At 41.8% G+C, this 177163-nt stretch carries 158 protein-coding genes, 3 tRNA genes, 3 rRNA genes and 16 pseudogenes; 68 read left to right on the top strand and 112 right to left on the bottom strand.

Going from position 1 to position 177163, the window contains the following annotated elements; all coding sequences use genetic code 11:
- From Q0Y52_RS09285 to Q0Y52_RS09275, 3 genes are all read right to left on the bottom strand, one after another.
- On the bottom strand, positions 1–383 hold a 383-nt coding region (locus Q0Y52_RS09285; RefSeq protein WP_297820865.1), incomplete at its 3' end, for a CHASE sensor domain-containing protein.
- A complete protein-coding gene (locus Q0Y52_RS09280) occupies positions 380–934 on the bottom strand; it encodes a YfiR family protein (protein WP_297820863.1) in 555 nt (184 codons plus the stop codon). The genes Q0Y52_RS09280 and Q0Y52_RS09285, both read right to left, overlap by 4 nt.
- Positions 934–1986 carry a hypothetical protein gene (locus tag Q0Y52_RS09275; protein ID WP_297820861.1) on the bottom strand — a complete coding sequence of 351 codons (1053 nt, stop codon included), beginning with the start codon at positions 1984–1986 and terminating at the stop codon, positions 934–936. The genes Q0Y52_RS09280 and Q0Y52_RS09275 overlap by 1 nt, the downstream gene beginning before the upstream one ends.
- 582 nt (positions 1987–2568) lie before the next feature.
- On the opposite strand from Q0Y52_RS09275, the gene Q0Y52_RS09270 reads away from it, so the two are divergent.
- From Q0Y52_RS09270 to Q0Y52_RS09260, 3 genes are all read left to right on the top strand, one after another.
- Positions 2569–2826: a hypothetical protein gene (locus Q0Y52_RS09270; RefSeq protein WP_297820859.1), complete on the top strand. Its 258-nt coding sequence runs from the start codon at positions 2569–2571 to the stop codon at positions 2824–2826.
- 563 nt (positions 2827–3389) lie between these two features.
- Positions 3390–3752 carry a CidA/LrgA family protein gene (locus tag Q0Y52_RS09265; protein ID WP_297820857.1) on the top strand — a complete coding sequence of 121 codons (363 nt, stop codon included), beginning with the start codon at positions 3390–3392 and terminating at the stop codon, positions 3750–3752.
- Position 3753: 1 nt separating this feature from the next.
- The gene (locus Q0Y52_RS09260) at positions 3754–4467 is read left to right on the top strand and encodes an LrgB family protein (RefSeq protein ID WP_297820855.1); all 714 of its coding nucleotides are present in this window, start codon (positions 3754–3756) and stop codon (positions 4465–4467) included.
- 183 nt (positions 4468–4650) lie between these two features.
- Here Q0Y52_RS09260 and Q0Y52_RS09255 read toward each other — a convergent pair whose 3' ends face one another.
- On the bottom strand, positions 4651–6366 hold the full coding sequence (locus Q0Y52_RS09255) for an amidohydrolase (protein WP_297820853.1): 1716 nt from the start codon (positions 6364–6366) through the stop codon (positions 4651–4653).
- Between the two features lie 467 nt (positions 6367–6833).
- Here Q0Y52_RS09255 and Q0Y52_RS09250 point away from each other — a divergent pair, with 467 nt between their 5' ends.
- The 5 genes from Q0Y52_RS09250 (at position 6834) to Q0Y52_RS09230 (ending at position 12371) form a co-directional block, all read left to right on the top strand.
- Positions 6834–7247 carry a DUF3859 domain-containing protein gene (locus tag Q0Y52_RS09250; RefSeq protein WP_297820851.1) on the top strand — a complete coding sequence of 138 codons (414 nt, stop codon included), beginning with the start codon at positions 6834–6836 and terminating at the stop codon, positions 7245–7247.
- A gap of 329 nt (positions 7248–7576) precedes the next feature.
- Positions 7577–8734 carry an iron-containing alcohol dehydrogenase gene (locus Q0Y52_RS09245; RefSeq protein ID WP_297820848.1) on the top strand — a complete coding sequence of 386 codons (1158 nt, stop codon included), beginning with the start codon at positions 7577–7579 and terminating at the stop codon, positions 8732–8734.
- Between the two features lie 26 nt (positions 8735–8760).
- Positions 8761–9828 (top strand): NADP-dependent oxidoreductase, encoded by a 1068-nt coding sequence (locus Q0Y52_RS09240; RefSeq protein WP_297820846.1) that lies wholly within the window; start codon positions 8761–8763, stop codon positions 9826–9828.
- 28 nt (positions 9829–9856) lie between these two features.
- Positions 9857–10465: a glutathione S-transferase family protein gene (locus Q0Y52_RS09235; protein WP_297820844.1), complete on the top strand. Its 609-nt coding sequence runs from the start codon at positions 9857–9859 to the stop codon at positions 10463–10465.
- Between the two features lie 679 nt (positions 10466–11144).
- Positions 11145–12371, top strand: a complete 1227-nt coding sequence (locus tag Q0Y52_RS09230) for a threonine/serine exporter family protein (protein ID WP_297820842.1) — start codon at positions 11145–11147, stop codon at positions 12369–12371.
- A 168-nt stretch (positions 12372–12539) separates the two neighbouring features.
- Here Q0Y52_RS09230 and Q0Y52_RS09225 read toward each other — a convergent pair.
- Positions 12540–13696 (bottom strand): IS3 family transposase gene (locus Q0Y52_RS09225; protein WP_297817961.1). Its coding sequence is split into 2 segments (ribosomal slippage): positions 12540–13450 and positions 13450–13696, totalling 1158 coding nucleotides; the frame shifts between segments, so codons are not numbered across the junction.
- A gap of 864 nt (positions 13697–14560) precedes the next feature.
- On the opposite strand from Q0Y52_RS09225, the gene Q0Y52_RS09220 reads away from it, so the two are divergent.
- The 3 genes from Q0Y52_RS09220 to Q0Y52_RS09210 are packed head-to-tail and all read left to right on the top strand — an operon-like array spanning position 14561 to position 16436.
- The gene (locus Q0Y52_RS09220; protein WP_297820840.1) at positions 14561–15232 is read left to right on the top strand and encodes a hypothetical protein; all 672 of its coding nucleotides are present in this window, start codon (positions 14561–14563) and stop codon (positions 15230–15232) included.
- The gene (locus Q0Y52_RS09215) at positions 15232–16269 is read left to right on the top strand and encodes a hypothetical protein (protein ID WP_297820838.1); all 1038 of its coding nucleotides are present in this window, start codon (positions 15232–15234) and stop codon (positions 16267–16269) included. Before Q0Y52_RS09220 ends, Q0Y52_RS09215 begins: the two co-directional genes overlap by 1 nt.
- The gene (locus Q0Y52_RS09210) at positions 16266–16436 is read left to right on the top strand and encodes a hypothetical protein (protein ID WP_297820836.1); all 171 of its coding nucleotides are present in this window, start codon (positions 16266–16268) and stop codon (positions 16434–16436) included. The genes Q0Y52_RS09215 and Q0Y52_RS09210 overlap by 4 nt, the downstream gene beginning before the upstream one ends.
- Positions 16437–16910: 474 nt before the next feature.
- Here the strand turns inward: Q0Y52_RS09210 and Q0Y52_RS09205 are convergent, their stop codons facing one another.
- The 5 genes from Q0Y52_RS09205 to Q0Y52_RS09185 form a co-directional block, all read right to left on the bottom strand.
- Positions 16911–17423 carry a hypothetical protein gene (locus Q0Y52_RS09205; protein WP_297820834.1) on the bottom strand — a complete coding sequence of 171 codons (513 nt, stop codon included), beginning with the start codon at positions 17421–17423 and terminating at the stop codon, positions 16911–16913.
- Between the two features lie 347 nt (positions 17424–17770).
- Positions 17771–18139 carry a hypothetical protein gene (locus Q0Y52_RS09200; protein ID WP_297820832.1) on the bottom strand — a complete coding sequence of 123 codons (369 nt, stop codon included), beginning with the start codon at positions 18137–18139 and terminating at the stop codon, positions 17771–17773.
- Between the two features lie 14 nt (positions 18140–18153).
- Positions 18154–18645 (bottom strand): hypothetical protein, encoded by a 492-nt coding sequence (locus tag Q0Y52_RS09195; protein WP_297820830.1) that lies wholly within the window; start codon positions 18643–18645, stop codon positions 18154–18156.
- A 116-nt stretch (positions 18646–18761) separates the two neighbouring features.
- Positions 18762–19349, bottom strand: coding sequence for a porin family protein (locus tag Q0Y52_RS09190; RefSeq protein WP_297820828.1), 588 nt, complete (start codon positions 19347–19349; stop codon positions 18762–18764).
- Between the two features lie 467 nt (positions 19350–19816).
- Positions 19817–20194: a hypothetical protein gene (locus tag Q0Y52_RS09185; protein ID WP_297820826.1), complete on the bottom strand. Its 378-nt coding sequence runs from the start codon at positions 20192–20194 to the stop codon at positions 19817–19819.
- A gap of 422 nt (positions 20195–20616) precedes the next feature.
- On the opposite strand from Q0Y52_RS09185, the gene Q0Y52_RS09180 reads away from it, so the two are divergent.
- The gene (locus Q0Y52_RS09180; protein ID WP_297820824.1) at positions 20617–20781 is read left to right on the top strand and encodes a hypothetical protein; all 165 of its coding nucleotides are present in this window, start codon (positions 20617–20619) and stop codon (positions 20779–20781) included.
- Positions 20762–21142, top strand: coding sequence for a transposase (locus tag Q0Y52_RS09175; protein WP_297820822.1), 381 nt, complete (start codon positions 20762–20764; stop codon positions 21140–21142). The genes Q0Y52_RS09180 and Q0Y52_RS09175 overlap by 20 nt, the downstream gene beginning before the upstream one ends.
- Positions 21143–22167: 1025 nt before the next feature.
- Here the strand turns inward: Q0Y52_RS09175 and Q0Y52_RS09170 are convergent.
- Positions 22168–22932 carry a ribonuclease H family protein gene (locus Q0Y52_RS09170; RefSeq protein WP_297820820.1) on the bottom strand — a complete coding sequence of 255 codons (765 nt, stop codon included), beginning with the start codon at positions 22930–22932 and terminating at the stop codon, positions 22168–22170.
- A gap of 504 nt (positions 22933–23436) precedes the next feature.
- Here Q0Y52_RS09170 and Q0Y52_RS09165 point away from each other — a divergent pair.
- From Q0Y52_RS09165 to Q0Y52_RS09150, 4 genes are all read left to right on the top strand, one after another.
- Positions 23437–23823: a hypothetical protein gene (locus Q0Y52_RS09165; RefSeq protein ID WP_297820818.1), complete on the top strand. Its 387-nt coding sequence runs from the start codon at positions 23437–23439 to the stop codon at positions 23821–23823.
- A 56-nt stretch (positions 23824–23879) separates the two neighbouring features.
- Complete coding sequence (locus Q0Y52_RS09160) at positions 23880–24341, top strand: hypothetical protein (protein ID WP_297820816.1); 462 nt, start codon at positions 23880–23882, stop codon at positions 24339–24341.
- A gap of 116 nt (positions 24342–24457) precedes the next feature.
- A protein-coding gene (locus Q0Y52_RS09155; protein ID WP_297820814.1) for an IS3 family transposase occupies positions 24458–25581 on the top strand; the annotation gives its coding sequence in 2 pieces (ribosomal slippage) (positions 24458–24689 and positions 24689–25581; 1125 coding nt in all).
- Positions 25582–26016: 435 nt separating this feature from the next.
- Entirely contained in the window at positions 26017–26265 is a 249-nt protein-coding gene (locus Q0Y52_RS09150; RefSeq protein ID WP_297820812.1) for a DUF2960 family protein, read from the top strand.
- A gap of 321 nt (positions 26266–26586) precedes the next feature.
- On the opposite strand, the gene Q0Y52_RS09145 is transcribed toward Q0Y52_RS09150, so the two are convergent.
- From Q0Y52_RS09145 to Q0Y52_RS09135, 3 genes are all read right to left on the bottom strand, one after another.
- Complete coding sequence (locus Q0Y52_RS09145; RefSeq protein ID WP_297820810.1) at positions 26587–26985, bottom strand: cyclase family protein; 399 nt, start codon at positions 26983–26985, stop codon at positions 26587–26589.
- Positions 26937–27602, bottom strand: coding sequence for a cyclase family protein (locus tag Q0Y52_RS09140; RefSeq protein ID WP_297820808.1), 666 nt, complete (start codon positions 27600–27602; stop codon positions 26937–26939). The genes Q0Y52_RS09145 and Q0Y52_RS09140 overlap by 49 nt, the downstream gene beginning before the upstream one ends.
- Before the next feature lie 1497 nt (positions 27603–29099).
- Entirely contained in the window at positions 29100–29600 is a 501-nt protein-coding gene (locus Q0Y52_RS09135) for a GyrI-like domain-containing protein (protein ID WP_297820806.1), read from the bottom strand.
- A gap of 227 nt (positions 29601–29827) precedes the next feature.
- On the opposite strand from Q0Y52_RS09135, the pseudogene Q0Y52_RS19525 reads away from it, so the two are divergent.
- From Q0Y52_RS19525 to Q0Y52_RS09115, 6 genes and pseudogenes are all read left to right on the top strand, one after another.
- Positions 29828–29881: pseudogene (locus tag Q0Y52_RS19525) on the top strand (hypothetical protein); the annotation flags it as partial.
- Between the two features lie 48 nt (positions 29882–29929).
- Positions 29930–30244, top strand: a complete 315-nt coding sequence (locus Q0Y52_RS09130) for a thioredoxin domain-containing protein (protein ID WP_297820804.1) — start codon at positions 29930–29932, stop codon at positions 30242–30244.
- 234 nt (positions 30245–30478) lie between these two features.
- Positions 30479–31078: pseudogene (locus tag Q0Y52_RS19520) on the top strand (protein-L-isoaspartate(D-aspartate) O-methyltransferase); the annotation flags it as partial.
- Between the two features lie 126 nt (positions 31079–31204).
- Complete coding sequence (locus tag Q0Y52_RS19515; protein ID WP_366939283.1) at positions 31205–32431, top strand: erythromycin esterase family protein; 1227 nt, start codon at positions 31205–31207, stop codon at positions 32429–32431.
- Positions 32432–32442: 11 nt separating this feature from the next.
- A complete protein-coding gene (locus tag Q0Y52_RS09120) occupies positions 32443–33636 on the top strand; it encodes a hypothetical protein (protein ID WP_297820800.1) in 1194 nt (397 codons plus the stop codon).
- A gap of 704 nt (positions 33637–34340) precedes the next feature.
- Positions 34341–34511 (top strand): hypothetical protein, encoded by a 171-nt coding sequence (locus Q0Y52_RS09115; RefSeq protein WP_297820798.1) that lies wholly within the window; start codon positions 34341–34343, stop codon positions 34509–34511.
- Here the strand turns inward: Q0Y52_RS09115 and Q0Y52_RS09110 are convergent.
- Both Q0Y52_RS09110 and Q0Y52_RS09105 read right to left on the bottom strand, forming a co-directional pair.
- Positions 34488–35207 carry a hypothetical protein gene (locus Q0Y52_RS09110; RefSeq protein WP_297820796.1) on the bottom strand — a complete coding sequence of 240 codons (720 nt, stop codon included), beginning with the start codon at positions 35205–35207 and terminating at the stop codon, positions 34488–34490. The two genes, Q0Y52_RS09115 and Q0Y52_RS09110, sit on opposite strands and share 24 nt — an antisense overlap.
- Positions 35208–35686: 479 nt before the next feature.
- Positions 35687–36511: a PEP-CTERM sorting domain-containing protein gene (locus tag Q0Y52_RS09105; RefSeq protein ID WP_297820794.1), complete on the bottom strand. Its 825-nt coding sequence runs from the start codon at positions 36509–36511 to the stop codon at positions 35687–35689.
- A 993-nt stretch (positions 36512–37504) separates the two neighbouring features.
- On the opposite strand from Q0Y52_RS09105, the gene Q0Y52_RS09100 reads away from it, so the two are divergent.
- The gene (locus Q0Y52_RS09100) at positions 37505–40282 is read left to right on the top strand and encodes an EAL domain-containing protein (protein WP_297820792.1); all 2778 of its coding nucleotides are present in this window, start codon (positions 37505–37507) and stop codon (positions 40280–40282) included.
- Between the two features lie 470 nt (positions 40283–40752).
- Here the strand turns inward: Q0Y52_RS09100 and Q0Y52_RS09095 are convergent, their stop codons facing one another.
- The 4 genes from Q0Y52_RS09095 to gcvT all read right to left on the bottom strand — a co-directional run bounded on the left by Q0Y52_RS09095 (position 40753) and on the right by gcvT (position 45957).
- A complete protein-coding gene (locus Q0Y52_RS09095; protein WP_297820790.1) occupies positions 40753–40956 on the bottom strand; it encodes a hypothetical protein in 204 nt (67 codons plus the stop codon).
- Positions 40957–41394: 438 nt separating this feature from the next.
- A complete protein-coding gene (gcvP, locus tag Q0Y52_RS09090) occupies positions 41395–44307 on the bottom strand; it encodes an aminomethyl-transferring glycine dehydrogenase (protein ID WP_297820788.1) in 2913 nt (970 codons plus the stop codon).
- Between the two features lie 131 nt (positions 44308–44438).
- Positions 44439–44828, bottom strand: coding sequence for a glycine cleavage system protein GcvH (gcvH, locus tag Q0Y52_RS09085; RefSeq protein WP_297820786.1), 390 nt, complete (start codon positions 44826–44828; stop codon positions 44439–44441).
- Positions 44829–44877: 49 nt separating this feature from the next.
- A complete protein-coding gene (gcvT, locus tag Q0Y52_RS09080; protein ID WP_297820784.1) occupies positions 44878–45957 on the bottom strand; it encodes a glycine cleavage system aminomethyltransferase GcvT in 1080 nt (359 codons plus the stop codon).
- 167 nt (positions 45958–46124) lie between these two features.
- Here gcvT and Q0Y52_RS09075 point away from each other — a divergent pair, with 167 nt between their 5' ends.
- Positions 46125–46979, top strand: a complete 855-nt coding sequence (locus tag Q0Y52_RS09075) for a LysR family transcriptional regulator (protein WP_297820782.1) — start codon at positions 46125–46127, stop codon at positions 46977–46979.
- Positions 46980–47362: 383 nt separating this feature from the next.
- Here the strand turns inward: Q0Y52_RS09075 and Q0Y52_RS09070 are convergent, their stop codons facing one another.
- The 9 genes and pseudogenes from Q0Y52_RS09070 to Q0Y52_RS09030 all read right to left on the bottom strand — a co-directional run bounded on the left by Q0Y52_RS09070 (position 47363) and on the right by Q0Y52_RS09030 (position 59186).
- Positions 47363–48397, bottom strand: a complete 1035-nt coding sequence (locus tag Q0Y52_RS09070) for an XrtA/PEP-CTERM system-associated ATPase (RefSeq protein WP_297820780.1) — start codon at positions 48395–48397, stop codon at positions 47363–47365.
- Positions 48398–48538: 141 nt separating this feature from the next.
- The gene (locus Q0Y52_RS09065) at positions 48539–49180 is read right to left on the bottom strand and encodes a hemolysin III family protein (RefSeq protein WP_297820778.1); all 642 of its coding nucleotides are present in this window, start codon (positions 49178–49180) and stop codon (positions 48539–48541) included.
- Between the two features lie 247 nt (positions 49181–49427).
- On the bottom strand, positions 49428–50168 hold the full coding sequence (locus Q0Y52_RS09060; RefSeq protein WP_297821497.1) for a response regulator: 741 nt from the start codon (positions 50166–50168) through the stop codon (positions 49428–49430).
- A gap of 208 nt (positions 50169–50376) precedes the next feature.
- Positions 50377–50640: pseudogene (locus Q0Y52_RS09055) on the bottom strand (histidine kinase dimerization/phospho-acceptor domain-containing protein); the annotation flags it as partial.
- A gap of 384 nt (positions 50641–51024) precedes the next feature.
- Entirely contained in the window at positions 51025–51285 is a 261-nt protein-coding gene (locus Q0Y52_RS09050) for a transporter substrate-binding domain-containing protein (RefSeq protein ID WP_297820776.1), read from the bottom strand.
- Between the two features lie 9 nt (positions 51286–51294).
- Positions 51295–51423: a hypothetical protein gene (locus Q0Y52_RS09045; protein ID WP_297820774.1), complete on the bottom strand. Its 129-nt coding sequence runs from the start codon at positions 51421–51423 to the stop codon at positions 51295–51297.
- Between the two features lie 11 nt (positions 51424–51434).
- Positions 51435–52121: a transporter substrate-binding domain-containing protein gene (locus Q0Y52_RS09040; RefSeq protein WP_297821495.1), complete on the bottom strand. Its 687-nt coding sequence runs from the start codon at positions 52119–52121 to the stop codon at positions 51435–51437.
- A gap of 756 nt (positions 52122–52877) precedes the next feature.
- Complete coding sequence (locus tag Q0Y52_RS09035) at positions 52878–53192, bottom strand: hypothetical protein (protein WP_297820773.1); 315 nt, start codon at positions 53190–53192, stop codon at positions 52878–52880.
- A gap of 48 nt (positions 53193–53240) precedes the next feature.
- A complete protein-coding gene (locus tag Q0Y52_RS09030) occupies positions 53241–59186 on the bottom strand; it encodes an Ig-like domain-containing protein (RefSeq protein WP_297820771.1) in 5946 nt (1981 codons plus the stop codon).
- Between the two features lie 564 nt (positions 59187–59750).
- On the opposite strand from Q0Y52_RS09030, the gene Q0Y52_RS09025 reads away from it, so the two are divergent.
- Positions 59751–60305: a hypothetical protein gene (locus Q0Y52_RS09025; RefSeq protein ID WP_297820769.1), complete on the top strand. Its 555-nt coding sequence runs from the start codon at positions 59751–59753 to the stop codon at positions 60303–60305.
- A 474-nt stretch (positions 60306–60779) separates the two neighbouring features.
- A complete protein-coding gene (locus tag Q0Y52_RS09020; protein ID WP_297820767.1) occupies positions 60780–60932 on the top strand; it encodes a hypothetical protein in 153 nt (50 codons plus the stop codon).
- Positions 60933–60977: 45 nt separating this feature from the next.
- Here the strand turns inward: Q0Y52_RS09020 and Q0Y52_RS19510 are convergent.
- Together Q0Y52_RS19510 and Q0Y52_RS09015 are read right to left on the bottom strand one after the other, a co-directional pair.
- Positions 60978–61667, bottom strand: a pseudogene (locus Q0Y52_RS19510) (choice-of-anchor D domain-containing protein); the annotation flags it as partial.
- Between the two features lie 348 nt (positions 61668–62015).
- Positions 62016–62639 carry a cohesin domain-containing protein gene (locus Q0Y52_RS09015; protein WP_297820765.1) on the bottom strand — a complete coding sequence of 208 codons (624 nt, stop codon included), beginning with the start codon at positions 62637–62639 and terminating at the stop codon, positions 62016–62018.
- A gap of 1113 nt (positions 62640–63752) precedes the next feature.
- On the opposite strand from Q0Y52_RS09015, the gene Q0Y52_RS09010 reads away from it, so the two are divergent.
- Entirely contained in the window at positions 63753–64052 is a 300-nt protein-coding gene (locus Q0Y52_RS09010; RefSeq protein WP_297820763.1) for a GIY-YIG nuclease family protein, read from the top strand.
- A gap of 1 nt (position 64053) precedes the next feature.
- Positions 64054–66969 carry a bifunctional [glutamate--ammonia ligase]-adenylyl-L-tyrosine phosphorylase/[glutamate--ammonia-ligase] adenylyltransferase gene (gene glnE, locus Q0Y52_RS09005; protein WP_297820761.1) on the top strand — a complete coding sequence of 972 codons (2916 nt, stop codon included), beginning with the start codon at positions 64054–64056 and terminating at the stop codon, positions 66967–66969.
- Between the two features lie 18 nt (positions 66970–66987).
- Here glnE and Q0Y52_RS09000 read toward each other — a convergent pair whose 3' ends face one another.
- The 3 genes from Q0Y52_RS09000 to lpxL form a co-directional block, all read right to left on the bottom strand.
- The gene (locus tag Q0Y52_RS09000; protein WP_366939274.1) at positions 66988–67365 is read right to left on the bottom strand and encodes a TcpQ domain-containing protein; all 378 of its coding nucleotides are present in this window, start codon (positions 67363–67365) and stop codon (positions 66988–66990) included.
- 21 nt (positions 67366–67386) lie between these two features.
- The gene (locus Q0Y52_RS19505) at positions 67387–67557 is read right to left on the bottom strand and encodes a hypothetical protein (protein WP_366939273.1); all 171 of its coding nucleotides are present in this window, start codon (positions 67555–67557) and stop codon (positions 67387–67389) included.
- Positions 67558–67645: 88 nt separating this feature from the next.
- Positions 67646–68578 (bottom strand): LpxL/LpxP family Kdo(2)-lipid IV(A) lauroyl/palmitoleoyl acyltransferase, encoded by a 933-nt coding sequence (gene lpxL, locus Q0Y52_RS08995; RefSeq protein WP_297820759.1) that lies wholly within the window; start codon positions 68576–68578, stop codon positions 67646–67648.
- A 119-nt stretch (positions 68579–68697) separates the two neighbouring features.
- On the opposite strand from lpxL, the gene Q0Y52_RS08990 reads away from it, so the two are divergent.
- Positions 68698–71877: a response regulator gene (locus Q0Y52_RS08990; RefSeq protein WP_297820757.1), complete on the top strand. Its 3180-nt coding sequence runs from the start codon at positions 68698–68700 to the stop codon at positions 71875–71877.
- Between the two features lie 167 nt (positions 71878–72044).
- Positions 72045–72551 (top strand): DUF3087 domain-containing protein, encoded by a 507-nt coding sequence (locus Q0Y52_RS08985; protein ID WP_297820755.1) that lies wholly within the window; start codon positions 72045–72047, stop codon positions 72549–72551.
- Positions 72552–72622: 71 nt separating this feature from the next.
- Here Q0Y52_RS08985 and Q0Y52_RS08980 read toward each other — a convergent pair whose 3' ends face one another.
- On the bottom strand, positions 72623–72880 hold the full coding sequence (locus tag Q0Y52_RS08980; protein ID WP_297821493.1) for a DUF3081 domain-containing protein: 258 nt from the start codon (positions 72878–72880) through the stop codon (positions 72623–72625).
- An 806-nt stretch (positions 72881–73686) separates the two neighbouring features.
- Between Q0Y52_RS08980 and Q0Y52_RS08975 the strand changes: the two genes are divergently transcribed.
- The gene (locus Q0Y52_RS08975; protein ID WP_297820753.1) at positions 73687–74262 is read left to right on the top strand and encodes a thymidine kinase; all 576 of its coding nucleotides are present in this window, start codon (positions 73687–73689) and stop codon (positions 74260–74262) included.
- A gap of 90 nt (positions 74263–74352) precedes the next feature.
- On the opposite strand, the gene Q0Y52_RS08970 is transcribed toward Q0Y52_RS08975, so the two are convergent.
- From Q0Y52_RS08970 to orn, 5 genes are all read right to left on the bottom strand, one after another.
- Complete coding sequence (locus Q0Y52_RS08970) at positions 74353–74946, bottom strand: hypothetical protein (protein WP_297820751.1); 594 nt, start codon at positions 74944–74946, stop codon at positions 74353–74355.
- A gap of 391 nt (positions 74947–75337) precedes the next feature.
- Positions 75338–75835 carry an acetolactate synthase small subunit gene (gene ilvN / locus Q0Y52_RS08965; protein ID WP_297820749.1) on the bottom strand — a complete coding sequence of 166 codons (498 nt, stop codon included), beginning with the start codon at positions 75833–75835 and terminating at the stop codon, positions 75338–75340.
- On the bottom strand, positions 75835–77553 hold the full coding sequence (locus tag Q0Y52_RS08960) for an acetolactate synthase 3 large subunit (RefSeq protein WP_297820747.1): 1719 nt from the start codon (positions 77551–77553) through the stop codon (positions 75835–75837). Before Q0Y52_RS08960 ends, ilvN begins: the two co-directional genes overlap by 1 nt.
- 917 nt (positions 77554–78470) lie before the next feature.
- Positions 78471–78545, bottom strand: a tRNA-Gly gene (locus tag Q0Y52_RS08955).
- Between the two features lie 154 nt (positions 78546–78699).
- Entirely contained in the window at positions 78700–79245 is a 546-nt protein-coding gene (orn, locus tag Q0Y52_RS08950; RefSeq protein ID WP_297820745.1) for an oligoribonuclease, read from the bottom strand.
- Positions 79246–79362: 117 nt separating this feature from the next.
- On the opposite strand from orn, the gene rsgA reads away from it, so the two are divergent.
- The 4 genes from rsgA to Q0Y52_RS08930 all read left to right on the top strand — a co-directional run bounded on the left by rsgA (position 79363) and on the right by Q0Y52_RS08930 (position 82985).
- A complete protein-coding gene (rsgA, locus tag Q0Y52_RS08945) occupies positions 79363–80397 on the top strand; it encodes a small ribosomal subunit biogenesis GTPase RsgA (protein ID WP_297820743.1) in 1035 nt (344 codons plus the stop codon).
- 134 nt (positions 80398–80531) lie between these two features.
- A complete protein-coding gene (asd, locus tag Q0Y52_RS08940) occupies positions 80532–81392 on the top strand; it encodes an archaetidylserine decarboxylase (RefSeq protein ID WP_297820741.1) in 861 nt (286 codons plus the stop codon).
- A 5-nt stretch (positions 81393–81397) separates the two neighbouring features.
- Positions 81398–82264, top strand: coding sequence for a DMT family transporter (locus Q0Y52_RS08935; protein ID WP_297820739.1), 867 nt, complete (start codon positions 81398–81400; stop codon positions 82262–82264).
- 22 nt (positions 82265–82286) lie between these two features.
- Positions 82287–82985, top strand: a complete 699-nt coding sequence (locus tag Q0Y52_RS08930) for a glycerophosphodiester phosphodiesterase family protein (protein WP_297820737.1) — start codon at positions 82287–82289, stop codon at positions 82983–82985.
- Positions 82986–83006: 21 nt separating this feature from the next.
- Here the strand turns inward: Q0Y52_RS08930 and Q0Y52_RS08925 are convergent, their stop codons facing one another.
- From Q0Y52_RS08925 to gpmI, 5 genes and pseudogenes are all read right to left on the bottom strand, one after another.
- Complete coding sequence (locus Q0Y52_RS08925) at positions 83007–83411, bottom strand: MerC domain-containing protein (RefSeq protein ID WP_297820735.1); 405 nt, start codon at positions 83409–83411, stop codon at positions 83007–83009.
- Positions 83412–83614: 203 nt separating this feature from the next.
- Positions 83615–84439, bottom strand: a pseudogene (locus tag Q0Y52_RS08920) (DUF808 family protein).
- Positions 84440–84448: 9 nt separating this feature from the next.
- On the bottom strand, positions 84449–85213 hold the full coding sequence (locus tag Q0Y52_RS08915; RefSeq protein WP_297820733.1) for a divergent polysaccharide deacetylase family protein: 765 nt from the start codon (positions 85211–85213) through the stop codon (positions 84449–84451).
- 95 nt (positions 85214–85308) lie between these two features.
- A complete protein-coding gene (locus Q0Y52_RS08910) occupies positions 85309–86400 on the bottom strand; it encodes a peptidoglycan DD-metalloendopeptidase family protein (protein WP_297820731.1) in 1092 nt (363 codons plus the stop codon).
- A gap of 70 nt (positions 86401–86470) precedes the next feature.
- Positions 86471–88003: a 2,3-bisphosphoglycerate-independent phosphoglycerate mutase gene (gene gpmI / locus Q0Y52_RS08905; protein ID WP_297820729.1), complete on the bottom strand. Its 1533-nt coding sequence runs from the start codon at positions 88001–88003 to the stop codon at positions 86471–86473.
- Between the two features lie 277 nt (positions 88004–88280).
- Between gpmI and Q0Y52_RS08900 the strand changes: the two genes are divergently transcribed.
- From Q0Y52_RS08900 to gpsA, 4 genes are read left to right on the top strand one after another with little or no spacing between them, the layout of a single operon-like run.
- On the top strand, positions 88281–88706 hold the full coding sequence (locus Q0Y52_RS08900) for a rhodanese-like domain-containing protein (RefSeq protein WP_297820727.1): 426 nt from the start codon (positions 88281–88283) through the stop codon (positions 88704–88706).
- Positions 88707–88722: 16 nt separating this feature from the next.
- A complete protein-coding gene (grxC, locus tag Q0Y52_RS08895; RefSeq protein WP_297820725.1) occupies positions 88723–88980 on the top strand; it encodes a glutaredoxin 3 in 258 nt (85 codons plus the stop codon).
- A 22-nt stretch (positions 88981–89002) separates the two neighbouring features.
- Positions 89003–89518: a protein-export chaperone SecB gene (gene secB / locus Q0Y52_RS08890; protein WP_297820723.1), complete on the top strand. Its 516-nt coding sequence runs from the start codon at positions 89003–89005 to the stop codon at positions 89516–89518.
- 15 nt (positions 89519–89533) lie between these two features.
- Complete coding sequence (gene gpsA, locus Q0Y52_RS08885; RefSeq protein ID WP_297820721.1) at positions 89534–90529, top strand: NAD(P)H-dependent glycerol-3-phosphate dehydrogenase; 996 nt, start codon at positions 89534–89536, stop codon at positions 90527–90529.
- A 516-nt stretch (positions 90530–91045) separates the two neighbouring features.
- Here gpsA and rrf read toward each other — a convergent pair.
- From rrf to Q0Y52_RS08860, 5 genes are all read right to left on the bottom strand, one after another.
- Positions 91046–91161: ribosomal RNA gene (gene rrf / locus Q0Y52_RS08880) — 5S ribosomal RNA — on the bottom strand.
- Positions 91162–91352: 191 nt separating this feature from the next.
- Positions 91353–94230 (bottom strand): 23S ribosomal RNA (locus Q0Y52_RS08875).
- Positions 94231–94618: 388 nt separating this feature from the next.
- Positions 94619–94694, bottom strand: a tRNA-Ala gene (locus Q0Y52_RS08870).
- A gap of 110 nt (positions 94695–94804) precedes the next feature.
- Positions 94805–94881, bottom strand: a tRNA-Ile gene (locus Q0Y52_RS08865).
- Between the two features lie 149 nt (positions 94882–95030).
- Positions 95031–96567, bottom strand: a 16S ribosomal RNA gene (locus tag Q0Y52_RS08860).
- Together the 16S, 23S and 5S rRNA genes with 2 tRNA genes alongside form the textbook arrangement of a ribosomal RNA operon.
- A gap of 483 nt (positions 96568–97050) precedes the next feature.
- On the opposite strand from Q0Y52_RS08860, the gene Q0Y52_RS08855 reads away from it, so the two are divergent.
- Positions 97051–97821, top strand: a complete 771-nt coding sequence (locus Q0Y52_RS08855) for a hypothetical protein (protein ID WP_297820719.1) — start codon at positions 97051–97053, stop codon at positions 97819–97821.
- Between the two features lie 59 nt (positions 97822–97880).
- On the opposite strand, the gene rplQ is transcribed toward Q0Y52_RS08855, so the two are convergent.
- The 24 genes from rplQ to Q0Y52_RS08735 all read right to left on the bottom strand — a co-directional run bounded on the left by rplQ (position 97881) and on the right by Q0Y52_RS08735 (position 120243).
- A complete protein-coding gene (gene rplQ, locus Q0Y52_RS08850) occupies positions 97881–98282 on the bottom strand; it encodes a 50S ribosomal protein L17 (RefSeq protein WP_297820717.1) in 402 nt (133 codons plus the stop codon).
- Between the two features lie 39 nt (positions 98283–98321).
- Complete coding sequence (gene rpoA / locus Q0Y52_RS08845; RefSeq protein ID WP_007625666.1) at positions 98322–99311, bottom strand: DNA-directed RNA polymerase subunit alpha; 990 nt, start codon at positions 99309–99311, stop codon at positions 98322–98324.
- Positions 99312–99333: 22 nt separating this feature from the next.
- On the bottom strand, positions 99334–99954 hold the full coding sequence (gene rpsD / locus Q0Y52_RS08840; protein WP_101199008.1) for a 30S ribosomal protein S4: 621 nt from the start codon (positions 99952–99954) through the stop codon (positions 99334–99336).
- Between the two features lie 24 nt (positions 99955–99978).
- Entirely contained in the window at positions 99979–100368 is a 390-nt protein-coding gene (gene rpsK, locus Q0Y52_RS08835; protein WP_297820713.1) for a 30S ribosomal protein S11, read from the bottom strand.
- Between the two features lie 12 nt (positions 100369–100380).
- Positions 100381–100737 (bottom strand): 30S ribosomal protein S13, encoded by a 357-nt coding sequence (rpsM, locus tag Q0Y52_RS08830; RefSeq protein ID WP_297820711.1) that lies wholly within the window; start codon positions 100735–100737, stop codon positions 100381–100383.
- Positions 100738–100861: 124 nt separating this feature from the next.
- Complete coding sequence (gene rpmJ, locus Q0Y52_RS08825) at positions 100862–100978, bottom strand: 50S ribosomal protein L36 (protein WP_081588951.1); 117 nt, start codon at positions 100976–100978, stop codon at positions 100862–100864.
- A gap of 24 nt (positions 100979–101002) precedes the next feature.
- On the bottom strand, positions 101003–102322 hold the full coding sequence (gene secY / locus Q0Y52_RS08820) for a preprotein translocase subunit SecY (RefSeq protein ID WP_297820708.1): 1320 nt from the start codon (positions 102320–102322) through the stop codon (positions 101003–101005).
- A 5-nt stretch (positions 102323–102327) separates the two neighbouring features.
- Complete coding sequence (gene rplO / locus Q0Y52_RS08815) at positions 102328–102762, bottom strand: 50S ribosomal protein L15 (protein ID WP_297820706.1); 435 nt, start codon at positions 102760–102762, stop codon at positions 102328–102330.
- 3 nt (positions 102763–102765) lie between these two features.
- Complete coding sequence (gene rpmD / locus Q0Y52_RS08810; protein ID WP_297821491.1) at positions 102766–102951, bottom strand: 50S ribosomal protein L30; 186 nt, start codon at positions 102949–102951, stop codon at positions 102766–102768.
- A gap of 3 nt (positions 102952–102954) precedes the next feature.
- Entirely contained in the window at positions 102955–103458 is a 504-nt protein-coding gene (gene rpsE, locus Q0Y52_RS08805; RefSeq protein WP_297820704.1) for a 30S ribosomal protein S5, read from the bottom strand.
- Positions 103459–103467: 9 nt separating this feature from the next.
- The gene (gene rplR, locus Q0Y52_RS08800; protein WP_007625689.1) at positions 103468–103821 is read right to left on the bottom strand and encodes a 50S ribosomal protein L18; all 354 of its coding nucleotides are present in this window, start codon (positions 103819–103821) and stop codon (positions 103468–103470) included.
- Between the two features lie 12 nt (positions 103822–103833).
- Positions 103834–104367 carry a 50S ribosomal protein L6 gene (gene rplF / locus Q0Y52_RS08795; protein WP_297820701.1) on the bottom strand — a complete coding sequence of 178 codons (534 nt, stop codon included), beginning with the start codon at positions 104365–104367 and terminating at the stop codon, positions 103834–103836.
- A gap of 10 nt (positions 104368–104377) precedes the next feature.
- On the bottom strand, positions 104378–104770 hold the full coding sequence (gene rpsH / locus Q0Y52_RS08790) for a 30S ribosomal protein S8 (protein ID WP_297820699.1): 393 nt from the start codon (positions 104768–104770) through the stop codon (positions 104378–104380).
- Between the two features lie 12 nt (positions 104771–104782).
- Positions 104783–105088: a 30S ribosomal protein S14 gene (rpsN, locus tag Q0Y52_RS08785; RefSeq protein ID WP_007625692.1), complete on the bottom strand. Its 306-nt coding sequence runs from the start codon at positions 105086–105088 to the stop codon at positions 104783–104785.
- Positions 105089–105099: 11 nt separating this feature from the next.
- Complete coding sequence (gene rplE, locus Q0Y52_RS08780; protein ID WP_297820697.1) at positions 105100–105639, bottom strand: 50S ribosomal protein L5; 540 nt, start codon at positions 105637–105639, stop codon at positions 105100–105102.
- A gap of 15 nt (positions 105640–105654) precedes the next feature.
- Positions 105655–105969 (bottom strand): 50S ribosomal protein L24, encoded by a 315-nt coding sequence (rplX, locus tag Q0Y52_RS08775; protein ID WP_297820695.1) that lies wholly within the window; start codon positions 105967–105969, stop codon positions 105655–105657.
- Between the two features lie 11 nt (positions 105970–105980).
- Positions 105981–106346: a 50S ribosomal protein L14 gene (gene rplN / locus Q0Y52_RS08770; protein WP_158971317.1), complete on the bottom strand. Its 366-nt coding sequence runs from the start codon at positions 106344–106346 to the stop codon at positions 105981–105983.
- A gap of 660 nt (positions 106347–107006) precedes the next feature.
- Positions 107007–108644, bottom strand: a complete 1638-nt coding sequence (locus tag Q0Y52_RS08765) for an AMP-binding protein (protein WP_297820692.1) — start codon at positions 108642–108644, stop codon at positions 107007–107009.
- 659 nt (positions 108645–109303) lie between these two features.
- Entirely contained in the window at positions 109304–111589 is a 2286-nt protein-coding gene (locus tag Q0Y52_RS08760) for a bifunctional diguanylate cyclase/phosphodiesterase (RefSeq protein ID WP_297820690.1), read from the bottom strand.
- Positions 111590–111598: 9 nt separating this feature from the next.
- The gene (locus Q0Y52_RS08755; RefSeq protein WP_297820688.1) at positions 111599–114718 is read right to left on the bottom strand and encodes a CheR family methyltransferase; all 3120 of its coding nucleotides are present in this window, start codon (positions 114716–114718) and stop codon (positions 111599–111601) included.
- A gap of 707 nt (positions 114719–115425) precedes the next feature.
- Positions 115426–116163 (bottom strand): 23S rRNA (guanosine(2251)-2'-O)-methyltransferase RlmB, encoded by a 738-nt coding sequence (gene rlmB / locus Q0Y52_RS08750; RefSeq protein ID WP_297820686.1) that lies wholly within the window; start codon positions 116161–116163, stop codon positions 115426–115428.
- 1 nt (position 116164) lies between these two features.
- Entirely contained in the window at positions 116165–118555 is a 2391-nt protein-coding gene (gene rnr / locus Q0Y52_RS08745; RefSeq protein WP_297820684.1) for a ribonuclease R, read from the bottom strand.
- Positions 118556–119249: 694 nt separating this feature from the next.
- Positions 119250–119879 carry a tetratricopeptide repeat protein gene (locus tag Q0Y52_RS08740; RefSeq protein ID WP_297820682.1) on the bottom strand — a complete coding sequence of 210 codons (630 nt, stop codon included), beginning with the start codon at positions 119877–119879 and terminating at the stop codon, positions 119250–119252.
- A gap of 127 nt (positions 119880–120006) precedes the next feature.
- Positions 120007–120243 carry a TIGR02647 family protein gene (locus Q0Y52_RS08735; protein ID WP_297820680.1) on the bottom strand — a complete coding sequence of 79 codons (237 nt, stop codon included), beginning with the start codon at positions 120241–120243 and terminating at the stop codon, positions 120007–120009.
- Between the two features lie 247 nt (positions 120244–120490).
- On the opposite strand from Q0Y52_RS08735, the gene fre reads away from it, so the two are divergent.
- Entirely contained in the window at positions 120491–121189 is a 699-nt protein-coding gene (gene fre / locus Q0Y52_RS08730; RefSeq protein WP_297820678.1) for an NAD(P)H-flavin reductase, read from the top strand.
- A gap of 39 nt (positions 121190–121228) precedes the next feature.
- Here fre and trmL read toward each other — a convergent pair whose 3' ends face one another.
- The 4 genes from trmL to Q0Y52_RS08710 all read right to left on the bottom strand — a co-directional run bounded on the left by trmL (position 121229) and on the right by Q0Y52_RS08710 (position 123862).
- Entirely contained in the window at positions 121229–121693 is a 465-nt protein-coding gene (gene trmL, locus Q0Y52_RS08725) for a tRNA (uridine(34)/cytosine(34)/5-carboxymethylaminomethyluridine(34)-2'-O)-methyltransferase TrmL (RefSeq protein ID WP_297820676.1), read from the bottom strand.
- A gap of 148 nt (positions 121694–121841) precedes the next feature.
- Positions 121842–122813 (bottom strand): alpha/beta fold hydrolase, encoded by a 972-nt coding sequence (locus tag Q0Y52_RS08720; RefSeq protein WP_297820675.1) that lies wholly within the window; start codon positions 122811–122813, stop codon positions 121842–121844.
- Positions 122814–122897: 84 nt separating this feature from the next.
- Positions 122898–123329: a CBS domain-containing protein gene (locus Q0Y52_RS08715; protein ID WP_297821489.1), complete on the bottom strand. Its 432-nt coding sequence runs from the start codon at positions 123327–123329 to the stop codon at positions 122898–122900.
- A gap of 302 nt (positions 123330–123631) precedes the next feature.
- Complete coding sequence (locus Q0Y52_RS08710) at positions 123632–123862, bottom strand: ATP-binding protein (protein WP_297820673.1); 231 nt, start codon at positions 123860–123862, stop codon at positions 123632–123634.
- Positions 123863–124051: 189 nt separating this feature from the next.
- Between Q0Y52_RS08710 and Q0Y52_RS08705 the strand changes: the two genes are divergently transcribed.
- The 7 genes from Q0Y52_RS08705 (at position 124052) to Q0Y52_RS19480 (ending at position 130309) form a co-directional block, all read left to right on the top strand.
- On the top strand, positions 124052–124879 hold the full coding sequence (locus Q0Y52_RS08705; RefSeq protein ID WP_297820671.1) for a Spy/CpxP family protein refolding chaperone: 828 nt from the start codon (positions 124052–124054) through the stop codon (positions 124877–124879).
- 233 nt (positions 124880–125112) lie between these two features.
- Positions 125113–126984: a DUF885 family protein gene (locus Q0Y52_RS08700; RefSeq protein WP_297820669.1), complete on the top strand. Its 1872-nt coding sequence runs from the start codon at positions 125113–125115 to the stop codon at positions 126982–126984.
- Positions 126985–127080: 96 nt separating this feature from the next.
- Entirely contained in the window at positions 127081–127833 is a 753-nt protein-coding gene (locus tag Q0Y52_RS19500; protein WP_366939272.1) for a glycoside hydrolase family 15 protein, read from the top strand.
- Positions 127820–129478: a glycoside hydrolase family 15 protein gene (locus Q0Y52_RS19495; protein ID WP_366939271.1), complete on the top strand. Its 1659-nt coding sequence runs from the start codon at positions 127820–127822 to the stop codon at positions 129476–129478. The genes Q0Y52_RS19500 and Q0Y52_RS19495 overlap by 14 nt, the downstream gene beginning before the upstream one ends.
- 49 nt (positions 129479–129527) lie before the next feature.
- The gene (locus Q0Y52_RS19490) at positions 129528–129863 is read left to right on the top strand and encodes a hypothetical protein (RefSeq protein WP_366939270.1); all 336 of its coding nucleotides are present in this window, start codon (positions 129528–129530) and stop codon (positions 129861–129863) included.
- A complete protein-coding gene (locus tag Q0Y52_RS19485; protein ID WP_366939282.1) occupies positions 129778–130092 on the top strand; it encodes a hypothetical protein in 315 nt (104 codons plus the stop codon). Before Q0Y52_RS19490 ends, Q0Y52_RS19485 begins: the two co-directional genes overlap by 86 nt.
- Entirely contained in the window at positions 130070–130309 is a 240-nt protein-coding gene (locus tag Q0Y52_RS19480; RefSeq protein WP_366939269.1) for a hypothetical protein, read from the top strand. Before Q0Y52_RS19485 ends, Q0Y52_RS19480 begins: the two co-directional genes overlap by 23 nt.
- Before the next feature lie 15 nt (positions 130310–130324).
- On the opposite strand, the pseudogene Q0Y52_RS08690 reads toward Q0Y52_RS19480, so the two are convergent.
- Both Q0Y52_RS08690 and argE read right to left on the bottom strand, forming a co-directional pair.
- Positions 130325–130730: pseudogene (locus tag Q0Y52_RS08690) on the bottom strand (methylglyoxal synthase).
- 57 nt (positions 130731–130787) lie between these two features.
- Positions 130788–131935 (bottom strand): annotated as a pseudogene (argE, locus tag Q0Y52_RS08685) (acetylornithine deacetylase).
- 343 nt (positions 131936–132278) lie between these two features.
- On the opposite strand from argE, the pseudogene argC reads away from it, so the two are divergent.
- The 8 genes and pseudogenes from argC to Q0Y52_RS08645 all read left to right on the top strand — a co-directional run bounded on the left by argC (position 132279) and on the right by Q0Y52_RS08645 (position 139820).
- Positions 132279–133304, top strand: a pseudogene (gene argC / locus Q0Y52_RS08680) (N-acetyl-gamma-glutamyl-phosphate reductase).
- A 14-nt stretch (positions 133305–133318) separates the two neighbouring features.
- Positions 133319–134134 carry an acetylglutamate kinase gene (gene argB / locus Q0Y52_RS08675; protein WP_297820667.1) on the top strand — a complete coding sequence of 272 codons (816 nt, stop codon included), beginning with the start codon at positions 133319–133321 and terminating at the stop codon, positions 134132–134134.
- Between the two features lie 2 nt (positions 134135–134136).
- The gene (locus Q0Y52_RS08670) at positions 134137–135066 is read left to right on the top strand and encodes an ornithine carbamoyltransferase (protein WP_297820665.1); all 930 of its coding nucleotides are present in this window, start codon (positions 134137–134139) and stop codon (positions 135064–135066) included.
- 112 nt (positions 135067–135178) lie between these two features.
- The gene (locus tag Q0Y52_RS08665; protein WP_297820663.1) at positions 135179–136426 is read left to right on the top strand and encodes an argininosuccinate synthase; all 1248 of its coding nucleotides are present in this window, start codon (positions 135179–135181) and stop codon (positions 136424–136426) included.
- A pseudogene (gene argH, locus Q0Y52_RS08660) lies at positions 136426–137800 on the top strand (argininosuccinate lyase). The gene Q0Y52_RS08665 and the pseudogene argH overlap by 1 nt, the downstream one beginning before the upstream one ends.
- 10 nt (positions 137801–137810) lie before the next feature.
- A pseudogene (gene argA / locus Q0Y52_RS08655) lies at positions 137811–139125 on the top strand (amino-acid N-acetyltransferase).
- 88 nt (positions 139126–139213) lie between these two features.
- Positions 139214–139693 carry a peptidylprolyl isomerase gene (locus tag Q0Y52_RS08650; protein ID WP_297820661.1) on the top strand — a complete coding sequence of 160 codons (480 nt, stop codon included), beginning with the start codon at positions 139214–139216 and terminating at the stop codon, positions 139691–139693.
- A gap of 31 nt (positions 139694–139724) precedes the next feature.
- Complete coding sequence (locus tag Q0Y52_RS08645; RefSeq protein ID WP_297820659.1) at positions 139725–139820, top strand: hypothetical protein; 96 nt, start codon at positions 139725–139727, stop codon at positions 139818–139820.
- Between the two features lie 269 nt (positions 139821–140089).
- On the opposite strand, the gene Q0Y52_RS08640 is transcribed toward Q0Y52_RS08645, so the two are convergent.
- Genes Q0Y52_RS08640 through zwf form a run of 5 tightly spaced genes read right to left on the bottom strand, consistent with a single transcriptional unit; the run spans position 140090 to position 145727 of the window.
- Entirely contained in the window at positions 140090–140737 is a 648-nt protein-coding gene (locus Q0Y52_RS08640; RefSeq protein ID WP_297820657.1) for a bifunctional 4-hydroxy-2-oxoglutarate aldolase/2-dehydro-3-deoxy-phosphogluconate aldolase, read from the bottom strand.
- A 5-nt stretch (positions 140738–140742) separates the two neighbouring features.
- Complete coding sequence (locus Q0Y52_RS08635; RefSeq protein ID WP_297820655.1) at positions 140743–141693, bottom strand: glucokinase; 951 nt, start codon at positions 141691–141693, stop codon at positions 140743–140745.
- Between the two features lie 4 nt (positions 141694–141697).
- Positions 141698–143518: a phosphogluconate dehydratase gene (edd, locus tag Q0Y52_RS08630; RefSeq protein WP_297820653.1), complete on the bottom strand. Its 1821-nt coding sequence runs from the start codon at positions 143516–143518 to the stop codon at positions 141698–141700.
- A gap of 26 nt (positions 143519–143544) precedes the next feature.
- Positions 143545–144237 carry a 6-phosphogluconolactonase gene (gene pgl, locus Q0Y52_RS08625; RefSeq protein WP_297820651.1) on the bottom strand — a complete coding sequence of 231 codons (693 nt, stop codon included), beginning with the start codon at positions 144235–144237 and terminating at the stop codon, positions 143545–143547.
- Positions 144237–145727 carry a glucose-6-phosphate dehydrogenase gene (gene zwf / locus Q0Y52_RS08620; protein ID WP_297820650.1) on the bottom strand — a complete coding sequence of 497 codons (1491 nt, stop codon included), beginning with the start codon at positions 145725–145727 and terminating at the stop codon, positions 144237–144239. The genes pgl and zwf overlap by 1 nt, the downstream gene beginning before the upstream one ends.
- Before the next feature lie 279 nt (positions 145728–146006).
- Here zwf and Q0Y52_RS08615 point away from each other — a divergent pair, with 279 nt between their 5' ends.
- The 3 genes from Q0Y52_RS08615 (at position 146007) to Q0Y52_RS08605 (ending at position 149925) form a co-directional block, all read left to right on the top strand.
- Entirely contained in the window at positions 146007–146858 is an 852-nt protein-coding gene (locus Q0Y52_RS08615; protein WP_297820647.1) for a MurR/RpiR family transcriptional regulator, read from the top strand.
- 263 nt (positions 146859–147121) lie between these two features.
- Positions 147122–148555, top strand: coding sequence for a pyruvate kinase (pyk, locus tag Q0Y52_RS08610; RefSeq protein WP_297820645.1), 1434 nt, complete (start codon positions 147122–147124; stop codon positions 148553–148555).
- Positions 148556–148749: 194 nt separating this feature from the next.
- Positions 148750–149925 (top strand): saccharopine dehydrogenase NADP-binding domain-containing protein, encoded by a 1176-nt coding sequence (locus Q0Y52_RS08605; RefSeq protein WP_297820643.1) that lies wholly within the window; start codon positions 148750–148752, stop codon positions 149923–149925.
- A gap of 707 nt (positions 149926–150632) precedes the next feature.
- On the opposite strand, the gene Q0Y52_RS08600 is transcribed toward Q0Y52_RS08605, so the two are convergent.
- From Q0Y52_RS08600 to rsmI, 5 genes are all read right to left on the bottom strand, one after another.
- The gene (locus Q0Y52_RS08600; RefSeq protein ID WP_297820641.1) at positions 150633–150953 is read right to left on the bottom strand and encodes a DUF1330 domain-containing protein; all 321 of its coding nucleotides are present in this window, start codon (positions 150951–150953) and stop codon (positions 150633–150635) included.
- A 118-nt stretch (positions 150954–151071) separates the two neighbouring features.
- Positions 151072–152391 (bottom strand): prolyl oligopeptidase family serine peptidase, encoded by a 1320-nt coding sequence (locus Q0Y52_RS08595; RefSeq protein WP_297820639.1) that lies wholly within the window; start codon positions 152389–152391, stop codon positions 151072–151074.
- Between the two features lie 28 nt (positions 152392–152419).
- Positions 152420–153616 (bottom strand): DUF3089 domain-containing protein, encoded by a 1197-nt coding sequence (locus tag Q0Y52_RS08590; protein WP_297820637.1) that lies wholly within the window; start codon positions 153614–153616, stop codon positions 152420–152422.
- A gap of 96 nt (positions 153617–153712) precedes the next feature.
- Positions 153713–154369 (bottom strand): 2OG-Fe(II) oxygenase, encoded by a 657-nt coding sequence (locus Q0Y52_RS08585; RefSeq protein WP_297820635.1) that lies wholly within the window; start codon positions 154367–154369, stop codon positions 153713–153715.
- Between the two features lie 206 nt (positions 154370–154575).
- Positions 154576–155415: a 16S rRNA (cytidine(1402)-2'-O)-methyltransferase gene (gene rsmI / locus Q0Y52_RS08580; RefSeq protein WP_297820633.1), complete on the bottom strand. Its 840-nt coding sequence runs from the start codon at positions 155413–155415 to the stop codon at positions 154576–154578.
- Positions 155416–155723: 308 nt separating this feature from the next.
- On the opposite strand from rsmI, the gene Q0Y52_RS08575 reads away from it, so the two are divergent.
- From Q0Y52_RS08575 to Q0Y52_RS08560, 4 genes are read left to right on the top strand one after another with little or no spacing between them, the layout of a single operon-like run.
- Positions 155724–157667: a penicillin-binding protein activator gene (locus Q0Y52_RS08575; protein WP_297820631.1), complete on the top strand. Its 1944-nt coding sequence runs from the start codon at positions 155724–155726 to the stop codon at positions 157665–157667.
- Positions 157654–158028 (top strand): YraN family protein, encoded by a 375-nt coding sequence (locus tag Q0Y52_RS08570; protein WP_297820629.1) that lies wholly within the window; start codon positions 157654–157656, stop codon positions 158026–158028. The genes Q0Y52_RS08575 and Q0Y52_RS08570 overlap by 14 nt, the downstream gene beginning before the upstream one ends.
- A 41-nt stretch (positions 158029–158069) precedes the next feature.
- On the top strand, positions 158070–158663 hold the full coding sequence (locus Q0Y52_RS08565) for a phosphoheptose isomerase (protein ID WP_297820628.1): 594 nt from the start codon (positions 158070–158072) through the stop codon (positions 158661–158663).
- A 3-nt stretch (positions 158664–158666) separates the two neighbouring features.
- On the top strand, positions 158667–159245 hold the full coding sequence (locus Q0Y52_RS08560) for a BON domain-containing protein (RefSeq protein ID WP_297820626.1): 579 nt from the start codon (positions 158667–158669) through the stop codon (positions 159243–159245).
- A gap of 124 nt (positions 159246–159369) precedes the next feature.
- Here the strand turns inward: Q0Y52_RS08560 and Q0Y52_RS08555 are convergent, their stop codons facing one another.
- The 12 genes and pseudogenes from Q0Y52_RS08555 to Q0Y52_RS08510 form a co-directional block, all read right to left on the bottom strand.
- Positions 159370–159774 carry a ClpXP protease specificity-enhancing factor gene (locus Q0Y52_RS08555; RefSeq protein WP_297820624.1) on the bottom strand — a complete coding sequence of 135 codons (405 nt, stop codon included), beginning with the start codon at positions 159772–159774 and terminating at the stop codon, positions 159370–159372.
- A gap of 14 nt (positions 159775–159788) precedes the next feature.
- On the bottom strand, positions 159789–160421 hold the full coding sequence (gene sspA / locus Q0Y52_RS08550; protein WP_297820622.1) for a stringent starvation protein SspA: 633 nt from the start codon (positions 160419–160421) through the stop codon (positions 159789–159791).
- 191 nt (positions 160422–160612) lie between these two features.
- Positions 160613–161350, bottom strand: a pseudogene (locus Q0Y52_RS08545) (cytochrome c1).
- Positions 161351–161470: 120 nt separating this feature from the next.
- Positions 161471–161548: pseudogene (locus Q0Y52_RS19475) on the bottom strand (hypothetical protein); the annotation flags it as partial.
- Positions 161549–161588: 40 nt separating this feature from the next.
- Positions 161589–161693, bottom strand: a pseudogene (locus Q0Y52_RS19470) (hypothetical protein); the annotation flags it as partial.
- Between the two features lie 25 nt (positions 161694–161718).
- On the bottom strand, positions 161719–162516 hold the full coding sequence (locus Q0Y52_RS19465; RefSeq protein WP_366939268.1) for a cytochrome b N-terminal domain-containing protein: 798 nt from the start codon (positions 162514–162516) through the stop codon (positions 161719–161721).
- A 111-nt stretch (positions 162517–162627) separates the two neighbouring features.
- A pseudogene (gene petA / locus Q0Y52_RS08535) lies at positions 162628–163268 on the bottom strand (ubiquinol-cytochrome c reductase iron-sulfur subunit).
- Positions 163269–163536: 268 nt separating this feature from the next.
- Positions 163537–163929 (bottom strand): 30S ribosomal protein S9, encoded by a 393-nt coding sequence (rpsI, locus tag Q0Y52_RS08530; RefSeq protein ID WP_215927513.1) that lies wholly within the window; start codon positions 163927–163929, stop codon positions 163537–163539.
- A 12-nt stretch (positions 163930–163941) separates the two neighbouring features.
- Positions 163942–164370, bottom strand: a complete 429-nt coding sequence (gene rplM / locus Q0Y52_RS08525; RefSeq protein WP_293746423.1) for a 50S ribosomal protein L13 — start codon at positions 164368–164370, stop codon at positions 163942–163944.
- Positions 164371–164595: 225 nt separating this feature from the next.
- Positions 164596–165321: a M23 family metallopeptidase gene (locus tag Q0Y52_RS08520; RefSeq protein WP_297821487.1), complete on the bottom strand. Its 726-nt coding sequence runs from the start codon at positions 165319–165321 to the stop codon at positions 164596–164598.
- 84 nt (positions 165322–165405) lie between these two features.
- Positions 165406–166284: pseudogene (locus Q0Y52_RS08515) on the bottom strand (6-carboxytetrahydropterin synthase).
- A 72-nt stretch (positions 166285–166356) separates the two neighbouring features.
- Positions 166357–167451 (bottom strand): annotated as a pseudogene (locus Q0Y52_RS08510) (nucleoid-associated protein).
- 122 nt (positions 167452–167573) lie between these two features.
- On the opposite strand from Q0Y52_RS08510, the gene Q0Y52_RS08505 reads away from it, so the two are divergent.
- Genes Q0Y52_RS08505 through Q0Y52_RS08495 form a run of 3 tightly spaced genes read left to right on the top strand, consistent with a single transcriptional unit; the run spans position 167574 to position 169360 of the window.
- Positions 167574–167792, top strand: a complete 219-nt coding sequence (locus Q0Y52_RS08505) for a DUF1414 domain-containing protein (protein ID WP_297820617.1) — start codon at positions 167574–167576, stop codon at positions 167790–167792.
- A 19-nt stretch (positions 167793–167811) separates the two neighbouring features.
- Positions 167812–168873, top strand: coding sequence for a DUF3413 domain-containing protein (locus Q0Y52_RS08500; protein ID WP_297820615.1), 1062 nt, complete (start codon positions 167812–167814; stop codon positions 168871–168873).
- Positions 168839–169360 (top strand): hypothetical protein, encoded by a 522-nt coding sequence (locus tag Q0Y52_RS08495; RefSeq protein ID WP_297820613.1) that lies wholly within the window; start codon positions 168839–168841, stop codon positions 169358–169360. The genes Q0Y52_RS08500 and Q0Y52_RS08495 overlap by 35 nt, the downstream gene beginning before the upstream one ends.
- Before the next feature lie 264 nt (positions 169361–169624).
- On the opposite strand, the gene Q0Y52_RS19460 is transcribed toward Q0Y52_RS08495, so the two are convergent.
- Together Q0Y52_RS19460 and Q0Y52_RS19455 are read right to left on the bottom strand one after the other, a co-directional pair.
- On the bottom strand, positions 169625–169915 hold the full coding sequence (locus Q0Y52_RS19460) for a GNAT family N-acetyltransferase (RefSeq protein ID WP_366939267.1): 291 nt from the start codon (positions 169913–169915) through the stop codon (positions 169625–169627).
- Positions 169858–170112, bottom strand: coding sequence for a GNAT family N-acetyltransferase (locus Q0Y52_RS19455; protein ID WP_366939266.1), 255 nt, complete (start codon positions 170110–170112; stop codon positions 169858–169860). Before Q0Y52_RS19455 ends, Q0Y52_RS19460 begins: the two co-directional genes overlap by 58 nt.
- A 461-nt stretch (positions 170113–170573) precedes the next feature.
- Between Q0Y52_RS19455 and Q0Y52_RS08485 the strand changes: the two genes are divergently transcribed.
- Positions 170574–170834 carry a hypothetical protein gene (locus Q0Y52_RS08485; protein WP_297820611.1) on the top strand — a complete coding sequence of 87 codons (261 nt, stop codon included), beginning with the start codon at positions 170574–170576 and terminating at the stop codon, positions 170832–170834.
- 9 nt (positions 170835–170843) lie between these two features.
- Here Q0Y52_RS08485 and Q0Y52_RS08480 read toward each other — a convergent pair.
- The 8 genes from Q0Y52_RS08480 to Q0Y52_RS08445 all read right to left on the bottom strand — a co-directional run bounded on the left by Q0Y52_RS08480 (position 170844) and on the right by Q0Y52_RS08445 (position 177140).
- Positions 170844–172000 (bottom strand): IS3 family transposase gene (locus tag Q0Y52_RS08480; protein ID WP_297816348.1). Its coding sequence is split into 2 segments (ribosomal slippage): positions 170844–171754 and positions 171754–172000, totalling 1158 coding nucleotides; the frame shifts between segments, so codons are not numbered across the junction.
- 654 nt (positions 172001–172654) lie between these two features.
- Positions 172655–173488, bottom strand: a complete 834-nt coding sequence (locus tag Q0Y52_RS08475) for a putative RNA methyltransferase (protein WP_366939265.1) — start codon at positions 173486–173488, stop codon at positions 172655–172657.
- A gap of 252 nt (positions 173489–173740) precedes the next feature.
- Positions 173741–174184, bottom strand: coding sequence for a hypothetical protein (locus Q0Y52_RS08470; RefSeq protein WP_297820607.1), 444 nt, complete (start codon positions 174182–174184; stop codon positions 173741–173743).
- Positions 174181–174852 carry a hypothetical protein gene (locus Q0Y52_RS08465; protein ID WP_297820605.1) on the bottom strand — a complete coding sequence of 224 codons (672 nt, stop codon included), beginning with the start codon at positions 174850–174852 and terminating at the stop codon, positions 174181–174183. The genes Q0Y52_RS08470 and Q0Y52_RS08465 overlap by 4 nt, the downstream gene beginning before the upstream one ends.
- A gap of 19 nt (positions 174853–174871) precedes the next feature.
- Complete coding sequence (locus tag Q0Y52_RS08460) at positions 174872–175201, bottom strand: hypothetical protein (protein ID WP_297820603.1); 330 nt, start codon at positions 175199–175201, stop codon at positions 174872–174874.
- Between the two features lie 83 nt (positions 175202–175284).
- Positions 175285–176202 carry a hypothetical protein gene (locus Q0Y52_RS08455; RefSeq protein ID WP_297820602.1) on the bottom strand — a complete coding sequence of 306 codons (918 nt, stop codon included), beginning with the start codon at positions 176200–176202 and terminating at the stop codon, positions 175285–175287.
- Entirely contained in the window at positions 176177–176614 is a 438-nt protein-coding gene (locus tag Q0Y52_RS08450) for a glycosyltransferase family 2 protein (protein WP_297820599.1), read from the bottom strand. Before Q0Y52_RS08450 ends, Q0Y52_RS08455 begins: the two co-directional genes overlap by 26 nt.
- Before the next feature lie 190 nt (positions 176615–176804).
- Positions 176805–177140, bottom strand: coding sequence for a hypothetical protein (locus tag Q0Y52_RS08445; RefSeq protein WP_297820597.1), 336 nt, complete (start codon positions 177138–177140; stop codon positions 176805–176807).
- Between the last annotated feature and the right edge of the window lie 23 nt (positions 177141–177163).

Genomic DNA, 177163 nt, shown 5'->3' with positions numbered 1-177163 from the left:
TAAAAATTATTTCCTTTAAAAAAAGATGTATTCTTAAAATTTTCAGGGATCAAATCAATAACTTCGCCAGTGCTTATGTACTCTGCAAATAATTGGTTATTCTTATCATAAATTTGTGCGTATCGAATACTGGGATTCTGTTCAAGGCTAAACAATATATCTTTGGCTGACTGCTGATCATCAAATAATAATGCTGAGGCACTGCTATCGGCCAATAAATTGACTTTGCTAGCCATTGAAGCCATCAAATTATTCTTGTAATCATTAATAAAATTTGAATATAACAAAGCTGTCATAATCGATAATGTGATAATGTTAATTGCAACAGCACCGATAAGCTGTTTACCGAAGAAACCTATTTTAGTTTTTTTTTTCTCAGTCATTTTCTGATTTTAGCCAGTTTCAATAATTCAGAGCTAAAATTTACTTCAAGTGAATTTATGTAATGCAAATCAATTTCAAACCGCAGTTTTTCATCATCCTTGTAAAATACGATAGCCGCACCAGGAAAGTAAGTTTCTCTTGAATTGACTACAATAACGATGTTTTGAAGGTCGATAGCATCAACATTTTTAATTGAGGTTACATACATTAAGTCACATCCACTTGTTGTATCCCATTTTAACGATTTCACTTCATACTCCCTATTATTGAATATAGGGTTGACAGCCATTTCACTCAAAAATGCAATAAACTCAGCTGATTCTTCAACACATATCTTGATTGAAGTTAATGATTTTTTTTCACCTTCAGTTGGCCATTTAATAAATTTGGTAAAGTTCAACAAGTAAGCAGCTTTTAACTTATTCTCTTTGCTTATTGTGGCTGAGGCATTGCCCACAACACAAAATAAACAAAATAAACCAACCAGATAACCTCGTGTATTTCTATCAAATAGTCGGCAAGCTAATTTTGCAAAATTGTATAATTGCACTAGAAAACTTTTGAAAGAGAAATACTGTTTCGCCATTGCTCTTTGGGTTGTGGACCATTGAGATTTTGATAAATAGGCTTACCTATTTCTACATTTAGTTGATATTTTTCTGCAAATTTCCAAGAAAGTCCCAAACCAGCATCAATCTTTTTACCACCAAAAAGTTTTGGATTCGTTATACTAGCAGGATATGGAATAGGTGCATCAACCAATAATGAATCATCCTGCCCATGAATAGTATTACTATATATAAGACCTAATTCAGCATAAATTTGAAGCGTCGGAGATAGCTCATTTTGATAGCGTCCCTTTAGGCTGAAATTATTTCCTAACCGATAGTTTCTGCTATTGTAGCCGGTGCGTATATTGGCTGAAAAACTCACATTAAAATCATGTAAATCACTATTTTTATAACTTAATTCAATGGGGAAGTCATAGGTCCCTGAGCCTAGCTGCATCGTGTAAGGAAGCTCCTGATCACCCGGTGCTCGCGGTGTATCTCCCACTTCGTCGACAGAACCAATTGGTAAGCTTACCCCAAATGAAAAGCGCCAGACGCCTGTCCCAGAGTTGGACCAATTATAACTAGTTGAAACGGCTATATCTCCCACTCCTTCAGTTTCAATAACAAAAAAATTATAATTACTAACGATGCTAATGTGGTCGGTTTTTTGTTTGAGGTAGGGGATAGAAATTTGCCCTTTCCAACTTGAATTGAACTGATATCCCAAAGAAATGATATGTGCTTTTTGATAGATCGTTGTAGGTACAACAGGAAAGTTTTTAGTCGTGCGGTCTTCTTCTCCTGGTCCATTCCAAAGTACATCATCAAAAGTGAGTGCTTTGTCACCATCAAGATAACCTTCAAATTTCACAGATTTCAACTGATATCCTAATAACCAGGGAGAAATTAGAGAACGATCTGTATGATTTTCATAAATACTCTGCTCAAACAACTCTTGAAAATTCATTTGAGCAAATTCTGAAGGGGTGCTTTGTGCGAGACATTTAGAGCAAAAAACTACTATCACTACTAATAAATATTTCAACATAATCTAATACCTTCGGTAAAGATAAAGTGTTAGTGAATTCAATATATTATTTCATTAAAACTAATTTCATAATCCAACAAAATGAATTTTTATGAAAGTAATTTTTTTATATTTCTTTTTGTTTAAATTTATATGCAATAGCCAAGTCAAATCAAATTTGAATACTGCGTAACAATAACGCTCGCTAAACAGCGTTGCCAATATGCCAGAAACAATAATTTCAAAAGAGCCCCGTTGATGTTCTGGGTACAAAAACTTAAGTTTTTTTTGGAGGATAAAAATAGAAGCCTTTGAGCAATACGCTTGTGTGAGGGTTATAGCGAGCATCGACAAATCGCTGACTTTCACTTCCAAAAGGATATATAAGAGAGGTAAATATAGAGAATTTGAGGCATTGAATATATCATTTTATAAAAATTGATATTTTATCTTACTCATCCTCATCATTCGAACTTAACTTATCACTATTTACCGTTATTCCTTTGGTTATTCTTTGGTAAATTACTATAGCTTTGCCGGTGCCGGTGCTCCAGTTGGAAAGTTAAATACTTTGTCAGACTTTATTTTAAACAAGGAACATCAATGTCGAATATTTTTTCTGAAAATCAGCCTGCAGTTACTGGCGATGGAAAGTCCAAAGACACCGCATTTCATTTTAAGTGTGCAAAAACTAGTCAAGATGCAATGAAGTTATGCTATCGATACCTAGACAAAATTGGTTATAAAGTTGACCTTAGAGATAAACAAAATGGAGGGGTTGAAGACGGGTATGCCTTTGATATTTGGAAAACAGATGTCGGTACTATTTGGTTTAAAATTCCTTTTTTTCAAGGGTTCTAGGAGACTCCTTAATACCTATAAACTAACACTGTTCAGGTTTGTATGAAATACGCTTGACATTTTAACAGGCATCACCTGTTTACAAATTTTCATTTATTTAGAATGCGCCTCAAGGGAATTTTGCACTACTTTAGCATTCAGTGAATAAAGCTATCATCATTTTTGGACTTCTCTCAGGTTCGCAGTGTAACTAAAAATGTGGACTCGCAACTTCATAGATAAATATTGTCATTCTTAGACAATATTTATAATGTCTATATAAATAACAGCTTTGTGGTGTATAGGTGACTGGATTGTGCTCTGATAGGGGATTAACAGAGCAATTATGTTAAGTTAAAGCGCCGTGATTTACATGAACACTGACACTGATGATTTTGTCATTGCCTCGCTTATAGATATCGTTTATTAATAATTTTGACTTTACTTGAGTAATAACGAGTTCAAAGTCGAAAATTGAAAGTAAGGCATTTATTATTTCACCACTATCACCATCCCCCAAAAATAGACCTTTTAAATTCAGCTTGATGATAAACCTGTTCCAATTTTTGATAGGTCTTTTTTTATTGAGCTTTTTATTTTCTGTGGCGCAATATCTGCTACTCCAAGTTCAGATAAATGTGCCACCTGCCTTGCTTGGTATAGCGGTATTGTTTTGTGGCCTGTTATGGATTAAAGGTGTCCCAAAGGTAATTTCTAATGCAGCCAACCCATTGCTAGCGCATATGTCTCTATTTTTTATTCCTGCCATTGTTGCCATTGTGAACTTTATTGACTTGATCGCGGCGTTTCCTTTGGCTTTGTTCTTTTCTATCGTGGTGTCGACATTAGTGAGTTTGGCTATAACCGCTTGGATTAGCCAAAAATTAATGCATAGGTTGGATAATACAGATGTAAACCGTGATAAACCGCCAAGAGAAGGCGGTTAATATGCTTACCTTCCTAAACGATATCAATTGGTTGGCGACGTTTTTGTGGCTGATGGTCACAGTAATAATTTATATTGGCGCATTGCACCTTTATAAAATAACCAAGCCATTATGGTTTATACAGCCCGCTTTACATCCGCTTATAGTGAGTACACTGCTTATTATATTGTTGCAATCATGGACCCATACAACTGTTTCTGAATATCAAAATTACACCAATTTATTGTCTGCTTTATTGGGTCCTGCTACTGTTGCTTTAGCGGTACCTTTATTTAAACAACTCAATATTTTGATGAAAATGAACTGGCGCGTATTAGTGCCTTTATCGGTTGCTGGGATCGTATCACCGGCCTTATCATGGACATGCCTATATTTACTTGATACGCCCCTTAACTTACAAATGACTATGTTAGTAAAATCTATTACCACACCATTGGCAATGGATGCGGCAAGTGCAATAGGTGGCATTCCCTCATTGGCCGCTGTTTTTGTTATTAGCACGGGTATTGTGGGCGCTATTTGTGGTCCGGCTTTGTTCGTGTTAATTGGGGTGCACAATCAAGCCGCTCAAGGCACCGCCTTAGGTGCTGTCTCGCATGCAGTAGGTACCACCCGAGCTATTTCAATTGGCGAGCAGTGTACCGCCTTCGCTACTTTGGCGCTTTGCATGAACGGTATTGCCACTACTTTGATACTGCCAATGTTGTTTGGGTAAATTCTATGTTAACGGTGGCTTTTGATAATCGGCTATTGCCGTATTATTTGACCAGATAAGCCAAATGGCTGATTCAGTCAATACTTTTTCTAGAATATAAAATGGTAGACCACTGACAGTCTTTCGTTACCTATTGTTTAGAGTAGGGGCAAGTGTTGTGAAGGTCTTCCCTATATGTCATATCTATTTTTGATAAGTGATTTTCCCGCCTACTATGGTTATTAGGTTTTCTGAGGTCAAAATATCTGCTTCTGGGACAGTAAGCCAATCACGGTCAAGTATTGTGAAATCGGCATATTTCCCTACTTCTACAGAGCCACGAATCCTTTCTTGAAATGCCCCATAAGCAGGCCATATGGTAAACATTTTTAGGGCCGTTTCGCGTTTTACCGCAAGCTCGGGATGCCAGCCTGCGCCAGATGTTCCATCAAGCCTTTTGCGTGTTACTGCCGCATAAAATTCAATCCGTGGATCTCCTTGTTCTACTGGCGCATCAGAGCCACCTAGAATTATCAAACCGCGGTCAATCAATTGTTGCCATGGGTAAGCATGAGCAAGGCGGTCGGGACCCAGTCTATCGGGAGCAAAGTTAAGATCACCAATTCCGTGGCTAGGTTGCATAGACACCAGAATACCTAGGCTAACTAAACGTGCTTGGTCTTGTGGCGGAATAATTTGAGCGTGTTCAAGTCTCCAGCGAGGTTCAGCTATCGCCCATTCTGATTTTGGCACAGCATTAAATGCCTCTTCGTACCAATCCAAAAGTGTGCGAACTGCTCGGTCTCCAATTACGTGGGTTTCGACTTGAATACCTTGACGCAGTGCAGCACGTAAGATTGGATCAAGTGCTTCTTTGGTGGTGCGGTTCATAAACCCGTTATGATCTGCATCCGCATAATTTTCAAGCAGTGCTGCACCTCGGGAGCCCAGCGTGCCATCGATATACACTTTAATTCCGCGCAAATCGAACATATTATCGGCCGTTGTTTCGCGGCCTCGCTCCAGCATTGTCGCCGCTTCTTTCACATTTGCCGCCGCATAAATACGGGTAGACATATTACCTTCCGCATGAATTTCCTTGATAATTTCAACGTTAACATAAGGCATTCCCGCATCTTGAGTATTGGTCCAACCCACCTTGGCGTTTTCATACATGCCTTGCACTAGGCTATCTTTTTTATATTCCCTTGTTTTTGGCGGGATGAGACCCCGGAAAATATTCATGGCAGTGGCAAGAATATAACCGTTTGGAGTACCGTCTGCGTCACGCTCAAATTTTCCACCCAGTGGATCAGGATAGTCTTTGGTTATGCCGGCAAGCGCCAGAGCTTTTGAGTTAACAAGGGCAGAAACACCGTCGGCACGGGGCATAAACAAGGGTTTGTCAGCAGTAAATGAATCAACATCATGTCGCGTGAGGAATCTTTTTTCGTCGGTCCATTCCCGTTCAATCCAACCACGACCCTGAACCCATTCATTCGCAGGTACGCTTACTGAGAAGGTTTTAATGGCATCAACGGTTGCTTTAAGTGTCTCTATACCAAACAGGCTTAATGTTTTTGGGCGTTGTCCAACCCCTTCCACGTGCTGGTGGCTATCGGTGAAACCTGCATAGACATATTTTCCTGTCATATCCATTACTTGTGCATCTCCGCACATATATTTGGAGGCATCGGCATTTGATCCCACAAATATAATTTTATCTCCAAGCACTGCTGTTGCTTCAGCGGTCCACTGTGCATCATTTGCTGTATAAATTTTTGTATTGTGCAGTACCATATCTGCGACAAGACATTCCTTCGTCATTTCTGCAGTGGATACGTCATTTTCAGCACATGACATCAACAACAAGCTTAGGCCAACGGTACCGGTTATTTTTAGTTTATTTTTGAGGTTCATCTTTTCCACCTACAGAAGCCTTTTTAAAGAACAATAATCAGATATTACTACATATATGTTGATGTCTTATGGTGATTAGATTAATAGGATATAAAAATCATGCAAGCAGAAATACATCTAAATTAACAGATTAAATTAGCTGGGCAGCCATGTTGATCTACTGCCAAATAAAGCCCACAGATATAATATCTAAAACCAAGCTTTCTTAATCATAACTGGGAACCTAAGAAAAAGGTAAGCTTGCTGATATCACCGCAGTATCCAGCAACCCATGAAAAGATATCTCTAGTTTACGGAATATGAATTTTATTATGAAGGCAGGCATGGTCATGAAATCGATTCATTAATGGCGTTTTCCTTGATTATTCGTAGCAATATCCATATTTAATAACTACTGGCTAACCATGGTAACTGTATCAAAAGACGCACTTTTTAATTACTTAAAATATTAATTTTTTGGAGGCTTATTGTCTAAGTCACGTACATCTTTTGAGATGACCAGTTACGGTATTTATAAAAACTGGGATGAAAAAGGTAAAAGCCTTCCAAAAATAAAAACATTAACTACGCAGATCCCAGCACAATTGGAGGTTGAATTTGGTTTTATTCTTAACGCTAAAAAAGCCAAAGGAAAACGCTTAGATTGGAGCATCTTTCATCCTGACGTACCCGATGAAAATGGACATGCAATGCCACCCTTTGAGGGAGTGGTATATATAAGAAATAATGATTGGGAATTTTATCTAGGTGACACAGTATGGGCACCTATTCATAATAAATTCGGAGATTGGCGAATGGTGATAGAGTGTGATGGCAAAGTTATTGCGCAGAAAACCTTCAGTTTATTAGTAGAAAACGGAGACGGTGAGATCCAGTTCTGAAAAAAAGAGGTTATTAGATTTGTACTATGGCACAGCTTGTGGAAAAACGGCGATTGATGATTGTCCGTGACATAAATTTTAAAGAAAATGGTCGACAAAACTATACTTGATATAGTGACGGAACCACAAGATAAGCACAAACGCCTAGTACAGCTAACGTAATAAGGGCAGGCATTAAATATAAAAGCGCTTAACATTCCAAATAAAATAAGCTGCAATTTAGGCGTATTGACAGGGCACAAGCAAAGCAGCTTATGCAATGACTCGATTTAGTTGTGGATGATTTAACCGCTCTTGCTTAATTTTAAAAATAATGAGGAATCATAATCATGTTAAATTTTAGTTTTCAAAATACGACTCAAATTCGTTTTGGTGAAGGTCAAATCGCCTCCTTAAGCAAACAGATCCCCAGTGATGCAAAAATATTAGTGACCTATGGCGGTGGCTCAATAAAAAGTAACGGCGTTTATGATCAAGTTGTCGCAGCGTTAGACAAACATACCTGGTTTGAATTTTCAGGTATCGAGCCCAATCCATCTTACGACACGTTAATGAAGGCACAAGATATTATTAAAGAAAATAATATCGATTTTATTTTAGCCGTTGGCGGTGGTTCGGTGGTGGATGGTTCTAAATTTATCGCAGCAGTGGCGCTTTACGAAGGTGAAGAGCCTTGGGATATCGTGAGCAAACAAGCACGTATCAAAAAAGCGTTACCCCTTGCTTGTGTACTGACTTTGCCAGCAACCGGTTCTGAGTCAAATACTGGCGCGGTAGTGACCCGCAATGGTAATAAGCTACCCTTCGCAAGCCCTCTGGTTCGTCCTATTTTTGCGATACTTGACCCTGCGGTAACACTTTCATTGTCAGACCGCCAAATCGGTAACGGTGCGGTGGATGCGTTTGTGCATACTATGGAACAATACCTTAATTATAGTGTGAACGCTAAGGTGCAAGACCGTTTTGCTGAAGGGTTATTACTGACTTTAATTGAAGAAGGGCCAAAAGCATTGGCCCCTGAAACGTCTAAAGACTTAGAAGTACGTGGCAACATTATGTGGGCAGCAACGATGGCGCTTAATGGTTTAATTGGAGCCGGTGTACCGCAAGATTGGACAACTCACATGATAGGTCATGAACTAACAGGTACTCATGGCATCGACCATGCTCGTACTTTATCCATAGTATTACCTGCAGTGATGAAAATACGTAAAGAAGCAAAGCGTGAAAAATTATTACAGTACGCTGAACGTATCTGGAATGTGACACAAGGCGACGAAGATGCACGTATTGATCGGGCTATTGAATTAACCGAGCAGTTTTTTGAAAAGATGCAAGTGCCCACTCGTTTATCCCATGTTGATTTAGGTGCCGCGGATATTGATTTATTAATCGAAAAATTAACGCAACACGGTATGGTTAAGCTGGGTGAACATAGCGCAGTTACACCTGATGTCAGCCGAGAAATATTAGTCACTGCACTTTAATTTGATTCGGGGATAGGACAACGAGTATGACAAATACAAATCAACATCATTCGACGCTTCAAAGTGTGCGGGTTAATCGCCAGTGGACTTTAGCTTCACGCCCAATAGGGGCTCCGACTTTAGGCAACTTTCGTTTTGTAGAAAGTACCAAGCCAAGCCCGCAATCTGGTGAGATTTTATTACGTACGGTTTTCTTATCCCTTGATCCTTATATGCGTGGGCGCATGAATGATGTTAAGTCCTATGCGGAGCCACTTGCTATTGGCGCTGTCATGCTTGGCGGTACCGTTTGCCGCGTGGAAGCATCGAATCACCCTGACTATAGCGAAGGGGAGTGGGTTGTTTCATCTTCGGGATGGCAAGATTATGCTATTTCCGATGGCGTCGATTTATTAAAACTAGGCAAGAGACCCATTCATCCTTCTTATGCGTTAGGTGTAATGGGTATGCCAGGTTTAACCGCTTATATGGGATTACTGGATATTGGTCAGCCAAAAACTGGCGAAACCGTTGTTGTTGCTGCGGCAACGGGGGCGGTAGGTAGCTTAGTGGGACAAATTGCTAAGTTAAAAGGCTGTAAAGTGGTTGGCATTGCCGGTACCGAAGAAAAGTGCCATTCAGCCGTTGCAGATTTGGGTTTTGATCTTTGCCTGAACCATCAATCAGCAGACTTAGCACAGCAATTAGCAAAGGCCTGTGATGGGGGGATTGATGTTTACTTTGAAAATGTTGGCGGTCACGTTTTTGATGCAGTATTACCACTATTAAATACTTGCGCACGTGTTCCGGTATGTGGATTGATTTCTCAATACAATACGACCGATTTACCTTCAGGGCCAGACCGTTTGTTTATGTTGATGGGCAACCTACTCGTCAAGCGAATTAGGATGCAGGGTTTTATTGTGTTTGATGATTATGGTCATCGATATAATGAGTTCAAAGAAGAGATGTCACAGTGGTTAGAAGAGGCAAAAATCACTTATCGTGAAGACCTAGTCGAGGGTTTAGAAAATACGGTTGAATCTTTCATTGGTTTATTGGAAGGCAAAAACTTTGGCAAGCTTGTAATGCGTGTCGGTCCTGATGATTTGTAATTGATAACAACCTTTAAAGAAAAATATTATGATAACAGTACACCATTTAAATAAATCTCGTTCCAAACGCGTATTGTGGTTATTAGAAGAGCTTGAGATGCCGTATCAACGTATTGATTATCAGCGCAATGCAAAAACGAATCTAGCCCCTGAAAGTTTGAAAGCAATTCACCCTCTGAATAAAGCCCCCATTATCGTTGACGGTGATATTACCTTGTGTGAGTCCAGTACAATAATAGAATACATTTTAGATCAAGACGTTGAAAAACGTCTACGCCCTGAAAAGGGCACCAAAGAATATTATCAATATTTAGAATGGTCGCATTTTGCTGAAGGATCCTTGGCATTACCGGTGATGTTTACGTTATTTATGGGCATGGAAACGCGCAGCGGCGATCAAGAGATGGACGGTTATATTGCTAAAGAAGTAGCTGTAGACTTTGGTTATATTGAATCCGTTTTGGCTGATCGCGATTATTTTGCGGGGGCACAATTCACAGCTGCCGACATTATGATGCAAGTCATGCTAGAAATTGCTGGTATTCTTGGCTTACTGAAAGGTCGGGATAAAACCTTGGCTTATTTGGCAAAAGTACAAGAGCGCTCTGCTTACATCAAAGCGGCGAGCTTTGGTTAGACAGTCAGACTTCAACGACTTAATATCAGCAGACTTGATTGGTTTATGTGAAACCCGCATAAAAGTGGATTTTATTTTGTTGAGGTTACGTCATAGTAATAAACGTCCTACATTTACACATGTCTAAAGCCTAACGATTGGCTTAATGGCGCTAAACTGAACTGCTAAAAGTTTCAGGTGTATTTGCTATTCAACAGGCGTTAGGCATTTTTACTCATCATTATTTTCTAATTGTTAAAATACAACTTACAACACCCGCTGCATAAACGGGTGTTGTTTTATACTTATTTTATTTCTCTATTGATTAGCCGCAATATGAATGCATGGTGTGTGCTTCATTCCTGTTTTATCCACTGCTGAGTTTGCAAATGAAACCATAGCTACCGTGTTTTATTATGATTAATGCATAATGGAGCGGCCATTTACGACCTGCATTGCTAATTTTAGATGCACAGATTAAGCCAGTTTTTTGTTCATGCCATGCTGTAAGAAAGTGTAATAAAGTTTGTTATAGAGAATTTTATTCATTAGTTATTCTAATTAAAATAATCAAAAAATGTCCGTTGCACCAAGCAATATCTATCACTAAAATCCCCGCCCTGATTATCACCGTTATATATGCAAGTGGCTTTTTTGTTACTCCTTGTATGACCTTTATTTTTGAAGTAGTAGCATAAAAATGGACCAGTTAGAGTTTATCCAAATACGTCGTTTTATCCTTAAGCTAGGTAAAATGCTGCACAAGTACGGTTCTCCTTCTTTTCGTTTGGAAGCGTATTTAATTGAAATCGCTACACATTTTGGTCTGCACGCGTCTTTTAACTCCACACCTACCACTTTATCTATCGTGCTGTGGAGTGATCATCATGAAGAGGAATATAACCATTCTGCACGTATGCAACCTGGAGATCTGGATATGAATTCTTTGTCTCGAACTGATGAGTTAGCGTACGAATTATTGTCTGGTGATATCTCACTTGCAGAAGCTAATATGCGCTTGGATAAGATTAATATTATGCCGAGTCCTTATGGAAAAAGCTTAACGGGCATCGCTTTTGGCTTGTCTACCAGCGCATTTGCGATGTTGATGGGAGCAGGTTGGTCAGAAATTATTTATTCTGGGTTATTGGGGTTGATGGTGTATTTCTGGACGCTTTGGGCATTTAGTTCAAAACGGATGAGCTTGATGTTGGAGCCATTGGCTTCGTTTTCAGTCGGTTTTGTAGCCTGTGCCATCAATCATTATTCTTCTTCAGGTTTTAATATTTGGCTGATCATCCTGTCCTCTTTGATCATCTTAGTGCCGGGCTTGTCATTGACCATGGGGTTAGCTGAATTGTCCTCAAGGAATATGGTATCTGGAACGGCGCGGATAATGGATGCCATCATGCAACTATTTAAACTGTATTTTGGTGCTTTTTTAGGAGTGAGCTTGGGCTATCAATTATTTGGTCAACAAGATCTGGCAATCGCCGTCACCTTGCCTGTTTGGGTTAACTGGTTGGGCGTACTCTTGCTTAGTATAGGGCTAGTCGCCATATTTCGTACTCGAATAAAACATGTACCTTGGGCAATGACCTCTACTTTTATAGCGTATGCAACATCGACGTGGAGCTCAGGTTATCTTGAAAACGGACTTGGCGCCTTTGTGGGTGCATTTGCACTGGGAGTATTTGCCAATCTATTTTCACGCATTGTTAACGCGCCCTCTACCATAGTCGCTATGCACGGTTTAATTGTGCTGGTTCCGGGTTCAAAAACCTATATTGGATTGAATTCGTTTATCTCAGGGCAAGATATTATTAAAACAGACCATATTGGTCAGGAAACCTTCTTGATCTTGATGTCGCTGGTGGCAGGATTAATATTCGCTAACGTGGTCATGCCCACCAGAAAATCGTTGTAATAGGGTCAAGGCTTAAGGTGCCAACTAGTATAATAACAATATTGCTAACAGCTAAAGTAGGCACCTATACCCAAGGACCCCCCCCCTTCTTTAAATTGCGTTTTAGCATTTAATCCACGCATTTTAATTTTTAATCCAAACTACAACTACAACTACAACTTGTTCTGGTCAAGTCCAACCGGACACTTTTCTAAAGGAGTTTTCAAATTCAATTGGCGATTGATCCAAATTAGCTGAATGTAGTCGCTCAACATTATAATATTTCATGTACCTAGCAACATCTTCTCGCATATGTGTTCGAGTGGGCTGCGGTACTTTAAACAACCAATCATGCTTTAAACTTCCAAAGAAGCGCTCCACAACAGCATTATCCCAGCAAGCTCCAACATCTCCCATACTAGCTCGACACTCTAATCGCGACAGTAGATTTCTAAAGCCTTTACTCGTGTACTGAGAGCCTCTGTCACTGTGAAACACCAAACCTTTTGGTGGTTTGCGTAAATTATGAGCCTTTGTCAGTGCTTGCTCGACCAAATCACGCGTCATGCGTTTTGATATATGCCAACCTACAATCCGGCGTGAATACAAATCCATGACAATGGCTAAGTACAACCAGCCCTCACCAGTCTTTAAATAGGACACATCACCCGCCCAAATTTGATTGGGTCCAACAGGATTGAAATTCATATTTAGCAAGTTGTCAGCCACAGCATCACTGTGTTTGCGCTTGGTTGTCACTTTATAAGCTATTCGCTGAGTCACAACTAATTTAAGCCGTTCCATTAACTTAATGGCGCGATACCGCGTTATTTCAAAGCCTTCTTTGCGTAGTGCTTTAGCAAGCTCTCTGCTGCCTAAACTGTTTCGACTTGCCTTGAATAATGCTTTGGCTCGTCGATACAGTCTTAGCATTTGAGCGCTAATGAGTTCACCAGGTTTTTTTAGCCATGCGTAGTATGCTGACGAACTCACTTCCATCACTTTACAAGCGACTGACACAGGATACTTAGCATCAAGCTCACTTATAAAAGAATATCTTACTTCATTTCTTTCGCGAAGAAGGCACTTGCCTTTTTTAGGATTTCACGCTCCATTTGTAGACGTTTACTATCTTTCCTGAGTTGAATTAACTCTGCTCGTTCATCGCCAGACAACACGTCACCTAGTGCCTGTTTCTTATGCTTAGCTACCCAGTTGTAAAGTAGTTTGTCTGTCACACCTAAAGATGCAGCAGCTTGTACGATTGGATAGTCTTGCTCTATTACCAGAGCGACCGCTTCTTGTTTAAATTCTGCGGGATAATGTTTATTTGTTCGTTTAGTCATATTCACCTCAATTAACAGGATTATAATCCTTTATTGAAGTGTCCGGTTAATTCAACCACAACAGCAGCCGGTGGTAGCTGTGGCTTGTCAGGGAAGGAGTGGTGTTTATAAGTCAGGAGATGCCGACGCGGGGCCGAAGTGATCTGAATCACATATAACCAATTTGTGGCGTCTACAGTCATGAATTTGTTGCGTTAGGCCATCCATAGAATGAGTTCGACAGGTTATATTCAGAGAAGACAAGGAGTACTTTCGTAGCCGTTAATGTTTGCCCGCAGTACAAACTTGAATTAGTTGAGCCTTAGAATCCTTAAATAACTTATATCGATATCACGTTAAGACGCTTTATGTTTAAAAAACTTAGCGTACACAAAGTCATGTGAGGTTTAATATTAAACAACGATAAATAAGTCCTTACTTTGGGTGGGTGAGTAATAATATTTATCCTAGATTATGTTAGTTAGAGCGATTAGCATCAATTGAAGCGACCATACCTGACCGTCTGTTTTCTCATGTGAGTTTAACCGATCGATGCAATACATTGGTTTAATCTCTCTACTGGTGCCATTCATTCCAAATCAGACTGATATCCAATGGAGGAGCTATGAAGCCAGGGCATCCAATGTAATTCGTTGTATTATTTGAATCACCTGCAATAGATTTTAACTTCTTGATGGATAGCTCGCTTAAAGGATTAACCATTTACATTTAATCTACCTAGCGATCGTTATTATTGTTGTTATTCGTCACCACACGATTAGAATATAAACCTTACTTTACAAGTGGTAGATTTACTGGCACCTTAGCAGCAGATGAAATAAAACCAAGGATTGCGTCAGATACATCACGCTAACAAGCAAAAACATGAGCAGTAACAACAACACTGAAAGCCTATTACACGATCGGCTAAATAACGCCACTAAAGCCGAGTTAAGCCGCCTTAGCCTGCATCTTAGCATTCCTGAAGATTCGTCCATTAATACTATCGAAATTACCTATAGCGAGGCTGCTGATAACTCGCTCTTTAATGCTATCCGCCCACTGATTAATAACGATACCCCCACCTATTCCAAGGTACTCCGACTGCTTTACTGCGAAATGCGTTCATTCACTGAATCACTGGATGAATCCTGGCAGCGTGTAAAAAGTTTAAAACCCTGGGAGTACGCGTCCCCGATCGATGAAATGAGTGACCAGGAACTGGAGTCAAAAATTCTCGAAATCTACCAAGCCGAATATCATGACTCGAAAGACAAACTGAAAACAGACCCCAGCTTCTGGAAACGTATAACAGGTGCCCTGCCCTCACTGAGCACAATCGGTGGTGGAGCAGCCACAGCGGCCACGGCATCTGCCTGGAGATTGCCCTTTCTGGCTGCACCCGCAACCAGTATCGCAGGACCCATAGCCATTACCCTGGGCGTCGTCTTGCTGGGTGCCAAAATGGCAGGCCCCGCCTACAAGAAAATAATACCCGCCACCGTTGAATTAATGCTGATACAAAAACGGATTGATAGCATGCCGCAGGAACTGTAATGAAGATATTAATGGAAGAACCTCTCAAATACGCCGCCAAACTTAAAATGGGCAGTATCATTCGCTATGGCGCGATACTAAAGGATGCCGGTACCGGCCAGATTGTCGGCCACCTGAAAGAAGCCGGCGACATCGGTTCTCTTCTATCCCAAGCGGGATCCTCTGCATTCAGTCTCAGCTCGGCTGCAAACCCCATTTCGATGGCTTTTAGTGCGCTAAATACCGTTCAAATTGCAGGCGTCCAAAAATCAATCCATCAAGTCCAGGAAACACTGGAATCACTACAAATGGTAACCAATGTTGCAGCACTAAGCTCTGTAGTCGGCCTAGGTGTTTCTGTTGCTGGTTTCGCCGCTGTTACCACAAAACTTAATAAAATCGACAGCAAGTTGGACACCATCGCCACAGATATCGTCGCCGTCAAAAAGGTGCTCAATCACCTGCATAAAGGCTGGGATGCCATGTCATTAGCGCAACTCAAACAGGCAGCGGAGAATCTTATCGTCGCGGAGCGGGCCGATACCCGGGAAAGACGCATGGAACTTGCCAAAGAAGCTGCATCTGTATTCTCGTTGCTCAGGCACTATTACGCCAACTTGCTGGCGGACAAGAGTCTGTTCACTGACATCAAGCTCAGCGTAAATGAATTACATGAGCTCATTGCCCGTTACACCTATTGCTGCATGGGGGTATTGCACGCAGAATTCATGACAGAAGATCTGGGCAGTTATCGTACCCGCCTGGATACTATCCTGGCCGATTTTACAGACCTTGTAAGCATTAACCCTAAGGAACTATACCAACTCCGCTGTGACAATCTAACCGCACTAGCACTGGACCACGACTACTCAGAACACGCGCAACTATTAACCGACCTATCGACTTATTCGCAGGAAACCAACGCAAGACTTGAATCCTTTAAAGTTGAGCTGGACTACCTGGAAAATAATCAACTAACAGTACCCCAATACCTGGTCGCTCTTAAGGAACATGAACCGGGTATCGTAGTATTGCCTGCCGGGTCAGTATCATCATGAAACGATCCGGGTATTTTTATGCCATTGCCGCCTTGATCATAGCTGGATTGTTATCACCTGTTGCCATCCCGGTGGCAGGAGCTTTAATCATTTTACTCCCCATAGTATTTGTATTGTGGATTGGCATGTTCATCGGAGGTGGCGCTATTGGCATAACCACCAAGTGAGACAGCAAGGGCTAGGAGCAACGATAAGGGCAAAACCTTGATAAGTGATAGTACTTTCATTTAAACCTCAGATAAGAGAATACAGCATCATATATTGCCACGTGTGAAGAATAAAAAAAGATACTGTCTAGTACCTCTATGTCTTACGGGTAATTCGCAGCTAGACGTTACCATTGTCAGCGAGTTTTCAATATCGTTTCAACTACAACATCAAATTTCTTTATGCCAATGAATAAGAGCTATTGGGATTAATGGGGTTGCTACATTGAGTAATGAATTACTACCTAGCTATTGGTGAGTTACTTTTGATGATTTCATTATCTTCAACATACATAGAAGCCAGTTCAATGCTTCCAAAAGCTTTTATAAGCCTTATTTTGGTATGTCTATGTCCTATAATTGACTGTTATGTTTCATAACCGAAGGGAAACAAATATATTACAAGACCGATACTTTTCTACTAGATGTCAGGAGCTAATTTAAAACTCCCCACTCTTTCAAATACGTCCGAATAAAGAAAAAAGAATGACTCAAATAAAGGGCTAAAGCCAGCTTTTCTATAAAATGGAAATCTTTCCCAAGTATTATAATAAAGAAAGATAAAACCAATATTGTACTGATGACGAACTGGGAAGCAGCATTAGACTCAAAAGCAATTGAGCTATCTTCATTCCCGATAAAAAATTTAGCGAAAATAATTATTATAGAAACATTAAGATAAAATATTAATTCTAATTTTTTACTTAAAAGTAATTCATCGACAGAGCCTATCAATAGCACATAACCCATGAAATCATTAGAATAGAGGAGAACTAAGGAAATGGGTACAGCCACGCCAAGAAACATAAAAGTTAACAAAAGACTTAAATTGTAATAAATTTCTGCTTTTCGGGAGAAACTAGGTTTTCTTAAAAGTCTTAATATACTCAACATGATGGCCTTGAAAACCAATGGAATCAAAAAGTGGATGACTGATGTCATCGCCATTAACTTCAATCCTGTTAGTAAAATCGCTCCATTTAAATGATTTAGATGATAAAAAAAGGACAGAATTAATAAGCAAAGTGCTATTAATGGGAGACCCCAGTAATAAATAGGGGAGTTTTTAAATAACGGGTTAATAAACGTAATCACGAACCAAAATTCCTTTTAACTAAATACATACTAACGTTTACTCAACACGCTAATAGAAAGAATACGAACTGCTATATACCAACATAATTATAGCCATTCAAAAGTGAGTTCATTTTATGGTAAGTGGCAAATCCACTTGTTACAAAAGCAAAAGGACACCTGACTTTAACGAGACCTTTCTGCTTCATATTGAAAAACAGTTAGTGCGGGCAGAGGTATAGGTTGTAATTATCTGCGTAGCTTTCAATTGCGTTGCCAACAGCATTGCTGTTAGTCACAATATCAAACAATGTGCGCCCATTACAATCAGTAGTTGCCATACCGAAATCATTACACAGCGCTCTAAATGACTCACTTTCCTTGGTTCCCAACCAAATAGGAGTAAATAGTTTAGTTAACTTCTCTCGATAATTATTATTAAGAGCGCTAGTTATATTTATGCGATCGTTAAACACTTTTATAGAAGTGAGTAGGTTATCAATCGTGTCTTCGGAGGCTTTTTGCAATTCGTTAAACTGGCTGGATGTCTTTTGCAATTTATCAAACTGGTTAGGTGTCTCATCCCTCATAATTTTGATACTCACTAATTCAGGAAAGACTGTAAGTCGACTGAATAGAAGTAGCCACCATCGAACACAGTGCGTGTATGCCCATAATAAACAATTGATCTGCGTGCAGTCGCCATATCTAAAGTCAAATTAAATACAACAAACTTTTCCCCGCCAGACGTTGGATTCAAACGAACAACTTCATCAACATTCTGCAGCGCTGTATCCTGCGCATTGTCTCCCGATAGCGTATAACGAAAGCGCTCCTGCTCATTTACAAAAAAAGTTGCTTTAGATGTAATAAGCCAAGCCTTCTTACCCCCATAGTGCTCCGGGAAAACAAGCTCTATGCTAACTTCGTCTCCGTCGCTCTGTGATACAGAAACATCTACTTTAGGCGGTTCTGGCGACATCGGTGTAACGTGAACAAATTTTGCCCAGACTGCGTGAGCGGGGCTGCTCGCCACAGTGATTAATACGAAGAGCGCAATGCTCGTTAAAAATAGGTCAGTACTTCTACTGTTCATAACTAGACACCTAACGCTTTGCTAACGGGCAAAATACAGTTTGCCAAAATTGGCGAGGTACGAGCCGAGCAAACTGTATTTTGTCCTGTTGAGCAACTTGTTAGTTTTGCATTAATTTAGAAAAAGATAATCGCAGATAAACTGAGAGAATCAACGTCATCTGACTTACCGTAACCAACACCAGCTGAAAATTGATCTGTAAAATGATACATTGCTGAAACATTAAAACCAGTTTCCGATTCATCGGCGATATCGACATAACTAAGTGAACCACTTAGCTCTAACTGAGCTGTAACTAATGAACGAAGACCTGCTTGAAGGCCATATCCGTTTTCACTATCATCTTCTGAGTTTCCTTGGAAAGATGCTTCAACCTCCATATCTTGATACGAAACAATACCAAAGAAATCAGTAGTGGTAGAAATCGCATGACGATAACCTAGCCCAATAGATAATGTATTAAAATCCACATCCACTTTAGAACCAAAAACATCAATATCATCAGACACTGACGCGTAGCTACCAGCTATAAATACATTATCACTAACTAATTTTGTACCTGAGACACCAAAACCTGTTAGTTTATCGCCGTCTAAATCTACTGATTGATAAGATAAAGACGCACTATCCCAACGAACAGACTCTGCGGCCTGAATTGTTCCTACTGATAATAATAAAGCAGATGCTAATACTAATTTTTTCATTTTAAACTCCATGCCCAAAAAATAAATAACGCTAGAATTGTGGGCTGCAAAACTAACGCCCAAATAAGGGGCTTTTTATAGTTTGCTAAAATGGTGAAGCGAAGCGGAACACAGCAAACTTTAAAAAGTCCCGCTTGATTTGTTTGTTAGCTGGCAACTTACCGAACTTACAAACAAAACCTTACTCACTAAACTAATTGATTTTATGAATAATAAAAACCAATTTCTAAAACTTTATATTAATTTCAGACTTAAACACTTATGACGAAAACAACGGATTGAAGTCACCAATAAGTGTTAAACGATAAACCAAGAATTGATTGCTAAGCGATGAATGTGAAAAGCTTTGATAAACAACAAATTCCTTTTTACCTGCTAACGCCCTGTTAACAGGCAAAAAATAGTTGGTTAAAATTAGCGACGAAGGAGCAAAAACCAACTGTTTTTTGTCCTTGTTTAACAGCTTGTTAGAGTTTTTTTACGTCACGCAATATATCTAAATCATAATCAGTTTTACGATTGCGCAATGAGTGAACACCAGTACACATGTATGTAAAGTTATTATTGTCTAAGAACACTAAACTTTCTTGACCTAGAGTAATTGGTGCGCCGCAACTTGAGGTGTCTGTTGTAACAACAACTTTAGAATCTAGCTTACCTTTAATGGTTTCAGTAACAGTAAACTCCGCCTTTACAACTTGATTATTGATCTCACCAGAAATTGCTATACCAACAAAAACTTTGTCAGAAAGCATCAATTTTTTAACTACGGTATCACCATCGCATTTACATGCGAAAGCGTTAAATGAAACTAGCAGCGATATACAAATGGTCAAATATTTCATCGAAAACTCTAACAGTTTATTAGTCGGAAATCGGGTTAAGTGCGGATTCAATTAGACTTAAAATTTCCGAAAAAGTAAAAATATAATTCATCATTTCATAGTCTTAGCGCATATGAAAGTCATTTTCAGGATGTTTCTGACAAGTGGAAACCGCTGTTCCGGTTAAATACGAAATTTCATAAAAATATGCTTTGACTTTAAGTCCATATCTAACAATAACCTACAAGAGAAATATGATAACAAGTGCCACACATTTTGCGTGAGTTCCCCACAAAACATTGGCAATATTTTAATGTCAGCCTTTATCGAGTCAATCCGCTTAGAAATTCGAAACCTACGGGTCAGATTTTGAGTTTTGCACAAAATACAAGACCTGACCCCAATCTTTATTACGAGAACGACTGGTCAAAAACAAAACCGCGATGAGCAATCAAGCCCGAGGCTTATTAAGTGAGTTTGGTGTGGTGTTTCCTTGTGGTCACAAGGCGCTCTTAAGTGGATTAAGCAGCGTCATAGATAACCCTCAGTATAGTCAACGATTACAAGATATGGTGATAGACATGTTGAGTGATATACGTCACACTTAAACGCCTAAAAAGTATTGAAAAACAGTTAGGCGAATTTGTTGATGGCAGTGAAAGCGGTAAGATATTAAGCAGTATTCCTGGTATCGGTGTGATTAATGCTTCAGCATTGTTAGCTGCCATAGACAAAGGGCAAGCATTCAATAGCCCCAAAGAGTTTGCCGTGTGGTTAGGGCTGACGCCCAAACAACATGCCTCGGGTAACATCAGTAAAATGGGCGGCATCACCAAGCGCGGTGACCGCTACTTACGTAAACAACTGATACATGGTGCTAGAGCCTTTGTCAGTCGTGCGAGCTGCAAAAGCACCGACCCATTAGCTTTATGGGCAACTGAAGCTTCGCCTCACCAAACCGTTCAATAAAGTGGCAGTCGCCGTAGCGCATCGCTTGGCGCGTTTAATCTGGATATTGCTCACGCGCCAAGAGCGCTATTGCGCAGTTATGCCTACATCTTTAGAGGTCAGCGCGTAACATGAAACAGTTTACGTTACCCCGGCCTTGCTCAATTCCGTCCGAGACAAAGGCAACAAGCCTGTGTGGGTGTTGTGGAAGGCAAGACTACGGGGTAACACCCAATTTACCCAACCCGCTTAGTCAGAGCATGATGAAGAAAACGGTCTACCCTACCTCATCAAAGCCAGACGTAGGACAAGGATAACTAATCCGAGTGGGTGTGTAAAAGGCGATAAGGTACGGAGTTCATCAGAGGCCTGAAGTGATAAAACCAATGCAATTAAGAGCCTGAATATATGTCAGAACTAAGCCATTTTTAGACTGCCTTCAACACAACAGACTAGCGGTAAAAGAAGAGTAAAGCGTAATTCGTGCTGAAAATCAGCACGAAGAGGACAGGTATTACGTTGACATCACGGGAGCGTCCATATATGTCTTGTTAATTATTCTAATGAAGCGCCCGAGTATGAGACGAATAGACAACTATGATAACGAGCAGCCAAAAAAATGGTTTTGCAATTTATTACGAGGGGTGTCTTTATAATTTAAGAAAAGCAGCTATATTCGCTGTTAAAAGCGGCTTTTCTGCGCTGTCGGCAATGTTTATTTGACCTTATTTCGCTAAGCCACTGTTATTATTACTCGTTACCGAACGACTGTCTAGGAGTGGCCACCCCGCGGATAGCCCCACACAAACACACCATGACAAATTCATTAGAAGTGAATCAATACATAACATCCATGTAATTCGCCTTAAAGGCCACCAGAGCTGTTGATGCTTATTCCAGATAAACAGGCTAGATAGCCACAGGTTGTTCAAAAGTTGAGAAACAAAGATATTTTATTGGATACCAAACCTTGCCATAAGTTGTGATTGCTAACCTTTTGATACTCCATAGCGACTATCTATTATTAGGCAGTCTTATTCATCACTTTAGCCTCGACTCAGGGCGAGTATTTTCTCGGGAGACGTTTCATCTGTGAAGTCCTGCCAACCTGTTACCTGTTGCAATTGAGCTTGAACTGATAAGCGGTCTGCGAGTTCGTTTCCCTCTGTCCCTGAATGAGCCTTGACGTGTGTCATCTGTACCTTTCCGATCAGAGAACGACTTAAGGCGTAACACTCTTTGATCAACTCAAGATTTTGTATCGGAGCGCTGCCACCCTTGGTCCAATTCTTTTTCTCCCACCCCCTTGACCAAACAAAGACAGCTTTAAGGGAATAATCCGAGTCGCTTAAAATTTCTACTGGCTGACTTTTTTTGATGTAATCGTGGGCTAACTTAATGGCCTCTCTTAATGCAACTAATTCGGCCGTGTTATTTGTGCCGTTAGGGACGTGGTAACCGTACTTTAAAGTCGTTAACTTTCCATACTCATAAATTACAAGGCCAGAGCCCGTCGCACCCGGGTTGGGATCGCAAGCACCGTCGGTGTATATCTGTATGGGGAACTGATAGGCCAGCACCACTGTTAATCCTTCAGGACTACTGGCAGCTGAGGTCGCTTGGATAGAATTCTTGGGTGAGGTGCCCGGTGACGTAACCGCATTCCCAAGGTATTCGTCAGCCTCTTTCTGAGTCGTGAACGATTTAAATGCAGCTCCAGAATAACCCTTGGTCGATAACTGACAAGCTGCCCATGTAGTGAAAATACCAACCTTATGGCCCTTGAGTACTGCGTAAAATTTCTTAGCCATTATGCTCCTTAAAACACTGCATCGTCATCAAATCCATCGCATTGGAATTCGTTTGCCTCATCGAGGATGATTTTAACATGTTATCAATATTCTGTAGAACACCATGTATTGACTAATACAGCAATTATAAATACTCCCCGCTTAAGACACTTCTAATTCTACTAGATAAAATTTACGCCTGCGTAACTATAAAACTATAATGAATGAGTAATAGAGTAGCAATAGCCTCACACGGAGTAAGTAACGCCGATGATGCATTTTAGGCGAAACAGCCGTAAAGAACGTTTTCAAAATAACAACTTCATTCATGGTATTGATTTTTAATGATGTTTGGAGATTGATCTGATCACTAAGTAACGTGGATGTTCCAAATCATCTTAAAATTACTACCTGTTTATTTTGTGGGGTATCCTTCAGACCCTGAGACCATTTAATTATATTGTCATCATATCTAAAGCCCACCAATCTTAATGATAACTATTATTATTTAGATTGGTGGGCTTTATGTCTTTCAAATATTGTTTTACTTTTACCGCTGTCGAAATGTCTGTGCGTTATGGCGATTGCGATTGCAATACCCACAACGATGACATCATAGCTTGTTATGTACACTTAGGGTTGGAACGGGCCAAACAACTCACACATCTTGCTGCTGTGCGACAAGCACATATGCGGGTAATCAACACTCTGATTGACACAATATGCGATCACTGTATCGCTAGTTTTTGGCGTAAAAAATGTTATCGCTATATAAAACGTTTGTTACCACTGTTATACGAAATATTAGACCAACAGCAATACAAACAAAAAACCCAAGAAATTAATAAATTACACGCTTACTACATCGGAGATAAGCAAAATAATTATCCACTGCAAAATTCGCAACCCTAAAACTTACTCAGTATAAAAAACAGTCTTAAGCAGCGCATCCATAACAGGAGTTTGCCATGTCAGAATACAGATACATTTGTCCTAATCACAGATTTTGGATAGATGCCAACCCAAAAGAAGCTTTTATTAGCGTTCAGAATATGACTAAACTAGCTGAACATTTACTACACAGAAACCAACCAAACAAAGCGATACCGCTCTTAGGCTGTGCATTTGAAACAGCAGAGATCATTTTTGACAACCGCTTAGAATCACCGCAACTCACCACAAATTTAACTTCATTAGCAATTATGTTGGCCCATGCTTATGTATCCATTAATCAAGTCGATGCAGCCAAAAGCTTATTACAACGGTTCAAAAATAAAATGAAATGTGCCATCGAATGTGCCTTAGATTATGCCACTAAAGTCGCATTTTTTGAACATTGCTCCAATGCTATTACCGAGGCAAGTATCGACATAATGTTATCTGATGTAATCTCACCACAAGAAATAAAAAAAACGGCCTATGTCCACTAAAAAGTTAATTTCACTCAGTAAATAGGAAAGGATGAATTAATAGAAATAGGATAGTGATCTTCCCCTAAATTTGTAGACATTTTTTACTTAGAAAGCGAAGTAAGGTAAAAAGTGTTATGAATAAAAAATATCCTGATGAATTTAAGCAAGAAGCCGTTCGACAAGTGTTGGAAAAAGGCTTCTCGGTACCCAGTGTTGCTAAGCGCTTAGGTATTTCCGATAAATCTTTGTATTACTGGGTCAGTAAAGCGAAAAAACCGCCCCAACAATCTGCTGAGAATGAGGAAATACGGAAGCTCAAAGCTGATTTGAAGCGCGTCACAGAAGAAAGAAACATCCTAAAGGAAGCCGCCGTGTACTTTGCAAGCGAGTCAAAGAAAAGTACACGTTCATAAAATCACGGCTCCAAATCTATCGCGTAAGCACCATGTGCAGAGTGCTGAACGTTCACCGCAGCGGTTTTTACGCGTGGTTAAAAGAACCGCAGTCTAAGGCCGAAAAAGACAACATACGATTGCTTGAGCAGATTAAAGCCAGTTATGTGCAAAGTGGTGGAGTTTACGGCAGTCCACGTATCACGCATGAATTGCGACGTTCAGGTGAAGCTTGTGGTGAAAACCGCGTAGCGAAGTTAATGAAACAAGCTAAATTGAGAGCCAATATTGGCTACAAGCGGCGGTACTTTAAATCAGCTATACCATCGGTCATTGCTGATAATCACCTCCAACAGCAGTTTGTTGTATGTGAGCCTGATGAAGCGTGGGTTTCGGACATCACCTATATAAAAACGTACGAAGGTTGGCTCTACTTAGCCGTGGTGGTGGACTTGTTTTCTCGAAAAGTGATTGGCTGGTCGATGCAATCAACGATGACGTCTGACATTGTCATAAAAGCGATGATAATGGCTATTTGGAGACGACCTAAAGCAACAGGTGTTGTAGTGCATACTGATCAGGGTAGTCAATACGCTAGCGGTGATTACAGGGACTTCTTAACTGCACATAATATGCAACCTAGTATGAGTCGTCGCGGTCATTGTTTAGATAATGCTGTTGCGGAAAGCTTTTTCCATTCACTTAAAACCGAGAGAGTGAAGCGAAAAGTGTACGCAACACGAAGTGATGCAAGAGCAGATTTGTTTGATTATATAGAAATGTTCTATAATCCAACACGACTGCACAGCCACCTTGGTTATGTGTCCCCCGATGAATATGAAAACACATATTCAAAGGCAAGCTGAATGTCTACTAAACTGGGGGAAGATCATAGAAATTAACAGGACATCCATGATAATCAATTGCGAAGCAACCCCTTTAGTCAGCAACGCCGATGCTCTTGCCCTCGACTCTAAGTACTGTACGATTAAAGATTTCTAATAACAAAATCAGTTGTTTAAAATTATCATTGGCTGTTGAGTTTATATCATGGGTGGCTTGTTAATTCAGGGCTATAATGGCGTGGAACTATGTCTCAACACAAATACCTTGTATTTGACGATTTGAATTCCCGCTGAACTGTGCTTTTTGAGGTCACTTGGGTATATAAGGGCGTTGCTTAGTTAATGGGGCTCACCGCGATAATACTTTTTGTTAAGCTTATTGAATAAGCACCGCTATTTGAGCTTATAATGGCGGTCAAATAGTTTTCGCAATTGATGAACTCATGTGAGTATAAAATGACACATAAAGTACGTTATAAGTTTAATGGTGTGGCAAAGGAAATGAGTTTTTCTTACAGCCGCTATCGCAATATGCATGAGGCAGTGGCCGATGCTGAAGGACTAGACCTTACCCACTTTTTGCAAACTGAGCAGCGAGTTGCCACCATCAGTAAAGGCAAAGCGACCGTAAGAAATTTTAGAGATGCCGAATTTGTAAAAATGGGTTTTACTGAATTATACTTCTTAAAAAATGGCCAAGAATGATGGTCGTTTTTGGTCATGCACTCAATAGTTTCGTCAGCAGTAGCGGTGCTGCAGTTAAGATTATAGCGAGCATCAACAAATCGACAGGAAAGCCTTAGGCACAGCACTGGCTGGCCTCAGGCTTAGATACAGGGATGCGCCTAATGCACATCCATTGCTGATCCAAAAGATACTGACCCCTCAGGTCAGTGCCTTGTCGGCAAGGCTTGTTTAGTCTTATTTCGTAAGGCGGGTGTTATTGAATAGATAATGCAGTGATTGCAATAACCCTGCCCCCTTTGAATACGGTCCTGAGGGAACAGAGTTAAGCACTATCTCGTTTTAGAATATCGCCATAGGATTAAGCGGCGAGCCTGTGGCACCTTCAACATTGAGCGGCGCTGCCACTAACATAAAGGTTGGGCGCTTTAGCTGTCTGGCGACATCGCTAAGCTTTCTTAAATCAAGGTTATCAAAAATCGGCATGCCCATACCGATAAGGGTCAGCTCGTGAAGCGGGTTAAATCGGTTTTCGACTCCTGAAGGCATAACGTCCGAAACGCCATCGCAGCCAATAACCGCAACATCACGCTCCTTCAGAAAAGTCGCCACAGTGGTGTGCAGGCCCGCAGCTTTTTCGGTAAAGGTCCACTGGCCGAGTTCTTCAACCGCTTTCCAACGGCCAGTCTTAATCAACAGTGCATCCCCCGAGCCAATCTTAACACCGATTTTTTCTCCCATGCGAGGAGATCTTCGGTAGTGATTGCTCGTCCTGGCTGCAGGAAATCAACGCCAAAAAACGCCGGAAAATCAACCAGTACACCGCGGGTAATAATGCCAGACTCGGCAATGTTTTCGATACCGAGTTTTGCAAAACCGCCGGCTTCAAGTTTAAAGGGGAAGCCGTTATACATTTTTCCTTTGTAGGCGAAATGGGATATTGCGTCTAAATGGGAATGGGCAAAACCGTGATAGGCCACCGAAAAATTATCTCCCGCAGCTTCAGGGTGTTGTTCTGGAGGTATGCCAAAGGCAGCGGGGAAAATAAACGCTTCATGAATAAAAGGCGATTGATTAACCTCATCTTTCTCTTCATTCATTGGCAGGGCAAGGGACACCACTGCGCCAGTTTTAACCAGCTTTGAGGCTGATATACGTTTCTCTGCAGTAATTAGGTTCAGTGTGCCGAGCTGATCTTGGTCACCCCAGCGACCCCAGTTGGAGACTTGGAATAACAAATCTTCAAAGCCAGCCGTGTTGATAAACTCAGGTTTTTTTTGATCAGCAAAGCTATCCGCTGAAAACATGCTGGACGCGAGCAGTGTTGCCAGCGTAAAAGATGCGGTAAAACGTTTCATATTAAGATCGCCAAGAAAATTCTTATTATATTTTGTCTCTGAGACCCACATTAATCAATAGATCTGATGTGTATACAAATGTTTGAGTACAGGTAAAACAAAACGTCATTTTTTTAAATAAAATACATCATGCCTTATATTTTCCATATTTACCTTTTTTTTATCCATGAGGGAATGAAAGTTGGCAATTTTTAGTCTATTAATCAACTATTTCTACTTAATTCAGAATTCAAGACAAGCGCCCCCAGCTGATGTGCAAAACCAGTTTGCTTGTGATGATGAACGGCTTTTATTCAAATAGATTTATCTGATGTTAGGACATTAACAGGATATCCATGATAATTAATTGCGAAGCAATCTCTCAGTCGGCAAAGCCGATGCTCTTGACCTCTCCTCGATTCAAGGCTCGCCGATTATTTTGTGAATTCAGTAGGGCAATTAGCATGGATGCTAATTGAGTTTGCCTCCCCAACCTGATGTAAACGCAACTTAGAAAAGTGAAACCTTTGACGTAGTCAAATACACTTCCTTGATGATTTGTACCCAAACCCAACATCCATGTTGGGTTGTTCAACTGGGCGAAGCCGTGCTTCTAAAGAATCTAGTTGAACCCTCAAGCGGCACTTTTTGCTTACTTTTTGCTGCTGTAGGAAAAATTAAGTCATTCAGCAAGGATGCTGTGTGAAAAAAGGCATGCGGACGCCGCGCGGGATGCCAGTAAGCGCAGCGCATAAAAAGCGTAGCCTCAGCAAAGCCGCCAAGCTGCGAGCCCCATGAGCATATGATTAATATGTGATTGGGGCGAGTAGCGACAGCAATGCAGCTGAGGTTTCAAGGATGACGTAGAAATGACTGGTCACATTTAAGTTTGGGATTAAAGAGTCCTTCGACACCCTATATTTCGGCTATGGTTTTCTATTAAAGTTTGGGAATATTTCAATCAAGGGAAGCCCAAGAAGATTATTTGTTCCATTTAAGTTTGGGAACAATCTCAGCCATTACTTACAGAGTTCAAGTCAAAACAGACCTGCCTTACTTGGAATGGTGTCATTACTAAGGGAAATATCGGTTTAATGAGCGAATTGCAGCTGTTGGATCTGACTTAGCTGAATGACTGTTAAGCCCAAGATTGCAGACGGTCGTGAAATACAATTTTTGAGTGATTTATCGCAGTAAAATGGACATTAACGCCACATTCAGCGGCTTGTCCGCTGCAATACTTTGCTAGTGCTATCCTCAGCTATAGACTTGTAATCTCTAGCCATTGTAACTAGATCAAAAACGCTATAACGACTACTTGCATTAGAGCAACCATCCTTAATAATGGCTAAGCCATTAAAAAAATTATCAGGGTCAGAGTCAATAAAAGAATAAAAGGGGTCGCAGTCAATTTATAATATTAATTATTTGAAACAATGACTTACTAATTTAATCTAACTCTGACCCCTTTTACTGAGAGAAAAACAGCCTATCTATCTGTTTAGGTCTTCGCTCGATTTATGCGTCTTGCGATCCCTCGTTGCGAGGGATCTCTTTAGACGTCCTTATCATCTCGTATATTTGAGTTTGTAATTTTTCTGGTGGGGTATTTTCATAGTCGTTCAAATAAACTTCGTATGCTAACCCTGCCCCTTCATAACCCTTGTCTTTCATCCATTCAACTAGGGCACGATAAGACGGTGCTACGTCACTATAGGGGCCAATATGTAGACAGGTAACCGCTTTGCCTTTAGGGGTTTCACTGGCTCGGATATTATCCCGGCCGCTAAAACGTTGTTGAATAGGAATGCCAAATTCCACATCCAGATTACGTAAATCCAAATTGTAATATTTGGCATACGGACGTCCCGCTGTATGCTGCTTGAACTCTTTCAAGTACTGCATTATTTTGCCAAAGCCATTGGCAACAATCACTGGTAAATCTTGCGCTGTCGTTACTGCCCTAATCGATAATGAGGGCTGAGGAACGAGTTCAACGAGTGCACATTTAATTGACATTTTTGCTCCCCTTTGAATTTAAATCCAACTAACCGACCAAACAATGAATCACATTATCTAATGTTTTATATTTACTCACTTGACAGGGATCAATTTTATTAGACTAGCAAGCGCTACTCTTTATTGGTAAAGCGACTGTGAAAGCATGAGTTTGGATGTAAGTAAAAAAAAGATACTAAGAGGAAATCCCACAGATGAGTGTTTTATCCTAGGTAGTCTGTCCTCATTGTTGGGTTATTAACCGCGTTCCAATTCTTGGCCTTGCAAGTGCGCCGAAGGGCGGGAAATGCAAACAGTTACTTTTTGATGGCCAGCCTGTGGAATTGTCGATGGCGAACTTTAACCGTTTTACCCAGCGTAACCATATCCCGATAATGGTCGATTTTTGGGCACCTAGGGGTGGTCCCTACCAAACGATGTCGATAACGTTTAAAAATGTGGCTAATGTGTTGGAGCCACATATGCGCTTGGCTAAGTTAAATATTGATGTTGAAAAAGAAATAGCCAGCCGTTGGCAAATTCGCAGCATTCCGTGCCTGGTTATTTTTGATCATGACCAGGAAATCGCCCGTAAATACGGTGCCATAGACAACACAAGCCTGATTAAATGGGCGAATACCCTAAACATTAGCGCCTTAGCTTAACTAGAGCCTGCATCATTAGCTTAAGAAATCTGCCCGAATACCCCCAAAAATCTTGGCTGTGCGGCTAATTCATTTACTGCCACATTTGTTTTATTGATTAACATCAATATTCCCCTGCGGTATCAGTGAACAATGAATATCTATGGATTTATTAATTAATTACCAGTAATTCGGGATGGCTAAACGTGATGACAGGAGCATGTTATGAGTGATTTTGCCGCTTTACGACAACAGATGATCGAATATCAAATGGCAGCCAGGGGTTTGGATGATGAAGCTGTGCTTAGGGCAATTAATGCTGTGCCACGAGAGGAATTTGTGCCCACCGAGCTGGTTGAATTTGCCTACAATGATTCGCCCTTACCGATTGCGGCCAGCCAAACCATTTCCCAGCCCTATATAGTGGCACTGATGACAGCGGCGCTCGAACTAAAACCAGAGGATCGTGTACTGGAAGTAGGCACCGGCTCGGGTTATGCCGTTGCGGTGTTGGCAGAAATTGCGAGCCAGGTGTATAGCATTGAACGCCATAAAATTCTTGCCGACAGTGCCCGTAAACGGCTTGAGGAACTGGGTTATGCAAATACCAAGATAATGTATGCTGATGGCACTCTGGGTTGGCCCGAACACGCCCCTTTTGATGCCATAGTGGTCGCTGCCGGAGGCCCTGATGTGCCTACAACACTCAAACAACAACTGGCCATAGGTGGTCGTTTGGTGATCCCCGTAGGTGCCAGTTTACATACTCAGAAACTGCTTCGGGTGCGCCGGATCAGCGCTGATGAATACCACCAGGAAGATCTGGGCGATGTGCGTTTTGTGCCCTTGATTGGCGCGGCCGGATGGGAGGATGAAACCACCACCAAAGCGCTTAAAAAAGCAGAACTAAGCTTACCCGAGTTAATTTATCAATCGAGCGAGCACTTTGCCAAAATCAAGGATGTCAAGCTGGACAATTTAATGCAGCGCATCGGCGATAGCCGCCTGGTATTGCTCGGCGAGGCCTCTCACGGCACAGCTGAGTTTTATGATATGCGCGCCCGTATTACCCGGGAATTAATCGAAAAGAAAGGTTTTACCGTCATTGCAGTGGAAGCTGACTGGCCCGATGCTAACCATATCAATCATTACATTCACAATACCTCTGCTGAGCCCCGGCTGGAAAGCCCGTCTTTCGAACGCTTCCCCACCTGGATGTGGGCGAATCATTCGGTGCTGGAATTTAGTCATTGGTTAAGGGCTCACAATCAGCAAATAGTCGATCCCCGGCAGCAAATAGGATTTTACGGTTTAGATCTTTATAGCTTGAATAGCTCAATACAGGCAGTACTTAACTATCTACATAGCGTTGATCCCCAAACCGCAGAAATAGCCAGAATTCGTTATGGCTGTTTAACTCCATGGATCCAGGATCCCACCTTATACGGCCAGGTTAGTATCAGTAAACAGTACCGAAAATGCGAAAGCGACGTGCTGGCTAACCTGCAAGATCTATTAAAAAAGCGTCTGGACTACTCCCTGGCGGATGGCGATAGATTTTTTAACGCAACACAAAATGCCCGATTGGTAGCCAACGCCGAACGTTACTACCGGACTATGTACTACGCTGAAAACAACTCCTGGAATCAGCGTGATCAGCATATGTTCGACACCCTGCAATCAGTGCTGGCCAATAGAGGGCCAGAGGCAAAAGCCGTTATCTGGGAGCACAACTCTCACATAGGTGATGCCCGCGCCACTCAAATGAGCGCCCGGGGCGAGTTTAATATAGGGCAGTTGGTGCGCCAACATTATGCTGACGCAGCCTATCTTATTGGTTTTGGTACAGATCACGGCACAGTAGCTGCGGCCTCAGAATGGGGTGGTCCGATGGAAGTCAAACAAGTGCAGCCAGCCCATATGGACAGCTATGAACGAATCTGCCATGAGGTAAACACTGATAACTTTTTGCTACCTTTGCGTCAGCCCTTACAGGATATAACCCGCACAAAGCTGCTAACGGAACGTCTGGAACGGGCCATTGGCGTTATTTATCGTCCAGAAACTGAGTTACAAAGTCATTATTTCTATGCCTCTTTGCCCCGCCAATTTGATGAATACATTTGGTTTGATGAAAGCAGCGCGGTTAAACCTTTGAGCAAAGAAACCAGAGCAGGGATGCCAGATACCTTTCCCTTTGGTCTCTAGGAGAATTGAGCATGCACACTTATCGCCAAGCCAGAGACATTATGCAAAGATTTACCATTGCTAACCAACTGTCTGCTGGAATAAACAGCTCAGCAACACAGCTTCGCCGTTACCTTTGGACCGACGCCTTTGCAGTGTGCAATTTTCTGTCGTTATACCGGCAAAGCGCCACACCTGTTTTTCTGCAACAGGCTTTACAACTGGTTTCTCAGGTACACCAGGTATTGGGACAACAGCGCAAAGACAGTGCCCATAAAGGCTGGCTCAGCGGTCTTGATGAAGAGCAGGCACAACTACACCCCACCATCGCAGGTTTGAGAATTGGCAAAGCGTTGAATGAACGTAGTGAGGATGACCCCGTTGACGATTCACTTGAATGGCAACAAGACGGCCAGTACTTCCATTATCTGACTAAATGGATGCATGCATTAAACTGTGTTAGTCGCGATACCGGCAATGGCATTTATACGCAATGGGCGATAGAACTGGCTAAGACCGCCCACCGGGCATTTGTTTACACGCCAGCAACAGGTGCTTCAAAGCGCATGTACTGGAAAATGAGTATTGACTTATCCCGTCCTCTGGTTAGCTCAATGGGGCAACACGACCCCCTAGACGGCTTGCTCACCTATCTGCAGTTGCAGGCCAGCGCAATACAACACCCTGATATCCCAGCAGAATTCAGATTAGATACTGAAATTGCCGATATACTGGAAATCTGCAGCGGTATAAGCTGGGTCAGCCATGATACCTTGGGTACAGGCGGCTTACTCAGTGATGCCTACAAACTACTGCAATTAAGCGACAAACAGCATCCAAATCAACACATCAAGCTGACAGACTTATTACATGATATCGAACAAAGTCTGCATGTATTTGTCAGCCATAATCCCCTACAACAGGGAGCAGAACATCGTTTGGCGTTTCGTGAATTAGGGCTAGCCATAGGCCTGCAAACAATAAACAAAATGCAACAATGGCTGAAACAAAATCCCGGGCGCTTTAGTCACCAAAATTTATTAGATGAGCTACTAACAAGGCTGAGTATCTTTGAGCCCATCCACACAACTATCGAAAACTTTTGGTTAAATCCCAAACATCACACCCATAATAGCTGGCTTGAACATGGGGACATTAATAACGTAATGCTGGCCACCAGTTTGCTGCCGGATGGCTACTTACAATTATCCTGGGAGCATCATTAGCATTGATTTAACAGGAGAGGAAAAAACAAGCGTAATAATCGTGCAACACAGGGTCGAACTAATAAAAAGTCGTCGCCAAAAAGCTTGACCTAGATCAAGCCATTTTATTTGCTTGGTGATAAATAGGTTCAGGTAAACCACCGACTAGTGCATCTTAATAATCAGGTTGCGGTGAGTTCATTTGGCGCTAATTTTAGGTCACTCTTTAGTCATAGTTACAACAGCTACCTCATGCGTGAAACACAATAGTAAAAATGAAGCATCCATGATGATTGATCTCCGAGGTAATCTGTTTGTGACCAATTAGTATATTGTGATTTAGGTTTCGTATTCTGGCAGTGGGTGGGAGCAGAATAGACTTTCAAGCAAGTATCTCTATAAATTTGTCGCTGTTTTTGGTTGTTATTCTAATGTCGGGTAATCCGACAAAGTGGACATAAGCAGTTGAAAACTGACAGTCAAAAAAGTGCCAATTTCAGTCAGAGCTAATCTGAACAAGAGTGGTTACTAAAAAATAGAACCCCCTCAAAAGGCAACCTAATCTAGGAATGTGGCCGCAGCTGTTTATTCTGAATTAATCTAAATATTTTCATGTTTTCATTGCAAGCGTCTAGCAAAAGCCATCTCCTCAATGAGCATGGTTATTGCCGAACAGTTACCAATGAGTGCCAATTTTTTGATTGTCTTAATTCAAGCAAATTAGAATGACTGTCTCTGTAATTCTAATAGTGCGCGATATGGAAAAAAGTTTCCTTTATCTGACAGTGGTTGATGAAGAAAGCTTACTGCAACTTCAAGGTGTGACCGTCGGTTACCGAATTATAATCAAGCCTCAACAAGGACAGAAGGTTTTACCTTACAACCTTGCCTGCTAGTACAGAGTTCGCCGCATGTCTAAACACCTGCATTTTTCGAGTAAACCCTACAAGGGCGATTCCAAAGACTGCAAGGAGTATGCTTGATGGTTCGGAGACATATATCTTACCCGTGTCTTGACCGTCAACAACTTGAAGGCTTCCAGAACCCTCTCCATCATATATAAGTCCATAATAGATGGCGCTACTATCTCTAAGAAACACCTTACCCTCGTTCGAAGTTGCCCTAACTGTGTCGGTGCAATTCAGACTAGATTTGTTTTTGATTGGTCCTAGGCAAAATGGATTAGTAAATGCTGTGTCCTGCAGTATTGTTTGTAGCTCTGCAACACCGTTATATGAACCTGTCTTTTTAACTGTAACATCAAAAAATATGTCGGTGCTCGTTCCACGGGAAGACTTTTTAGTACATTTGCCATCTACGCAAGTAACCAGTAGATAGGCATTATTTATCGTGGAGAAGTGATCTTGGGACAAGGCAGTACTAGTTAGATCAATCGTAAGCCAATTACTGAGAGTACCTAGCACACTATCGATGACTGGCTTGAGGAGGTCTGCAACAATACTGTCGATCAGGAGATTCTTCGCCACTGTAGTATAGTCAGCGTTTCCAGAGAGTATTGGCGTTGATTGGACCGGCGTTATAGTTAGTGCTAATGCAAGAACGATGCAGTAGATATTCGTAGATTTTCTCATGATATTACCTAGCTAATGTTACAGTGAGAATACTAATCATTTATCACCTGATTTAATTGACCTAGGTCAATTAAAAAAAGATAAAGTCAGAGTAGAGCTAAGCAGGCGTTATCCATGTCGCTAGCCACTAGACCAACTCTCTAAATACCTAGATATACACTGAGTGGCAAATTTGGGGAGTTAGTCTGGGCAGAGTAAAACTTTAAGACTCCAATGCCTCCTGCTCAGTCAAAACGGAAATTACGTAAAAAAATCTGACTGTCGCCTATCTCAGAAACTTGTTTTAGAAACCGTCGCTACTGACTGACGGCTGATCGCTCATTGGAGTCAGTCAGCCTATCAGGCAGGTAGATGCCATAAGGAGTCATTCGTAAAATAAAAAAGCGCTAGTACAACTGAAAGCGGACGGGTTTGCTGGCTTCACCCAACAAACATGAAAAAGCCGCTGTGATCAGCGGCTTTGCTTTAGGCTTAGAAAATCAAGTTACCGCTAGTGAGCCGGGATTTCGAGTCACTTTACGTTTGCTACCCAACGTTGCGCCTGCAAACCCTATAATTAGCAAAGCTAACATTGATGGTTCCGGCACAGTCCACACTTCAAATGCTTTATCTCCACCAAGCATATCCCATGGCCCAATGTGAGGATTTGCGCCACCTCCAGCTGTAGTCTGCACGGCATTATCCAAGTATTGCTCTGAGCTATCGTGCCAACCCCACACATCATCACTTACAGATGTACCAAATTGCCCTGCGGCCCAGGCGACATCCAGCCAATATATTTCACCTGCGACTTCATTCCAGGTTCCGTTCCAAAAATCGGGCCCAGTTAATCCTTCCGTTTTGATCCAATATTCATACACATCCTCACCTAAGCTTGTAGTTCCAAAATAATCTTCTTCTACGGTTACTATTGCAGAAAAATAATTAGGATCGTTGCTTGGCGTAGAATAAGGATAAGGTCCACCATTGTTGCAACTAGGATCAGAGGCTGGGCAATCTGTATGCAAACTTATTTCAAACACCACATCCCGCTCCAGCCCCTGGCCCGCGTTCTGGAAGTAGGATCCCCACCAATGAAAACCGGCGATGACTCTCCCGTCAGACTGAAAGTCATCTGCGACAACAGGACCAAAACTACGATGCATCGACAGTGTATCAGTCCCCGTATCCATATCCGGTCCTTGACTCCATTTGGGTTTATAGTGCGGACCTGTAATGGGCGTCGCCTGAACAATCGACACCATAAATAAACACGCTCCCAGCAGAGCTACCGACGAATAACTAACTAATCTGGTTAACTTCATAAACAACCTCCGTTTTGCTAATTTTTATGTGATAACACAATATTAACGTTTGACTGTTAGTACTACTAAATTCACCGACAGAAACTGCACATTATTTGAGTGTAATGTAGAATAAACGTCATTTTTCATAACATTCAAAATATACTTTAGCTCATAGATTAAATTTTTCCTCTTTCTCATATAAAGGAAGGAGCGAAATTCAGACTCTTCTCACGTATTACTCCGCTATTTTCAAAAAATTAAAAACAAGCGCTTCCCGCTGTTGTGCAAACCAGCTCTGAATATTGCTTATTATGATGAACGGCTTTATTCAAACAGACTTATCTGAGGCGGTGCTCGACTTTGTGGGAGTAATAGCTCGACGACATCGTCATTCTTTGTATTCAGGTGGTTGAGTATCTTTTGGATCACCAATGGATATTCAATGATTGGAATAACTGGTGCTGACCGTCTGTTGATCGCTCATTGCCGTCAGCTATGTATGATTAATCGGATGATGATTTTTCGCTCAATATAGCCTAGTAGTTCGAATTCTCTAACGTCAGCTATAGGTCGATTTTTGCCAATCTGCTAACGACAAAAATTCCGACATAGCAGACATACGAACGAAGCATTATATTGCTGCTAAACCCCTCAACATCAACTTCCTCTATCCGTCGTCCATGTCCCAATTGCAGACAGTCGCGGTCATAGTGATTCAGGAGTAAGAAGCCTAAGTTTTAGCAAATTAGGATGGCTGCAACTGCTGTAGGGCACTTTTGAGTGGGTAACGAACCTTGCTCTTCAATAGGAGCAATGGTTTGCAAGGTAAAGACCTTTCGTCTTTGCTGTTTGCCTGTAGCTCCACTGACATTGCTGTCACTAGTCGCTTAAGCTATTACCAATTACGCAGCCAAATGCATCATGAACAATTTAACGTTGTTCTTGACTCCGATAGTTTGACTCAATCGCTATTTGTGCTAGTTTCAACGCTGCACTGTAGTGGTGTCATACATGTCGGCGACTATTTTCACATTAAGGAGGATAACTGAAATGGGATTAGGCACGAGTTGGCCTGTTGCAAATGGAGGTTCGCATCATGTTTCGTTGCGCCAGACTCTGCTGTACGCTCTTCTTGTTGGTTTCGCTTTTTATCTTGGGTGTAAACTTGGGGTAGCGTTAGCTACTCCAACGGATAAGATCGCTACGTTTTTTCCAGCCAATGCAATCGTTTTGGCGGCATTGCTTTTAACAGATCAGCGTCGCTGGTGGGCATATCTTCTGGTCATGGTGCTTGCAGACATCACTCTCTCTATGGAATACGACTTGTTAGCACATCGAGTGGTTCTTTTCTCTATCGCTAATTTTCTTGAAGCCCTAGTCGCAGCGGTTAGCTTGAGATATCTTCTTGCAAGCCCAATAAAATTCGAACAAATCTCTGAGATGTTGCGATTCTTCTTAGTTGTGCTTGTGAGTGGGTCATTTGCTGCTTGTGTTGCCAGTGCCGTAACCTTCTTTGAGGCACCCGAGTTGAGTTACTGGTCTTTCTGGCGAGCGTGGTTTCTAAGTGACACAATTGGTCTACTCATAGTAACTCCTTTGATTATACTTGGGTTCCAAGCCAGACTTAGCTGGCTCAAGTCTGTCAAGTTCAACCGCACACTAGAGGCACTGGGATTAGCCTTGTGTCTATTTATAGTAAGCTACTATGCTTTAGGGGCAGAGGCAGGCGTTACGGATAATTTCCCAGCTTTACTCTACGCCCCTCTACCGTTTCTTCTTTGGGCGGCAATCCGTTTCAACGGTATTGGTGTTCACCTTGCCATCTTGGTGATAACAATTTTTTCTGTCGGCACTGCCGCCAACGGCTTAGGTCCATTTACCTCTAGTTCGCCTATAGAAAATGTGTTGTCTGTCCAGTTTTATCTGATCGCTACGGCAGTTCCAATTATGCTACTTTCAGCAGTTCTCTCGCAGCATAGGCTGACTGTGCAAGAAAAGAATAATGCAATCGAAGAGAAAGATAAACAGGCAGCTGAGTTAGTTATTGCCAACGAAGAGAAAGATAAACGAGCAGCTGGGTTAGTCATCGCCAATAAAGAGCTTAGCATCGCCGCCACAGTTTTCGAATCCCAAGAAGGTCTGATGGTGACTGATGCCAGTAATGTCATTGTTAGGGTGAACCGCGCCTTTACTCACATTACAGGTTATAGCGCAGAAGATGCAGTCGGTCAGACTCCTCGTCTACTTAGCTCAGGCATGCAAAGTAAAAAGTTCTACGCCACCATGTGGGATAGCATCAACAGAACTGGTATGTGGGAAGGCGAAATCTTGAATAGGCGTAAAAATGGCGAAGTCTATCCAGAATATCTCTACATTACAGCAGTTAAAAATGCTAAAGGAACTGTCACCAACTACGTAGGATCAAGCACTGATATTACCTCTATTAAATCTGCAGCAGATGAAATAGAGAGACTGGCTTTCTATGACCAACTCACACAGTTGCCAAACCGCCGTCTTTTTCTTGACAGGCTCAATCAAGCTTTAGCAGTCAGTGCCCATAGTGGTAAACGAGGCGCACTACTGTTTCTCGACTTGGACCAGTTCAAGAACCTGAATGACACTCAGGGACATGATGTTGGTGATTTGCTGTTGCAACACGTTGCAGGGCGCCTAACTGCATGTCTTCGGGAAGGCGATACCGTGTCCCGTTTTGGGGGGGATGAGTTTGTCGTGCTATTGGAAAACCTGAGCGAAGATGCCATTAAAGCGGCAGCTCAAACTAAAGATATTGCTACAAAAATCAACATCTCACTCAACCAACCTTATCAACTTGACGAACACGGTTGCCTTAGTACCGCTAGCATAGGCGCTACATTGTTCATTGGCCATGAACTGATGGCGGAGGAATTGTTAAAACAGGCAGATATTGCCATGTATCAATCCAAGGCCCAAGGCGGCAATACCCTTCGTTTTTTTGACCCAATGATGCAAGAGGTTATCATTGCCCGTGTAAAACTTGAAAATGAGCTACGGGAAGGCATTGAACAACAGCAATTCCAATTACACTATCAAATGCAAGTGGACAGCACCGGTCAACCTATAGGTGCAGAGGGCTTAATTAGGTGGCAGCATCCAGAGCTTGGCATCATTCTCCCACGGCACTTTATTCCGTTGGCAGAAGACAGAAGATTGATTCTGCCCATTGGGCAATGGGTGCTAGATACGGCTTGCGCTCAACTCAAGGCATGGCAGCAATCCCCTCTCACCAGTGATATCGTACTTGCAGTCAATGTGAGTGCTAAGCAATTACATCAAGTGGACTTTGTGGAGCAAGTGCTGGCAACCATACAGCGCCACGGCGCTAACCCAGTGCGACTCAAACTAGAGCTTACAGAGAGCATGTTGCTTGATAACATCAACGACATCATCGCAAAAATGAATGCACTAAACAAGATAGGCATTAATTTCGCACTAGATGACTTTGGTACCGGCTATTCATCTTTGCAATATCTAAAAATACTACCGCTAGCGCAATTGAAAATAGACCAGTCATTTGTACATGATATTGCCACCGACAGCAATGACAGAAAGATAGTGCGCACCATTATTACTATGGCATCCAGTCTGGGTATAGAGGTCCTCGCTGAGGGGGTGGAGACCCCTGAACAACGTCAATTTCTGCTGGATAACGGCTGCTTGCAGTATCAAGGTTATTTATTTAGCAAGCCGGTCACGATTGAAGAATTTGAGGCTAATTTGAAAAAGGCTGATGCAAATCTCGGCAGTTGATAGGCAGAGTAAAAATAGAATAAACGTTATTTTTCACAGAATCTAAAATATAGTTACCCCGATATTTTCTATATCGACCTCTTTTTCATATATTGAATTCAACTAATAAGTGCAATCAACTGCCTGCCGCTCAATGTCCGTTCAAATTATCAGGGTCAGCAAATTACAAATTATCAGGGTCAGAGTCAATTTCAAATTATCAGGGTCAGAGTCAATTTAAATGGCTCAGCCCTAAAATCATTAGAGCAACCATCCTAAATAATGGCTAAGCCATTAAAACACCCTAGTCGGCAAAGCCGATGCTTTTGACCTTCCCTCGACTCAAGGCTCGCTGATTATTGTGTGAATTCAGTAGGGCAATTAGCAGGGATGCTAATTGAGTTTGCCATTGCCGGGAACAAGTGCAAACGACCTGCTTAATTCGCAAAATAATCGGATGAAGAGTATTGCCCTCGAGCGGCACTTTTTGCTTACTTTTTGCTGCTGTAGGCAAAAAGTAAGTCATTCAGCAAGGATGCTGTGTGAAAAAAGCCATGGAGGGCGGTAAGCGCCAGCGCATGCTTTAATTCTGTATAAAAATTCAAAAGCACTCTTCGCGCCATCGTCCCGCGCGGCGTCCGCTGATGGATTTTGTCTCGAATCCCTTCGAACCAGATACTCTTTTTCAACAGCAAAAAAGAGTATCCAGAAAATGCCGCTCGCTACTAAAGTTCTTAACCGCAAAAAATGACTTATTCTTGGGTCGTTACGAATGTATCCCTTCAAGCTCCACTCAAATGACTTCCCCGCGCGGCGTCCGCTGTCATTTGCCCCAAGAATAAGCCATTTTTTACTGAAACTTTAAAGGCGGGAAATGCAGTGACGGAGCCACCTAATCGGATATCGGCAAAGCATAAAAACAGCGTAGCCACAAACAAAAAAACGTGCCTAAGCTCGTTTCTTCAAATAACCAAGAAAGTTTGAAACCCTTTCAAAAACACATTCTCTTTCTACTAAATCATTGGAGCCTCAGCAAAGCCGCCAAGCTACGAGCCCCATGAGCATATGATTAATATGTGATTGGGGCGAGTAGCGACAGCAATGCAGCTGAGGTTTCAAGGATGACGTAGAAATCAATCCTCTCTGTAACTATCCAAATCTGGGCAACTACACATCAAATTCCTATCCCCAAACACATCATCAATACGATTCACTGTTGGCCAGAATTTATTTTTAGCCACTGAAGCGACTGGATAAGCTGCAAGCTTTCTGTCGTAGCTGCGATTCCAATCGTTGTCGCAAATATCTTCAAGGGTGTGGGGGGCGTTATGTAATGGATTATCTGTAGCATTCCACTCACCTGACTCAACCTTGGCGACTTCTAAGCGGATATTCACCATGGCTTCAATAAAGCGGTCGAGTTCGGCTTTAGCTTCTGATTCTGTGGGTTCGATCATCAAGGTGCCTGCTACAGGGAAACTCATAGTAGGCGCGTGGAAACCGTAATCGTTCAAACGTTTTGCTACGTCAACTTCGGTAATGCCCGAGCTTTCTTTGAGTGGACGTAAATCAATAATACATTCGTGTGCTACGCGATTGTTACGACCACGGTATAACACGGGGTAGTGAGATGATAATTTCTCAGCGACGTAGTTTGCGTTGAGCATGGCGACTTCGGTGGCTTTTTTAAGGCCCGCGCTACCCATCATCTTAATGTACATGTAACTGATAGGCAAAATCGAAGCACTGCCCCAAGGTGCCGCTGAAACAGCACCGTGCTCGCGTACTTCGCTATCGCCTGCGTTTTCAATACCTATGATTTTATGATTAGGTAAAAATGGCGCTAAGTGGGCTTTAACACCTATTGGGCCCATACCTGGACCGCCACCACCATGTGGGATACAGAAGGTTTTGTGTAGGTTTAAGTGCGACACATCTGAGCCAATATAACCCGGTGAAGTCACGCCTACTTGGGCGTTCATGTTGGCACCATCCATATACACCTGACCGCCAAATTCGTGCACTATGTCACACATTTCACGCACAGTTTCTTCGTAAACACCGTGGGTGGAGGGGTAAGTGATCATGGCACATGATAGGTTATCGGCCACTTCGGCGGCTTTAGTGCGTAAGTCATCTAAATCGACGTTGCCGTCTTTATCGCAATTTACGACAACCACTTTCATACTCACCATTTGCGCTGACGCGGGGTTGGTACCGTGGGCAGAACTTGGAATTAAGCAGATATTACGATGCCCTTCTCCCCTGCTCTCATGATATTTCTTAATAGTGATCAAACCTGCATATTCACCTTGAGCACCTGAGTTGGGTTGCATAGACAAAGCATCGTAGCCAGTAATGTTGATGAGCCATTCACTGAGCTCATCAATCATTTGTGTGTAACCTTGTGCTTGCTCAAGAGGTGAGAATGGGTGTAGTTGACCAAACTCAGGCCATGTCACGGGGATCATCTCAGCGGTGGCATTGAGTTTCATGGTGCAAGAGCCTAACGAAATCATCGAGTGATTTAAGGCTAAGTCTTTGTCTTCTAGTGATTTGATATAACGTAGCATTTCAGTTTCAGAATGATAACTGTTAAATACTGGATGCGTTAAGAAGCCGGATGTTCTGGCTAACTCTTCTGGGATTGAACCACTGCCGTTATCGGTAATCACTTTATCGAAGGCGTTGATATCTAGTTCAACATTAGCACCAACAAACGCTTGATATACGGCCTGCAAATCGTCACGTGACGTTGTTTCATCAATACTTATGCCCAACGAACCATCAACGTCGGTACGCAAATTAAGGTTGTTGGCTAAAGCGGCATCAATTATCTGTTGTTTATTGCTGCTCACATTAACCGTTAACGTGTCGAACCAAGTGTTATTTACTAACTCAAAACCTGCTTTAACTAAACCAGCAGCAAGAATGTCTGCAAAACGGTGAATACGTGAAGCAATGGTTTTTAAGCCTTGCGGGCCATGATAAACCGCATAAAAAGACGCCATATTAGCTAACAATACTTGTGCGGTACAAATGTTTGAGTTAGCTTTTTCGCGGCGAATATGTTGCTCACGAGTTTGCAGTGCCATACGTAAAGCGGGTTTACCACGGGTATCTTTAGACACACCGATGATACGCCCTGGCAATGAGCGCTTGTAACTGTCACGGGTGGCAAAAAACGCAGCATGAGGGCCACCGTAACCCATTGGTACGCCAAAACGTTGCGCGCTGCCCAATACTACATCAGCGCCCATTTCACCGGGTGGTTTTAGTAAAATCAAGCTAAGTAGGTCAGATGCCACTGCTACTATGCCTTTTTTGGCTTGCACGGCAGCAATGATATCTGCGATATCATTTACTGCGCCCGATGTGCCGGGATATTGTAATAGTGCGCCAAACACATCGTGCTGACTGGCGTCTTGAGCTTTACCCACAACGATATCAAAACCAAACATATCTGCGCGAGTTTGCACGACATCTAATGTTTGTGGGTGTACGTCGTCTGCTACAAAAAACGTATTCGCATTGCGATTTTTAGAGACACGTTTAGCCAATCCCATGGCTTCAGCAGCAGCGGTAGCTTCATCTAACAATGAAGCTGATGCGAGTTCCATACCAGTAAGGTCGATGGTCGCTTGCTGAAAATTAAGTAGGGCTTCTAGTCTGCCTTGAGCAATTTCTGGTTGGTAAGGCGTATAAGCGGTGTACCAACCTGGATTTTCTAGTACGTTTCTCTTTATCACATTAGGGGTGAGTGTATCGTAGTAGCCCATTCCTATAAAAGAACGCATGACTTTGTTTTTGCTCGCTACTGTTTTTAAGTAGGCCAGGGCGTCAGCTTCTGTTTGTGCTTCACCCACTTTCAACGGTTGCGGTAAACGTATGCTTTCAGGCACGGTTTGTTGCATTAAATCATCTAACGACTCTGCACCAATTGAAGCAAGCATTTCTGCCATTTCTGCTTCACTGGGACCAATATGACGACGAACAAAATCCTGCTTTTGTTCAAGCTCTGATAATGAAAAATGAGATAATGACATGGCTAGCTAGCATTCCTGATGTGTACAAAAAATGGGAGCAAAGAATGCGAGCAAAAGATTTACCCACGCACTTTGATTTTAATAACGTTTAAAACGGCTTGAGGACTGAATAGTCCTCCCTTGTGAGCAGCTTACTCGTCTTCGATGTTGCCTTCATATGCTTCGGCATCAAACAAAGCTTCTACTTCTTTGGGATCTTCGGCTCTAATTTTAAATAACCAGCCTTCACCATATGGGTCAGAATTGACCAACTCTGGCGCGTCTTCTAGGCCTGCATTCACTTCTAAAACTTCACCACTGATGGGTGCATATACATCAGATGCGGCCTTCACTGACTCTGCAACAGCAATATCATCGCCTGTACCGACTTGAGAACCTATATCCGGTAGCTCCACAAACACCATATCGCCTAGTAATTCTTGGGCATGGTCGCTTATACCTATAGTAAATACACCATCGCCATCAGGGCGCACCCATTCGTGAGTTGAAGCGTAACGTAAATCTGCTGGAATATTACTCATGTTTGTTCCTAATAATTATATATTTAATCTTGAATGTTTGTTCTGTGGGCTACAGAACACTTTTACCATGTCTAACAAAACTAGGTTTGACCACGTTTACTGTAACCCACTTTTTGCGTATTTCAACTTCAGCACTATCGCCAACGGTTGAGGGCACGCGCGCCATAGCAATACTGTGACCTAAGGTGGGTGAAAAAGTGCCTGAGGTAATCACCCCTTCACCGCCGGTAACTTGCACTTTTTGGCCAGCACGTAACACGCCTTTGTCGGTCATCACTAAGCCCACTAGCTTGTCTGTGCCTGCCATCTTTTGTTGCTCTAGCGCCTCACGCCCCACAAACTTTCTATCCTTGGGTTCCCAGGTAATTGTCCCAGCCATATTCGCTGCTAATGGTGAAATAGTCTCATCCATATCTTGACTATATAAATTCATTCCAGCTTCTAAACGCAGTGTATCTCTGGCACCCAAACCACAAGGTACCACACCTACGTCTAACAATTTTTGCCAGAAATCTGCAGCATCAGCAGCAGGTACTATAATTTCGTAGCCTGCTTCACCTGTGTATCCAGTGGTAGCAATAAATAAATCTTCTGCCTGCACACCAAAGAAGGCTTTCATACCCTCTACTGCTTCTTTTTGTGCCGCAGAGAACAGCTGTGCGGCTTTGCTTTTAGCATTAGGGCCTTGCACCGCTATCATAGCGAATTCTGGGCGTTCGGTGATCATCACGTCAAATGATTTGGCTTGTTGTAATAACCAATCCATATCTTTTTCACGAGTGGCAGAATTCACAACTAAGCGATAATTGGTTTGGTCAAAATAATAAACAATTAGATCATCCACCACCCCACCCGTTTCATTCATCATGCCGCTGTATAATGCTTTACCTTTATCTTGTAGTTTAACCACGTCGTTGGCCAACAAAAACCGCAGATACGCTTTTGCATCTTTGCCAGTTACATCCACTATCGTCATGTGAGATACATCAAACATTCCCGCATCTTTGCGCACTGCGTGATGTTCTTCTATTTGTGAACCATAATTAATAGGCATTTCCCAACCATGAAAATCGACCATTTTGGCCCCCGACTCCAAATGTTTGGCATGTAAAACAGTTTTATTTGGCATTAAATATTGTGACCATGACTAAAGTATTCATTAACTATAATGACAGTAACCAAGTACAACAAATTGAAATATTTAATGTTTACATTTACATTTCTTATGAATGATAAGAGAATCATTTAAAAGTCTTATTTAAAAGGCTTGTTTACAAATCACTTAGATTAGATTGCATGAAACAACTTTCTCTTGATAACCTGCGCACTTTTGTCACTGTCGTGGATGTTGGTGGCTATGCGAAAGCAGGCGAAAAAATTGGTCTTTCACAACCTGCGGTAAGTCTGCAAATAAAACGCCTAGAGCAACAATTATCAAAACGACTTTTTGCTAAACAAGGGCAAAGACAGATTGTTAATCGAGATGGCTTAAGTTTATATAAAACAGCACAAACTATGCTGGACTTAAACGATAGCATTTTTCGCCAATTTCAGCCGACATCTTTGAAGGGCCGATTACGTCTGGGTATCCCTAGTGAATTTGCCACCACCTTACTGCCCAGTATTATTGGCGAATTTGGTCAGTTATATCCTGATGTGTCTCTGGAAGTCACCTCTGCATTGAGCAAATCCTTACTTGAGGAAGAAGCGCTTAATGGTTTTGACCTAGTGATGGCACTCGTCCACCCTGACACTCAAATTGACGGACAAGTATTACTGATAGATGAATTAGTTTGGGTGGGCGATAGAAGCTTACCTAATTTACCATCCACTTTATCGTTAGTACTAGCACCTGATGGTTGTGTGTATAGAAGCCGTGTCATCAGTAAATTAAAGCAGCAAACTCAGCAGTGGCGGATCAGTTATACCAACGCTGACTTAAGCGGTATCACTGCTGCCATTAAGCAGGGTTTAGGGATTAGCGCATTGGCTAAAAGCAGTGTACCCAAACAGCTAGATATTATTCGGTATAATTATCTGCCAAAATTAGGTGCGATAAAGATATGCTTATTAACTGGAAAGTCTCAACATCCACAGGCTAGTGGCAAATTAGCAGAATTTATTCAATCGAGATTAACGAAATCGAACTGATTGAGTATTAAAAAATAAAAAACCTTAGCTATTATTTAACTTAATAATAGCTAAGGTTTTTTTGTGCTTACTATTTTTTTATGACTATGAGTTGAGTGCCTTGCCTGACTAAAATAAAGGCCATAACACTTATCAATAACAAAACAAATAACTATTTTTGCTGAACTTGCTGTGATGATTAGCTTTGCGTCGTTCCTTGAAAACTGGTCCGTCAGCAAACACCCCGAATAAAATAAATACAGAAAGGTCAATTCTGTATTTTTGCAATGTACAACCTTACAGTAAAATATTAAATTTAAGTTCTATCATTCAATTGAATCTTTAACAAAAAATTACTTGATCGAACATTATTTTTACCTTAAAGCGTTACAAGAACATTTATTTTAATCATCGGACTTCAAACGCACATACGTTTTGTACTTCTTTTGTAATAAGCGATCGATATAACGAGTGAGTTTAATTTTTTGACTAATAGCGTTATCTAAAGCATCGACTAATTCAGTAAGCATAGTTTTATAATACTCTACGTCTTTAACTTGCCCATCTTCGGTAGCCACATCTAGAATATTTCTAGGCTTTGCTTGAGTTTGGAGTTGCTTTTCCGGTAGAAACATCTCTTCTGACACTTCTTTGATCACGCTTTCAACTGCTGATTCGTCTAAGGTTTTTAGCTCTTCAAGAAAACCAAAAAGCAAGATCCTGTCCATCAAAGTATTGATTTTTCTTGGAATGCCATGAGTAAACTGAAAAATTCGATCATATGCCCCAGCTGAAAACAATGTCTGCCCATCCCACCCTGCGTGTTGCATGCGATATTCGATATAAGCTTGGCACTCTTCATCGGTTAAAGGCACTAAATGACATGATGCCACAATACGTTGTCTAAATTGCTCCATATTAGGCGCACGTAAAATAGGCTGTAACTCTTCTTGTCCCAGCAAGAAGCTTTGTAACAAGGGTTTACCCGAGGCTTGAAAGTTAGATAGCATCCGTAATTCTTCGATGGTTTCTAAAGGCAAATTTTGTGCTTCATCAACCAATAACAATGCGCGTTTACCTTGTTTATGCAGGTCCATCAAAAATGCTTCAAGATCATTCAAAATGTCTGACTTAGAACTACCTTTGACTGGCACATTGAATTTGCTGGCAACCATTTTCACTAATTCATCTGGTGATAATTTTGGCGTGACAATTTGTGCGGCAACAATATCTTGTTGCATGTTATCTAATAAACTGTTCGCGATGGTAGTTTTACCCGTACCAATATCGCCAGTGATGATAATAAAACCTTCAGCTTGAGATAAACCATATTGTAAATAAGATAAGGCACGTTTATGCCATTTACTGCCAAAGAAGAAGTTAGGATCAGGTGTCAGTTGAAAGGGCTTAGAAGTCAGTCCGTAATAATTTTCATACATAATAAAAAACACCTAATCCGTTAAAATAAAAATCCTATTCTTAGCATAAGCTATCTGCCCAAGGCTTAGCAATCAAATACCGCAATTACATTTAAAAAGAGTATGAGTTTTAAAGGTTGACTGTATTATTTCTAGAGCCGATTAAATGACATGATAATAGATAGAAAAGAAATGACATATGCACCCAGCAACCACAAACACATGCCAAATTGCATGAGTAAACTGGACTTTTTTAGCCACATAAAACAGCACACCTACCGTGTAACAGAGTCCACCGGCAACCAATAACCATAATCCTTGGGTGGTTAATGCATTATACAAGGGATAGATAAAGAAGATGGCTATCCAACCCATTAATAAATACGTAATAACCGATAACTTCGGAAACCGTTGATTGGCAAAAATTTTACAGGTTATGCCTACCAAAGCAATCGACCAGACTATTATCATCCCAGCCAACCCTACCCAACCACCAATGGCTAAAAGCATAAATGGTGTGTAAGTACCCGCTATCAATAAGTATATTGCACAGTGGTCTACGACCTTAAGCAAGGCTTTTAGGTTAGGGCTTTTGGCCCAATGGTAAAGGGTTGATGATAGAAACATCAAGATCATCGACAGGCCATAAATTAAACAAGCAAATTGCCCATATATGCCCTCGACTTTTAACAACAAAAAAATCAAACCTACAGTGGCAGCGATTACCCCAACGCCATGACTTATGGCATTGAGTCTCTCTTCAAGTGGCGAATAAGTTGTTTGCAAAGTGCTAGAATGATTCATTAATTGGATCATGATAAAAACAGGATTTCATCATATATTTTGAGCGTACAGTTGTACACTCAAATATATATTCTAATTAAAACCTGTTACCGAGTATATTGTGAGATTGAAGGTTAGTGAACTTATACTAATCGCCATAAGTATTGACCCTCTAATTGAGATTTAAAGCCGCTTTAAAGCTCACCCTTTGGGAAAGCACCAGCCGATTTTGTGCTGCGTTCTCGCTACTTGAAAAGGGAAATGCCATTCATTCGCAGCAACGCTTTGTCCAAAAACGGCTGGTGCTTTCTGAGTGGGCAATTACTTCTGGTGAGCGGTATTTCGCCAGTGTATCTTCTCTATGTAAGTGGATGTCTATCTGCTCAACAAGGGTTTTAATTAAGACATCCAGATTAAGCGGCTTACCTATATGGGCGTTCATTCCTATATCGAGCGATTTCTGAACATCGGAAGGCATCACGTTTACTGACAGTGCTATGATCGGGATACGGGTGAGCTCTAACTGGGTCCTGATATATTTAGTTGCCTCGTAACCGTCCATCACGGGCATTTGAATATCCATAAGGATTGCATCAAAACTGTTTTGCTTAACGGCATCTATCGCCAGCTGCCCATCTTCAGCGGTGACGACAGCTATCCCTGCATGGTCTAACATTACCTCAGCAATAGTCAGGTTAATTATATTATCATCAACCAGTAACACCTGGTTGCCCTTTAGAACTAAAAGCGAAGCCTCTGGCAATGTATTATTTTCGGTCGAACTATCAATTTTTTCATCTTCGAGCTGATACTTGAGCGGCAGCACGAAAGAAAAATGACTGCCGACGCCTTGCTCACTTTTTACCGAGATCACCGCCCCCATTAACTCAAACAATTTTTTACTAATAGATAAACCTAAGCCTGTTCCACCGTAATTACGGGTGGTAGAGGAGTCAGCCTGATTGTATGTTTTGAACAAGTTTGTTTGCTGTTCAAGGGGCATTCCTATACCGGTATCACTCCCTTAACCTCAATTTTCAGCCGTTGAGTCCCTTTGCTAAGCAGTTTAGCGCTGATTGCAACACGGCCTTGATGGGTGAATTTCGCCGCATTATTGGCCAGATTTAGCAGGACTTGTCAAACCCTTAGAGGGTCGCCGGTTAACCGACTTGGGATATCTGAGTCAATGCCAATATTCAGTACAACCAATACATCTTTTAGTAGGACTGGAGCTGTGCCTCGATGTTTTTGAAGACCTCTGTCAAATTGAAGGGAATGGACTCGAACTCAATTTTACCCGCTTCGATTTTGGATAAATCTAAAATGTCGTTGATTATCACTAATAAGGACGAGGCGGAACTGCTCAAGGTTCGATTAAGTTTCATTTGTGCCTCTGTCAATCCCGACTCACCTAACATGTAAGACATACCTAGCACTGCATTCATCGGTGTTCTAATTTCATGGCTCATATTGGCTAAAAATTCATCCTTAGCCTATTGGCACTTTCAGCCCTGTCCCTGGCTATTCCAAGCGAATATTCAACCTGGACGCGGTGTAGAGTAAAACGTACTTATATCGGTGCCAACGTTAACCTGGATCGCCAGCCAGTTTTTAGTGATTGAGGTCCGTTGTTTGGCGCTAATCGTCTTTAGCGCTTTATCCAGTATCGGCACGCACCCCTATGGCTATTTCCAGCTTGTAGGGGGTATATGCTGCCACTCTTATATTCTCAAAATCATCCGTATTTAATAGGTATTGAATAACCCCCAAATGTGTATAAAAGCATCTATTTTCCGCTGCTGCAGCAATAACATACCATGCCTGGCATCATCAACCTCCAGAAGCCGGAGCCCTGAGTAATTTTCCTACAGCAATCCTTTCGCGGGTGTGCTTCTTTCAATACCTACCACCTTGCCTTCAAGATCGTCCAAATCTGTCAAAAACCCTGAGTTTATATGGGTTGCAACAACCAGATGCAAGGTAATGTAGGCCTCTGTGAAAACCAGAAAATTGCTGCGTTCTGGGGTTTTAACAACCGAAGGTAAGATGTCAATTTTTCCAATTTTGATTTGCTCTATTAGCTGTGTCCAGGACAAACCTAGTGTCGGTGTCAAATCAAGTGCCAACTTTTGTTTTTAGATCCCAATATAATCGGCACTAATATCCCCATCTTCATTCAAGGTCTCAAAGGGCTCTAACAGAGGCGATATCCCCAAACTAAAACTCTGATGCAGACGTAACCACTCCACTTGTTTACTGCTCAATGAGGGAACATTCAATAACTGTTTTTCTGGAAAAAAGGGGTTTTACTTCTCAACCATCGTGTCTCTAATTCGATTAGTTTTAAAATCGGGATAAACTGGATACCCTCGTTGATTTTTTTTAGCAATCCAGAACGGCCCTTGACAACCATAGCGTGAACGGAATTACTCAGGAGTATCTCGTCGCTTAAGGTGAACGCACCTGTTAGTCCCTTTCGGCCAAGGAGTGCATCCATTGCAGGAATTTCGTGAAAGATGATATCAATATCTTTATTTAACAAAGCGTCAATCGAATCAGCAATGTTGTCAAATGCAATTATGTCTAGTTCGGGATAGTTCTTTTTCAAATAACCTTCTTGAAAAAAACTTTCTTGAACTGCAATCCGTTTATTGGCCAAATCCCGGAGCTTTTTAGGCTTTATCGCATCGCCATGAAAAAATAAGCCGGTATCTACCTTGTGAATAAGCAAGGAAAAATCTGCCCATTCGGCTCTTTCATCATTAATAAAAAGGCCCAACAGGAAATCTACTTCTCCGGACTTTAAATTATCGATGTTTTCAGTAAAGCTGTTTGAGGACACAAAGGTGACCGGAATACCCATGGTTTCTGACCATAAACGCCATATATCGATATATAAGCCGATGGGTTTACCGCTGGGTAGCTTCGAGGAAAATGGCTGATAATCTGGCAGGTAAGCGATTTTTAGGGCTTGTGGTTTAGTAAGCTCTTCTGCCAGTGCCGTGCTCCCGCCTGTTAGGCCAGAAATGTATAGCAGTAATAAAAAAACAAAATAAGCTTAGTCGGTTTAATAAACGCCAGAATTAGGTCCTAAATTTTTGAGTAGCCTAAAAGTTTGAGTTCAAATATACACATCATTAAATATTGACCATACATTTGTTAATGCTTGGCTTGAGGTGGATAGTCAATCGAGATAATAGCGTTTGGTAGGGTAAGTGGAGGGTACATGTTCATTCATTTTTTACCTCTTCGAATTTTTAACATCCACATCCACTCACTAAACTGGGACAATAATGTCGGCTGAGCGACATAATATAAGGGGGAGTATAAGTGCTATTTCACGAGTAACCAGACTAACCTTTGGTCTTTATCGTCCGAGGAACCACGATTTCCAGATCTATATGTTTGCCCATCCAATCTATCTTCAACACCTCTCAGCCCATTTGCCAAACCCCATTTCAAATCGAATGGGGTTCACCTCGCTGTTAAGGGTTTATCTTTACAGTATCTAGTCCATGAAACTTTGGTTGACGAACTTGGGTATGCCTTTTAGCAGTTCGGTCAAGTTATCGAAATCAGATGAATTGAATAGCCGTTTGACTACTTATGTCAAATTTTGAATATCACTCACGCTGTGTGTGACGTGATCAACTAAATACGGTCACCCCAGTTAAGAGATAATCATATAAACTGGGGTAGGCAAAGTTAGTGAAACACGTCAGTTAGTAGTGCCCCAATAAATGGTGACTTTTTCTAAGCCACCGGAAACTGAAATGTATATTGGTGTCTCTTTCAAACCTGCAACAGTTTCTGCTTTACCAATTACTTTTCCATCCGGGTCTTGAGCACGAATAATTATCTGGTTTCCGTTCTTACGAGCGAAAAGATTCACGGTTCCAACTCCCTGAATATGTAGATTACCAAGATGAGAAGAATTATTTATATTCTCGGTTAATCGCGACACATGAAAAACTGAATCTGCATGGCAGTCCATTGCCAATACAAACAAAATAATTGAATAAATAGATCTCATCTTTTCCCCTCAAGGATTATTCCTTAACTCAGCCTAATCTAGCAAATATTAGGGTGCTGTCACCGTTGCCACAATGCTGCTATTCAGATTGGCCGGTACATCAAATCCCGCCGGTTGCAACAGTTCGATGTTGGTCGCACCAGCACTCAGCGGGTCAAACGCGGTATTTTGGGCTGTACCTGCTCCACCATTGAATACCACAGGATTAACCGTGAGTGCTCCAACCGCGGGATCACTGTTGGTTAAATCCACGCTTATCGATTGTCCGGCCCGTAATTCTTCGTGGCTAGCAAAGTTCAGGGTGGTCGGATTCAGGCGTGCCGAACGTAATTGAATACCCACGTTAGCCGCAAACACATCCCGCGTAAAGTCATTGGCATTGAGCCAGAATCCCGAGGGGTCAACAGTCACGTTGCCGGTATCGTCATTGTAGGCTGCGGCCTGAACCGTGATCTGAGTGGAACCGATATTTAAACCCTGCACGTATATAGTACCAACGGAGGTCGAAGTCACCCCGCTAAAGGTCACTGTGCTACTGCCCACGGCGGTCCGGCTGGTAGATATCAGTGCAACACTGCTCGCAGCAATCGTCACGGTAACATCGACCGGGCTCGGCGGTGCATTGGACAACGATATAAAGGTGCCTACCTGCAAGTCTTTACCCACGGTCACGTTACCTATGTTGATACTGGGCGCCGTTACTGTGGCGACAATACTGCTATTCACATTGGCTGGTACATCAAAACCTGCAGGTTGCACCAGCACAATGGTGGTCGCACCTGCAGCTATCGGGTCAAACGCAGTATTTTGGGCTGTACCTGCTCCACCATTGAATACCACAGGATTAACCGTGAGTGCTCCAACCGCGGGATCACTGTTGGTTAAATCCACGCTTATCGATTGTCCGGCCCGTAATTCTTCGTGGCTAGCAAAGTTCAGGGTGGTCGGATTCAGGCGTGCCGAACGTAATTGAATACCCACGTTAGCCGCAAACACATCCCGCGTAAAGTCATTGGCATTGAGCCAGAATCCCGAGGGGTCAACAGTCACGTTGCCGGTATCGTCATTGTAGGCTGCGGCCTGAACCGTGATCTGAGTGGAACCGATATTTAAACCCTGCACATATATAGTACCAACGGAGGTCGAAGTCACCCCGCTAAAGGTCACTGTGCTACTGCCCACGGCGGTCCGGCTGGTAGATATCAGTGCAACACTGCTGTTGGCTATCGTCACAGTGACATCGACTGGGCTCGGCGGTGCATTGGACAACGATATAAAGGTGCCTACCTGCAAGTCTTTACCCACGGTCACGTTACCTATATTGATATTAGGCGCCGTTACTGTGGCGACAAGACTGCTATTCACATTGGCTGGTACATCAAAACCTGCAGGTTGCACCAGCGCAATGGTGGTCGCACCCCCAGCTATCGGGTCAAACGCAGTATTTTGGGCTGTACCTGCTCCACCATTGAATACCACAGGATTAACCGTGAGTGCTCCAACCGCGGGATCACTGTTGGTTAAATCCACGCTTATCGATTGTCCGGCCCGTAATTCTTCGTGGCTAGCAAAGTTCAGGGTGGTCGGATTCAGGCGTGCCGAACGTAATTGAATACCCACGTTAGCCGCAAACACATCCCGCGTAAAGTCATTGGCATTGAGCCAGAATCCCGAGGGGTCAACAGTCACGTTGCCGGTATCGTCATTGTAGGCTGCGGCCTGAACCGTGATCTGAGTGGAACCGATATTTAAACCCTGCACGTATATAGTACCAACGGAGGTCGAAGTCACCCCGCTAAAGGTCACTGTGCTGCTGCCCACTGCGGTCCTGCTGGTAGATATCAGTGCAACACTGCTGTTGGCTATCGTCACAGTGACATCGACTGGGCTCGGCGGTGCATTGGACAACGATATAAAGGTGCCTACCTGCAAGTCTTTACCCACGGTCACGTTACCTATATTGATATTAGGCGCCGTTACTGTGGCGACAAGACTGCTATTCACATTGGCTGGTACATCAAAACCTGCAGGTTGCACCAGCGCAATGGTGGTCGCACCCCCAGCTATCGGGTCAAACGCAGTATTTTGGGCTGTACCTGCTCCACCATTGAATACCACAGGATTAACCGTGAGTGCTCCAACCGCGGGATCACTGTTGGTTAAATCCACGCTTATCGATTGTCCGGCCCGTAATTCTTCGTGGCTAGCAAAGTTCAGGGTGGTCGGATTTAGGCGTGCCGAACGTAATTGAATACCCACGTTAGCCGCAAACACATCCCGCGTAAAGTCATTGGCATTGAGCCAGAATCCCGAGGGTGCCGAAGTAACAGTGCTCGTATCGGTAGCATAACCGGGCGCCGATGCGGTAATTGTAATGGTACCGGTATCTGTCAGAGATTGAACATAAAATGTTGGGATAAAGGAACTGCCAGCATTCACCTGGATCGTTATACTTCCACTCCCTGCTGTCGTGCGGCTCGCGGATAGCAATATTTTGCTCGGATCTGAGCTAGTCAAGGTCACCTGCACATGTCCCGCAGGAGCAACTAATCCCAGCGAACCTGAAAGACCCACCTGTAAGTCCTTACCAACGGTCGTATTTCCGATATTCATCGCGGGTAGAGTATTAACGTTTATTGTTGCGCTTGATTCGTTAATGCCCGGTGCATTAGCTCTTAACGTCGTCGTACCGACTGCAACACCCGTGACGAGAACTTGAGCTGAAGTTTCACCCACGTTCACCGTTACTGTGGCCGGCACGGTCGCAATACCGGTGTTATCGGTAGTGAGACTGAATGTTAACCCCCCCACAGGGGCGGGGGCAGAGATTTGCAAGCTAATATTTTGGGTACCTGCTTCGATAACGGATATAGCCGCTGGGGAGAAGCTGGAGTCGACGGTAACATCAGCGACCCTTATATCCGGTGCAAAGCCAGTTGCTGTGCCGGTTATTTGCACCGATCCGATCAATATGCCAGTAATTTGTGGATTCGCGGCGGGAACCTGCAATCCTTCAGGAATAAATACGCTAGATGTAACAGTCGCAATGGCCGGATTACTGCTGGTAAAGTTTATGATTAATCCACCTGCAGGAGCCGCTTGACCAAGACTGGTGGGCAAACTGGCACTTTGCCCTGGCGCTACATCCGGTATCAAGCCAAAGTTAATGATATTGGTGCTGGTGACAAACACATCCTCAACTACATCACTGTAACCAGTGGCAGAAGCAGTTAATGGTGTGGTGCCGATGATTAAACCATCTATATCAAATGTATTGGTCGTTGCACCTGCCGCAATAAAGACACTCGCCGGAGTGACCGTAGCCACCGATGCATTTCCGGTAGATAAATTAACTGTCACACCGCCGGCGGGCGCCGGTTGGGTCAATATCACACTGGCGCTGCTGCGACGGCCAACACCGATAAACGGGCTGAGCAGATCTAGGGACATCGTCCGGGCATTTACATTAATTTGACTTGTATCGGAAGCAAATCCTCCAGCAGAAGCTGTAATGTTTGTGATCCCAGATAGATTTAAGGTAGTTAATACAAACGCCGTATTATTACTACCCTCTGGGATCGTCACCGAAGCCGGCACAGTCCCTACGGTGGTATCACTGCTTAACAGCTCGATAAGCTGACCGCCAGCACCCGCCACTGTAGCTATTGCAACATTTAGGTTAGCGCTCTCCAGAGTGTCTAAATTTAGCAAGGCCGGGGACAGGGTGATAATATTCAAAGCTTCATTGACGGTAAATGGCAAGGCGTTCGACGTACCCTGGGGCGAGACAAGGGACAAACTAGTGGTACCCACAGTTGCCGATGCAGAGATGCTTATATTCGCGACGACAGAGGTACTACTAGTACTCACAATGGTAGCGCTAATCTCCGGATTTGGGGAAATAACTGCGCTTACCCCAGCTAGGGCGCTACCGGCAAATGTAAGGTTAAAACTTGATGCCTGCTCGCCGTTATCTGGTGTCACTGAGGTCAAAGTAGGGATCACCGGAGTGAACTCAATCACAGTAAACCCAGCGGTGTCGCTGCCACCAGGGGTAGTGACTGTTACAATACGTGGGCCCACAGATGCAGCAGCATCAATGACAAACTGTACATTACGCACTCTATCATTGCCGGTCGTGAGGTCTACTACAGTCACCCCAGTTCCATCAATAACAATACTGCTGATATCCCTTAAACCAATGCCCTGGATTTGCCCATTGACGGTAGTCCCCTGATCGCCACTATTAGGCACAATGGCACTGATCACGGGCGCTTTATGCAATACCGTAAAGGTTGCCGTGGCGCTACCACCGAGTGTTGTCAGTCCGAGCGTGGTCAAGCCAGTAGTTGCCAGGGCATTAACAGTGACTTCAGCCGTCGCAGTATTATCATTGGCGCTGAGTATGCTGCCGGTAACGCCCGGATTATTCGATACTACCGCCGAGGCAGTTGACAAATTATTACCGTTGAAAGTGACTAAAAAAATCGTGTCCTGAACGCCTGTTTCAGGTGCGACGCTGGAGATGGTTGGTAATGGAAAACCTTCCGTGGTGAAACTGGCCACACTTTCATTAAGCAAGCCATTACCCGCGAGATCGCGCACACCGTTGGCGCGGTTTCGGATTGTGTAGGTTTTGTTGAAATCTAGCAGCTCGTCAGGCGTAAACGAGAATCCGCTGTCGCCTACAATCGCCAGAGATCCGGGAATTGCTGAACCTTCTAAGGTAAAGTTTAGATTGTTTACCGTATCGGCTTTGATCGGCTCATTAAATACAACTTGGATCACTACGTCTCTGGCGACATCCAGACTGCCGCTGGCAGGTGAAACCGTAGCAAGCTGTGGCCGGACATTGTCATTTATAATTGCGAGTGATTGGCCATTACTATCGACCGAGGTGGCGGTTGAGATATTGCCAGAGGCATCGGTTGCCAGCACCGACAAACTATTCGTCGCATTTAAGTTTAGCGGAACCGAGACATTGAAAAATCCAGCTGCCGAGGCAGGTGTATCAACCGCCGCTAAACCACCCAGGACAGTCACGATGCTACCTGCTTCTGCCTCACCACTGATCTGTACCGATGATAGATTGGTAATATCAACGATCGGGTTAACCAACGGTAAAACAGGTGCCAGGGTATCCGGTGGAATAGTCCGGAAACTCATTAACTGCACACCAATCGGGGGAGTTTGCAAGGGATTGCCACAAACATCGCGCGGACCATCGGTAAGTCGAACATGAACCGGTATGTCTTCTGCAAAATTACTCAGCGGCGCATAAGTCAGCGTTCTGTTCAGGTTGCTAAATACGCCATTGCCGGCCACCGGCGAGCCGCCACTAATATCACCAGACGACTCGACAGCATCAGCATAGACACTGAAACTGCTGCTTGATAGATCGAAAGGAACAAAAGCAAAACTGGCCGGGTTCATACGTTTGCTAAAGTTGAGCACAATTGATTGATTCAGTGGTTGATCAATCGAACCGTCTATTGGCGCACTCATTGAGGCGATGGGTGCGTCTAGCGCATTACAGCTTTGCTCGGTGCTGAAAGTCCAGGTGAAGTTTTCCTCCATTTCAGCCCCGGACGCCTCGCTACAGATCCCATCATTACCCCCCGCCACGCCATCACCACTCACCAGAGTTGCCCTATACGTTGTATTGTCACGGAGAAAGTACTGGCTGTTGGGATGTGGTGCATCTAGACCGAGACGCAATACCGCAATGGTAGTGCCGCCGGCAGGCGGAGTTTCAACCGTCAGGTCGGTTGGGATATGCCTGAGCGGATTGCCAAAAGCATCCAACTCTTCGAGGTAAAAGGTACCTGCCTGCAGCAGATCATAGGCAATAACCTGCAGACCTTTGCTAGCATCACTTGGATCGATCTGATCTACCAGAACATTATTAAAAGTATCGCCAACAATACAGGCGCTTTCTGGTGTCAGAGTAGCCAGTACAGAACTGGTTACCGGAATATTCGGCTGACCGTTCAAGGGATTAATGCCGATCACTACCGGTGGTTGATCTGCTGGTAAGGCTTCGAAGTTAGCTGGGTAGGTATTGGCAATATTACAGGCCGTACCATCCGGCCCCGTGTCAACCGTGAGGCTGATGTTTTCACTCGCAATCGCCTGACAGGCAATAATTTCACCTTGCAGTGACGACTTCACCCGGAATGCTGCAGAGACAGTTCTGCCTGAGGGAATATGACCGAAGCTGCGAATTTCATTAGAATTCGGAATATCATTGCCTTCGGCATCCACCAGTATAGCCTGCCCACCGACAAACAATTCCAGACTGCTATATAGGGCTGGACGGGGAGAAGTGTTGGTGATTTCGACAATCAGCTCATAAATCTCTCCTGCAACCACATCATCTTCGCCAACCTTACTCGGATGGCGCACGACCACATCCAGTGTGGGCGGTCCATAAACCTGCACTGAAGTACCGGCCGAACCGCTGATTGGAAATGGCGTGGTCAGACCTCCATCGGTGAGAAAACCGTTGAAATCAACATCGACATTGTGGGTGCCAATGCCGTCGCCGCGGATGATAAATTGACCGGTACCCGTACCCATCGGGCCGATATCACCAATCACAACACTATCGGTTTCACCAGCGGTATTAACATCGGCAACATCGGTTCCAGGACCCGCACGCACTGGCGACAAACCTGCTGGCAGTATGATGTTCGCCTGCATATCGGCAAGTACAAACCCGCTAGATGTATTCTGTATGGCAATAGTAACCTGGAAGAATTCTTTAAGGGTTTTGATACGACCATCGATGATGATGACTCCGGGGATAGTCTGTCCTGTCGGTGTCTTGATCACGACTATGTTGGAGCAGCCGGTAACGCAGCCGGTGACAGGCCTTGGAGTGCCGCTAGGGATACCTCCACCGCCGGTAGTCCATCCGCCACCACCGCCCGGGCTGCCATAACTAACACTAGGCGTTGTGGGTACCGCAACTGGTTGACTGTAGGTGACCGGAAACTGACCGATGGTGATCACGATGGTAAACATCGAAACATTGAAGTTGCTCGGGTTATCCAGATTTATAACGCCGTTTTCCACCAGCAACTCGGTTTCTTCAATAGTGAGTGGGCGTGATGAGGCCTCAGCAATAACGATTGATGATGGATCAACATGGACCACCTGCACAGGAACAGCCGACGCTGCCGGTCTGGGGGGAGCGGCCAGATTATCAATCGCAGTCGCGATTAGGGTATTTTGCGTATTAACACGCAAGGGTACGTCGAGGCAGAAACTGGTAGTGAATGCATCTAGCCTGGTCGATACAATGCTGGCACCACCCCCAATTTTGACCGTTGTGTTTTCACGGGATGTACCGCAAACCTCGATTGTCGACAAGACACTGACAGGTTCCACTGGGGCAAGAACCGGTGCGGGGAATGTGGATGTCAGCTTGATTGCGGGCGTGCCCACAAATGGATCGGGTGTGCCCAGATTTACACTCAGTTCAAGAATGCCGTCGTCCAGCCCACAGGCATCAATACCATCGAAAACGACGACGCCTCCACTACCACCGTAGGAAAAAGAACCACTACTAGTGGAAACACCACCTTGATCCATCAAGGTCACGTTGAATGTATCGGCACTGCCACTGGCAGAAAATTGAACTTCACCGCTAACATTGGCACAATTCCCGTTGCCAATCACATCATCGACATTGGCACCCAGGATTGGATTATTCACCAGCGCAGCAAAGGTTTGTAATACATCGCCAACCAGCAATACATCGCGAAGGGATTCGTCCGGGTCATTGCTAATGATGGTCAGTTTCCCCTTAATGGTCGATCCAGCGGTGGCAGGAGGGGCGGTGAAAACCACGGACACATTTTGTGCGGCTCCCGGGTCAAGGGTAAAAGGAATGCTATCGCCACCCAGCGCAGATACCACAAACGCCGAGTTGTCGCTGGAGATATCGCTAACGTCTAAGGGCGCATCGCCAACATTGCGTATAGTCAGCAGTTGTTCAACACTGGCTTCTTCGGCAATCGCACCAAAATCGATACTGTCATTGACATCAATATCCGGCTCCAGCAATAGCGTAGGATCGACGCCTTGACCGCTTACAGCGATAAGTACCGGATCCTCGTTATCGGCATTACTGGTAAAAGTGATTACACCGTTGAAGGGGCCAGCCACATCTGGACTAAAGCCAATCTCGACATTGCGCGCTAGACCACCTTCAGCAATATCAAAGGCGGTGGGCGGGAATACGGTGAACGCTGCACCGCTGCTAGTAATATTACTAACACTCAGAGTTGCCGTACCCGTATTGCTAACAACTAGGGGTAAATTGACCGAGCTGCCGACAAAAACCTCGCCAAAATTTAATGGAGAAGGCGCAATATCGATGATAGCTACATCTGCGGGAGGCGTGACAATTGCACAGCGGGGTAAAGTGCATTGCAGGGTGCAAAATCGCCCATCGTTTATACTAATCATGCCATCGCCGTTCGCATCCCTGGGATCATCAGGGCCAGAGGCTGGAGTATTGCGGGCCGCAAATATTTGACCGACATCATTGCGATCGATATCGCCGTCGTTGTCCACATCACAGACCTGAGCAGATACCGAGAATGGACACAATAGTATGATTAATAGTAAGGCGAAAATATTGGTACGGTAAGCATTCATTGGGACATCCATCCTTATGAAAATGTAGTGTCATTCAATAACGATTGGCTAACGCTACTTAATCCTGATGGATTAGACTCTTAATGCTTAGCTTATCGTTAGGCTTTATTTTATTGATTAAACGTCTCTAATAAATTACTGCAATAAAAAATCATTCTAACTAGTCAATCTCTTAAACCGTTTACGCTGTGTAATAGCGAATCCCAGCCAACCGGTAATCATCACAAACAGGATACTGGGTTCAGCGACCTTTACCGCTGCAACCCTTACGTCACCCGTACCGATGGACGCACTTAGATCTAATGAGGTCGATGGGTCAAGACCAATGACATAGACACCTGGTAAGGTGTTTGGATCAAAGAAAAGTGAGCTGACGCCTGCAGCAAGTGCTTCAAATGACAAGGTTGCTAGGGTAAAACTATCGACTTGTATAGCTTGTAATTCAGAGTCGCCCAGAAAGGAAAGTTCAGAAAAATCGATTCGTCCTAAGGTGAATTCTGCATCCTGAAATGATAAACCCAAAGCATCGTCCAAATACGATCCAAAACTCACTGCCGTCGCATTTAATATTGCAGCGTCGTAAGTTACATCAAGATCAAATGTAGAGACAATTTCACCCGAGGCAAACAAATCAGAAATCACCACATCGACATCAAAGGTATCACCCACATTGACGGTAATACTACTAGGTGAAAAACCGATCATCACCGCCGAAGCAGATCCAAATGGCAAATAACTGGAAATTAATATCAGGCAGGTAATGCCGTACTTTTTCAGCATAGTAAATATTCCTTAGGGGCAATACAGAGTGAGACGGAAATGTTCTCCGTGGAGTAATAGGTCCCATCAGTCAGCCATACAGGTGCACAGCTATGAATAGAGAGAGAACGTGGCAGTAGGAGGTGTTTTTTCACTTTATGTTCCTCAAAGTAAAACCTATTAGTCGCGAAACAAAATATCAAACACCCTTCGCGAGTTGCATTTATGCAGGTACTGCTCATTGATTAGAATAGGAACGTTCAGCTCTTAATTATGACCTTAAAAAATAGAGCTTTTTACAATTCCATTATTTCCCTGTTCTAAAGGCAACTACTTATCTTATCTAATCGAATTTAAACTATAAGAAGAATAAAACCATTCACCAAAAAGAATTTGATTTAAATCAAATTCTTTGTTTAATGATGCGCCGATTCAAGAGAACCTTATATTTGAATTCAACTAATAAGTACAAACAGCAGCGCCCCGCTCGGTAATCTGCAGATTGCTTTGAAACAATGCCGCCACTGCTAAAGCTCTTAACCGCAAAAATGGCTTATTTTAGGGGCGCCAGCCGAGTTGTCGTTACAAATGTTCTTTTCCTACCCGATGCAAACGCTTTAACTTAGTCACTCGCACATCAATGATGATCGCCACCTAATCTCGACTTCTCGACAATTGCTCCTGCATTGTTCTTCCTTCCGCCGTCCATGGCGGTCGCTTGTTGAGCTGTTTAACTGAGCGAAGCCGAGCTATTAAAAACACCAGTTTCACCCATGTCATTTGCTCCAAGAATAAGCCATTTTTTGCTGAAACTTTAAAGGCGGAAAAGCAGTGGCAGAGCCACCAAAGAGTTTAGTCGGCGAAGTCGATGCCTTTTCTTTTGACTTACCCTCGACTCAAGGCTCGCCAACTATTCCTTCAATTTAGTAGGGCAATCGCCGCGCGGAATGACGGTAAGCGCTAGCGCATGCTTTATAATTATTGAGGTATAAAAATTAAATCGCACAAAAGGGATGCTGTGAGAAAAATGCCATACGGCCGCCGCGAGGGATGGCAGTGCCCGCTAGGGCATAATATTCCCTATCATGTACAATCCCTCCCCTATCCCAAAAACAACCACCACGGTAAAACAAAGTGACTCCATGGTACATCTACATTGTCGAAAACAAATTAAACCAATATTACACTGGCATTTGCACCAACATTGAACGACGATTTGCGGAACATCAGTCCAGTGGTCCTAAATGTGCTAAAGCTTTAAAAGGCAAAGGTCCGTTGATATTGAAGTTGTGGTGTATTGTGGACAATCATTCTGAGGCATTAAAAATCGAAATTTGGATTAAAAAACTAAGCAAGGCCAACAAAATTAAATTGGTCAACAACTGCCTTTGTGATGCGCCAATATCAAATATGCTGCTGGATGAAGGAAAATAGTATGAATAATAATCCACTTACGCCACTTCCAGACGAGCTCATCGAACTTGGTAATGAGCGCTGGCAGGATCTACATTCCCATGGGCAATTTTCCGCTCAATTCGAAATATTTGAAGAACAAATCAAAATGGCCTTTTCATTGAGCGATTTTATCTTTGAGCAATGTAGAAAGAATCCGACTTGGTTAGCAGAGCTACTACTCGAAAAGCTGCTTTTTGCGGAGCAGATTGATTATCAAGGCAAACTTGCCAAGCAATTGGCTGAAATTGATAGTGAAGCTGTTTTACACCAAAAACTCAGACAGTTTAGAAATTTTCATATGCTGCGAATTGCTTGGCGCGATTTGCTCAACATGCAATCGATTGAGGATTCGTTAGCACAAGTATCAGAACTTGCACGCCAATTAATCACCCAAACTAACAACTGGTTATATCAATCTTTACAGCCGCAATTAGGCTTGCCTGAAGGAGAGTTTGGGCCGCAACCCATGTTGATCTTGGGTATGGGGAAATTGGGCGGAGGAGAACTTAACTTTTCCTCAGATATCGATTTAATTTTTACCTACCCCGCAGTGGGTGTCACTTCCGGCGGCAAGAAGTCGGTCGAGAACCAACAGTTTTTTACTAAATTGGCCCAAAAAATCATTACTGCGCTAGATCAGATTACCGCTGATGGTCAAGTATATAGAGTGGATATGCGCTTAAGGCCATTTGGTGACAGCGGTCCGCTTGTGATGCATTTTGATGCGATGGAAGATTATTACCAAGAACAAGGGCGAGACTGGGAGCGTTACGCGATGCTTAAGGCATCGATCTTAAATACTCCTTGCCCCTACACACAACAGTTATCAGAAATTCTACAACCTTTTATTTATCGTCGATATCTGGACTTTAGTGCCATTGAGTCGCTGCGCAGTATGAAATCGATGATCGAGCAAGAAGTACGCAGACGTGGACTAACCAACAATATTAAGTTGGGCAAAGGCGGGATCCGGGAAGCAGAATTTATTGTGCAAAGCTTGCAATTAATCAATGGTGGACGAGAGTCCAGTCTGAAAGTTCAGAGCTTGCAATTGGCACTATTAGAACTAGTCAATCTAAACATATTACCCGATGACAGCGCCAAAAATTTGCTACACAGTTATTTATGGCTGCGTAAAATAGAACATTGCCTGCAGCAGTTTGCAGATAAACAAACACAAGTGCTACCCAACAATGACATTGACAAAAAACGTTTGTTATATGTACTAGGCATGACTGACTATCAAGATTTTATGCAACAGTTAGCTCAACACTGCAATGCTGTCCACCAGCAATTTTCGTTATTGATCAAAGAGGACCCCGCATTGGCGCTTGATGTTGCAGATGAATTGCAACAGGGGGCGAAGGACCTTTGGCAGTTGCAATTAAATGCACAAGAAACACACAGCATATTGGATTATTGGCATTTAGCTGATGAAGTGTTCGAAACGGGTTTATCCATCAGCGAAGATGTGTGTCAGCAAATCAGTGCATTTAAACAAAGTTTAACTAAGCAGCGAATTGGTCAGAGAGGCCTTACCATTCTCAATAATCTGATGCCAGTGATCATCCATAATATTATGAGTTCATCAGCTAAAGATCATGCAGAGCTATTCAGACGCATATTGACTGTCTTACATGCAGTATTAGGGCGAACGGCTTACTTGCAGTTATTATTTGAAAACCAAGGGGCATTATTCCACTTAGTTAAATTATGCGCTGCTAGTCCCTGGGTGACAGAACAAATTGCGCGTTTTCCATTATTGTTAGATGAACTACTGGATCCTATTTCTTTATATCAACCCGTGCCCTTTCACCAATATTCGGATGAACTGCGCCAAGCATTACTGCGGGTAGAACCAGAAGATTTAGAACTACAAATAGAAACGTTGCGCCAATTTAAACTGAGTCAGCAATTAAAAATCGCAGCGGCCGACATCTCTAATGCTTTACCCGTTATGCAAGTCAGTGATCATTTAACACATTTGGCCGAAACGATTATTGTTCAAGTGGTAGACATAGCATGGCAACAAATCGTTGCCAAACACGGTGTGCCAGTATGTGAAACCCAAGGCCCTAAAAACATTCAAAATAAAGGTTTTGCGGTATTGGGATTTGGCAAACTGGGAGGATGGGAGTTGGGTTATGGCTCAGACTTAGATTTGGTCTTTTTACATAACTGTGACGGGCAACGGCTCACCGATGGTAAGAAACCAATTGGAGCGAGTGGTTTCTATATCAAACTTGCCCAACGTATTTTGCATATATTCACCATTAAAACGGGCTTAGGGCTACTTTATGATGTTGATATGCGATTACGCCCCTCTGGGAATGCCGGTTTACTGGTATGTCATGTAAATGGTTTTGCTACCTATGAAACTGAAAACGCTTGGACCTGGGAGCATCAGGCGCTTTGTAGGGCAAGATTTATATTGGGCTGTCATGAATTATTGGAATGTTTTACTGCTGTACGGTTAACAGTTCTTTCGAAGCCAAGAGTCTTATTGGAATTGGCAAATGAAGTAGTATCTATGCGTGAAAAAATGCGAGCCCACTTAGCTAAAGGAGACGCTGAAAATATTGACTTAAAGCAAGACGCCGGCGGCATAGCAGATATAGAGTTTATTGTGCAGTTTATGCTGCTGACCCACACGAATGCTTTTCCAAGCTTAGCCAAATGGCCTGATAATGTGAGAATATTAGCCAACTTAGCAAGGTTATCTCTGATCACCAAAGCTGAAGCGGATATTCTCAACCAAGCATACCTAGAATACCGAAACTATGCCCATCGACTAGCATTACAAAATGCAAAATTAGCAGCAATTAATCCATCGATTGCTGATTTTCAAACAAAGGTTAAAGCGATTTGGGATAAATATTTAGTCTATATTAGGTAATAGTTTTAAAAAAAGACTTTATCGTAGAGCCTCGTCGCATTGCTTTTCTAAATACTCAGATGATTTTGAAGTGATAACCAGAGATCGTTGGCGAGGACACATATATAACTTTACCTCAGCATAAAAGTGAGCATCAATAGCCTTGCCGATCATTTTTAAACTGCCCAAAAGCGAATCATCAATTTGAAAGGGGTATTTAATAATAAAGTCTCTGTCAAACTCCCAAATCACCTGCATACCCTCTAACTGTGCATAATCAGTAATGGCACTTCGAAGAGTACTTCCTACTTTGAATGTTCGATGTTTTTGCTCCCCTACCCAACCTATCAACGCAGTTTTTTGTAAGCTTTCCATTTTCTGTAAACGCTCGCCCAATGGCTTATTAGGTATTTTCACACCCTTAACATAGTCTCCTCATTATTCCTCACGGGGATGGCGATACGATAAACGGTAATTCGCATAAAAATCACTCATATTATTCGCAATACTTTTTATGCCTGTGTTACCTTCTGGGCGCACAGTTGATTCGTTACGGTATTGCATAATCAATACTAAGGCGGCAATGACAATGATTATAATTGCCAGCATGATATGCTTGAGCCAAAATAAAGGATTGGACATTTTTTTAACACTTTTCATGACACATTCAAACTATTGTTTAGCCTCATTTTTGCCTTCAATCATATAAAGAGGGGTCATCAGTATTAGGTCTGGTTTTAAAACGCTTATGCATCCAAAGGTATTGCTCAGGGGCCAACATAATCATCTTCTCTATCATTTGATTGATACGTGTTACATCATAATTATCGTCGTCTGATGGAAAGTTATCCAGTCCAGGTTGTACAATTATTTTGTAGCCGTTATCTGTTCTAACCGAGACCAAAAAAACAGTTTCACAATTTGCTTGTTTTGCAAATAACAAAGAGCCTGTCGTTGTGGCTACCTCAGGCACAGCAAAAAATGGTGTAAACTCACATTTTTTGCGACCATAATCTTGATCTGGTAAATACATACACAATTCACCATCATCCAAAGCGCTGATTAAACCTTTAACATTGCGTTTGTGTACCATATATTTGTTACTACGTTTACGACCATGGTATGAAATATATTCCATTAACCTGTTGTTATGTTTACGATAAAACACCACTGATGGATATTTAAGGCCAGCCATACGGCAAGCAAATTCAAGATTCATATTATGAATTGCATATGCGAGCACACCATTGCCTTTGGCTAAAATAGCCTCAATATGCTCATAACCTTCAAATTCAGCCTTTTGTGTAACACGCCAAGTAGGCCACCACCATCCCATACCTGTTTCAAGAACTGCCATACCAGCGTTATCTAAATTGGCATCTAATATAGTTTGGCGCTTTTCTTGGCTAAAGTCTGGAAAAGACAATTCCAAGTTACGCTTGGCCACGTTATAACGTTTTTTAGCAATGATTTTGAGTAATTTTCCTAATAATTTCCCAATACTTTTTTGCACGGAATAAGGAAACCAAGACACACTGTAAAGAATGAAAACACTCAACCAGGTTAACCAGTATTTAGGTAACAAAAACGCTATCTCAAACTCGGGGGCGACTACTTTTTTTATTGACAAACTGCTCTCCAACAAATTCATTGGTCTTAGTTTAATACGGAAAGCCGATTGGCAACATAAAAAAAAGTGTTAAGCTCGATATGGTTACAAAAAAGCTTTCACAGTAAGTTGGAGTTCTCATGATATCTAATAATACACCGTTCTCAAGTGACCTTGTAGACAAAGAGATTCGGCGATTACAGACTATATTAGATTCAGTCTCAAGTGCCGTACTTGAGATATCTGCACAGGGTGATATTGTTTACGCTAATCAGGCTGCAGTTCAAATGCTTGGTTTTTCCCAGGCAGAATTCAAAAATAGGTGTGTCGCTGATTTGGTTCCCGAAAGATATAATCGAAGGGATCAAATACACCTTTATTTTTTTCTCAAGATGAACATTAAAAAGCCTACAGTCAAGGCTGAAGCTCTGTCATTGTTACATAAAAATGGCCAAGAATTACTTGTCACAATAGATTTAAAACCATTAGTTAATAGCCTACAAAACTCAGTTATTGCCACCTTCTATGAATCGCCAAATTTAAAAAGCACACAAGTTCAATTAGATAATAGTAACGAGCGGCTTAAAGTGGCAAAAGAGGCGGCGCAAATAGGTGTATTTGAATTAAACGTTAAAACCGGCGAACTTTTTTGGGATGAACAGATGTTTCTTCTCTATGGCATTGATCCCGAAAAATTTAACGGAACCCTCTCGGAATGGAACAACTCATTACATCCACAAGATAAACAGAAAGCATTAGAAACAATTGGGATAACGATCGAGGAAAAGAAAAAATTTGATACCGCTTTTAGGATAATGACAGCAGACAAACAAGTTCGCTATATAAGGGCCTACGGGCATCCGATAATCGATAGCAGCGGACAGGTCTGCAAAATCATTGGCGTAAACTGCGTTCTAACTGAGAACTTTACTGTTGAAGAGAATCTTAAGCAAAGTCTAAAAAACAATCGAACCTTGGCCAGGGTGGCTGAAGAAACGTTCGATGCTGTGATATTTACCGATGAAAAAGGCAGCATCACGTGGGTCAATAAGATGTTTACTCAAATAAGTGGGTACTCGTTAGACGAGGTTAAAGGTTTAACCCCAGGCTCTGTGTTGCAAGGCAAAAATACAGATCCTCAAACCATCAAAGAGTTCAGCTTAGCGCTTAAAAATGAAAAAAATATTAACGTAGAAATGTTGAATTACCATAAAAATGGCACTCCTTATTGGCTGCGAATTAATTGTCAGCCATTGCATGAGCAAAATCAGCTCATTGGGTTTATGGCCATACAAACCGACATTACCAAGATAAAAAATATTGAACAAGAGCTTCAATCAGAACAGGAGCTATTAAAGTGGACGGGGGACATGGCAAAGCTCGGAGGTTGGGAACTCAACTTACAGAATAATCAGGTCATTTGGTCTGATGTTGTATACAACATTCATGAATTGCCTATTGGTTCTGAAGTGGACTTAGAAAACGCCATCAACTTTTACGCGCCTGAAGCCAGACCAATCATTCAAAAATCGATTGCTTTGGCTATACAAGACGGCACACCATGGGATATCCAAACTCCTTTTATCACAGCAAAAGGCAATGAAATTTGGGTCCGCTCGGTAGGTACGGCAGTATTTACTCATGGCATTGTTACATCATTAAGGGGGGCATTTCAGGATATCACTGAGCTTAAGCGTGCCGAAGAACTGGCTATAGAAGCCAGTCTTACCAAAAGTGAGTTTTTGGCAAATATGAGTCATGAAATCCGCACACCCCTGAATGGTATATTAGGTATGAATGATTTACTTTTGAATTCAGATCTTGACGAAAATCAGCGTCACTTTGCGCAACTGGTCAAAGTGAGTAGCCATTCATTATTGCATTTAATTAATGATATTTTGGACTTTTCAAAAATTGAAGCGGGCAAACTTAAAATTGAAATACAAGACATCAACCTATACTCCTTACTGGGTGACATTATGGACACTATGTCAACGCGAGCCAAAGACAAAAATCTTGAACTAGTATTATATATTACTCCCAGCTTGCCTAGATGGATAAAAATTGATCCCGACAGAGTGAAACAAGTTTTGATCAACTTGCTGAGTAACGCGATTAAGTTTACAGAAAAAGGAGAGGTCCTCTTAAAAGTTGAGAACAATACCAACGAAATACTGAAATTTACGGTGATTGATACTGGCTTAGGTATTCCCAAACATAAACAATCGCAGCTGTTTTCAAAATTTATGCAAGTTGATAGTTCAAGCACTCGTCAATATGGCGGCACTGGATTAGGCTTGGCCATTAGTAAAAAGTTAACGGAGATGATGGGCGGGAAAATTACTGCACATAGTGTTTGGCAACAAGGCTCTACTTTTAGTTTTACTGTTAAATCAGAATCTTCTTGCCAAATTTCTGTCCCAACAACTACAAGTATACTTGCCCCCTTGCATGGAAAAAGGCTGCTTATTGTCGACACCAATGTACGTGTTCAGCAGTCGGTGGAGAATTTTCTGAAGCATGGGGGAATCGAAGTGCAAAGTGCGAGTAATGCGCCAGAAACGATCAAGACATTAAGGCATGCCCATGACACAAATCAACCTGTCGATTATGTGCTGATTGATATAGCGCTACCCGGCATGAATGGCTTAGAACTAAGTAAAGCAATTCGCGCGGATACACGCTTTTCTCATTTATATATTATTTTAATAACAGCACAAACAGGGGAGACGATTACAGATCAAAGCTTGCCTGTAAAAATCTCGGGCTACCTTTCAAAACCACTCAGACCCGATACGCTTATTGATTTACTCCTTTCATTAGAACATTCAGAGTCTAGGATTGACCAACGACAATCTCGACAATCTCGACAATCTCGACAAATTATATTATCCAACACGGATAATCAGAACAAACCTAATATATTAGTGGTAGAAGATAATTATATTAATCAGCAAGTTATTATATCAATGCTGAATAAACTGAATTGTGATTATCACCTTGCCGAAAATGGTCAAGAAGCATTTGATGTACTCAAAAACCATGGTGTATCGTTTGATCTGATCTTAATGGACTGCCAAATGCCAACAATGAATGGTTACGATGCCACCAGATACATTCGAGCAAGCAAGGATGAGCATTTTGATGAAAATATCCCAATAATTGCATTGACTGCTAATGCAATGAAAGGTGACGATGTTAAATGTTTCGAAGCGGGAATGAACGATTATTTAACTAAACCTATTTTATCTGAAGAATTAGCCAATATGCTTCACAAGTGGGTGTTTATTGAAAGAAGATATGAGAATACTTCGGAGTGAGTGATATTACATGGTCAAGTCAACATCCAAATTAGCTTACGATTTTTTTAAATAACGTTTCGAAGCGACTTTCTCAAGCGACTTCAATACAAAGGTATTATTAGCCGGTGTATAGTTCTGTCATTCTTTGGTCGCCAATGACCATCATATTTGTAATTTAGGCCCATATGCAACTCATTGAAATTAGTAAAGCACGCTATCGGCGGCACTTAAACCTTGTAATAGTTGGGTGTATCTGTGGCTTAGTAATCGGTAGTTTAGTTATTTCTCAAACGCTTATTGGTTTATTTCCTGATGAAAGTGGTAGTCATTTTAATTGGAACTTGCTAGGCGTTGTTATGGCTAGTGTGACGATTGCTTGGCTACTGAATAAATATCGTACTCACGACTTCATGACCGAAGTAGTATACGTATGGGATCTGAAACAATCGCTTAATAAAATAAACCGAAGAATGTCTAAACTTAAAGCCGCTAGCCTCAAAGGCAATCTCAATGCGGTATTAGCCATTCATTATAGTTACGCAGCATCACGATTATTGTGGCAACTAGACGATAACACCATCGTTATGGAAGAGTTAGCTGTTCAACAAGTGGAACTTGATAGAATAGCCTTAGAGTATCATTTAACGCTAAATTTAGATGATTACGATGAGAGTATTTTAAAGCAATTTTAAGTTTTATAAAAAGCTATTGGGACTTATGCAACTAAAACATGAATTCTAAGAGAAACAACTAGACTGCAGTTTTAGTACTGTTGCTGTATCGCTTTAAGTTTTTTAACAAATTTTTCGAAATGTTCCTCTTTCTCGTAGTCAAAGTGATATTGATTGTGAAAACCGAAATTCAATTTTACTAGTGCATCTTCAATGAACAAAGTGTAACCATCAAAATCTGTATACACTTTGATACCCATTAAGAAGTGCTCGTCGCCATTCTTTTCACCATGCGTAATAATCTTGTCAAATACAGTTAATACAAACTTGCTATCGATATCATTTTTCATCATTCAACTCCAATTCAGATAATATAAATAATACGTAAATTATATGGCTAAGCCCATTTTTATAATTAATATTAGACTGCATATAACGATATTAATGGTATTTAAGACTTTATATCTTAATACTCATCATTCTTTGTTAGATTTTTGTAGGGTATCTATACCAAAGTCATTATCACTATCCAAAAACCTGTTACTTAGACGCGGCTCAATGATTGTATGAAATGGTTAGTTAGCGATACTCATCAATGCACTAGCTAGCAATGTGATGATATAGGGACTTAGCCATGCAGCAACCAATACAAATCAACTTATAGCGTGATTTTCCAGCAATGTAAGCTTACCTCAACACCTGAAGGATAAAATCTCAAGTAATCAAACAGGTTCGTCTGGTTTATTAGGAGTACAACGTTATGGTGCTTAGAGTGTTACTACTGCGATTGCTTGGTCATTATGCATTGTCATTTTTTACAAACAGTATTGGACTGCTATTCGTGATTATTATCATTGGCTGTCGGCTCTGCCTATCATTAATGCCTCCCGTTTATTGCCGCTAACCAAATGCTAAGGTTATTTAACTAAAGGAATAGGAATAAAAACAAGGAACAAACCTTTGCTCTAGGGGCTATGGGAGTTGATTATCTGCAAGGATATTATTTTGACACCCCATAAAAAACGAAGAGTTAATCGTTTGGAAAAATCCCTTCGACAGTATTTTTTGTTAAACGTTTATGTAACTTTTGTTTGGTGATTTTAATTTGCCTCTAATCAGGGCAAAATAGCCACTTTTGTAGTGAGATTAATGATTCATGGCTCAACTCTACTTTTATTACTCGGCGATGAACGCTGGAAAATCGACTTCTTTGCTTCAGTCAGCCTACAATTATGCCGAAAGAGGTATGAATGCTGAAATTTTCACTGCCGCATTAGACAATAGGTTTGGACAAGGCAAAGTCGCTTCTAGAATAGGCCTTGAGTCTGCGGCACATCTTTTTACTCCAGAAACCAACATGCAATTAGTCGTAGAAGCTCTACTTGCAAAAGGCAAAATAGATTGTCTTTTTATTGATGAGGCACAATTTTTAACTAAGCTGCAAGTCCAACAGATCATTTATGTGGTCGACAATCTCAACATACCAGTACTAGCATATGGCCTGCGCACAGACTTTTTAGCAGAAACCTTTGAAGGTAGCCGCTACCTTTTGGCCTGGGCTGACAAACTGATAGAGTTGAAAACTATCTGCCATTGTGGACGAAAAGCTGCATTTGTGGTCCGCATCGACGAAAATGGACAAGTGGTCAAAGAAGGCGAACAGGTTGAAGTAGGAGGTAATGACAGATACGAATCAATGTGCAGACAGCATTTCGCTGAGCTTGTTTGGTAGATGACATTTTTTAAATTATTAAACACGTAAAAAGCAAACAGCCTTCACTGTTTACTTTTTATTTAATGCTTAATTTTTTAACAAATCTATTTATTGTGCAGCTTTTTCAGCTATGTAGCTCATCACACTATTCGCTTCACGTGATTGAAAGAATTCACCTAAGCTTTCTCCAGCACAAGTTACATTATCAGCTTGGAGTACCTTGTTTATGACTTCTTTCTTAGAAAAACCTAAGTTACCAATTTGACTACTAACTGCGCGTTTAAACAAACTAACGTTATTTGTTACTGCAGATTTACAGAAGTTTTTAAAGTTTTTGTCACCAACAAATTTATACTTGCTAGATGATGCCGTTTCAACTTTAGCCGAAGCTCCCGTTAAATAGTCAGCCACATCTTGCGAGCCACGTGATTCAGAAAATGCTACCAAACTTTGACTGGCGCATTGAAAGTTATCTTCACTTGTTAAAAGCATCAGCATTTTACTTCTGCTAGTGCCTAGACGAAAACTGTGTTGCTTTACGTTTTTTTTAAACAAACCTAAATCGTTAGTCGCAGCTGCTTGGCACAGTTCAGCGTATTGAGTGTCACCAACAAACTTAAAGTTGTTAGCACTTTTCAATGATGCACTTGCGTTGAATGATAATGTAGCGGCACAAATAGTAGATAATAGTAACTTTTTCATAATAACACCCCAGTAATATAAATTGTTTGAAACTAGTCGGTGAGCTTGTTGCCTCAACCTGATGAAATTAAGTGTAATTAAATTACAAAAAAATATTGTTTTTTTTCTGAGTTTATTTGATTAATGAATTGTAAAGAACATAAAAATAAAGAGGAAGGAAGAAAATTATCATTGTTTTATAGGGACTTATCTTTTATTAATATTCTTATTTGTAATATTGATAGAACAATTTGATATTAAAATAATGTAATTTAGTTACATTATTTGGCTTTTAATTACAAATTACTTGGTTTTGAAGGGCTAGAAGTCATTATTTCAGCTAGTTTTTGAAAGACATTTAGTAAAAAAGCCCGTCAGGGCTTTTTTACTTTAAAAAGATACACCTTTTCTTTTATGGACGTAACGCTTTTTCACCTCTAGCCAATCCACATACACCTGTTCTTGAAGCTTCAATAATTTCAGTGCTTTGACTCAATGTATGTGCGAAAGCATCTAACTTTTCACTTGTACCTGTCACCTGAACTGTGTAGTTGTTGGTATCTACGTCAACAATTTGTGCTCTAAATATATCAACAATACGTTTAACTTCTGCACGAACCAGCTCACTGCGAGTTGCTACTTTCACCAACATCAACTCTCGTTCAACGTGATGACCATCAGACAAATCAGACACTTTTAACACATCAATCAGCTTGTTGACTTGTTTGGTGATCTGCTCAATAACTTTGTCATCGGCTTCTGTGACAATAGTCAAACGTGACAAACTTTTATCATCTGTTGGGGCCACACACAAAGAATCAACATTGTATCCACGTTGCGAAAACACACCCACTATACGTGACAAAGCACCCGGAGCATTTTCCATTAATACAGAAATAATTCTTCTCATTATGTGCGCTCCGTTTTACTTAATCGCATATCATCCATTGCACCAAATTTTATTTGCATGGGGTAGACGTGCTCGTTTTGGTCTATTTCTATGTCCATAAATACCAATCTATCTTTGGCAGCAAAACATTTGGCCATTGCGTCATCTAACTCTTCAGGCTTTGTGACCCTGATACCGATATGTCCGTAAGCTTCGGCTAATTTAACAAAGTCAGGCATTGAGTCCATATAAGAGCTGGAATGACGACCTTTATAGTTCATATCTTGCCATTGGCGCACCATGCCTAGAGCACGGTTGTTCAAAGAAATGATCTTGATAGGTAAATTATATTGCATACAAGTGGCCAGCTCTTGTATATTCATCTGGATACTGCCATCACCAGTGACAACAGTAGACACCGCTTCTGGATGAGCCATTTGTACCCCCATTGCTGCTGGTAAACCAAAACCCATTGTGCCTAAACCACCTGAATTGATCCAACGTCTAGGTTTAGCGAAAGGATAATAAAGTGCTGCAAACATTTGGTGCTGACCTACGTCAGAACTGACATAAGCATCACCATTAGTATGTTTATATAAGGACTCAATCACTTCTTGTGGCTTGATTAAATGTGTATCTTTTTTATAGTCTAAACATTTGCGGGACCGCCACTGATTAACTTCTTCCCACCAGTCGGTAAGTTTAGCTGTTTGTGCCTTAGCATCGATTGGACCCATCTCTTTAAGAAGCTGTTTAGAAACTTCATCCACACTGCCCACTACAGGAACATGAGCCCCTATAATTTTAGAAATAGATGCAGGGTCAATATCAACATGGATAATGCTGGCATGAGGACAAAATTTATCCACATTATTAGTCACTCGATCATCGAAACGCGCGCCTAATGCTAATATACAATCTGCGTTATGCATGGCTTTATTCGCTTCAAGCCTGCCGTGCATACCTAACATACCCACAAACTGCTCGTGTACAGATGAAAACGCACCTAACCCCATCAATGTTGATGTCACTGGCGCCTGCAATTTTTCAGCAATCTCAGTAACTAACTCACTGGCTTCAGAAGTAATTGCACCACCACCTACATATATGATTGGCCGCTTTGCTTCTAACAACGTTTTGACTGCTTTTTTAATCTGTTTGTTATGTCCTTTCAGCGTCGGATTATAAGAGCGCATCGTGACATCATCAGGAAATTGATAAGGATATTCTTCTAAAACATTCACTATATCTTTAGGTAAGTCGACCACCACTGGGCCTGGACGGCCGGTATTAGCTATATAATATGCTTTTGCAATGGCTTCAGGAATATCGACTGCACGTTTGACCAGAAAACTATGTTTAACAATAGGCCTAGAGCATCCCACCATATCAGTTTCTTGGAATGCATCTTCACCAATATGCTTCGAAGGCACTTGACCCGATAATACCACCATTGGGATTGAATCCATAAAGGCAGTCGCAATACCCGTTAAAGTATTGGTTGCACCTGGTCCTGATGTCACTAATACAGTACCTGTTTGCCCCGTTGATCTGGCATAGCCATCAGCCATATGAGCAGCGGCTTGTTCATGACGGACGAGGATATGTTCGACATCTTCTTGTGCGTATAACGCATCATAAATATCCAGCACGGCACCACCTGGATAACCGAACACATGCTTTACACCTATATCTTTTAGCGTTCGCACAACCATTGCGGCGCCTGACATCATCTCCATCAGAATCACTCCAAAAATATATTAAATAAATAATCAGCGAGCACTATACGTGAGCGATTAGAAAATTTAAACATAAAAACAGACAAAAGTGAGATTTCTATCCTAATATAGCAAAATATTAGGATAGAAATACCAAAAAGAGTATTTATATGAGTATTATTAGGATGTAATTGCATTTTATTAACAAGTTACTATTTACTCTTTTCAGTCTAGGGCGATTTTTCTTGATATCTAACCCCAGCTTTCTCGTCTGCTTTAACAGCCTAATGATTTAAAACAAAATTCTGTCAACTGTTTTACATGAGTTTTCTAATTCACTTGCTGGGTATTACTAATGAATCTAAAAGCTAAAAATGACCTTACAAATCACATATTAACTTTAGCCTTAACTACCATTATCTTTTAGGCACCCATGCCCAAATCATTTCCTATTCTAACGGCTCTATCCCCTTAGCATCAGTGACCTATACTTTGACATTCACTGTTCCTTCATCAATGTTTTTTAATCAAAAAATTTGTTTATCTGATAAACGTGCAACAGCGTGCATATAGATGGTTGCACGTTTCACATAATTGCCAGTTGAAACGTTGAATTTGCAGCGGGAAACGATATTTGTGATCGCCAACCGAGTTGTCGTGCCCCCCTTGGAGTCGCATAACAGGCTGTTGAACACATTAAAACACTGATACTTTGTATTTCGAGCGGGAAACGAGATTTGTGACCGCCAACCGCGTTGCGCCAACCGAGTTGTCGTGCACCCCTTGGAGTCGCATAACAGGCTGTTGAACACATTAAAACACTGATACTTCGTATTTCGAGCGGGAAACGAGATTTGTAACCGACAACTGCGTTGTCGTGCACCCCTTGGGATCTCATAACAGGCTGTTAATCACATTAAACATTGATACTTTATATTTGGAGCGGGAAACGAGATTCGAACTCGCGACCCCAACCTTGGCAAGGTTGTGCTCTACCACTGAGCTATTCCCGCATAATGAATGTACGTCTCAAACTATAATCGCCTAAAACGGAGGCGCATTTTACAAAAATAAAACGCCTATGCAAGCCCTAAAATCAAATTTCATGCTTTTTTCAAAAAAAGACACACTATTGATGAAAATGTGTGCATATTTTGATGTGCTTCATTAAATAGTGAATACATGTTGGCGGTAATAAACCATTTCGGCGATGGACTCACGGATATCATCTAACGCTAGATGCACACCTTTTTTGTGAAAACCATCTAACAATTCTGGTTTCCAACGGCGAACTAGCTCTTTAATCGTACTGACATCAATATTTCTATAATGAAAATATTGTTCAAGTTCAGACATATATTTGACTAAAAAGCGACGATCCTGGCCTATGGTGTTTCCGCACAATGGAGATATTCCCTTAGGAACAAAGCCTTGCAAAAATAAGATGGTTTGTTCGACAGCTTGTTGTTCGTTAACGTCACTATTGCGGCAGCGTTTGGTAAGACCTGATTTACCATGTGTATCTACACACCATTGGTTCATACCGTTGAGTATATCATCAGGCTGATAGATCGCTAACACTGGCCCTTCGGCTAATATATTAAGATCCTTGTCTGTCACTATGGTAGCAATTTCCAAAACCACATCGGTCTGTGGATCTAGCCCTGTCATTTCCAAATCAATCCAAACTAAGTTTTCGTTATTTACAAACATACAGACTCCTTGATGAACATTATGGTGCGAACAACAAATACATTAATAATTTGGTATCCACCTCTGCAAACGTTAATATGATACAAGAAATGGTATTAATTACAGCAAAGATAAAACGTGGCTAAAAAACCAAAGTTAACAGACAAGCAGAAACGACAAGTTTCAGTAAACCGCACCAAACGAATTTCAAGCAGTGTCAAATCAAACGAAATTGAAGATAATCAGTTTGGTGAGCAACAAAGTGGACGAGTCATAGGCCGTTTTGGCAAACATGCAGATGTTGAAGACCCAGCAGGCGTTATTCACAGATGTCACATGCGCCGAACCATAAATAGTGTGGTATGTGGCGATGAAGTGTTGTTTAGGCCAGGGAAAGATCAGTCATTAACGATCAGCGGTATCATCGAGATTGTCCAAGATAGAAAATCAGTCCTCACCCGCCCTGATTTTTATGATGGGGTGAAACCAGTCGCGGCTAACATCGATCAGATAATCATCGTCAGTTCAGTTTTACCAAGCTTATCTTTGAATATTATCGACAGATATTTAGTTGCGGCAGAAGACGTAGAAATTATGCCGGTAATATTATTAAACAAAGTCGAATTACTTGACTCACAACAGTTAAAAGAAGTAGAAAATCAGCTAAATATTTATCGTGATATTGGCTATCAAATTGTCTACACCAGCTGTAAAACAATGACAGGGCTTGATGAACTTGCGATATGCTTAAAAGATAAGGTCAGTGTATTTGTTGGACAATCAGGGGTAGGGAAGTCAAGTTTAATTAATGAGTTATTGCCTGAAGCAGATGAAATCATTGGCGACATATCCAATAACTCTGGTTTAGGCCAGCACACCACCACCACAGCAAAACTACTGCACTTCCCTGCTGGTGGTGATTTGATTGATTCACCTGGTGTACGTGAATTTGCGTTATGGCATCTGCCTGCAGAAAGGCTGACGAATGGGTTTAGGGAATTCAGAGACTATTTAGGTGGCTGTAAATTTCGAGATTGTAAGCATGGTAATGATCCTGGTTGTCTCATTAATGCTGCAGTTGAAAACGGTAAAATAAGCCCGCAACGTTATCAAAGCTATCATAAAATATTGTTGAATATGGATGAGCTTCGCCCAGCACATACAAAAGTGTAATGTCTCTGTGTTGAAACATAAATTAGCCTGCAAAAAATACTAGCATATAGCCTATTAGACTTAGTTAAGAGCAAACTACTAAGAATATTACGTTACAATTGTAAGTGGAACGTTAGATTATTAGGAAAGTTACTTTGTTAGACTCGTTAAAAATTGCTTTACAGTATATCACCCCAAAACACCTACTATCTCGTTTGGTGGGTACGCTAGCTGCAGCGCAAGCCGGTGTTATGACTACAGCTATGATTAAACTCTTCATTAAGCAATATAAAGTTGATATGTCTGAAGCACTCGACTCTGATCCTGAGTCCTATTCATCATTTAACGCATTTTTCACTCGGCAACTTAAAACCGACGTGAGGTCGATATGCCAAGATAAAAAACAACTTGCCTTACCTGTCGATGGTGCAGTGAGTCAATTAGGCGATATTGTGCATGATGCTATTTTCCAAGCGAAAGGCCATAACTATAGTTTAACTACGTTGCTGGGTGGTAAACCTGAACTTGCAAGACCCTTTTTAGATGGTAAATTTGCTACGATTTATCTTTCTCCTAAAGATTATCATCGTATTCATATGCCTATAGGTGGGCAGCTTACCGATATGCTTTATGTACCTGGCGAGCTATTTTCAGTGAGTCCTCTGACCGCAGAACGTGTACCCGGATTATTTGCTAGAAACGAACGAGTAGTGGCTATTTTTGATACTGAAATAGGTAAAATGGCCATGGTATTAGTAGGGGCGACTATTGTGGCCAGCATTGAAACAACATGGGCAGGTACTGTGACACCACCTGTTGGTAAAAATGTACAGCATTGGCAGTACCCTGCCCAAGGTGACAACGCTGTATTTATCAAAAAGGGTGATGAGATGGGTTTGTTTAAACTCGGCTCAACCATAGTGGCTTGCTTCGAAGCTGACATGATAGATTTTTCGGATTTAAGTGCAGGAGACGTAACGCGTCTCGGTGACGTTTTCGCAAACATAACGAACTAATCAACTTGGATCCCGTTAAAAAAAGTCTGTGGTCTTTACACGTCACTATGATATTGCTAGGTGCCACGGCATTATTCTCTAAACTTCTGCCCTTATCTGCAATAGACATTACTTTTGGCCGTGCCACTATTGCTTGCATCATGTTGTTTGGCATTGTAAAAATATTCAGAAAATCAATATTATTAGACCGTAAAAAAGACTATTTTGTTGCTCTTTTTTTAGGTCTACTCATGGCGGCGCATTGGGTTAGTTATTTTGCTGCCATGCAGTATTCATCAGTATCTGTTGGCATGATAGCCTTATTTACATTCCCCGTAATGACAGTACTTTTAGAACCTTTTTTTGAGGGCATACGTTTGGTGTGGCAAGATTTGGTCAGCGCCATTGTTGTGCTTTTTGGTATTTTCCTGATAGTACCAGAAGTATCATTAGATAACGAAATTACGCAAGGTGTGTTGATTGGTGTAAGCTCAGCCGTGTTGTATTCTTTTAGAAACTTGGTGCATCGCAAACATTTCTCCCACTATTCTGGCGCCCACGCCATGGCCTACCAAACCTTGGTAATTTTCATCTCACTTAGCTTCTTCTCAAGTGATGAGTTATTTAAAGCAAGCCAAGAAACCTATGTGGGTCTGGTTATACTGGGTATATTTTTAACAGCGGTGCCTCATGCTTTAATTGCTGCAAGCCTTAAACATCTTCGAGCCAAAACATTTTCATTGATTGCCTGTATGCAACCACTCTATGGTGTAACCCTTGCGATACTGGTGTTAGATGAACAGCCCAGATGGCAAACCTTAGTCGGTGGTTTGTTAGTGATTTCAGCCGCCATTTATGAAACCATCAACGCTCAAAAACTTCACAGTAAATAATAATGTTTAGGGGGCTAACACAATGCTGATATTCGCCCATAGGGGTGCCAGTGCTGATGCCCCTGAAAACACCTTATTAGCTATTGAACAAGCCTTGATTCAACAAGCTGATGGTATTGAAATAGATGTTTATCAACTCGGCGATGAATTAGTGGTTATCCATGACAGATGGGTAAGTAGGACAACCAATGGCAATCGTCTATTATCTGATTATACTCTCGAAGAATTACAAACATTAGACGCAGGCCAAGGCCAATTTGTGCCAACACTTTGGCAAGTATTGGAACGTGTACAAGGGCAATGTTTGATAAATATTGAAATGAAGGGTGTGGATGATGTTTCACTAGTGAATGTATGCATTAACAAAGCGCTAAACCAGTTAAATTTCGAACCTGAGCAATTTATCGTTTCATCTTTCAACCACCATTTGTTGTTGGCTTTTAAAAGTATTGCGCCCAATACCAAGATTGGAGGGCTAACGGGCAGTAATCCTTTAGATTACGCGCGATTTGCACAAAAACTGCAAGCATACTCAGTTAATGCTGAGATTAATTTTGTTGATCAAGCTTTTGTTATAGATGCACATAATCGTGGTTTGAAAATGTTTGTGTATACCGTTGACGAACCTGCAGACCTGCTAAGGTTGCAATCTTGGGGAGTAGATGGAGTATTTAGTAATGGACCCGCGAAGGCTAAAGTGGCATTAACCAATAAGGTTTAATAAAGCCATTCGGTAATGTATCTAGGAACTCGCACATCCAGAATCACAATCTTCGCAACTTTGACATAATTTCAAATTCACTAAATGCGCACCTACAATTAAAAAAGCCCCAACGGCAATGGTGAAAGGCTCGTAAGACTCGCCAAACATATCTTTATTCCAATAAATTAAACCGCCCAATACCAGACTATATAAAGGATAGAGCTGTCGGTGATAACGATAAAATCCTGAGAACAATGCCCAAAAACCTATGATCATCGAAAGTGATAAAATACTTCTCTCGAACCAATCTTGAGCAAAAAAAGAGGCGCTCACAAAAGGGATCAGAGGAATAAGAATAGGGAGTAATAAACAATGCAACGCACACAAACTCGAGGCCCAAATGCCTAGTCGGTCTAATAGCGTTTTATCTTTGGTTACTTGCATCAGTAAATCCTCAACCTCATCGAACGTTATAATATAACATTCCATAAAATTTACAAGTATTTCTGCCTAAAATTTTAAGACGGAACAAGAAAAACATCTTAACAGGCGAGTAGAAATTCACTCACTCCATAACTATTATTCCAACCAATAAATAATTAAAAATTTAAGGGAAGACGACTGAGGCTTTTTAATAAATTTAAGGCCTAATATAGTGGCGAGTAAACCAGAGCACCAACAATAATACCCACTAATCCTTCAAGTAAAATCGGCACGATAGATGCCACAAACCTTATGGATTCGATGTTTTGAAAGACGGGTTCTAACGAAGGGTGTATGAAGGGGATACTGTGCACCAAAATACCACCTCCAACCAAAAACATAGCTGCTGTACCTACTCCGGAGAATGCCCTCATCAGAATTGGGGTAAAAATCAATAGTCCCCATCCTACGGTTCGTTGAATACTGTTATAATTTGCAATTAGAGATTTTCTTAATAAGCATAAACTTGCATCATCCAGCTTTACAATGAAAGCGTCTAACCCATACACACCAACAGTAATAGCCAAGGCCAGCAAGGATAAAACTGTCACTAGGGTTGCAAAGGACTCTGCTTGTAAAGTGCTGAGTAAAATTACCACAATTTCGGCGGATAGGATAAAATCGGTATTAGTGGCTCCTTTAATTTTTTTTCAAGGATCACTAAGTCAATATTAGGATCGGCTACAGCCTCATAACATAGATACAGCGCGCCAATAACCTGCAACGCCACGATTAACCATGGTAAAAATGCACTTATCAATACTGCAGATAGCACGAAAATCAGTTTATTTAGAAGAGAGCCTTTTGCTACTGCCCATACAACAGCTAATTCCCGTTTGCTCTCACCCCAGAGACTTGCTCGGTGTTCAGAGCTAAGTCATCTCCCAACACGCCAGCTGTCTTTTAGCCGTCACTTTCGACAAAATAGCCACATCATCCAAAATAGTGGCAATATCATCTTTAAGGGTAAGTAGATTAGCTGCAGGCATGTTACTTCCTTATAAGTCTGGAGGAGTGGGTTTTAACTCAGCTTTAGGATGATAAGTATAGGCCACACCTGAAGAGACTATGTCGCTTAATTTAACTAACTCAATGCCATGCTGTTGAAGTCTGCCTAAATGTATTTTCAAATATTCAAGGGTTTGTGGATAGGGGTGGGCAATACCTACCGCATAACCATGCTTTTTGGATAGACGAAGTAAACGATGAAATTGTTTATCAATCTGCTCAAAGTTTGGAGTGTGATCAATAAACACATTACGTTTCGTGCTTAACACACCATGTTGTTTGGCAATGTCTTCTGCTTTACTGTATCTGGTGGTACGACTATCAACAAAAAACAAGCCCTGCTTTGACAGAAACGTCATCGTTATCGACATAGGTAAGGAAAGTTGAGTCAACTTACTGCCCATATGATTGTTTACCCCCACAGCATCGGGCACAGTAGATAAAGCAACTTTTAACGTATTAACGATTTGATGGGGTGGCATACTAGCAAGCAATACATTTTTTTCTTGATTATTACCCGCCAACGATTCCATTGGCATATGTAACATGACTTCACGTTGCTGGGCTGCGGCACGCTTTGAAAAAGTCTCAGATAAAGGTTTATTCGGTAAAATCGCAAAAGCGACATTGGCAGGTAATACAAAGGCTAGCGCATCTTGTTGGTTGTTTCCCATATCGTCAATGATCAAGGCGATTTGAGATGCTCTAACAGAACAACCGATACACAACAGGCAACTAATTAGAAATAAACGCATGTTTTTATTATTGTTTTACCCGACAGCATTTCGTTTTAATTATAATCACAACAAGTATTTTTACTAGGATTGGTTCGTTTATATGCACAAAGGAACTAAAGCTTTAACCAATTAACAGGGTTGATTGGCTTTCCTTTATGTCTAATTTCGAAGTATAAGTTAGGTCGATTTTGTCCTCCACTTTGCCCAAGAAGGGCAATGGCTTCACCTGCCTGAACAGACTCACCAGTTTGCTTTAGCAACGCTTGGTTATGGCCGTAGAGGCTCATAAATCCGTCTCCATGATCCAGTACAGTCACTAACCCAAAGCCTCTAAGCCAATCAGAGTAAAGTACTTTAGCATGATGTATGGCAATCACAGCGTCTCCTGGAGTCCCATTTATCACCACTCCTTTCCATTTAATTTGACCTTGCCTAAACTTACCAAACATTTTTCTAAGGTTACCCTTGGCAGGCATTAATAAACGGCCTTTAAGGGTACCAAGACCACTTAACGTTACGTCTTGTTGGTCGAGTTGTTGCGCTTGAGTTAATGCTTCAAGTAAATTCTTTTCATTGATTTGTAGTTGGGCAATTTTTACTTCTTCAGACTCTATTGCGTCCTGCAGCGCTATAAGCGTTCCTGCCCTTTCAGTTTGATTCGCTTTTAACACTTGTTGTTGCTCAAGCTGTTTACCTTTTAACTGCTCGAGCTCACTTTGATTATTAATCAACTTGGCATTCACCTTTTGCAGATTTTTGACTAACAAGTTAAAGCTATCGATTTGCAATTTACGGGCCTTGTTTAAATACTGATAGTAAGTAATAGTCCGTTCAAAATTAGTAGCATCTTGTTGATTCAACAACATTTTTGCGAAATCATAATTGTCTGTCATATAAGCGCTTCGGATCTGTTTGGCTAACACTATTTTTTGCTGTGATAAGGAGCTCAAATAATCCTTTTGTTGTTTGCGCAATATTTTAAGTTTTTGCTGATTATTGTCGAGGAACCTCTGTGTTTTATTGAGTTTTCTTGCAGCTTTCGCAATCTGTATTTCAATAACCTTCAGATTATCTTGAAGCGTCTTGGCAGTCGCAAGTTGTTGATTGATTTGCACCTGTTTGGTTTTTATTTGTTGTTGAATACTTTTAAGATCTGACTGTTCTTGGGCGTTTACAACAAATACAAAAAAAACACTACACAACATTATTAATAAGGAAGACCTACTAGCTAAGCTTTTAGCTTGGAATAATGTGTGCAGTATCAATCTCAATTGATTAGTCCAATGTGACTAGAGAAGTACCGGTCATTTGTGGAGGTTGTTCCATCCCCATTAGATACAGCATAGTGGGGGCCACATCACTTAATGTGCCTCCTAGTCTAACCGTTGATTTTTGTCCTACGTGAATAAAGGGAACGAGTTCACTGGTGTGTGCGGTGTGTGATTGCCCTGTCTGTTCATCTTGCATTTTTTCAGCATTACCGTGATCAGCTGTAATTAAACAGTCACCACCATTACGTTTGATAGCCTCAACGACTCTGCCAACACAGGTGTCAACTGCCTCACAAGCTTTGACGGCTGCATCAAAGTTACCCGTATGCCCAACCATGTCCCCATTAGGATAATTACAAACAATGACATCAAACTTCCCAGAGTCTATTGCTGCTACAAGCTTATCGGTTAACTCAGCCGAATTCATTTCTGGTTGCAGGTCATAAGTGGCGACTTTAGGTGATGGGATCAAAATACGCTCTTCACCTTTATACAAGTCTTCACGGCCACCACTATAGAAAAAAGTGACATGTGCATATTTTTCAGTCTCAGATATACGCAATTGCGTTTTATTATGCTGAGCTAACCAATCACCCATAACATTCACTAATGGTACAGGTGGGTATGCTGCTGGAGCATTAATGCTCTCTGCATATTGCGTTAAGGTTACAAAAGCACTTAGCTCAATGTGTGTATCTTTATCGAATTCACTAAAATCTTTCTCAACAAAAGGTCGACTAATTTCGCGGGCTCGATCGGCTCTAAAATTCATGAAGAAAACAGCATCTCCATCTTCCAATGGAACTGCCTCACCAATGGTGGTGGCTTGCATGAACTCGTCATTTTCGTCACGTTGATATGAAGCAACTAAGGCTTCAGTAGCGCTCGTGGCAACCTTATTTGCTTTACCATGAGCAATCAAATTGTAAGCAGCTTCGACTCTATCCCAACGGGCATCTCGGTCCATCGCATAATAACGACCAATGACACTGGCCGTTTTGCCTAAGCCTAATTCGGCAAACACTGCATCAGCTGACTGTAATGGACCCTTTGCGCTTCGTGGTGGTGTATCGCGACCATCCAAAAAGGCATGTAGATATAACTTTTTTGCGCCGTGCTTTGCGGCCATTTTCAAAAAGGCAAAAATATGATCTTCGTGGCTATGTACCCCACCGGCTGATAATAACCCCATAACATGGATGGCTTTATCTGCTTGAATAGCGTTGTCTAGGTTTTTTATAAATACAGGATTTTCAAAAAAATCACCGTCTTCAATGGCCTTGGTCACTCGCGTAAAGTCCTGATACACCACACGGCCTGCACCTAAATTGACATGACCTACTTCAGAATTACCCATCTGCCCCGGAGGAAGACCAACGTCTAATCCTGATCCAGATATTAAAGAGTGGCTGTATGCATGGCACAATCCATCTAAAACTGGCGTATGGGCGTGTGCAATCGCATTGCTTTCCAATTCTTCCCGATGACCCCAACCGTCAAGAATAATCAATGCGGTGGTCTTTTTAGTTTGAGTCATTGTGCAGCCCTTATAGATAAAACTATTTATTAATTTTGTGAGTCATACTAAGGTGAAATATAATGTGTATTTATATGGCCTAGTATCATGATAATCGGCTAATATTATCCTTACTCGCAGCGCACGTCACGGCTAAATCCTTTTAAAAACCAAATGTATAACAATAAGTTATTCCTTGTCGCACGGATGAATACACCCTAGGACTGGTTTCTACACACAAAATCTATATACTTTGGCCTCGTTTTTTTAAGTTACTCACCTTTAAGGGTCACCTGTTATGGATCAAATGGTAGAATTCGTCGTTAATCACTATATTTTATCTGGTTTGTTCGCTGCACTTCTAGCTGCACTAATATATACCACTGTGGCAAGCCAGCTTTCATCATTAAAAGAATTAAGTACACATGAAGCAACTCTATTAATGAACAAAGAAGATGCTTATATTCTGGATATTCGCCCTGTGGCAGAGTTTAAAAAGGGCCATATTTTAGGATCTAAACAGATCAAAGCGGAGTTAGTCACAAAAGGCGACTTTTCTACACTTGAAAAATCAAAAGACAAGCCCATAATTGTTGTCTGTGCTATGGGCATGACGTCAAAACGTACGGCATCTCAGATGCTTAAAGCAGGATTTGAAAATGTAGTGACGTTGAAAGGTGGTATAAGTGCTTGGCAAGCTGCAAGTTTACCCGTCATCAAATAAATGCCAGGAGATAAATATGAATAAAGTCGATATTTATACTAAAGGGCATTGTCCTTATTGTCATAGGGCTAAGGCTTTATTGACCCAAAAAAAAACTAGTTTTAATGAAATTGAAATCGATATAATGCCTGAATTACGAAGCAAAATGATCGAACGAGCAAAAGGTAAATCGACTGTTCCACAGATTTTCATCAAAGATTATCATGTAGGTGGATGTGATGAATTGTTTGCATTAGAAGCAAAAAACCAACTAGACAGTTTATTAGCTGACTAACAACTCAATTTAAGGAAGTATCATGGCTGACGAGAATCAACCAAACGAGGCTGCAACGCAGCCAGAAACGGCACAAGGCCCACAGTTTTCAATTCAAAGAATATACACTAAAGACATTTCTTTTGAGGCACCTAACTCACCTGCAATGTTTCAAAAAGAATGGAAACCAGAAGTACAATTAGACTTAGACACAAAGAGCAATGCACTAGGTGAAAACCTGTATGAAGTGACATTATCAGTCACTGTCACTACCAAAATCGGGGAAGAAACAGCTTTTCTATGTGAGGTACAGCAAGCTGGCATATTTATGATTGGCGAAATGCCAGAGCAGAATAAGGCTCAAATGATTGGTGCTTTTTGTCCCAATACCTTGTTCCCGTATGCTAGGGAGACCATTTCTAATCTAGTGAATCGTGGCACTTTCCCACCACTAAACTTGGCACCTGTTGATTTCAATTCAATATTTGCAGCCTACATGCAAAAACGCGCTCAACAAGCTCAAGAACAAGCACCAGCAACGCAAAAATTAGATGCATAATACGGCTGATTTAAAATGAACTCGGTGTGTGTATTAGGGGCAGGATCATATGGTACTGCGCTGGCTTTTTGTCTCTCTCGCAATGGCTTGAAAACTGTCTTGTGGGGGCGAGATAAGCAGCAAATTGAATTGATGGCTAACACCAGACGTAATCAAAAATACCTACCCAACGCTATTTTTCCGGAAGAATTATCACTCGAATCTGAACTTTGCAAAGCGATAGACAACAGTCAAGACATCCTAATAGTTGTTCCAAGCCATGCATTTTACAGCACGTTACAACAAGCAAAACCATACCTAAAACCTTGGCATAGAGTAATTTGGGCAACAAAAGGATTAGAGCCTGAAACAGGTAGGCTTTTACAAGAGGTGGCTCTAGAAATTTTGGGCGACGATATCCCTATTGCAGCATTATCAGGCCCCACCTTTGCTAAAGAAATGGTGGCAGGACTACCTACCGCGATTTCATTAAGTTCTACAAATGAAAACCTAGCCATTGAATTTGCAAATAAACTGCATTGCTCAAAATCGTTTAGAGTGTACAGAAATGATGATTTCATAGGCATACAGCTAGGCGGAGCCGTCAAAAATGTTATAGCTATTGGCGCCGGTTTATCTGACGGCTTAGGCTTTGGGTCTAACGCTAGGACAGCCCTTATTACTAGAGGTTTAGCTGAGCTGACAAGGCTTGGGATCAAGATGGGTGCTAAACAGGCCACATTTATGGGTATGTCAGGTTTAGGTGACTTAGTCTTAACGTGTACAGATAATCAGTCTCGTAACAGACGGTTCGGGTTGGCATTAGGTAATGGCCTAGGTATTCAAGAAGCCATGACCGAAATTGGCCAGGTAGTTGAGGGTTACAAAAATACCAAAGAAGTACACATTCTTTCGCAACGTATGGGTGTAGAAATGCCCATTTGTGAACAGATCTATGAAGTACTCTACAACCATAAACCCGCCAAAGAAGCCGCGTTAACACTACTAGGCAGAGATCAAACATCTGAGTAGTAGCACTTCTCTGTACTCCTTAGATCCTTTTCGTTGTTTAAGCATTTATTCCCCCAATAATAAATTTAACAACATAGGCAAAACTAATAAAAATTTAAAGCCAACATGACTTAATACCAATCAGCATGATTCTGTGACAAAGACATAGCCAAGCTTTCAGTGTGTCAAGATAATCCACTTTGTTAAGGTTTGCGTGTAGCTACTCAGCAGCGTAACCAACCTAAACACCAGAAACAGAAAAGGGCTACGCTTGCGGATAGCCTTTCTCTAAATGGGGGACAGCGGGATATCCAATGCGGGGCTGGCATCCAGCAATGTGCGGGGCACCCTGTGCTACTCTCGCATAAGTGTTCAGTAGGTATATTTGCTGCACTGCAGCGCCCTGTTGAACAACGAGCCAAGGAAGGCGAGTTTGGGTGCATATCATCAGGGATGTATATATGTCTACTCTGGATTTATCAATCCGCAGAAACAAAAAAGGGCTACCCTTGCGGATAGCCCTTTCTCTAAATGGGAGCCTGGCAATGTGCTACTCTCGCATGGGGAAACCCCAAACTACCATCGCCGCTAATGTGTTTCACTTCTGAGTTCGGAATGGGATCAGGTGGTGCCACATCGCTATTGTCGCCAGACAAAAACTGTTATCTATCGAGCTTTCACTCAATAAATCAATATGTAAAAGCTGATGCTCACTGCCTACCTAGGTAAAAGCGCGCTGTAATCGAGGCTAAAGAATGTCTTCAGTCTTACTCTTAATTTTATGTTAATACTTGCCACTCATCAAACACTCAGCACTTCTTTTATGAAGCCACTTGGGCGTTGTATGGTTAAGCCTCACGGGCAATTAGTACAGGTTAGCTCAACGCATTGCTACGCTTCCACACCCTGCCTATCAACGTCGTAGTCTTCAACAACCCTTAAGGTACGTTAAACGTACAGGGATGACTCATCTTAGGGCTCGCTTCGCGCTTAGATGCTTTCAGCGCTTATCGATTCCGAACGTAGCTACCGGGCAATGCCTTTGGCAAAACAACCCGAACACCAGCGGTTCGTCCACTCCGGTCCTCTCGTACTAGGAGCAGCTCCCTTCAATCATCCAACGCCCACACCAGATAGGGACCGAACTGTCTCACGACGTTCTAAACCCAGCTCGCGTACCACTTTAAATGGCGAACAGCCATACCCTTGGGACCGACTTCAGCCCCAGGATGTGATGAGCCGACATCGAGGTGCCAAACACCGCCGTCGATATGAACTCTTGGGCGGTATCAGCCTGTTATCCCCGGAGTACCTTTTATCCGTTGAGCGATGGCCCTTCCATTCAGAACCACCGGATCACTATGACCTACTTTCGTACCTGCTCGACGTGTCTGTCTCGCAGTTAAGCTGGCTTATGCCATTGCACTAACCTCCTGATGTCCGACCAGGATTAGCCAACCTTCGTGCTCCTCCGTTACGCTTTGGGAGGAGACCGCCCCAGTCAAACTACCCACCAGACACTGTCCACAATCCCGATAAGGGACCCATGTTAGAACATCAAACCTACAAGGGTGGTATTTCAAGGTAGACTCCACATCATCTAGCGACAATGCTTCAAAGTCTCCCACCTATCCTACACATGTAGGGTCAATGTTCAGTGCCAAGCTATAGTAAAGGTTCACGGGGTCTTTCCGTCTAGGTGCGGGTACACAGCATCTTCACTGCAATTTCAATTTCACTGAGTCTTGGGTGGAGACAGCGTGGCCATGATTACGCCATTCGTGCAGGTCGGAACTTACCCGACAAGGAATTTCGCTACCTTAGGACCGTTATAGTTACGGCCGCCGTTTACCGGGGCTTCGATCAAGAGCTTCTCCGAAGATAACCCCATCAATTAACCTTCCGGCACCGGGCAGGCGTCACACCGTATACGTCATCTTTCGATTTAGCACAGTGCTGTGTTTTTAATAAACAGTTCCAGCCACCATTTCACTGCGGCCCCCGTTCGCTCATGAAGCAAGTCCAATCACAAACAGGGGCGTACCTTCTCCCGAAGTTACGGTACGATTTTGCCGAGTTCCTTCACCCAAGTTCTCTCAAGCGCCTTAGTATTCTCTACCTGACCACCTGTGTCGGTTTGGGGTACGGTTCGATATATCATAAGTTTAGAGGCTTTTCCTGGAAGCATAGTATTTGCAACTTCAACACCGTAGTGTCTCGTCTCGTGTCTCGAGCATGTAGGCTCCCGGATTTGCCTAAGAGCCAACTCTACGCACTTTCACCTGGACAACCAACGCCAGGCTTGCATAACTTTCTCCGTCCCCCCTTCACTGATATACCAAGTACGGAAATATTAATCCGTTTCCCATCGACTACGCATTTCTGCCTCGCCTTAGGGGCCGACTTACCCTGCCCTGATTAGCATGGGACAGGAAACCTTGGTCTTCCGGCGTGGGGGTTTTTCACCCCCATTATCGTTACTCATGTCAGCATTCGCACTTGTGATATGTCCAGCTCGCCTCTCAGCTCACCTTCAGCCACTTACACAACGCTCCCCTACCACGCAAAGTAAACTTTGCGTCCGCAGCTTCGGTATATTACTTAGCCCCGTTACATCTTCCGCGCAGGCCGACTCGACTAGTGAGCTATTACGCTTTCTTTAAAGGATGGCTGCTTCTAAGCCAACCTCCTAGCTGTCTTAGCCTTCCCACCTCGTTTCCCACTTAGTAATATTTAGGGACCTTAGCTGGCGGTCTGGGTTGTTTCCCTCTTCACGACGGACGTTAGCACCCGCCGTGTGTCTCCCGGATAGTACTCACAGGTATTCGGAGTTTGCAAAGGGTTGGTAAGTCGGGATGACCCCCTAGCCTTAACAGTGCTCTACCCCCTGTGGTATTCGTCCGAGGCGCTACCTAAATAGCTTTCGGGGAGAACCAGCTATCTCCGAGTTTGATTGGCCTTTCACCCCCAGCCACAAGTCATCCGCTAACTTTTCAACGTTAGTCGGTTCGGTCCTCCAGTTGATGTTACTCAACCTTCAACCTGCCCATGGCTAGATCACTCGGTTTCGGGTCTATACCTAGCAACTAAACGCGCAGTTAACACTCGCTTTCGCTACGGCTCCCCTATTCGGTTAACCTTGCTACTAAATATAAGTCGCTGACCCATTATACAAAAGGTACGCAGTCACAGAACAAGTCTGCTCCTACTGCTTGTACGTATACGGTTTCAGGTTCTATTTCACTCCCCTCACAGGGGTTCTTTTCGCCTTTCCCTCACGGTACTAGTTCACTATCGGTCAGTTAGGAGTATTTAGCCTTGGAGGATGGTCCCCCCATCTTCAGTCAAGATAACACGTGTCCCGACCTACTTAATATGGCAATAATGACGCTTCGTGTACGGGGCTATCACCCTGTATCGCTGTGCTTTCCAACACATTCCACTACTTCATTACTACTCGGCTGCTCCCCGTTCGCTCGCCGCTACTAGGGGAATCTCTGTTGATTTCTTTTCCTAAGGGTACTTAGATGTTTCAGTTCCCCTCGTTCGCTTCTTATAGCTATGTATTCACTATAAGATACCGCCGAAGCGGTGGGTTTCCCCATTCGGAAATCTGTGGGTCAAAGCATTTTGTCGGCTCTCCACAGCTTATCGCAGACTTACACGTCCTTCATCGCCTCTAACTGCCTAGGCATCCACCGTATACGCTTAGTCACTTAACCATACAACCCCAAATGACCTCTCCATTACCGAAGTAATAGTGCGTTATTCGTCATCATCTCAGTAACGTCAGAAATAATTCCAAACAACTCGTCCACCCTTTGACCTTTTATTTCAAAGTTAGGTGCAACACTCTTTTAAAGAATATTACTGTTGTATGCGTGACAAGTTCTAATCACAAAATCAGATAGAGTAAGTTCCTAAGAACACTCTTTTAGTTTTCGATTACTATTTTATCAGCTTTCCATATTGTTAAAGAACATTGTGTCCTGCGTCTTAACGCCGGCTACAATTAAGGCTTAAAAAAACCTTAATAAATTCATACTGAAACAGTACATATTGATTAAGGACTTCGTCTTCCTATTGAGCAAAAGATCCAATTAATAAAATTGGTGGAGCCAAGCAGGATCGAACTGCTGACCTCCTGCGTGCAAGGCAGGCGCTCTCCCAGCTGAGCTATGGCCCCGCTGTAAAGCAGGTCGATGTTTTCACATCTAATCTCTTCTAATCAAGGCGGATACCGAGGACGCATGCATTTGCACACAACAAGGTTTCCAACGCAGAGTAGGAAAGATTTGGTAGGCTTGGGCAGACTTGAACTGCCGACCTCACCCTTATCAGGGGTGCGCTCTAACCAGCTGAGCTACAAGCCTATTATGAGCTGTACTCACTAGGCTGTCCTCGCCACATTTACGTATGGCAGGGTTGCTATCCAGTAGAACGTTATTTCTTTCTTTTGCTCTTCTCATCAAAACAAAACAATCTGTGTGAACACTCAACGAAGCAAGGCTCGCCGTAATAGTAAGGAGGTGATCCAACCCCAGGTTCCCCTAGGGTTACCTTGTTACGACTTCACCCCAGTCATGAATCACAAAGTGGTAACCGTCCTCCCGAAGGTTAGACTAGCTACTTCTTTTGCAACCCACTCCCATGGTGTGACGGGCGGTGTGTACAAGGCCCGGGAACGTATTCACCGCAACATTCTGATTTGCGATTACTAGCGATTCCGACTTCATGGAGTCGAGTTGCAGACTCCAATCCGGACTACGACGAGCTTTAAGGGATCCGCTTACCCTCGCAGGTTCGCTTCCCTCTGTACTCGCCATTGTAGCACGTGTGTAGCCCTACTCGTAAGGGCCATGATGACTTGACGTCGTCCCCACCTTCCTCCGGTTTGTCACCGGCAGTCTCCTTAGAGTGCCCAACTTAAGGCTGGCAACTAAGGACAAGGGTTGCGCTCGTTGCGGGACTTAACCCAACATCTCACGACACGAGCTGACGACAGCCATGCAGCACCTGTATCTAGATTCCCGAAGGCACCAATTCATCTCTGAAAAGTTTCTAGTATGTCAAGAGTAGGTAAGGTTCTTCGCGTTGCATCGAATTAAACCACATGCTCCACCGCTTGTGCGGGCCCCCGTCAATTCATTTGAGTTTTAACCTTGCGGCCGTACTCCCCAGGCGGTCTACTTATCGCGTTAGCTGCGCTACTCACGGATTAAATCCACAAACAGCTAGTAGACAGCGTTTACGGTGTGGACTACCAGGGTATCTAATCCTGTTCGCTACCCACACTTTCGCACATGAGCGTCAGTCTTTGGCCAGGGAGTCGCCTTCGCCACTGATGTTCCTTCTGATATCTACGCATTTCACCGCTACACCAGAAATTCCACTCCCCTCTCCAAGACTCTAGTCTGCCAGTTCTAAATGCTATTCCCAGGTTGAGCCCGGGGCTTTCACATCTAGCTTAACAAACCGCCTGCGTGCGCTTTACGCCCAGTAATTCCGATTAACGCTCGGACCCTCCGTATTACCGCGGCTGCTGGCACGGAGTTAGCCGGTCCTTCTTCTGTTGCTAACGTCATACCTGATGGGTATTAACCAACAAGCTTTCCTCACAACTGAAAGTGCTTTACAACCCGAAGGCCTTCTTCACACACGCGGCATGGCTGCATCAGAGTTTCCTCCATTGTGCAATATTCCCCACTGCTGCCTCCCGTAGGAGTCTGGGCCGTGTCTCAGTCCCAGTGTGGCTGATCTTCCTCTCAGAACAGCTAGAGATCGTCGCCTTGGTGAGCCTTTACCTCACCAACAAGCTAATCTCGCTTAGGCCACTCTCTGGGCGAGAGGAGCAAGCTCCCCCCTTTGGTCCGTAGACATTATGCGGTATTAGCTATCGTTTCCAATAGTTATCCCCCACCCAAAGGCATGTTCCTAAGTATTACTCACCCGTCCGCCACTCGACATCATCTAGCAAGCTAGACATGTTTCCGTTCGACTTGCATGTGTTAGGCCTGCCGCCAGCGTTCAATCTGAGCCATGATCAAACTCTTCAATTAAATATTAAAAATATGAATTTTTTTTGGTGAACTCTCACTTCGTGAGAGTCCACACAGATTGTCTTGTTCTAATTGTTAAAGAGCATGCTAACTGCGTTAGCGGCTTAAGTAGTTGTCCGTAGACCCTCTTAAGCGGGAGGCGTATATTACGTCATTCCCTTTTGATGTCAACGATTTAATTTATTTTTCTTTTCAATTAAACCTTGCTACATCCCGCACCAAATATACGTTTACCGTATAAGCAACAAATTAGGAAATCCTGTTTATTGCGGTTGACCTAACCGGTTGTCCTTGAAGCGATCCGGTATCCTATAGATTTATACTTAGGCGTCAACCTTTATAATTAAATAAAATGTTTTAATGCTATAATCAGGTTGTTTTTCACTCAAGATGTATGAATTCTACTCAGTTGTTAATAAATTGAATTTTTTGTCTTTATGCATGTCGTATTCAATAGATTTATAAAGAAGTGGTAATAAAGGTATGTTGAAGGTTGTTACATTGGCAATAGTTTTTAGTTCTCTAGCTTATATACCTGATACATTTTCAATCGAAACAAAGATTGAAACAAGCAATACTCAATTCAGTGAAAAGTTTCTTCAAAAACAAATTAATCAGAATGTCACGATAGGCAGAGCAATCAAGACCATAGTAGGACATTACCCGCAACGAGCAGCATCAATAGTAGGTACAGCGCTAGATTTATATCCAGAACAATATAAAGAGATCATGCATGCTGCTATATCTGCACAACCCACTTTAGCTGATGAAGTGGTCACCATGGCACTCAATAAAGGTATTAGCAACTTATCTAGTATTGTTGAAACCGCAATAAATGCAGATCCAAGCTACATAGACTTTGTAGTAACAGCAGCAGCGCATTCGACTCCTGAAAAATTAAATGAAATAGTGCGGATTGCTATCATTTCAGAGCCTGATTCGGCAGATTATATTGTGCAATCTCTTGCTAAAGAACATCCAAATAAAATTGTCGATATATTAACATCCGCAATAGGCGCAGTACCTTATGTTGGTGAATATGTTGTTGAAGCGTTACTGGCTATTTATCCAAATGATGCCGAGCTTGTTATCACTACAGCAGTTCGAGAATCTGGCGACCACAGAGAGTATGTGAAAAGGATTATTGAGATTGCACAGAATGCTGGAGTGAATATAGAAAAACTTGAAGCTTACGCAATTAACGGTGGTGCAACAAATGAGGAAGTTTCTCAGGTTTTAGATAGTAATCAGTAAATTTATTTTAGATATAAAAAAGCCAGACATAGTCTGGCTTTTTTTATTTAGTACAGTTGTTACTCCGCTTCAGTTTCTTCAATCTCTACGACTGTTTCTACTTCAGGACGACCAACCAATTCAACATAGGCCATAGGTGCTTTATCACCAGTACGGAACCCGCATTTCAATATGCGAATATAACCACCAGGACGCTCATCATAACGAGGTCCTAATTCATTGAACAATTTACCAACAACTTCTTTGTCACCAGTACGTGCCATTGCCAAACGGCGATTAGCTACACTGTCTTGCTTAGCAAGTGTGATTAGAGGCTCAACAACGCGACGCAGCTCTTTGGCCTTTGGTAAAGTTGTCTTAATCAACTCATGTTTAACCAAAGAACCAGCCATGTTTTTAAACATGGCCTGACGATGACTGCTGTTACGATTTAACTGACGACCACTTTTACGATGGCGCATAGTTTTATCCTTCTTTACAAATCAGGTCCAAGAACCCGATTAATCTTTTTCAGCGATTGACTCTGGTGGCCAGTTTTCTAAGCGCATGCCTAGAGACAGTCCACGAGAAGCTAGCACATCTTTAATCTCAGTAAGAGATTTTTTACCTAAGTTAGGAGTTTTTAATAACTCCACTTCAGTACGTTGTACTAGGTCACCAATATATTGAATAGCTTCAGCTTTCAAGCAGTTAGCTGAACGTACAGTTAGCTCTAAATCATCAACAGGTCGAAGTAAAATCGGATCAAATTCCGGCTTTTCTTCTTTTTCAACTGGCTCAGATATATCACGGAGTTCTACGAAAGCATCTAGTTGTTCAGCAAGAATAGTAGCTGCACGACGTATAGCTTCTTCCGGATCTATGGTGCCATTTGTTTCCATATCAATAATTAACTTATCAAGGTCAGTTCTTTGCTCTACTCGAGCAGACTCAACGTTGTAAGATATACGATCAACTGGACTGTATGAAGCATCCACTAATAAACGACCAATAGGTCGATCATCTTCTTCTGAAGAGCGGCGAGTTGATGCAGGAACATAACCACGACCCATTTCTACTTTAATACGCATGCTGAGCTCAGCTTCGCCAGTTAAAGTACAAACCAAATGGTCGGGGTTAACAATTTCCACATCGCCATCATGCTGGATATCACCAGCTAAAACTGGTCCCGCACCGGATTTCACTAAAGTTAGTGTTGCTTCAGTTTTGCCTTCAAGACGCACGGCTAAACCTTTGAGGTTAAGCAATATTTCAATAACATCTTCTTGAACGCCTTCTTTGGTGCTGTATTCATGCAACACACCATCGATTTCAACTTCTGTTACAGCACATCCTGGCATTGAAGACAATAATATGCGACGTAACGCGTTACCTAGCGTATGGCCAAACCCACGTTCTAAAGGTTCTAGTGTGACCTTTGCGCGAGTTGACGAGACGTTATCAATTTCAACTAATCTTGGTTTTAAAAATTCAGTTACAGAACCTGACATTGTTTCCTCTCTTCTTTAAGCTTTACTTAGAGTAAAGTTCGACAATCAACTGTTCGTTAATATCAGCGGACAAGTCAGTTCTTTCAGGAACACGTTTAAATGTGCCTTCCATTTTCTTGTTATCTACTTCAATCCAAACTGGTTTTTCACGCTGATCAGCTAGCTCCAGTGCAGCAACAATACGCGCTTGCTTTTTCGCTTTCTCACGAACGGACACAACATCATCAGCAGAAACATTAAATGAAGGAACGTTAACAACTTTACCGTTTACCAATATGGCTTTATGGCTTACAAGTTGACGTGCTTCAGCACGAGTACTTGCGAAACCTATACGATATACAACGTTGTCTAGACGCTGCTCCAAAAGCTGTAACAAGTTTTCACCTGTGTTGCCTTTTAAGCGTGCTGCTTCTTTATAATAGTTACGGAACTGCTTTTCCAATACACCGTACATACGACGTACTTTTTGCTTTTCACGTAGCTGAACACCATAATCAGACAAACGTCCACGACGAGCGCCATGCTGACCAGGTGCGGTATCAATTTTACATTTAGATTCGATTGCTCGAACGCCGCTTTTAAGGAATAAATCTGTTCCTTCGCGACGGCTAAGTTTGAGTTTTGGACCCAAATATCTTGCCATGATCTTTCTCCAACTGTCCGTCGATTAAACGCGACGTTTTTTCGGTGGACGACAACCGTTGTGAGGAATAGGTGTCACATCGGTAATATTAGTGATTTTATAACCAGCAGCGTTCAAAGCTCGGATCGCAGATTCACGACCTGGACCTGGGCCCTTAACGAACACTTCTATGTTTTTCAAACCGTAATCCTGAGCGGCTGTACCAGCTCGTTCAGCAGCTACTTGAGCAGCAAATGGTGTTGATTTACGTGAACCACGAAAACCTGAACCACCTGATGTTGCCCATGACAGAGCATTGCCCTGTCGGTCAGTAATAGTCACTATTGTGTTGTTGAAAGAGGCATGAATATGAGCCATACCATCAGCAACTTGACGTTTTACGCGCTTACGCGTTTTAGGTTGTGCTTTAGCCATAATATCCCCCGCTTATCGTTTTATTGCTTTGCGAGGACCTTTACGGGTACGCGCATTAGTTTTAGTGCGCTGACCACGTAGAGGAAGACTACGACGATGGCGAATACCACGGTAGCAACCCAAATCCATCAAACGTTTAATACTCATTGACACTTCACGGCGAAGGTCACCTTCAACTGTGAACTTAGCAACTTCATCACGAAGTTTATCAATCTGTTCTTCACTAAGATCTTTGATCTTGGTTGTCTCTGCAACACCAGAGGCTGCACAAATGCTTTTAGCACGAGTGGAGCCAACACCATAAATTGCAGATAATGCAATTACAGTATGCTTGTGTTCAGGGATGTTAATGCCAGCAATACGGGCCATTAACAGTACTCCTTATAATTTATAGTCATCAGCCTAAAAAGCCCGATAGGATACTTACCCAATAACTAAATTGCAAATAAGGATTGAGGCGCTAGTGTATCTAGACGACCCTCAATCCAATCGATTAACCCTGCCTTTGCTTATGCTTAAGGTCAGAACTGCAAATCACACGCACAACACCGTTGCGCTTAACGATTTTACAGTTACGGCAAATCCGCTTGACTGATGCACGAACTTTCATTTCATCACTCCGTAAATCGCTATCTTAGCGGCCATAGCCTTTAAGATTAGCTTTTTTAAGAACAGACTCATATTGATTTGACATCAAATGGGTCTGCACCTGCGCCATGAAATCCATGACAACCACTACCATAATAAGTAGTGATGTACCGCCAAAGTAGAACGGAACGTTCCAGGCGATCAACATGAACTCAGGCACTAAACATATAAAGGTTATGTAAAGTGCACCTGCCAAAGTAAGGCGTGTCATCACTTTATCAACATATTTAGATGTTTGCTCACCAGGACGAATACCAGGAACAAAAGCCCCAGACTTCTTCAAGTTGTCTGCTGTCTCGCGTGGGTTAAAAACCAAGGCGGTATAGAAGAAACAGAAGAAGATAATCGTCGCAGCATATAACATCACATACAAAGGTTGACCGGGGGACAACTGAAGCGCCACATCTTGTAACCAAGATAATGACTCATTCTGACCAAACCAGTTTGCAATCGTACCAGGGAACAAAATTATACTTGAAGCAAAAATAGGAGGAATAACACCCGCCATGTTCACTTTTAAAGGTAAATGCGTACTTTGTGCAGCAAAGACTTTTCGTCCTTGTTGACGTTTTGCATAGTTAACAACAATACGTCGTTGACCACGCTCTACGAATACAACAAACCCAGTGACAGCAATAATAATTACACCCACTAACATCAAGAACAATAAATTCAATTCGCCTTGCCTTGCCATTTCAGCAACATTACCTAATGCTGATGGCAAGCCAGATACAATACCAGCAAAAATCAGAATAGAGATACCGTTACCAATACCTCTCTCTGTAATTTGTTCACCTAACCACATTAAGAACATCGTTCCCGTGACTAAGCTTATCCATGCTGTAAAGTAAAAACCGAAGCCGGGATTAATTACCAGACCTTGTATAAGGTTAGGTAAGTTTGTCGCTATTCCAACTGCTTGGAACGATGCTAACACTAAAGTAAAATACCTTGTGTATTGGCTAATTTTACGACGTCCTGCTTCACCTTCCTTTTTAAGTTCCATCATCGGCGGATGCATATGTGACATCAACTGAATAATAATGGAAGCTGTAATATAAGGCATGATGCCTAGGGCTAGAACTGACGCGCGTTCAAGTGCACCACCGGAGAACATGTTGAACATCTCCACGATAGTACCTTTCTGTTGCTCAAACAATTGAGCTAACACCGCAGCGTCAATACCAGGAATAGGCACATAAGAACCGAACCTAAATACGATGATCGCACCAAGTACAAACAACAATCTTGATTTAAGCTCGCTCAAGCCGCCTTTAGCGCTCGAATCCTGTCCTGGTTTAGCCATCTAGCCTATTCCTCTACTTTACCGCCAGCCGCCTTGATTGACTCAAGAGCGCCTTTTGATACCTTTAAACCACTGATTGTAACGGCACGTGAAATGTCACCACTTTTCATAACTTTAACAAACAGCATTTCTTTCTTAATAAGACCTGCTGCTTTTAAAGATTCAAGTGATACCACATCACCCTCTACCTTGGCGATTTCGCTTAACGTAACTTGGTCAGAAACCAATGATTTACGTGAAGTAAAACCGAACTTAGGTAGACGACGTTGGATTGGCATTTGTCCGCCTTCAAAACCAGGTTTTACAGAACCGCCTGAGCGAGACTTTTGACCTTTGTGACCACGGCCACCAGTTTTTCCAAGACCAGAGCCCATACCACGGCCCACACGTTTACCAGAATTTTTCGCTCCAGGTGCAGGAGCAAGAGTATTCAAATGCATCTTTTACTCCTCCAATACTTCAACCATGTAAAATACACGGTTGATCATGCCACGGACAGAAGGGGTGTCTTCTAGCTCACGAATATGACCTATTCGACGAAGACCTAAACCAGTAAGCGTAGCTTTATGTTTAGGTAAACGGCCAATAGAACTTTTTGTTTGCTTTACTTTAATCATTTTAGTCATGATCAATTACCCCAAAATCTGCGATACAGACAATCCACGTTTTGCGGCAACTGACTCAGGCGAATTCATTTCTGTCAACGCATTGATGGTTGCACGCACAACGTTAATTGGATTCGTAGATCCATAACATTTTGAAAGTACGTTTTGTACACCCGAAACTTCAAGAACTGCACGCATTGCACCACCGGCAATAATACCAGTACCTTCAGATGCTGGTTGCATGTAGACCTTAGAGCCTGAGTGACGGCCTTTTATTGGGTGCTGTAGCGTGTTGCCATTAAGATCAACGTTCACAATATTGCGACGCGCTTTTTCCATAGCCTTTTGAATTGCAGCAGGCACTTCACGTGCTTTACCGTAACCAAAACCTACACGACCGTTACCGTCACCTACTACTGTCAAAGCAGTAAAGCTAAAGATACGACCACCTTTAACTACTTTAGATACACGGTTAACTGCGATTAGCTTTTCTAGCATATCACCAGCGTTTTGAACTTCTACTTTAGCCATAATTAACTCCTAGAACTGAAGGCCAGCTTCGCGAGCTGCATCAGCTAATGCTTTAACTCGACCGTGATACTTGAATCCACTACGGTCAAAGGCAACTTTCTTGATGCCTTTTTCGATAGCGCGTTCTGCGATCGCTTTGCCAATAGCCGCTGCTGCCGCTGAGTTACCAGTGCCCTTGAGGCTACCAGCTAGTTCAGTTTCAACTGTCGAAGCCGACGCCAATACTTCAGAACCGCTAGGTGCGATTAACTGAGCGTATATGTGACGCGGTGTGCGGTTAACAACCAAGCGGTGCGCGGCCAATTCACTAATTTTTTTACGTGCACGAGTAGCGCGACGCAAACGAGCTGATTTTTTATCCATCGTACCGACTCCTTATTTCTTCTTAGCTTCTTTACGACGCACAACTTCATCTGCGTAACGAACGCCTTTACCTTTATAAGGCTCTGGTGGACGATATGCGCGAATGTTAGCTGCAACCTGACCTATCAACTGTTTATCAACGCCTTTAACGATGATTTCAGTTTGACTAGGAGTTTCAACCGAAACACCCTCAGGCATTTCGTATGCTACTGGGTGAGAGAATCCTAGTGTTAAATTTAGTTTTGCACCTTGAGCTTGCGCACGGTAACCAACACCATTTAAGAGTAGTTTTTTCTCAAAACCTTGAGATACGCCTAAAATCATATTGTTTAATAGAGAGCGAGCTGTACCGGATTGTGCCCAACCATTTGCTTCACCTTCACGAGGCTTAGCCACTAATTGGTTTTCTTCCTGTACTACTTCAACTGCATCATTAAATACACGAACTAGGGTACCGTTTTTACCTTTAACTGTGACTTCTTGGCCAGCGATAGATATTTCTACACCAGACAGGATGTCAACAGGAGCTTTTGCTATACGTGACATATTATTCCCCTTACGCTACGTAGCCGATGATTTCACCGCCCATGCCCGCTTTACGCGCTGCACGGTCAGTCATCACACCTTTAGAGGTAGACACGATAGCCACACCTAAACCACCCATTACTTTTGGCAACTCATCTTTTTTCTTGTAGATGCGAAGACCAGGGCGACTTACGCGCTCAATGCTCTCGATTACTTTTTTGCCTTCGAAGTACTTTAAAGTGACTTCTAACACAGGCTTAACGTCACCAGAAACAGCGAAGTCTGATACATAACCTTCTTCTTTTAGCACGCCTGCAATTGCAACACGAACTTTAGACGAAGGCATAGAAACAGAAACTTTGCTAGCCATCTGGCCATTACGTACGCGGGTAAACATATCCGCGATAGGATCTTGCATACTCATATCAGCTACCCCTTACCAACTGGCTTTTTTCAAGCCAGGCACTTCACCGCGCATAGCTGCTTCACGCAACTTGATACGACTCATGCCAAACTTGCGTAGGAAACCATGTGGACGACCTGTAATGTTGCAGCGATTACGCTTACGACTTACAGATGAGTCACGTGGCAGTTGTTGTAGCTTAAGAACAGCGTCCCAACGTTCTTCATCAGAAGAGTTGACATCGCTGATAGTTGCTTTAAGCGCTGCGCGTTTTACCGCGAACTTAACAACTAGCTTCGCACGTTTTACTTCGCGCGCTTTCATTGATTCTTTTGCCATAACCCTACACCTTACTTTTTAAACGGGAAGTTAAACGCGCTTAATAAAGCGTGTGCTTCCGCATCGGTTTGTGCGCTTGTAGTGATAGTAATATCCATACCGCGTATCTGATCCACTTTATCGAACTCGATTTCAGGGAAGATAATTTGCTCACGAACGCCCATGCTAAAGTTACCACGACCATCGAATGACTTAGGATTTAAGCCACGAAAATCACGGATACGAGGAATTGCTATTGAAACTAAACGTTCAAAGAATTCCCACATACGTTCACCACGTAGGGTTACTTTACAGCCAATCGGATAACCTTCACGGATTTTAAAACCCGCTACAGATTTGCGAGCAACGGTTACAATAGGCTTTTGACCAGCAATTGCTTGCATCTCAGCCGTGGCATTTTCTAATACCTTTTTGTCCGCTACCGCTTCACCTAAACCCATGTTTAGAGTGATTTTATCAATCCGAGGGACTTGCATGACGCTGTTATAGTTGAACTGCTTAGCAAGTTCCGCTACAACTGAGTCTTTATAAAAATCATGCAGTTTCGCCATCGTACTCTCCAATTCTTATACTAGTTCGCCGTCTGATTTGAAGAAACGTACTTTCTTCTCACCTTCAAGACGGAAACCCACACGATCTGCTTTACCCGTTTTCGAGTTGTAGATCGCTACATTTGATACGTGAATCGATGCTTCTTTCTCAACAATGCCACCAGTCACACCCAATTGAGGGTTAGGTTTCTGATGTTTCTTGATCATGCTCACACCTTCAACGATTAGACGGTTAGAAGCAGGAAGAACTTTAAGCACTTTGCCTTGTTTTCCTTTATCTTTACCAGCCAAAACGATGATTTCATCATCACGACGAATTTTGTTAGCCATATCGTGACTCCTTATAATACCTCAGGGGCTAGCGAGACAATCTTCATGTTATTAACACGAAGTTCTCGAGTAACCGGACCAAAGATACGCGTACCAATCGGTTGCTTGTTTGCATTAAGCAAAACAGCTGCGTTGCTGTCAAAACGGATCGAAGATCCATCTGGACGACGAACGCCTTTTCTAGTACGCACCACCACTGCAGTTAGTACATCACCTTTTTTTACTTTACCGCGAGGAATTGCTTCCTTGACAGTAACTTTAATGATGTCACCAATATGTGCATAACGGCGATGCGAGCCACCAAGAACCTTAATACACTGAACCCTGCGAGCGCCAGAATTATCGGCAACATCCAGGTTAGTTTGCATTTGGATCATGTTAGTGCTCCGCTATTAAATTTAAGACTCTTCCGAGCCGTTTAGCTGCAAAAAAACAGCGTTTAGCTGCTTTTTTATACATACCCCAGTTAAAAGGGCGCGAAATACTAACAGAAAATGCTATGCTGCGATAGTGTAATCTCAAAAAATAATACTAAAGGTCACGTTTTACCTATTAGGTTGCTGTTTTCGTACAAGTTGCGCTTATAGCACCCTGATTTAAAGGCTCTGTATTTTTTACTTGGCATCAAAAGTTCACTTCAGGTGACTTTTTAGGGCAAGTTAAGTTCATTAAAGTATCGAAATATTGCCCCCTCTGTATGAGTTATCTGTTTTTTAACAGTGATTATAAAATTTAGTTCTTCGTCAATCCCATTATTACAGTTCTAATGAGTAGAACTGTGTGACCTTAATCATTAGGGTTTACACATAAATGTTATTCGATAATGACCTGTTCTTCTTCATCATTAAAACTACTGTAATGATTAGGTAATAGAATTAGGTAAAACGATTTACTATCGGCAAAAAATTGTTTGCCATTAAGATGGATGACTTGAGAAAAATTTTGGCTTTTGGATACCCCTTACAATCTTTACCAAACCTATGCTCTAAATCGCTGGGCTATTTGTAAAGATTGTAATCTATTATAAATTTTACCGACTATTGCCTAGCTATTTTCCCTGATAGCGCACTATTGATGAGGCTGTCATATTGTTCTTCAAGCTCATGCCGTTTAACCTTGAGAGTCGGGGTTAGAAGGCCATTATCAACAGTCCATTCATCTTTCATCACGACTAAGCAGTCAAGTACTGCATGGCTTTCAAGAGTGGCATTCACTTCGTTTAATGTTGTGAGCAAACTTTGTTCAATTTCTTCCGCTGGTAATTTAAGTGCTTCTGGAGACAAAACAACTAAACCAATAGGTTGTTTTAATTGCGAACCAGTCACACACACTTGTTCTATGAAGGAATTAGCCATTAATTTTGATTCAATAGGAACAGGAGCAATATATTTGCCTTTTGATGTTTTAAAAATTTCTTTTAATCGACCGGTAATGGTGATGTACCCCTCACTGTCTATCGAACCTTTATCACCTGTTTTCAAATACCCATCTTCGGTCATCACTTCTGCCGTTTTTTCAGGCTCCAGATAATACTCTTTCATATTACAAGGCCCCTTAACTTGGATTTCTCCTTGTTCAACTATGCGTATATCCACACCGGCATATGCACGTCCTATAGAGCCTATTTTGTCAGACCTAAAAGGCATACAGCAAGTGCCATATGCGCTATTTTCAGTCATTCCCCAACCTTCGGAAATATTGACGCCAATTTTTCTAAACCATTCAAGTGTCGTTGCGGGAATCGGAGCTGAACCGCTGGCGCATAGTCTTGCTTGCCCCAAACCTAATTTAGTACGTATTTTTTTACTCACCCACCACGCCACTATTGGAATTCGTAACAATAAATCGAGCTTTTTCTGTGGCATATTAGCTAATACACCCATTTGAAAACGTGTCCATAAACGGGGAACAGAAAGGAACAAGGTGGGCTGCGTAGCTCTAACATCACGGGCAAATGTATCCAAAGACTCAATAAAGTCGATACGTGAACTGGAGTAAAAACTAGCAATTTCAACCAACACCCTTTCAGTAATATGTGCCAAAGGTAAATAACTGAGAATACGGTCGTTTTGATCCACGCCTAGTTCGTTTAAAGAATTCGATGCTGCCCAACAAATAGATTCGTAATTGTGCACCACACCTTTAGGATTACCTGTACTGCCAGATGTATAAACTATGGTCATCACTGAATCTAGAGCAGGTATCGGTTTGTCGGCAAATGGAGCGACTTGTAATAATTCATCCCACTGTTTATCGGCAGGTATATTGGGATAAGGAAATGCGAGTTTTACAATCCCATTATCGATAGCGGCGACTTGTTTTTCAGTATTGTCCAACTTACCAATAAATATTACTGGGCACTTAGCATGATCCATAACATAACGGATTGTCTTTTCACCGGCAGTAGAATATATAGGTACAGACACATGACCTGCTAACATAATCGCTAAGTCGGTAATAAACCACTCAGCACAATTTTTTGATAAAATGGCAATATTGCTAGCCTTAGGTAAATCCATCGCCAATAAACTTGCAGCAACCTTTCGGGCTTGTTGGCTAGTTTCGTGCCAAGTAAACTCTTTGACGATGCCATCAATAGGCTGTTTCAAATATACGCTTTGAGCGCGAGTATCTTCCCAGTGATAAAGCATTTCCAATGGTGTTTTCAACAACATAGTCTGTCCTTAATTAGTTAGCATGAGGTATTTTTTTCTTATATTAACAAAGTTATAACGATTGCAGCACAGAAGGTCAATATCTATGCATAGAAGGCGTTTTATTATTTTCATAATTACTATTAGTAGCATCGATACAGATTGAATAAGTTTATGATTCAGACAGTTCAATAATAAAATATAACTTTCAGTAGCGACCTTAGCTCAAGCCTTGAAAATTTAGCCTTCACAAATGTGAATTTTCAAGTGAGTGAACGTTTTTTAAAGATTTAGAAACTTATCACAAAACATAAAATACTATATGAACCGTGGCTCACGGGACAAACCTGGTATATTCGAACCTATCTTTGACAAGAGCGTGTTTTGTTTATTTGCGCAACAAGGAGGTAGATCTCATAATTCAAGCGATCCAACCCTCGGGTCTTGACTAATAAGTTCGAAAGAACCAATGCAACAAGCACCTTCAATACTCTTCTTCGCGGTAATAACATTCAATCGTTTTGCTGATGGTCTTCATCCTAATTTTGAACAATTAATTGTAAACAAATACTCTATGTCCAAAAGAATACTTAGACGGGCTTAGTGGCTATAGCTAAAGACTCACCACCACAGTCGTGGCCATCAAAATTCAAAAATAAATCAGATGTCCAATGACACTTTTAAGATTGTCGAGCGAAGGTCTCAAATTTCTCAAGTGGCAACGGTCTGCTGAAAAGATAGCCTTGGTACACTTGACATCCCAGATCCTCAAGGTAATCTCGCTGGGCCCGGCTTTCTATGCCTTCAGCGCTCACCTCTAACCCCATATTTTGGCTAAGATCAATAATCATTTTAGCGATCGCCGCATCATCCTTATCCTTGAGAATTTCTAGGATAAAACTTTTATCTATTTTTAATCGATCCAGAGGGAGTCGTTTCAAATATGACAGAGACGAATAACCCGTACCAAAGTCATCAAGAGAAAAGCTGACACCACTTGCCTTCAAGGTTGTCATTTTATCGATTACATCTTTCATGTCATAAATCAGCACACTTTCCGTCAATTCCAGATTAAGACGCAGTGGATTAGCACCGCTGCGTTTAAGTTCAGTCAATACCTGGCTAACAAAGTCAATCTGGTGAAATTGCATAACACTGACATTCACAGCTATGGTCAGTCCTGCCATTTCCGGGACACATGACCATTTTACTAGCTGATCGCAAGCATCTTTCAGTACCCATGACCCAATAGGTAGAATAATACCACTTGCTTCAGCGATGGGAATGAAATCTGCAGGCATAATGATGCCTCGTTCAGGGTGTAGCCAGCGGATTAAGGCTTCTGCGCCTATTAGCTTATTTTTACAGCTGACTATTGGTTGATAATAAAGGACGAATTGCCCTTTTTTGATTGCTTTACGCAAATCATGCTCCATTGCTGTACGAATAATCATCAATGCCTGCATCTCAGAAGCAAAAAAACGCAAGGTGTTGCGACCCGCTGCTTTAGCAGCATACATGGCGGTATCAGCCTGTTTTATCAGTTCGTCAACGCTGATAGTCTGCTCATTGAATAGCGATATGCCAATACTGCAGGTACAGTGGTATTCGGTCATGCTCTGTGAATCTGTGTTTAAACCCTGCTGCAGAAAATGGGGTTCGTTGAGGTGAGTAATAAACTTTTTAGCCACCGCCTCAGCTTGCTTCTCGACCAAAATTGTTTCATCTAGGTCTTCGATAATCACTACAAATTCGTCTCCCCCAATGCGTGACACTGTATCCCCCTCTCTTATGCATGACTCCAAGCGTGATGCGACACTGACTAGCAACTGATCACCGACATCGTGTCCCAAAGTATCATTGAGGGTTTTAAAATTGTCCAAATCAATCATAATGACTGCCCCTAATCTTTTGTGGCGAACACGGCTTGACAGCGTATGTTTTAGACGGTCAAACATTAGTCGCCGATTAGGTAATTTAGTCAACGGATCATAGAAGGCAAGGTTTAAAATTTGTTCCTCTGCCACTTTTTTAGCAGTAATGTCTCTCAGCGTGTACACATAGTGAGAAACATCTGCTTCGTTATTTCTCACTGCGTTGATCGTCATCCATATTGGATAGTCCTCACCGTTTTTACGGCGCTCCCATATTTCCCCTGACCATTTCCCTTGCTGTTTTAAATTTTTTCTTATTTCAACAAAAAAAGAGGTGGGATGTCGCTCCGAGTTGAGGATATCCCGAGTCTGCCCGACGATTTCTTTATCACTGTAGCCACTCATACTAATAAAAGCCCGATTAACTTGTAAAATCAGGCCCTGAGCATCAGTTATGACCATGCCATCTAGTGACTCAAAAGCAATCGCAGCGATCCGTTGTTGTTGTTGTAACATCCTTTGTTCGGTGATGTCGCTTACCCCGATGTAAAACTCCACTGTGCCGTCGGCTTTTTTTCTACTACTGCTTACCAAATTTACCCATAAAAGCTCACGTTCTGAGGTGAGCATTCTTAGCTCGCAGGAAAAAGGTTGCCCATTTACCTTCATCAGTTTTGTTTTTAAATAATAATTATCTTGGTCGTCTCTATTGATAAGACGGCTTAAAGGCGTCATGAGTAGCTTACTTCTGGGGATACCAAGCAAGTTGGCTAAGGTGAGATTGACTTCTTCGATGATGCCCGCCTCGTTAGATGTGCAATACCCTACCGGAGACATATCATAGAGCTCAAAATATCGTGACCTTGATGTGTCAATCTCTATCTGCGCAGTTCGAAGCTGTTCATTTTGCATCTCCAGCTGGATCTGGTGCACCCGCAACTCGTGTACTATCTGCTTTATTTCCGTTACAGATAACTCTTGTAACTTTGGAGTATTACCGGTCTTGTTCTTTTCTAATTCACTGACAATAGCCTCTGCTTTGTGACGCAGATCCTTCTCAGTGTTAGGCGTTTTATTGTGTAGGTCGCTCATGATAAAGATTCAATCCTTTATAACTGGGGCAGCGGAACTAAGTTGCTGTATCTGAGCTTTGCTATTTGCCAGTGCTTCTTCGGCTTGTTTTCGCTGAGTAATATTAATGAAAACAGTCATGAAGTGTTCTGGCTTATACCGGAAAACGAGACAGTCACACAAAATATTGCTGGGCCACAGACGCTTTTCGAATCGAGCACTCTTGCCTGTGCTGACTACCTGGTCGAATATGGCTAGCCAGTCAAAGGGAGCGTTTTCAATCCCTGGAATGGCTTCTCTTGCAGTCTTCCCCTTTGGGTTGATGCCGGTGAGTGTTTGATAGCTTTCATTCGTGTCGAGGAAGCGGTAATCAAGGGCATTGCCTTGGCTGTCATAGATCATGGCATGATAAGCCACTCCGAAGGGCACATTGTCGAATAAACAGCGTAACTTGGTCTCTGAGTCCTGCAACTCGAGCTGTATTTTTTTAACCTTGGTAATGTCGATAAAACTGATCACAGCTCCCTCAATAATATTGTCAAGGGTACGATAAGGCTGCATATTCATGGCGTACCAGTCGTTATTGACGGTTTGCACTTCTATTTTTTTGGAATTCAGGGTATCCAGCACGTTCTGAATGTCAGAGACGAGACTTTTATAGCCGATTAGGTTAGAGGCAATATGTCCTACTGGGCGGCCAACATCGCTGGCAAGCAGGTTGATAATAATATGGGCAGTGGGGGTGAAGCGCAGGATCCGCAATCGCTGGTCGACAAATATTGTGGCTATACGGGTCCCAGCCAGCAAGTTATTCATGTCGTTGTTAGCAATCGACAGATCGAGCACTTTAGTCTGTAACTCGCTATTAACCGTGCCCAATTCCTCATTAATTGACTGCAATTCTTCTTTAGACGTTTCCAACTCTTCATTAGACGTTTCCAACTCTTCATTAGTAGATTGCAATTCCTCGTTGATCGACTGCATTTCTTCATTGGAGGACTTCAGCTCTTCGTTGGCCGTCTCTAATTGTTCCTCAGTGACTTGCAGGTATTCGTTTTTACTGCGCAGTTCACCCTGCAATTCCTTGATGCGCAATACCTGCTCAGAGTCATTGCTGTTAACTGTCTTGGATTTAGCGGGTTTGGTCTTATTTGGGTTTATTGCCTCCTGTTCTGATGGCTGGTCTTCCATAAGCATCAGATACAGGTACAAATCCAATGATAAGCTCGCATCCACTATCACCGGGCAGAGAGTCATATTGAAGTGCTGAAAATGGTCATTGTTCTTCACTTTAAGATTAGAGCATCGCACGATGTCTTTGGTATTCACTGCAATATGCAGTGCCTCCTTAAGCTGATAGCGAAGGCCCTCTTTGGCCATTTTCAGGACATTGTTAATTATGACTTCACCAGGAAGGAGTTCTAGAAAAGCGCCGCTTTTCCCATGAAGATAAAGAATGTCGCCGTTGGCCTTAAACAATACGCTAGCCGGTGCAAGCTTGTTGATTAAGGTTCTTTCGGTGAGTTCACGGAGAGATGTGTGTGAGCTAGGGATGGGTTGCTTATCAATGTTGTTTTTTTTGTTGTGCGGGATACTTACATAATCATGATAGGCCAATTGGGCCATGCCAAAATTATTATCTTTACGCTGAAACAGTTTTTGCTTACGGTTCATTACCTCAAACATTGCATGGGCTTTACCCACCCCCTCAGAAGTCCCTAGCATTAAAACGCCACCGGGCCTAAGTGCAAAGTGGAAGAGAGAGATCAACTTCTCCTGTAGCTCCATATTCAGATAGATCAACAGATTTCGACAACAGAGTAAATCCAGCTTTGAGAAAGGAGGGTCTTTGATGACATCCTGTTTTGAGAAGATCAGCATGTCGCGGATCACCTTAGTGATGCGATAGGTAGTGCCTTCCTTTTCAACCGCGAAGAAGCGCTGCAGACGTTCTGGTGATATGTCCTTTACTGCGCTAGCGGGATAACACCCCGTCCGGGCGGTGGTAATAGCACGATTGTCAATATCGGTAGCGAAAAGCTGCACCTTATAATCTTTCTTGATTCGCTCCATGTGCTCCCGCAAGAGGATAGCAACAGAATAGGCCTCCTCGCCAGTGGAACAGCCCACACACCAAACTCGAATTAGATTATCTGCTGACGCATCAGCAAAGAGTTGGGGAATGACATGCTTTTCGAGATCCATAAAAGCCTGTGCGTCACGGAAAAAATGGGTCACACCGATAAGGAGGTCATAAAATAAGGCATCAATTTCCTTGGGTGTGCGTTGTAAAAATAGCACATAATTATTGATATCCTTGATCTGGTGAACCGCTAATCGTCGCTCAATACGACGGTTAATCGTACTTAGTTTGTATTGAGAAAAGTCATGACTGGTATGGTTGCGCAGCAGAACAAAAATCTTTTTTAAGGCGCTGTTGTTATATGATTCATTAATAATGGAGCGACGGGGCATTTTATTATAAATATGCTTAACGTAGGCAATAAGTTGAACCCCCATATCAGCAGGAGACAACTGATAATCGACCATCCTTGTCGCAATGGCGCTTTTAATCATGCCATCAAATTCTGCAGTCTCGGGGGATTGCACCATGACCATCCCTCCTACCCCCTTGATCGCCCGGATCCCCAGAGTACCATCACTACCAGTGCCCGAAAACACAAGGCCAATGGACCGCTCTTGCTGATCATGAGCGAGTGAATGGAAGAAAAAATCAATGGGTAAACGTTGCCCATGAGGAGCGATGGGGTCCAGTAACTCCAAGGTGCCGTTGCAAAAGGCCATGTCAAATTTGGGGGGAATGATATAAATGCAGTTTGCCTGCACTTTCATGCCGTCCTCTACTTCAAATACCTGCATAGATGTATATCGGCTAATGAGCTCGGCAAGAATACTCTTGTGATCAGGTGCCAAATGCTGCACGAGAACAAAAGCCATATTAATATCAGCCTTGACTGGTATCCCTTTGAAAAATTCCTCAAAGGCTCTTAATCCCCCCGCTGACGCTCCTATACCGACAATATGAAAATTTTTATTTGCAGACATCTCATTCTCAGACACGCGGCTAACTTTGGGTGACACTTTGTCTATATTATTTACAGGCCTGTTAGCGACTTTTTTTTTGCTCATAATATCCCCTGCATTCACCTTATCCCTGTTTGACCACAAACCATCCGTTAGGCTATGAATCTCAATTTCATAAACCCAATAGATTATCTATCTCAGCACTGTTAAAACTATTGTTACAGATCAAGTTTTCTTATTAATGCTATTAAAGATTTGGGCACCAGTGCTGGCTGTAGTTCTTGTTTTAGTGCGCATTTCAGATAAATACGATAACTTCACATCCTTTTGAGCATAGGCGATAAACACAAACTCACCAGTGCTAGCTCAGTAGTCACTCACAATTATTGGATGTCAGTCTAATGGCGAGTACATTTATTAGGCAGGGCGAGTTTTGGGGAACCTAAACCTTTCCCAATCGCGATAAAACACACTACTCGAGGGTTAAAAAACGAGAACAATTTGAAGCGCCTTGAGAAACAAGGTGAGTCTATAAAATACAGATAAAAAAATAATACAAAGACTGTTTTATGTTTGCGCTTTCAGCCGTTTAATAACAACTTGGATTAAAATCTGAGCAAAAGCGGCTATAAACGTTGAGCATTTGAGAAGCCAAGACGAGGTAGACTATTTACTTCCTATGATAGACATACCGATAAGAATACAAGCAACAACATAAAATTGCCGCCTGAATTCTTTGATGGAATTAATTAAAATATTGAAAATAAACCCGAGTCAGCGTTTGGAACTTAAAATCGGCAAGCAGGAGTGTGTTAGATGCGTTGTCTAACCATCTCATAGAGACACACACCAGTCGCGACCGAGACATTAAGGCTTGAAACAGAGCCTGCCATAGGCAGTTTGATCAGCTCGTCACAATGCTCACGGGTTAAACGGCGCATCCCTTTACCCTCAGCGCCCATTACAAGGGCCATTGGCCCATTAAATTTGCAATCGTAGATATTATTTTCTGCTTCCCCTGATGTGCCGACTATCCACACTCCAGCGTCTTGCAAGTCTCGCAAGGTTCTAGCGAGGTTAGTGACTTGAACTAAAGGAATAACATCAGCTGCGCCGCAGGCCACTTTTCGCACCACTGGTGTTAAAGCTGCAGATTTATCTTTAGGTACCACCACCGCATCCACACCGGCAGCATCGGCAGTACGTAAGCAAGCCCCCAAATTATGAGGATCAGTCACGCCATCCAATATTAGCAAAAAGGGTAATTTACTTGACTCTACAATTAAGGCTAAGTCATTTTCATTATATTGCTTAGCAGGTTTAACTTTTGCGACTACACCTTGATGTTGCCCACCGTCTACCTTGTCATCTAATGTTTTACGCTGACAAAATTGCACAGAAGTCCCAAAGCTTCTTGCTTGGCTAACGATGTCGTGAATGCTTTTATCATCTCGGCCTTTCAATACAAAGAGTTCAATTAAACGCTCAGGTTCACGCAGGATAATTGATTCAATGGCGTGGATACCATATAACCATTCTTGTTGAGCCATATTAACTTTTTCCCTTTCTTGAAGTACTTGCCGGCTTACTTCGAGCAGACTTAGTTTTAGATGGAGTGCGGCTTTTTCTAGTCGCTGGCTTTTTAGTGGGTTTGGTGGCGGAAGTGGGTTTAGCATCTGTGCTTTTTTTATTTGGCTCTGACTTTTTTGACCTAGAAGGTTTCCTTCCCGCAGTTTTTTTAATATTTTTGCCTTCAACCCCGTCCAATAAAAAGTCTATTTTTCGTTCATCTAAGTTAACTGAAGCGACTTTAACTTCGACAGGATCGCCTAATCGGTAAACCGTACCAAAGCTCTCACCAATTAAATGCTGCTTAACTTCGTCATAGCGGAAATAGTCTTTTTCTAAAGCCGTAATATGCACTAAACCATCAATATGGAATTCGCTCAAACGCACAAAAAAACCAAAGTTAGTCACTGAAGCAATCACACCTTCAAACACATCGCCCACATGATCGAGCATAAATTCACATTTAAGCCAATCAGACACGTCTCTAGTGGCATCGTCAGCACGGCGTTCTGTCATCGAGCACTGCTCACCTAACGTCTCCACTTCATCTGCAGTATAGGCTTTGCCGCCTGATTGACTCTTTTGTTGATGTTGTTTATTGATTATGCCTTTTAGGGCGCGATGCACCACCAAGTCAGGATAGCGACGGATGGGGGAGGTGAAATGTGCATAAGCCTCTAATGCCAAACCAAAATGGCCGATGTTTTCATGATCGTATACCGCTTGTTTCATCGAGCGTAACAACATGGTTTGGATAAGTTCTTGGTCAGCTCTAGCTTGAATCTTTTCAATCACATCAGTGAAATCTTGCGGAGATACGTCACTGCCAATTTTATGAGTGATCCCCACTTCACCCAGGTACGACAAAAATGCGCCTAAACGATCAGTATCAGGCTCATCATGAATACGATACAACGCTTCAGCTTTATTTTTAGTTAACGTTTGCGCAGCAGACACATTTGCCAAAATCATACATTCTTCAATTAGCTTATGCGCATCATTGCGGGTAACCGGCACAATATTATCTATTTTACGTTGAGCGTTAAATACAAATTTGCTTTCTTGCGTTTCAAACTCAATCGCACCACGTTGATTACGTGTGCGTTTCAAAGCACGGTACATCTCGTGTAAATTTTTAAGGTGAGGCAATTGTTCAGCATAACGTTTGTGCAGTTCGGGGTGACCTTGTGCTCCCTGCTCTTTTAAGAGGTCCCACACTTTTGTATAGGTTAACCTTGCCTTAGAGTTCATTACCGCTTCGTAAAATTGATGTTCCAGCAGCTTACCTGTTTTGCTGATAATCATTTCACACACCATGCATAATCGGTCAACTTGAGGATTTAATGAACATAGACCGTTAGACAACGCTTCTGGCAACATGGGAATAACTTGTTCGGGAAAATACACAGAATTACCACGATTTTGTGCTTCACTATCAAGTGCTGTACCCGGGCGCACATAATAACTGACATCGGCTATCGCCACCCATAATTGCCAACCACCTTCGTCTAAGGGTTCACAAAAAACGGCATCGTCAAAATCTCGAGCATCTTCACCATCAATGGTGACAAGCGGTAACTGTCTGAGATCAATGCGACCTTCCTTCGCTTCCTCAGGGACTTGTTCATTTAATCCCTTCGTTTGCCTGTCGACACCTTTTGGCCAATGATGAGGAATATCAAAAGTACGCAGCGCCATATCAATTTCCATGCCGGGCGCCATATGTTCACCCAACACTTCAATAATTTTACCTATAGCGTTTACACGTTTACGAGGACGCTGAATAATTTCAACGACAACAATATGCCCTTGACGAGCACCGTTGGTTTGTTCTTTGGGTATCATAATCTCGTGGTTAATGCGGCTATCATCGGGAATTACTACCCCCACATTATTTTCAAAAAAGTATCGACCCACTATGGGTTCAGTGCGAGGCTCGACAATTTTGGCAATTCTGGCTTCTCGTCTGCCACGGTTATCTGTGCCACTTTCTTTTACAAGCACCCTATCACCATGAAACACAGTAGACATTTGTGCATTATGAATAAATAAGTCTTTTTCACCATCATCGCGTTTTAAAAAACCAAAACCATCACGATGCCCAATTACTCGGCCTTGAATAAGATCCTCTGTTTTAAGCTTTGCATACTTTTTGTCACGATTGAACTCAACTTGCCCTTCACGCTCCATAGCTCGGAGGCGACGCTGAATGCCAATGCGACTGTCCTCATCTTTTGCATCAAGCAACTGACAAAACTCTATGAAAGACAAAGGCTTTTTAGCTTCGACTAAAAGTTCGAGTAAATATTCACGGCTAGCAACCGGCTTTTCGTATTTTTCTTTTTCGCGTTGGTAAAATGGGTCGTCGCTCATAGGGCGAGGAAATTCCTAACTAATAAATATAATCATGCAGTATAACTAAATGAGCAGCCCAAATAAGATTTTTTAACAGAAACTGTATTAGTAAAACTAATTCACTCATAGCCCATTCATTCACTGCACCTTTGACCCATGACTATTTCCATCTTTTGTCCGCTCTAACTTCAGCAAACAATTCAAGGTTTTTATTCATGAAATCGCGCACTGCGCCTCAACCCTAGTGAAGTGTGTTGTGCACGGAGTAAAGATTTGTGAAGCGAAAACACATACAATACAGCATACCTAAGCACTTTAAATGCAAAATACTATAACGCCCAAAATCGTGAAGAAATCGATTAAACTCACCTCCATGCTTTTTTGGGTAAAACTGCCTTAAGTGTGTGAGTATTTTAGGCGAAACGAGATTTAACGAATGTTTTGGCAATCTAGGGGCGATGACGGAGACGTCTCATAATGTGGCGACACATTTACCATAATGAGAGACGTTGTGAACTATATAATGAACACGCCTTAAAACAAGGCTATAAAGTTGAGTCGTATACCATTCCCTCCGATAAGTATTGAAAGCTTGAATTAGTATGGTTTCAAGGTAACAACATGTTCTTTTCAGAAAACACCTTATTTTCTTATCGCGTCCGAGTGGTTCCACAGTGTTTTATTCACAATCAGAAGCCGCAGCCGATTGTAATTAAGAGTTAAGGGGCCTTTTAGCCTTACGTATTGCTTTGGGGTGCATCAGTTTTTCTAAGCCTTGCATACAGCTTGCAATTTTACGGTGAGTGGGTTTATCTGCGGTAATTGCATTGTACAACCAGTGATAAGCGTCTTCATAATCATAGGGACTGCCATACCCCTCAATAAATAATTCTGCCAATTGAATCTGTGCCCTTAAGTGTCCAAGAACAGAGGCCTCACGTAAAAAAACGACTGCTCTTTCTTTATCCTGTTGGACCAGTTTACCTTGAGAATAATAACGACCTAATTGCTCCAATCCAGACGGGAGACCTTGCTCAGCAGCTTGATGCATAAAATTTATGCCCCGATCGGGCTCTGCGTCAACGCAGACTCCCCAAGCGAGCATGTCGCCCCACAAAAACTGATAACTAGGAATTTTGAGTACTTCCGCCCGTGCCTGAATATCCTGCACCAACTGACAATTATCTGACACCACACGGCTCAAATGTTCATTTTTATTAATTAGGTCCAGTAACTCATCCTGTGAATAAAGCTGGACAGCTTTAATTTCATCATCTGCTTTGGTAGAAGCAACAAATAATAAGACACAACAGACTAATGATAAAGATTTGAATAAGCGCATAAAAATCATCTGAATTTTACTATTTCTCTATATCGGCAATAAAATGGTTTTTATAAATGGTTGAGGGTCATTAAACCCTAACCATGTGCAAGACCAATTATTATGTTACCAACTGTTTGGCCACTTTCTATTTATGTGTTAACGCCATTTTTATAACCAAGGCATGCTCAAACAAATCATGGCCTAAGTCGGTTAAATATCCCCCATCAGGTAACGTTACGATACCTTTTTCAAATAATCTCTTCGCAGCATCAATCACCATTGGTTCTGCGTCATTGTGAATTTTCAAACCTTGCATCAAACTTTTGTTAGGAAATTTCAATAATAAGTTAAGTTCTGCAACCATATCAGACGAAAATGTCATGTTTATTCCTCATAAATTATGCACTTAATTCCCGTGCACAGAGCGGGCTTATATTAGGTTTAAGCGGAACAAAGCATTCAATTATAGAACTTCCACCAAAACCTAGTATTTTCAGTTAATTACGACTCGTATAAAATCAGTCATATGTTTATAATCCTCTACTGAGCCTAAAGCTCAAACAGATGAATATCAAAGGTTATTTCAAATAATCATATTCAAGTCCTATTAATCTAACCAGAAGATATCCATGCAAATAACCCAATGTAAGGTAAAAAAAATTGAATCCCTTACAGACTCAATTAAACGTGTTGTACTAATTCCTGGCTCTCCCCTGAGTTTTATTGCTGGTCAATATTTGCAAGTAGTAATGGGCGAAAATGACAAGCGCCCCTTCTCTATAGCTAACGCGCCTCGTGCAGATGGTACTATTGAATTACATATTGGAGCTGAACCAGGCAATCATTATGCTGGGCAAGTTTTAGAAAGAATGATGAAAGATTCACAGATAAAAGTTGAGGGGGGATTAGGGGAAGCCTATCTTAATCAACCCACTGCACAATCTACTATTTTGTTGGCTGGCGGTACTGGATTTTCGTATACCTTATCTATATTGCAGCAACTTCTACACAAACCGTTAATAGCCCCGGTAATTTTGTATTGGGGAACACGTACGATTAATGACATGTATGCCTTTAACGAACTTTGCTCTCTTGCCAAAAAACATCCTTTTTTTACCTTCATCCCAGTGGTAGAGCTTCCAGAAAAGGATTGGGCAGGCAAAACAGGGTGGGTACATCAAGCTGTGCTTGAGGACATTCAAGACATGAGCACTTATCAAGTTTACGTGGCTGGACGTTTTGAGATGGCAAAAGTGGTACGTGATGATTTCGTTAAACAAGGATTACCGATAACGTCTTTGTTTGGCGATGCATTCGCATTTATTTAAGGAATAAGGGAGCTTCAAAAGAAAGCTCCTGATTATCTTTTACACCGCGCCATCAAATTCTAATTGCCGCCAAGCTTCATACACAAACACTGACACTGCATTCGATAAGTTCATGCTACGACTTTGTGCCAGCATAGGAATACGTACTCGCTGCTCGGGTGGCAGAGATTCAATAATCTCATCGGGTAGGCCTCGGGTTTCGGGCCCAAACAACAATGCATCCCCTGCTTGATACTTAGCTTTGGCAAAGAACGCCTTGCCTTTGGTTGTGCATGCAAAAATTCTTTTAGGCTGTCGAACTTGAATATAAGTGTCAATATTTGGATAACGTTGTACGTTAGCAAACTCGTGATAATCCAACCCCGCCCTACGCACTTTTTTGTCATCCCAATCAAAGCCTAGAGGTTCAATTAAATGTAATGCAAAACCAGTATTCGCACATAGGCGGATAATGTTACCAGTATTAGGAGGTATTTCAGGTTGGTATAAAACAATATCGAGCATGGTTATAATTTCAGTTATCTATAGTGTTGGTATATTAACAAAATCTAGCTAGATGGTTTAACACTTAGTGGGTCTTTATCTTTTGCGCTTATTTTGATAGCTATCATCTTGAGAGCTATCATCTTGAGAGCTATCATCTTGAGAGCTATCATCTAAAAAAGTTTAAAATTGCAGTTAAACAAATTATTCTAAATTTATCCTGCTCTTCTAACAATTCATGCTTAGCTCCTTCAATTACCATCAGCTTAGAATTTGCCATTTTTGCCACTACCCTGCTTTGCCTTTTATTATCTACGACTTGATCAGCTCCAGCTTGAATGACTAAAGCGGGAATGGGAAAACGATGCACATATTGCTCTACTTCGTTCATTGCTTGAGCTGCCATTTTTAGCCAATGCCCGCTGACTCCACCTAACTGTAATTGAGGTGCGGCTTGATATTCTTGACGAAAAAGTTGATACCTGATTTCACTGTGCGTTAATTCATTGGATACAAAAGGCTGATTGTCATAATTTTTTTGTCCAAAAAAATAGGTGTTCTTTTTATTGATACTGGCGTGTAAATTCAGCAGTAAATTAGCTAACCAATCAGGTAAAGGTGGACGAATGCCAAACATAGGTGCACAAAGCGCTACCTTTTCAAATAATTCCGGATAACGTAAAACGGTCAAAGCGCCGATGGTCCCGCCCATTGAATGACACAACAACTTAGGTTTATGTGGTGTTTTTTCAGTGACCACTTCATCAATAAATTTTTTGAAATCAGCCACATATTCAGAAAAGTTTCCCACATAGCCTATTTGTGAATTGTCTAACATACGCCCTGACAGACCCTGCCCTCTATGGTCATGAATAAATACCGAATATCCATTTTGATAGAAGTCGTACACTACCTCCTTATACTTAATTAAACTTTCGATACGCCCTGATGAAATCACCACAGCTCCAAGTGCCTGAGGATGCAGTGCGTAAGCGTATGCAATAGCTACTTTTTCCATTTCCCCCGGTTCCTCAACCCCATCAAAGTTTCCGTGTTGAACCGTCTCTTGCCAAAAAGGTTGAATAGCGGTGACATACTTTGATGCTAAGTTATCTTCAGAGCAAAGGGTAAAGTGAGACATATAAGAAACCTACCTTGAAATTCGATATGAAATACGTGCCGCAAACTAGTACTCATTATTTATAAAGCAATGACTAAAGTCGGCTTATTTGGCTTGACTGAGTTTTTTGTTGTGGTTGGTTTCAATTGTCCTAAGGATATCGCGCCAACTAATAATGCCAATTGGGGCACCTTTTTCATTTACGACTGGAATGCAGGAAATATTGTGTTTATTGAATAGACTAATTGCCTCATACACATCAGCTGAGTGCTTCAAGGTAATAGGCTTTCGGTTCATGATTTGGTGAACCTTTATATCCAAAGTAAACTGATCATGTGCAGTTGCTTGAATTGTATCAATAAAAGGACTAATTGACTTGAGCAAATCACGATCTGAAATCACACCATACAACTTCCCATTTTCTACTACGAGTAAATGGTGAAACTTAGCATTTACAAAAATTTGTTTAACCGTGCGCAAAGTGTCATCCAATGTAACAGATACCACCGGTTTACTCATGATCCGCTCAACTAACATGTGTTGCCTCATTCCCCAAACTACAATCAAAAATATAACCGTAAATGTGTGTCGTATGCAATAAAAATCAAAACTCTATGCTAAATGTGCCGCTTATACCAATTGCAGTCTAAGTCTTCGACAGGCTACTCACATTATACTGTTGTAATTTAATCCATAATGCAGGATTGATAAAACGTTTACCCACATTATGAGTTTGTTATTCAACAGAGCCGCGGCTGTCATACTAGGTAACAATATTATTAATCAAAGCGTTCAACACTTTTTAAGATGAAGTTATGATTAATACATTTGCTTAAATGCTATTCATGGCTTTGTGAAAGGTATGGATATTTTAACAAGCAATCCACCTTGGGGCGTGTTGTGCTTGCCTGAATAAAACCTATATGTTTATTTATAGCATGTTTTGCAATGGCCAAACCGAACCCTACTCCGCCACTATTCCTATCTCGTGCAGTAGATTCGCGATAAAAGGCTTCACATATTCTACTTAACTGATTTTCATCAATCCCAATACCATCATCTTCTGTCATTCACACTATATCGATCAATAATATGTTTTTAGACGACATATGTTCCCTCCTATATAATTAACACTTGGTACACTATAACTTAGAGCATATTGTCGGGCATGGTGTATTTACACAAGCTTTACACTTCCTTTGCGTTTCTTTGCATTGCATTCGCTAGACTTATTAGGGATTCATAAAGAGGATAAAAAAATGTCAAAATTTACTGACGTAATAAAAACAGCACTTACACCTATTGCACTTTCGCCTATTGCACTTTCGCCTATTGCACTTACGCCTATTGCACTTTGTCTAGCCCTTGCCATCGCTGTACCTGCAATAGCTAAAAAAGGGCATCATCAAAAATGTGATGGTATGCGTCAAATATTATCTGAGTTATCGCTAACCAGTACACAAAAGCAAGATATCAGACAAATTTTCAAACAATCCCGTGAAGACAGAAACATGTTCAAGACTGTTGATAAGGCCCTTAGAACAGAGTTGCACAGCATTATAGAATCGACTGAATGGGATCGAACAGCTGTAGAAAGTGCCATTACCCAGCGCCAAGCTTTAATGCAAGAAAAAGCACTACAACGGGCCAGCAACAAACACCAAGTGTGGCGCTTGTTAACTGAAATTCAACAAACAGAATTTGTACCACAATTAGACTCTCGCAAGGAAAAGCGCGCTGAAAGTAAAAGAGAACACAAAAAACTAAAACGGCTAGGTTTTACTGAAGATCAACTTGCGGCCGTCAAAGCCATCAAGACTGCGGCTAAAGAAAATGGCGCAAAAGTAAAAGCTAAGCTTAAAAGTTATCAACAAGCAGAACGGGCACTTATCCAGAGTGCCAACTTTAACCCAGAGGCTTGGGAATCCCTGAACACTGAATATCAAGCCGACTTTATGGTCATGGCAATTTTAAAAACCAAAAGCAAACATGACATTTGGAACCTAATGACACCTGAACAACAAACCGCAACCACAGAAAGAGTCGACAAACACAAGCGCGGTAAGAAAGGTAAAAGACATGGATAGGTATATTAAACAAGCATACTTTTATAACAAGAAGGCGCCAGATAAGGTGCCTTTTTTTTGATCATTATTGGCATACATTTTAACATGAGAATTGTATGACATAAAAATACCCAACATGAAATTTTGTACCAAGAGCAAACTTTTGATTCCTTTAGTATTCGAAGATTAATTGTTTTATCCTGCGTTAGCATTATTGAATCGAATATTCAGCTTAAAGTTAATAAGGGTTCCACATGAAAAAACACCTAAGTATTATTACATTACTCATGATGACCGCTTGCGGCCAAGTTGCAAAAGAGCGCGCGATCAATACACCCATCGGACTAAGTGTTACACAAGAAAAGGTACTAACAGAAAGCCAACGTCTCAATCAATGGTTTGAGAGCAAGTACGAAGAAAGACTTTTACAATCCCCCATGACTCTGACGACCTTAGGCCGTAAAGAACGTTATGATGAACTAGATGATTTCAGCGAAGCAGCTGAAGATAAAAGTATAAAATGGCAGGCTGATTCTGTTACTGAGTTAAAGAACTCTTTTGATTACACTGCTTTAAATGAAGATGCTAAAATTTCTTATGACCTCTGGATTTTTCAGTACGAAGCAGCGAAAGCACAAGTGCCTTATCGTAGAAGGGGATACGTATTTACGCAAATGCATGGTCCACATGCTAGTACGCCAAACTTTTTAATTAACTTTCATCGTGTTGATGATGTGTCTGACATGAACGCTTATATCAAACGTATTGCCGCACTAGCCAGAGGTATCACTCAATTATTAGAACGGGCAAAAATCCACGCCAGTGAAGGAGTGCGCCCTCCAGTGTTTGCCTATGAGGGGGTAATTCAGCAATCTAAAAATTTGTTGCAAGGACAACCATTTGACCAAAATAAAGCCGACTCTCCATTGTTAGCAGACTTAAAAAAAGAAATTCAAGGTTTAGTCGATGCTAAAAAAATTGATGCGGCCAAAGCAAAAGAGTTACAAACCCAAGCCCAACAAGCCTTGCTCACACATTTTCTGCCTGCTTATGAAAATCTAATCACTTGGTTCGAACAAGACTTGGTCAATGTAGCTAAACAAGCCACTGGTGTAGGGGCTCTGCCCGATGGTGAAGCCTTTTACAATGCGGCTTTACTTAATGTGACGACTACAGATTATAAAGCAAATGAAATACATCATATTGGCTTGAGTGAAGTGGCGCGCATTTTAGGCTTGATGGAAGACATTAAAACATCAGTTGAATTTAAAGGTAACTTACAAGAATTTTTCGCATATATTAAAAGTGATATTAGCAATGAGAAGTTTTACTATCCTAACAATGATGAGGGTCGCCAAGGGTATTTAGATGACTCAACCGCCTATCTCGACTTCATAAAAAACAAATTACCTGAATACTTTGGATTATTACCTAAAGCCGACTTAGTAGTGAAACGTGTTGAAGCGTTTAGAGAGCAACCTGGTGCTGCGCAGCACTATAACCCTGGAACACCAGACGGCTCTCGTTCAGGCGTCTATTATGCTCATTTATCAGATATGACCGCTATGCCCAAAAACGAAATGGAGGCCATTGCCTATCATGAAGGCAACCCCGGCCACCATATGCAAATATCTATCGCTCAAGAACTAAAAGGCGTACCTAAATTTCGTACTCAAGCATTTTTCATCGCTTATATTGAGGGCTGGGCCTTGTATTCTGAATTACTGGCTAAGGAAATGGGTGCCTATAACACGCCATACTCGGACTTTGGTCGCCTAGTCACTGAGATGTGGCGAGCAATACGTTTAGTGGTTGATACCGGCATTCATTCCAAGGGTTGGACAGAGCAGCAAGCCATTGACTATTTCAAACAAAACTCGCCTATTTCAGAAGGTCAAATCATCTCAGAAGTACAGCGTTATTTTGTGTGGCCGAGTCAGGCTACGGGTTACAAAATTGGCATGTTAGAAATATTGAAATTGCGCGCAAAAGCCCAACAAGCACTAGGTGAAAGGTTTGATATCAAGGACTTTCATGATGTGGTGTTAGGTGGTGGCTCTGTGCCTTTGCCAGTATTAGAAAGAATGGTCAACAATTGGATTGAAAAAACAAATAAACCTAGCTAATAGAATCATTAGCGATCAATAATTTAGGTAGAGTTACGAAGGTCTGATGGCCGTTTCCTCTAACTTTTTTATTTATTTGGGCCACTAGGAGCCATTATGCAAGACATCGAATTACGTAGTCGTCTTGACCAATATTATGGCCAAATACAATCGGTCATACTGGACAAACAACATCCAATCTCTGGATTACTGCCCGCCAGCACTGCTGTGACTGTGCATGGTAATTACCAAGACGCTTGGGTGCGCGACAACGTATACAGTATTTTGGCAGTATGGGGACTTGCCTTAGCCTATCGCAACTTAGATGATGATGGCGGTCGAGGATTCGAACTGCAACAACGTACCGTTAAATTAATGCGCGCTTTATTACGTTCGATGATGGCGCAATCGGCTAAAGTGGAAAAATTTAAGCGAACCCGTCAACCCATAGACGCATTACATGCCAAATACGATACTGCAACAGGTGATAGCGTAGTAGGTGATGATGAATGGGGGCATTTACAGGTTGATGCAACCTCTGTATTTCTACTGACACTTACGCAGATGATTGCCTCTGGTTTAGAAATAATTTGGACCCATGAAGAAGTCAGCTTTGTACAAAATTTAGTGTATTACATTGAACGCGCCTATCGCACACCAGATTTTGGTATGTGGGAACGAGGTGCAAAAAGCAACAGTGGGAACGTAGAGCTTAATGCCAGCTCGTTAGGTATGGCCAAGGCCGCACTTGAGGCACTGTCTGGCTTTAACCTTTTCGGCGCTAAAGGGTCACGTTCAAGTGTCATTCATGTCATCCCAGATAACATTGCACAGTCTAATATTACGTTAACGTCCTATGTTACCACGTGAGTCCAATACTAAAGAAACAGATGCATCCCTTCTCAGCATAGTGGGCTACCCTGCTTTTGCTGTAGACGACCTAATACTTGCCAATAAAGTGCGTAATGACATTATTGATAAGTTAGAAGGTAGCTATGGCCTCAAACGTTTTTTACGTGATGGACATCAAACGGCTCTCGAAGATGAGGGCCGACTGCATTACGAAGAACAGGAGCTAAAACAGTTTGAGCATATTGAGTCAGAATGGCCGCTGTTTTATACGTATTTATATTTAGATGCGATTTTTCGAGATGATACACAACAGATAAGTCATTACCGAGCTCGTCTTGATGCTGTGCTAGTAGAAAAAGATGGTCAAAAACTGCTACCTGAATTGTATTTTGTTGCACAAAACCGTGTCGAACAGGAGCGTATCAATCCAGGCTCTCAAGTGCGTATCCCGAATGAAAACGTGCCACTGGTGTGGGCACAGAGCTTATATTTGCTCGGTTGTTTACTCGAAGATGGGCTATTGCGCCCAGGCGATTTAGATCCTCTCGGACGTAGGCATCACAAAATACCCAAAAAACCTGTGGTTCAACTTATGTTTTTGGCTGAGGATGACGCGTTACAACAAGAGCTGGAAGCCTATGGTGTCAGGACACAAACAATTGAAGATGTTTCACCCGTGCAAGTTTATCGTCCCGAAGATATTGCCAGCATACATGCACAAATCGGTAAATGCGATGCACTAGGTCTTACCGGGCGTATTCCTAGAAAACTGAAAAGTTTAACCACCAGCCGTGTTTATATGATGGGTAAAAAACAGGCGATTTGCCTGACACCTTCTTTTATCCAAAAAGATTTTTTCCTCAGTTATGATATCGAATTTTTAGTGCGTCGTTTTAAATCAGAGCTTAGTTATCTACATCGAAATTGGACTGAGTTGGGTCGACCAACTGTGACTGTACTACTCACTCACAATTTGTTGGATACCGATCGCACTACCTTTTATGCCTTAATGAAAGAGATTGCCAGCGGTGAAGTTGACGGCATTCCTGTTAGGCACGACATTATGGCGCAGTTAATCAATACCGCAGCGGTTGAGCATGTCGAGCACCTAAAAGACCTAATTTTACCCGAACAGCCATTAGCTAGTTTGTTATCTCAATCTTGTGTTTTGACCTTAGCGGGTGAGCACAAACAATTATCACCAAGTGAAGAACTTGAAATCGCCTTGCAAAAAGAAACTAACATATTAGAAGCTAGGCTGGGCCAAGCGACGAATCTTTATGAACAAATAGCGCTTCTGACTAAACTCGTTGAGCTTCAATCGATTGACACTAAAATTCACATCCATAATCAACAGCGAAGCTTGCACGACTTAATTGAAGAAGTGTATACCCAAGCTGGACGACTAAGACTGTGGTCAGTGTTGCGACAAGCATCTGGATTACAGGGCAAAATTGATGGCGATATAGGCCTAGCGGTTAGCGACTTATTAGTCGCACAAAAGTTTATTCAGGTAGGGCGTTCTTATCATGACGAATCGCTGATCACGCGCCCTTTAGCAGACGAAGAGCTGATGCAACGTATTGTGCTATATTGCCGTGAAGATGTGCGTGATCAAGTCCTAACCCAAGAAGTTTTACTTTACTCTGGGTCTATTAATTAAAGCCAAGCCTGCGTTATTTAGCGAATTATTAACCTTACGCGTCAGTCTGTTGATCATTCTGCTAACGAGTCAAATTACTCGAGAGCACAACACCACAACTGATGATGCCTACGAAATTTTGATGGACATGCCGCCATCAGAAATTCAATCACGCTTAGAAGCAGTGCTGGAAAATTATCAAAGTTTATCCGACCTGCCACAAAAACTCGAAACATTACATGCACAGGGTAATACTGAACACCTAAACTGGCAGCAAAACTCTGGGCTTAGAGCAGCTAGAAACGCCGGAAGATGGTTGGCTGGATTGGCGACAACATCAAGGTATACTCGATCGTCGTTCGGCAGAGTTTTTAGCCCAAATTTGGAGTGTATTGAAACACACTAGTGGCCTTGTTATTGGCAATAAAATGGATAAGCGGAACCGTATCAGTAGTGACTTAGTGTTGAGTGATATGACCGAAGGAGAAAAAGCTTTCGCGTTATTAATCGAACATATGTTTAACAACATTCATGCCGCAGAATACCGTCAACTGACTATTGAAACTCTTATCGCCTTAGCCAGTTTCTTCGAACAAAATCCTAGCTTAATTAGTGGAAGAAGCGATCGTCATTGACGTGACTATAGGTCATGCCGTTAATCTGGCATATATCGAAGAATTTCCAGAAAGGCAATCACACTACGATGAACATAAAAGTCATGCTTGGGAGCGTTTTTACCAACAATCGCCAGCTCGTAGTACAACCTTTATCATTTCAGCGTTAAATCACTTATTAACTGTCAGGCCAGTAGAGATAACTAGTCAGCAATTAACAACACAGGGCATAAATTAATTATGCCCTGTAGTTTTATAAGTCAGGGATATCTCGTTGGTAGTCGTTATTTATAAATAGCGGCGAAGTGAGCAACATGTCAGCTGTAGAGACATTGCAAGCAACCGGTAATTCCATACAGAACATAACCTAAGTAACGCTTTGACATCAGGATCATGAGGAGCGGGTTTAACGGATCCCAGAAAAATATCAAACAATCTAGTTTACCCTCTGCTATTAACGCGCCTATTTGTTGATCCCCACCTAACGGACCACTTTTGAAACAGTGAATGTCTAAATCTAACTCTTTTTGTAATATGCCACCGGTTGTACCTGTTGCGACTAATTTATATTTAGTTAATTCAGTTTTGTGCGCCAATGACCATTTCACTAAATCTGGTTTATTATGGTCGTGAGCAACCAATGCTATAGTTTTTTGCATCTTTGAATGAAACCTTATGACGATATTTGAAATATAATTAGCTAACAATCAGTTAAATTAAAAACACACCTTGTTAATCATTTGCTGCAAAATGACAACGGTAGGATTAACGTAATCCAAAGAAATATACTCATCAGGTTGATGCGCTTGTTCTATACTGCCAGGCCCCAAAACAATAGTATCGCAACCTAATTGATTGATAAAAGGTGCTTCAGTGGCGTAGTTGGCACTTTGGTATTTTTTACCTGTAAGTTGTTCAGCCAGTGCCAAAATATTTTGTTCATCACGACAGGCAAAAGCGGGCGCAGTGGGATACATCAAATCCAAACTTAAACGATTGGGATATTTAGCAAATACTGGCGCCAAAGCCTCATCAATCATGGCAAGGGCCTGTTCATCGTTTAACTCAGGTACAGCACGCATATCAAAGTTAAGTTTACAATGCCCACAGATACGATTTTCAGCATCGCCGCCATGGATGTGACCTAAATTCATGGTGACATGGGGCACACTGAAAGCTTCATCATGAAACTGAGTTTTTAGTTAGCTTTGCAAGTCCATCAGCTGACCAATGGCCTGATACATAATTTCAATGGCGTTGACACCTTTGTCAGGATCGCTGGAGTGACCCGCTTTACCCTGAATATGTAAACTTTGAGCGATATGCCCTTTATGTTTATAAATGGGTACCAGTTCAGTCGGCTCTCCAATAATCGCCATGCTGGGCTTAATCATTTGTTGCTCAGCGAAAAATCGTGCGCCTGCCATAGACGTTTCCTCATCTGCTGTGGCCAATACGTACAAAGGTTTGTTCAACTTATTAAGCGGAGTCAGTTTTTAGTGCTTCAAGAATAAAAGCAAAAAAACCCTTCATATCACAACTGCCTAAGCCAAACAGCTTACCATCCGCTTGTTTGACTTTGAAAGGGTCGGATTGCCAACGCCCTTCATCAAAAGGCACGGTATCTGAGTGACCACAAAGCAATAATCCCCCCTCGCCGCTGCCAATTTTGGCTAACATATTAAACTTGTTTCGAGTGTCGGGCACTTGTTGAATAGTTATGGAAAATCCCAAGATCACTAAACCAGCCGGATAAGATGTCAATCAGAGGCCTATTTGTTTGATCGATATTTTCATCAAAGGCGCTAATAGACGGGGTTTCAATGATAGTTTGATAGTGTTCTAAGAAAGATAGATTTGACATAACCACCCAATTAAATAATTATTCACTTTTATTGCATAAATATATAACACATGGCATTCTATAGGCCAACTAGAAACGACTAAATAAATGAGTCGTTTTGTGTAATCGCTTATTACTGTAACTTGTTTTGGTTAGATAACGTATATGTATTCAATTGTTGTAAAAGTAACATTCCAATTTTTTCCCTGCCTAGCTTCGCCAGCATGTTTTATCGACGATAGTCGACGTTGTAGCGTATAGCTCACTCTTTGCTTTAAACTATATAGTTTAAGCAAAGAGTGCTTTTTATTTTCAGCTTCCATTATTTAGTACACTACTCACATTGAGCTTATAGAGAAATTCCATGATCAAAACCTGTATTATTGGAGCCAGTGGTTACACCGGCGCTGAGCTGGCGGCGTTAGTTCACCGCCATAGCCAATTTGAATTAGCCGCTTTGTATGTTTCCACCCGTAGTGCTGATGCGGGGAAGTTTTTGGGCGATATTCACCCGCAATTTTTTAATTCAATTAATTTACCTTTCAGCCTATCGATGAAGGTAATTTATCTGCCTTAAAAGACAACTTTGATCTCATATTTTTAGCCACGCCCCATGAAGCAAGCCACAAATGGATGAACGAGCTATGTGGTAAAGAAAACGGTAAAAAAGCAGTAATAATGGACTTGTCAGGTGCATTTAGAATAAAAGATAAAATCAAATTCGCAGAATATTATGGCTTCGAGCACCACGCTGATAAATTGTTAGCCGAGGCTGTATATGGTTTGGCTGATTGGCATCAAGAGCAGATTAAACATGCAGACTTAGTCGCAGTTCCGGGTTGTTACCCCACTGCCTCTTTAACAGCCCTTAAGCCTTTACAGCAAAATGCCATAATTGACTCTACACATTTCCCTATTATTAACGCAGTCTCTGGCGTATCAGGTGCAGGTAGAAAAGCAGCATTGAATAGCAGTTTTAGCGAAGTCAGCTTGCAGGCATACGGGGTATTGGGGCATAGGCATCAGCCTGAAATTACTGACTATTTAGGCACTGATGTGATTTTCACACCACATTTAGGCAATTTTAAGCGCGGTATATTAGCCACGATCACCGTAAAAACCAGCCGGTGTGACTGAGCAACAGATTACCGACGCCTATCAGCAGGCCTACCAAGGCAACCCTATTGTAAGGCTAAGAAATAGTTGGCCTAAAATTGACGATGTAGTGGGTACACCTTACTGTGATCTTTTCTGGAAACTAGATAGCAAAACTGGCTACCTTGTAATAACCAGTGCTATTGATAACTTATTAAAAGGTGCAGCATCTCAAGCAATGCAATGTGCTAATTTGCGTTTTGGTTTTGCATCTCATATGGGATTGGTAAAATAACTATGAGCCACAGCATGAGCCACAAAGAGAATTATAAAAATAGTTTAGTGATAAAAGTGGGTGGCGCATTCATGCAAGCTGAAAATGCGGCTATGGCTTTGCTAACATCAATTAGCGCGCTACAGAAAAATTATATTGTAGTGTTAGTCCATGGCGGTGGCGCAATGGTCGAAGAATTACTCTGTGCGCTTAATATCACCAGTCAAAAAATTGATGGCTTGCGCGTTACCCCCACTGAACATATGCCTTACATCACAGGTGCGCTTGCGGGCACTGCTAATAAACAGCTCTGCGGATTAGCTATCAGAGCAGGAATGAGCCCAGTAGGCTTAAGTTTGTTAGATGGAAAAATGTGTCATGCAACTGTTATGCGCGAAGAGTTAGGTGCAGTGGGTTCAGTGGAGCCAGGCGATCCAACACTTTTGAAACTATTGGCCGCAACACATATGTTGCCCATTATCAGTTCAATCGGTGCGGATAACAAAGGCAACTTACTCAATGTAAATGCTGACCAAGCGGCCACAGTTATTGCCCAGTTATTAGATGCAGAATTACTGTTATTATCTGATGTACCTGGCGTTTTAGATGCTAACAAAAATCTGATTGAACACTTAGACACTGAGCAAATCGAAACCCTCATTACAGAAAACGTCATTCGTGACGGCATGATAGTCAAAGTACAAGCTGCATTGACAGCAGCCAATAGCTTAGGCCGCAGTGTCACTATTGCCAGTTGGAAAGATGCAGAAAAGTTGCTCGGTTTGTTGCATCAACAAACAATAGGCAGCAAAATCTCACCTTTAATTAACACACCTAGTCACAAGGCTTAATTATGAAACAAGATCTTCTTTCGTTGAAAGATTGGACCGCAGACCAATTACACAGTTTGTTAGCCTTGGCTAAAACCATCAAAAACAACCCTGCGGGTTATCGCAAAGCCTTAGATGGCCTGTCAATTGTTGCCTTATTTGAAAAACCTTCATTGCGTACCCGTGTGAGTTTTGACATTGGGATCAATAAGTTAGGCGGTCATATGGTGTATCTAGACACCCAATCAAATAAATTGGCTGGCAGAGAAGATGTCAAAGATATGGGCGCTAACTTAGCCTGTTGGGCAGATGCTATAGTGGCACGGGTTTTTGCTCACAGCACGCTAGAAGAATTAGCTGAATCAGCTAACGTGCCAGTCATCAATGCTTTGTGTGATATGTATCACCCATGTCAAGCGGTCGCTGACTACCTAACCATCAGCGAAAACTACGACGACTTAAGCAAAGTTAAACTGGCTTACATCGGTGACGGTAATAACGTCACCCATTCACTTATGTTAATGGGCGTAGCACTAGGTTGTGAGGTAGTTATCATCACACCAGAAGGTCACGAGGTTGATGATAATATTATAAAGCTAACTCAAGCGCGTGCCCAGCAGTTTGGCGGAAAGCTAACCGTTAGCACTGACATTAATGCAGCAAATGGCTCGCAAGTTTTATACACGGATACTTGGCTTTCTATGGGCGACGAAACTCCATTGGCCGATATCAAAGACACCTTCTCAGGTTACGAAATTAACGAAGCTTTGATGGCGAAAACGGGAGCAAAATATGTTTTGCATTGTCAACCCGCCCACAGAGATTTAGAAATCAGCGGCAGTTTGATCGACAGCGATGCATCATTATTAATGCAACAAGCTGAAAATCGTATGCACGGGCAAAACGCTATTTTGGTACAATTGCTGGCTCGCGATTTCGAACCAAGAAATTAAGAAAAACAGCTATGAGTTAGGTAGCAAAGTATCAACAAAAAAATAAAAATAAGAATAATTAAAGCGCAAAATATTTGAGCGTTTTATTAAAAATTAAGAGATAGGAAATAACATGGCTATTCAAGCAAATAAAGAATTCAAAAAAGTAGTATTGGCATATTCGGGTGGATTAGACACCTCAGCTATCATTCCTTGGTTAATCGAAACCTATAACTGTGAAGTGATTGCTTTTGCGGCTGATGTGGGTCAAGGCGACGAAGAGTTAATTGGCTTAAGGGAAAAAGCGCTTAAAACCGGCGCCAGCGAATGTTACATCGTTGACTTGAAAGAAGAGTTTGTATCTGAGTATATCTATCCAACCATTACTACTGGGGCCGTATACGAAGGTGAGTACTTACTCGGTACCTCTATGGCTCGTCCTATCATTGCTAAAGCGCAAGTAGAAATTGCCCGTAAAGTGGGTGCAGATGCGCTTTGTCACGGTTGTACTGGTAAGGGTAACGACCAAGTACGATTTGAAGGCACCTTTGCTGCGCTTGCACCAGAATTGGCAGTGATAGCGCCTTGGCGTGAATGGGAAATGGTCTCTCGTGAAGACCTACTCGACTACCTAGCCGAACGTAACATTGAATGCTCTGCATCTTTAACTAAGATTTATAGCCGTGACGCAAATGCTTGGCATATCTCCCATGAAGGTGGTGAGTTAGAAGATCCTTGGAGTGAACCCACTAAAGGGATCTGGACGTTGACGGTTGATCCAGAAGACGCTCCAGATAAGCCAGAACGGATTCAACTTAGTTTCGAAGAAGGAAAATTAACTAAGGTTAATGGCGAAGCGTTAACACCTTATGGTGTATTGATGAAATTAAACGACATTGCCGCAGCTCATGGTGTTGGCCGTATCGACATCGTAGAAAACCGCTTAGTTGGCATGAAATCTCGTGGTTGCTATGAAACACCCGGCGGCACAGTGATGATGAAAGCTTACAAAGCCTTAGAGTGTTTAGTATTAGATAAAGCGTCCCTTAAATACCGCGAGCAAATTGGTCTTGAATATTCACATGTCATGTATGACGGACGCTGGTTTACTGCGTTGAATGATGCTTTGTTGGCAGGGGCAGCTAGTTTTGCACAAAAAGTTACAGGTGAAATCGTGGTTAAATTGTATAAGGGCCAAGCCACAGTTACCCAAAGAAAATCTCCCAACAGTTTGTATTCTGAAGACTTCGCCACATTTGGTGCGGATGATGTTTACGACCAAAGCCACGCCGAGGGTTTCATCCGTCTATACAGCTTATCGAGCCGTATTGAAGCGATGAACAAAAAAGGTATGGCATTTAAAAATACAGGAATAGAATAATGAGCCTGTGGGGCGGGCGTTTCCAAGATGGCAGCAGTGCGATGTTTAGAAGGGTAAATGACTCATTACCCTTCGACCGAGCACTCGCTAGCCAAGATATCCGCGGCTCTATCGCGTGGTCAAAAGCCATTTATAAAGCCGGAGTGTTAACCCAAGACGAACAACAACAACTTGAACAAGCACTGCAAGCTTTGTTAGTTCAAGCAGAAGCTGGCACCTTGGATTTTGACGCCAGTAGCGAAGAAGATATTCATAGTTTTGTTGAAGCCACGTTGATTGAACAGTTAGGTGATATCGCCCGCAAACTTCACACCGGTCGTAGCCGTAATGATCAAGTGGCTACTGACTTTCGATTGTGGACACGTGAACACGTTGACTTATTGATTGCCGACTTAGAAAAGGTCAAAGCCTCTTTAGTGGGCACCGCAAGCAACAACAAAACGGTTATTTTACCGGGTTATACCCACTTACAACGAGCTCAGCCAGTGCGTTACCCACACTGGTGTTTGGCCTATGTTGAGATGTTTAAACGTGACATTAGTCGCTTACGTGACCTAAGAGTGCGCTTAAACCAGTCACCACTAGGTTGTGGAGCATTAGCAGGGACCACCTATCCCATTGATCGTTATGAAATTGCCAATGAATTAGGCTTTGATAGCCCTTGCTTAAATAGTTTAGATGCGGTGTCGGATCGTGATTTCGTATTGGAACTTTTATTTGCTGGCCAGCACCAGCATGATGCACATGTCGCGTATGGCCGAAGACTTGATTTTCTTCAACTCTGGTGAAGCGGGGTTTATTACCTTAGGTGATGAAGTGACGTCTGGCTCATCCTTGATGCCACAAAAGAAAAACCCCGATGCACTGGAACTGATGCGCGGTAAATGTGGCCGTGTATTTGGCAGTTTGCAAGGTATGTTAGTGACCATGAAAGGATTACCCCTTGCGTACAACAAAGATATGCAGGAAGACAAAGAAGGTTTGCTTGATGCGGTGACGCAGTGGCATATCTGTTTGTGTATTGCCTGTGAGGTAATAGACAGCATCAAGTTAGACACAGAGCGTTGTGCCAAGGCCGCTCGCGAAGGGTACGCGAACGCCACTGAATTAGCCGATTATCTTGTTGCTAAAGGGATCCCCTTTAGAACCGCCCATGACATTTCGGGCCAAGTGGTATTAGCCGCACTAGAGAAGAAAAAAGCCATCGAGGAGTTAAGCATTGCTGAGTTGCAACAATTCTCAGACTTAATTGAAAATGATGTATATGAAATCTTGCAACTCGAATATTTAGTAAATAAACGTAGCATCTTGGGGGGTACGGGTATCGACCCAGTATCTAAGGCTCTAGACGCTGAATTAGCGCAAAATAAATAAGGATATATTTGTGGTCGTTTCACATATCGACAGTGTTAAAATTATTCGTAATTCAGCGCCATACATTAATGCACACAGGGGGAAAACTTTTGTCTTGATGTTTGGTGGCGAAGCCATTGAAGAAGCTAACTTTGCCAACATCATTCATGATATTGCCTTGTTAAACAGCTTAGGTGTGCGTTTGGTTTTAGTGCATGGTGCTAGGCCACAAATCGATCACCGAGTGGCAATACGTAACTTGCCACCTCGTTTTCACCAAGGCATTCGTATTACCGATAAACAAACCCTTGAATGTGTAAAAGACGCCGCAGGTTCGTTGCGCGCAGAGGTTGAAGCGTTATTAACTATGGGGCTGGCAAATTCACCCATGCACGGCTCACATATCCGAGTGTGTTCTGGCAATCTGGTGGTCGCCATGCCAATAGGTGTTCGCGACGGGGTAGACTTTGAAAATACTGGACTGGTTCGCCGCATCGATGTAGATGGTATTAACGACCATTTAAATGATGGCTCCATTGTGTTGTTATCACCTATGGGGTACTCAGCGACAGGCGAAGTATTTAACTTGTCTCATGAAGACGTGGCGACCAAAGCAGCCATTGCACTTCATGCAGACAAACTCATATTGTTTAATCACCAAGACGGTATCATTAGTAAGGAAGGTCGATTACTAAGAAATTTAGAGTTGGACGCACTCTACGCCATGTTAGATGAGCCATTTTATGCTGCTGAAAAACAATCACTACAGGCCATAGTGTCTAGTTTAGAAGCGGGCATTAGTCGCTGTCATACTGTCAGCTATCGTCAAGATGGCGCACTACTCCAAGAGCTATTTACCCGTGATGGAGCAGGCACTCTGATATCCCAAACATCATATGAACAGCTTCGACAAGCCAAGATTGAGGATGTAGGTGGTATTCTTGAACTAATCAGACCTCTAGAAGAAAAGGGTTATTTAGTAAAACGCTCTAGAGAGCATCTAGAACAAGAAATCGAACAATTTGCCTTGATTGAACGAGACGGTATGACGATAGCATGCGCTGCACTCTATCCTTATGAAGAGGATAAAATGGGCGAACTTGCTTGTGTTGCTACCCATAACGATTATCGAGGTGGAAATCGTGGGGAACGGCTATTAGAGTGCCATCAAAACGACAGGCACGAGAACAAGGTTTGCAAGTCTATCTTTCGTGCTCACAACCGTGACAGCCCATTGGTTTCAAGAGCAGGGGTTTGTTGAAGTAAGCCTAGACGAGCTACCCACTAAGAAAAAACAGCTTTACAACTTTCAACGCAAATCCAAAGTGTTTAAGCTAGCGGTCTAGAACATTCAGAAGATAGGCCAGCAAATGCGATCCATCACTATGACACGAACACATTACACCTTTTAGCTCGCACTCTTTTATTGGCCTAATGCTGTGTGGTTGCGACTTATACCAAGACCAAGCCATCAAACAAGCGGAGCAATTTATACTCCAGCAAAACATTGATAAAACCGGACAGGACTGGAAAATAACCTTACCACAACCGCCAGAATTCACGTTTAGCCAAGATAAAGCTTATCTGTGGCATATCACTACGAGTCAGGGTGAAATACATATAGAACTCATGCCCAACGTAGCGCCAAAACATGTGTCGAGCACAATATACTTAACATCTTTAGGTTATTACGATAACACTAAATTCCATCGTATTATTCCCGGTTTTATGGCCCAAGGTGGTGATCCAACTGGCACTGGCAGGGGGAGCCCAGGTTATCAATACGCAGGTGAATTTAGTGATGAATTTAAACATACTCAAGGAGGGTTATTGAGTATGGCTAATTCAGGGCCCAATACAGATGGCAGCCAATTCTTCCTAACCTTCACTGCCACGCCTTGGCTGAGATGGTAAACACAGTATATTTGGTAAAGTAATTCAGGGGATGGATGTGCTTGAAAGCATAGAAAAATTTGGTTCAAGAAGCGGAAAAACCAGTGAAGCAGTGTCAATTATTACAGCTACTATTTTGGTCAAGTAAGATCTCGTTATTGTTTGAGTGTTAACGACTCATACCATTGGGTATTAATACTCTCAATAGAAATACTCACATATTATAAAGACAACGTTTCAGAGGTAAACCTTAAGGCCAATTTCGACAATGCGATGGGGATTAACGGTAGTATTACCCTCATTAAAAATGCGTATAATGCACATAACGCTAATGTCTTTGCTGATACTGGAAGCATTGACACCTTTTCATAGACAATAAAAAAGCTGCTAACGCAGCTTTTTTAATTAAACTAAAATTTAAAGTGACTTAACACCTGCAACTGCTTGTTTTGCAAGCTCAGTGATCTTATCCCACTCACCATTGATCATCGCATCTTCTGGGGCTAACCAAGAGCCACCAGCACAACAAACATTAGATAATGCTAAATAATCATTGTAATTGCTTGGACTAATGCCACCTGTTGGGCAGAATTTGATATCAGGGAAAGGGCCGCCTATAGCTTTAAGGGCTTTCACACCACCTGATGCTTCGGCAGGGAAAAATTTCAAATGAGTATAGCCATGGTCGACAGCTGTCATCAACTCTGAAATAGATGAAATACCTGGAATAAGCGCAATATTGCCTTCGTTTCCTGCCTTCAATAAATCAGAAGTTAACCCCGGACTAATAGCAAATTTAGCACCTGCATCGATAACTTGTTGCAACTGAGCACGATTTGTCACGGTGCCCGCACCAATAATCGCTTCCGGTACTTCTTTAGCAATTTTTGCAATCACTTCAAGGGCAGCGTCTGTGCGTAAAGTGACTTCTAATACGCGAATACCACCGGCGATAAGTGCTTTTGCCAATGGCACAGCGTGTTCAACATCTTTAATCACCAATACAGGCACAACAGGCCCTTGGCTGAATATTTCTTCTGATGTCATTTCCCAATTTTTTGTCATTGAACTTAACCTTTACAATTTTGATTTAAATAAGCCATCGCACCAATCAGACCATGATCTGGCTCGGTAATAATGAAAGTCGGTATGCCAGCAACATAGTCACGAAATCGCCCCTTGGCTTCAAAGCGCGCCCGAAAATCACTTTGTTTAATAAAATTAGTGAAACGAGGGGCAATGCCACCTCCAACATACACGCCACCACGTGTGCCTAAATTAAGGGCAAGGTTTCCTGCAAAACTACCCAATATTTTGCAGAATTGTGACAAAGTAGCCACACTTAATGCGCAACTACCGTCAAGCGCTCGTTCAGTAATATCAGCAGGCTCATCCAGTGGTGCTAGTAGACCTTTATATTTGGCAATAGCTTGATATATATGCACTAAACCTCGACCCGAAAGTACCTCTTCAGCAGAGGCATGGCCTAATTTATCAGTTAAAAATTTCCATATAGCGATGTCCACTTCATCCACTGGAGCAAAATCAACATGACCACCCTCACCATCTAGTGCCAGCCAACCTTGTGAAGTATGCGTTAAGTGTTTCACACCAAGACCCGTACCGGGGCCAAAAACCGCAATATTGTCTAAATCATTTGCATGCCCTTGGCCAACTTGTTCTTTTTGTTGATTGCTCAATACCGTTACGGCATAGGCAACCGCAGTGAAGTCGTTAATCACTCCTAACCAATCTAAGCCTAATTCAGCTTGTAATTGGGAGATAGAAAACTGCCAATCATTGTTGGTCATAGAAATCACATCACCATTCACTGGGCAAGCAACGCCTAAACATCCAGCTGTAAAATCCACATCAGGAAATTCAGTGATGTATGCTCCAATAACGGCACCAATGGTCTTATAACTACTACACAAATATTTTTTAATATGGCACAGTGTGCCATTTTCTAACTGTGCCAAACGAATATTAGTGCCGCCTACGTCCGCAACAAATTTTGACATTGTATTAGTCCTGACCAAAAAACAACGAGCAAGCACCCTGCTCTGCACCGGTTAGTGTTGAACGCATACCGGCAAACATTTCACGCCCCATACCAATTTGATGTGTTGCGACGTCGGGCAACTTGACTTCGCGCTTGGCTAATTCTTCTTCGCTGATAAGAATATCCATGGCTCCCGTTAGGGTATCTAATTCCAACATATCACCCGTTTGCACTTTTGCTAACATACCGCCTTTTATTGCTTCAGGAGTAACATGAATAGCCGCAGGCACCTTACCTGAAGCGCCAGACATACGTCCGTCAGTAACCAAGGCCACTTTAAAACCTCTGTCTTGCAATACCGCTAGAGGAGGCGTCAAACTGTGTAATTCTGGCATACCAATGGCAGATGGGCCTTGAAAGCGCACTACAACCACACAATCCTTATCAAGTTCACCGGCTTTAAACGCTGCATGTAATTCAAATTGATCTTCAAATACCACCGCTGGCGCTTTAATTTTGCAATGAGGTTCTTTCAGTGCAGAAGTTTTCATCACCGCGCGACCTAAATTGCCGCACAAAACAGATAAACCACTGTCAGCCTTAAATGGCTCGTTAACAGTAGCGATTACTTGTTTATCATATGATTCTGTAGGCCCATCACGCCATACCAATTCACCATGCTCGATCATAGGCTCTTTAGTGTATTGCTCTAACCCTTGGCCACATATAGTTGTCACATCGTTATGCAACAACCCGCAACCTAACAATTCTCTGATCAATAATGCCATGCCACCTGCGGCGGTAAAGTGGTTAATGTCAGCTGAACCATTAGGATAAATACGGGTTAATAAAGGCACTGCACTAGATATATCGGCGAAATCATCCCAGTTGATTATGTAACCTGCAGCTTTAGCCACAGCGACTAAATGCATAGTGTGATTGGTTGAACCACCGGTGGCCAGTAACCCAACTAAACCATTCACGATGGCTTTAGCATCGACTATATGGCCAATGGGGCGATACTCATCACCTAAATCAGTAATGCGGGTCACTTGCCTTGCTGCAGTATCAGTTAACGCATCACGCAATGGGGTTCCCGGATTAACGAATGACGAACCCGGAAGATGTAGACCCATGATTTCCACAACCAATTGGTTACTGTTGGCGGTGCCATAAAAAGTACAAGTACCGGCTGAATGATAAGAGTTTGACTCTGCATCCAGTAATTCTTCTCGGCCAACCTTGCCTTGAGCATACAGTTGGCGAATACGGGCTTTTTCCTTATTGGGGATACCTGAAGGCATAGGTCCTGCAGGGACAAATACCGTGGGTAAATGACCAAAACTCAATGCACCAAGCAATAAACCAGGAACGATTTTGTCGCAAATACCTAACATCAAGGTGCCATCAAACATATTATGTGAAAGCGCAACAGCCGTTCCCATTGCAATCACATCACGACTCATCAGGCTCAAATCCATGCCCGGCGTACCTTGGGTAACACCGTCACACATAGCGGGCACGCCACCAGCAAATTGGGCGACACTGCCAACCGCATTAATCGCTCGTTTCAGCTGAGCCGGAAAGGCCTCATAAGGTTGATGGGCCGAAAGCATATCGTTGTAAGAAGACACTATCGCAATATTTGATTTAGTCATGCTACGCAAGTCGGCTTTATCTTCGGTACCGCAAGCGGCAAAGCCATGAGCTAAGTTACCGCAAGACAACACGCCACGATGTGGGCCTTGCAAGCGAGCGCTTTCAATTTTTTCTAAATAGCTTTTCCGCGTAACTTGGCTGCGCTGAATAATACGGTCCGTGACTTCTTGGATAACAGGGTTCATCAATTTTTCCTATAACTTAAATTTAATCAGGGCGCCCACAACAGCTCGACATCGGCATTATTGATGACGGCTCTAATTGGCATAGCCAAGGCGTTGTCACCTGACAAAGCTGTATTTAATACCTCTTTTTTGCTTTCACCGGTGAGATGCAAAAATATTTGATTGCTGTTTAATAATGCTGGCAAGGTCAACGACATACGTTGATTCGGTGCAGTTGTTGGCTGAACCGCGATAAATGAATTACCTGACTCAAGATCTAACCCTTGGGCAATTTGCTCTGAGCAAGGAAACAAAGATGCTGTGTGTCCATCTTCACCCATGCCTAAGATCAGCACGTCAAAAGGCGTGCGCATTTTTTGTAAATTGTCGGTACATGTTAATACTGCATCTTCGGCATCGCTATGTTGAGTTTTCAACGACACAAAATTAGCATTAGCGGCATTGTTGATGAGTAACTGGGTGCGCAGCATTTTTTCGTTAGATGCATCGTCGGTATTATCTACCCAGCGCTCATCTGCCAAACTGATATCAACTTTGTCCCACTCTAAATTGGATTTTGACAATAGATTAAAAAGGCCAGCTGGGGTACTTCCACCTGATACAATTAAACTTACTCGGCCATTTTCTTCGATCCCATCTCTCAGTAATTTACTGATTTTGCGAGAAAATGCAGTATTGAGCTGTGCGGTTGTTCTAAATTTTGATTGCGTTAACGCCATTATTTTTTCCCCATGCGGCTTTCATACCAAGCTCTATCTTCACGAGCTAGTAACGCAATTGACGCTACTGGCCCCCATGTACCGGCCTGATAAGATTCAGGTGGTTCGTTGCTGTTTTTCCAAGCAGCTAGGATACCATCAACCCACTTCCATGCGGCCTCTACTTCGTCACGACGAACAAATAAGGCTTGATTACCCAGCATGACTTCCAATAACAGTTTTTCATAAGCATCAGGAATACGTTCATCTTTAAACGTGTCAGAAAAGCTCAAATTTAACTTAGACTTTTGCAAGTCCATTGACCCCTTTCCAGTGAGTCCAGGCACTTTATTCATAACAGTCACCTCAACCCCTTCATCAGGCTGCAACCGAATGGTTAATTTGTTAGGGGGTAATTCTGGGAAACTGTCTTTAAATAAGTTGTGGGGTTGACGTTTAAAGTAGATCACCACTTCACTGGTTTTATTGGGTAAGCGTTTACCCGTGCGCAAATAAAATGGCACACCAGCCCAACGCCAATTGTCCAATTCGACCTTTAATGCAATAAAGGTTTCTGACTCGCTGGAAGTGTTTGCATCAGGCTCATCTAAATAACCTGGCACTTCTTCTCCTTTTATAAAACCACCAACATACTGACCACGAACCGTATTCTGACGAACATTGCTAGCATCAATAGGGCGTAATGCTTTAAGTACCTTGAGCTTTTCATCACGAATACTATCAGCATCCAAATTGGCAGGCGGCTCCATTGCAATCAGCGTCAGAATTTGTAACAAATGGTTTTGCACCATGTCACGCATTTGTCCCGCTTCGTCAAAGTATCCCCAACGGCCTTCAATACCTACAGATTCAGCGACACTAATTTGCACATGGTCAATGCAGTTATGATCCCAGTTAGTAGCAAATATCGAGTTGGCAAAACGCAAAGAGATCAAGTTCAGAACCGTCTCCTTCCCCAAATAATGATCAATTCGGTAAATTTGACTTTCATCAAAGAACTCTGCGACCTGATCGTTGATCACTTTAGACGAAGCTAAGTCATGACCAATCGGCTTTTCTAAGACAACACGTATACTTTTATCGATAATATTTGCCGCTTTCAAGCCAAGACAAATATCACCAAAAATTGAAGGAGGCGTGGCAAAGTAGCAAACCATCATACGCTTAGGATCAACATGTTCTTTAAACGCCTTGTAACTGTCTGGGTTTTTCATGTCGACTAAAACATAATCTAATTTTTCAGAGAATCGCTTCCAAGTATCTTGGCAAAGCTCCTCTTTAGAAAAGTTTTCAATACTTTCTTTAACCAGTGCCACATATTCTTCTTTAGAAATATCTTGGCGAGCGACACCGATCACTTTTGTTTCGGCATGCATCAAATCAGCTTTTTCGAGTTGATATAAAGAAGGTAAAAGTTTGCGTCTAGCCAAATCGCCTTTTGTGCCAAACAACACGAAATCACAAGGTACGAATGAATTTTCCAAAACCATTTTTTCTGCCTACTTTTTTTTTGATAGATAGTGTTAATTGTCATAACAAACAGTCGTTACAACCCAATCACCAACGTATGATGCAAAACTTAACATCATATGTAGTAAGTTTACAACTTTTACAGCCTTTTAGAGGATAAAATTGTCATTATTAGTGTTTTAGTCCGTTAAATCGAAAGAATTCCTGTTAAAAAATTACAACTATAGTATTCTAAGAGCCTAAGCCAAGCTTAATACTCGCACTTTAGTGGACATTATAATGAAGTTTTTGATGCGCGCATGAATATTCTAGAAAAAATAACCCAACATAATTCTGTTTTTAGCAAGTCTGAGCGAAAGGTTGCTGAAGTTATATTAGCGAATCCACAAACAGCGATTCACAGCAGTATTGCCACGCTTGCAAAAATGTCAGGCGTCAGTGAGCCAACAGTGAATCGCTTTTGTCGCAGATTGGATACCAAAGGCTACCCCGATTTTAAATTACATTTAGCACAAAGCCTGGCAAATGGTACGCCTTATGTAAATCGCCATGTCGAAGAAAACGATGGGCCAGAAGAATATACCCATAAAATTTTTGAATCCACTATGGCCTCTCTTGAGGTAGCCCGCCAATCAGTTGACATAGCCGTTATTAACCGTGCGGTCGACTTGTTAACGCAAGCCCAAAAAATATCTTTTTTTGGGTTAGGTGCTTCAGCCTCAGTTGCCCACGATGCATTAAACAAATTTTTTCGATTTAACGTTCCGGTTATTTATTTTGAAGATATTATCATGCAACGCATGAGCTGTATGAACTCCGGTGAAGGTGACGTAGTTGTGCTGATTTCTCACACTGGCAGAACAAAAAGTTTGGTAGAGATAGCCCAAATTGCCAGAGGCAATGATGCCACCGTGATGGGTATTACCTCTAAAGATAGCCCACTCGCTAAAGAATGCAGTTTGGTTTTATCTCTGGAAGTTCCAGAAGATACAGATATGTACATGCCCATGGCCTCCCGTATTGCTCAACTTGTACTCATTGATATTTTAGCAACTGGCTTCACTCTAAGAAGAGGAAATAAGTTCAGAGAAAACCTCAAACGTGTGAAAGATACTCTACGCGGTTCAAGGTTTGATAAACGCGGTGATTGAGGGAATAACCTACTTCACCTAAAAAACTCGAGTCAACAGGCGCTCTTTTATTAGAATGACTTCACTTTTTGGCAAATTTGAACTATCATTTCGTAATAAAATTACAGTTTTGTTAATTTATAACCATCTAGTTTTAAGATCCATACGATGAGAACCCTCGCTATACAGAAGCTGGGGTTAATTTATTGAACACCGCCCATTCTAAGCAGAACGTATTGCGAAGAAAGGCAACATATGCGCCATAACAACAGAGCACTCAAACTATGTTAAGACGAACAAAAATACTTGCTACCTTAGGTCCATCCACAGATACAGTGGAACAAATTGAAGCAATTATTAAAGCTGGAACCAATGTAGTTCGAATGAACTTTTCTCATGGAACGGCCGAAGATCACATTAACCGAGCAGAAAAAGTTCGTATAGCAGCGAAAAAATTAGGTAAATACGTCGCCATTTTAGGAGATTTGCAAGGGCCAAAAATTCGTGTCGCTAAGTTTGTTGATGGGTCGATTATTTTAAAGATGGGTGATAAATTCATACTAGATGCAGACATGGGCCGTGATGATGGTCACCAGCAAGCGGTTGGCATTGATTATAAAGCCTTACCTCAAGATGTAATCAATGGGGATCTATTGTTACTGGATGATGGACGTATTCAACTCAAAGTCACGAGTGTTGAAGGTAATAAAGTCCACACCGAAGTCACAGTTGCCGGTAAATTATCAAATAATAAAGGCATTAATCGTCAAGGTGGAGGTTTATCTGCTGAAGCTCTCACCGCCAAAGATAAAGAAGATATTGTCACCGCAGCAAAGATTGGTGTGGATTATCTTGCGGTGTCTTTTCCTCGTTCTGGTGACGACTTGCGTTATGCCCGTCAACTTGCTGAAAAAGCCGGTTGTTATGCCATGATATGCGCCAAAGTAGAACGCGCTGAAACCGTTGCCTCTGACGAAGCCATTGACGACATCATCGAAGCATCTGACGCGGTGATGGTGGCTCGTGGCGACCTAGGTGTAGAAATTGGTGATGCTGAATTAGTCGGTGTACAGAAGAAGCTTATCGCTCGCTCTAGGCAGCTCAATAAAGTTGTGATTACCGCCACGCAGATGATGGAGTCGATGATAACCAGCCCGATGCCTACTCGTGCAGAAGTGATGGACGTAGCGAATGCAGTACTGGATGGCACTGATGCCGTCATGTTATCAGCCGAAACAGCCGCAGGTGAATACCCAGTAGAAACAGTACAAGCTATGGCACGTGTTTGCGTTGGCGCAGAAACCCATCCCAGCGTCACGATTTCAAAACATAGAATGGATGAATCCTTTAGCTCTGTGAGCGAAACAGTTGCTCTGAGCGCAGTGTATTCAGCTAACCACTTAAACACGATAAAGGCCATTGTCTCTTTAACCGAAAGTGGTAGCACACCTTTGTTAATGTCACGCATGACAACATCTCTGTCCATTTATGCTATGTCCAGACACGAAAGCACGCTCAACAAAATGGCCTTGTACCGTGGTGTTAAGCCAGTGTTTTTTGATTCAAGAGGCAGTGATCCTGGCCAACTTAAAAATGATGTTGTGGCCATTTTAATCGAAAAAGGTATTTTGGAGCCAGGCGACCAATTCATTATGACCTACGGCGATGTCATGGAAACAATTGGTGGTACTAATGCTTGTAAGATTGTAACAGCCTAATAAAAACCTATAACTAATACATTCTAGTGACTGTTCCAAATATAAAACGAGTCCCTGAGGCTCGTTTTTTGTGCTATTAATAAATGATTTTTGCTATTTATCAATAAAAAATATAGTTAGCCATTACCCAAATAAATTAAAATTATCAATGATCACCATTACACTAAACACACTTAAAGTAATGGGAGTGCGTAATGAGTACAAATAAAGAATTCGATATTATTATTTATGGTGCAACGGGTTTTACAGGCCGATTGGTTGCCGAGTATTTGGTGACACAATACGCTGGTGATAGCTCAGTAAAATGGGCGATGGCTGGAAGAAGTGCTGAAAAACTCGCTCAAGTACGAGATGAAATTGGTGCACCTGTAGATACGCCCTTGGTTGTCGCCGACTCTGAAGACCTAAGCTCAATCCAAGCAATGTTAGACAGCACCAAACTTGTATTAACGACTGTGGGTCCCTATCAATTGTACGGCTCTGATTTGGTGGCAATGTGCGCTGAGTCTGGAGTAGATTACGTAGATTTATGTGGTGAGCCAGTATGGATGAGTGAAATGATCCCTGCCCATGAAGCAGCAGCGAAAGCCAGTGGCGCACGTATTGTGTTCTCATGTGGTTTCGACTCTGTGCCATCGGACTTGGGAGTGTATCACTTGCAACAGTTAGCCAAAGAAAAATTTGGTCATCCTATGCCCACAGTGAGATGCCGAGTGAGAAAAATGAAAGGGACCTTTTCGGGTGGCACAGCAGCAAGCTTTAAAGCAACTCTAGTAGCAGCCAAAAAAGACCCGGCAAAAATGCAGGCTCTGCTCAACCCATTTTCTCTCACGCCTGGATTTGTAGGCGCCAAGCAACCTTATGGCAATAAACCTTATTACGAAGATGATTTAGGCTCTTGGGTGACACCTTTTGTCATGGCAGCCATTAATACACGCAACGTGCAGCGCTCTAACTTTTTGTTAAACAGCGAATATGGCGACGATTTTGTATATGACGAAATGTTTATGACAGGACCAGGCGAAAAAGGCGAAACCATTGCCAACGCGATGGCGAATGACAAAAGCATGGGCGGTGACGGTGGACCCAAGCCTGGTGAAGGCCCCAGTAAAGAAGAGCGGGAAGCCGGTTTGTACGACATGGTATATGTAGGCTCTGACGAAACAGGCAATGTCATTAAGGTAGCGGTAACAGGCGATAGAGATCCCGGATATGGCTCTACATCGAAAATCATTGCCGAAGCTGCTATTTGTTTAGTAAAAGACGCAAAAGAAACTAAAGGGGGTATTTGGACTTCAGCACCTGCAATGGGCGACAAGTTAATTAAACGCCTTGTAGCCAATGCGGGCTTAACGTTTACGCAAGAGTAAGTATTAAGCGGCGAAATAGCATACTTTGCTGGTTCGCCGCTGAAACTGACGGGATTGAATCACTTATAAAGGGGAAGCAAATCTGGATGACCGGTTGGTGCCGATACAGCCATTTGGGAATTCATATAAATTTTAATGCGCCCACAGGTTTTCACCAGGTTTCACAATGTGCTTAACAACGACGTCCATGGCTTTTTTCAAATCACATCCCGCGCCGCAGAACATTTAACGTTAACGTATGCTTTAACGTGGTGTAAAATATCGAACGCACACTATGCGCTATAGCCAGACATTCCCCCTACTGCGAGGATCATAAACACGTTTTTGAAGTCGCTAAGGCTGCAAAGTGCCATAAGAGGGCGATCGTGGACCGGTATTTTTTCAAGATAGTCGTTATTGCCAAATTTTTTTAATACCCCAGAGTGGGACTCTCTTCAAAATAAGTAACGGCGCAGCCTTTCGAGTTTACACCTGTCTTGTGGGTTACTCATGACACATGTATGGAGACTGAGCCTGCCACAAGCCCTTGCTCTGCCATAGGTGCAATGGTTTGCAAGGTAAAGACCTTTCGTCCTTGCTGTTTGCCTGTAGCGATGCGATAAGTAATGGAATACCCGTAAATTTACAACATCGGATCGACTTCCAGCCCATCCAAATCCAGGTAGTCATTATCATCATTCCTCACTAAAAAGTCCTCGCACTACTTTTTAGGCCGGAATAAGCTTTACCTTCGTCGGTACTTCCAATCCCTTCACTAGTATAGAGTTTACTGTGCTTCCGGCATTACGGTGTTTCGCTATGGCTTGGTAGTCATCAGATGTCATCCATGCTTCGGCAGATTCTTTTGATGGGAACTCAATAATTACCGACCTTGTATCATCCCAGTCACCGGACAGTACAGTGGGATCTTCATCTACACTCAACATCTTGCCATCAAACTTCTGGAAAACCTCTGAGAATCCAGCTGAGTATTTATCATACTCACTACGGTCATGTATTTTGAATCTAGCAATGATATAAACGGACATCTTAATTAACTCCTAATTTGATTTAGTTTTGAGTGTCGATTGTGATTAAAAAAATCGAACAGCTGATCAGCATCTAATTTCGCACTGTTTCATGCAACCGTGATACTGATGCAGTTGACTATTTTCGCAAAAATTTCATGCCCACTCCCCAACGGTTTGCGAAACCAGGCCAAGGATCGCTTAACGTGCCATTGGCTTGTTTGGTTTGAACCGCACTTTCACGTTTCGGTAAATATTCACACGATGAAGTTTGCTCTTTGACGTAACAATCCAGAAACGCCAAGGTCATATGCTGGTTGATACGGTTTAGGGTCTCGCTGCTCCATGTGGGCTCGTAATAATGACCTAAGTCTGCATCTGCTGCGTAAGCAGTTTGTGGCGCTGGGTGCGTGGCAATATTATGTCGTGCATTTTCATATACCAACATAAAACTGTCTTTTGCGCCGGACTGCTCAAATAACTTTTTCACCCCCTGCTCGTAGCCAGATATGTCATCATGATCACCCGTTACATATAAACTCGGCACTTGAATAGCATCAGATTGATGTAGATTTTGTGCTTGTCCCCAAGGTGCGTAAGCCACCATAGCTTTCCAACGACTGTCGACTTTATCCCGCCCAGCATTGCAACTATTGAACACCGGTACCAAAGCCTTAGCCGCAGGCTCTGGGAATCCAAACGCTTGCAGGCTTTGTTGATTAAATTTGTAGCAACCGCCTACAGTATTTACCGCACCAAAACCGCCCATGGAGTAACCAATTACAGAGGCGTTATCGCTATCTACTGCTTTGGCTAAATCAGACTCAGCTGAGGTAAAATAATCCAACACAAACTGTTGGTCACGAGCACGGTTGATTAAAGTACTGGGGAATCCAGCAAAAGGGGCATTTTCAAAATCAACGTCACCGGTGGTGGAGTCTGTGTGATCAATTCCAACGACTACATAGCCATGGCTAGCTAAATGTTCGCCCAGATAAAACATGATAGTCCGATACCCCGTGTATCCATGGGATAACACCACCAAAGGATAGGTATGCTCTTGGTTAATTTTAGCGTCTCTGACACTGTTACCTTGTAATAAAAACGTTTTGTGTGTGCGAGTGACATTTTCATAGGTCGCTTGAACATCTGACTTCTTAGTCACTGCTGGATACCACACCTCCAAAGTCAAAGTACGATCTTCTAAGCTTTGATAATCTTTGGCACTGAGTTGCTGTGGGTTAGTCGCTTGGATTGTACTTACTCCAACTGCATAAGTTCCACGTTTTCCTAGTTCAGGGGTGACATCGGGTTGGGAGGTGTATAATTGTTGGGCTTTATTGCCCGTCGCCACGCTTTCATCTGCAGCGGCAGCGGCAACAGCAAAAACGAATCCACTGCAACACAATACAAAAGTGGCTTTTAGGGTTTGCTGACACGCGGATTTAAAAGCAGTCATACTTTATTCCTTATTATTATCATTCAGATTAAGAAGCATCATGTGTCGCCATAAAGTGACTCACTCGTTGCATGGCGTTTTGACGAATATTGCCGTAAAACAAACTAAAGTCGAGTATGTGATAACTCTTATTGGGTTGATCAAGATGATTTGAAAATACGTTGTCGGTTTGTTGCATAATTTCAAGCCTGCCATCTTCTTTGCATTGTGCCCATGTTAACTCACTCGTTAATGCGGGCAATACTTGAAAAATAAATCCAGGGTTATTGGCTAACAACATATTGAGTGGAGTGCGTTTGAACTCGACTGGCATGGCCCCTAAATGGGCCTTTTCGCTCACTTTGTCTAATGTGTTTGTCCAACTCAATGGATTCACACACAAGGTAGGTTTTATTGAGCCATCTTTTAATTGACTCGATTCCCAGCCTGTTTTATACCAATGCAGTACTGTTGCGTCTAATTGCCCATCCTGACCATAGGTATCGTAACTCACAATACAACCTGTCTGGCCTGCGCCGATGCAAGGTGTGACTTGCTCAAATCCTCGACTAAATTTATCTTTGGGCAACCAATAACCTACAACATAAGCCACCACTAATTGTCGGTATAGAGGGGTTTTATCAATTTTTTCTTCTATTAGGCGTAACGCATGAGTGGTCCCTTGGCTATGACCAACCACTATGAAAGGTCGGCCTTTATTGAAATGTTGTAAGTAATAATCAAATGCCGCTTCTACGTCTTGGTATGCTAGATCTAACGCTTGTGTGCCAGGCTCAAAATTTTCAGGCATAAATGACTGTAATTGAGCTTCACGGTAGTGTGGTGCATAAATATGACAGCAACCATTAAAAATACTGGCCATGCTAGACAACATATATTCGATTGATTGGGCTTCGGAGTTTTCACTTTGCATAGTGGAATTCCAACCACCAGGACCGACAAATCCAGTCGAATGCACAAAAAACACATCGACCTCTTTATTCTCCACATCGCCACTAGTATTCATACCCACAGGCACAAGATCAGAGGTATCGATTTTGTTTGGATGCGCCACCCAAAAATAGGCATTGTCATAGTCAGGGGCAGTCGGTGCGTCAGTCAACAAAAAGGTTTCAGGAGGGGAAAGGTAACTGAATACCCATTGACGTCCAAACAAATTCAAAATGATAAGCAAAACCACCATTGGCAGTACAAACCAATAGACAAACTTTTTAAGTACTCTCATAGAAATCTCAAATCACAAATCACAAACACTTTAATCTAGCCCAGTTCAGTAAAAGGAAACAACTCAGTAATTTGAAGGGGGAGGTATAAGGCTAACTTATTGGCTGGGTTCAAAAGGTTCTGTTGATTGACTATTGACTCGAAACCATCCTGCAATACTGAATCGATCGCATCGACTTACAAGGACTTCGTGAGGGAAAACATCGCTTAAAAATAGTATGCCACTGTTGAAACGTGGAGGCACAATTAACAACGGTGATACTTGTTCGTCTGCATACAACAGCAATTCTCCACCATCATTTTCACTCCAATGGGGATTCAAATAAAACACAGAGCTTAAAATTCGATTACTTTTCCCCTTAAAGGCATCTAGATGTCGCTGATAAAAATCGCCGCTAGAATAGTGGGAAAAATGACATTCAAAATCGAATAGCCCCATAAATAGTCGCCTATTAAGACCCATTCTTAATTGCTCCATCCAGTCTAAGTATGCCTGCTGAATAACGGAGTTTCCGCTAAGCCACAAGGTCGAGTCCGTTCTCACTTGTGAATTGAGTTGCTGACTATTGTTACGACCAATACCAGCAGGCTTAAACTCGAATGCAGCTAAGCGTTTTACTTCGTGCATCAATTGCAGAGCAAGCCACTGTGGAAATAAATGCTGCAAGTGAATAAACCCCCGTGTTGCTAAGGCTTCAGCAATATCATCTATTAACTGCTCTTCAAGAGCGGTATTTTCAGTCATCTTTGTCATATCAATACGCCGCATTTCGTCCATGACAGTTTGTATTGCATCTTCACCTTATTGAGCAGAATCACTCCAAAGCTCAATGTAAATATTGGTGCCCATGTTCGCTTCATTGTCTTTAAACTAGTTTTCATATTAGAGTCCTAGCTAAACCAAGATACATAAGCACAAAATTGGCGAGGCCATGTTCCTCATCATTATACCCAGCATCATCATGATTTTAATTCTAAGCCAAGTTGATAGAGATGATTTTTCTTTAAATTATATTGTTCAGCCGTCACAGCTGCCGCTTTTTTAAGAGGTAATTCTTTCATTAATAATTTAAGTAAGTTAAGTGCATCAGTTGAAACATCGGTCTGACCCTGTATTTCACCGGCAATCATTAATACAAATTCACCTCTTTGGTGATTTGCATCGGCTTCAAGCCAGCTCAAACAAGCTTGTGCGCTACCTGAGAAAAATGTTTCAAAGGTCTTGGTAAGCTCTTTTGCCACAACCATTTGCCTATCTTCACCCAGCTCAGCCACAATTTGCCTGACGGTGTCTGCGACTCTGCGAGGAGATTCATAAAACACACTGGTGCTGGTTTCAATAAGTAAACGCTGCAAAGCCTGTTGTTTGGCCACAGCCTTGACGGGTAAAAACCCCTCAAACTTAAATCTGTCAGTGGCTAAGCCGGCAGCACATAATGCTGTGATAGCAGCGCAAGGACCCGGCAAAGGCACAACATTCACCCCAGCATCTCGGCATTGACTGACCAAGCCATAACCGGGGTCGCTGATCAGAGGCGTACCCGCATCAGAAATCAAGGCTATATTTTCACCCAGTTTGAGTTTTTCAATGAGCTGTTTAGCTCGATGTGATTCATTATGATCATGCAATGAGGTTAATCGCGTCGAAATATCATAGTGTTGCAACAAACGCAGGCTATGCCGAGTGTCTTCAGCCGCAATTAAATCAACTTCAGCTAATATCCGTAAAGCCCTCAGTGTAATATCTTCCAGATTGCCTATAGGTGTTGCGACGATGAATAACGTGCCTGATTCAATCAATGATTACTCTCCAAATTAAAGCGGTTATCTAACGTTTGTGTCATATCCATCATCAGCACAAAAAAGCTGACGCTTCCCAAAAGGGCGAGTCTTAAAACAGCTTTCTCTGCGTTGCATGGATTTGAAAGAACATGACTATCCATGCATTCACGCACTTCGATGAAGCTACATTATATATCGCTAAGTGGGTAATGACTTATAATGATTGCTACAGGTATAAGTTTTATCACTGAACCTAGTCACAAAGCATTAGATATTTATAACCGTTACTATAAACTATTAAGTTCATTCTTCTAAGGGGATCAGCGATGAGTTTTCGATTGTTTGTGGTGTGTTTTATCGCTATTTTAGGTTTACTTTCTTGTACTAATAGCCCTAATCGGCAAACAACAACAGCCACACTTTCACCTTCACAAAATACTACAAAAGTGGAAAAAAACAGTGATGACTACTTGACCCAAGCCAAACAAAATTTTGTGAAGAACAATAATGTATATCAGCGTAATGACTCTCTATTACAAGCCGCCGAAGCCCTGCAAACAGAAGGGCAGTGCACAAAAAGTATCAAGATGCTTAAAGTGCTGCAGTCAGAATTAAAAGACAACCGCCATCGTACTCATGGCAATCTAATTTTAGCTGAATGTTATTTAATATTGTCTGATGACGCGTTTGATAGCGTAGCAACCATATTACAAAATTTGACTGATGATTATGGTTATCAAGCCCGCATTGCTGCTTTGCAAGCACAACTTCTGGTTAACACAAAACAATGGCTAGAAGCGTCTATAGCGCTGCAAGACACAGACATTGAAGAACGTGAAAAAACTCAAAACACCTGGAAATGGATCAATAAATTAGACTTACCTGATTTAGAAAAGGCGCGACTATCAGAGACGACACTGCAGCCATGGCTGCAACTTGCGATTATTATAAAACGTTTTGCATTAGAGCCAGAGTTGTTTAACCAGCAATTAATCAATTGGCAGAGTAGGCATTTAGGGCATCCACTGGTGACTAACCTTCCACAAGAAATAAAAAAATTGTTGCAACAAGCACCTATCCAGGCAAAACGCATCGCTGTTTTATTGCCATTAACGGGCAGACTTGCGAATCAAGGCTTAGCTATAAAAGAAGGAATACTCGCCGCTTATCTGGAGAACTTGCCCAACGCAAAGTTCGCCCTGAACAATGCACCTGATTATGACGGATCAGCTGGCAAAACAATTCAAAATAAAACTCAACAATATCGTGAAATACGTTTTTTTGACTCGGCCTTAAAAACAACGCAACAATTGAATGAAATGGTGGCTGATTTTGATGTAGTGCTTGGCCCTCTGGTCAAAGAACAGATTATGAAACTGACTGCTGTTTTACCCACAGATAAAATTTTGTTGGCACTAAACAGGGTGGAGTTACAGCCAAAGAAACCCAACAGTGTTCAATTAACTCAATTAGTTGAGTCAGATTTGACTGCGCCAGAACATTATTATTTTGCATTAGCGCCAGAAGACGAGGCCCAACAACTCGCATTACATATTCACCAAAAACAATTGGTTAGACCCATTATTTTTGCGGCTGATAACCCTACAACACAAAGAATGGCTGAAGCATTTATTGCTAAATGGCAAGAGACACCAAACGCCATTCAACCAGACTTGACCATATTCACCGATAGTAAAGACATGCGTATACGTGTCTCACAAATGTTAGATGTCACCCAAAGCAAGCAGCGCATAAAACAAATAGAAGCCTTGTCTGATGTCGAAGTGTTTGGTGTAGAAAGAAATCGTCGTGATATCGACGCCATTGTATTATTTGCCAACCCTGAACAAGCTAAGCTACTTAACCCGATTATCGAAGCAAGTCTGAGTCCCTTTGCTCGAAGATCATTATCGGTATTTGCATCTTCTCGCAGTTATAGCTTAGATTTAAACAGCAACAGTCTCAGAGATTTACGAAACCTTACATTCACAGACATGCCTTGGATGTTGCCAGATCATCGTTGGCAGGATTTAGCCAATCAGACAATACAGCTTTGGCCTGAAAAACAGGATACATTATTAAGATTATTTGCTATGGGGTTTGACGTTTACAGCTTACTCCCCAATTTACGTCGTTTAAAGACACTGCCGCAACTTGTCAGTCATGGGCTAACAGGTGAAATCAATGTCGACAGTGAGGGTGTGTTGTACAGACGTTTACTTTTGGCACAAGTGGCCCAAGACCGAGTAAAATTACTTGCAGTGGATTAAGCAGGCACTCTCTCCTCTAATAGGCAGTGAGGCAGAGCGCTTTGCTCGAACCTTCTTAGAACAGCAAGGTCTCACATTTATTATGAAAAATTATCGTTGTCGTACTGGTGAAATAGACTTAGTTATGCAAGATGGCGACGAACTAGTTTTTGTAGAAGTAAAATATCGCAGCCAGAGTCAGTACGGCTCTGCAATAGAATTTTTTCATAGCCGTAAAAAACGTAAGTTTGAATCTGCTGTTATGCATTATATGCAACAAAAAAACTTTAACCCTAGCGTCGTCCTGCATAGAATTGATGTAGTAGGCATAGAGGGAAAAGGCCAGAAACAACAAAACATCACATGGTTAAAAAGTGTTTAACCACGGCTACAAAAAACAGTCATTAATGACTTAGGAGTATTATGTTAGAGCACATCAAGGCAAATTTTACTGAGAGTATTCAAATAAAAATTGCCTCAATTGAGTTATTACCTGATTACATTTCTAATGCGACTTACATGATGGTTAACGCATTGATTAATGGCAACAAGATATTGTGTTGCGGCAATGGTGGCTCAGCGGTAATTGCTCAGCACTTTTCATCGTTATTACTGAATAAGTTTGAACGTGATAGGCCCAGTTTACCCGCGTTAGCACTGACGGCAGATGGTGCAACATTGACATCAATAGCCAACGATTTTACATTTGAAGAGGTCTATTCAAAACAAGTCAGCGCCTTAGGACAAGCTGGAGACATTTTGTTTATCATATCCACTAGTGGCAATTCACAAAATTTAATCAAGGCGATGGAAGCGGCGCTAAGCCGTGATATGACAATAGTGGCTTTAACAGGAATGGACGGCGGTCAAATGACAGGTTTAGTTAGCCAGCATGATGTGGAAATCCGCGTACCATCGAATCGAACAGCTCGTATTCAAGAAGTCCATTATTTAGTGGTACATAGCCTTTGTGAGGGGATAGACAATTGTTTATTCCCTGAAAATTTTCAGGAGTAAAACATGCTAAATTTAAAAAATATCTGTATACCTTTGTTGCTTTCAACAACCTTATTACTGCAAGGCTGCGCGGGGTTGATCATAGGTGCTGGTATAGGTGCTGCATCCTTTGCACACGATAGGCGCACATTAGGTGCGCAGGTTGACGATACCACTACATCTGGCCGTATTTCTTCTGCAATCGCATATGACGTAGCAGTAAGTGAACAAACGAGTATTTCGGTACAAGTTTATAATGGTACCACTTTGTTAGTGGGTCAGGCTCCCACTCAAGCACTGATACAACAGGTAGAAAAGCTGGCTTCGTCAGTGAAAAACATCAAAAAACTTCACAACCAAGTTCGTTTAGGTTTACCTATACCTCCAAGTATAGTGGCGAAAGATGCGTGGATTGCCTCAAAGGTAAAAACCAGACTGATCGCTGATAAACGTATAGACGGACTTCACATTCAGATAGAAGTTGAAAATGGCGAAGTATTCTTGATGGGATTGGTCAGTGAACAAGAATCGAATATTGCAGTAGAAATCACCCGCATTATTGATGGTGTGGAACAAGTCATAAAAGCGTTTGAGTATAGGTAAGTTTATCAAAATTAAGATTTAAATTAGATTTAGAATAAAAAATAGAATTTTGACTAACCAATTCTTTTATCCTAATAAAAAAAGCGCCTAAACGGCGCTTTTTGAATAACTATATTTAATTCTGTTATTTAACAACCGTTAATGTAGGCTTTCCCTTCTTGGGGATTGGTTTGGTCTCAGTGGTCTCAGTTTGCTCTTCGACTTCGTCAGAACCAATGTTCTCTTCAACAGTAAATACCGTTCCCGCCCCATTTTCTTTGGCGTAAATAGCTAATACGGCAGGGCATGGAACCACTATATTCCTTGGCACACCACCAAAACGGGCATCAAACATGATGTCTTGCAAACCTAGTTGCAGATTACCAGTAGAGGCGGGAGACATATTCAACACTATCTGACCGTCTTGAACAAACTCTTGTGGTACTTGAGTACCTGCATAGTGTGCATCTACAACAATATAAGGAGTAAGATTGTTATCTACAATCCACTCATAAAAAGCACGTAATAAGTATGGCTGATTAGGTGTCATATCACTTTTTCTCGTTATAGAGGGTTGTGAATTTCACGTTCTTGATCAGTTAATGACGCGATAAAAGAAGGCCTTTCAAAAATACGCTTCATGTAAGCCTTAACGTCTTTACTGCCAGTACCCGTCAACTCGATACCCAATGCAGGTAAACGCCATAACAATGGCGCGAGGTAACAATCAACTAAACTGAATTCTTCACTCATAAAATAAGGTGTTTCAGCAAATAATGGTGCTAAAGATAAAAACGCTTCACGGAGTTCATTGCGTGTTGCTTCTAAATCACCCTTTTTATCCATGATCTTTTCAGCTAATACATACCAATCATTTTGTATACGGTGCATGGTCAAACGACTTTGGCCACGAGACACAGGATAAACAGGCATAAGAGGTGGATGAGGGAAACGCTCGTCCAAATATTCCATGATGATATGTGAGTTATATAAAACCAATTCTCTATCAACAAGAGTTGGCACAGTACCATAGGGATTGAGCTCAAGAAGGTCTTCAGGTAATTCATCAGGAACAGTAAAGCTGATTTCTACGCCTACACCTTTCTCAGCTAACACTATGCGTGCTTGGTGACTGTATATATCTATCGTATCTGAAAATAACGTCATTACTGAACGTTTATTGGCGGCTACAGCCATTTATATTTCTCCTAAATGTCATACATAATTGCATGGTTCCTAAGATAGTGCCTTAGGCCTTTCTGCTTTGTTCTTTTATTAGTGATTGACACAGCAATCTGCTAATTAAAAACGGAAAAGAAGGGGCTTATAGCCCCTTCCAAAATTTTTTGCGGATTATACACCAATTTCTCAGCAAAGTTTTGCTGAATTTAGTGTACGTCTCTCCAATAATCTTTCTTAAGTAAATACACCAAAACAAATAGCACAAGTAAAAACATCATTACCCAACGGCCGATGTTCTCTGACTGCAAACGTGATGGCTCACCAACATAAACTAGATAGTTGACCAAATCCAATACCGCTTTGTCGTATTCAACAGCACTGAGTTGGCCGCTACCATCAGCTTTAATACCTACATAACGGTCGACCATCTCGCCATCGACCAACATTTTTTCATATGTTTTGCTTGGCACACCTTGAAGCTCTTGTAGTACATGAGGCATACCAACATTTGCGAAATACCAAATTATTTACACCAAATGTAGTACCTTCTTCAGCATAAAATGTTCTTAGGTAGGTATAAAGCCAATCTGCACCACGCACTCGGCCAGTCAAGGTTAAGTCTGGCGGTGGCGCCCCAAACCATTTAGCACCCGATTCTGTAGGCATCGCATTTTTAATGTGATCACCTGGCTTTGTACCCGTAAATTGCAAGTTCTCTTGGCCAAGGTCGACAGGGATACCCAAATCTTCAAAAGTACGTTGATAACGTTGATACTGCATTTGATGACAACCTAAACAGTAATTCATAAAGGTCTGGGCACCACTTTGCAAAGACGCTTTGTCAGTTAAATCGTATTCAGCTTTATCAAGAGGATACTTACTGCACCTGCAGCTATAGCCACCATAGGGAACAGCAAGCACAATACAAAAATTACTTTTTTCATTCTGTGATCCTTGCTGGTACTGGAATAGTCCGTTCGTTTTTGCTGTAAATAAACAACTAAAACAAAGAAACCGAAATACATGATAGTCGCTATTTGAGATGCAGTAATTTTCCAAGCTTCTTGAGGTGTACCCCCTAAATAACCTAGGAAAACAAATACCGCAGCAAAGAGTAAGCAGGTTCCAGGTGTGCAAACCACAACGGTAACGCCACGACTTCACTTTACCTCTGTCAAGCCAAGGTAACAGCGCTAAAGAATATAATGGCTGCAAACATGGCAATAACGCCACCCAGTTTATGCGGGACGGCTTTGAGATATCGCGTAGAAAGGCGTGAAGTACCAAACAGGGAAGATATGCTCAGGCGTTTTCAACGGGTTAGCGATCTCAAAGTTAGGATGCCTCTAAGAAAGTACCCCCCCATTTCTGGAACGAAGAACATGATGTAGCAGAACGCCAAGCAAGAAGAAAGCAGAACCCCACTAAGTCCTTTCAACACTATGTGCGGGAAGAACGGCACTATATCGTCAACGATGTCGTATTTATCGGTGTAATATTCGTGAATTTTGAAATTAGTTTTTTCATCTTCCTTTAGAGAACCTTTCTTACGTTTAACGTCAGTTCCATCAGGGTTATTAGAGCCTACTTCATGCAATGCCACTATGTGCAAGAACACCAAAATCACTATCACTAGAGGTAGTGCAATAACATGCAAAGCGAAGAATCGGTTTAATGTGGCACCAGAAATAACATAATCACCTTGGATCCAAATAACTAAATCTGGGCCAATCACTGGAATAGCACTAAACAAAGATACAATAACTTGAGCACCCCAATAAGACATTTGTCCCCATGGAAGTACATATCCCATGAAGGCTTCAGCCATAAGGGCTAAGTAAATAAACATACCAAACAACCACAATAACTCACGGGGCTTTTGATAAGAGCCGTAAATCATGCCTCTGAACATGTGCAAATAAACAACAATAAAGAACGCCGACGCTCCCGTACTATGCATATAGCGTAGTAAGTAACCGTATTCGACATCACGCATGATGTATTCCACTGAAGCAAATGCTTCTTCAGCAGTAGGTGTATAGCTCATAGTTAGCCATACGCCTGTAACGATTTGGTTAACTAATACTATGGTCGCTAAAAATCCAAACATGTACCAAACAGTTCATGTTTCGAGGGGCGGGATATTGAATGGCGTGCATGATTGGCCACGCGCATTATGGGAAGACGATATTCAACCCAGTCCATCAAATTTTTCCACATGTTATGCTGCCCCTTCTTCGGAACCAATCAAAATAGTATTGTCGTCAAGAAACATATGAGGGCGGCACAACCAGAGTTCAGACCTGCAGGTACATTTTGAAAAACCCGCCCTGCCATATCAAACTTAGAGCCATGGCAAGGGACAGAAAAAGCCCTTCAGGCGCTACCCCTTCAACGTATTCTTCAAATGCGCCATCTTTCAAATGCTGTGGTGAACACCCTAAATGCGTGCAGATACCCACGAGTACCAGAATATTCTTCTTTTAAGGAACGATATTGATTTTTCGCGAATGCGGGCTGCTGCTCTTCATCGGAGTTGGGATCTTTTAGTTGATCTTCAACACCAGATAAAGAAGCGAGTGATTGAGGGGTTCTGCGGGCAATCCACACGGGTTGGCTTCGCCAGATAACTCTGATCAACTGGCCAGGTTGGATTTTACTGATATCCGCTTCGACATCGGCCCCAGCAGCTTTTGCTTTGATACTGGGGTTCCAGGATGCGATAAAGGGTACTGCAGCACCGACTACACCGACACCACCAACAACAGAAGTCGCAACCGTTAAAAATCGGCGTCTATTACTATTGCTTGGTTGGTTTTCGGCTTCAGACGAATCATGCGCATCTAAAGATACATTGCTCATCCACTAATCTCCGAGAGTTAATTTGACCACACTTTATATTTCAAATGACTTATATGAGACTTAAGAAATAAAGTTTTCTTATTAACCGAAAATGATAAAAGAAAACCCACATAAAAGACAAGGAAATCGTTAATAAAATGAAGAATTACCGATACTTAACAGATTTTTAAGAGAATATTGATTGGATAAAGGATATTTGTACAAAAGGTAGGCAATAAAAAACCCAGCAAAAGCTGGGTTTTTGAATATCTATTGTCGATCGTGACAATTAACGTTTTGAGAATTGTGGACGTTTACGTGCTTTATGAAGACCCACTTTCTTACGCTCAACTTTACGTGCATCACGAGTAACAAAGCCCGCTTTACGTAATGCTGGACGAAGTGTTTCGTCAAATTCCATCAAGGCACGTGTAATGCCGTGACGAATTGCACCAGCTTGTCCACTAATACCACCACCGGCAACGGTGATGTAAAGGTCAAACTTTTCAGTCATCTCAACTAACTCTAGCGGTTGACGCACGATCATACGTGCAGTCTCACGACCAAAGAAAACGTCAAGAGGACGTTGATTAACTACAATGTTGCCACTACCTGCGCGAAGAAAAACACGAGCGGTAGAACTTTTGCGTCGGCCAGTGCCGTAATATTGATTATCTGCCATCTGTAATGCTCCTTAAAGGTCTAAGACTTGAGGCTGCTGAGCAGCATGTTTATGCTCAGGGCCAGCGAAGACTTTCATTTTGCGGAACATATCGCGTCCAAGTGGACCTTTAGGCAACATACCTTTAACCGCTTTTTCAATGATCATCTCTGGTTTGAAAGCTTGTAACTTTTCAAACGTCGTATCTTTAAGACCGCCTGGATAACCAGAGTGAGAATAGTAAATCTTGCCCTTAGCTTTATTGCCAGTAACAGTGACTTTCTCAGCGTTGATCACAACTATATAATCACCAGTGTCCACATGAGGAGTGTACTCTGGCTTATGCTTACCGCGTAAACGGCTAGCAATCTCAGTCGCTAAACGACCAAGAGTTTTGTCTGCGGCGTCAACCACATACCATTCACGTTTTACCGTTTCTGGCTTTGCAACAAAAGTTTTCATTTAAAATTACCCGAAATATATAAATAATCGTTACATGATTTTGTGTTCGATATTTCACTACCGACTGCTACACAAAACCGCTAAAAATCAATACCTTGACCCCTTCGAGTCGTATGATTCATCCGCTTTCCCACAAGCGGGGGCAACTGGGCAGGGCGCGAATTATACAGAAGTTAAGGGAAAACGCGAGGGTAAATATTGAGCTTTTTATTAATAAGCAGAGATTTAACGTTTAGGTACCAATAAAGCAGGGTCTAATCTTTCTTTGAACCAATTAATCCGCCAGTCCAGATGAGGTCCAGTGGCTCGTCCAGTAGATCCAATTTCTGCAACCAAATCGCCTTGTTTTACTGAGGTGCCTGCTTCTACATGCCCTTTACTCAAGTGCAAAAACGTTGAAGACACACCGTGTCCATGATCGATGATCATAGTGCCGCCAGAATAATACATGTCTGGGACAAACAAAGTCACAATGCCATTAGCTGGTGCATACACAGGCGTGCCTGTTGGAGCGGCCACGTCTAAGCCAAAATGAGGGCGTTTAGGCGTACCGTTAAAAACGCGCTGGCTGCCATAGACACCACTAATAGGTCCCTCGGCTGGCCAAATAAAGTCTTGGTAAAAATCTGTACGTGCATCATCTAAGGCCCGCGCTTTACCTATCTGTCGATTATCTAGCTTTATTCGTTCACTTACCTCTTTGGGCGGGCTAACGTATTTACTAGGGATCCCTTCAATTTTCTGAATAGCGTACGTTCTTGTTTGTAACTGCAGCGACCGAGTTTGTTCAACACCTTGATTGTCTGACCACTTGAGTTGATGTGTTAACTCGGCATCTCGACCAAATCCAAAAGCAAAATAACCATCGGCTGATACTTTAAGTGACTTATCGTTTAACCAAACTTTATGACCAACTGGCACTTGCCCACGAATTAAACTGCCTTGGGTCATTTCACCTTTTAGTTGCAAAGTCACTGGCGAAAACCGAGAATGTTGAAAAACACACAACACAAAGCAAACCAAACTAAGATGGATCTAAGCAAAAGCAATCGCTCCTTTGCCAACACCTTCATAAGCCAACACTTTAAAGTCGCTGCTACTGCTCTAAACGTTTATGTTCATCTGCCATAAATTGCGCTAAACATTCTACGGTGGTATCTGTATCAATCATTTCTGATTCTGCTTTAGGAATAGCCAGTTCAAATCTGCCTTGTGAAGATTCATATGCAAAAACATGGTGGTGATTAGGATCTGGATACAGCAACGAAAAAACGGTTTCCTTAATATCTACAATATCTTCATTAGAGCCAATGTAGATATCACACCAACGTTTGGCCCAATATTCTTGCCACTTGATACTTTCTTGCTGGTTTTCGAAGACAACAACCTTAGAGCGGTGGCCATGAGCAATCCGTTGGCAATTGCCATCATGCTTTTTAAGGCCGTGGGTGTAGTGATAAAATGGAGTATTAATGACTTCCGCTCGCAAATTTAACTCAAGACCGGCTACGTTCTCTGGTAAGTGCGTGGCAATCACATCTTTAAGATAATCACTCACCGAAGGCATAGTCACATTTTGTGAATACACAAAGGCATAAGCTTCAGCAGGGCAGTTCAAATGAATAGATTTATTGTCGGGTCGAATAAAATCAACTTTTACTCTGTCTGACTTTTCGATCATGCTCACACATGGCTGTATTCATGCTCCACCGGCACTAACAGTTTGTGATCGATGTATTCATCAATAAGTTGTTTGAGTTGCTTTTTAACTTTACCAAAGTCCAACACCATGCTTTCTTCATTCAAATCACCGCTTAGGACCACGTCTACTATCCAGCTTTCTCCTACCATGCCACGCTCTGGGCAAAGGTAAGAAAAATCCATTACGGTCAAATCATTAACGAATAATTGCATAAAAAGTGTATATATCCTGTTCTGTGAAGCTGTTAATCTATTAGCGGTATTATAAAGATAACGAGGCAGATGTCAGCTTTGTGATTTCAAAAGTTGATCTTTCAAGTTGGGTGGAATGCCTCTGATCATCAAAGTATCAGAACCCGCATCGTAACTGACTCTATCACCTAATAATTTACGCTCAAAACTGAGTGAAACACCCCCACCCTGGCCACTAAATTTAGCTAAGGTTTTTAATCACGCGCGATCGGCTTGAAATTGTTCTTCGACTGGCGCTTCTGCGCTGTTGGTTAAATTCTTCAAAGCTTATATGGTCACTGGGCAACTTAGCAGCCAATTCCTGAATCTGAATATCTTCACCCAACTCCAGTTTTTCTTTGTAATAATTTGAAACCGTATCTCGTGCTTGGTCTTTCTCAGTTGGGATCTAGTTGTTCAGAGGCAAGAAACGCATCCACAGTGGTTAATAACTGTTTATTTTGTTGCTTTAACATCAACCAATTCTTCACAACCAATAAAATGCATGAAAAAGTCTGATACTTTGCGCCCCATGCGCCCTTTGATAAAACTGATATAACGCAATTGCTCAGCGGTCACAGCTAATTGAGTCAAATCAATTCTCACCGCCAATTGCATTTTGGCTAAATCTAAATGGTCACTGCTGGTTAGCTCTAAATCGCCGGTTTATCTCAACATGTTGCTTAGTATTAATAATCGCAATCATCAAATAATCAGTGGCTAAAAATTGGTAATGGCTAAACACCACAAAACCCGTTTCAAGGGTGCCCGTATCAATTAAAGACTTTTTCAACAACTCACTGGCTTGAATACTAAATTCAACAAAGTCTGTTTTTCAGACTGCATGTCTTCTAACAATGTTTTAAATGACACCGCGTGAGGAGCCATAGAAGTAGGCTGCTCTTGAGCAGATGGCTCTTTATGAGCTGAACGGCTCTCGACTGACACTGACTATCTCAGCATTGTTCAGCCACAAACGCACCGACACCCTTGACCAGGCTTAGTATTAAAGGCATGATTAATTTGTTGAGCCAAGTTTTCTATTTCAGGGCACACATCAAAACAACTCGCTCGGGGAACTAGGGTAAGCTCCTGTTGTTGATTAACGGCCAACTGGTGTACAACAAAATGATGGATCAACGCACTCACATTCTTTCCTTAACAAAAATCAATTAAATTTGGTCGTTAACTTGCTGGTTTATTAGCATTTCATCTAGACCATTGTTACTATCATATTAATACAATATGCTATTATTTCTGAGCTAAGCAACATGCCCCAACAATCCAAATACTCTGACAGCCAATTTGAAGCCATCATGCATGACATCATTATTGCCTTAGAGAAAAGCAAAGCAAACCGAGACCTATCACTTATGGTGTTAGGGAATGTCGTTACTAATATATTTCATCAGCAAGTGCCAGAAAACCAGCGTCAACAGATGGCCGAACAGTTTACACAAGTGCTACTAAAAAGTATCAACGGAAAATAAAAAAAGGTCGACAGGTTAAATGATCCTAGCAGAAACCCCACGCAGAAAAGTAGTCACCCAATTGGTTAACTGGAGTCACTGGTTTGCGCTGCTTAATATTATTATCGCAGTCACTATTGCGGCTATTTATATTCTTAATTCTCCGGCTCCTGGTTCGGTAATTGGCACCTTTTACCTATTCACCAACTGGTTGAGCCATATAGGGTTTTTGACATTTTTTGGGTTTATCATGCTTATCCTACCATTGTGCTACTTAGTGCCCAATGTAAAAGTGGTGAAAACACTGAGTTCAGTTTTAGCCGCTTTGGGCTTAGCATTATTGGCTTTTGATGCACTACTGTATAATAAGTATGGCGTACACCTCAGTCTTAATTCAGCTGAGTTGATACGCGCCGAAACACAAACTGCCATCGCTCAGTTTGGTTGGCAACAGTGGGGCTTTCTGCTGTTGTTATTTGTTGTTTGGTTGTCATTTCAATTAATTGTTGCGAATGCGTTATGGCAACGCATCGGCAGATTACAAAATCGCAAATTAGGATTACCTATCAGTGGATTTTTTGTGAGCTGTTTTGTTATCAGCCATGCCTTGCATGTTTGGGCTGATGCCAACCTGTATCAGCCAATTGTGCAGCAAGACAATATGTTCCCCCTGTCTTATCCAGCGACGGCTAAAACCTTGATGGCCAAATACAGCCTGCTCGATATAGAAGACTACCAGCAACGCAAAGCGTTGCAATTCAATCAAACCATCAAGGGTATTATTTATCCAGCAGAGTCAGTTTATTGCTCAGTAGATAACAGCAAAAAAGTTTTGCTGTTATCACTAGTAGAAGGAGAATTGCCAGTTTCCAAATCAGGCCTGTCTAACTTTGAGCATCACTACCTGCTGGAATCCTCTATAGACAATGGCATCACAACTGTTTTATACGGCTTGCCTGAGTTGTATCACTCAGCTTTGAAAAGTTACTCGCCACTATTATTACAATTACCCAACTCAATGGGGTTAAACGTAGCGTTGTATCTCAATAATACTAGCTATCAACAGCTTGGCAAGTTATCAACAAGGTTGGCGAAAATTTAAACAAGGCGTGTTCGATGCCACGAGCAATTTATCCATTGGTTTTGTCGAAGCAGCGCAATTGGATGAAATATTAACAGAAAAGGTCTTAACGCAATATCAAGTTATAGTCACAAACCTGGTTGCTCAGCACGCTTTTAAAAATACATTGTTGAGCAACATCACCATTAATAAATCGATGTCTAGCTTAGAAGATATTGCACCAACAGCATTAAATTTATTGGGCTGTGCAGCACAGCCTAAAGCCTACAGTACTGGGAGTTCACTCACCCAGAAAGGTAACCTCAACTATATTGTCAGCACAAAAGGCAGTAAAGTGATGTTATTAACCAACAAGCAACGGATCGAAATCATGAAAAATGGCAATGTGCGTGTGTTTGATTTAAACACACGCGACGAAGTCTTTAGTCAGGTTGACCTTAATATTCTTAGCCAAGGAATGAAACATCTCAGTCGCTTTTCGGCAAAACGCTCAATTCGCCCCTTATAAATAAAATATCTTTAACGACAATATTATCGCTAAATAAAACGCTTGTTATCCCTACTGTACAAAATATAAGCGTTTAGCGCAGAGGACTGTTCGAAAAGCCAGACAAAACATCCCCTATCACGTAACCAGTTAGCATCAATTCGTTTGCAAGAAGTGTAATAATCATATGACCATGATTGATGCAGGTTAAGGATTTTATCTAGCCCAACATACTCGTAAACCAGTGCTGTTGATATGTGATTTCTGCTAGTACCACATTTATCTTTAAAATTGATAATATACAACGTGGCGCTCAAACAATGGGTCCTTATGCAGATAGGTTTTTACGTAGGACATATCAATTTTTTTCATTACGGCTATTGAACCAAGATTATCTTTTACAGCAATGGCAGAGAAATGTTTAAGATCGTTATTTGCAAGGGTATTCTTGATGTGTAAAGCAGCTTCACTGGCATACCCTTTGCCCCAAGGTGACTGAAAAAAGCGCCAGCCCAGTTCTACATTATCGAACTCGGGTGCCTCTGAGAAAAGTGCATTGGCCGCACGAATATCCAACCAATATATTCGTTGCTTGAGCTAATATTGACTTGCCACAATCCCCACCCTTTTTGCTCATTGAGATAACGTTCCATTCGAGGAATAAAAATCTCGTTTATTTCGGTCATGGTAGCGGGTTTGCCGCCATTGAGAAATCGCATCACCTGTGGGTCTTGATCGAGTTGAAAGAACAATTCGCTGTCTGCTTTCGTCATTAATGTATAACTTAAGCGGGCTGAAGGAATTATTATCATAAATTAGGGATTCAAGCTGCACTAAGAGTGCGGCTATTCTACAAAAATGTTGAGGGAATGCTGGGGTTTTAATGTTTCGAAAAGTGTATATCTGTATTCAAGTAACCAATGAACCGTTTAATTAGCGGGGACGTTCTCAATTTATGTAATAGCTCTGCCTTTCTCACCCAACAGAAAAATTTTGTATCAGCCTTAGGATGAATCACCTATACACTGGTCGTTTTCAAAGACAATCGGCGGCTGGTTAGTGAGTATTAGTCTTCGATGGCTTTATTGTAAAGCGGTCGTTCGCAAAGTTTTAGAGTGCGTCTGAAACTTGCCATAACCAGACATCCCCTCCCAATGTCAGAATACTTTACACGTTTTTTGAATCGCCAAGACTGCAAAGCTCTTAGCTTAAGAGTATTTAGTCAAGAATTGACGTGCGTCAAAAAGTTTTTCATTCCTATCTTATAAGATTGGTTCTAAATCTTAGTGTTAATCAAATCATAATCGGGGTAAAAATGAGCAAACGCGATGAATATGCAACCAAACTTAAGCAAACTGTTGATGAGTTTAGTGAAAAAATAGCAGAACTTGAAGTTAAAGCCGGCCAGGCCCAAGCTGAGGTCAAAGCTGAAATCGAAAAGCAAATCGCATCGTTAAAAGAACAAGCTAAACCGCTAACTGATAAATTAGACTAGTTGTTCTGGTCAAGTCCAACCGGACACTTTTCTAAAGGAGTTTTCAAATTCAATTGGCGATTGATCCAAATTAGCTGAATGTAGTCGCTCAACATTATAATATTTCATGTACCTAGCAACATCTTCTCGCATATGTGTTCGAGTGGGCTGCGGTACTTTAAACAACCAATCATGCTTTAAACTTCCAAAGAAGCGCTCCACAACAGCATTATCCCAGCAAGCTCCAACATCCCCCATACTAGCTCGACAACCTAATCGCGACAGTAGATTTCTAAAGCCTTTACTCGTGTACTGAGAGCCTCTGTCACTGTGAACCACCAAACCTTTTGGTGGTTTGCGTAAGTTATGAGCCTTTATCAGCGCTTGCTCGACCAAATCACGCGTCATGCGTTTTGATATATGCCAGCCCACAATACGGCGTGAGTACAAATCCATGACAATTGCTAGATATAACCAGCCCTCACCAGTCTTTAAATAGGACACATCACCCGCCCAAATTTGATTGGGTCCAACAGGATTGAAATTCATATTTAGCAAGTTGTCAGCCACAGCATCACTGTGTTTGCGCTTGGTTGTCACTTTATAAGCTATTCGCTGAGTCACAACTAATTTAAGCCGTTCCATTAACTTAATGGCGCGATACCGCGTTATTTCAAAGCCTTCTTTGCGTAGTGCTTTAGCAAGCTCTCTGCTGCCTAAACTGTTTCGACTTGCCTTGAATAATGCTTTGGCTCGTCGATACAGTCTTAGCATTTGAGCGCTAATGAGTTCACCAGGTTTTTTTAGCCATGCGTAGTATGCTGACGAACTCACTTCCATCACTTTACAAGCAACTGACACCGGATACTTCGCATCAAGCTCACTTATAAAAGAATATCTTACTTCATTTCTTTCGCGAAGAAGGCACTGGCCTTTTTTAGGATTTCACGCTCCATTTGTAGACGTTTACTATCTTTCCTGAGCTGAATTAACTCTGCCCGTTCATCACCAGATAATGCATCACCTAGTGCCTGTTTCTTATGCTTAGCTACCCAGTTGTAAAGTAGTTTGTCTGTCACACCTAAAGATGCAGCAGCTTGTACGATTGGATAGTCTTGCTCTATTACCAGAGCGACCGCTTCTTGTTTAAATTCTGCGGGATAATGTTTATTTGTTCGTTTAGTCATATTCACCTCAATTAACAGGATTATAATCCTTTATTGAAGTGTCCGGTTAATTCAACCACAACAAGTGGAAAGAGGAAAGTGAGGAAAAAATGGACGAGTATCTGAAGGAAGCGAAAAAAATCCGTGATGCCTTTCTCCATTCCTTTAACTACTTTAAGTCACAACTTAAATAAACGATGGGCAGCCGTGGAAACTTCTCACTCGGCTGCAACTAGCATGATTTTGTGGTATGAACACTTCAAGCTGCAAATACTGCTAGTGCGAAAGTGTCAGAAAAACCAACCTTAAGCCGCCGTGTGCAAAGGTCTTAAGTTTGTTCAATAAAGAACTTAGTGGTTGCTGTTCATCACAATACTCGTTAAGACACCTCCAACATTGAAAGCTATAATGAGTAGAGTCGAACGTTAATCTTGGCTGAGATCTTTGTGCCATTTGCAGACCTAAACTGTAAAATTAATTCAGGATGAAAGACCTAAAAAGTGGGTTCTGTCATTGCCAAAAGTATCCGATAACCGACTCTTAAAATGAATATCTGCGCAATTCGTATCAAGGCTTAAACTAGCTGACATATAAATTTTAAGTTGACCCTGCCCCCCGATTTAATATTTTATCTCTATAAAAGCTCTCAAAAACACGCTGGGTCAGGCTCTACCATTAGGTTTTAACATACACTCTGATATCAAAATCAGTGGTAAACTGTTGTAAGTTATCCACCAACATCTGCTTTTTCTCTGCAGTAGCCGACCAATAATAAGGTGTCATCATCAACAGGTTTTCCCTTTGCTCGGGTTCAGTAAGTTGCATAACAAAGTTAATATTTAACTGTTGTGATAATTCAAACTCTTGAGGCGTGACTTGTTCTGCTTTGTGCTCAGTCGGTTTGTCGTATAAGGCCTGTTTAAACTCAAATAAATGATTCGCTGCTGGGTTAACGGTTATCCATATTCCGCTGGACTTTAATACTCGATGAATTTCAAGTTCGCTGCTGGGCGCGAAAATTTGTAAAACTGCATCTTGACTGTTGTTTTCTAACGGCAGTTGAAACGTGCTGGCTACAGCATAGTGATTATTTGAATATTTTTTCGCGGCTTTTTGTACTGCGAACTTAGAAATATCCAAGCCACTAAACTCAATCTGAAGGTCAGTTTGGTTGCAATATTGACTCACTTGAGCCATGTAATAACCTTCACCACAACCCGCATCGAAGAAACTCACTGCAGACTCGTGTGTAATTGTTGCAAGGTGCTGATTAAAGATGTAGGAAATAGCATCCGCCAGGGGTTGATAAAACCCTAACGCCAAAAAGGCACGGCGCCCATTAACCATTTGTTTATTGTCACCAGGCTGTTTGCTATTTTTATGTTGGACTAATAGCAAATTCACATATCCCTCTTTAGCCACATCATAACTATGGCCATTGGAACAAGCCCAGATATGATTATTTAGTGACAGCACATTTGAACAAGAGGGGCATATCCATGATGGCATAAGACTATTATCAACCTTGTTGGTTACGTTAGTAGTTAGCTACAAATTATAACACCATCAAAGACTTGTTGGCTTTTTTGTTAGCTTCTTTGTTATTTAATATGGCTGGCTATCTTGTAAAGATATATTCATCACAGACACAACACCGTTACAAACTCAGGAAGCCAATAATACTGTCGAATAATGGTCTGGCAGCTAGTTTGAAGGCTTTATCGACGTCTTTCTAAACCATTAACATTTCGGTGAGGGCTCTTAATCCTTTACTTTGTTATTGATTTTCCATGCTAAAAAAGACTCAGCGTTATCTTGTTGTTTAATACCCAAAGGTAAAAGTACGCCTTTATCAAGATAACCTTGGATCCGCTCTTTTGGTATATTACCAATGCCTATGCCTGCTAATATTGCATGTGTTTTTTGATCCATATTTTGTACATAGAGCATTTGGCCATCACAACAACAAACCAGAAAGCGAATAGGCGATTGCGAATCATCAGCTACATTATTAGTACTTGCTGGATGTAAAGCCTCTTTCTCTTTTTGGCTTAACCATAATTGATAATGCATCTCAGGTGTTACTAACAAACGTAACCGGTTAAGCGCTCGTTGTTTTTTACCTTGCATAAACCAAAAAAGAGCGATTAACACTCGGTGAGGTTTCATAAAAAACAAACGAATCACTTGGCTCGTAAAACTCATACCACTCCTACAAAATGTTGTTGCCAAAAACGCTTTTGTTCTTGATGACTGTTTAACTGGTGAAAGTTAGTAACACTTCCCTGATATAAAGCCTGTAAAGCATCAGGGGGGTCAATTAACCTAGATATTTCATCAATCCACAGCTCAACACTATTATTAAGGCTTAAGCCGTTAGTACCATGTTGTATATATTGTGCGTAATTCCATGAATCACTGTACACACCTGCACAACCAACCAAACTTGTTTCTAAAATTTTATTAATAGAACGTGAGTTATTAATAGGCGTATCAACAATAGGATAAAGCGCTAAGTGATAACATTGCTCAGCAATAGTAAAACGCTTAAAGTACTTTTTATACTTAGCCCAACGCATCACTTTTTTACGGTTCACCCTTGGGTGATGGTCTAACTCGCCCATTAAGAGCTGGTTAGAATAATAACTAAAAGAAAGCTGCTCATATTTAGCTAATAAACGCTCAACAATGGCATAACAAAATTCAAAACCAGCTAAATGGCTATTCATTCTTAAATGTACTAGTTTTATTTCAGCATTACTTTCATTAACGTTAAAGTGAGCGCCGCTAGGAGGTACTGCATGCCAAAGAGGGTGCAAACAAGCTATTGCTTTATTATTTGGTGAGTGGGGAATTAAATTATTATTAGACACCACTACCAACGAGGCTTTATTAATTAATTAATTGATTAGCCATACCGCAAGCAAAGTTATTCAACCTGTTTTTATACTCTTCGGGTAAACTAGTATCGTATTTTGCTTGCCAAATGTTGTCGTCAATTAAATAAATAAGCTCTAAGGCTTTATTACTAATAATTGACCGCAATAACTTTTCTTTATCACGCCGGATCACCAACACCTCATTACCACACTGAAAGGTATTGTCACCTAAACGTTTAATCGGTTTAGTGTTATTAATATCTTGCCACGGATAGTTTGAAATAAGCGGGTTACAACTGTTCAAGAAATACAAATCGGTAGTGGGAATGGGTGACCAAAACATAATATGGGTACAACTCTTTTTTTAAAAAATCATGTAAAATAAGCAACAATATAAACGCAATACGTCTGGTTTAAGACACCTTATTAGCTTTCTTCATTATACAATTTATGCAACTTAATAATCATTGGCCCATTTGGTCGGCATTTATTAGCTTCATTAATGAAACGACAAGCCAGTATAAGTTCCCCTTGGTTATAATAATAAATAGCCATTTCACGGTAAAAATCAGCATACTTTTGTTTAGGGAACGAGATCTTTTTCAAAGCTATTTCAGCACCATCTAGCAATAATTTATCATTCGTATCAAATGCATTTTTAGAAGCATAAAAAGCAAACTTACGCGTTAAACGCGTTAATCCTAAATGATGAAATAACTTGGTTGCTATGCTGTATATTAAATACAACCATGAATGTTTAATCATTACTCTTTGATCAAGTTTATTTTGAACAACTTTACGGTATAAGACTTTTCTTAAATCAATAACTTGTGGTAATTGGATATTTAAGAATAATTTGTAAAATAAATCAGCATCGCTACCTTTGGCTTTTGCAGCCCAACCCATGACTTTATCAAATCTACTTTTAATAAAAGTTTCACTCTGAGCAATAATAGGAGCTAATGAACAAGCTTGAATAAACTGATCAAATCTCAAATAATAGTCTTTCAATAAATCAGGAGAAAACTCGATCACATCATAATCGTTCCCCAGCTTATCTATTTCTTCAGATTTATAGTACCCAGGTCTATTATTTTTAATCTTTGATTTATTAGCCCTACCTCTACCTAGTAAAGAGATATACTCCATCTCACTTCTATACATACGGTGAATAACAAAATAATCATGTGTTAAACACTGTGCATTCGATAATCCACACAATTTTGAATCACCAAAATCAAAACTATCTCCATTACCACGGGTATAAACAAGATCTTTACCTGTTACATTATGTAATCGTACTTTTTCCCAAGGGCCATTAAGTTGAAAATGGCTCTTCATCACAGTGAACAAACCAATTAAAATTGATCACTTGAGGATAATTAAATAACCGTATAGCCTCTTTAATAGATGTTTTAAAATCAGCGGGGGTCCAAAATTCATCGATATCTAACAACATTAAATGAGTAAAACCATCAGCAAGCGCATTTTTAGTTATTTCTGTATAGGCTAGAGATTGAAAGTTAGAAGAGGATTTTTTAAATAACTTATCGGCATTGATTACTTTTACCGGATAATTATCAGTTATATTTTCAAGTACTGCTGATGAGTTATCAACCGTGTTATTGATATAAATTTCAATTTCATCAAAACCAAAATCAAGGTGGTGAAAAATCCATTCTGGCAAATAGGCCGCTTCGTCTCTGGCTATTGCTGCTAATTTAATTTTTATCAATTTTTTTTCTGCTACGTTCAACTAGAATATTTCCAATATATAAATTTAAGTGTCATTACCAATGAATAAAACAATTCAATTATGTTTTATTTGAGAGAGTTTACCGTGTGTTTCATTATCCTTAAAAAATATGAACTCCTTATTAGCAATTAACTATTACGTCCTCAACAAAGGTTAGTACCTACCTTGCTCCCTATTCTTTTTTAACTAATTAAACATCTTCCTCATTGTATTTATCCAACAGGTTTTTATACTCATTATGTTTTTCTTTAATCACAGGGCCATTGGGTCTTGATTGGTAAGCCAAGGCTATTAAATTCGGCGCTAATTTGAGATCTGTTGACTCTAAGCGTAATGCTTCATCTCTTAAAAAATTCACATCAAAACTATATTTCACGTCTTCAAGTTCTACCGTATAAATATCTAAAATAGGAGAGCAAACATCAGAAATGTTTAAAAGGTCTTTCTCCTCACACCTTTTTTTATATAATGCAATATTAGGAGCATAAAGCTGACTAACCAAATCGAATAGTTCTTTATCATACAATGATGCATGAGTTGGACATTACC

Source organism: uncultured Paraglaciecola sp., from assembly GCF_943787955.1.
Taxonomy (GTDB): domain Bacteria; phylum Pseudomonadota; class Gammaproteobacteria; order Enterobacterales; family Alteromonadaceae; genus Paraglaciecola.
Note: the sequence above shows the minus strand (reverse complement) of the source record. Positions and strands in the feature narration are given on the sequence as shown.

Bases quoted from the DNA above. Each gene is read 5' to 3' on its own strand.
- rnr (WP_297820684.1), bottom strand. From the start codon at position 118,555: ATGAGCGACGACCCATTTTACCAACGCGAAAAAGAAAAATACGAAAAG.
- rlmB (WP_297820686.1), bottom strand. From the start codon at position 116,163: ATGGCTCAACAAGAATGGTTATATGGTATCCACGCCATTGAATCAATT.
- rpsD (WP_101199008.1), bottom strand. From the start codon at position 99,954: ATGGCAAGATATTTGGGTCCAAAACTCAAACTTAGCCGTCGCGAAGGA.
- rpsN (WP_007625692.1), bottom strand. From the start codon at position 105,088: ATGGCAAAAGAATCAATGAAAGCGCGCGAAGTAAAACGTGCGAAGCTA.
- gcvT (WP_297820784.1), bottom strand. From the start codon at position 45,957: ATGCCAAATAAAACTGTTTTACATGCCAAACATTTGGAGTCGGGGGCC.
- Q0Y52_RS08735 (WP_297820680.1), bottom strand. From the start codon at position 120,243: ATGACATTTTCGTCTGATATGGTTGCAGAACTTAACTTATTATTGAAA.
- Q0Y52_RS09160 (WP_297820816.1), top strand. From the start codon at position 23,880: ATGTCAGAATACAGATACATTTGTCCTAATCACAGATTTTGGATAGAT.
- Q0Y52_RS09100 (WP_297820792.1), top strand. From the start codon at position 37,505: ATGTCGGCGACTATTTTCACATTAAGGAGGATAACTGAAATGGGATTA.
- Q0Y52_RS08590 (WP_297820637.1), bottom strand. From the start codon at position 153,616: ATGAGAGTACTTAAAAAGTTTGTCTATTGGTTTGTACTGCCAATGGTG.
- glnE (WP_297820761.1), top strand. From the start codon at position 64,054: ATGAATAATAATCCACTTACGCCACTTCCAGACGAGCTCATCGAACTT.
- Q0Y52_RS09170 (WP_297820820.1), bottom strand. From the start codon at position 22,932: ATGGCTAAGAAATTTTACGCAGTACTCAAGGGCCATAAGGTTGGTATT.
- Q0Y52_RS08760 (WP_297820690.1), bottom strand. From the start codon at position 111,589: ATGAGCGACCTACACAATAAAACGCCTAACACTGAGAAGGATCTGCGT.
- Q0Y52_RS09150 (WP_297820812.1), top strand. From the start codon at position 26,017: ATGACACATAAAGTACGTTATAAGTTTAATGGTGTGGCAAAGGAAATG.
- Q0Y52_RS08470 (WP_297820607.1), bottom strand. From the start codon at position 174,184: ATGAGTTTTACGAGCCAAGTGATTCGTTTGTTTTTTATGAAACCTCAC.
- Q0Y52_RS08595 (WP_297820639.1), bottom strand. From the start codon at position 152,391: ATGACTGCTTTTAAATCCGCGTGTCAGCAAACCCTAAAAGCCACTTTT.
- Q0Y52_RS09115 (WP_297820798.1), top strand. From the start codon at position 34,341: ATGACTGTCTCTGTAATTCTAATAGTGCGCGATATGGAAAAAAGTTTC.
- Q0Y52_RS08740 (WP_297820682.1), bottom strand. From the start codon at position 119,879: ATGCGCTTATTCAAATCTTTATCATTAGTCTGTTGTGTCTTATTATTT.
- Q0Y52_RS08600 (WP_297820641.1), bottom strand. From the start codon at position 150,953: ATGTCCGTTTATATCATTGCTAGATTCAAAATACATGACCGTAGTGAG.
- secY (WP_297820708.1), bottom strand. From the start codon at position 102,322: ATGGCTAAACCAGGACAGGATTCGAGCGCTAAAGGCGGCTTGAGCGAG.
- Q0Y52_RS09070 (WP_297820780.1), bottom strand. From the start codon at position 48,397: ATGTATGAAAATTATTACGGACTGACTTCTAAGCCCTTTCAACTGACA.
- Q0Y52_RS08505 (WP_297820617.1), top strand. From the start codon at position 167,574: ATGCCCCAACAATCCAAATACTCTGACAGCCAATTTGAAGCCATCATG.
- zwf (WP_297820650.1), bottom strand. From the start codon at position 145,727: ATGGTTTTGGAAAATTCATTCGTACCTTGTGATTTCGTGTTGTTTGGC.
- gpmI (WP_297820729.1), bottom strand. From the start codon at position 88,003: ATGACTCAAACTAAAAAGACCACCGCATTGATTATTCTTGACGGTTGG.
- argB (WP_297820667.1), top strand. From the start codon at position 133,319: ATGAGCCACAAAGAGAATTATAAAAATAGTTTAGTGATAAAAGTGGGT.
- Q0Y52_RS08460 (WP_297820603.1), bottom strand. From the start codon at position 175,201: ATGTTTTGGTCACCCATTCCCACTACCGATTTGTATTTCTTGAACAGT.
- secB (WP_297820723.1), top strand. From the start codon at position 89,003: ATGGCTGACGAGAATCAACCAAACGAGGCTGCAACGCAGCCAGAAACG.
- Q0Y52_RS08715 (WP_297821489.1), bottom strand. From the start codon at position 123,329: ATGTTAGTTGAGCGGATCATGAGTAAACCGGTGGTATCTGTTACATTG.
- Q0Y52_RS08585 (WP_297820635.1), bottom strand. From the start codon at position 154,369: ATGACAAAGATGACTGAAAATACCGCTCTTGAAGAGCAGTTAATAGAT.
- Q0Y52_RS08670 (WP_297820665.1), top strand. From the start codon at position 134,137: ATGAAACAAGATCTTCTTTCGTTGAAAGATTGGACCGCAGACCAATTA.
- rpsE (WP_297820704.1), bottom strand. From the start codon at position 103,458: ATGGCTAAAGTAGAAGTTCAAAACGCTGGTGATATGCTAGAAAAGCTA.
- Q0Y52_RS19500 (WP_366939272.1), top strand. From the start codon at position 127,081: ATGCAAGACATCGAATTACGTAGTCGTCTTGACCAATATTATGGCCAA.
- Q0Y52_RS08925 (WP_297820735.1), bottom strand. From the start codon at position 83,411: ATGCAAGTAACCAAAGATAAAACGCTATTAGACCGACTAGGCATTTGG.
- Q0Y52_RS08700 (WP_297820669.1), top strand. From the start codon at position 125,113: ATGAAAAAACACCTAAGTATTATTACATTACTCATGATGACCGCTTGC.
- Q0Y52_RS08650 (WP_297820661.1), top strand. From the start codon at position 139,214: ATGCTGTGTGGTTGCGACTTATACCAAGACCAAGCCATCAAACAAGCG.
- rplQ (WP_297820717.1), bottom strand. From the start codon at position 98,282: ATGCGCCATCGTAAAAGTGGTCGTCAGTTAAATCGTAACAGCAGTCAT.
- gcvP (WP_297820788.1), bottom strand. From the start codon at position 44,307: ATGTCATTATCTCATTTTTCATTATCAGAGCTTGAACAAAAGCAGGAT.
- gpsA (WP_297820721.1), top strand. From the start codon at position 89,534: ATGAACTCGGTGTGTGTATTAGGGGCAGGATCATATGGTACTGCGCTG.
- Q0Y52_RS09235 (WP_297820844.1), top strand. From the start codon at position 9,857: ATGATAACAGTACACCATTTAAATAAATCTCGTTCCAAACGCGTATTG.
- Q0Y52_RS08720 (WP_297820675.1), bottom strand. From the start codon at position 122,813: ATGTCTCACTTTACCCTTTGCTCTGAAGATAACTTAGCATCAAAGTAT.
- Q0Y52_RS08990 (WP_297820757.1), top strand. From the start codon at position 68,698: ATGATATCTAATAATACACCGTTCTCAAGTGACCTTGTAGACAAAGAG.
- Q0Y52_RS09195 (WP_297820830.1), bottom strand. From the start codon at position 18,645: ATGAACAGTAGAAGTACTGACCTATTTTTAACGAGCATTGCGCTCTTC.
- rplO (WP_297820706.1), bottom strand. From the start codon at position 102,762: ATGCATTTGAATACTCTTGCTCCTGCACCTGGAGCGAAAAATTCTGGT.
- rpsH (WP_297820699.1), bottom strand. From the start codon at position 104,770: ATGAGTATGCAAGATCCTATCGCGGATATGTTTACCCGCGTACGTAAT.
- Q0Y52_RS08475 (WP_366939265.1), bottom strand. From the start codon at position 173,488: ATGCCATCATGGATATGCCCCTCTTGTTCAAATGTGCTGTCACTAAAT.
- Q0Y52_RS19505 (WP_366939273.1), bottom strand. From the start codon at position 67,557: ATGCTGGCAATTATAATCATTGTCATTGCCGCCTTAGTATTGATTATG.
- Q0Y52_RS08930 (WP_297820737.1), top strand. From the start codon at position 82,287: ATGCTGATATTCGCCCATAGGGGTGCCAGTGCTGATGCCCCTGAAAAC.
- fre (WP_297820678.1), top strand. From the start codon at position 120,491: ATGCAAATAACCCAATGTAAGGTAAAAAAAATTGAATCCCTTACAGAC.
- Q0Y52_RS09135 (WP_297820806.1), bottom strand. From the start codon at position 29,600: ATGTCAATTAAATGTGCACTCGTTGAACTCGTTCCTCAGCCCTCATTA.
- pgl (WP_297820651.1), bottom strand. From the start codon at position 144,237: ATGGCGTTAACGCAATCAAAATTTAGAACAACCGCACAGCTCAATACT.
- Q0Y52_RS09075 (WP_297820782.1), top strand. From the start codon at position 46,125: ATGAAACAACTTTCTCTTGATAACCTGCGCACTTTTGTCACTGTCGTG.
- Q0Y52_RS08665 (WP_297820663.1), top strand. From the start codon at position 135,179: ATGGCTATTCAAGCAAATAAAGAATTCAAAAAAGTAGTATTGGCATAT.
- Q0Y52_RS08555 (WP_297820624.1), bottom strand. From the start codon at position 159,774: ATGACACCTAATCAGCCATACTTATTACGTGCTTTTTATGAGTGGATT.
- Q0Y52_RS09180 (WP_297820824.1), top strand. From the start codon at position 20,617: ATGAGCAATCAAGCCCGAGGCTTATTAAGTGAGTTTGGTGTGGTGTTT.
- Q0Y52_RS08635 (WP_297820655.1), bottom strand. From the start codon at position 141,693: ATGTCAAAATTTGTTGCGGACGTAGGCGGCACTAATATTCGTTTGGCA.
- orn (WP_297820745.1), bottom strand. From the start codon at position 79,245: ATGTTTGTAAATAACGAAAACTTAGTTTGGATTGATTTGGAAATGACA.
- rpsI (WP_215927513.1), bottom strand. From the start codon at position 163,929: ATGGCAGATAATCAATATTACGGCACTGGCCGACGCAAAAGTTCTACC.
- Q0Y52_RS09270 (WP_297820859.1), top strand. From the start codon at position 2,569: ATGTCGAATATTTTTTCTGAAAATCAGCCTGCAGTTACTGGCGATGGA.
- Q0Y52_RS19465 (WP_366939268.1), bottom strand. From the start codon at position 162,516: ATGTTTGGATTTTTAGCGACCATAGTATTAGTTAACCAAATCGTTACA.
- Q0Y52_RS08705 (WP_297820671.1), top strand. From the start codon at position 124,052: ATGTCAAAATTTACTGACGTAATAAAAACAGCACTTACACCTATTGCA.
- Q0Y52_RS08970 (WP_297820751.1), bottom strand. From the start codon at position 74,946: ATGAAAAAGTTACTATTATCTACTATTTGTGCCGCTACATTATCATTC.
- Q0Y52_RS19495 (WP_366939271.1), top strand. From the start codon at position 127,820: ATGTTACCACGTGAGTCCAATACTAAAGAAACAGATGCATCCCTTCTC.
- Q0Y52_RS09165 (WP_297820818.1), top strand. From the start codon at position 23,437: ATGTCTTTCAAATATTGTTTTACTTTTACCGCTGTCGAAATGTCTGTG.
- Q0Y52_RS09255 (WP_297820853.1), bottom strand. From the start codon at position 6,366: ATGAACCTCAAAAATAAACTAAAAATAACCGGTACCGTTGGCCTAAGC.
- Q0Y52_RS09145 (WP_297820810.1), bottom strand. From the start codon at position 26,985: ATGGGAGAAAAAATCGGTGTTAAGATTGGCTCGGGGGATGCACTGTTG.
- rplE (WP_297820697.1), bottom strand. From the start codon at position 105,639: ATGGCGAAACTGCATGATTTTTATAAAGACTCAGTTGTAGCGGAACTT.
- rplX (WP_297820695.1), bottom strand. From the start codon at position 105,969: ATGGCTAACAAAATTCGTCGTGATGATGAAATCATCGTTTTGGCTGGT.
- Q0Y52_RS19455 (WP_366939266.1), bottom strand. From the start codon at position 170,112: ATGACGAAAGCAGACAGCGAATTGTTCTTTCAACTCGATCAAGACCCA.
- Q0Y52_RS08855 (WP_297820719.1), top strand. From the start codon at position 97,051: ATGTTGAAGGTTGTTACATTGGCAATAGTTTTTAGTTCTCTAGCTTAT.
- rplN (WP_158971317.1), bottom strand. From the start codon at position 106,346: ATGATCCAAATGCAAACTAACCTGGATGTTGCCGATAATTCTGGCGCT.
- Q0Y52_RS09220 (WP_297820840.1), top strand. From the start codon at position 14,561: ATGAGCAGTAACAACAACACTGAAAGCCTATTACACGATCGGCTAAAT.
- Q0Y52_RS09245 (WP_297820848.1), top strand. From the start codon at position 7,577: ATGTTAAATTTTAGTTTTCAAAATACGACTCAAATTCGTTTTGGTGAA.
- Q0Y52_RS09120 (WP_297820800.1), top strand. From the start codon at position 32,443: ATGCACACTTATCGCCAAGCCAGAGACATTATGCAAAGATTTACCATT.
- Q0Y52_RS09065 (WP_297820778.1), bottom strand. From the start codon at position 49,180: ATGAATCATTCTAGCACTTTGCAAACAACTTATTCGCCACTTGAAGAG.
- Q0Y52_RS08975 (WP_297820753.1), top strand. From the start codon at position 73,687: ATGGCTCAACTCTACTTTTATTACTCGGCGATGAACGCTGGAAAATCG.
- rplR (WP_007625689.1), bottom strand. From the start codon at position 103,821: ATGGATAAAAAATCAGCTCGTTTGCGTCGCGCTACTCGTGCACGTAAA.
- edd (WP_297820653.1), bottom strand. From the start codon at position 143,518: ATGAACCCTGTTATCCAAGAAGTCACGGACCGTATTATTCAGCGCAGC.
- Q0Y52_RS09275 (WP_297820861.1), bottom strand. From the start codon at position 1,986: ATGTTGAAATATTTATTAGTAGTGATAGTAGTTTTTTGCTCTAAATGT.
- Q0Y52_RS08500 (WP_297820615.1), top strand. From the start codon at position 167,812: ATGATCCTAGCAGAAACCCCACGCAGAAAAGTAGTCACCCAATTGGTT.
- Q0Y52_RS08520 (WP_297821487.1), bottom strand. From the start codon at position 165,321: ATGACCCAAGGCAGTTTAATTCGTGGGCAAGTGCCAGTTGGTCATAAA.
- Q0Y52_RS09230 (WP_297820842.1), top strand. From the start codon at position 11,145: ATGGACCAGTTAGAGTTTATCCAAATACGTCGTTTTATCCTTAAGCTA.
- Q0Y52_RS09215 (WP_297820838.1), top strand. From the start codon at position 15,232: ATGAAGATATTAATGGAAGAACCTCTCAAATACGCCGCCAAACTTAAA.
- Q0Y52_RS08605 (WP_297820643.1), top strand. From the start codon at position 148,750: ATGAGTACAAATAAAGAATTCGATATTATTATTTATGGTGCAACGGGT.
- Q0Y52_RS09035 (WP_297820773.1), bottom strand. From the start codon at position 53,192: ATGAGATCTATTTATTCAATTATTTTGTTTGTATTGGCAATGGACTGC.
- Q0Y52_RS09190 (WP_297820828.1), bottom strand. From the start codon at position 19,349: ATGAAAAAATTAGTATTAGCATCTGCTTTATTATTATCAGTAGGAACA.
- Q0Y52_RS09015 (WP_297820765.1), bottom strand. From the start codon at position 62,639: ATGCTGAAAAAGTACGGCATTACCTGCCTGATATTAATTTCCAGTTAT.
- rpsK (WP_297820713.1), bottom strand. From the start codon at position 100,368: ATGGCTAAAGCACAACCTAAAACGCGTAAGCGCGTAAAACGTCAAGTT.
- Q0Y52_RS08910 (WP_297820731.1), bottom strand. From the start codon at position 86,400: ATGTTGTGTAGTGTTTTTTTTGTATTTGTTGTAAACGCCCAAGAACAG.
- sspA (WP_297820622.1), bottom strand. From the start codon at position 160,421: ATGGCTGTAGCCGCCAATAAACGTTCAGTAATGACGTTATTTTCAGAT.
- Q0Y52_RS08755 (WP_297820688.1), bottom strand. From the start codon at position 114,718: ATGAGCAAAAAAAAAGTCGCTAACAGGCCTGTAAATAATATAGACAAA.
- grxC (WP_297820725.1), top strand. From the start codon at position 88,723: ATGAATAAAGTCGATATTTATACTAAAGGGCATTGTCCTTATTGTCAT.
- Q0Y52_RS08915 (WP_297820733.1), bottom strand. From the start codon at position 85,213: ATGCGTTTATTTCTAATTAGTTGCCTGTTGTGTATCGGTTGTTCTGTT.
- rplM (WP_293746423.1), bottom strand. From the start codon at position 164,370: ATGAAAACTTTTGTTGCAAAGCCAGAAACGGTAAAACGTGAATGGTAT.
- Q0Y52_RS08575 (WP_297820631.1), top strand. From the start codon at position 155,724: ATGAGTTTTCGATTGTTTGTGGTGTGTTTTATCGCTATTTTAGGTTTA.
- Q0Y52_RS08765 (WP_297820692.1), bottom strand. From the start codon at position 108,644: ATGTTGTTGAAAACACCATTGGAAATGCTTTATCACTGGGAAGATACT.
- Q0Y52_RS09240 (WP_297820846.1), top strand. From the start codon at position 8,761: ATGACAAATACAAATCAACATCATTCGACGCTTCAAAGTGTGCGGGTT.
- Q0Y52_RS08615 (WP_297820647.1), top strand. From the start codon at position 146,007: ATGAATATTCTAGAAAAAATAACCCAACATAATTCTGTTTTTAGCAAG.
- rplF (WP_297820701.1), bottom strand. From the start codon at position 104,367: ATGTCACGTATAGCAAAAGCTCCTGTTGACATCCTGTCTGGTGTAGAA.
- Q0Y52_RS08565 (WP_297820628.1), top strand. From the start codon at position 158,070: ATGTTAGAGCACATCAAGGCAAATTTTACTGAGAGTATTCAAATAAAA.
- Q0Y52_RS09260 (WP_297820855.1), top strand. From the start codon at position 3,754: ATGCTTACCTTCCTAAACGATATCAATTGGTTGGCGACGTTTTTGTGG.
- Q0Y52_RS19515 (WP_366939283.1), top strand. From the start codon at position 31,205: ATGCAGCGCATCGGCGATAGCCGCCTGGTATTGCTCGGCGAGGCCTCT.
- trmL (WP_297820676.1), bottom strand. From the start codon at position 121,693: ATGCTCGATATTGTTTTATACCAACCTGAAATACCTCCTAATACTGGT.
- Q0Y52_RS08560 (WP_297820626.1), top strand. From the start codon at position 158,667: ATGCTAAATTTAAAAAATATCTGTATACCTTTGTTGCTTTCAACAACC.
- Q0Y52_RS08980 (WP_297821493.1), bottom strand. From the start codon at position 72,880: ATGAAAAATGATATCGATAGCAAGTTTGTATTAACTGTATTTGACAAG.
- Q0Y52_RS09130 (WP_297820804.1), top strand. From the start codon at position 29,930: ATGGCGAACTTTAACCGTTTTACCCAGCGTAACCATATCCCGATAATG.
- pyk (WP_297820645.1), top strand. From the start codon at position 147,122: ATGTTAAGACGAACAAAAATACTTGCTACCTTAGGTCCATCCACAGAT.
- Q0Y52_RS09200 (WP_297820832.1), bottom strand. From the start codon at position 18,139: ATGAGGGATGAGACACCTAACCAGTTTGATAAATTGCAAAAGACATCC.
- Q0Y52_RS08960 (WP_297820747.1), bottom strand. From the start codon at position 77,553: ATGGAGATGATGTCAGGCGCCGCAATGGTTGTGCGAACGCTAAAAGAT.
- Q0Y52_RS09185 (WP_297820826.1), bottom strand. From the start codon at position 20,194: ATGAAATATTTGACCATTTGTATATCGCTGCTAGTTTCATTTAACGCT.
- ilvN (WP_297820749.1), bottom strand. From the start codon at position 75,835: ATGAGAAGAATTATTTCTGTATTAATGGAAAATGCTCCGGGTGCTTTG.
- rpsM (WP_297820711.1), bottom strand. From the start codon at position 100,737: ATGGCCCGTATTGCTGGCATTAACATCCCTGAACACAAGCATACTGTA.
- Q0Y52_RS08710 (WP_297820673.1), bottom strand. From the start codon at position 123,862: ATGACAGAAGATGATGGTATTGGGATTGATGAAAATCAGTTAAGTAGA.
- Q0Y52_RS09210 (WP_297820836.1), top strand. From the start codon at position 16,266: ATGAAACGATCCGGGTATTTTTATGCCATTGCCGCCTTGATCATAGCT.
- Q0Y52_RS08900 (WP_297820727.1), top strand. From the start codon at position 88,281: ATGGATCAAATGGTAGAATTCGTCGTTAATCACTATATTTTATCTGGT.
- rpmJ (WP_081588951.1), bottom strand. From the start codon at position 100,978: ATGAAAGTTCGTGCATCAGTCAAGCGGATTTGCCGTAACTGTAAAATC.
- Q0Y52_RS08645 (WP_297820659.1), top strand. From the start codon at position 139,725: ATGGATGTGCTTGAAAGCATAGAAAAATTTGGTTCAAGAAGCGGAAAA.
- Q0Y52_RS09105 (WP_297820794.1), bottom strand. From the start codon at position 36,511: ATGAAGTTAACCAGATTAGTTAGTTATTCGTCGGTAGCTCTGCTGGGA.
- Q0Y52_RS08985 (WP_297820755.1), top strand. From the start codon at position 72,045: ATGCAACTCATTGAAATTAGTAAAGCACGCTATCGGCGGCACTTAAAC.
- Q0Y52_RS09140 (WP_297820808.1), bottom strand. From the start codon at position 27,602: ATGAAACGTTTTACCGCATCTTTTACGCTGGCAACACTGCTCGCGTCC.
- gcvH (WP_297820786.1), bottom strand. From the start codon at position 44,828: ATGAGTAATATTCCAGCAGATTTACGTTACGCTTCAACTCACGAATGG.
- Q0Y52_RS09110 (WP_297820796.1), bottom strand. From the start codon at position 35,207: ATGAGAAAATCTACGAATATCTACTGCATCGTTCTTGCATTAGCACTA.
- Q0Y52_RS09205 (WP_297820834.1), bottom strand. From the start codon at position 17,423: ATGGCGATGACATCAGTCATCCACTTTTTGATTCCATTGGTTTTCAAG.
- rpoA (WP_007625666.1), bottom strand. From the start codon at position 99,311: ATGTCAGGTTCTGTAACTGAATTTTTAAAACCAAGATTAGTTGAAATT.
- Q0Y52_RS08640 (WP_297820657.1), bottom strand. From the start codon at position 140,737: ATGACAAAAAATTGGGAAATGACATCAGAAGAAATATTCAGCCAAGGG.